Annotated in this window: 197 protein-coding genes and 1 riboswitch (2 of these 198 cut by a window edge); of the genes, 83 read left to right on the forward strand and 114 right to left on the reverse strand. The window is 45.9% G+C overall.

All coding sequences use genetic code 11. From position 1 onward, the window contains the following. Positions 1 to 287 carry the 5' end (the start) of a DNA repair protein RecO gene (gene recO / locus AZI87_RS02900; RefSeq protein ID WP_063204919.1) on the reverse strand. Its footprint begins 310 nt before the window's first position, so the window shows 287 of its 597 coding nt (coding positions 1-287); its start codon is at positions 285 to 287; its stop codon lies off the left edge, out of view. Continuing rightward, positions 284 to 1,270 (reverse strand): hypothetical protein, encoded by a 987-nt coding sequence (locus tag AZI87_RS02905; protein WP_063204920.1) that lies wholly within the window; start codon positions 1,268 to 1,270, stop codon positions 284 to 286. Before AZI87_RS02905 ends, recO begins: the two co-directional genes overlap by 4 nt. Before the next feature lie 120 nt (positions 1,271 to 1,390). Here AZI87_RS02905 and AZI87_RS02910 point away from each other — a divergent pair, with 120 nt between their 5' ends. Together AZI87_RS02910 and AZI87_RS02915 are read left to right on the forward strand one after the other, a co-directional pair. Beyond that, complete coding sequence (locus AZI87_RS02910; RefSeq protein ID WP_253696373.1) at positions 1,391 to 2,008, forward strand: hypothetical protein; 618 nt, start codon at positions 1,391 to 1,393, stop codon at positions 2,006 to 2,008. Between the two features lie 48 nt (positions 2,009 to 2,056). Further along, positions 2,057 to 3,163: a fatty acid desaturase gene (locus tag AZI87_RS02915; RefSeq protein WP_063204922.1), complete on the forward strand. Its 1,107-nt coding sequence runs from the start codon at positions 2,057 to 2,059 to the stop codon at positions 3,161 to 3,163. Between the two features lie 49 nt (positions 3,164 to 3,212). Here the strand turns inward: AZI87_RS02915 and AZI87_RS02920 are convergent, their stop codons facing one another. Beyond that, positions 3,213 to 4,751 carry a YiiX/YebB-like N1pC/P60 family cysteine hydrolase gene (locus AZI87_RS02920; protein WP_063204923.1) on the reverse strand — a complete coding sequence of 513 codons (1,539 nt, stop codon included), beginning with the start codon at positions 4,749 to 4,751 and terminating at the stop codon, positions 3,213 to 3,215. A gap of 241 nt (positions 4,752 to 4,992) precedes the next feature. Here AZI87_RS02920 and AZI87_RS02925 point away from each other — a divergent pair, with 241 nt between their 5' ends. Together AZI87_RS02925 and AZI87_RS02930 are read left to right on the forward strand one after the other, a co-directional pair. Beyond that, positions 4,993 to 6,273: a transglycosylase SLT domain-containing protein gene (locus AZI87_RS02925; protein WP_063204924.1), complete on the forward strand. Its 1,281-nt coding sequence runs from the start codon at positions 4,993 to 4,995 to the stop codon at positions 6,271 to 6,273. Continuing rightward, a complete protein-coding gene (locus AZI87_RS02930; RefSeq protein WP_253696375.1) occupies positions 6,261 to 6,683 on the forward strand; it encodes a hypothetical protein in 423 nt (140 codons plus the stop codon). Before AZI87_RS02925 ends, AZI87_RS02930 begins: the two co-directional genes overlap by 13 nt. On the opposite strand, the gene AZI87_RS02935 is transcribed toward AZI87_RS02930, so the two are convergent. After that, on the reverse strand, positions 6,673 to 7,575 hold the full coding sequence (locus tag AZI87_RS02935; RefSeq protein ID WP_063204925.1) for a LysR family transcriptional regulator: 903 nt from the start codon (positions 7,573 to 7,575) through the stop codon (positions 6,673 to 6,675). The two genes, AZI87_RS02930 and AZI87_RS02935, sit on opposite strands and share 11 nt — an antisense overlap. Before the next feature lie 95 nt (positions 7,576 to 7,670). On the opposite strand from AZI87_RS02935, the gene AZI87_RS02940 reads away from it, so the two are divergent. Continuing rightward, positions 7,671 to 8,645, forward strand: a complete 975-nt coding sequence (locus AZI87_RS02940; protein WP_063204926.1) for a TerC family protein — start codon at positions 7,671 to 7,673, stop codon at positions 8,643 to 8,645. A 43-nt stretch (positions 8,646 to 8,688) separates the two neighbouring features. Next, the gene (thpR, locus tag AZI87_RS02945) at positions 8,689 to 9,306 is read left to right on the forward strand and encodes an RNA 2',3'-cyclic phosphodiesterase (protein WP_063204927.1); all 618 of its coding nucleotides are present in this window, start codon (positions 8,689 to 8,691) and stop codon (positions 9,304 to 9,306) included. A 28-nt stretch (positions 9,307 to 9,334) separates the two neighbouring features. On the opposite strand, the gene AZI87_RS02950 is transcribed toward thpR, so the two are convergent. After that, positions 9,335 to 9,721: a hypothetical protein gene (locus tag AZI87_RS02950; RefSeq protein WP_063204928.1), complete on the reverse strand. Its 387-nt coding sequence runs from the start codon at positions 9,719 to 9,721 to the stop codon at positions 9,335 to 9,337. 99 nt (positions 9,722 to 9,820) lie between these two features. Then, entirely contained in the window at positions 9,821 to 10,384 is a 564-nt protein-coding gene (locus AZI87_RS02955) for a hypothetical protein (RefSeq protein WP_172795501.1), read from the reverse strand. Positions 10,385 to 10,954: 570 nt separating this feature from the next. Between AZI87_RS02955 and AZI87_RS02960 the strand changes: the two genes are divergently transcribed. After that, positions 10,955 to 11,731: a hypothetical protein gene (locus AZI87_RS02960; RefSeq protein WP_063204930.1), complete on the forward strand. Its 777-nt coding sequence runs from the start codon at positions 10,955 to 10,957 to the stop codon at positions 11,729 to 11,731. Positions 11,732 to 11,785: 54 nt separating this feature from the next. Here AZI87_RS02960 and AZI87_RS02965 read toward each other — a convergent pair whose 3' ends face one another. The 7 genes from AZI87_RS02965 to AZI87_RS02995 form a co-directional block, all read right to left on the reverse strand. Further along, positions 11,786 to 12,082 carry a hypothetical protein gene (locus tag AZI87_RS02965; RefSeq protein WP_063204931.1) on the reverse strand — a complete coding sequence of 99 codons (297 nt, stop codon included), beginning with the start codon at positions 12,080 to 12,082 and terminating at the stop codon, positions 11,786 to 11,788. Positions 12,083 to 12,357: 275 nt separating this feature from the next. Then, positions 12,358 to 12,882, reverse strand: coding sequence for a NuoI/complex I 23 kDa subunit family protein (locus tag AZI87_RS02970; RefSeq protein WP_041870091.1), 525 nt, complete (start codon positions 12,880 to 12,882; stop codon positions 12,358 to 12,360). Further along, complete coding sequence (locus tag AZI87_RS02975) at positions 12,879 to 14,462, reverse strand: 2Fe-2S iron-sulfur cluster-binding protein (RefSeq protein WP_063204932.1); 1,584 nt, start codon at positions 14,460 to 14,462, stop codon at positions 12,879 to 12,881. The genes AZI87_RS02970 and AZI87_RS02975 overlap by 4 nt, the downstream gene beginning before the upstream one ends. After that, complete coding sequence (gene nuoF, locus AZI87_RS02980; protein ID WP_063204933.1) at positions 14,443 to 15,735, reverse strand: NADH-quinone oxidoreductase subunit NuoF; 1,293 nt, start codon at positions 15,733 to 15,735, stop codon at positions 14,443 to 14,445. Before nuoF ends, AZI87_RS02975 begins: the two co-directional genes overlap by 20 nt. After that, positions 15,735 to 16,208 (reverse strand): complex I 24 kDa subunit family protein, encoded by a 474-nt coding sequence (locus AZI87_RS02985; protein ID WP_063204934.1) that lies wholly within the window; start codon positions 16,206 to 16,208, stop codon positions 15,735 to 15,737. Before AZI87_RS02985 ends, nuoF begins: the two co-directional genes overlap by 1 nt. Before the next feature lie 82 nt (positions 16,209 to 16,290). After that, positions 16,291 to 17,973, reverse strand: coding sequence for an NADH dehydrogenase (quinone) subunit D (gene nuoD / locus AZI87_RS02990; RefSeq protein ID WP_063204935.1), 1,683 nt, complete (start codon positions 17,971 to 17,973; stop codon positions 16,291 to 16,293). Continuing rightward, positions 17,960 to 18,454, reverse strand: coding sequence for an NADH-quinone oxidoreductase subunit B (locus AZI87_RS02995; RefSeq protein ID WP_172795516.1), 495 nt, complete (start codon positions 18,452 to 18,454; stop codon positions 17,960 to 17,962). Before AZI87_RS02995 ends, nuoD begins: the two co-directional genes overlap by 14 nt. A 319-nt stretch (positions 18,455 to 18,773) precedes the next feature. Here AZI87_RS02995 and AZI87_RS03000 point away from each other — a divergent pair, with 319 nt between their 5' ends. From AZI87_RS03000 to AZI87_RS03015, 4 genes are all read left to right on the forward strand, one after another. Next, entirely contained in the window at positions 18,774 to 20,192 is a 1,419-nt protein-coding gene (locus AZI87_RS03000) for a S8 family serine peptidase (RefSeq protein ID WP_063204937.1), read from the forward strand. Between the two features lie 78 nt (positions 20,193 to 20,270). Then, a complete protein-coding gene (locus tag AZI87_RS03005) occupies positions 20,271 to 20,876 on the forward strand; it encodes a YceI family protein (protein WP_063204938.1) in 606 nt (201 codons plus the stop codon). 8 nt (positions 20,877 to 20,884) lie between these two features. Further along, a complete protein-coding gene (gene bufB / locus AZI87_RS03010) occupies positions 20,885 to 21,739 on the forward strand; it encodes an MNIO family bufferin maturase (protein WP_063204939.1) in 855 nt (284 codons plus the stop codon). Beyond that, positions 21,708 to 22,478 (forward strand): HvfC/BufC N-terminal domain-containing protein, encoded by a 771-nt coding sequence (locus AZI87_RS03015; protein WP_063204940.1) that lies wholly within the window; start codon positions 21,708 to 21,710, stop codon positions 22,476 to 22,478. The genes bufB and AZI87_RS03015 overlap by 32 nt, the downstream gene beginning before the upstream one ends. On the opposite strand, the gene AZI87_RS03020 is transcribed toward AZI87_RS03015, so the two are convergent. From AZI87_RS03020 to AZI87_RS03030, 3 genes are all read right to left on the reverse strand, one after another. Continuing rightward, positions 22,475 to 23,932, reverse strand: a complete 1,458-nt coding sequence (locus AZI87_RS03020; protein ID WP_063204941.1) for a cache domain-containing protein — start codon at positions 23,930 to 23,932, stop codon at positions 22,475 to 22,477. The genes AZI87_RS03015 and AZI87_RS03020 overlap by 4 nt on opposite strands. A 117-nt stretch (positions 23,933 to 24,049) precedes the next feature. Next, a complete protein-coding gene (locus AZI87_RS03025) occupies positions 24,050 to 24,799 on the reverse strand; it encodes a murein L,D-transpeptidase catalytic domain family protein (protein ID WP_063204942.1) in 750 nt (249 codons plus the stop codon). A 62-nt stretch (positions 24,800 to 24,861) separates the two neighbouring features. Next, entirely contained in the window at positions 24,862 to 25,581 is a 720-nt protein-coding gene (locus AZI87_RS03030) for a hypothetical protein (RefSeq protein WP_063204943.1), read from the reverse strand. A gap of 219 nt (positions 25,582 to 25,800) precedes the next feature. Between AZI87_RS03030 and AZI87_RS18255 the strand changes: the two genes are divergently transcribed. Next, positions 25,801 to 29,946: a tail fiber domain-containing protein gene (locus AZI87_RS18255; RefSeq protein ID WP_063204944.1), complete on the forward strand. Its 4,146-nt coding sequence runs from the start codon at positions 25,801 to 25,803 to the stop codon at positions 29,944 to 29,946. A gap of 3 nt (positions 29,947 to 29,949) precedes the next feature. Here the strand turns inward: AZI87_RS18255 and AZI87_RS03040 are convergent, their stop codons facing one another. Continuing rightward, positions 29,950 to 30,696: a helix-turn-helix domain-containing protein gene (locus tag AZI87_RS03040; protein ID WP_063204945.1), complete on the reverse strand. Its 747-nt coding sequence runs from the start codon at positions 30,694 to 30,696 to the stop codon at positions 29,950 to 29,952. 261 nt (positions 30,697 to 30,957) lie between these two features. On the opposite strand from AZI87_RS03040, the gene AZI87_RS03045 reads away from it, so the two are divergent. Then, positions 30,958 to 32,715 carry an ABC transporter ATP-binding protein gene (locus tag AZI87_RS03045; protein WP_063204946.1) on the forward strand — a complete coding sequence of 586 codons (1,758 nt, stop codon included), beginning with the start codon at positions 30,958 to 30,960 and terminating at the stop codon, positions 32,713 to 32,715. Continuing rightward, positions 32,708 to 34,519 (forward strand): ABC transporter ATP-binding protein, encoded by a 1,812-nt coding sequence (locus tag AZI87_RS03050; protein ID WP_253696377.1) that lies wholly within the window; start codon positions 32,708 to 32,710, stop codon positions 34,517 to 34,519. The genes AZI87_RS03045 and AZI87_RS03050 overlap by 8 nt, the downstream gene beginning before the upstream one ends. On the opposite strand, the gene AZI87_RS03055 is transcribed toward AZI87_RS03050, so the two are convergent. Continuing rightward, positions 34,450 to 35,430: a hypothetical protein gene (locus AZI87_RS03055; protein ID WP_063204947.1), complete on the reverse strand. Its 981-nt coding sequence runs from the start codon at positions 35,428 to 35,430 to the stop codon at positions 34,450 to 34,452. The genes AZI87_RS03050 and AZI87_RS03055 overlap by 70 nt on opposite strands. A gap of 49 nt (positions 35,431 to 35,479) precedes the next feature. Next, positions 35,480 to 36,265, reverse strand: a complete 786-nt coding sequence (locus AZI87_RS03060; RefSeq protein WP_063204948.1) for a GYF domain-containing protein — start codon at positions 36,263 to 36,265, stop codon at positions 35,480 to 35,482. A gap of 219 nt (positions 36,266 to 36,484) precedes the next feature. On the opposite strand from AZI87_RS03060, the gene AZI87_RS03065 reads away from it, so the two are divergent. Then, entirely contained in the window at positions 36,485 to 37,399 is a 915-nt protein-coding gene (locus tag AZI87_RS03065) for a chemotaxis protein CheX (protein ID WP_253696379.1), read from the forward strand. Positions 37,400 to 37,478: 79 nt separating this feature from the next. Beyond that, positions 37,479 to 37,576: riboswitch (purine riboswitch) on the forward strand. Next, positions 37,570 to 38,430, forward strand: coding sequence for an endonuclease I family protein (locus tag AZI87_RS03070; RefSeq protein WP_063204950.1), 861 nt, complete (start codon positions 37,570 to 37,572; stop codon positions 38,428 to 38,430). Its footprint overlaps the riboswitch before it by 7 nt. Before the next feature lie 69 nt (positions 38,431 to 38,499). Here AZI87_RS03070 and AZI87_RS03075 read toward each other — a convergent pair whose 3' ends face one another. The 4 genes from AZI87_RS03075 to AZI87_RS03090 are packed head-to-tail and all read right to left on the reverse strand — an operon-like array spanning position 38,500 to position 41,575. Continuing rightward, complete coding sequence (locus AZI87_RS03075) at positions 38,500 to 38,904, reverse strand: acyl-CoA thioesterase (protein ID WP_063204951.1); 405 nt, start codon at positions 38,902 to 38,904, stop codon at positions 38,500 to 38,502. A gap of 8 nt (positions 38,905 to 38,912) precedes the next feature. Further along, positions 38,913 to 39,926, reverse strand: coding sequence for a phosphonate ABC transporter, permease protein PhnE (phnE, locus tag AZI87_RS03080; protein ID WP_063204952.1), 1,014 nt, complete (start codon positions 39,924 to 39,926; stop codon positions 38,913 to 38,915). Then, positions 39,913 to 40,680 carry a phosphonate ABC transporter ATP-binding protein gene (gene phnC / locus AZI87_RS03085; protein ID WP_063204953.1) on the reverse strand — a complete coding sequence of 256 codons (768 nt, stop codon included), beginning with the start codon at positions 40,678 to 40,680 and terminating at the stop codon, positions 39,913 to 39,915. The genes phnE and phnC overlap by 14 nt, the downstream gene beginning before the upstream one ends. Position 40,681: 1 nt before the next feature. Next, positions 40,682 to 41,575: a phosphate/phosphite/phosphonate ABC transporter substrate-binding protein gene (locus AZI87_RS03090; RefSeq protein ID WP_063204954.1), complete on the reverse strand. Its 894-nt coding sequence runs from the start codon at positions 41,573 to 41,575 to the stop codon at positions 40,682 to 40,684. 92 nt (positions 41,576 to 41,667) lie between these two features. On the opposite strand from AZI87_RS03090, the gene AZI87_RS03095 reads away from it, so the two are divergent. The 3 genes from AZI87_RS03095 to hrpB are packed head-to-tail and all read left to right on the forward strand — an operon-like array spanning position 41,668 to position 45,582. Then, a complete protein-coding gene (locus AZI87_RS03095; RefSeq protein WP_081112172.1) occupies positions 41,668 to 42,396 on the forward strand; it encodes an HAD family hydrolase in 729 nt (242 codons plus the stop codon). 1 nt (position 42,397) lies between these two features. Continuing rightward, positions 42,398 to 43,051 (forward strand): 16S rRNA (cytidine(1402)-2'-O)-methyltransferase, encoded by a 654-nt coding sequence (gene rsmI / locus AZI87_RS03100; RefSeq protein WP_063204956.1) that lies wholly within the window; start codon positions 42,398 to 42,400, stop codon positions 43,049 to 43,051. After that, positions 43,051 to 45,582, forward strand: coding sequence for an ATP-dependent helicase HrpB (gene hrpB / locus AZI87_RS03105; protein ID WP_063204957.1), 2,532 nt, complete (start codon positions 43,051 to 43,053; stop codon positions 45,580 to 45,582). Before rsmI ends, hrpB begins: the two co-directional genes overlap by 1 nt. Before the next feature lie 919 nt (positions 45,583 to 46,501). Here hrpB and AZI87_RS03110 read toward each other — a convergent pair. Together AZI87_RS03110 and rpsD are read right to left on the reverse strand one after the other, a co-directional pair. Then, a complete protein-coding gene (locus tag AZI87_RS03110; RefSeq protein WP_063204958.1) occupies positions 46,502 to 46,729 on the reverse strand; it encodes a hypothetical protein in 228 nt (75 codons plus the stop codon). Further along, on the reverse strand, positions 46,729 to 47,355 hold the full coding sequence (gene rpsD / locus AZI87_RS03115; RefSeq protein ID WP_063204959.1) for a 30S ribosomal protein S4: 627 nt from the start codon (positions 47,353 to 47,355) through the stop codon (positions 46,729 to 46,731). Before rpsD ends, AZI87_RS03110 begins: the two co-directional genes overlap by 1 nt. 184 nt (positions 47,356 to 47,539) lie before the next feature. Here rpsD and AZI87_RS03120 point away from each other — a divergent pair, with 184 nt between their 5' ends. Further along, positions 47,540 to 47,896, forward strand: coding sequence for a hypothetical protein (locus tag AZI87_RS03120; RefSeq protein WP_063204960.1), 357 nt, complete (start codon positions 47,540 to 47,542; stop codon positions 47,894 to 47,896). 453 nt (positions 47,897 to 48,349) lie between these two features. On the opposite strand, the gene AZI87_RS03125 is transcribed toward AZI87_RS03120, so the two are convergent. The 11 genes from AZI87_RS03125 to AZI87_RS03175 are packed head-to-tail and all read right to left on the reverse strand — an operon-like array spanning position 48,350 to position 60,726. Beyond that, entirely contained in the window at positions 48,350 to 48,784 is a 435-nt protein-coding gene (locus AZI87_RS03125; RefSeq protein WP_063204961.1) for a DUF962 domain-containing protein, read from the reverse strand. 7 nt (positions 48,785 to 48,791) lie between these two features. Next, a complete protein-coding gene (gene epsC, locus AZI87_RS03130; protein ID WP_063204962.1) occupies positions 48,792 to 49,298 on the reverse strand; it encodes a serine O-acetyltransferase EpsC in 507 nt (168 codons plus the stop codon). After that, positions 49,291 to 50,259 carry a 3'-5' exoribonuclease YhaM family protein gene (locus AZI87_RS03135; protein ID WP_063204963.1) on the reverse strand — a complete coding sequence of 323 codons (969 nt, stop codon included), beginning with the start codon at positions 50,257 to 50,259 and terminating at the stop codon, positions 49,291 to 49,293. The genes epsC and AZI87_RS03135 overlap by 8 nt, the downstream gene beginning before the upstream one ends. Next, positions 50,259 to 50,960 carry a hypothetical protein gene (locus AZI87_RS03140; RefSeq protein ID WP_063204964.1) on the reverse strand — a complete coding sequence of 234 codons (702 nt, stop codon included), beginning with the start codon at positions 50,958 to 50,960 and terminating at the stop codon, positions 50,259 to 50,261. The genes AZI87_RS03135 and AZI87_RS03140 overlap by 1 nt, the downstream gene beginning before the upstream one ends. Beyond that, on the reverse strand, positions 50,960 to 52,738 hold the full coding sequence (locus tag AZI87_RS03145) for a tetratricopeptide repeat protein (RefSeq protein WP_063204965.1): 1,779 nt from the start codon (positions 52,736 to 52,738) through the stop codon (positions 50,960 to 50,962). Before AZI87_RS03145 ends, AZI87_RS03140 begins: the two co-directional genes overlap by 1 nt. Positions 52,739 to 52,744: 6 nt before the next feature. Then, positions 52,745 to 54,115, reverse strand: coding sequence for an MlaD family protein (locus AZI87_RS03150; RefSeq protein WP_063204966.1), 1,371 nt, complete (start codon positions 54,113 to 54,115; stop codon positions 52,745 to 52,747). Beyond that, positions 54,112 to 54,879, reverse strand: coding sequence for an ABC transporter ATP-binding protein (locus tag AZI87_RS03155; RefSeq protein ID WP_063204967.1), 768 nt, complete (start codon positions 54,877 to 54,879; stop codon positions 54,112 to 54,114). Before AZI87_RS03155 ends, AZI87_RS03150 begins: the two co-directional genes overlap by 4 nt. Further along, complete coding sequence (locus AZI87_RS03160; protein ID WP_253696382.1) at positions 54,879 to 55,745, reverse strand: MlaE family ABC transporter permease; 867 nt, start codon at positions 55,743 to 55,745, stop codon at positions 54,879 to 54,881. Before AZI87_RS03160 ends, AZI87_RS03155 begins: the two co-directional genes overlap by 1 nt. After that, entirely contained in the window at positions 55,708 to 56,910 is a 1,203-nt protein-coding gene (gene alr / locus AZI87_RS03165; RefSeq protein WP_063204969.1) for an alanine racemase, read from the reverse strand. The genes AZI87_RS03160 and alr overlap by 38 nt, the downstream gene beginning before the upstream one ends. 21 nt (positions 56,911 to 56,931) lie before the next feature. Beyond that, positions 56,932 to 58,419 carry a GGDEF domain-containing protein gene (locus AZI87_RS03170; RefSeq protein WP_063204970.1) on the reverse strand — a complete coding sequence of 496 codons (1,488 nt, stop codon included), beginning with the start codon at positions 58,417 to 58,419 and terminating at the stop codon, positions 56,932 to 56,934. Beyond that, positions 58,420 to 60,726 (reverse strand): sensor histidine kinase, encoded by a 2,307-nt coding sequence (locus tag AZI87_RS03175; RefSeq protein WP_063204971.1) that lies wholly within the window; start codon positions 60,724 to 60,726, stop codon positions 58,420 to 58,422. A 162-nt stretch (positions 60,727 to 60,888) separates the two neighbouring features. On the opposite strand from AZI87_RS03175, the gene nadB reads away from it, so the two are divergent. Genes nadB through AZI87_RS03190 form a run of 3 tightly spaced genes read left to right on the forward strand, consistent with a single transcriptional unit; the run spans position 60,889 to position 63,975 of the window. After that, the gene (gene nadB, locus AZI87_RS03180; protein WP_063204972.1) at positions 60,889 to 62,502 is read left to right on the forward strand and encodes an L-aspartate oxidase; all 1,614 of its coding nucleotides are present in this window, start codon (positions 60,889 to 60,891) and stop codon (positions 62,500 to 62,502) included. Between the two features lie 37 nt (positions 62,503 to 62,539). Further along, positions 62,540 to 63,391, forward strand: a complete 852-nt coding sequence (locus tag AZI87_RS03185) for an alpha/beta hydrolase (RefSeq protein ID WP_063204973.1) — start codon at positions 62,540 to 62,542, stop codon at positions 63,389 to 63,391. Then, positions 63,391 to 63,975, forward strand: a complete 585-nt coding sequence (locus tag AZI87_RS03190; RefSeq protein WP_063204974.1) for a hypothetical protein — start codon at positions 63,391 to 63,393, stop codon at positions 63,973 to 63,975. Before AZI87_RS03185 ends, AZI87_RS03190 begins: the two co-directional genes overlap by 1 nt. A 48-nt stretch (positions 63,976 to 64,023) precedes the next feature. Here the strand turns inward: AZI87_RS03190 and AZI87_RS03195 are convergent, their stop codons facing one another. Beyond that, positions 64,024 to 64,800 (reverse strand): SDR family NAD(P)-dependent oxidoreductase, encoded by a 777-nt coding sequence (locus tag AZI87_RS03195; protein WP_063204975.1) that lies wholly within the window; start codon positions 64,798 to 64,800, stop codon positions 64,024 to 64,026. A gap of 5 nt (positions 64,801 to 64,805) precedes the next feature. Then, entirely contained in the window at positions 64,806 to 65,558 is a 753-nt protein-coding gene (gene rnhA / locus AZI87_RS03200; protein WP_253696388.1) for a ribonuclease HI, read from the reverse strand. 157 nt (positions 65,559 to 65,715) lie between these two features. Here rnhA and AZI87_RS03205 point away from each other — a divergent pair, with 157 nt between their 5' ends. Next, positions 65,716 to 66,564 (forward strand): hypothetical protein, encoded by an 849-nt coding sequence (locus AZI87_RS03205; protein ID WP_063204976.1) that lies wholly within the window; start codon positions 65,716 to 65,718, stop codon positions 66,562 to 66,564. A 7-nt stretch (positions 66,565 to 66,571) separates the two neighbouring features. Continuing rightward, positions 66,572 to 67,360 (forward strand): hypothetical protein, encoded by a 789-nt coding sequence (locus tag AZI87_RS03210; RefSeq protein ID WP_063204977.1) that lies wholly within the window; start codon positions 66,572 to 66,574, stop codon positions 67,358 to 67,360. A 2-nt stretch (positions 67,361 to 67,362) separates the two neighbouring features. Here AZI87_RS03210 and AZI87_RS03215 read toward each other — a convergent pair whose 3' ends face one another. Then, positions 67,363 to 68,094, reverse strand: coding sequence for a DUF5602 domain-containing protein (locus AZI87_RS03215; RefSeq protein ID WP_253696390.1), 732 nt, complete (start codon positions 68,092 to 68,094; stop codon positions 67,363 to 67,365). 291 nt (positions 68,095 to 68,385) lie between these two features. Here AZI87_RS03215 and AZI87_RS03220 point away from each other — a divergent pair, with 291 nt between their 5' ends. After that, positions 68,386 to 73,455 carry a zinc-dependent metalloprotease gene (locus tag AZI87_RS03220; RefSeq protein ID WP_063204978.1) on the forward strand — a complete coding sequence of 1,690 codons (5,070 nt, stop codon included), beginning with the start codon at positions 68,386 to 68,388 and terminating at the stop codon, positions 73,453 to 73,455. A 73-nt stretch (positions 73,456 to 73,528) separates the two neighbouring features. After that, a complete protein-coding gene (locus tag AZI87_RS03225) occupies positions 73,529 to 74,011 on the forward strand; it encodes a hypothetical protein (protein WP_063204979.1) in 483 nt (160 codons plus the stop codon). 37 nt (positions 74,012 to 74,048) lie between these two features. Here the strand turns inward: AZI87_RS03225 and AZI87_RS03230 are convergent, their stop codons facing one another. The 8 genes from AZI87_RS03230 to AZI87_RS03265 form a co-directional block, all read right to left on the reverse strand. After that, positions 74,049 to 74,843, reverse strand: coding sequence for a PilZ domain-containing protein (locus tag AZI87_RS03230; RefSeq protein ID WP_063204980.1), 795 nt, complete (start codon positions 74,841 to 74,843; stop codon positions 74,049 to 74,051). Positions 74,844 to 74,893: 50 nt separating this feature from the next. After that, positions 74,894 to 77,977, reverse strand: a complete 3,084-nt coding sequence (locus AZI87_RS03235) for a UvrD-helicase domain-containing protein (protein ID WP_063204981.1) — start codon at positions 77,975 to 77,977, stop codon at positions 74,894 to 74,896. Further along, positions 77,953 to 80,676, reverse strand: coding sequence for a PD-(D/E)XK nuclease family protein (locus AZI87_RS03240; protein ID WP_063204982.1), 2,724 nt, complete (start codon positions 80,674 to 80,676; stop codon positions 77,953 to 77,955). The genes AZI87_RS03235 and AZI87_RS03240 overlap by 25 nt, the downstream gene beginning before the upstream one ends. Positions 80,677 to 80,683: 7 nt before the next feature. Continuing rightward, on the reverse strand, positions 80,684 to 81,802 hold the full coding sequence (locus AZI87_RS03245; RefSeq protein ID WP_081112117.1) for a hypothetical protein: 1,119 nt from the start codon (positions 81,800 to 81,802) through the stop codon (positions 80,684 to 80,686). Next, entirely contained in the window at positions 81,799 to 82,830 is a 1,032-nt protein-coding gene (locus AZI87_RS03250) for a hypothetical protein (protein ID WP_063204984.1), read from the reverse strand. The genes AZI87_RS03245 and AZI87_RS03250 overlap by 4 nt, the downstream gene beginning before the upstream one ends. Positions 82,831 to 82,839: 9 nt before the next feature. Further along, positions 82,840 to 83,925, reverse strand: coding sequence for a hypothetical protein (locus AZI87_RS03255; protein WP_253696392.1), 1,086 nt, complete (start codon positions 83,923 to 83,925; stop codon positions 82,840 to 82,842). 120 nt (positions 83,926 to 84,045) lie between these two features. Beyond that, entirely contained in the window at positions 84,046 to 84,897 is an 852-nt protein-coding gene (locus AZI87_RS03260) for a hypothetical protein (RefSeq protein WP_063204985.1), read from the reverse strand. Continuing rightward, positions 84,897 to 86,081 carry an esterase-like activity of phytase family protein gene (locus AZI87_RS03265; RefSeq protein ID WP_063204986.1) on the reverse strand — a complete coding sequence of 395 codons (1,185 nt, stop codon included), beginning with the start codon at positions 86,079 to 86,081 and terminating at the stop codon, positions 84,897 to 84,899. Before AZI87_RS03265 ends, AZI87_RS03260 begins: the two co-directional genes overlap by 1 nt. Before the next feature lie 124 nt (positions 86,082 to 86,205). Here AZI87_RS03265 and AZI87_RS03270 point away from each other — a divergent pair, with 124 nt between their 5' ends. Both AZI87_RS03270 and AZI87_RS03275 read left to right on the forward strand, forming a co-directional pair. Further along, a complete protein-coding gene (locus AZI87_RS03270) occupies positions 86,206 to 86,991 on the forward strand; it encodes a hypothetical protein (RefSeq protein ID WP_063204987.1) in 786 nt (261 codons plus the stop codon). A gap of 111 nt (positions 86,992 to 87,102) precedes the next feature. Then, on the forward strand, positions 87,103 to 87,849 hold the full coding sequence (locus AZI87_RS03275) for a hypothetical protein (protein WP_063204988.1): 747 nt from the start codon (positions 87,103 to 87,105) through the stop codon (positions 87,847 to 87,849). Between the two features lie 69 nt (positions 87,850 to 87,918). On the opposite strand, the gene AZI87_RS03280 is transcribed toward AZI87_RS03275, so the two are convergent. Further along, positions 87,919 to 89,100, reverse strand: coding sequence for a conjugal transfer protein TraF (locus AZI87_RS03280; protein WP_063204989.1), 1,182 nt, complete (start codon positions 89,098 to 89,100; stop codon positions 87,919 to 87,921). Positions 89,101 to 89,156: 56 nt separating this feature from the next. On the opposite strand from AZI87_RS03280, the gene AZI87_RS03285 reads away from it, so the two are divergent. Continuing rightward, positions 89,157 to 89,720 carry a hypothetical protein gene (locus tag AZI87_RS03285; protein ID WP_063204990.1) on the forward strand — a complete coding sequence of 188 codons (564 nt, stop codon included), beginning with the start codon at positions 89,157 to 89,159 and terminating at the stop codon, positions 89,718 to 89,720. On the opposite strand, the gene coaE is transcribed toward AZI87_RS03285, so the two are convergent. Continuing rightward, positions 89,717 to 90,328, reverse strand: a complete 612-nt coding sequence (gene coaE / locus AZI87_RS03290) for a dephospho-CoA kinase (RefSeq protein WP_063204991.1) — start codon at positions 90,326 to 90,328, stop codon at positions 89,717 to 89,719. The two genes, AZI87_RS03285 and coaE, sit on opposite strands and share 4 nt — an antisense overlap. A 65-nt stretch (positions 90,329 to 90,393) precedes the next feature. On the opposite strand from coaE, the gene AZI87_RS03295 reads away from it, so the two are divergent. Genes AZI87_RS03295 through AZI87_RS03310 form a run of 4 tightly spaced genes read left to right on the forward strand, consistent with a single transcriptional unit; the run spans position 90,394 to position 95,775 of the window. Continuing rightward, positions 90,394 to 92,343: a serine/threonine-protein kinase gene (locus AZI87_RS03295; protein ID WP_063204992.1), complete on the forward strand. Its 1,950-nt coding sequence runs from the start codon at positions 90,394 to 90,396 to the stop codon at positions 92,341 to 92,343. Positions 92,344 to 92,383: 40 nt separating this feature from the next. Further along, positions 92,384 to 94,165, forward strand: a complete 1,782-nt coding sequence (locus tag AZI87_RS03300) for an AMP-dependent synthetase/ligase (protein WP_063204993.1) — start codon at positions 92,384 to 92,386, stop codon at positions 94,163 to 94,165. A gap of 8 nt (positions 94,166 to 94,173) precedes the next feature. Further along, positions 94,174 to 95,337, forward strand: coding sequence for an MFS transporter (locus tag AZI87_RS03305; RefSeq protein ID WP_063204994.1), 1,164 nt, complete (start codon positions 94,174 to 94,176; stop codon positions 95,335 to 95,337). A gap of 12 nt (positions 95,338 to 95,349) precedes the next feature. After that, on the forward strand, positions 95,350 to 95,775 hold the full coding sequence (locus tag AZI87_RS03310; protein WP_063204995.1) for a hypothetical protein: 426 nt from the start codon (positions 95,350 to 95,352) through the stop codon (positions 95,773 to 95,775). 195 nt (positions 95,776 to 95,970) lie between these two features. On the opposite strand, the gene AZI87_RS03315 is transcribed toward AZI87_RS03310, so the two are convergent. From AZI87_RS03315 to AZI87_RS03380, 14 genes are all read right to left on the reverse strand, one after another. Next, entirely contained in the window at positions 95,971 to 97,182 is a 1,212-nt protein-coding gene (locus AZI87_RS03315) for a hypothetical protein (RefSeq protein WP_063204996.1), read from the reverse strand. 161 nt (positions 97,183 to 97,343) lie between these two features. Continuing rightward, positions 97,344 to 98,513 carry a hypothetical protein gene (locus AZI87_RS03320; RefSeq protein ID WP_253696394.1) on the reverse strand — a complete coding sequence of 390 codons (1,170 nt, stop codon included), beginning with the start codon at positions 98,511 to 98,513 and terminating at the stop codon, positions 97,344 to 97,346. Positions 98,514 to 98,653: 140 nt separating this feature from the next. Next, the gene (locus AZI87_RS03325) at positions 98,654 to 101,497 is read right to left on the reverse strand and encodes a tail fiber domain-containing protein (protein WP_063204998.1); all 2,844 of its coding nucleotides are present in this window, start codon (positions 101,495 to 101,497) and stop codon (positions 98,654 to 98,656) included. Next, positions 101,494 to 102,057, reverse strand: coding sequence for a hypothetical protein (locus tag AZI87_RS03330; RefSeq protein WP_253696396.1), 564 nt, complete (start codon positions 102,055 to 102,057; stop codon positions 101,494 to 101,496). Before AZI87_RS03330 ends, AZI87_RS03325 begins: the two co-directional genes overlap by 4 nt. Positions 102,058 to 102,129: 72 nt before the next feature. Then, positions 102,130 to 103,227, reverse strand: coding sequence for a DUF3419 family protein (locus tag AZI87_RS03335; RefSeq protein ID WP_063204999.1), 1,098 nt, complete (start codon positions 103,225 to 103,227; stop codon positions 102,130 to 102,132). Positions 103,228 to 103,236: 9 nt separating this feature from the next. Beyond that, positions 103,237 to 104,298, reverse strand: a complete 1,062-nt coding sequence (locus tag AZI87_RS03340; RefSeq protein WP_063205000.1) for a hypothetical protein — start codon at positions 104,296 to 104,298, stop codon at positions 103,237 to 103,239. Then, complete coding sequence (locus AZI87_RS03345; RefSeq protein ID WP_063205001.1) at positions 104,298 to 104,996, reverse strand: outer membrane lipoprotein-sorting protein; 699 nt, start codon at positions 104,994 to 104,996, stop codon at positions 104,298 to 104,300. Before AZI87_RS03345 ends, AZI87_RS03340 begins: the two co-directional genes overlap by 1 nt. An 8-nt stretch (positions 104,997 to 105,004) precedes the next feature. Beyond that, complete coding sequence (locus AZI87_RS03350; protein WP_063205002.1) at positions 105,005 to 107,137, reverse strand: dehydrogenase; 2,133 nt, start codon at positions 107,135 to 107,137, stop codon at positions 105,005 to 105,007. After that, complete coding sequence (locus AZI87_RS03355) at positions 107,106 to 108,131, reverse strand: SDR family oxidoreductase (protein WP_063205003.1); 1,026 nt, start codon at positions 108,129 to 108,131, stop codon at positions 107,106 to 107,108. The genes AZI87_RS03350 and AZI87_RS03355 overlap by 32 nt, the downstream gene beginning before the upstream one ends. Before the next feature lie 19 nt (positions 108,132 to 108,150). After that, positions 108,151 to 109,149: a diacylglycerol/lipid kinase family protein gene (locus tag AZI87_RS03360; RefSeq protein WP_063205004.1), complete on the reverse strand. Its 999-nt coding sequence runs from the start codon at positions 109,147 to 109,149 to the stop codon at positions 108,151 to 108,153. Positions 109,150 to 109,447: 298 nt separating this feature from the next. Next, positions 109,448 to 110,656, reverse strand: coding sequence for an ABC transporter permease (locus AZI87_RS03365; RefSeq protein ID WP_063205005.1), 1,209 nt, complete (start codon positions 110,654 to 110,656; stop codon positions 109,448 to 109,450). Next, the gene (locus AZI87_RS03370; protein ID WP_063205006.1) at positions 110,656 to 111,336 is read right to left on the reverse strand and encodes an ABC transporter ATP-binding protein; all 681 of its coding nucleotides are present in this window, start codon (positions 111,334 to 111,336) and stop codon (positions 110,656 to 110,658) included. The genes AZI87_RS03365 and AZI87_RS03370 overlap by 1 nt, the downstream gene beginning before the upstream one ends. 12 nt (positions 111,337 to 111,348) lie before the next feature. Further along, positions 111,349 to 112,092: a hypothetical protein gene (locus AZI87_RS03375; RefSeq protein ID WP_063205007.1), complete on the reverse strand. Its 744-nt coding sequence runs from the start codon at positions 112,090 to 112,092 to the stop codon at positions 111,349 to 111,351. A gap of 6 nt (positions 112,093 to 112,098) precedes the next feature. After that, positions 112,099 to 112,620, reverse strand: coding sequence for a hypothetical protein (locus tag AZI87_RS03380; protein WP_253696398.1), 522 nt, complete (start codon positions 112,618 to 112,620; stop codon positions 112,099 to 112,101). Between the two features lie 284 nt (positions 112,621 to 112,904). Between AZI87_RS03380 and AZI87_RS03385 the strand changes: the two genes are divergently transcribed. From AZI87_RS03385 to AZI87_RS03410, 6 genes are all read left to right on the forward strand, one after another. Further along, positions 112,905 to 113,456 carry a hypothetical protein gene (locus AZI87_RS03385; protein WP_063205008.1) on the forward strand — a complete coding sequence of 184 codons (552 nt, stop codon included), beginning with the start codon at positions 112,905 to 112,907 and terminating at the stop codon, positions 113,454 to 113,456. A 187-nt stretch (positions 113,457 to 113,643) separates the two neighbouring features. Next, complete coding sequence (locus AZI87_RS03390) at positions 113,644 to 115,677, forward strand: M3 family metallopeptidase (RefSeq protein ID WP_063205009.1); 2,034 nt, start codon at positions 113,644 to 113,646, stop codon at positions 115,675 to 115,677. Positions 115,678 to 115,694: 17 nt separating this feature from the next. Beyond that, entirely contained in the window at positions 115,695 to 116,582 is an 888-nt protein-coding gene (locus AZI87_RS03395) for an NAD(+)/NADH kinase (protein WP_063205010.1), read from the forward strand. A gap of 23 nt (positions 116,583 to 116,605) precedes the next feature. Then, entirely contained in the window at positions 116,606 to 118,300 is a 1,695-nt protein-coding gene (gene recN / locus AZI87_RS03400; protein WP_063205011.1) for a DNA repair protein RecN, read from the forward strand. 75 nt (positions 118,301 to 118,375) lie between these two features. Further along, positions 118,376 to 119,320 carry an NmrA family NAD(P)-binding protein gene (locus AZI87_RS03405; protein ID WP_063205012.1) on the forward strand — a complete coding sequence of 315 codons (945 nt, stop codon included), beginning with the start codon at positions 118,376 to 118,378 and terminating at the stop codon, positions 119,318 to 119,320. A 77-nt stretch (positions 119,321 to 119,397) separates the two neighbouring features. Continuing rightward, a complete protein-coding gene (locus AZI87_RS03410) occupies positions 119,398 to 121,491 on the forward strand; it encodes a S9 family peptidase (protein WP_063205013.1) in 2,094 nt (697 codons plus the stop codon). Between the two features lie 51 nt (positions 121,492 to 121,542). Here AZI87_RS03410 and AZI87_RS03415 read toward each other — a convergent pair whose 3' ends face one another. The 3 genes from AZI87_RS03415 to AZI87_RS03425 form a co-directional block, all read right to left on the reverse strand. Further along, positions 121,543 to 122,340 (reverse strand): L,D-transpeptidase, encoded by a 798-nt coding sequence (locus AZI87_RS03415; RefSeq protein ID WP_063205014.1) that lies wholly within the window; start codon positions 122,338 to 122,340, stop codon positions 121,543 to 121,545. A gap of 234 nt (positions 122,341 to 122,574) precedes the next feature. Beyond that, entirely contained in the window at positions 122,575 to 125,250 is a 2,676-nt protein-coding gene (gene acnA / locus AZI87_RS03420) for an aconitate hydratase AcnA (protein WP_063205015.1), read from the reverse strand. 15 nt (positions 125,251 to 125,265) lie between these two features. Then, the gene (locus tag AZI87_RS03425) at positions 125,266 to 125,814 is read right to left on the reverse strand and encodes an NUDIX domain-containing protein (protein WP_063205016.1); all 549 of its coding nucleotides are present in this window, start codon (positions 125,812 to 125,814) and stop codon (positions 125,266 to 125,268) included. Positions 125,815 to 125,981: 167 nt separating this feature from the next. Between AZI87_RS03425 and AZI87_RS03430 the strand changes: the two genes are divergently transcribed. Both AZI87_RS03430 and AZI87_RS03435 read left to right on the forward strand, forming a co-directional pair. Next, a complete protein-coding gene (locus tag AZI87_RS03430; RefSeq protein ID WP_253696400.1) occupies positions 125,982 to 126,737 on the forward strand; it encodes a hypothetical protein in 756 nt (251 codons plus the stop codon). Between the two features lie 131 nt (positions 126,738 to 126,868). Further along, positions 126,869 to 127,570 (forward strand): tyrosine-protein phosphatase, encoded by a 702-nt coding sequence (locus AZI87_RS03435; RefSeq protein WP_063205017.1) that lies wholly within the window; start codon positions 126,869 to 126,871, stop codon positions 127,568 to 127,570. Here AZI87_RS03435 and AZI87_RS03440 read toward each other — a convergent pair whose 3' ends face one another. From AZI87_RS03440 to AZI87_RS03460, 5 genes are all read right to left on the reverse strand, one after another. Then, positions 127,571 to 128,005 carry a hypothetical protein gene (locus AZI87_RS03440; RefSeq protein WP_063205018.1) on the reverse strand — a complete coding sequence of 145 codons (435 nt, stop codon included), beginning with the start codon at positions 128,003 to 128,005 and terminating at the stop codon, positions 127,571 to 127,573. It abuts the gene before it with no gap. A 125-nt stretch (positions 128,006 to 128,130) separates the two neighbouring features. Further along, positions 128,131 to 128,880 (reverse strand): UDP-2,3-diacylglucosamine diphosphatase, encoded by a 750-nt coding sequence (locus tag AZI87_RS03445; RefSeq protein ID WP_063205019.1) that lies wholly within the window; start codon positions 128,878 to 128,880, stop codon positions 128,131 to 128,133. After that, positions 128,880 to 130,520, reverse strand: a complete 1,641-nt coding sequence (gene ftsZ, locus AZI87_RS18335; protein WP_063205020.1) for a cell division protein FtsZ — start codon at positions 130,518 to 130,520, stop codon at positions 128,880 to 128,882. Before ftsZ ends, AZI87_RS03445 begins: the two co-directional genes overlap by 1 nt. Positions 130,521 to 130,583: 63 nt before the next feature. After that, positions 130,584 to 131,837 carry a cell division protein FtsA gene (ftsA, locus tag AZI87_RS03455; protein ID WP_063205021.1) on the reverse strand — a complete coding sequence of 418 codons (1,254 nt, stop codon included), beginning with the start codon at positions 131,835 to 131,837 and terminating at the stop codon, positions 130,584 to 130,586. Between the two features lie 114 nt (positions 131,838 to 131,951). Further along, positions 131,952 to 132,698, reverse strand: a complete 747-nt coding sequence (locus AZI87_RS03460) for a cell division protein FtsQ/DivIB (RefSeq protein ID WP_063205022.1) — start codon at positions 132,696 to 132,698, stop codon at positions 131,952 to 131,954. 232 nt (positions 132,699 to 132,930) lie between these two features. Between AZI87_RS03460 and AZI87_RS03465 the strand changes: the two genes are divergently transcribed. The 3 genes from AZI87_RS03465 to AZI87_RS03475 all read left to right on the forward strand — a co-directional run bounded on the left by AZI87_RS03465 (position 132,931) and on the right by AZI87_RS03475 (position 138,320). Further along, positions 132,931 to 134,460 (forward strand): methyl-accepting chemotaxis protein, encoded by a 1,530-nt coding sequence (locus tag AZI87_RS03465; RefSeq protein ID WP_063205023.1) that lies wholly within the window; start codon positions 132,931 to 132,933, stop codon positions 134,458 to 134,460. Positions 134,461 to 134,709: 249 nt separating this feature from the next. Then, positions 134,710 to 136,371 (forward strand): methyl-accepting chemotaxis protein, encoded by a 1,662-nt coding sequence (locus AZI87_RS03470; RefSeq protein ID WP_081112119.1) that lies wholly within the window; start codon positions 134,710 to 134,712, stop codon positions 136,369 to 136,371. A gap of 143 nt (positions 136,372 to 136,514) precedes the next feature. Next, a complete protein-coding gene (locus AZI87_RS03475) occupies positions 136,515 to 138,320 on the forward strand; it encodes a hypothetical protein (protein ID WP_253696402.1) in 1,806 nt (601 codons plus the stop codon). 119 nt (positions 138,321 to 138,439) lie between these two features. Here the strand turns inward: AZI87_RS03475 and murC are convergent, their stop codons facing one another. The 6 genes from murC to mraY all read right to left on the reverse strand — a co-directional run bounded on the left by murC (position 138,440) and on the right by mraY (position 145,046). Further along, positions 138,440 to 139,801, reverse strand: coding sequence for a UDP-N-acetylmuramate--L-alanine ligase (gene murC / locus AZI87_RS03480; protein WP_063205025.1), 1,362 nt, complete (start codon positions 139,799 to 139,801; stop codon positions 138,440 to 138,442). Continuing rightward, complete coding sequence (gene murG, locus AZI87_RS03485) at positions 139,798 to 140,868, reverse strand: undecaprenyldiphospho-muramoylpentapeptide beta-N-acetylglucosaminyltransferase (RefSeq protein ID WP_063205026.1); 1,071 nt, start codon at positions 140,866 to 140,868, stop codon at positions 139,798 to 139,800. Before murG ends, murC begins: the two co-directional genes overlap by 4 nt. Next, positions 140,868 to 142,010, reverse strand: a complete 1,143-nt coding sequence (gene ftsW, locus AZI87_RS03490) for a putative lipid II flippase FtsW (RefSeq protein WP_063205027.1) — start codon at positions 142,008 to 142,010, stop codon at positions 140,868 to 140,870. Before ftsW ends, murG begins: the two co-directional genes overlap by 1 nt. A gap of 85 nt (positions 142,011 to 142,095) precedes the next feature. Then, positions 142,096 to 142,464: a hypothetical protein gene (locus AZI87_RS03495; protein ID WP_063205028.1), complete on the reverse strand. Its 369-nt coding sequence runs from the start codon at positions 142,462 to 142,464 to the stop codon at positions 142,096 to 142,098. A gap of 112 nt (positions 142,465 to 142,576) precedes the next feature. Next, entirely contained in the window at positions 142,577 to 143,965 is a 1,389-nt protein-coding gene (gene murD / locus AZI87_RS03500) for a UDP-N-acetylmuramoyl-L-alanine--D-glutamate ligase (protein WP_063205029.1), read from the reverse strand. 4 nt (positions 143,966 to 143,969) lie between these two features. After that, the gene (mraY, locus tag AZI87_RS03505) at positions 143,970 to 145,046 is read right to left on the reverse strand and encodes a phospho-N-acetylmuramoyl-pentapeptide-transferase (RefSeq protein WP_063205030.1); all 1,077 of its coding nucleotides are present in this window, start codon (positions 145,044 to 145,046) and stop codon (positions 143,970 to 143,972) included. Between the two features lie 204 nt (positions 145,047 to 145,250). On the opposite strand from mraY, the gene AZI87_RS03510 reads away from it, so the two are divergent. Beyond that, the gene (locus AZI87_RS03510; protein ID WP_063205031.1) at positions 145,251 to 145,715 is read left to right on the forward strand and encodes a CBS domain-containing protein; all 465 of its coding nucleotides are present in this window, start codon (positions 145,251 to 145,253) and stop codon (positions 145,713 to 145,715) included. 19 nt (positions 145,716 to 145,734) lie between these two features. Further along, positions 145,735 to 145,965, forward strand: coding sequence for a hypothetical protein (locus AZI87_RS03515; RefSeq protein WP_063205032.1), 231 nt, complete (start codon positions 145,735 to 145,737; stop codon positions 145,963 to 145,965). Here AZI87_RS03515 and AZI87_RS03520 read toward each other — a convergent pair. Then, positions 145,962 to 146,234 carry a GNAT family N-acetyltransferase gene (locus tag AZI87_RS03520; protein ID WP_063205033.1) on the reverse strand — a complete coding sequence of 91 codons (273 nt, stop codon included), beginning with the start codon at positions 146,232 to 146,234 and terminating at the stop codon, positions 145,962 to 145,964. The two genes, AZI87_RS03515 and AZI87_RS03520, sit on opposite strands and share 4 nt — an antisense overlap. Positions 146,235 to 146,353: 119 nt before the next feature. Between AZI87_RS03520 and AZI87_RS03525 the strand changes: the two genes are divergently transcribed. Beyond that, positions 146,354 to 147,139, forward strand: coding sequence for an EcsC family protein (locus AZI87_RS03525; RefSeq protein WP_216635245.1), 786 nt, complete (start codon positions 146,354 to 146,356; stop codon positions 147,137 to 147,139). On the opposite strand, the gene AZI87_RS03530 is transcribed toward AZI87_RS03525, so the two are convergent. Together AZI87_RS03530 and AZI87_RS03535 are read right to left on the reverse strand one after the other, a co-directional pair. After that, positions 147,132 to 148,412 (reverse strand): sensor histidine kinase, encoded by a 1,281-nt coding sequence (locus AZI87_RS03530; RefSeq protein ID WP_063205034.1) that lies wholly within the window; start codon positions 148,410 to 148,412, stop codon positions 147,132 to 147,134. The two genes, AZI87_RS03525 and AZI87_RS03530, sit on opposite strands and share 8 nt — an antisense overlap. Then, positions 148,409 to 149,104, reverse strand: coding sequence for a response regulator transcription factor (locus AZI87_RS03535; RefSeq protein WP_063205035.1), 696 nt, complete (start codon positions 149,102 to 149,104; stop codon positions 148,409 to 148,411). The genes AZI87_RS03530 and AZI87_RS03535 overlap by 4 nt, the downstream gene beginning before the upstream one ends. A 160-nt stretch (positions 149,105 to 149,264) precedes the next feature. Between AZI87_RS03535 and AZI87_RS03540 the strand changes: the two genes are divergently transcribed. Then, on the forward strand, positions 149,265 to 149,702 hold the full coding sequence (locus AZI87_RS03540) for a Spy/CpxP family protein refolding chaperone (protein ID WP_063205036.1): 438 nt from the start codon (positions 149,265 to 149,267) through the stop codon (positions 149,700 to 149,702). Between the two features lie 55 nt (positions 149,703 to 149,757). On the opposite strand, the gene AZI87_RS03545 is transcribed toward AZI87_RS03540, so the two are convergent. Both AZI87_RS03545 and AZI87_RS03550 read right to left on the reverse strand, forming a co-directional pair. After that, positions 149,758 to 151,179: a UDP-N-acetylmuramoyl-tripeptide--D-alanyl-D-alanine ligase gene (locus AZI87_RS03545; RefSeq protein ID WP_063205037.1), complete on the reverse strand. Its 1,422-nt coding sequence runs from the start codon at positions 151,177 to 151,179 to the stop codon at positions 149,758 to 149,760. 5 nt (positions 151,180 to 151,184) lie between these two features. Further along, positions 151,185 to 152,675, reverse strand: a complete 1,491-nt coding sequence (locus AZI87_RS03550) for a UDP-N-acetylmuramoyl-L-alanyl-D-glutamate--2,6-diaminopimelate ligase (protein ID WP_063205038.1) — start codon at positions 152,673 to 152,675, stop codon at positions 151,185 to 151,187. A gap of 34 nt (positions 152,676 to 152,709) precedes the next feature. Between AZI87_RS03550 and AZI87_RS03555 the strand changes: the two genes are divergently transcribed. Next, a complete protein-coding gene (locus tag AZI87_RS03555) occupies positions 152,710 to 153,396 on the forward strand; it encodes an alpha/beta hydrolase (protein WP_063205039.1) in 687 nt (228 codons plus the stop codon). Here the strand turns inward: AZI87_RS03555 and AZI87_RS03560 are convergent. The 6 genes from AZI87_RS03560 to rsmH all read right to left on the reverse strand — a co-directional run bounded on the left by AZI87_RS03560 (position 153,373) and on the right by rsmH (position 160,109). Then, positions 153,373 to 154,242, reverse strand: coding sequence for an NAD-dependent epimerase/dehydratase family protein (locus tag AZI87_RS03560; RefSeq protein ID WP_063205040.1), 870 nt, complete (start codon positions 154,240 to 154,242; stop codon positions 153,373 to 153,375). The two genes, AZI87_RS03555 and AZI87_RS03560, sit on opposite strands and share 24 nt — an antisense overlap. After that, positions 154,239 to 155,000, reverse strand: a complete 762-nt coding sequence (locus tag AZI87_RS03565) for a hypothetical protein (protein WP_063205041.1) — start codon at positions 154,998 to 155,000, stop codon at positions 154,239 to 154,241. The genes AZI87_RS03560 and AZI87_RS03565 overlap by 4 nt, the downstream gene beginning before the upstream one ends. A gap of 73 nt (positions 155,001 to 155,073) precedes the next feature. Continuing rightward, positions 155,074 to 156,636 (reverse strand): RecQ family ATP-dependent DNA helicase, encoded by a 1,563-nt coding sequence (locus tag AZI87_RS03570; protein WP_063205042.1) that lies wholly within the window; start codon positions 156,634 to 156,636, stop codon positions 155,074 to 155,076. 190 nt (positions 156,637 to 156,826) lie between these two features. After that, the gene (locus AZI87_RS03575) at positions 156,827 to 158,806 is read right to left on the reverse strand and encodes a penicillin-binding transpeptidase domain-containing protein (protein WP_063205043.1); all 1,980 of its coding nucleotides are present in this window, start codon (positions 158,804 to 158,806) and stop codon (positions 156,827 to 156,829) included. After that, on the reverse strand, positions 158,807 to 159,142 hold the full coding sequence (locus tag AZI87_RS03580) for a hypothetical protein (protein WP_063205044.1): 336 nt from the start codon (positions 159,140 to 159,142) through the stop codon (positions 158,807 to 158,809). It abuts the gene before it with no gap. Then, positions 159,123 to 160,109: a 16S rRNA (cytosine(1402)-N(4))-methyltransferase RsmH gene (gene rsmH, locus AZI87_RS03585; RefSeq protein WP_063205045.1), complete on the reverse strand. Its 987-nt coding sequence runs from the start codon at positions 160,107 to 160,109 to the stop codon at positions 159,123 to 159,125. Before rsmH ends, AZI87_RS03580 begins: the two co-directional genes overlap by 20 nt. Positions 160,110 to 160,205: 96 nt before the next feature. Between rsmH and AZI87_RS03590 the strand changes: the two genes are divergently transcribed. From AZI87_RS03590 to AZI87_RS03610, 5 genes are all read left to right on the forward strand, one after another. Continuing rightward, positions 160,206 to 161,240: a hypothetical protein gene (locus AZI87_RS03590; RefSeq protein ID WP_063205046.1), complete on the forward strand. Its 1,035-nt coding sequence runs from the start codon at positions 160,206 to 160,208 to the stop codon at positions 161,238 to 161,240. A gap of 16 nt (positions 161,241 to 161,256) precedes the next feature. Continuing rightward, positions 161,257 to 162,045: a uracil phosphoribosyltransferase gene (locus AZI87_RS03595; protein ID WP_063205047.1), complete on the forward strand. Its 789-nt coding sequence runs from the start codon at positions 161,257 to 161,259 to the stop codon at positions 162,043 to 162,045. 16 nt (positions 162,046 to 162,061) lie between these two features. Continuing rightward, positions 162,062 to 162,592 carry a hypoxanthine phosphoribosyltransferase gene (gene hpt / locus AZI87_RS03600; RefSeq protein WP_063205048.1) on the forward strand — a complete coding sequence of 177 codons (531 nt, stop codon included), beginning with the start codon at positions 162,062 to 162,064 and terminating at the stop codon, positions 162,590 to 162,592. A gap of 139 nt (positions 162,593 to 162,731) precedes the next feature. Continuing rightward, positions 162,732 to 163,346 carry a paraquat-inducible protein A gene (locus tag AZI87_RS03605; protein ID WP_253696404.1) on the forward strand — a complete coding sequence of 205 codons (615 nt, stop codon included), beginning with the start codon at positions 162,732 to 162,734 and terminating at the stop codon, positions 163,344 to 163,346. Next, entirely contained in the window at positions 163,339 to 164,196 is an 858-nt protein-coding gene (locus AZI87_RS03610) for an MlaD family protein (protein ID WP_063205049.1), read from the forward strand. Before AZI87_RS03605 ends, AZI87_RS03610 begins: the two co-directional genes overlap by 8 nt. A 28-nt stretch (positions 164,197 to 164,224) precedes the next feature. On the opposite strand, the gene AZI87_RS03615 is transcribed toward AZI87_RS03610, so the two are convergent. Continuing rightward, positions 164,225 to 164,926, reverse strand: coding sequence for a pirin family protein (locus AZI87_RS03615; RefSeq protein WP_063205050.1), 702 nt, complete (start codon positions 164,924 to 164,926; stop codon positions 164,225 to 164,227). Positions 164,927 to 165,087: 161 nt separating this feature from the next. On the opposite strand from AZI87_RS03615, the gene AZI87_RS03620 reads away from it, so the two are divergent. From AZI87_RS03620 to AZI87_RS03640, 5 genes are all read left to right on the forward strand, one after another. Continuing rightward, a complete protein-coding gene (locus tag AZI87_RS03620; protein ID WP_063205051.1) occupies positions 165,088 to 165,882 on the forward strand; it encodes a thymidylate synthase in 795 nt (264 codons plus the stop codon). Then, positions 165,879 to 166,388 (forward strand): dihydrofolate reductase, encoded by a 510-nt coding sequence (locus AZI87_RS03625; RefSeq protein WP_063205052.1) that lies wholly within the window; start codon positions 165,879 to 165,881, stop codon positions 166,386 to 166,388. Before AZI87_RS03620 ends, AZI87_RS03625 begins: the two co-directional genes overlap by 4 nt. 104 nt (positions 166,389 to 166,492) lie before the next feature. Continuing rightward, positions 166,493 to 166,798, forward strand: coding sequence for a PilZ domain-containing protein (locus AZI87_RS03630; RefSeq protein ID WP_155722488.1), 306 nt, complete (start codon positions 166,493 to 166,495; stop codon positions 166,796 to 166,798). A gap of 15 nt (positions 166,799 to 166,813) precedes the next feature. After that, complete coding sequence (murB, locus tag AZI87_RS03635) at positions 166,814 to 167,827, forward strand: UDP-N-acetylmuramate dehydrogenase (protein WP_063205054.1); 1,014 nt, start codon at positions 166,814 to 166,816, stop codon at positions 167,825 to 167,827. A 109-nt stretch (positions 167,828 to 167,936) separates the two neighbouring features. Beyond that, entirely contained in the window at positions 167,937 to 169,175 is a 1,239-nt protein-coding gene (locus AZI87_RS03640) for a M14 family metallopeptidase (RefSeq protein WP_063205055.1), read from the forward strand. A gap of 36 nt (positions 169,176 to 169,211) precedes the next feature. On the opposite strand, the gene AZI87_RS03645 is transcribed toward AZI87_RS03640, so the two are convergent. Next, the gene (locus AZI87_RS03645) at positions 169,212 to 170,219 is read right to left on the reverse strand and encodes a hypothetical protein (RefSeq protein ID WP_063205056.1); all 1,008 of its coding nucleotides are present in this window, start codon (positions 170,217 to 170,219) and stop codon (positions 169,212 to 169,214) included. 190 nt (positions 170,220 to 170,409) lie between these two features. On the opposite strand from AZI87_RS03645, the gene AZI87_RS03650 reads away from it, so the two are divergent. Together AZI87_RS03650 and AZI87_RS03655 are read left to right on the forward strand one after the other, a co-directional pair. Further along, complete coding sequence (locus AZI87_RS03650; protein WP_063205057.1) at positions 170,410 to 170,856, forward strand: hypothetical protein; 447 nt, start codon at positions 170,410 to 170,412, stop codon at positions 170,854 to 170,856. 161 nt (positions 170,857 to 171,017) lie between these two features. Beyond that, positions 171,018 to 171,701: a TetR/AcrR family transcriptional regulator gene (locus AZI87_RS03655; RefSeq protein ID WP_063205058.1), complete on the forward strand. Its 684-nt coding sequence runs from the start codon at positions 171,018 to 171,020 to the stop codon at positions 171,699 to 171,701. Positions 171,702 to 171,772: 71 nt separating this feature from the next. On the opposite strand, the gene AZI87_RS03660 is transcribed toward AZI87_RS03655, so the two are convergent. Then, positions 171,773 to 172,960, reverse strand: coding sequence for a lytic transglycosylase domain-containing protein (locus AZI87_RS03660; protein ID WP_063205059.1), 1,188 nt, complete (start codon positions 172,958 to 172,960; stop codon positions 171,773 to 171,775). Positions 172,961 to 172,991: 31 nt separating this feature from the next. After that, a complete protein-coding gene (gene dacB, locus AZI87_RS03665) occupies positions 172,992 to 174,431 on the reverse strand; it encodes a D-alanyl-D-alanine carboxypeptidase/D-alanyl-D-alanine endopeptidase (protein WP_253696409.1) in 1,440 nt (479 codons plus the stop codon). A 91-nt stretch (positions 174,432 to 174,522) separates the two neighbouring features. On the opposite strand from dacB, the gene AZI87_RS03670 reads away from it, so the two are divergent. Continuing rightward, entirely contained in the window at positions 174,523 to 175,455 is a 933-nt protein-coding gene (locus AZI87_RS03670) for a signal peptidase II (protein WP_063205060.1), read from the forward strand. A 36-nt stretch (positions 175,456 to 175,491) separates the two neighbouring features. Here AZI87_RS03670 and AZI87_RS03675 read toward each other — a convergent pair whose 3' ends face one another. Together AZI87_RS03675 and AZI87_RS03680 are read right to left on the reverse strand one after the other, a co-directional pair. Further along, complete coding sequence (locus tag AZI87_RS03675; protein ID WP_155722489.1) at positions 175,492 to 177,039, reverse strand: methyl-accepting chemotaxis protein; 1,548 nt, start codon at positions 177,037 to 177,039, stop codon at positions 175,492 to 175,494. Between the two features lie 201 nt (positions 177,040 to 177,240). Continuing rightward, positions 177,241 to 178,071, reverse strand: a complete 831-nt coding sequence (locus AZI87_RS03680) for an exonuclease domain-containing protein (RefSeq protein WP_063206555.1) — start codon at positions 178,069 to 178,071, stop codon at positions 177,241 to 177,243. A gap of 158 nt (positions 178,072 to 178,229) precedes the next feature. Here AZI87_RS03680 and AZI87_RS03685 point away from each other — a divergent pair, with 158 nt between their 5' ends. Continuing rightward, positions 178,230 to 178,877 (forward strand): TorF family putative porin, encoded by a 648-nt coding sequence (locus AZI87_RS03685; protein ID WP_253696412.1) that lies wholly within the window; start codon positions 178,230 to 178,232, stop codon positions 178,875 to 178,877. On the opposite strand, the gene AZI87_RS03690 is transcribed toward AZI87_RS03685, so the two are convergent. Both AZI87_RS03690 and motA read right to left on the reverse strand, forming a co-directional pair. Next, complete coding sequence (locus AZI87_RS03690) at positions 178,849 to 179,811, reverse strand: flagellar motor protein MotB (protein ID WP_063205061.1); 963 nt, start codon at positions 179,809 to 179,811, stop codon at positions 178,849 to 178,851. The genes AZI87_RS03685 and AZI87_RS03690 overlap by 29 nt on opposite strands. A 97-nt stretch (positions 179,812 to 179,908) precedes the next feature. Continuing rightward, a complete protein-coding gene (motA, locus tag AZI87_RS03695; protein WP_081112120.1) occupies positions 179,909 to 180,775 on the reverse strand; it encodes a flagellar motor stator protein MotA in 867 nt (288 codons plus the stop codon). Between the two features lie 104 nt (positions 180,776 to 180,879). Here motA and AZI87_RS03700 point away from each other — a divergent pair, with 104 nt between their 5' ends. Then, entirely contained in the window at positions 180,880 to 182,688 is a 1,809-nt protein-coding gene (locus AZI87_RS03700) for a protein-disulfide reductase DsbD family protein (protein WP_063205062.1), read from the forward strand. A 56-nt stretch (positions 182,689 to 182,744) separates the two neighbouring features. Here AZI87_RS03700 and AZI87_RS03705 read toward each other — a convergent pair whose 3' ends face one another. Further along, entirely contained in the window at positions 182,745 to 183,248 is a 504-nt protein-coding gene (locus AZI87_RS03705; protein ID WP_063205063.1) for a hypothetical protein, read from the reverse strand. 106 nt (positions 183,249 to 183,354) lie between these two features. Here AZI87_RS03705 and AZI87_RS03710 point away from each other — a divergent pair, with 106 nt between their 5' ends. The 6 genes from AZI87_RS03710 (at position 183,355) to AZI87_RS03735 (ending at position 192,902) form a co-directional block, all read left to right on the forward strand. Continuing rightward, positions 183,355 to 184,404: a hypothetical protein gene (locus tag AZI87_RS03710; RefSeq protein WP_063206558.1), complete on the forward strand. Its 1,050-nt coding sequence runs from the start codon at positions 183,355 to 183,357 to the stop codon at positions 184,402 to 184,404. Then, a complete protein-coding gene (locus AZI87_RS03715) occupies positions 184,359 to 185,225 on the forward strand; it encodes a pseudouridine synthase (RefSeq protein ID WP_063205064.1) in 867 nt (288 codons plus the stop codon). Before AZI87_RS03710 ends, AZI87_RS03715 begins: the two co-directional genes overlap by 46 nt. A 3-nt stretch (positions 185,226 to 185,228) precedes the next feature. Then, on the forward strand, positions 185,229 to 186,116 hold the full coding sequence (locus AZI87_RS03720; RefSeq protein WP_063205065.1) for an EamA family transporter: 888 nt from the start codon (positions 185,229 to 185,231) through the stop codon (positions 186,114 to 186,116). Positions 186,117 to 186,228: 112 nt separating this feature from the next. Beyond that, positions 186,229 to 189,972 carry a tail fiber domain-containing protein gene (locus tag AZI87_RS03725; RefSeq protein WP_063205066.1) on the forward strand — a complete coding sequence of 1,248 codons (3,744 nt, stop codon included), beginning with the start codon at positions 186,229 to 186,231 and terminating at the stop codon, positions 189,970 to 189,972. Between the two features lie 42 nt (positions 189,973 to 190,014). Next, on the forward strand, positions 190,015 to 190,614 hold the full coding sequence (locus tag AZI87_RS03730; RefSeq protein ID WP_063205067.1) for a pentapeptide repeat-containing protein: 600 nt from the start codon (positions 190,015 to 190,017) through the stop codon (positions 190,612 to 190,614). Then, positions 190,611 to 192,902: an outer membrane protein assembly factor BamB family protein gene (locus AZI87_RS03735; RefSeq protein ID WP_063205068.1), complete on the forward strand. Its 2,292-nt coding sequence runs from the start codon at positions 190,611 to 190,613 to the stop codon at positions 192,900 to 192,902. Before AZI87_RS03730 ends, AZI87_RS03735 begins: the two co-directional genes overlap by 4 nt. Here AZI87_RS03735 and AZI87_RS03740 read toward each other — a convergent pair. The 5 genes from AZI87_RS03740 to AZI87_RS03760 form a co-directional block, all read right to left on the reverse strand. After that, a complete protein-coding gene (locus AZI87_RS03740) occupies positions 192,829 to 194,667 on the reverse strand; it encodes a hypothetical protein (protein WP_063205069.1) in 1,839 nt (612 codons plus the stop codon). The genes AZI87_RS03735 and AZI87_RS03740 overlap by 74 nt on opposite strands. 86 nt (positions 194,668 to 194,753) lie before the next feature. After that, on the reverse strand, positions 194,754 to 195,749 hold the full coding sequence (locus AZI87_RS03745; protein ID WP_063205070.1) for a PulJ/GspJ family protein: 996 nt from the start codon (positions 195,747 to 195,749) through the stop codon (positions 194,754 to 194,756). Next, positions 195,746 to 198,607: a hypothetical protein gene (locus AZI87_RS03750; protein WP_063205071.1), complete on the reverse strand. Its 2,862-nt coding sequence runs from the start codon at positions 198,605 to 198,607 to the stop codon at positions 195,746 to 195,748. The genes AZI87_RS03745 and AZI87_RS03750 overlap by 4 nt, the downstream gene beginning before the upstream one ends. 33 nt (positions 198,608 to 198,640) lie before the next feature. Continuing rightward, positions 198,641 to 199,939 (reverse strand): hypothetical protein, encoded by a 1,299-nt coding sequence (locus AZI87_RS03755; RefSeq protein WP_063205072.1) that lies wholly within the window; start codon positions 199,937 to 199,939, stop codon positions 198,641 to 198,643. A 216-nt stretch (positions 199,940 to 200,155) separates the two neighbouring features. Then, positions 200,156 to 200,491: a KH domain-containing protein gene (locus AZI87_RS03760; protein WP_063205073.1), complete on the reverse strand. Its 336-nt coding sequence runs from the start codon at positions 200,489 to 200,491 to the stop codon at positions 200,156 to 200,158. A 125-nt stretch (positions 200,492 to 200,616) separates the two neighbouring features. Between AZI87_RS03760 and AZI87_RS03765 the strand changes: the two genes are divergently transcribed. The 10 genes from AZI87_RS03765 to rfaE2 all read left to right on the forward strand — a co-directional run bounded on the left by AZI87_RS03765 (position 200,617) and on the right by rfaE2 (position 215,635). Then, positions 200,617 to 201,369 (forward strand): TIGR02147 family protein, encoded by a 753-nt coding sequence (locus AZI87_RS03765; protein ID WP_063205074.1) that lies wholly within the window; start codon positions 200,617 to 200,619, stop codon positions 201,367 to 201,369. Between the two features lie 100 nt (positions 201,370 to 201,469). After that, on the forward strand, positions 201,470 to 205,057 hold the full coding sequence (locus tag AZI87_RS03770) for a tail fiber domain-containing protein (RefSeq protein ID WP_063205075.1): 3,588 nt from the start codon (positions 201,470 to 201,472) through the stop codon (positions 205,055 to 205,057). A gap of 121 nt (positions 205,058 to 205,178) precedes the next feature. Continuing rightward, positions 205,179 to 209,309, forward strand: a complete 4,131-nt coding sequence (locus AZI87_RS03775) for a tail fiber domain-containing protein (protein WP_063205076.1) — start codon at positions 205,179 to 205,181, stop codon at positions 209,307 to 209,309. Between the two features lie 53 nt (positions 209,310 to 209,362). After that, positions 209,363 to 209,650, forward strand: a complete 288-nt coding sequence (locus tag AZI87_RS03780) for a hypothetical protein (protein ID WP_253696414.1) — start codon at positions 209,363 to 209,365, stop codon at positions 209,648 to 209,650. A 147-nt stretch (positions 209,651 to 209,797) separates the two neighbouring features. Beyond that, positions 209,798 to 211,882 carry a hypothetical protein gene (locus AZI87_RS18230; protein WP_063205078.1) on the forward strand — a complete coding sequence of 695 codons (2,085 nt, stop codon included), beginning with the start codon at positions 209,798 to 209,800 and terminating at the stop codon, positions 211,880 to 211,882. Positions 211,883 to 212,005: 123 nt separating this feature from the next. Next, positions 212,006 to 212,719, forward strand: coding sequence for a hypothetical protein (locus AZI87_RS03790; protein WP_063205079.1), 714 nt, complete (start codon positions 212,006 to 212,008; stop codon positions 212,717 to 212,719). Then, positions 212,712 to 213,614 (forward strand): 50S ribosomal protein L11 methyltransferase, encoded by a 903-nt coding sequence (locus tag AZI87_RS03795; RefSeq protein WP_063205080.1) that lies wholly within the window; start codon positions 212,712 to 212,714, stop codon positions 213,612 to 213,614. Before AZI87_RS03790 ends, AZI87_RS03795 begins: the two co-directional genes overlap by 8 nt. Then, on the forward strand, positions 213,611 to 214,372 hold the full coding sequence (locus AZI87_RS03800) for an RsmE family RNA methyltransferase (protein ID WP_063205081.1): 762 nt from the start codon (positions 213,611 to 213,613) through the stop codon (positions 214,370 to 214,372). Before AZI87_RS03795 ends, AZI87_RS03800 begins: the two co-directional genes overlap by 4 nt. Before the next feature lie 11 nt (positions 214,373 to 214,383). Further along, on the forward strand, positions 214,384 to 215,163 hold the full coding sequence (locus tag AZI87_RS03805) for an RDD family protein (protein WP_063205082.1): 780 nt from the start codon (positions 214,384 to 214,386) through the stop codon (positions 215,161 to 215,163). A 4-nt stretch (positions 215,164 to 215,167) separates the two neighbouring features. After that, positions 215,168 to 215,635 (forward strand): D-glycero-beta-D-manno-heptose 1-phosphate adenylyltransferase, encoded by a 468-nt coding sequence (gene rfaE2, locus AZI87_RS03810; RefSeq protein WP_063205083.1) that lies wholly within the window; start codon positions 215,168 to 215,170, stop codon positions 215,633 to 215,635. A 58-nt stretch (positions 215,636 to 215,693) separates the two neighbouring features. Here rfaE2 and AZI87_RS03815 read toward each other — a convergent pair whose 3' ends face one another. After that, the gene (locus AZI87_RS03815) at positions 215,694 to 216,557 is read right to left on the reverse strand and encodes a hypothetical protein (protein WP_155722490.1); all 864 of its coding nucleotides are present in this window, start codon (positions 216,555 to 216,557) and stop codon (positions 215,694 to 215,696) included. 191 nt (positions 216,558 to 216,748) lie between these two features. Between AZI87_RS03815 and AZI87_RS03820 the strand changes: the two genes are divergently transcribed. Continuing rightward, positions 216,749 to 218,104 carry a hypothetical protein gene (locus AZI87_RS03820; protein ID WP_063205085.1) on the forward strand — a complete coding sequence of 452 codons (1,356 nt, stop codon included), beginning with the start codon at positions 216,749 to 216,751 and terminating at the stop codon, positions 218,102 to 218,104. A gap of 1 nt (position 218,105) precedes the next feature. Here the strand turns inward: AZI87_RS03820 and AZI87_RS03825 are convergent, their stop codons facing one another. The 11 genes from AZI87_RS03825 to AZI87_RS03875 all read right to left on the reverse strand — a co-directional run bounded on the left by AZI87_RS03825 (position 218,106) and on the right by AZI87_RS03875 (position 229,699). Continuing rightward, positions 218,106 to 218,891, reverse strand: coding sequence for a polyphosphate polymerase domain-containing protein (locus AZI87_RS03825; protein WP_063205086.1), 786 nt, complete (start codon positions 218,889 to 218,891; stop codon positions 218,106 to 218,108). Beyond that, positions 218,888 to 220,039, reverse strand: a complete 1,152-nt coding sequence (locus AZI87_RS03830) for a hypothetical protein (RefSeq protein ID WP_063205087.1) — start codon at positions 220,037 to 220,039, stop codon at positions 218,888 to 218,890. The genes AZI87_RS03825 and AZI87_RS03830 overlap by 4 nt, the downstream gene beginning before the upstream one ends. Continuing rightward, positions 220,036 to 221,817, reverse strand: coding sequence for a biotin/lipoyl-binding protein (locus AZI87_RS03835; RefSeq protein ID WP_253696415.1), 1,782 nt, complete (start codon positions 221,815 to 221,817; stop codon positions 220,036 to 220,038). The genes AZI87_RS03830 and AZI87_RS03835 overlap by 4 nt, the downstream gene beginning before the upstream one ends. Then, entirely contained in the window at positions 221,817 to 222,500 is a 684-nt protein-coding gene (locus tag AZI87_RS03840) for a DUF4956 domain-containing protein (RefSeq protein WP_063205088.1), read from the reverse strand. The genes AZI87_RS03835 and AZI87_RS03840 overlap by 1 nt, the downstream gene beginning before the upstream one ends. A gap of 161 nt (positions 222,501 to 222,661) precedes the next feature. Next, positions 222,662 to 223,390, reverse strand: a complete 729-nt coding sequence (locus tag AZI87_RS03845) for a hypothetical protein (protein WP_063205089.1) — start codon at positions 223,388 to 223,390, stop codon at positions 222,662 to 222,664. Positions 223,391 to 223,452: 62 nt separating this feature from the next. After that, entirely contained in the window at positions 223,453 to 224,508 is a 1,056-nt protein-coding gene (locus AZI87_RS03850; protein ID WP_063205090.1) for a hypothetical protein, read from the reverse strand. A 148-nt stretch (positions 224,509 to 224,656) separates the two neighbouring features. Beyond that, positions 224,657 to 225,031, reverse strand: coding sequence for a YkgJ family cysteine cluster protein (locus AZI87_RS03855; protein WP_063205091.1), 375 nt, complete (start codon positions 225,029 to 225,031; stop codon positions 224,657 to 224,659). A 7-nt stretch (positions 225,032 to 225,038) separates the two neighbouring features. After that, positions 225,039 to 226,169 carry a polysaccharide deacetylase family protein gene (locus AZI87_RS03860; RefSeq protein WP_063205092.1) on the reverse strand — a complete coding sequence of 377 codons (1,131 nt, stop codon included), beginning with the start codon at positions 226,167 to 226,169 and terminating at the stop codon, positions 225,039 to 225,041. 9 nt (positions 226,170 to 226,178) lie between these two features. Continuing rightward, positions 226,179 to 227,600, reverse strand: coding sequence for a hypothetical protein (locus tag AZI87_RS03865; protein WP_063205093.1), 1,422 nt, complete (start codon positions 227,598 to 227,600; stop codon positions 226,179 to 226,181). A 252-nt stretch (positions 227,601 to 227,852) separates the two neighbouring features. Further along, positions 227,853 to 229,145 (reverse strand): O-antigen ligase family protein, encoded by a 1,293-nt coding sequence (locus AZI87_RS03870; protein ID WP_063205094.1) that lies wholly within the window; start codon positions 229,143 to 229,145, stop codon positions 227,853 to 227,855. Between the two features lie 2 nt (positions 229,146 to 229,147). Then, the gene (locus tag AZI87_RS03875; RefSeq protein ID WP_063205095.1) at positions 229,148 to 229,699 is read right to left on the reverse strand and encodes an SLBB domain-containing protein; all 552 of its coding nucleotides are present in this window, start codon (positions 229,697 to 229,699) and stop codon (positions 229,148 to 229,150) included. 198 nt (positions 229,700 to 229,897) lie between these two features. Between AZI87_RS03875 and AZI87_RS03880 the strand changes: the two genes are divergently transcribed. Continuing rightward, positions 229,898 to 230,686, forward strand: the 5' portion of a protein-coding gene (locus AZI87_RS03880; protein ID WP_253696416.1) for a hypothetical protein. The gene runs 156 nt beyond the window's last position; the window shows 789 of its 945 coding nt (coding positions 1-789); the start codon lies at positions 229,898 to 229,900; the stop codon falls past the right edge of the window.

Consider the following 230,686-nt stretch of genomic DNA (forward strand, 5'->3'; position numbering starts at 1 on the left):
AGAGCAAGTTCCAGGCGGTCATAGTCTTTACGAATACCAGGGAAGTCGTTCAGCAGAGTCGCTTCTTGAAGAACATTCAGCTGTCCTTCTTCGGCCTGTTTATAGGTGAAACTCACGAAATGGGTGGGTTCAAGCACTCCCCCACCGAAGCGCTTTTTACTTTTCAAGGCACCCCGAGCGATGAAAGACAGCTTTTCCCCGACGGGTGAAAGCGCGTGAAGGATCAAGTCGGCTTCCGAGTATTTGATTTTTCTTAGAATGATGAAGCGGTCTTTGCCTTGAGTCACACGTCCCAACTTTGCTGCAGCTTTACTTCTTCATACGAAGATATCACAAGCTTGGCAAAGTCTTTTGTATTCAGAAGCTCCAGCCCCACAATCAACAAGCCGCGCAGTTGCTCTAGGCTTGGCGTAGGCTCCCACCAGTGGCGAAACATTTTAATGGCTGACCAGTGGCACATATTGGTGCTTGCCATCTTCTGCCAGCCCTCCACTTTAGAAATTCCTAGCTTTTTAAAAAGATTATCCGCCACGGCCTCAGCACTGACATCTGAGAAACTAAAAACCGCGCGATCAAACAGACGAGTGGCCTCAGCACTGAAATACAAACGAGCAACAGCTGAAATTTCCTTTTCAAAATTCTCAACTAAGAGCGGATTGCTTTGATGTTCACCACGGGCCTCAGTGAGTTCTTTGATAAAGGCTTCCGCCTGCCAGCTCATATTCTGCGCCATCATTGCGGGCGAGCGAAACCTTTCTCCGACAATAGCAACAGCCACCGAAGGCGCGTACGAACACAAGCGAACTGTGTATGGACGAATTGTTATCGACTCTTGAAAATGTCGAGCGTGGGAAACCCGAAAAGAAAAGATGCGCTTTTCGTTGAGCAGCTTATCAAGTTCATCCGCGAATGGGAAAATCTCACCGGTCACGGGATGATCTTCGGCAAATAATACAAAACAAGTTTCTTTCTTTAAATTTTCCACCCACTCTTTCACATCGTGAAGTTTCAAATGTGAAAGCGCAGCCACTTCGTAGGTCTCTTTGTAGTAGTAAGGAAGTAAGCCTTCGAATACAGAAGTTTGCCCCAGAATTACACCAATGGCTTTTTTATGGGACATAAATTGTGCGGTACTTTGTGAGATTTCAAATACGGCAGAGGCGATACCAGCAAAACTGCGTGCACGAGCTTTGGGTTCCAAACCTAAGGCGGCTTTAACTTGATCGTTTAATTCTTCCCAAGCTTCCGGTCGTACAACGTCGATAAACATCTTTCAAATTTATCAGATTCCCTCATAAAAGAGAGTGCGACGAAGGTCTTATTTTCACCAGGAAATTGAGTGTTGACCCTATCACACAGTAAACTTACTAAGTTCATGTGGAGTGCGTTTATGAAATTGAATCCGTTTATTTTAGCTTTGGTATTTTTGACTGTCGGCGCTTTGACTTCTCCGGCGCACGCCCTCTTTGAAACACGCGTCACTTACGGAATGCTTGCTAACAATCCTGATTTGGATCCTTTGTGCCCAACATGCGCGGCAGAAACTCCGTCCGTTTCTAATGCTTACGGCCTTGGAGCTGACGCAATCCTAACAATTCCGTTCCCTTTCGTTCCAGGTGTAGGACTGCGTTATGAAAACATGAGCTTCACGACAAGCGGTATTGACTACACCATGGATTACACTCGCACGGCATTGCTAATTAATTGGCGTCCCATCGACAATCTTTTCTTCTTGGGGCCTATTTTCACTTGGGGATTGTCTCACTCGACTCGTCTCAAGGCGGAAGAAGGTGGCGTCTTAAAAGCAGATTTTTCTAGTGATTCCGTGAAGTCGTACAGCCTGGGCCTAGAAGGTGGTGTGAAGCTGACAGGCTTCATTGTGGGAGCTGAAGTCGGCTACCTTGATTTTCGCTGGGATGGCGCGGAAGACGCGACTGGTAACGCAGCCACGCAAGACATTAATATGAGTGGAACTTACGGCAAAATTATCCTTGGCTTTTCTATTTAAGTGTCGAAATCTACACACCTCTGTTAGACTTGATTCTGAGAGGTGCTAATGACAAAAAAACGTATCGAATGGCCAGTCGCCTTATTCCTGATTATCAATCCGCTGGTCACGCTTATTCTAACTCCAATTTACTTCTACTATTATGGTTTTGAGTTAGACATCCTGCTATTTGCTTTGATCTTCGCAGCAGCAACAAACTTAAGCATTACGGCGGGCTATCACCGTCTATTTTCTCACAAAAGTTACGACGCCCATCCTGTAGCGAAAGCGCTGTTCTTGCTTGTCGGTGCGTCGGGCTTTCAAGGTTCCGCTTTGAAATGGTCTTCAGATCACCGCCGCCACCACACACACATTGATGGTGATAAAGATCCTTACAACATCAACGAAGGTTTCTGGTACGCCCACATGGGTTGGTTGTTCTTTAAAGATTCAGTGGATCAAAAAATCCACGCTCCAGATCTGCAAAAAGACTGGATGGTAGAATTCCAACACAAATATTATGTGCCACTAGCAATTTTGACGGGCTTTGCACTTCCTACTTTGATCGGTTGGGCGATGGGTTCGGCTTTGGGTGGCTTGGTTATCGGTGGAGGTCTTCGCATCGCTTTGACTCAACAAAGCACTTTCTTCGTGAACTCTCTTTGCCACACTTTGGGTAAACAAACGTACTCAAAAGAAATTTCTGCTCGTGACTCTTGGTTCGTAGCAATCCTGACTCACGGTGAAGGCTACCATAACTTCCACCATAAATTCCAAATTGACTACCGCAACGGTATTAAGTGGTACCACTGGGATCCAACAAAATGGGTTATTAAATCCCTGAACTTCATGGGTCTTGCAACAAAGCTTCGCCAGATTTCTAATGCGGAAATTTTGAAAGCACGTCTGCAAGCTGAAGCAGCGGAATTGACTAAGCACGGCTTTGCAGAAGAAAAGCTGCAAGCGATGAGAGAGAAAATCTTAGAAGCTCAGAACAAAATGAAAAAGCTTCGTGACGATTATGAGCAATTTAAAGTCGATGCCGTTCGTAAGCGTGAAGAACTGAAAGAGGCTTACGACCTGAAGCTTGCAGAAATCAAACGCGAGATGGAAATTGCCAAGCTGGAATTCCAAATGGGAATGAAGCAATGGCAAGTGTGCCTACGATCTGTTTAATGGATTTTATTTAGAAATTAAAAAAAGGGAGCTTTTCAGCTCCCTTTTTTTATTTGCAGTCTTTGGACTTATTGTAGAAGAAGTAGTGGAATTGTGACGACTCCGGATTCCCACCGATGTCCCTGTCGTTAGGATATCTGTTGGCTTCGCGGAAGGCCTGCTGCTTTTTGCAATCCTGATAACGATACTCTTCGTTGATCGCCATCATGTCTTGGAAAGAGGGCAAATAGCCTTTCTTTTTATAGAACTCAGCCTCTTTAGCATAAATATTCTTTTCAAGAGTTTTCGCGACCGCTTCAAATTGCACGTTCGTTTTAATACTTCCTACCGGCATATATTTCGGAAGAGTGTCAGCCGCAATACCAAACTGACGAACGAACTTCGCGAAATAAGACTTAACCGAGTGTTGTGGAGCCCAGTGGTATTCGTAGCCTTTCTCAATCATCCAAGAATAGATACTTTGCAGAACCGCGTCCTGCATGCGAACTTGACGAAGAAGTGGATACCAACGGTACTCAGCCACGAAGTCAAATCTGGGATCCACTTCGATATCGTAAGGAGCGAATAAAGAAGTTTTAGAGACACCTAGGTTTTTAAGATATTCGGTGTTCTTAAACTTCGTCGCGCCACTGCGATATTTTGGAACCATGAACTGCCCGTTAGAAGCTCTGTCATAGGCCATACGAATCACCTCAGAACAGAAGATCGTTGAATAGTCATCGTCATCCATCGCAAAGTCATAGCGGATGCCTTTTTTCTTATCTAAAGCTGCTTTTGCAATGTCGTACATCTTTCTGGCAGCCGATTTAGCCAACGCCTCATCGGGCTGACGATACAACGCCACACGGGCATCTTCAGCTTTTCTCCACTCTTCAAGAGGAGTCACGATCACACCATACTGAATCAAAGACTCAACGACGTACTTCTTGCCCGCTTTATCTTCGCCCACAAGGGCTAAGTGGGAAAAGTTACCTTCTTCATCACCAATGCGGGCGATCATAGCTGAGACGTGTGATTTTCCACGCACCAACATCACGTCGCCGCTTTTCAATTTGAAGTCAGCAAATTTTGGATTCGTCCAAGTGCTGGGTTTTGAATTCACCATGATAGGTGTTTTCTCAAACTTAAAGACCTTTTGGTTATAAAGCCATTCTAAAAGATATTCTTCAGCAAAACGTGCGTACTGGAAGCCTTCACGAATCTCGGTGATACATTCTTTAGAAAGCTCGTTACGAGAATCAAACTCTTGAAGCTTATCGTGCAGGACCACTCGGATCTGGAAAATCGTATCAATGGCTTCACTGCCACGGGTTTTTAAAAGCTCAACTTCAGCAGGCGTCTTAGGAATAAAATGGTCTGCTGGCAGATAGAAAAGATAATCCGTCACCTGATTCACAAATTTCGCGCATGTTTGCGGATTAAAGATCTGCGGATTGTTCAAGTCGTTCAATACTTTCTGGCTTCCAGAAAGAAGCTCTTCCGTGCTAGCGGGACGACGATAGGATTCCACCTCACCCGTCTTTGAAAAGGGACTTTGACAGGCTGTCAGCGCCAGGACTGCAGAACCTAGAAGTAAGCATTTTTTCATTAGGATTTCCCCCGTTTCCTCATTCTTCGGAAAATTCTTGGGTTTCCGTAACTGGACTTTCGAAGCGAAGCAAAATTCGGCTCGGTTTAGCTGTCTAAGTCTTGGACGTGACTATGACTCTTTAGGCGTTTACCTCACTTCGTCTCATTCTGAGACAGAGATCCGCTTTGTAATCTATTGAAATCATTGATCCAGGATTGGCAAAGCTCTTGCTTTGTAAACCCTCTGAGGAGACCTATCCATGAAAACTGGAACACCACTATTATATAAGCTGTTGTTGTTGAACTTGTGTTTCAGCGTTGGTTGGAGCCTTGGCTCACCCGTCTTTTCAACTTTCGAAATGGCTTCAAGTGAAAAAGGTCTGTCTGTTCCTTTTAACGTGGACGAGCAACCCGCTCCGATCATTGAACATGCTCTCGACCAAATCGATAAAGCTAAGAATGTCCAAAATCTTTTAGGCAGTCTGAACAATATGAGCAATAAGAATTGCCCTGATTGTGAAAAGCAATTGGCGAATCTGCGCTACAACCAGTGCAACCGTCAAAATAACTATTTGGAAAAAGAACTCGAGCAGACGGCCCAAGGGAGCTCTTTGCTGGCGGCTTTAACCCGCTCACCGATCCGCGTGAACTCTATCATTAAACCTATGTGTATGCGTATGTCGATGGAAGCCAAATTTTCTGCTAGCAGTAAATCCTTCCGGCAATGTGCTGCAAACGACACCTCATCACAGGCTTTCCGCCCTTGTATTTCAGAAAACTATTTTAAACTTATCAATAATAGCTTCGACGTCGTCAGCTCATGCATGAAAGACTTCATCGCACCAGGTGAAAGTGAAGAGATGCAAAAGTTGGATGTGCGCGCCGTTTACGCTCTTATCAATGTTGAGTCTGGCTTCCATGTCAATGCCATGAGCGGCACGGGCGCTGGCGGCATTGGACAGTTTACTCAACCCGCGATTCAAGATGTGAACACGAACGAACTCAACGATATCCGCATCGCTCTTGAGAGCAGTAAGAATCGCGTGTGCTCGCGCCTTTCTATGGAATTCTTAGACTCCATGCAACCGATTCGTCCGCAGAAGTCTTATGCGTGCGATCGTATTTCTTTAAAACGCGGAAACCCCGTGACAAACATGATCTACACTTACGCCTATCTTAAAGGCGTTAAGAAAGATATGAACTCAATGATCTTTAGCAATAAGAACTACAAATCAAAGTTCCGTCTTTCTGAGTATGACATGAACAAAGTTAAAAGAGCTTTGATGGTATGGTCTCATAATACGGGCCCGGCAGGAACTTGGACTCCAGCGAAGACATTGCTGAATACTTATTATCGCAATCGTCAAGTGACGAACGCAGATGAGTTCATCAACCAAATGCAACAGTACATGCAAAAGTTCCCGGCTAGCGCGAACAAGAGTTCCGCTCGTCGTAAAGAAACATCGTCTTATTTTCCTGCGATTACCAAAACATTGAACGATATCGAAAAGAATGCTGGAGGTGGATCATGCGTAAATTAATTCTAATGGTTTGTTTGCTTGCTTCCCAATCGTCTTTGGCCTTTACCGACAGTCTTACTTTGCAAACAGCGGATAATCTTATTGCGCATTTACAACGTCAGGATAACGTAGTGGCTCGCCTTCAATACCTAGAAACTTACAAACAGTTTCTTTTCGATCGTTTGAATACGATTGAGATTCCGGATTTAGCAACGACACCCGATGACCACCCGGCGCTGGAAGAGTACCGGAGTCTTACGGAATACGATAATTATGTGAATTTGATCCGCATGAAAGACATCAATGCCTCCACCTGTCAGCGCACCAGAACACGCATTGAGAACTCCACAAGCCGCGATGGTGGATTGGTTCCGGAGGCCGTTGAGGCGATGAAGATTCTGAATGCGCTTTGCAGTCCTACTACAAACTAAAACCCTTCATGAGTTTTGCGGCGATCGGATTGTTAATCTTACGATCTGCCGCCGCAAGCCAGATCTCTTCACTCACCCCTTTGAGCGTTCCTAAAACCACCAACTTTTTTTCTTTGATAAGTTCATCTGCTGCCATCAGAGAAATGGGGATGAGCCCTACGCCCTCTTGCCCTAAAAGTTTTTGTAAGCTCGTATCTTGAGTTTCAGCAATGCGATCCACCCTGATGCCATTGACTTTAAAGTAGTGATCCAGGTCCCGGCGGAGCTTGCTATGCACTGTTGGAAAAACAAAGGGCTGTCCTTCCAGTGATTGTGGAAAGCCTTTCTTAAGGTGCTTATATTTCGCAGAGGCACATACGACGACGTCGAGCTTTGCAATCGGCCGGGCATATATACTTTTCGTGTCAACATTAGGTGGATAGTTGGCAAGAAGCAAATCGATCTGATGCGCACTGAGTTCACGCAGAAGTTCGCTGCCTCCCCCTTCCACAACGGAGACCGAACAGTTTCCTTGGTGATGCGCTTGCAAAATAATTTCTAATAGGATGTGCTTAGGAACGCTATCCAGAGCACCGATTTGCACATGCACACGGTTGTTTTGAAGACGGTCGTGCAAAGCCTCAACCATTTCCGCGCCCAGGTGAAAAACTTGATCTGCGTATTCATAAGCCAGTTTTCCGGCCTCTGTCAGATGCAGCCTTTGCTTACGACGCTCGAAAAGATCTTTGCCTAATGACTCTTCCAACTGGCGCAGTTGAGTGCTCAGCGACGGCTGACCTATCTTTAGTTTTTCAGCAGCTTTGGCGATGCTTCCTTCTTTTGCAATTGTATAAAAATAGTGAAGGTGGTGATAATTAAGCCACTGCATTTGGTTTGCCACTTTAACAGGCATATATCCTCTTCGTTAAAATCAAATAACTTGTTAAAGATTATCGATTTTTTATAATTAAGAAAAGCCCTTATACTCTGAGTCCGGAGGTCCTTTTTGTGACGCAGACTCTTTTATTTCCTTTTGCAGAATATTGGTGGTTTTATGCTGGTTTTATCGCTTTCGTTTTGGCGATGCTCGCGTTGGACCTGGGTGTATTTCATAAACATTCCCATACCGTAGGTTTCAGAGAGGCCACGATTTGGTCGATTGTTTGGGTCAGCTTAGCTTTGCTTTTCAACGCTGGTCTTTATTACTATGCTCTTAATAAGTTTCCGGATCCCACCGTCGCCAAAGACGTGGCCCTGCAGTTTCTTACTGGTTACGTCATCGAGAAATCTCTATCCATAGATAACATATTCGTCTTCGTTGTCGTTTTTGGATTCTTCGGTGTTCCCCCTAAATACCAGCATAGAGTTCTTTTCTACGGTATCTTAGGTGCCTTGATCTTCCGTGCGATCTTCATTGCTTTGGGTTCTGTTCTTATGCAGTACCAAGCTGTTGTCATGATCTTCGGTGTGTTCTTGATCATCACGGGTTTAAAAATGATGATCCAACCCGAACGAGAAGTGGATCCAACTCAAAACTGGCTGATCAAGTTCATGAAAAAGCATGTGCGCGTGCACGAGCGTATGCATGAAGATCACTTCTTTATCATTGAAAATGGCGTACGCCACGCGACTCCGCTGTTCGTTGCTTTGATCTTCCTAGAAGCGACGGACATTATCTTCGCCGTGGACTCAGTCCCAGCGATCTTCGCTATTACTAATGAACCGTTACTCGTATTCACTTCCAACATCTTTGCGATCCTGGGCTTGCGATCCCTCTACTTCTTGCTTGCAGGCGTCGTGGATAAGTTCCACTTGTTGAAGTATGGTCTAGCTGCCGTTCTTATCTTCGTGGGTTTGAAGATGGTGTGGTTGAACAAGCTGTTTGACGGTCACTTCCCTATTTTATGGTCTTTGGGTATTATCGCCTTCTTCATCGGCGGTTCTGTGGCCCTTTCTTTGATGATTAAGCCAAAGAATAAATGACAAGCACCCCTAAGATCAGGATAATGATCTTAGGGGGCTTTTTATGACTAGAAGACTGTTCTTCGCTCTTAATGCCACGGATCCTCTTTCCGAATCCTTCCTACCCACTTACAAAAAATTGAAAATCAATGCCGATCGGCGAGAAATCAATGTGAAGTGGGTTCCTGTTGATAACTTCCACATCACCGTGAGTTTTTTAGGCGAGCAGCCTGAAGAAAAAATTCCGGCATTGATGGAGGCTTTAAAGGAAGTTTGCACCCTCTTCACTCCCTTCGACTTAAAAATTGAAGATATGGGAGCTTTCTCTAATGAACACGACGCCCGAGTTCTGTGGCTGGGTGTTCAAAATAAAAGATACTTAGGTGAATTTAAGTATGCTCTGGACGATCTGCTATTAGAACGCGGATTGATTCAACACCCGGATGCTCGCGAATTCAAACCTCACTTGACCTTCGGAAGACTTCGCAATCCCCGCAGCGTGAAAGACATGATTTCACCATTTAAAAGAAAAAGTTTTGGAAAAATTCATGTGAGTGAAATTGTGCTTTATGAATCAAAACTTCAAGGCGTGTTTCCCGTTTATACGCCGATTTTACGCTGCCCTCTTTCGGGCGACGAAAAGCTCGTGGAAGAAGAGGCTTTCCCGATTATCGCACCATAAAAAAAAGGGAGCTGACGCTCCCTTTGCTTTATCTGTGGGCCCATCCGTAAAGGCGGATGTAGATAGTGCTGTTCTTTAAATAGAACATCAAATCGCCATAATAATGACCTTCAAATTGCGGCCAGAAGAAAACTCTTGTCCAGCATGTTTGGCGCGGAGGCAGAACCTTCGGGCAATTCGAAGTTGCATCGTAGGCTTGCCCACGAATGGAGATCCCTTGCAGATCTACTTGTTGGTCACCCGCAGTTAAAGAAAAATCCGCATACATACGGCTATTCACCCAAGTAGAACCAAAGTTGTAACTATAGTATTGGTCCTGTTGCTTGCCTGGCTCCACAGTCAGAGCTGTGACGTCATTTGCTGAAGCCATCACGCTTGAAAAAATCAAAGACGCGAAAAGAAGTAGTTTCATCATAGTTCCCCCTACTCATAAAGTCTGAAAGACCCAAGCTTGTGAATCAATGCAAATGCTCTAAATTTACGCACAGGGTTGCAAAAAAGAAGCAGGCACCTGCTACATGCTTTCTAAGACGCGAATCATGGCGTCTTCATGTGGCTGAATGAGCCCCCGCCCGGGTCTATCTAAATCTTGGATAAGCACAATGACGACGGCAAAGAGGATTCCTAGAACCAGAGGTGCTTTGGCGCTGTGCTTTTTTATTCCCAGGGAATAACTTAATGAGGCGAGGCCCATCGCCGCAATCAGAATGAGAACATCGAAGACCACTTCGGGCACGTGATTTTCAGAAGCAAAAAGTCTTTCTCCGTCCACATCAATCAGATCGTTATTCGCTTGAATGAACGTGGCGGCAACAGGGGACATGTTGTTTTTTACAAGCTTCGTGGTTTCTTGCCATATCTTGGTTTGCAGAGCTTGCATATTCTGGATGAACTCGCGCTTGCCATTACGAATCGACGTGAAGAATTCAATGCGCTGTTGAGTGTATTCTTTTAAAAGTCTTCGGTACTCTTGAACTTGATCTTGGGGAAACAAGTCACTGCGCAAATAGGCTGTGCCGATAGTGTTGGACTCTTTTAATACCAACGAGCTGCGCGTATCAAATCTTGATATTGCCATTGAAAAAGTAAATCCCAGCAATAGAGCTAATAGACCGAGAATCGTGGTTGAGAGAAATTCTGTCGAACCCGGTTCGGCTCTATCTTTTTTGCCGGCGATATAGTGAGAAAGCAGTGAAACCGCGCTAAAAAAAACGATAAGCCCAATGAATATCACCCAAAGTTTGGTGTTATAAAAAAATTCCATCTGCATTCCCTTGACCCCTGTATAAGCTTATTAAGGCACACAAATCTAGGCAAAACAAATCGGATCTCTCAACAGCGGAGCGGCTCTCTCCACAACTTACTAAACAGAATTCTTCAATAAAAAAGCGGTCAAACACGTACGCTGAGCGCGCGTTTTTCTTATATAGGAACAATGCTTTTCGCTATAGGAAGGACCTAAATTAAGGCTCATTTGTGTCACTCTCACGCCTCTTATGGGTATAGGCAGGTTTATTTAGTTTAGAGCGCCTAAAATATCAACGGCGCAAAAGTGGCCCCTGTCAAAATCATTACAGTGGAATTTTTTCTGAGGAAACTCTAACTTCACCTGGTTGGAAAAAATCAAAAATCTAGAAAGGTTCCTGTTATGAAAAAATTGGTTTTACTTGCCCTTTTGGTTTCAGCCACTTCGAGCCTTGCTTATGCTGACAATCGCTGCGGCGGAACTCAGGGTGTTTCCTGCAATGGTTTTTACAATCGTTTCGATGCATTGAAGGTTCTTTTAGAAGTTGAAAACAGCACTCAAGATGCTGAACAGAATCTGGCTATTGTTGAAGCTGCACAAAAGCGCTACAACTTGAACTTGCGTTACGTCGTCGACAACTTCGTTCATCTACAGCAAGCCTTAGGTGGCGGCGGCGCAACTGCGGACACCCGACAAGCCTTCAATCTAATCCTTCAAGCGCTTCGTGGACCGAGAACTCTGGATATGCTTGTTACGAGTTACATCGAACTTCTTAGAGCAGAGAACTCTAAAGAAGACGCCGCATTAAATTTTATTCTGGTAGCGGAAAAAGTGAGCTCATCACCCGCAAGTTTTTCACAGGCCAACCGTTTCTTCACTTCACTACTTCTGCTATTGGGAAACAACCATACAAACTATGCGCGAGATGTGTTTTCTAGAGCGATGTTCGTCAGTAAAACTTATTCACTAACAGATCTGCACACCAGCTTTAAAATGCTTCTAAATACTGAAAACAGCATCGAAGACTCGATTGGAAATTTTGATCTTGTTTTAAGAGGTGCCGACCGTTGCGGCGACTTGACTAAGGCTACTTTGGATTTTCTTCAGGTTCTTCAGCAATACAGCAACTCGCAAACGAAAGAAGCCCGCAATATGTTTATTCGCCTTTACGAAATCTAATACTCTCTCAAACAAAAGGAGTCTTTTACGACTCCTTTTGTTCTTTCACGCTACTTACTGGCACTGAACATTAGCCGTTGCATTCACAAAGTAGTAAGGTCCATTTGCGTAAACATAAGCGTACTGGAAGCCACCCGCTGGCACCCATACTTGGAACCAAGAATTCATCCACACGCCTGTTTGAGTCAGACCGAAAACTTGTCCTTGGCAGAAAGCATTGAAACCCGTGTAGTTATAAACCTGAACAGCGGCCCATTGAGGTGTCACTTGGAATTGCATTTGCGGAACCCACCAAGCAAAGCTCAATGAAGGCAACATAAAGCCCACGATAGCAACGAATAGATTTCTCATAAAAACTCCTCGGTTAGAACTTTCCAGAGCCTCGTAACATGGCCCTTGGCGCTGTTTCAACGAAGAAACGACCGCCTTGTACTACAAAGAAATTAAGATCGTGAACCGCTGTTTATTTCTATTTGGAAGAGAAGTTAAGACGCTCGCAGAAGGCATTTATGCGATGGGTTACAAAAAAGAAGCAGGCACCTTTTGGTCGACGCGGTGTAGACCCAAAAAAGAAGCAGGCACCTTCAAAAAAAAGGAGCTATTTCTAGCTCCTTTTTTTGTGGTGATTAGATGCCTGATTTTAGACGTTCTTCGTCGTCGACGTGGGTTTGGATACCGCCTTTTAGGTTTGGACGGTAAGCCAGGTGGTTGATGTCGTAGATGAAGTTCGCGCCGTTCACACCTGGAGTTTGCCACTCAGGGCCCAAACGGATGGCGTCCACGGGACATGCTTCTTCACAGTAGCCGCAGAATACGCAGCGAAGAATGTCGATTTCGTAGCTGATCGGGAATTTTTCGACGTGAGGGTCGTTGTGTTCCGCAGCCACGATTTTGATACATTCTGCAGGACAGTTTGTCGCGCACAACATACAAGCTGTGCAACGAAGTGAACCGTCTTTTTTCACTGTCAAAACGTGATTCCCTTTGAAGCGAGGAGAGTATTCATACTTTTCCTCTGGGTAGTTCAACGTCATCATTTTCTTGCGGTTGAAAAGGTTCACCAACAAGTGCTTCATGGTGATGCCAAGGCCACCAAGGACCCCGGGCAAGTACCACTTTGCTTTTTCAGAGTTATTTTGCATTACGCTCATAGGCTGCCTCTTCTAAATACAAACTCGTTCTTTTTACGAGCTTCCAAAGTCACCTGATCTTCACGCTGATTCATCGGCATGAAAGGCTGAGCTGTCGCTGTTGGGATTGTCAGGTTTTTACCTGCCAACAACAACGCGGCTTCCGTCAAAGTCAGAGCTTCAGAAACAATCGTCGTTACTTTTTTGAACTTCTGTTCAAGACCTGCGTGGTTGATGAACGTGCCATCTTTTTCCACGAAAGTTTTTGTTGGGATCAACCATACGTTGCCAGTCAAAGACATCAACGCATCGTTTTTACCCGCCTGCAACCAGATCAAGTTTTGAGCTTTTGAAAGCTCTTTCACGCGCTCTTGGAAGTCAGGGAAAACCGCTTGGTTTTCAGGACCCGCAACAACCACAGTTTTGATCGAACCGTTACCAAGACCTTGAGTCAAATCAGCCCAAGTTGCTGTGATACCGTGTTTTTCCAAAACTTTAAGAAGACCTTTTGTATTCGGGTTTTTATCACCGCGAAGAAGAAGGCCGTCAAAGCTGTCGAAAGTTTCTTTGTTGTTAATCCAGAAGAAGACCTTCTTAGTTTTAAATTCATTCACAAATGTAGAAACAATCGCGTCGAATTCTTCCACTGTGTATTGTGCTGTCAAAACAAGAGCCAAAGAGTCGCCTGAAGTGTTTTTCAAAACTTCATGAGCATTCTTCGCTGCTGCTCCGCCAGCCATTTCTGTCCAACCGGAAGCACCGCGAACTTGCGCTTTCAACAAGCGAGTCTCTTTGTTCACGAACTTATAGATGTCGCGACCTTCGTCACACATCCAGTATCCGTTCACTTTTTCATTGTAAACAGGCTTCACGCGGAAGAAACCTTCCTTGTTGAAGTACACTTTTACGTTACAACCGTTTGAGCAACCGTTACAGACTGTTTCGGCGTCTTTGAGATACCATACGCGCTGACGGAAACGGAAATCTTTCGACGTCAATGCACCCACTGGGCAGATATCAACCGTGTTCAATGAGTATTTGTTGTTAAGCTCAACACCTTCGTGAGTTCCGATCTCAGAACGATCACCACGGTTGAAGATACCCAACTCATTTGTCTTAGAAACTTCTTCAGTGAAACGAACACAGCGAGAACACAAAATACATCTTTCGGAATCCAAAACCACTGTTGGACCCAAGTCGACCACTTTGTGTTTCTTTACTTTGGCTTCAGCCATTTCTGGATCGTACTTACCGTACTCCATGTATTGGTCTTGAAGACCGCACTCACCCGCTTGGTCACAGATAGGGCAATCCAAAGGATGGTTGATCAAGTGGAAGTCCAAGCCCCACTTTACAGCATCACGTACTTTTTCAGACGTGTTGTTGATCTTCATGCCTTCCGTAACCATTGTGTTACATGCGATTTGTACACGTGGATTTCCTTCGATCTCCACCATACAAAGACGACATACACCTGCGACACTCAAACCAGGGTGCCAGCAGTAGTGCGCGATACGATCGCCAGACTGTTGCATGGCTTCGATAATCGACGTGCCTTCTTTTACTTCGACTTCTTTGCCATTAATGGTGCATTTCGGCATATGTCGTTCCTTTTACTTTCGAACGTCCTTCGCGGACATAGAATTCAAATTCATCTCTAAACTTAGTCACAAAGCTCAAAACCGGAAGAGCGGCTGCATCTGAAAGGGCACAGATTGTTTTCCCTTTCATGTTGTCAGCAACTTTGATCAACAAGTCGATGTCTTGCAAACGACCGCGACCTTCCAAGATCGAGTGAAGAATCTTGTTCAACCAACCTGTACCTTCACGGCAAGGTGTACATTGACCACAAGACTCATGCGCATAGAAGTGAGTTAAAACACCCAACATATCCACCATACATTGAGAGTCGTCGATCACGATCACCGCACCGGAACCAAGCATGGTTCCAAGACCCGCCAATGATTCGTAATCTAGATTTGCTTTCGCCACTTCTTCTGCTGTCAAAACAGGAGCTGAAGAACCACCAGGGATAACCGCTTTGAGTTTGCGGCCTGGTTTCATGCCTCCGCCCTCTTTCATAAGCAAATCCATCAAAGGATAGCCCAATGGAACTTCGTAGTTTCCTGGAGTCATCACGTTTCCAGAAAGAGAGAACAATTTTGTTCCCGCAGATTTTTCAGTTCCATGTTTGCGGTAAGTTTGTGCGCCATCGCGAACGATGTAAGTCACAGCCGCCAAAGTTTCCACGTTGTTCACGATTGTCGGTTTACGCAAGTAACCTTGAACCGCTGGGAATGGAGGCTTCAATTTTGGTTGGCCTTTCAAGCCTTCCAAAGAAGAGATCATGCCAGTCTCTTCACCGCAGATATAAGCGCCGGCACCACGGTACACATCAAGGTCAAAGTCGAAACCTGAACCCAAGATGTTTTTGCCAAGAAGGCCTGCTGCATAAGCTTCTTTGATCGCTTTATTTAAGCATTCGATCGGGTAAACGTATTCACCACGAACGTAGATATAACCTTTATTAGACCCCACCGCGAAGCCAGAGATAATCATGCCTTCGATCAATTGATGTGGAGCACGCTCCATCATCATACGGTCTTTGAATGTTCCAGGCTCCCCTTCATCGGCGTTGCAAAGAAGGTAACGAGGTTCTCCATTTTTAGGAAGGAAGCCCCATTTCATACCCGTTGGGAAACCCGCACCACCACGACCACGAAGACCAGAAGCTTTCACTTCGTCGATGATTTGCTGAGGTTGCATTTTCAAAGCTTTCGGCAAAGTTTCGTAACCGCCTTTAGCTTTGTAACCAGCCAAAGTTTGATACTCTGGCAAGTGATAGAATTCCGTCAGTAATTTTGTTTCAGCCATTATTTCATTCCTCGTAGCAGATTCATTGCTGATTCCGGAGTGAGTTTCTCATGATACGTGTCGTTTACTTGCATCATTGGAGCCGTTCCGCAGGAACCCAAGCACTCCACTTTGCTGACTGTGAAACGGCCATCTGAAGTGACTTCGCCGTATTTCACACCCAACTCGTGGCAGATGTGGCTAGCCATCTCACGACCACCTTCAAGAGCACAGGAAATATTCGTGCATACTTGCACGTGGTATTTACCCACCGGCTTTTGATTGAACATCGTATAAAACTTAAAAACTTCGTTAATACGTGCTTCAGGGATGTCCATCACTTTAGAAAGATATGTGATCATTTCTGCAGTGACGAAACCGTTGTTTTCTTTTTGTGCGATGTAAAGGCTTGGGATGATCGCAGAATCTTTCGCTTCATAGCGATTCAATTCTTTTTTTACTTCCGCCAAACCTTGTTCACTTAGTTGAAACATTCTTTTTCCTTTAAATTTTTCAAAACTCTAAGCTGCTTTAGCTTCGGGTCTTGTGACCCTCCGCTTTGAGGGCTGTCGCCCACTATCTATCCAACTCACCCGCAATAAGATTCATCGAAGCGACAGTTGCGATAGCATCTGCCAACATCGCGCCTTTCACCACCGTTGGATACGATTGGTAGATCGCGAAGCATGGTGGACGAACTTTCAAACGGTATGGATTTGCAGAGCCGTCACTCACTAGATAAAAACCTAGCTCACCGTTGGCCGCTTCCGTCGCATCGTAAACTTCACCCACTGGAGGACGAAGACCTTTGATGATCAACATGAAGTGATTCATCAAACCCTCGATGTTTCCGTAAACATCTTTTTTCTCTGGAAGAACGATACCTTTGTCGCGGATCGTGTAATCGCCACCAGGAACGTTTTTGCAGACTTGCTCGATGATACGAACAGATTGGCGCATTTCTTCGAAACGAACCAAGTAACGGTCGTAGATGTCGCCTGTTGTTCCTACTGGAACATCAAAGTCCAAAGCGTCGTAACCGTAGTATGGTTTTGCTTTACGCAAATCCAAGTTCACACCGGAAGCGCGAAGAAGAGGACCTGTGTAACCCCATTGAATCGCGTCTTGAGCAGAAACCGGGCACACGTTTTTCGTACGAAGGATGAAGATTTTGTTGTCCAAAACCATCGATGCCATTTCGTCTGTGCCTTTACGGATCTCTTTACAAAGAGCCAAAACTTCGTCGAACCAACCTTCCGGTGCATCTTGAGCCATACCACCGACGCGAGTCATAGATACAGTCAAACGAGCTCCGCAAAGTTTTTCGAACAATCCGTAAACCTGTTCACGAAGACCGAACATATAGAAGAAAGAAGTCAAAGCACCCAAGTCCATCGCACCGGTACCGATAGCAATCGTGTGGTCGATGATACGAGAAAGCTCTGCCAAGATCACACGCATCGCTTGTGCCTTCGGTGGAATTTCCACACCCAACAGGCGCTCTACTGCTTTACAGTAACCAATGTTGTTCATTGGCGCAGAACAGTAGTTCAAACGATCTGTGTAAGGGATCACTTGGTTGTACGGATGAGTCTCTGCCATTTTTTCGAAACAGCGGTGAAGATATCCGATTTCATTGTTACAACGAACGATCGTCTCGCCATCCATTTCAGCCATCACACGAAGTGTTCCGTGCATCGCTGTATGGGCAGGACCGATATTCAAAGGAACATATTTATCGTTCAACACATCACCTGGAGAACCTGGCTCGTTGTTGAAATGAATTGGCAATGAAGACGTGCAAGGTTGTTGCAAGTTTGCATCGTAGTCTTTACGAAGCGGATGACCCACGAATTGGTGGTGAGTCAAAATGCGGCGCAAGTTCGGATGACCATCGAACTTGATACCGAACATGTCGTAAGCTTCGCGCTCAAACCAGTCAGCCCCCTTCCACGCCGGAAGAACTGTGCCGATAGATTCGTTTTCACCCACTTGCGCTTTCACGCGCAAACGAGAAGAGTCTTTGGAAGAGAATAAGTGATAGACAACATCGAAACGCTTTTCACGGTTTGGATAGTCGACACCACAAACATCCATCAAGAAATCGAACTGCCCGCTTTCACGAAGATACAAAAGCAACGCCGGAACGTCTTCTTTAGGAACTTCAAGAACATCATCACCCACAGCGTGGATGAACTTGTAGTTCTCGATTTTGAATTTACCCGCCAGGTTTTGTTTTAAAGTCTCAAGTTTGTTCATATGGATTCTTCCAGTTGTCTTTCCAAGGACGTGGTTGATGAGTCGCAATCATACGTTGCAATGCCATGATTCCATCCATCACCGCTTCTGGTGTCGGAGGGCAACCTGGGATGTAAACATCGACAGGAATGACTTTGTCGACACCTTGAAGAACGTGGTAAGCACGGTAGAAACCACCTGAGCTTGCACAGGCGCCCATTGAGATCACGTATTTTGGTTCAAGCATTTGTTGATAAATACGAGTGATAACCGGTGCCATTTTCTCTGTGATAGTTCCGGCAACGACAAGCAAGTCCGCTTGACGAGGAGAGAAACGAGCAACCTCAGCACCGAAACGTGCTAAGTCATACTTCGGTCCCATCACTGACATGAACTCGATACCACAACAAGCAGTACCGTAAGGCATTGGCCACAAAGAATTTTTTTGCCCCCACGCCACCAAAGCATCGAGCCTTGATGTGAAAGCAACATCTCGTGACATATCATCTATGGCTTGAGTTCCGCTTGCGCCTGCGAGAGACACAGAACCCTGCACTTGATCTTTGTGCATAAATACACCTCTGCAATTTCATTTAGCTATCATTAAGTAGTTACTGAAAATCCGTAATCCTGACAACTAGATAAGTAATATAAGGGGCGCGTCTGATTTCTTCAACGCGGCATTCCGAAACGAGGTAATTGAAATTGATTCTCTAGTCGTCTCATTTCAAACTTTAATTTCCACCTAACATCACTCGAGGAGAAGTCCAGTTGTTGATCAGCAGGACTTCGAGGGGACCTCGATAAGAAGGGAAAACAGCATGAAGAAGATGGCTCTGTACGTGAGTTCTGCCATGCTTGCGATCAGCTTAGGGGCGCAAGCTAATTCAAAAAGACAAGATTTGCTCATTAAACTAGCACCGGGCTTTGTTGAGTTCGAAATGCAGGGAGCAAAAATCGAAAAACTGAGCGAATCCTGGGTTCGCGTTCAAGCTCCTCGCGGCATGAGCATTCAATCACTGGAGAAAAATCCAGCTGTTGAGTACGTTCAACCAAACTACAAAGTGAAATTACTTGAAGATTATCGCATTGAAGACCCATTGCGCCGTGCTGCTTTGGCAAAAATGCTTTCTAGAAATCCTCAACTTCGCGCAGCCGCTCGTCAGGACAATCCAGTGATTCCTGACGCTCCGCAAACTACAACAGGCGCAGATCCTTTGTTTTCAAAACAATGGGGCATGATCGATAACGGCGTTGTCGACGCTTGGAAAGTGACTAAAGGAAGTCCAGATATGATCGTTGCCGTGATCGACACGGGCGTGGACTACACTCACGAAGACCTTCTTCCAAATCTGTGGAGAAACGCGAATGAAATTCCAAACAACGGGATCGATGACGACGGCAACGGTTATGTGGACGACGTGATCGGATGGGACTTTGTTGGAAACGACAACAAGCCTTACGACCTGGCTGTTGATACTTTGGATGGATTGTTTAAAGGTGGAAACCCTGGTCACGGAACTCACTGTGCAGGCAACGTGGCGGCTCGTGGAGACAACGGTAAAGGCATCGCAGGTGTTGCACCAAACGTAAAAATCATGTCATTGCGTTTCATCGGCATGACTGGCGGCGGAACAACAGCGGATGCGATCAAATCAATCCGTTACGCTGTTGATAATGGCGCGAAAGTTTTAAACAACTCTTGGGGTTCTGAAGGTGAAGAGCCCGGCGCTCCGGAAAACCAAGCTTTGCGTGATGCTGTTCAATACGCACAAGACAAAGGCGTTCTATTTATCGCGGCGGCGGGCAACGGTCACAAAGGTGTTGGTTATGATAACGACAACGATGCCAACCCTGCCTACCCGGCTTCTTATCCGCACGACAACATCATCGCTGTTGCGGCTTTAGATTCTAATGATCGTTTGGGTTCATTCTCAAACTGGGGCCACAAGTCGGTTGATATCGGCGCTCCCGGCGTCAAAGTATTTTCGACAGTTGTCGCTCAAGGCTACACAGACACAGTGATCGACAAGTTTGGTTTCAAGGCGACTTGGGATGGAACTTCAATGGCAGCTCCTCACGTCGCGGGTGCGGCGGCTCTTTACTGGTCGGCTCATCCGGAAAAATCATGGCAGGATGTGAAAGCGGCGATCTTGGGTTCTTCTCGTAGAATTCAAGCTCTAGATGGAAAATCTGTGTCGAACGGCAAGCTCGATGTTAAAGCTTTGATGAATTACTAAAGCTTTCATCAACTTAATTTGTAAAAGTTTAGCACCTCTAAAAAAGTAGAACGAGCACTTACCGAAAGGATTTCAAAGATGCGCGTTCTACTTTTTTCATTTCTAGCCACTACTCTTTTTTCTGCAACATCATTTGCCGAGAAGTTTGAGCTTGATAAGTCTCACACGGATGTCAGCTTCAGGGCGCCTCACTTGATGGTTTCCAAAGTCAAAGGCCGTTTCGAAAAATTCGAAGGCACATTCGACTTTGACGAAAAAACTCAAAAACTTGAAAATGTGTTCGTCAAAGTTTTCACCACCTCTTTGAACACAAATGAAAAAGACCGTGATAAGCATCTGCGCACGGCGGATTTCTTTGATGTAAATAAGTATCCTGAAATGACTTTCAAGGGTACGAAAGTGGACTATGACAATGGCAAACCTGACAAGATTCACGGGGATCTAACGATTCGCGGTATCACCAAGCCGGCGGTGTTTGATATCGACTACAAAGGCGCCGTGAACGATCCTTGGGGAAATCGCGTGATTTCTTTTGAAGCCGAATCCAAAGTGAATCGCAAAGATTTCGGTTTGAACTGGAACAAAGCCATGGATAAAGGTGGCTGGGTTGTCGGCGACGAAATCGAAATTGAAATTGATGGCGAAGCAAAAGTAGCAAAACCCGCAGCTCCGGCTAAAAAATAGGAGCTGACATGCACCCCTCATCAAGAACACATAAAGTGGGCTTAGGCCTTCGCCAGCCCCATTATTCCTATTTAGAAACGCGACCTCAAACAGAAGCTGCTTGGTTTGAGGCGATCACTGAAAACTATATGAATTCGCGCGGGCGTCCTTTAGAGATGCTCAAACTGATTCGTCAAGACTATCCGGTCGCTTTGCACGGTCTTTCAATGAACATCGGTTGCCCCGAAGGTTTGCGCTTAGATTACTTACAAAAACTGCGCGAACTGATTGAGCACGTTGAGCCTTTTATTGTTTCAGATCATCTGTGTTGGACTGGATCTCCGGAGCAAAATCTTCACGACCTTCTGCCCCTCCCGTTTACAGAAGACAGCATCGAGACTTTGGTGAACAACATTGATTTCGTGCAAAACTTTTTGCGACGTCCGCTGATCTTGGAAAACATCTCCACCTACATCAGCTATCGCAATAACGAAATGAACGAATGGGATTTCATCAGCGAGGTCAGTCGCCGCTCAGGTTGTGGTCTTCTGCTCGATATGAACAATGTCTATGTGAACTCTTACAATCACGGTTTTGATCCGAATTATTTCTTAAACCACGTTCCTCTGGAGCGCGTGGTGCAAATTCACATGTCGGGACCGACGAAGTTCGAAGACATTCTTTTTGACAATCATGGGCAGGAAATTCCGGAACAAATATGGGACTTATTTAAACTGATGGCACCCAAAATCCGCCACTTACCTATTTTAATTGAACGCGACGAAGACATCCCGGACTTCAAAGAACTGGAAGTCGAAGTGATGAAGGCTGTTTACATCTTGGAGGGCTCTCATGAATCTGAACGAAGCACAGAACCTGTTTAAAAAAGGCCTTCTTGGCGAAAACGATCAGGCATTTCAAAAAACTTTAAAAGCCGTGGGACAGATGTCTTTGGAGCGTGCGTTTAAGGTTTATAATCATAGCTACATTCGCCGTCTGACGGAAAGTCTGAAAGAAACCTATCCTGCCATCTTCTGGGTGCTAGGAGCGGACTCATTTCAACAAGTGGCCGCCGATTATATCAATGCACAGCCTTCGTTGTCCTATGACCTTGCGGCTCACGGTGCAGAGTTTCCGGCCTTCTTAAAGACATCGTCGGCCACGACGAACATTCCTTTTATTTATGAATTGGCGCGCTTTGAGTGGACGATTAAAGACATGCATCACACACCGACTCCGCAACCTCTTTCGGAAGAGCATATCGAAGAACTTTTGCGCGAAGAGGATTTCAAAATCCACTTCATCGAATCTATGCATGTCTTTGAAAGCCCTTATTCGATTTATGATGTCTGGAGACAGCGAAACGAGCGCTCATATCACTTTGAAGATATTCACTGGAGTCATCCAGAGCATCTTTTGGTTTATAAAAAGCAACGAAAGATCTACGTGCAAAGAATCGACGCCGTGGAAGCGCAAATTCTTTTGGATTTGAAAGAAGGAAAATCAGTGGCGACGGCTTTGGCGGATTTTTCACATGCTTTGAATGCGGAAAAAGTAACGCAGCTCTTAGAGATGATCACAAGAGCTGGTATTATTGAAGACGTTTTAGTTTTAGAGAATTAAGCCACTTTTTTCCCAATCACTTCGTTAGCCATGCTATTCACCATGTGTTGAAGTGTATTGGCTTGAGCGGACATTTCTTCAGAGGTTGCGGCAGTTTCTTCTGCCGCTGCCGAAAAGGCTTGAGTCTGTCTTTCCAAAGAACCCATGGCCTCATGAATGGCTTTAATACCATCCGACTGATGGGAAGACGTTTCAGAAATCTCTTGATTGAGAACTGTCACCTTTTGCACGGAGCTCACGATTCCATCCAGAACTTTATCGCTTTTTTCTGCAAGTTCTAGCGACACTCGTGTTTGCTCTACACTGCTTGTGATCACAGTCTTAACTTCTTTCGCGGCACTGGCTGATTTAAGTGCCAATCCACGAACAGCCTCTGCAACAACTGCAAATCCTTTTCCTTGCTCTCCAGCACGGGCCGCTTCGACGGCCGCGTTTAAGGCCAACAAGTTCGTTTGAAAGGCGATGTCATCAATAATATCCATGGCTGACGTGATTTCGCCTGAAATTTTGGACATGACGGTAATAGCTTCGATCAATTTCTTTACTTCATTGGCACCTTCAGAGGCTCCCACCTCGGAGGTCTTCGCGAGTTCTGCCGCTGCCTTAGCACGATCTTGATTGGCCTTCACGATTTCATTTAAATCTGTCACCGAACGCAAAGTCTCTTCAATTCGCGCAGCAGATTCCACAGCTCCTTGAGCCACGTTTTGCCCCGCCGTTGAAAGCATATTTGATGCCTCTAACACCTGCTGACTGGCCGTGTTCGTGTCGGTCACTGTCTGTGCTAAAAAATTCATAAGACGGCTGGCAAACAAATAGAAAACCCCAAACGCTAAGACGAAAGCCAATGAAAAACCAATCAGAACTTTGTCGCGGAAGGTAGCCACTGCTTTTTCAACGTCATCAACGTAAACACCACTTCCTACAATCCACTGCCAAGGCTTGAACTGACGCACGAAACTGATTTTAGGTTCAGGCTGCGGCGAACCTGGTTTCGGCCACATATAGTTTGCAAACCCTTCGCCTTCGGCCGTTTGACCGATGCGTGCAAATTCTACGAAGAGCTTAAATCCCGTCGGGTCTTTCATGTCAGAAAGATCTTTGCCATCAAGTTCTGGCTTAATCGGATGCATCATCATGCGAGGGTGAAGATCGTTGATCCAAAAATACTCATTACCGCTATAGCGAAGAGCTTTGATAGCTGCCAGGGCCTGTTGCTTGGCTTGTTCTTCAGTGATCTCTTTCTTTTGAAAAAGCTCGTACTTGTGCTCAATGATTTTAGTCGCGAGATCAACAGTGCTTCGGATGGCCACTTTACGATCTTCATACATATTGTCGCGGACCAAAGGAAGAACATAGAATAGAACAATTGCCCAAAGAGGGATGATCGCTACAATGAGTAACGCCAAGGTTTTATATCGATAGCTCCGCGTTTTCCAAATACGATCCAACATGGAATACTCCCTGGGTTCAATGGCCCAGGGCTACATCGTCAAAATATTTTTGCAGCTGAAGTAACTTCTTAATATTCCGAAACACTTTTTGATTTTCGCGCCAGAATGAGACGCATCTTACCTTCCTCCGCCACCTTCCCCAGAGGTACGTCTTGGATTTACTCCGGGCGGAATAATTTCAGAGCCTGCGAGCTCTTGTTGCCAAGGCGAAAGTCGAGATGATCGCATGAGGTCTTTGTGATAGGACAGAAGCAAACTTCCACTTTGCAAAACATCGATCAAATAATCACGGTCTTGAAGACTGACTGCAAAGCAACCTTCACTCCACCCCAGCCGTCCGTTTTGTGCGATAAATGCTTCGCTGACGTAACCGGCGCCATGCAAAACAATGGCGCGTTCCTTAGCACGATCATTGGATTTATCGATCCCTTCAAGATACAGCGAGCGCCCGTTCACTTTGCTCAGATAAGTTCCTTGCGCAAAGTAAAATCCCAGAGAGCTTTTCCAAGAGTCCACGTAGTTTGAAAAGCTGCGCGCTTCAAGAACGCCGGAATTAATCCCGTGCGCGACATAAAATCTTTCAACATATCCATAATCCAAATGCAGAAGATAAAGCCGCTTCACCGTCGACGGCTCCGAATAATTGACAATCACTGCGTACTCGGTATTCGGGATCAGACCTACGTTGTAGTCGAACATGCGAAAAGTCAGATCTAAGGCTTCTTGGGGAATGCCTTGTTGTAAGAACACGTCAAAAACTTTGCGGCCGTCAGCGATTCTTCGCTCGAAGAGGGATTCAGCCAAGGACACACCGGTAAGAAAAATTATGAATAGAAAGACGGCGATGAAACGCAAAGAGTTTTTCATCCGAATACTCTTGCGGGGAATGATGGGACCCGCAAGTTAAGAATCGGAAACAGTGTTAGACGTTACGGCCAGGGAATATAAGGTACGTCCTGACACACAATCGGTAAGGCGTCTGCTTGAAGCGGAGCCGCGACTTGGTCAATCTCCGATGATTCTTCTAGTAGATAAATATGAGAACGCAACATCAGATTCGCAATGAACATCGTGGAGTCACCCAAACGCTCCATCGCCATTTTTTCGTGACGTGGAATCAAGACAGCGATGCGACGGATAGACTCCAAAATATGACGAACCATGCAGTTATAGCGTGGTTCACGCTCCAGTTCATGGATCAATTCATCGGCATAGTTTGCGAGTTCCGTGTATTCTCGTTCTTTATAGAACTGCAAAAGATACTTCTGCATCACTTCCACGGCGGCAGGACGGAAGTTATCTAAAGAGTCCTTACCCGCAGGATTCACCGCTCTGAACTTCGGAGTTTCGTTCATCGAAATGAAGTAATCGCAAGTCATCGGGATGCCGACTCTTTGAAACGGCTGAACCAAAAGATCCGCAACGGGAGAAATCAGTCGCAGCTTTCGTTCCATCGAGATCAAAAGTTTGGTGACCTTTCTGCTTTTCCCGTCAGAGAGCCTTTCGTAGTGAGGCGCTCTTTTTTTATTCAACTCCAAGGCTTCATCAATGTGTTCAGTCAAACAGGCGCGCGGTTTGGTACCGGCAGCTAAACTTGCACTTCCTAACATCAAACTTAGAATAAAAATAAGGCCGTGGCTGAAATTCATAGAGAGGTTATAGCATAGTCCCCTTCGTCCACCCCGTGAGCTCAAGAATCTCTGTAATAAGGGAAGGCTTGTCTAAGCTTTAGACATTCTTACGACCCAGTCATTCTTCCTGCTTTGGTCGAGCTCACGTCCCAAGTTGATACGCTCTATCACCAATACAAGGCGGTTTCACTTAATACTGTTAAGATTTCGACAAATAAAGACCGAAAAGAAGAGAGTATGAAATACACCGGCACGTTCTTATTCATATTTCTGTTTCTAACGGCGGCGTGGGCAGGGCCCAATTCGCTGACTTATCAAGGGCGTATTCTGCGTGCTGACGGTTCTCCGCTTGAATTTAATAACGTCAGTTTTCAGTTTGAAATCACAAGTCCCGATGGTCTTTGCGTTCTTTACCGCGAACAAGTGAATGGCATTAACATGACAAATTCTGGTGGCGTGTTTGACGTCGCCATCGGCAGTGGCAGCAAAAGCTTTCCGACCGACGCCTCTTTTAAACTCTTAGATGCCTTTGTGAACTCAGGCTCCTTAGCCTGTTATGGAAGTTCTAATTACAGCCCAAGTTATGATGATATTCGACGCTTGCGCGTGCAGTTTCATGATGGTTCCGGTTGGAAAGTCATTTCGCCGGATTCTGAAATCCGCTCGGTCCCTTTTGCGGGCTATTCGTATTCCGCAACAAAGCTAGGTACGAATAGCGCTTCTGACTTTCTCTTGAAAGCCGGAATTCCTACGTGTGCCTCGGGAACTTTTTTATCGTGGAATGGCTCGGCATTAACATGCTCTGGTGTCGCGGGCGCGAGCGGAGGAACGGTCACCGATGTGACGTCTGCTAATTCTTACTTAACTATCGTCAATGGGACATCCACTCCCACGCTCACGTTGAATGTTGGAACTGCAGCTAACACCGTAGCCGCTGGTAATGATCCACGTCTTTCAGATGCGCGTATTCCCACGGGCGCAGCCGGTGGAGATTTAAGTTCCACTTATCCCAATCCCACAGTAGCAAAAATTCAGGGCGTGGCGGTTTCTACCACCGCTCCTAACAGCGGCGAATATTTAAAATACAACGGAGCTCAATGGCTTCCGGCGGTCATTACTAGTTCCGATGTCTCAGGACTGGCTGCGACCTTAAGCGGTTATGTTACGCAATCGTATTTTAGTGCCGCAGTCGCAAGTGCGAACTGTGCTCAGCACCAAACAATGTATTGGGAAGCGGCGACAAACAGTTTTAAGTGTCTGGCGATCAACGTCAGTGTTGCAGGTGATGTCAGTGGATCTATTGGTTCAGTCAGCGTAGATAAAATCAAAGGCGTGGCTCTCGATTTTTCCGTGGCCCCTACTTCAGGACAAACATTGAAGTTTAATGGTACAAGTTGGGCTCCCGCTAACGACAATAACGGTGGCGGAACTATCACGGCACTGACTGGCGATGTGACGGCGAGCGGCTCAGGTTCGGTGACGGCAACAGTGAATTCTGTCGGCGGCTCGACGGCGGCAAATATTCATAGCGCGACTCAAGCCGCTAATGCGGCAACGGACGCGAACACGGCTTCAACGATTGTTAAAAGAGACGCCTCCGGAAACTTTATTGCGAACAATGCAACGCTAAACCGAGTCGTCTTAAAAGATTCTGGCTCTAACACGGTGACTTTACAGGCACCAACGGCAGTCTCTACGAGCTATGTACTTAAATTTCCGTCAGCGCAAAGTGGCGCCAATCAATTGCTTTTAAATGACGGGGCAGGAAATCTTTCTTGGACAAACCTTTCTTCTGTGGGCGTGACCAGTGTGGGTGTGACTTCGCCGATTGTAAATTCGGGAACGGCATCGGCGCCGACCATCGGAATTCAACAGGCCAATGGTTCGCAAGCGGGTTACCTTTCCAGTGCCGATTGGACAAGCTTCAATAGTAAATTGAGCACAACACTCAATTCAGGAAACATCTGGATTGGCAACGGATCGAATGTTGCGACGGCCGTAACACCTGCGGGAGACGTCACGATCTCAACAACGGGCGCGACTTTGGTGGGAAAAATTCAGGGCACCGGCGTTGTCAGTACAACACCGACAGCGACAAACAATATTTTTAAATACAACGGAACAAATTGGGCACCGGGATTTATTGGCGTCGCGGATATTCGCTCTACGGCGGCGGGAAATGTGCAATTCTTCCCTACGACTTGCAGTGCCGCGCAAACTTTGAATTGGGAATCTGCGACGGATAAATATATTTGTACAAACATTGCTATTGGTGATTCGCAAATCACTTACGCTTCCAAAGCGGCGAAAACATTCTTGGCAGCCCCTACAGCCGGTGGCGTTCCATCTTTTAGAACGATCGCCTCTTCCGATCTTCCCACGACAGGCGCTGATGGAGCTTATATCAACGGAGGAAACTCTTTTGGTGCAAATGCGACCCTCGGCGTGAATGATGCCTTTGGGCTAGACATTGAAACTAACAACGTGGCTCGTGTTTCCATCGGCAGCACTGGGAAAGTCGGTGTGAATGCTTCAGGCGCCTCATCTCAGCTTCAAGTCCACGGCGCCGCGAGTGTTCAAACTGACTATGCAATTGCGACTTTCCAAGATTCTTCAAACAATGGCTTAAGCTTCGGTGTCGATACGTCAAATGGTTGGAGCTGGTTGTATTCGCGAACGGCTGGAGTTTCTCCCCGTCCGATCGCTCTTTTTGCTCACAACACAAATCAAACACCGGATCTTTTGGTTGATAACGGGCAAGTCGGTGTGGGAACTGGATCTCCGCAAGCTCCTTTGCACGTTGTCGGAAATGCCAATGGCGGCATTCTTGTTCAAAAAAGTTCCAATGATAATGGTGGCGCCACAATAGTTTTTGCCAAATCTCGTGGGACAAACACGGCGCGCACACCCGCTCAATCGGGCGACCGCTTGATGGGACTTTATGGATCTGGCGCCTACGATGCGACGAACATTTCTAATAACTCCGCGGCCATTCAATTTCTTGCCGCTGAAAATTTCACAAGTACGGCGCAAGGGACGAGCATTGATTTTGGAACGACGCCGATTGGCGGCACGGCTCGACAAACACGAATGACCATTCTTCCTTCAGGCCAGATTGCCGTCGGAGCAATCACGGCTCCCGCCGGTATGCTTTCAAATACGACCATCAACCTTGGGGACTCGGGAACTATTGCGGCGATCAACGGAAATGGGATCGGTCCTGGAGGACTGCAATGGGAAGCTGCGGGTACCGGATATGCGACGACACTTTTTAACTCGACCAATTTAGCAAATGCTCATGGACTCCAACTTTACACCGCTTCAAGCGATGCTAACGTGAACGTTCTGTACGCTCGCGCCAATGGCAATGCAAGATTTTCTATCAAAGGAAACGGATACGTCGGGGTTAATACTGCCAGCCCTCGAGAAACAATGGAAATTAATAAAGGACACTTCCTGCACACCGGTGGGGATTTAGTTCATTTCTTCAATAGCTATCATAACGGTACTCAGAGATACGGTGGTTATGGTGGGGCTTCGGGTTATGCGGGCGGTATTGGATTCAGTCCGTCGACAGGCACTCTTTATTTAACGACGTCTTCAGCTGCCGGCGCTGCGGATGTCGCTGTATCTGGCTCCGGCAACCACGTCCAACTTGATAGATTGGGTAACTTAGGAATTGGCGGCGGAGCTCCTAGAAAACTGAGCGTGACCGGTGACGGGGCCTACTTTTACAACCCTTCGGGCAATGTCGTGCAAGAGTTCCAAAGTGCAGGAGGATATTTATTCCGTTTGCAATCAAGTCCTGCAGGCTTTGATATTTTCGACGCCTCTTCGAATGCCAACAGACTGACAATTCTTAATAACGGAAATGTGGGAATCGGAACTGCGGGTCCCTCTTACAACCTTCACGTTATCGGTAGTGCGGGCTTAAGCTCAGGAACAGCATGGATCAATGCCTCGGACATCCGATTGAAAGATATTAAAGGCGACTATGAGTACGGATTGAATGAAATTCTGAAACTACACACAGTTCGCTTCAACTATAAAAAAGGAAATCCTTTGGGACTTCCATCTGACCACAGGATGACGGGTTTCATTGCTCAGGAAGTTCAGAAAGTTATTCCTGATGCGGTAAGAACTCGAGCGGACGGCTATCTTGAATTGAACGTCGATCCGATTCACTGGGCCACAGTCAACGCGGTTCAAGAGCTTTACGGCATTTGCAAGCAGTCTGAAGAACAAATGAAATCCGTAGATGCCCGTTTGCAACGTCATGATCGTGAGATTGCGTCTTTAAAAGAAGAAAATCGTCTTTTAAAAGAGCAGCTTGAAAAACAAAGCAAAGATCTTGAAGAGATCAAGAAGAAGTTAGGCCTTTAAAGCCTAATCTTCTTTACCCTCTTTCTTTTTAATAGCACCCATATACGAATACTGCCAAGGGCGGAAGGATAACAAGACACCCGTGTCTTGCACGGGCACGTTGTGCTCCCCTTCAAAGCGTGACTCCTCTTGCATCTCTAACAAAATGCGCTCGAGTTTTGCTTTGTACTTGGCCAGCGCCGGAGGACTGATTTTTAGAAACGAAAAGCGAATGTAGTCTTCGGGTCTAAAATCGTAACTCAAATAGCTGGTCTTTGTTTGATCGAACAAGGCTTTACCTACAGGTCCATCGCGACGAAAACGCAAAAAGCCTTGGCGCTTGAACTTTACTTTGTCGCGAGGATGAAGCTCGATCAAATTCAATCGGTCTAATTGGAAAAGATATTTTTTCGATTCAGAACTGGCGATCTGATAGTCGCGCTCAATCTTCTGTGGAGTCTTTCCCTCTTGTAACATCATGAAGTAATGCAGAAGGCGCGCATTTTCCGCGAGGGCCTTTTCTTGTTCGTCGGAAAGCGTGACCGCTTGATTGGCCTCTTCCAGATTTGCGGATTTCACGACTTCAGAAAAACTGATATCGGCCACGCGACAGATTTCTTCCAGGCGTTCAAGACTTAAACTCTTGTTGGAAAGAATGCGCTTTACGCTGGATTCGCTTAAACCCAAGGGTTTCGCCAAGTCACGATATAGAACATTCTTCGCTTTTAAAGCGCGTTTGAGTGAGTTTAAAAACTGGTCAATTTGCGACATCTCAACCCCCAAAACTGAGGGTAGCGTATTTTAATACTCTAAGCAAGGGTATTGAATAATAGGACCAACCTGCCGATCCTAGAGACAAGGCACTGTAGGAGGTTTTATGGCCATCTTGAAGTTTCTAGTAGACCGTTTATTCCAGTCTCGCCCTTTCTTTTATGGCTGGGAACAAAGAGCATACGAACGACGCCAAGAGCAATATCGAGGGGAAACCCAAAACTCTTGCAGAGTCCGCTGGGATTAACTAAAGTTCCGACGATGCAATCTGCGACAGAGAACTCCTCTTTATTTAATCGTCCTCTTTGGTTCTACATTAAAAACAATCCCCGAGCCTTCAGCTTGGGGATGCTTTTTTTGTTGATCACCAATGCCCTGGACGGAATTTATCCGTTGATTATGAAAACGGCAATTGATCAGATCGAAACAAAAGTTCCGCTCGATGACATCGGTAAAACATGCGCGATGTTTTTCGCGATCATGGCAGGTTTAGCTGTCAGTCGTTATGGCTGGCGCGCGTACTTCGGAAAGTTTCACACTTTCGCAGCCGAACATATTCGTCAAAAACTTTTCCGCCACGTCACCTCGTTAGGACCTAACTTCTTCCACAAAAACCAAGTGGGCGAATTGATGAGTCTTCTTACAAATGACGTTCAATCTTTCCGCCAAGCCATCGGCCCGGGACTTTTAATTCTCGCAGACGGCATTATCATTATCGGCGTGGTGCTGCCGATCATGATTTCTTTGAACTGGGAATGGACTTGGAAAACCCTGGTGTTCTTGCCGATCGTTCCCTTTTTAATTTGGCGAGTGATGCGCCTAATTCATTCAAACTACAAAACTCAACAAGACCGTTTCTCTGAGCTGACTGGTGTTGCGCAAGAAACCGTGGGCGGCATCCGCGTTATCAAAAGTTTTGCTCAGGAAGACAATCGTACAACGCTTTTCAATAGCGTCAGCTCCGCTTTTGAAAAAGCCTGTAACAAAGTCGCACGCATTGATGCGTTCTTTATTCCTGTGATGGAGTTCGGTGTCACCTCGGGCAGCGTGATTCTGCTTTTTGTCGCTCGCGATGATATTTATTCTGGCGCCGTTACTATTGGCACCTTCGTCGCTTTTCATCGTTACATCCAAAAGATGGTTTGGCCTATGACAGCATTGGGCATGGGCTTTTCTTACTTCCAAAAAGGTTATGCCTCTTTTGATCGTATTAAAGAGGTTCTGCAAACAGAGACTGATATTCCCGATCTGGGAAAGCACGAGCTGACTTCGTTCCAAACCTTAGAATTCAAAAACGTGTCTTATAAGCATAAAGGCAGCTCGGTCTACGTTCTTAAAAATGTGTCTTTCACTTTGAACGCCGGTGAATCCTTGGGCATCATGGGGCCTGTTGGTGCCGGTAAAACTACAATACTGAATCTGCTTTCGCGCATGTATCCGCTGGAAGAAGGTCAGATATTGATCAACGGGCACCCTATCGAGAACATCACCCAGGAATCGTTAAGAAGAACTTTCCTCCTGGTCCCGCAAGAGGCTTTCTTATTTAGCGAAAGCATTTCTGACAATGTCAGCTTCGGCCTCAAAGCTCGGGCCGCCGACGAAGACATCGTTCGTATGACTGAAGTTGTCGATTTAACGACTGAAATTGAATCACTTCCGCATAAATTTGAATCCCAACTGGGCGAACGCGGCGTGAATCTTTCAGGCGGACAAAAGCAGCGTCTGACTATCGCGCGTGGATTGATCATGAAAACGCCAGTTCTTGTGCTCGACGATTCATTAAGCGCGGTTGATACGCAGACAGAAAAAGCCATCGAGGCGGAATTAAGCAAAAGTCACTCAACGATGAGTCGTATTATTGTGGCTCACCGTCTTTCATCTTTAAAAGCCGTGAATAAACTTTTGATCTTAAAAGACGGACAAGTCGAAGCTTTGGGTCCTTATAATGAGGTTTTAGAAAAAAGTCCGACATTTCAAAAAATTGTGCAGATTCAAGGAAAGGGGGATCATCATGAGTGAAAATTTCATGCATGAAGATCTAGTCAAAACTAAGATCACCTACCCCGAATTATTCCGTCGCCTGTGGCCTTACGCACGCAAGGAAAAGCTTTTGCTATTTTCAGCCATCGCCGCTGTCGCCGGTGGCGCGGCCGTCGCTCGTATGATCCCATTCCTAGTGGGATATGCGATCGATCACGGTGTGAAAGAAAAAGACTATAGCGTTTTTATTAATGTCGCTTATGCGTATTTGGCTTTAGAAATCTGCCGTTCGATCTTTTCTTTCGGAAACGTGTACCTGTTTCAGCGATTCGGAAACCGCATGCTTTTTCACTTGCGTGAAGATCTGATGTCGCACGTCCAGCGCCTGCCTCTGCAGTTCTTTAATAAAACCCCGACAGGACGAATAGTGACTCGCCTGACAAATGATGTGATGTCTTTAGGGGAACTTTTTTCTGAAGGCGTTATTGCGGTCTTTACTCAAAGCGTGGTTATCGTTTCTGTCGTGGTGGCCCTGTCTTTGATTTCTTGGAAACTCACTTTGGTTTCTTTGATCTTAGCTCCGTTTTTTATTGGCGCTTCGATCTACTTGAGCAATCGCATTCGCGAGATCTTACGCGAACAAAAGAAGAAACTTTCTTTGATCAATGCTTTCTTAGCGGAAAATCTGAACGGCATTAAAGTCGTTCAGTTGTACAATCGTGTCACCCGCAATCGGGAGCTGTTCGGAGCACTCTCCACCGATTATCGTGATACAAACATGCGTTCGATCCGTGCGTATGCGCTGATGCAGCCGATTATGAACCTGTTTAATGCCACGACAATCACTTCAGCATTGTACTTCGGTGGTTTATTAAGTGCGCAAAATTCAATCGCGATTGGCTCTTTGGTGGCTTTCTTGATGAACATTCAGGACTTCATCCCACCTCTGCGCGAAATCTTAGAAAAGTATCAACAGTTTCAAAACTCTTTAACCAGTGCTGAGCGTATATTCACGCTCATGGACGAAAAGAAAGAGTTTGAACTAGAGAACCTTCACAGTCCCCAAGTCGTTCAAGGCGATATTGAAATTCGCGATCTGACATTTCAATACGAGCCCGAGCTTCCTGCGGTATTAAAGAACATCTCTTTACATATCAAAGCCGGTGAATCGATAGCTCTCGTGGGAAGAACTGGAAGCGGAAAGTCCACTTTCATCTCTTTACTTCAGCGCTTTTACGATGCTCCGGAAAAGTCGATTTATGTCGATGGCGTCGCTTTAGAACGTATTGCCCGTCATGAAATCCGTCATCACGTGGGCGTCGTGCAACAGGATAACTTTATTTTCCGTGGCACGATTCGCGACAATATCGGACTCGGCGACCCAAAGGTCACGGACGAACAGATTCAAAGAGCCTGTGAAAAAACGGGATATATGTCGTTGCTTCTGCGCACAGGACGCGATCTTTCAAGTACCGTCGATGAACGCGGCGCCAATCTTTCTGTCGGCGAAAGACAGCTTATTGCCTTCGCTAGGATTCTGGCATTCAACCCCGATATTCTTATCTTGGATGAAGCGACAGCAAATATTGATTCTGAAAGTGAGCACATCATTCAGGAGGCGACAAAAGAAATCACCAAAGGCCGTACTAGCATTATCATAGCTCACCGTCTTTCAACGATTGAGCAGTGCGATCGCATTGTTGTTTTAAATCAGGGTGAAGTGGCCGAGGTGGGCTCTCACGCAGAATTGATGAAAGCCCAAGGACTGTATTATCAGTTTGCTTCTTTAGGTTTGAAATCCACTTTGATGGATGCATCCGCTGCTGGCACGGCGGAACCATAGAAACGAACGGCATTGATAGACTCAATATAGTCCCAACCATTCACGTTGCTACGAGGAATCGAAACACCATTGATTTTAACCGTGATAGTTTCCACCAGAGGTTTTTTTGAAAGTTTAAAGTCCGTCAAAATCTGATAGATGCGAGATCTAATATTCGTGACCGCTGTAGTCAGACTCGAACTGCAAATGGACTCTGTCACGCCACCGGACGCTTTCGCAATATCAATAAAAGTCAAACCAGACTCAGAGTAATCATTGAATGTGGAGCAATTAATACTAGTAGGCAATACGCCGATGAAATTGAAAACCCAAGAACGACTGCCGTCCACCCAAGGTCTTTTCAAGGAATCTAAAACATTCGTGTAATACGCTACTGGATTTGATACCGGGCTCTTGTCGTTTTCGTTAGATAAAGCAATGACGACAAGCAAAGCGTCTTCCCTAAAGAAACCACGGCCTTCCCCCGCAAGATAGGAGGGCGATAGGGCGATTTCCATGGATTGAAGACCGCGTTCATTGGAGCTCCCCGCCTCACCCACGATCATCCGACTTTTTAAACTGTTCACTAAATCAGGCGTCGACTTCGTCACAAACTTTGGCGAACCGATGAATTTGCCGCCGTCGGGATTTGTACCGCCCACGCTGGTCGTGACGACCGCCATGTGATAATCCATTTTTAAGGAATTTAATTTCGTCACAAGATCAGGCAGTTGGCTCGACAAACTTTGCTGATGTTTTAACATCGAAGACGAGTTGTCGACGATCCAAAGAATATCCACCTTATTATTGTAGGTGACATTTTGATCGAAGTTGTCGGAATCCGCGGGTAGATCGAACTTCACATCCTGTGCACACGCCATTAGCATCATCGCACTGACGCCCACTAACAATGCTGAAAATCCTTTTTTCATAGTTCCTCTAAAAGTTGCGGAAGAGGCCTGGGAACCTCCCCCGAAAAAATTAAGCTGCTTTTGTAGTAAAGTTCTTAATGCTTTCACGGACCGACTGACTGAGGGTCGTGAACTTCACACCGTACTTCACAGATTCAGAATCCGGAGCCGCATCTTTCACAAACTGCTTGCTGACGATCTGGCAGACAGCATTGAAAGGAGGAACCCCATCACCCGGTTGGAAATGCAAGAAGAGAGACTGACCCGGTTGCAAATTCGGAGTGTCGATAAGAACACCAGCTCCGCCTGCGCTGATTTCAAGCGCCTGACCACGGAAAACGGTTTTGTTATTATGAACGATCAAAGAAGCGCCGTAAGAAGCTCGCGCATGACGGCGACGGAAAAAGATCTCTGCCACATCGGCATCTTTGGATTCTTTCATTCCGCGGATACTTTGTGACGAAAACTCTTCCACTTCAGCGACACGTTTCCATGCCGGAAGTTTTGCGTGCCAAATGTAGTCGTATTCAAAAAGAGTTTTTTCTTGCAGCATTTGCACAAGCTCCAGTCTGCAGAAAGGGCCGTAGTTATTGCCTTCCTTCAGAATGAACCACTCTTTGTCTTTGAGGTTCTTAGGTGCCGGAGCCGGAGAAGCGCCAGGACGAACCGCAGGCTTTTGGGCTAGCTTGGTTGCAAACTCGGGGTGCTCTAACAACATCATCCATTCGCCGACGTTGTCGTCGTAAACGTAATCTGTCCATTGATGTTCCTGGGCCTCGATCTTTTTAAGAACCGTCTCATGCGTATACGGTCCAATATGGGTCCCATTGTTAGATAAATAGTACTGTTTTGCCATCTCAGAATACTCCTTAGAAAGTCTATCGGCACAAACAAGACCTGACTTAACTGTAGGAAATTAGACAGTTTCTCAAAGAAAATTCGTTATGTTTCGTCGAACTTTTTGACGAAAATAAGGTTAAAGCCTTCCTCATGAAAGCCCGATCAGATTACTGGTGGTTAAGGTTAGTAATGCCCAAACTGATTGAAGCTTATGGTTTTTGTACAGAAGAAAGAAATGAAGACTAGAAAGAATATCCTCATAGTGGACAACAAGTGTGATTTGGAGCACCAGCTCCGCGAACCACTATTTAAACAGCTAGAAAATTCAGCTGTTGCGCCCATCCTTGTACGAGCCAAAGACGGAGCGGAAGCGGCTATCAAATCTGAAAATCAGAAATTCGACATGGTGATCATCGATACGGAAGTTCCCCGTCTGATGGACGGCGGCTTCGTTTATGGCATTCATACTTATAAAAATACGCAAGATGCTGACGTGATCGTGATTTCACAACGTGAAGAAACGGATCTTCCCGAGTCTTTGCAAAATTCGAAATTCTTTAAAAAACCTGTTTCTCCTGGCGAGTTGATTGATGCGATGATTTCAATTTTAAATATTCAGCATCATGGGGCCTCGAAAGAAACACCTCCGGTTGTCGCGGCTTCAAAGTATGCCGTGGATGTGCGCGTGATCAATGCTGTCATCAAAGCCACGACCAGTGTTCTTGGGCAGTTTGGCGTGACGTCAGTCAACATGGGTAAGGCAGGACCAAAATCCCCGCATGAACCTTTGATGGGCGAAGTCTCTTCTGTGATTGATATCAAAAGCCAGTCGTTCCAAGGTTACTTGACGATCTCTTTTGACAAAGGAAGTTACCTTGAAGTTGTTTCGACCATGTTGATGGAAGAGCAAACAGAGCTTACGCAAGACAATCAAGATGCCGTGGGTGAGATCAATAATATCATCTTCGGTAATGCCAAGGCTGAAATCACCAACTACGGTGTGCAGATGACGGTTCCACGCGTGATTTTAGGCGCGGGGCAAACTGTGCACAGTGCTCCGGGAGCTGCGGGCATGATGATTCCGTTTTCAACGGGTAAAGGGCACTTTTATCTGACCGTTGTCGCGTCACCGATAGCTAAAGTCGCTTAATCCCTCATATTTTAAATGTCAGTATTTTGTTTTGGCGCAGTACGCATTGGATTATGTACTTGCTTCGCTGCCTAATTTCATATTTAAACTTCATACGTTCCGTATATGCTGTGAATAGGGCGCAGCGTTTCTACAAGACACCTAAAATGTCTGTCTATGGAGGGGTTTATATGACAGCAAGTTTACTGTCGGTTCTATTTGTTCTTCTTTCTGGCTCTGTTAATGCAGCCACCATTTCTCAACAAATTCCATACTACGGTGAAGATTTTTATAACGATCTTTCATCGGGTGCTCGAGACGAAGAATTGGTTGAGCGTTTGCACACCGTGCTTAGCAGCCAACACCGTGCGATCCCAGGTCACCTGGATGAAATCACGGATAACTGCAACGGCTCTAACGGTTGTTACCAACACATCTCACTGGGTTATGACCGTGCCCGCATCTTCCTTCTAGGCGTTTATTACCTAGTCGATGAAGGAAACGGCAACTACGGTCTTCCTGATGTTTACTGCGGTAATATCAGACACAGCCACGAATTCCGTGGAACACCTCCTGGTCCTCGCGTCATCCCCGACAGCACGACTCTGAACACAGAGCACACATGGCCTCAAAGCCGCTTCACCGGCAAATTCAACAAAGGCATGCAAAAATCAGATCTTCACCATTTGTATCCCGCCGACTCTGAAATGAACTCTGTTCGCGGCAACAATGAATTCGGTGAAGTTTCCAGAGATTCAAAAATTCTTAAATGTAAAGAATCACGCACCGGCAAAGGCACTGGTGGAAGTGCAGAAATCTTTGAACCACCAACGGCGCACAAAGGAAATGTCGCTCGCGCTCTTTTCTATTTCTCAGTTCGTTACAGCATTCAAATCAGCTCTAACCAAGAAAAAGTTCTTCGCAAATGGCATCTTGAAGATCCAGTTGATGAAGAAGAAATGCACAGAAATAATGAGATCCAAAAAGCTCAAGGCAATCGCAACCCGTTCATCGATTTCCCAGAGTTGGTTGATTACATTCAAAACTTCTAAGATCTGAAGGTCTTAAATGAAAAAAGGCATCCTCCAGGATGCCTTTTTTATTTTCTGCTCTTGAAAAGCTTATTCCATTCCCAAAGCGGCCTTCCACTCTGGCGTAGGCTCAATCAAGCGACGCTCTTTCATATCAAACAACCCGAAAACGAATGTCGCTTCATTTGCGACCGATCCATCCTCTTTGACCATTTGCTGAAGCATGGTCGCAATCTTGCCTTTATAGCTTGTCACTTTAGACACGATCGTGATGCTTTCGCGCAGTCGAATTTCTTTTAAAAATTTGATATTCACTTCAAGGATGACCGGACCCATCTTCTTTTGATGAATTTCTTTAAAACCAAACCCACGCGGCGTGATGATTTCCCAACGAGCCTCTTCGTAAATTTGCAAATACGTGGCGTTGTTGATGTGCCCGTATGAGTCCACATGATGTTCTTTGATTGTGATTTTAAAAGGACTTAATTCTGACATAACCACCTCTATTTAAGAGCTTCACGAATATGTGCGGAGGCTAAATCCAGCGCCCACACTACCACGGCGATCACGGCGATAATGCAACCGACTTCGCGCCACATCGCTTGGCCCTGATACTGAACCAACATTGTTCCAATGCCTCCCCCACCAACCAAACCGATGATGGTGGCCATGCGCACATTGATGTCCCAGCGATAGACCGTAAATGAAATATACGGCAGAAGCACTTGAGGAACAATCGCATACCAAATTGTTTGCAGTTTATTGGCGCCGGTCGATTCAATGGCTTCGATGGGACCTTCTTCGACCGCCTCTATCATTTCAGAATATTGTTTGGCGAGCGAAGCAATCGAGTGAATCATTAAAGCGAGCATGCCCGCGAACGGCCCGATGCCAACCCACACAGAAAAAATGATGGCCCAAATCAGCGCTTCGATAGAGCGAGTGATATTTAAAAACGTGCGTAAAACTAAATACACCGTTTTTGCAAACGGTCCGCGCATGATATTTTTAGCGCAGAGAAAGCTCAGGACAAATGCCGCAGGTATCGCCAATGTTGTCGCTAAGAACGCCATAAAGATCGTTTCGATAATATTTAAAACAGCCCTTGGAAGAACTTCCCAATTTGGGTCCAACAGCCCCTTAAAAAGTCGAACGGCGCCAGCAAAGCCGTTTTCATCTAGAATTTCTATTAGCGAAAATTCCGTTTTATAAATAGAGACGATCAAAGCCGTCAGTAACGAAATGATGAGCTGCCACCCCCAGAAGCGGCGAAACCAAGCTTTGTCTTCTAAAGTGGGTGGCGAGGTCTTAAATAAGATGTCACCCAGAGTAACGACCTTCATTTTTTTTAATAAAATACTGAAGCCGCATCCGACGGCAAAAAATGCAAGCGCACTGCCCGCCACCACCGGAAGGTTCAACATCGCGTCCTCTGAAGAAACAAAAAAAGCGACAGTTAAGACGGAAAGAAAGAACCCAAAAATAATTCCATCAAATATAATTTTACGAAATGTCATGGGCGTCTTCTCCGTAAATACGATGGAACCACTCTTCGGTGATCTCTTCTGGCTTTCCGGTGAAAACAATTTCTCCTTCTTTGAGCGCCACCACCCGTGTGGCGTATTTACGCACTAAAGAAAGAAAATGCAGATTCGCGATCACCGTAATACCAAGCTCTTGATTAATCTTTTTAAGATAATCCATCACCGCATGCGAGGTTGCGGGATCTAAAGACGACACGGGCTCATCCGCCAAAATCAACTTCGGCTTTTGAGTCAGCGCTCGCGCAATGGCCACACGCTGTTTTTGTCCTCCTGAAAGATGATCCGCTCTTAGCAACGCTTTGTCGGCAATCCCGACAAGTTTTAGATTTTGCAGGGCCTCTTTCTTATCTTCGTCAGAAAATAAACCGAAGAAACTTTGCCACGTCGATTTTTCTGCCAGTCGTCCCATCAACACGTTCTTCAGAACACTTTGCCTAGGAATCAAGTTGAAGTGCTGAAAAATCATGCCGATGTTCTTACGCAGCCGACGTACGTTTTCACCCTTTTTTAATTGGCCGACATCTTCACCTTCGAAAAAGATGTGTCCTGACGTTGGTTCATGCAGACGATTCAGACAGCGAAGCAAGGTCGACTTTCCTGAACCACTTAAGCCGATGATGACTAAGAACTCCCCAGGTTGAACTTCTAAATTCACCTCTTTTAAAGCGCGCACCCCATTGGGATAAGTCTTTGAAAGATTTCGCACACTCAGTAAAGGAGTGGTCATTTTATTTTCCTTCGGGCGGCGCCAAGGTTTTTAGCATTTCACGAACGCTGTCGTAATCGCTGTCGGTGGCTTTTTTAAAATTCGTCGCTCCCAACATCAGATCAATAGCTTTAAGTCCTTCGGGAGTTGCCGCAAATTGCAGAAGTGTGTCCACGATTTTTTCTTTCATCTCTTCTGGCATGTCTTTTCTGAAAACGATCGGATCATTGGGGATGGGTTCAGAAAGCTCAATAATTTTTACTTTCTGTTCGACATCAGGATATTGAGTTTTCACCAAACGACGAGCATCTTCAATCTGGCCATTCTGTGCCGGGCTATAGTAGGTGGCTCCGGCATCCACTTGGCCTTGATAAATCATCGTCACCACCGAGTCATGTTTCATCGCAAACACAGTGTCTTTAGGTTCGATCTTCAGATCCTTCAAAGTCTTCAGCGGCAAAAGATATCCGGAGGTGGAGGCGGGATCGACAAACGCCACTTTCTTTCCGGCCAAGTCTTTCAGTGTTTTGATTTTGCTGTCCGCACGAGCGAGAAACTGAGATTGATACGTCGCAATTCCGTAACGAATCACCGTCAGTCGGGCTTCAACACCGTACTGCTTATGGGCAAGGTAATAGCCATAAGTGTTGATGGCGGCCACGTCGGCCCTTTTTGTGCCAAAAGCTTCAACGACGGCGACGAAAGATTGAGGGATGGTGATTTCGTACTTGTAGGGAGTGTTTTTCTCTAAATACTCTTCAAGCACTTTGGCATTATCAGCAAGCACCTTAGCATCGACAGCAGGCACAAGATGAAACTTGATAGGATTTTTTTCAGTGCCCAAGGCATCTTTTTTTAAGTTACATCCCGATACCAAAAACGAACTGATCAGGACCATTGTAAGAAGTCTTGTCATGCTGTAAGCCTCCAAAGCTATTATAGAAAATCACTCTGACAGGGCAAGAAAAGTCTTTGATTTCACTGGACTTGTATGGCTAGATGGCCCTTATGTTAGAGCAGGTTCTTGATAATATTCGAGCGATCACTCAACAAGGCGAAAAAAGCCTGGTTGTATTTGATTTAGATTCCACCCTTTTTGATGTCAGTCCGCGGGTGGAAAGAATTCTTCTCGACTTCGCAGCCTCCCCCATCAATCAAAAGAAATTTCCTGAGCAAACGACTTTGCTTAAGAACATTAAAACCATGCGCTCAGATTGGGGTATCACCGCCGCTTTGGAACGCGCAGGTCTTGATGGTGCTCATCCCGAATTTCAAGAGGCCATTCGCGCTTATTGGCAGAAACATTTCTTTTCAAATCACTATCTTCAATTCGACTCTTTGTATGATGGCGCTTTGGAGTTTGTTCTTGAAGTTGAAAAAGCCGGAGCAGACATCGCCTACCTTACAGGACGAGATGTGGAACGCATGGGTATTGGCTCTGCAGAAATTCTTCATCAATGGGGTTTCCCGATGAATGATCGTGCGAAGCTCGTTTTAAAACCTCATCGCAGCATGGATGATGCTCAATTCAAAACCGATTGGTTTATCGAAAACGATAAGAAGAATTTTAAAAAGATCTACTTCTTTGAAAATGAACCCGTGAATTTAGTGCATCTGGAACAATTCTGCCCGCATGTGGAAATGATTTTCTTTGAGAGCACTCATTCAGGTAAGGCACTGGCTCCGGCGAAACTTCCTCGCATTATTAATTATCTGCTAAACCAAAAGGCCAACTAGCGTGTTATATCTTGTTGCTACACCTATCGGAGAAACGAGCGAGATCACCCTACGCGCTTTAGAAATTCTAAAGTCCTGCGACATCGTCATCTGTGAAAGCACGAAAGAAGCTTCCAAGTTGTTGCGGGCCCACGGCATCACTGGCAAAAATTATGAAGTGCTCGATGAACACTCCACTGCGGAAGACAAGGCGGCCTTAGTTCCTCTTTGTGCGGAAAAGAATGTGGCCTTGGTCACGGACTGTGGCACTCCTGGATTCTGCGACCCGGGGGCGGATTTAGTTCGCCTTTGTCGTCAAAAAAATATTCCGGTAAAGTCGGCTTTAGGCGCCTCGGCACTGATGGGCCTTCTTTCATTGAGTGGCCAACGACTGGATGAATTTGTCTTTCGTGGATTCTTGCCTGCAGAAACTGAAAGCCGCCAACGGGCGCTTAAAGAACTGACTAAAGAAAAGCGCGCCATCATCGTGATGGACACTCCTTATCGTTTGAAAAAAACTTTGAATGATATGAAAGAGCATTTTTCAAATCGTAAAGTACTTTTAACGCTCAATCTTTCTCAAGAAGATGAAACAGTTTTGGAAGGACCGATTGATAAAGTGATGTCGTCGGTGCCTTTTGAAAAAGCAGAATTCATGCTTCTGATCTATCCTTAATGACGAATTTGACTTCACTTCCCATTGATAGCTTTATTCCCGCTATTCAGGACAAACTGAGAAGTGAAAACAACCTTGTGATCACCGCTGCGCCCGGTGCCGGTAAAACCACACGCCTACCTCCAGCTCTTTTAAGTGTCGTTGCAAAAAAGGTGGTTGTTCTTGAGCCAAGAAGAATGGCCGCGATTGCCGCTGCTCATCGCATCGCTGAAGAACAAGGCTGGCAAGTGGGCCGCGAAGTTGGATATCAAGTTCGATTTGCCAATAAGACTTCAAAAGAGACTCGTCTTATTTTTATGACTGAGGCCTTGCTTGCAAGACAGATGATTCAAGATCCTGAATTGCAAGACGTGGATCTGGTAATTCTGGATGAGTTTCATGAACGCTCCATGCATGTGGACTTGGCGTTGGGTCTATTGCGTGAACTTCAAGAGCTGGGCCGTGATATTAAGATTCTTGTCATGTCTGCCACATTGGAGGCAGACAAAATTTCTGCTTATCTTGGGGGTTCTGGAATTATCAGCGTACCCGGAAAACTTTTTGAGCTGGATGTTCGCTATCAAAAGTCTTCTCAGCACCTGCAAACCTTTCCTGGGTTTTACGACACTGTTTTGCAAACGGTGAAAGAAGCTCAAGCTCAGACTGATAAGGATATTTTGGTGTTCCTGCCCGGCGTGGGAGAGATTGATCGAGCCCTGAATGCTTTGCAAGCCTGGGCGGACGGAAAAAACATTGAGCTTGTGCCTTTGCATGGATCCTTAAATATCGAAGATCAACGCCGAGCTTTGCAAAAGTCTTCGCGTCAGCGAGTGATTCTTTCTACGAATATCGCGGAGTCTTCGGTGACCATTGATGGCGTGAATACCGTGATTGATTCGGGTCTTGCGAAGAATATGAAGCAAGATCATCGCACCGGATTTTCACGCCTTGAGCTTGGCCGAATCAGTTTATCAAGCGCCATTCAAAGAGCCGGCCGCGCCGCTCGTCAGTTTCCCGGCGTTTGCTATCGTCTTTGGAATAAGCACGATGAACTTTCCTTTAGTAAAAGCGAAATCGCTGAAATTCAGCGAGTGGATTTGACCGAAAGCCTGCTTTTTCTGAGTGCTCAAGGAGTGACGGACTTTGAAGCCTTTAGTTGGTTTGAAAAGCCTGCCGCCGTGGCGATTCAGAATGCATCGAGGTTTTTAAAAATTGCGGATGCCATTGATAGCGCTAATAAGATCACCGAACTTGGAAAGCGCATGCTCCACTTCCCTCTGCCGGTGCGCTTAGCAAAGCTCATGCTTGTTGGAATGGAACTGAAAGCGACGGAACTTGCGTCTGAAATGGCGGCTTTGCTTCAAGAGAGAGACATACTGCGAAAAGAAGGCGTGAATTCTTTTATCGGTGATAATTTAGAATGTGACCTTTCTGCGAGACTGGAAGTTCTGCACCAATTCCGTAAAGACAAACGCGCGCCAAAGGAAGCCGCTTTTTTCGCATTACAGACCGTCGACCAAGCCGCTCGCCAAACCGAAGAATTGGCGAAACGCCTTCTGAATAAGGAAGAAAAGTCCTTGTCGAAGGAAGAACAAAAGGTTTTAACGAAAAAGATTTTGTTGTCAGCCTATGCCGATCGTTTGTGCCGTCGCCGAGGAAAGTCTGAAAGAGCCCTTATGGTCGGCGGTCGTGGAGTCAAACTTCAACCGGAAAGCTTGGTTAAGAATTCAGAATTCTTTGTGGCGCTGAACGGCGTCGAAGGAAGCTCTGACGCAGAAACTGTCGTCAGCCTGGCTTGCGGATTTGAGAAAGATTTTATTCTTCAGAATTTCAAAGACAGCATCACGAAGGTGAAAGATGTCACCTTCATTGAGGAAAAAGGCCAGTTCTTCTCGCGCGAATATCGATCATTGCATGGCTTGGCCCTAGATGAACCGACTTTATCACCTGCTTCCAGTGAAGACATCGCAAACAAATTGCCTCAAATCTTGAGCGAAAAATTAGAACTCGTTTTTAAATCCAATGAAAAACTTGCTGACTGGTGGCAACGCCTGGAGTTCTTGGAGAAACAAGAACCGCAGAATTTGGATTTAGAAAGTTTGAAATTAGAAGCGTTCACGCAAGCATGCATGGGTGAAACTAAAATGCAGGTTGTGATGGAAAAAGACCTGGTCTTTTTCTTTGAAAACGTCTTCCCCGAAGAAGTCGTTCAGACTTTAAGAAAAGAACTGCCCGATAAAATTCAGGTTCCTAGCGGCAGTCATATCAAAGTCCACTACCCTTTAGATAAAGCGCCGTACTTAGAAGTAAGAATTCAAGAAGTCTTCGGCATGATGGAGACACCCAAAGTGTATTTCGGAAAAATTCCGTTAACATTTCATTTATTGGGACCGAACTTCCGCCCCGTCCAAGTGACATCGAACTTAGAGAGTTTCTGGAAAAACGGTTATCCCGAAGTGCGCAAAGAATTGCGAATCAAATATCCCAAACACCAATGGCCGGAAGATCCTGCCGATGGAACGCCGGAAGCCAAAGGCCGCCGTCGCTTTTAGTCTTTCTTCCTTCTGGCGGGGATTTGCCTTAGAAAGCTTTAAAGTAGATTGTCGCTTCGTTCGGGCACGCCGTCCGGGCTCAGTCGCCGCCGCACTTCGTGCGGTTCGCGCCATCGTGGCGCCGGCAAAGGCCCTCACTACGGACACTCTACTTTAAAGCTTTCTAAGGCAAATTTTGCTAGATAGAAGAAAGGCTATTCAGCTTCGCTGTTGGGTTTGGGTCGGCTTCCGCCGACGTTGGGATTGTATCAATATCGACTTCCGATTTTCAACGGATAGATTCAACGAAATCTTTTGGAATTTTAGTTTTACCTTTCGCTCGAAGTAATCTCGGAGAAAACCAAATTTGTGATCAGCGATTGCAAGTTTCAATTTGCGTGAAGCAAACTAATGCAGACAAAAGGTACAAATCTACTGCCATCGTGGCAGTGAAATTTGAATATTGAATTGGCTTCAAAACCACAGAAGAAAATCCGCGAAGGTCACTTCCAAAGTGAAAGTAAAAAGTGAGGCCAATCAGTCCAAATCCACCGCCACCGTGGCGGTAACTTTCGTCCTGTTCTGTTCACTGCCTTTCAAATATCAAAAGTTCTTCTAACCCAAAACCCGACAGAAACCACATCTGCATTAAGCACAGCCCACAAAAATTTCTAGCGATTTAAAAATAAAAAAGTGAATGCAAAAAGAACCAAGGAACCATTCAAGCCGTAACAGCGAAATGATTTTGAATCCAGCACAGATTTGGGAGTGGGGGAAGGCCCCTCTTGAAGCCCGTCCGAAGGCTCGGCCTTAGCCGGCGCCACGATGGCGCGAACCGCACGAAGTGCGGCGGCGATTGAGCCAGGATGGCGTGCCGACCGAAGCGACGGGCTTCAAGAGGGGCCTTCCCCCACTCCCAAATCCGTCGCTCGAAGCAAAACTAGTGAACCCGCTTACAAGCACAAACGGCCTCGTCGCCGTCCGCCTCCGCAAGCTCTTCTTCACGGTTTTCAAGATACGCTAGAAACGCGGCAGAGCGAAAAGCCAGATCGTATAAAGTGTCCATATCGATCACGAACTTTTCCTCGCCGAGTTTTAGCGCAGCATAAGAATCGGAAATTTCTTCGAAGGCAATTTGTTCTGCCTCGATGAATTTAGAATTTTTCATTAGCCCCTCATTGAGTAGTAACCGATGACAAGACCTGGTTCGAAAGCAAAAGGAACTGCTTCCAAATTCGGTTCATCAGTCAGGCGGCCTTCTTCTTTACCCGCAACTTCTTCTTTCACCATGAATGTCGGAAGCGGAAGGCGCGGAGCTTGTTTCGCCTGCAAGTAGACTTGGTTGTCGTAAGCTTCGTCTTTCAAACGAATCTTGTCGCCGACCTTAATAATAGCGGAAGCGATGTTCACTTTCTTACCATTCACCAAAACTTTACCGTGAGAGATCAATTGTTTCGCCGCTGGAATGCTAGAAGCAAAGCCCAGACGGAAAACCACGTTGTCCAAACGTTTTTCCAAAAGGTTGACCAATGCCTCAACCCAGTTTGTAGAAGCTGATTTTTGCGCTTTCGCGATGATACGACGGAATTGCTCTTCACGCAGACCGTAGTGGAAACGGATTTTTTGTTTTTCTTCCAATTGCAAAGCAAACTCAGAATACTTACGACGTTGCAAGCCGTGTTGGCCCGGAGGATAAGGGCGTCTTTCTAAAGCGCCAGACTTCCCCATACCAGGAAGTTCCGTGAGTAAACGTCTTTGTCTTTTAAAGCGTGGAGTTTTACCTGTTCTTTTCATTTATTCGTCCTTCACAATATCGTCAGATGATTTAAAAGCCTCTGAGGTGAAAGAACAGAATTTCCTAAAATTTCTGGATCAATGAAAGTATGAAGAAAACGGAATGAAAGCGTGTTGAGATTGAAAACAAGTTGAAACCAGCTTCTTCCCTATGCTAGAACCCGGGCCACAAAAAGGTGGCACTATGAAATTTGTTGTAGCAATTGCGACGGTATTAGTTGGATTCAATGCTTTGGCCTCTACGGAAGTTCTTTTGAACTGCAAACACATCGACCAAGCAGACATCAGCACTGCGGTTGTTCAAACTTACGCAGACCCAGCGAAAAAATTCTCTTTGGAACTTGTCCTGACTTCTCCTGCTGGCGAGACTCAATCTATCGAAATCGACTCTGAAGACTACACTGAAGGTTGGATCGCTCTTCCTGCTGAAGACACAGCAGAACGCTATTTAACTCGCCAAGAAGGCGGCTGGGAAATCTTCGGCACTATCGGCCAAGCGACTTACTTCGCCACAGCAACATGCGAAGAAAAAGCTGAGTAAAAAAAGTCTTCACCGCTCCCCATACCGGGAACCGAGTGATGATCAAAAAGGCTCATATGCAAGGCGGAAGGTTTTTTCCGAAACGGAGGCGTGCTGGAGGCACGTCGGAGTGAAGGAAAAGGCCTGACAACACAGTCAGATGGGCCTTTTTCATCATCACGAATTTAGTAAGATGGGAAAAAGGTCGTTCTTATTAAACCTTTTTCCCATCTCACTTCGCCTAAACTACCAACCAGTTAGGCGACGACGGCGATTTCTTTTGCGAACTGGAACATTTGTTCCTGTGCTCTCTTGATGAGTTGTCGAAGTTGGCACCGTCTGGATTGTTTCTGTCTGCTTCATAGCCGAACTCCTTTCGTCTAGATTAAGAACTCCATCCATTGTCGCAGAGAAGCAGAGCATCAATCGACGCTTTTAATATTAGTCTTGGGTCATGAAAACAGGTTGAGAAAACTATTTCTTCCGAAACAGAGATTGTACGACCCACAAAGGACCGATCAGCAAAAATTGTAAGTCTTTGAAAAATGAAGGCTTTTTACCCTCGATTTGATGACCCTTAAATTGGCCTATCCAAGCTAAAACGAATATAACCGACAAGATATAAACGGGGTTCCCCAGTTGACTCAGTGCATAAGTTAGGACGTAACTGAGGATCACTTGCGCCAACATTACCAAGAAAGCCTGGGCTCCGAGGGTCATATACCATCCAAGGGCGATGGCAATAAGGACCTCCCCCACTCGAATTGGTCCCATAGAAAGCGGAATTTGGATCAATAAACCCACGATAGAAAAGAAGATCAAGGGCACGCAGATCTTATGAATCAACTGGTTCTTAGGATTCTGATGACTTTCGCTGTATTCAGAAAACCATTGCTCCAGTGATTTCATAGCTCTCCTATTTTTGTGTGGAAAGAGGGCCTACCATCGTGGCTCCTGGTGGAACATCTTTAGTCACAACGGCATTTGCGCCGATCAAAGCGCCATCACCCACAGTGATGGGTCCCAAAACTTTCGCACCGGTACCAATAAGAACTTTGTTACCTACAGTCGGATGGCGTTTAACCGGATCGAACTTCAAGCCACCCAAGGTGACTCCGTGAAAGATAATGCAATCATCGCCGATAACAGCAGTTTCGCCGATCACGACGCCCATGCCGTGATCAATCACCAAACGCTTACCGATGGTAGCGCCAGGATGAATTTCAATTCCTGTCAGCAATCTTGAAATCTCGGCCACCAAACGGCCGATGAAAAACAATTTGGCTTTGTAACAAGCATGCGCGATTCGATGAAAGAACAATGCTTTCGGCCCTGGATACAAAAGACCAATTTCCCAGAGGGATTTGGCAGCAGGGTCATAGTTTTTATACGTGCGCAAGAACTCTAGAATACCATTAACCATTTAACTTCTCATTCATATCATCGAGCAGGAAATAGCGATCAAAGAGTTCATTGTATCGGGACCACTTTTCGCCCGAGCCTCTTTCCGCGTCCATCAACGTCTTTAACGTCGCTACTTTACTGTCAAAGTCATCGACCATGGCGATCACCATCGCTTCTAAAAATTTAGGTCTTTTCGGGGAACCGTATTCCAGTTTGCCGTGATGACTTAAAATAATGTGCTTACAAATATCGCGCAGTTCCTCGTTGAATCCCAAGATGCGCGAGGCTTTTTTATCGATCAACTCACAGGCAATTTGCATATGACCAATCAGACGACCGCGGTCTGTGTAGGAGATACCATTGTCGTAAGAAAGTTCCCACAACTTTCCGATGTCGTGAAAAATAGCGCCGAATAAAAGAAGATCTCGGTTTAAAAAGGGATAGTGAGATCCCATGAAGTCCATGATCTTACAAATCGAAAGAATGTGCTCAAGCAATCCCCCCGTCCACGCGTGGTGAATGGATTTCGCTGCCGGAGCTCTTAAAACTTTCGGGCGAATCTCTGGATCTTCTAAAGTATCTAAGATTAACTGACGAAGGTGATCATTCTTCATGGTGCGAACCATGTTCAAAAGCTCAACCAACATGTCTTCGGTATTACGCGAAGATTTTGCGATAAAGTCTTCAAAATTCACCGTTGAAGAATCCACTCTCTCCAAACGATGCACGACAAGCTGCTTGCGATTCTGAAAAAGTTGAATCTGGCCTTTGATTTTAACGACGTCACCAACTTCGAATTCTTTTGCCAGCTCATCCACGCGATCCCAAAGACGTGCGTCCAGGCTTCCGGTGGCATCACCCAACTGAAGACCCATAAAAGGACGTCCATTTTTTCCGATACCGACATGCTTTTCTTTCACTAAGAAAGTCATGTCTACGCCATCTTTATCCTGAAGACTTTGGATCGATTTTCTTTCCATTACGGGGCCTCACAGAAAAGTGGTGAATATTCTGGGTGCGTGAAAGTGACTTGCGCTAAGTAAACATCATTGTCTTTTTGGGCAGAGAAAAAGAAAGTGCCGCCCAAAACACTGACATAGCGTTCTTGCGTGGTGTTGACCTTAATACCTTCACCTGCCATTTCTTTTAAGAAACGATCAGTGATATCGAAGAACTGATTGCAGCCGGAGCCAAAAATTTGCTGACCAAGGCGACGCTTGCGAGCTTTGCTGACAAAGATAACTTTTTTTGCCGTCGCCGTTTCGAACTGGGGGAACTCAAACCCTACAAAGAAAGATCCCTGCTTTTTTGTGATGTAACGGGATAAATCCACCGTGCCACCACCTTTAGGTAATAAGAGCTTCACAGCTTTGTTTTCGACAATGCCGTCATTTTTTTCGACTAAGAAAACATTCACTTCAGAAAAAACCAGATTTTTACCAACAGCCGACGGAACTGGAGCCGCCCCATGTTCGCCACCGCCACCTTCGGCGTGCGCTCCCTCCGGAGCCGCTTTGAATTCCAGCATGTCCCACACTTTTGAGGGAACTTTTAAGTCTTCGGCTAAGTCTTCGAATTTAACGTCATGATATTCAGAAACGTGATAACCCGCAGGATCTGAGGTGCAGCCTGCAAGAACTAGAGACATCCAGAATATAGAAACCTGGACGAACTTGATCATCACTCGTACTCCAGTTGATCCCTCAACTCTAGCAACGGAAGAAAGTTAGGTTCTGATTGAAGTCCCGCACGAACGTAATCATAAGCTGCCGTGCGATCATTGTTTCTCATCATAACCCAAGCCAAACCATAAAGTGCAGACGCACTTTGTTTATCTTTATTATACGCATCCGTGTAAGCTTTTTGTGCGCAAGCAACATCACCTGTATTAATACAGATATCGCCCATCAAAAGATCTTTCACTGACAAAGTTGAAAGCTCTGGCATTTTAAGAATCGCTGTGGACTCTGGCAAACGACCGATTTTAGCTAAGTAACTAGCTTGAGTCGAAAGCACATAAGCATCTTTCGGAGCCTCAGCCATCGCTTCTTGCAAAAGTTTTGCGGCGTCACTATCACGATTGATTTCCATCAAACACACCGCACGCAAAGCTTTAAGCTCCGGATTTGGAGGTTGTTTTTGATAAATTTCGTCACAGTATTTTTCTAAATAATCCCATTGCGTGAAACGCCACTCGACATGCAAAGGATGTGTGTAGTTGCGAGCTTGACCAGGCATTTGACTTAGGAACTGCACAACGGCTTGATTCAAGCCATCAACATCTCCCAAAAGGTTCTGCGCATAGACATTGAAAAGAAGAAGTTCCTGACGAAGATAGCCGGTTTTTTGAACGTTGGCTTTGATATCGCGAACCAGATTCTGCAAAGCGGCCGCATCCGAATTTGCTTTTGCATATTCTACGGTCGACATCGCACGGCCAAAAAGAGCTAACACTGAATTTGGATTTTTACGATAGATACCATCGAAGTCGCGCATAGCTTCGCCATAATTGCCTTTTTTCTGCTGGATAATTGCTAAATTCAGCAACGCAGAAACATTGAAAGGCTCGTGACCAATGGCTTTTTGCAGAGTGTCCTCGGCCTGTTTTAAATCACCGTCCATCATGTAAGAAACAGCGATACCTAAATAGGCATCCACGATTTCAGCACGGCTTCTGCCCTCTTTAACCAAGGCTCTTTCTAAAATACGACGCCCCATCAAACTTTGACGGTCTTCTGAAATCAATACCGAGGCCATCTGAACTTGCGATTCCGCATCCGGCTCTTTCAGCTTCGTGGCCTTCATATAGGTCTGTAAAGACTTTTCGTAAAGTCCTAACGTCTTATAGCGAATGGCCTGAGACATCAGCTCATCATAGCCCAAGCTTTTCTTCTTACCTTTTTGTGACAAAGAAAGCACGACGACGCCAGCGATGACCAGGGAGGCTGCAATCAAACTCCAACGAAGAACATTGGATTTCTGACGAATTTTTCCTTGAAGACGAGTGTCACCGGAAGCGCCATAACTTTTTGCGGTCGCCGGAGTCGTCGTCGAACGCGACACGGGCTGCTCGCGAACCGGAGTCACATCTTTAAATCCCGTCTCGCGCACAGGCGGTGGAGTTAAATCTAAATTCGGTGGAACCGGTGTCGGAGTTAAATCATCGGTCACAGGAATGATATCAGTACGAGTCATCGTGTGATGAGCAATCGACTGAGTCATCGTCTGTTCTGATTGAGAGTCCTGCTCTTCACGGATATTTCTGACGATATCCATGAAAACCTTGTTTTCGCGAATGTAACTCCAACGTCCTTCAGGCAGACGGACTTCATCAATAATAGAAACTTGTTTTGTACGAAGCTGCTCCGTGACTTCGGACAACGTAAACGGGCCCAGGATCCTGGTTGAGGATTTGACGAGCCAATTTTTTTCGTTGCCGTTCACGTTGTCTGTACTCATATCAGATTAGAATGGTGCTTTCGTTAAAAGAAGTTTTAAGTCGTCGTTCGTTAAGAATAGACCCGCGCCCAAGTAGCTAGAGCGTCTGTCACCCTGATTGAAGGCGTCGTTGATACCACCAGTAATATAGATACCGCGATACAAAGTGTAAGACAGAGAGCTTCGAACATTTGTATTTTCAAAATCAAACGCTTCTAACGTGAATTTCAACTTACGACGGAAGAAGAAGTAGTCGATACCAAAGCCACCCGAGTTCTCGATCAAACCACCCTTTAAAGTCAGGTCCCAGAAATTCTTCGCGTAAAGAACGGTGAACTTGATCTGGTTATAATAAGTTTTCGTTTCCGTGTAATCAGCTGGAGATTCCGGCCCCGTACCTGTTCTTTTATAACCTGTTTTTTCAACTAAGCCCGCAGGGTCATCCACAACGGCGATGTAGTAATAACGATCTAGCCCCGGTTGGATTTGCACCCCAATGTAGGACTTTGTCGCCCCGACATCGTTCAAGTACTCACCACGGAAATCAAAGGCCGTTTGAATACGATTCGCCGAATCCAACATACCGCTCAGACCATCAATTGCAGAAGACACATTTTCAGCGGTTTGCTCATCGCTGACAAGCTTACCGATCGCGCCCTCACCTTTATTGATTTTCGATGTGATCTCATCCAGGTTTTTAACAGAGTTCGACAAGCGCTTCCAAGTCTCTTTCAAACCCGTTTCGCTTTGGTCGTTCATCACTTCTTTTAAAGAAGACGTGATGTCATGGATGTCATCCACAATGTCGCCCACTTTGTCTTTGTTTTCCGTCGTCATTTGCGCCAAGTCGCCTGTCAGCGTCTCGATGTTCTTAACGATACGACCAAGAACGTGGCGACGAGTCCCATCTTCAGATGTTGCCTCTTGCAGGTTTTTCGCAACTTCTTTCAAAGAACTGGTCACTTCAGAAACTTGAGTCATCAGGTTATCTAGCGATCCACCATCACGAACAATCAAGATTTGCGCGTTATCTTCCAGTGGAGGATCTGTCGGGGAACCTGGATACACTTCCACGTGCTTGTCGCCCAAGATACCTTGTGCTTTCACCTCGATGGAAGCCGAAGTCGTCAAAGGAACATCAGATTTCACCGTGATATCGATACGTGCTTTTCCATCTTGCAAAGAAATGTTTTTAATCACACCGACGGGAATACCCGCAGAACGAACGGCCGAGTTTTTAACCAAGCCCCCTGCATTCGGAAGTAAGAACCAAGCTTTTTTGGAACGACCAAGGTATGAAGGATCATCACTGACCTGCATCGACATGACGGCGATCAGTGATCCCACCACGACAACTAACAAACCTACTTTAAACTCTGCAGCGCGAAGCCAATTCATTGATGTTTCATCCCTTTATTCACGAACCTCTTCACAAGCTCGATGTCCGTGTTGAAGAAATCCTCTGGAGTACCAAATAATAGAACTCGGCCACTATCTAACATCGCAATATAGTCGGCAATCCTGAATGCGGCGGACAAATCGTGGGACACCATGATAGAAGTCGTCGCACCAGCTCTTAATTTATGAGTACTCAGAATCAAATTATCCACCATTTCAGTCAGAATGGGATCTAAACCCGTGGTAGGCTCATCATAGATCAAGATTTCTGGATCTAGGGCGAGAGCCCGAGCTAGACCGGTTCTTTTCTGCATCCCACCACTGATTTGGCTTGGAAGTTTGTGATAATGTTTGGACTCCAAACCGACTTGCTGCAATTTTTCTTCGGCAATACGAAGGACTTGGGATTCCTTCAAATCGCGGCGATGCTCGAATAAGGGAAAACACACATTTTCTAACACTGTCATGTCATCAAAAAGTGCGGCCGACTGAAAAAGAACTCCGAACTTACAACGAAATTTTGTCAGCTCATCGGGCGGTAAAGTTCCAATATCGGTTCCCAGAACCTCAATTGTTCCCGAAGTGGGCTTAAACAGCCCCAAGAGATGCTTCAGCATCACGCTTTTTCCAGTTCCAGAAAAGCCGATGATTGCGGTCAAACTGCCTTTGGGGATTTCTAAGTTGATACCTTTAAGAACAAACTCTTTTCCACCATCAAAGGATTTTTTCACGTCCCTTAAGGACACTGCTGATTCTTGTTTCATTAAGAAATCCCCATGATGTTGTAATAGAAGCGAATCAAGTTTGTCGCGAAGTAATCAAGAATGATGATACCGACCATGCTTTGCACCACGCCCTGATTCGTCGCATCCCCCACACCCTTGGCTCCGCCTGTTGTGTTAAACCCGCGGTAAGTACAGACGACCGCAAAATAAACACCGAAAATCATTCCTTTGAAAAGACCTTCGTTGATGTGTTTGACCTCGATGAAGTCAGCAATCTTTTGCCAGAACACGGCCTCATCTAAAGAAACAAGTTTCACGCAAAGAAAGTAACTTCCCAACATCGCGACAAAGTCAAAAACTGCAACCAATAAAGGCATACAAATGACAGCGGCTACGATTCGTGGGGAAATCAAATATTGTTTTGTATTCACGCCCATCACATCCAAGGCGTCGATTTGTTCGTTCACACGCATGGTTCCTAAGCGGGCTGCCATAGCGCCTCCCGCTCTAGCAGCAACGATCAAACCCGTTAGAACAGGCCCTAACTCACGCGTGATTCCCAGCGCCACTGTGGGTCCCACCATGTTCACGGCGTTAAACAATTTAAAACCTAAATAAAGTTGGAATGAAAGAGCCAGACCCGTAAACACCCCTGTTAAACAGATGATGCCGACAGATTGATTTCCAATGAACTCCATATGGCGAATCACTTCGGGAAAACGGGATGGTTTAGCAAAGATCAAACGCACACTTTCAGTGAAAAACATCATGATCTGACCGGTCTCGGCGATACCATCTCGCACTTTGTTTAAAACAAAGGCGCCAATGCCCGAGATGATCGTATAAAATCTGTCCGCTAAGGTCACTTTACTCTCCCCCAACTTCGTCACGGATGAAACGGGCATCGACGCCAGTGTAAACGCGAGGCACACGCTCACCAACACTGGTCAACATTTCCCACGTGATACTGTGAGCCAGTGTTCCGATTTCGTCGGCGGAAAGAAAGCTTCCTCCACTGCCGTATCCAAATAAGATCACTTCTTGATCTTTAAATTTCTTCAAATCTTCGTTTCCTACTACATCGGTCACATCGAGCATCAAATAGTCCATGCAGATGGTGCCGGCAATAGGAACTCGTTTCCCCGCGAACAACAGATTCGCTTTATTAGAAAGAATGCGGTGAAAACCATCCGCATACCCCACAGGAACGACAGCGATAACCGAATCGCGTGTGGCTTTCCAAGTGGCGCCATAAGACACAGTTTCACCCGCTTTGACGTGACGGTATGTTGCCACTTGGGACTTAAAAGTCATAACAGGTTTTAATTGGCAGACTGATTTATCCTCTAAAGGATTATAGCCATAGATCATCAGACCCGGACGCAAACCCCAGTTTTGCAAAAGCAAAGGATGATCTTTACTTCCACCCTGCTGTTTTAAAGCCATCAGGTTCAAAATGCCGGAACTATTTAAGGCGTGGCAGAAAATGTTAAACGGTTTAAAGAGCTGACTGACTTGATCGAGCTTGCGCAACTGTTCGGCACTTTGCCCCTGAGGGTCTAATGCATCATCACCGTTATACAAGTGAGTGACTAAAGCTTTCAGACGGATTTTTTTGTTCTGCCACAGACGATCAAAAAGTTTTTGGCCTTCTTCGGGACGGAAACCCAAACGGTTCATGCCGGTATCAAACTTCAGATGAATATTCACCGGCTGATCGGCCACAGCTTCAAGATGCTCGATATGTTCCCAAGTGCTTACCACCGGAGTCATTTGATACTGAAGAATTTTTTCAGCACCTTCTCTGTCGAAACCACGGAAGACTAAAATCTCGGCTTTCACTCCGAAATTTCTTAGTAAAAGACCTTCTTCAATCAGGCAAACACCTAGATGTTTTACACCTAAAGATTCTAAGAAGCGCGCTAATTGCACGTCGCCATGCCCATAAGCATTGGCTTTTACCATCGGACACAAAAAAGGAGCTTGCGGAAATGACGACTGCAACAAACGAATGTTGTGCGCCAAGTGATCTAAGTTGATTTCCGCAAAGGTGTGTCGATACATTTCCATTAAATTACTTTTTCCATTCGCCTATTCAGGAGCCACTTCAAACTCGGGACGATGAGTTTCCGGAGCTTTATACAAACAAATTTTATTTCCGCCTTTGTCGGTGATGTGCAGAAGAGCTTTGGTCGATGTTTCGTCCAAAGTTTTCGCGGAGTCACACAAAGATGGATACTCACTCACGCCCAAACTGATTGATACTTTCATACCATTGTCCATGAAAGACGTGCCTTCAATAATTCGACGAAGTCTTTCTGAACGAAGTGCGGCTCCTTTTTTAGAGCAGTGAGGTAATATCATCGCAATTTCGTTGGCCGAAGTTCTGCACGTCAGATCATTGGTACGGCTGGTTTTAGTGATGATGGTTGCGACGGATTTTAGCAACTCATCTCTCACTGCTTCACCTAAAGATGATTCAATCTCATAAAAATCATCCATGGCGATCTTTACAACCGAGATAGGCTGCTTCAGTCGACGCGCCCGCGACACTTCATCGCTCAAGGCTTTCTGATAGAAGTTGCGGTTGTACAGCTCGGTCACAAAATCTTGGACCTCTAAGGAATCCACTTTCTTTTCCAATGTGAAAGTCGAATAGCAAAGAGACAAAAGACTGAATTCTTCCGCCAGTTGGCTGGCTTCAGCTTGAGTGATATTACCGGAATAGACGAAGACACCCTCTAATGCGTGATGCGCATAAAGTGGCAATGCCTTGGGTGGATTGAAATGAAATGCCTCAACCAACATGTCATTAAACCGCGCCGGTAAAAGTCCCATTGCCATCTGTGTCGTTAAATCTTTCGTGTCGCCAGCTTCTAGTTGGACGCCGACACCTTGAATGTCGGATGCAGGAATACCTTGCGCGTGGGTTGCCACGAAAGATCGCACTGAAGGAAGAAACTTAAAGAAAATACAAAGGGCGTTGGGAAGATGATTCAAATATTTTTGAATTAAGTCTTCCTTGCTTTGCGCAGAACGATAATCCGTAATGCGCATTGAAACCTTCGGCGTCGACATTTCAGTCTCAGCTTGCTTCAAGCTGCTGAAGGCAGCCGCATGGACTTCTTCCACTTTCGCTTTTGTCACTTGCAGCTCATCAAAAAGCTGTTCGTTTTGATAGGTCAGGTAAAGTTTTTCGCAGGCGCGATCCACGGACCAGACGATACGGGACTCTAAAGCCGCCGATTCATCTGAAATCACATCAACAAAACCAAAGCCATTGTACTGTGCTAAAATATCAAATTGCGAAACGCTTGAGACCGCAATGAATTTAATTTCTTCATTGATGTCTTGCACGATTTTTACGAAATCACTTAATGACCCCGCTAATGCGGCAGTTGAAAACACCAGAAGATGCGGTGGATTTTCTTTTAAACGCTGCTCTAAAGTTTCCGGATCTTGGAAGTAGTAAGCGTCGTAGCCCGCTTGCGAAAGATACACTTTCGCCGAAGCCCCCGCATCCACATCGGTGGTGAAAACAAAAACCGTAAACTGAGAACTATAATCGCGAATATTCAACTAAGGCCTCTTTCCAGGTCGACGAATTTCAACGTGATAAGTATCCAATTTGGTTGTTTTTGCCTTCGCGGTCATTTGCGGAGGCATCACAAAGTTCACCGGAGTTAGTTCGTCACTCATCGTTGCAAGTTCTTCCGAAGTTGGCGCACTCACAGGCTCAACCACCGGTACCGCGTCAATTGTCGTTGCCACTTCATCGGCAGTCACAGTTTCCGACAAGACCACTTCCGTCACCGGAGTTGGCGCAGGAGTTTCCACCGCAGTGGCTTTTGCCACGGGCGCCTTGGGTTCTTCACCCAGGAAGCCATCGATAAAACTAAATTCATCATTCCCCAATGCGGGTGCCGTAGGTTGCGTCGCTTTCACAGAAGACGTCGACACAATCGGCGTTGAAATTTTTGGTTTCGAAGATTCCGTTGCGGATTCGACTTTTGTTTCTTCCTGTGCCGGAGGAGGCGCCACCTCTGTCACTTCAGGAAGCTCCAAAAGATTATCGATATTCACATCCAACGGTGAAGCTGGAGCCATTGAAGCCTTCACTTCCTCAAAATGCGCCTGGGCTTCTTCTTGATGAACAGACTCTTCAGACAGTTTAGGCAACTCTGGGGAAATCACTAGAGGTTCTTCCTTTGCAACAAGCACATCGGCCGGAGCTTTGAGAACCGACACCGACTGAACTTTTTTAAACAGAATATTTACTTTCGTCCCTTGACCACGCTGCGACTCCACACGCACATCGGCGTTGTGTTCTTTCAAAATTCCAAAAGCCACAGAAAGCCCCAAGCCCATGTGATTGTGGAAAGAGCGTGTCGTAAAGAAAGGATCAAAAATCTTATCGACGTTTGCCGCCTCAATCCCCTCACCCGTATCTTCAATATTCAAGTGCACACCGTCGGCATCCTCGAAAAGATCCACTTTGATTTCTTTTTTCGGCATACGTTCCATGGCTTCTACAGAGTTATGCAGAACGTTTGAAATCGCACGCATGATCGCATCCACGTGAAGATCCAAAGCTGAATTGTCTTGAATATTCTTCGTCAGCTTCACACCTTTTTGCGCAAACAGGGGCTCCATCTCTTTCAGAGCTTTCACTAAAGGCCCTTCGACCTTCATGGAATTTTTCTCTTGCACTTCCTCGCCCGCGTAGCCCAGAAGTTTATCCAGCACACCGCGCGCCGCGCGCGTTTCTCGCAAAATAGACTCCGTGCTTTGTACGATGTCTGTTTCGGGAGACTTCGCCAGAATCATTTGCGAATAACCCAAGATAGAAGCCAAAGGTCCGCGCATTTCGTGCGCTAAGGCCGAAGCCACTTTCATCGAAGCTTGAACCTTTTCTTTTTGTACGATTTCAGGATCCTGCGCGATCACTTTTTCAGGAACCGGAGGCGCTAACGGACGAGACTTTGCCGCTTGCAGTTCCTCTTCAAGGGTTGTGATTTGTTTTTCTGTCGTCGTTGTTAACCACAACAAAGCTGCCGCCGCAACGGTCATCAAGCCCGCGCCCATCAGAAGGAACTGCCACCACAACCCCGCACGCCCCTTCATCGTTTCCTTCAAAGGAGCCGAACTCAACACAAGCAAATTACTTTGCGGAATCATCTCGTACATTCCGTAAAGATCACCCGATTTTAACTGAAACGTATTGCTGCCGTGAGAGGACCCGCTTTTTTGGGCCTCTTTGAAAACTGGATCATCGCGCATCACTGTTCCCAAATACTCAGGCACAGAATGACCCACAGTAAGACCCGTCGAAGTCACAATTGAAAACGAACTGAGGGCGCCTCTTTGCGCATCAATCACGGATTGAAAAATTTCGCCCGAACCAAATAATGCGTAAGCCTTGCTGCCCTCTAAAAATACCAACGCGACATAACGTCCACGTTGAGAATCCTGAAAAGGCTTCACATAAAAACGCAAATCCGAAGTTCTGTTCGCGATATTACCTACCGCGGATTTTACAAACTCCGTGGTCCAATTTGCCGCTTTGGAATTTTCTTTAGCGACGATGACTTGAGGCTCAAGATTGCCACCATTGACGGAAAAGGAAGCCGCCGCATAGTAAGGTGCCATTGCATTCCAGTTGAGCTTTCCTTTTTGGAAATTTTCTGAATTCAAAGTCGCGACAACTCTTTGCAGAGTTTTCAACTCTGTCGCCAAGGAATGATTGATCGCACCGACTTGTGTGCGCGTTTGGGCTTCAACCCAGCTCATTCTGTCACCGTAGACGAAGCTATCTGTGCGCCACAAAACAGCTCCGATAAAAATCGCGGCAACAGCAACGAGGACGGCGATGAGTTTTACTTTCATTGAGACGGTTCCTTCCCTGTAACAGTCCTCCGGCGGGGCCCAAAGCATCTTGCCTTGTCACTTCCGCTCGACGTCTTTGATTTTATTGTAGTTTTAGAAACTGGTAAGAATCAAGCAAGAGTCCTTTGCAAATGCCAACAAAAGCGGTAAGAAGATGCCACTATGAGTACTCATCGCTCGGATGTTTTGATTATTGGTTCTGGCTCTGCAGGATTGGCGCTGGCTTTAAAACTTTCCTCATTGGGAAAAGTGATCGTGCTTGCCAAAGAATCTGCGGGCGGAACGAACTCTGCCATGGCTCAGGGGGGAATCTCTGCGGTTATGTCGGAGGAGGACAGCTTCGAGTCGCATATCCAGGATACACTGGTTGCGGGCGCTGGCTTGTGCAAAGAAACTGTAGTTCGCAATTATGTAGAGCAAGCCCCTGAACGCATTCAGGATTTACAAAACTGGGGTGTTCATTTCGACGTTAAAAAAAGAGGCTCAGAAGAGACCAATGAAATCGATTTGACGCGCGAAGGCGGACACAGCTTCCGTCGCATTCTTCACTTCGAAGACCAAACGGGATTAGAAATTCACCGCACTCTTTTGGCCCGCGTTCGCGAAAATCCCAACATCACTTTGCTTGAACGCTTTTACGCCATTGACCTGATTGTAAACAAAGAAGTCGATCCGAATGATATGAATCCTGTTCATTGCATCGGTGCCTACGCTTTGAACAAAAATGATGGCGAGGTGCATACATTTTTAGCGAAGAACACCATTCTGGCTACGGGTGGCGCGGGAAAAGTTTACCTTTACACTTCGAACTGGAGTGGCGCGACAGGTGACGGCATCGCCATGGCTTACCGTGTGGGTGCTCGTATCGCGAATCTAGAATTCATGCAATTTCATCCCACCTGCCTTTTCCATCGCGAATCGCGCAATTTTTTAATTTCAGAAGCTCTTCGCGGTGAAGGTGGCGAATTGATCGATGCCGCAGGCCACCCTTTCATGCAGAAATATCACAAGCTCGGATCACTGGCTCCTCGCGACGTTGTGGCTCGTTCCATCGACAAAGAGATGAAAAAAACCGGTGCCGAATGTGTTTATCTCGACATGACAAAACTGGATCGCGAATTTTTGAAAAGTCGCTTTCCCACAATTTTCAACAAGTGCCTTGAGTACGGCATCGACATGAGTGAATCCCCGATTCCGGTGGTTCCCGCAGCCCACTACTTGTGTGGTGGCGTGCTGACAGACCTCAATGGTCGCACGGATGTTCCGGGTCTCTGGGCGGTTGGAGAAACGGCTTGCACGGGCTTGCATGGCGCAAATCGATTGGCCTCGAATTCCTTACTTGAGTGTTTAACGATGGCCCACAATTGTTCCGAGCAAATCAAGCAGCAATGGGACACGGATAAGTTCTTCCCGATGGATCCCAAACCTTGGACTCACCCCGAAGAATCGAATGATGACGAGATGATCGTTATCAACCACATGTGGGACGAGATTCGCCGCCTGATGTGGAACTACATGGGAATTGTCCGCTCTAACAAACGTCTGGAACGCGCTCAACATCGCTTGCAGAATATTTTGGCAGAGACGAAAGAATACTATTCTCACATGAAGATTCATTCGGACATCTTAGAGCTGCGCAATATCGCCATCGTTGCCAACTTGTCAGTGGAATGCGCCCTTCGCCGCCAAGAATCGCGAGGTATCCATTTCAATATCGATTATCCTGAATCCAGTCCGGAACCGCACGATACAATCGTGGTCCGGGGCCTGATTTGACTTGCCCGCTGATTGCTCTCGCGGCAATCTAAAGGGTATGTACAAAAGATCTGAAGGCTTTTTTAAAGGTTATCAGGACATCAACCTGTTCTTTCAAATTTGGGACAACCCCAATGCTCGTGGAACCGTTATAATCAATCACGGCCAAGGAGAACACTCGGAATCTTACCACCGCCTGATCAAAGCATTTGAAAATGATCAGTGGAGTTTTTATGGGTGGGACTTACGAGGGCACGGCCGCTCTGAAGGTCGTCGCGGTTACGTTGCGCAGTTTGATGATTACTGCAAAGACTATAAAATCTTTTTGGACATGGTTCTTAAGAACGAAAAAGTGAAACAAGGCCCGGTGATTCTTTTCTGTCACTCGATGGGTGCCTTGATTGAGCTTAAAACTCTTTTACGCAATCCCGATACTCGCTGCGATGGCATTGTTGTCAGCTCTCCGCTTTTGGGAGTTTCTGTTCCGGTGCCTGTTTATAAATCCAAAGGTGCGGTGATCTTAAACTCATTGCTGCCAACGATCACGATGGGCAACGAGCTGACAAATGATATGCTCACGCGCGATCCGGATGTGATTCGCGAATTTGAACAAGACGCTCTTCGCCACAATCGTATTTCCCCAGGGGCGTTCTTGGGTTTCCTTGAATCTTTTGAATACGTTCTGCCTCGTGCAAACGAAATCAAAAAGCCTGCTTTATTTGTCATCGCTGAAAACGATCCCGTAGTCAGCAGTTTGGAAACAAAAAAGTTTTACGATAAGTTAGGCAGTCAGAAAAAAGAAATTTATATTTACCCTGAAGCAAAACATGAAGTCGTCAACGATATCATGCGCACGACAGTTTTTGCAGATATCAAAAAATTCTTAGACGGTTTCTTGGAGTCTAAATAATGAAATACCTTTTGAGCCTTTGTTTTTTACTTTCTGCATGTGCCAGCACTTACGAAGTAACTCCCGCAGGTCACACGATCAAAACTAAAGATGACTATATGGAAGTGATCGAAAAGTATTCCGATCAAGTGCGCCAGTATTCGGGATTTTACAACACTTTGGATTTCCAAGCGACCTTGTTGAATTCAACAGTGGCTCAGGCCCAACTAGCTCAAAGCAGTATGCTTTATCAGTGGGATGAAAAACGTTTCACTGAAGAAAAAGGAAAGTACGAAAACCGCCTGAGCAAAGAAGCGGAAGTGTTTTTGAGCTTTTACACTCCAGAAAGAAAGAACGATGATCTTTTTAAAGATACGACGATTTGGAAAATCTTTTTGGATGTCGATGGCCGTCGCTACGAAGGCAAGGCTAAGAAACTTAAATTGCAGTTAGCCGAAATCGAAGGTCTTTATCCTTACCACAACCGTTTTTACACACCCTACTCTGTGATCTTCCCGGTTCCTATGCGCTCTATCGAAGGTAAACCGATGAAAATGACTATCACGGGTGCTGTCGGCTCTGGCGTTTTAAATTTCCAACCTTAATAAGTTTTTCTAGGAAGTCCGTCTGAAAAGGACGGACTTTTTTTTGCCTTAATTGCGCTTAAAGCGTCTTCCCACTTCAATATCAAAAAGTGGCTTCACGAATTTCGCAATCTTCAATCCGACACCCGTTAATCCGCTAGGTTCTAAAACCTCGATATCATGAAGAATCGCTTCACGAATCATTTGCGCGTATTTTGCGGGAGAAATCGACTCCGTCGGAATCACAAAATTCTTCGAGTACAAGGTCTCGATCTCATCAAACATGCGCGTCTTGATTCCCGGAGTGACCAACAACAATGTCGTTACGCCCGTGTCTTTCAGCTCCATACGAATGCAGTCGGTGAACGCCATGACAGCCGCCTTCGAAGCTGCGTAGGTCGAAGCACAGGGAAAATGCATATAGGCCGAAACGCTGGAGTTATTGATGATTTTACCGCGTTTACGCTCAAGCATTCCTGGCAACAATCCGTGCGTCAAATGAACCAAGGCATTCACGTTCACCTGAAACATTTTGTAGATGTCATCTAAGGGCTGTTCTTCTATCAAGCCACCGGTCAACATTCCCGCATTATTAAATAGGATATCAATCGAGGTTTCTTTTAGATTATGCAAAAGCGCATCGACACCTTGACGTGTCGAAAGATCCGCCTCCCACACTGTGACTGATTTAGCACCTGCCGCCTGAAGCTCTTTCACCAGACTGTCATCAGACTGCCTCATCACCAGATGAAGATTCGCTTTATCTTCGGCGCACATTTTAGCAAAAGCTTTTCCAATCCCACGACTGGCACCTGTGATAAGAATATGACGGTTTGTGATTTCCATGCGGACTATCCTTCTTTGATGACGGTCTGAGGACTTAATCCCCAGGATTTCAGAATTTCGATTTCATCGGCGGCCGACGTGGCCTTTTTGAATTTAGCTCCTGACTTTCCGCTCACACGGTTTTGGCAAGAAGGCCAATTCTTGTGACGATAAACCAGCCCCCCGATATTGCTCAGGTAACTGAAAGCCTCTTTCTTTTCACCCGGCGCACGCATTTCTGGCAAAGCCGTGTCGGCGGGAACTTCCAGCATGTTGATGGGATAAGAACTCAAAGGTCCTTGATACAAGGACACGTAATCATTTTTTGAAAAGGCAACCGCGATGCGATCACAGCGTTCATTGCCCGGCGTGCCCACGTGACCACGAGAATATTTCCACTCGATCTTATTACCGGGACCGCGCGCTTGAATGAGCTGCGCCAGTTCTTCCCAGATATCTCGATTAGAAACATCCGCACCCTCCGCGGTTTTCCAACCGCGCTTTTTCCAGCCCCAAATCCATTGCGTGATTCCACGAATCAAGTAAGTGGAGTCCGTATAAAAATGCACAGGGCCCGGCACCGCAGAAATAAACTTAAGTGCTTCTACGGCGGCCGTCATTTCCATGCGGTTGTTCGTGGTTGAGCGCTCTCCCGCACCCAACTCTTGAACTTGATCGTTCGGTAAAAGCACAATGCTTCCCCAACCTCCGGGGCCGGGATTTCCAGAACAAGCGCCATCAGAGAATATCAAAATATAATCGCGTACTTTTATTGCCACAGCTCATGGTCATCGCGCGCTTTTCTTATGTCAATGCGCTGGATGCCAGAGACGGGCTTCTGACCAATACTTAGACAGGTAAATCTTATCAGGCTGCAATTTAAGGCCGTTTGCTTCTGGCACCCTCCCTGCAAAATAATCCCGAAGGAGAGTGTTTATGTCTTTTGCTATGCGCCCCCTTATCGGATTTTTGACGACAGTCTTGCTGGCAGGCCAAGTCTTTGCCAATGCGTCTGTCACCTCTTCGACGACGCTAGTACAACAACCGAAAAAACAAGGGCGCATGTGGAGTGGTTTTGTAAATGCCAGTCGCTCGACAAGTCTTTATGACTTTGAAGATGGCACTCGCCAGGACGCGATGGACTATATGATGCGCCTGAATTTGAAATTGAACGACAAGTTTTCTATGCGCGTTCAGGGTGGTTATTCACAAGACTTAAAATATCCTGAAAACAATGATTTCTCTGACACGTCAGTCAGTTTGGGACGCGCGCCCATGGCTTTGGGTAAAACGATTATGTTGGGTTATCGCGTGGCTACGGGTCTTCCTACTTCTAAAGACTCTCACACTCGTCAAAATCTGATTGCTTCGCTTTCAACAACCGTGAACGGCATGATCAATCCAGACCGTCTTATTTCGGGACTGGACATCGCGGGTTCAATTTCGGCAGGTCGCAACTTCCATCAGTACGAAACTGCTTTAGATGGCCGTGTGAACACGCAGTGGACCTCTTCGCAAATGCTTTCGATGGCGTACACTTTTACGACGGGGATTTCTGTCTCTGCAGAATTTCTTCACCGAAACACATGGTCTTACCAAAATGTGATGCGCGACACTTTTGAAATGACTCAAGAGATCGGCTACGAAATCAACTCCACCTTTTCCATCGCTGCGGGACACACAAACTCAGGTTCTTCTTTAAAACCTAACGGTGATGATTCCAATGTGCAGTTGATCAATGAAAACACTTCACTTGTTTACGCCTCTGCAACTGTAGTCTTCTAGGACTGCCATGAAAGCCTGGTTGGTAGCACTTCTTCTTATTCTAAGCTTCCAACCCTCCTGGGCCGGCACTCCTCTGGATATTGTCTTTGATATCGACTGGACCACCTTTTATACCGTTCACCCCGAAGACGCGAATGAACGCAGCTCCAAGAGTATTCAAATTGAGGGAAAAACCTACCGCCCCACCGACCATTTAACTGAAGTCATCGAACACTTATTGAAGACCCATCCAGATATACGCATCAGTTTTTTTAGTGGTGGAACGAAGTCACGTAATATGACTTTACTGGACAGCGTGAAGCTTTCTGATGGTCGGTCCCTCGTCGATATCAGCCACCGTATTCTATCTTATGAGGATCTGACAATAGTGTCTCAAAACAAGACTTTGAAATTCTCTGAGCAGCATAAAAAAGTTTTGAATCAGGGAATTCCCGACTGGAATCCCAAGAACACTCTTCTGATCGACGATCAGCCTGAGTTCGCCGTGAAACCTTTAAAATCCGTTTCCTCTTTAGGTCATTTCAACTTCCAACAGAACTTTGATGTTTCACGTGCTGGAGAAAAATTCTTTCCGGCATCCGAGATCGAATGGAAGATGGAGCGCAACAAAGCCCTTGTCTGGTTGGCTCTTTTAGAAAACGCTATTGCAGAGTCTGCGCGCACTGGAAAAGATTTTTCATCCGTCGCCCAAGAGCTGTGGACTCGGGACTCAAAAAACCCTTTCATTTTAAAGCAAGGGCAAGACCTGCTTCCTTCTTCGAAGGGACAGGCCTGCGGCAAGATTTTCGCACTCTAAATTTACTGCATTTCTTTTAAATATTTCAGAGTTATAAAGTGCATCGCCCGCGTCTTATCAAAATGTATCGAATACTTTTGCGGATAATAGCCTAAATGGGTGAAGGTCTTTGGCAACATTAGCTCTTGCTCGAATTTCTTTTTCTTTAGCAAAAACTCTCGCGTGATCATCGGCTCGATAAAAATCAGATTGGCGTCGTAGTAGCCATAGATGTAAGTGGTCGTAAAAGGCTTGCCGTTGTACTCTGGCGAACGCATATCCACCCAGTGCCAACCCATCTGAGGAACACCTTCAGGGCCTCCGACATAGAACGGAGGAAGCTTATCGGGATCCGGCTGCTTCAAACAGATTTCGCGATCGGCGCCCATACAGGTGATAGCTTTGCGGGTGGTCTCATTAATAAAGTAAAAGTGAAAATCGAAGTGCGGTCGATTGTAAATACCATCAGGCTCATGACCGTGAGGCATCCAATTAATGACCATGTGATTGTAGGGTGGAATGTTGAGAATGGACGGCAGTTTTAGTGTGTATTCACCTGGCTCATGTTGAGGCAAGGCATTCAAAGCTCCCTCCGTAAACGCCAAGCCGACAGAATAGGGAGTGCCATCTTCTCCGATATCAGCAAAGGCCTTCGCGGTTCCCTCTCCCATCGCCACGGCATCCCCGTAAACGATAAATCCGTGTGCATAGATCGCTAGAAAAAAGAGTCCACAAAAGACAAAAATCCCTTTCATAAATCCCCCTGCTTTTCAGAATGAAATCCGAGATTTAATTCGACGACAAGCTTCCGCGAGGGCCGGTGTTTTAAATCAGAAAAGTATGTCTCATTTTGAGATCTCCCTGAATTGTCCCCTGTATATTCTGTGGACGGCTTATCTGCCTGTAATGCATTTAATTCACGGCCGCAACCGGAAGCTCGTGGCACTTTCAGTGCATTTATATCCCTTAAGGAGAGTGTCTTTGTTCTAGGCCCATATATTCGATGTGGCGCCATGAGCAGTGACAATTTAGGAATGGAGAGAAAAATGGCTCACAAACCTCAGTACACAAAAGCATTTACGGCTTTGTTGACCTTCGCCCTCGTGGCCGCGGGTTGTACGAAAAAGCGTGATGCGACTTTACCGGATTCAGAAGCTCTAGAGATCTTTGCGATTTCAGACTTCGCGACCCCGTCAAGTGAAGGTTTTAAAGCCATCGCAAAATCCAGCGCCCGCGAGAAATCTTTAGTTGAAGCAACTAGCAACAAGGCCTCAAACGAAAAAGGTTTGGTTGCGGTCGACACATCAGATTCTTCCATCCCTCAACGTTTGCGCTTCATGTTTGAAAACCTAGAAGTTTCCGGTCAGGAAGCTCAAGACTTCAAAATCGTGTTCGGCGTAGACTCTAAATACGTAACGGCGTACAAGCTGACAAACAATGTTGAAGGCTTGACTCGTCTTGAAAAGCAACTCGCTGTCTCTCCAAGCGAAGTTCAGCTTTCTATTGATTTACAAAAAGCCACTTCCTCTCAAGCTAAAAAAGAAATCATGAATAAGATGGCAACGGCGCAAAAAGCTCGTTCGGCTTCTTTATTGAACCGCGCTAACATCAACGTGTTAGTTCCTCTTTTCAAATATGACATCGCTCAAAAAGGTGTTCTTGAAAGAACAAAAAATGAACTCAGAGAAAGTACTTCGACATTGAAGTTGCGTGAAACTGAGTTCAGTCAAGCGACTCATATTCGTTTGAATATTACTTCAGATTCTCGTAAAGACGTGGGCAGCGTAGACCAAAAAGTCGAAATGGACCAAATCTTCACGATGGAGTCTTTGGATAACAAAATCCACAGAGCTGCAGACCTTCAATCTCGCTACAACTTCAACATGAAGTTCGTGGCTGACGATTCGCAAGTTCTTACGAAGCTTGATTCTGACGACATGAAAGTTTACGAACTAACAACGGTTGGTTCTTTGTCTGACGATGAAAAACGTCTTATCAATACAGGTCGCGCAGCGGGCGAAATCATCCGTTGCTCTGACTCTGGCGTGACTTCTGCGGATAAGAACTGTGTTCTTCGCTTGGTGGCGAAAGTTCCAGTGACTTATAAAAATGCTCGTCTAGTACTTGCTGACTCTAAAGAAAACACTTCTAACACGATCGAACTTCAAAAGGTCACTAAAGCGCAAGCTCAAGGCCTGGTTGAAATCGCTCGCGAAGTGCGTGCAGAGCGCGCTCGTCCAACAGGTATCATCGATCCTTTGAATACAATCAAAGTTGCGGATCTTAAGGGTGAGTTCTATTTCAGAAGAACTTTCGAAGATGCTTCTAATATGATGCTTATCGGTAAATCCGGAACAAGCGGTGATCTTTCAGTAGTAAAATTCGAACTTGAAAAAGACCGTTTGGTTGTTCGCAACCAAAAAGCTTTGATCAAGTACGAAGGTCAAACAGCGAAAGACAAAGAAGAGTTGATGTCTGTTCCTGTTAAATACTTCAAACTTGAGACTGTCGATGCTGATGGTGTGGCTCTTCACGTTCCAAAATTGATTGACGCGAAAAAAGAAGATGCGGAATACGTAGAGATCGACTGGACGAAAAATACAATCCCAGTTGCAAACTCTCCGTTGGCTTTCTTCGACGCCGGTGAATGCTGGGCTGCAGAGACTTCTCAACAAGTCACTGATATGGATATGCGTTTAAACAACGATGGTATCTTGAACTTCTCTTTGTCTGGTTCTTACACTGTTAAACCAGGTTGCCATAATGCCCCAACAACGAACAACTACGCTTTGGGTTGGAATGTTCAATTCAACTACAACGTGATCGAGCGTCTTTCATTCAAGAAACGCACGAACGCGCAAGTTGACGATGCTCAATGGGCACCGAACATCGCTCCCAACGTTCAAAGCTCTTTGAACTTCGCAACATTCACTATGGGTGAAACAATCACTTCTACTGATGTTCGTCCAGGCCGTGAGAACAGCGAAGTGTACCGTCCGGTGGTTCATGACTTCCGTAACGGCAAAGTATTGCACTACTGGGTTGGTGGTTTGAAAAATGCTCCTTCTGACAGAAAAGCTCTTATCACTCAGGCAGCCGTCGAGGTCGTGGCTGAGTGGAATGAAGCTTTCCGCAAAGCTTTCAAAGGTACGAACCTTGAGCGCTCTGGTGACTACATCGTTCTTCACACAGGTGATGATGACACAGGTCACTTGGGTGACTTGGACCGCAACTACTTGTGGTTCTTTGACCAACCGACTGAAAACGGTCTTTTGGGTGTGGCTCAGCCGGCACCAAATCCATACTCTGGTACAATCATCGCGAACAACGTGATGGTTTACTCTGGAAACTCTGAGATGGAAATCCGTCGCATGATGGAATCTTACAAAGAGTCTCGCGAGTACGAAAAAATGTTGGACGAAGCAAAACAAGAGGCTTTGGCTGAATTCCAAAAAGAATTGGCAGCACAACAACAAGGTTCTTCTTCTGCAGCTGAAGGCTCAGCGGGTGCAGCTTCGGGATCTGCAGCAGCTGAAAAAGTAAGATCTTTGACGAAATCTTACGGTTCATTCGTACAGAAACTAGTATTGTCTTCACGCCCAGTGGCGGCTCAACGCTTCTCTTCTAAGTACGCTTCGAACGTGGCTGTTAAGAAAGCTGGTAAGTCTTTGCAAGCTAAGGTTCTTAAAGGCAGAAACGTAGTTTCAGATGCGAAAGTGACTTCGAACAAAGATTTCACTCGCAGTGTATTGCAAGCGGCTCTTTCTCAAGAGTTGAAGAACGATCCAATCATGATGGAAGCGATCATCGCTCGTGAGTTGGCTCGCACTGAAAATGGCATGTCTCAACAAATGAAACAATTGTTGTTGAAGCAGGCGCAAATGAAAGAGATGTCTGCAAGATTTGACCAACAAGCTAAAAAACGTGGCGGTTGCTTCTTGTACACTCGTACTGAGTACAACGACAAGTTCTTGAACTCGGACTTCAACACTTTATTCAAGAAAGAGATCAAAGCGACACTATTGCATGAAGTGGGTCACGCGATCGGTCTTGTGCACAACTTCAAAGGTTCTTTCGATAAAGCAAACTTCAACTTTGCTGGCGAAGAAACAAACCGCAACTATACATCCATCATGGATTATATCGCGGCTCCAGAGATGGAATACCAAGGCCCAGGTACATACGACGTGCATGCATTGCGCGCGGCTTACACAGGTTTGGTTGAATTGAGTGATGACATCAAAGCGATGGTTGCTAAAACAGGTGGTGTTTTGACGAACCAATCTAAAGTGTCTGTAAACACGGTAGGTGGTCAGTTCATCGCATTCCAAGATGTTAAGAAGATCTTGGGCTTCAGATACTTCTCTGATATGGCGAAACAAACTGTTGCTCAAACAGGTCTTTTGAAGCACTACGGTCAATGTAACGATATGGAAGTGGGTCTAGAGCCAGGTTGTGCGCGCTATGACCAAGGTGCTTCTGCGGTTGAAGTTGTTAAAAACGAAATCCAGAACTACCACAGATCTTACGCGACTTCTTACCACGCGTCTGATCGTTTGAACTTCGGATGGCCACAAAAAGTAAACGTGATCAGAAACTCTATCTCTAGATTCTCTACGATCCGCGCTTACTTGGATGACTACTTCAGAATGGTGATCTACCGTACGGCATTGTCAGACGCTGAAATGGCTGACTTCCGTGAGGCTTCCCACCTTGGATACGATTTCTTCCACGAAGTGATCCGTATCCCTGACACGAACTTGGCTTTCGGTAACTCGAAAGAAGAAATCAAACAACGTTTGATCCCAGTTCCATACATGTTGAACGAACCCGTTGTTCAAAACGGTCAGCAAGCTGTCGATGCAAATGGTCAGCCGGTGTTTAAACAAACTCCTGACGTGCGCATCCTTGAAGCACGCCGTGTTTACGACGCGGCTCCGGCTCCGATGAGCGATCGTTTGGATACTTTGGGTATCGGTTACGACAAGCAGTTTGCCCTTCAGTTTTTGTTGACTGCAAATCCAGCAGCTATGACTGATGACTCGCAAACGGGTTGGATTGGTTACAACGAATTCGAACAATACTTCATGGGAGTTCAACATGCGGCTCAATCTCAGAACATGTTGACGCTTCTTGAAATCATCTCTGGCACATTGAACGCGGGCTTCGTGGACAAATACCACAACTTGCAGACAGTGGAATTGCCAGTGAATGTGAACAGAAACTTGCTTGATTCTGCAACTTTGGGTGGTTTGGCTGATACGAACCAATACCGTTACCCAGGTTTGGATACCTTCGCAGAGTTCTTCAAAGTGGGAACTTTGAAAGGTGGAAAAACAGTTAAAGATCGTTTGATGGCGACTCGTTACGGTCAAAGTTCAAAATCGGCTGCGGGTGTTAAGTTCTTCGCTGCTGACAACGCGATCGGTGCGCAAGTTCTAGTAAGCAAAGCGGCTCGTAAAGGCGCGCTTCTAGAAAACAAAGATACTTTGGCTCAAGGTATGATCCAAATGATCCAAGCGGACATGGAATTGAGTGCAAAAGTGGCCGCGGTTAAAAAGGCCGACGAAAAGTTGAAAGACAAAGCATTTGCTGACATCGTAGCTTCTTCTGAAGAGCTTAAAGCTGTAGCTGCTAAAGGTGATGCTGCGGCTGCGGAACTTGTGAAGACATTGACAGCTTTGAACCAAAACGGCGCGATCGTGTCGGCTGAAGAGATCAAAGCAAATCCAAACTTCGCTTTGGATAAGCAAGTGTTGATGTTAAGAAGCATGACTAGCAGATCTATGTCATACTTCACGCAAGTAAAACCAATGCTTGAGCAAGTTCCTTTAGAGCAGTTGAACAACGTATTGCAACAGTTGGCGGGTTTGAAGTCAAACAACACGACTCTTGCAAACTCTTTGGATTTGCTAGCGCTAGGTCAGGAAGTTTTAGTTCAAGCCGTGTCTTCAGTACAAATTGTACTTAAAGACCGTGGCCCAGTATCGGGTGATGTGGTGATGGGATTGATGATGGATGCTTCTCCATTGTCGAACTCACAACAAAACTTGATGTACGCGATCGAAGATCTTGCTCGCTACACAAGCATCTTGAATCCTGAGTACATCTACTAATACGAATTTTATATACGCGGCCCCGCTCTCTCCTGGGGTCGCGTTTTTTATTTTCCAAACCACGGAGTCCATAATGAAAAAAACAGTTCTCTTGGGTCTTTTATTGTTAGGAAGTTCTTCTGCATTTGCCAGCATACAGGACTATATCGGCCGCTATGATTTACAGCGCGAAGAGCTTAAGGACGGGACATTCTGTTATGAAGGCCTGATTGTTAGCAAAGAGGGAAAAGAAATTTCTCTTTATCGTTCGGACATTACTGAGTTCGCGTTGGTCAAGAGTGAACTCAACTCATCTCGTGAAGTGCGCAGCTCTCATGGGGAGGCGATGACGACAACCAAAGGTAAAGACTCCGTGACTTTGAAGGACGACGGCACTCTGGTTTTTCAATTTAGCGGTATTGAAAGCATTTTGGGTGTCCCCGCTTCCCGAGTGAAGGACGCCGTAGCTTTGAAACTTTCAGACGACAAGAGCACCCTGTTTGCGGTTCGTAAAACGGCGGACGGACTTGCGGGCTTAAATCGCGGTGAAGCTCGTTGCGTTTACAAACGTCAGTAATTCTCAATAAAAAAAGGGAGCTTTCGGCTCCCTTTTTTTATGACTTAAATTTAGGAAATAGTCCTTCGCCCTTCGTTACGAGCTTTTTCAACCAAGCTCCGAAACTGTCTTCAGGCCCCGGCAATCGCTCTGCTACAATCTTATTATCCGAATGCAACTTATCAATCGCGCGCTTCACCTGTCTTTGGCTTTCGTTGGTATGTTCAAAACGAACTCCCCAACCTTCACTGCCTGGACGATTCACACGATAGACGACCAGCCCTGAAACAACAGTTTCGTGATCATCAAACTTCCAGTAAACGTCGACCTTATCACCCTCAGCAAGCTCTGGTCCCGCCGTCAGAAACAAACCACCTTGCGAAAGATTTTTAATGAAAGCTTTTGCGCCATTAACCGTTCCTTCTTGATTGAAGTTATAACGAGGAGCAGCTTCCCACCAACGCATGCGGGGATCGAAGTAAACTTGCTGTACAGAAGGCACGACAAAGTAGGCAACAATCAGAACATCGACAAGAAGAACTGCGATCAGAACCACCAACGTATTCCAGTTCATGCTTGTCCAATAACTATAAAGATTCGAAAGCAGAACTAAAGCGATACAAGCAAGATACGCCCAGTAGCTCCAGCGGCGGCAAATGTAAATGAAGATGCCCGCAAGAATCGGTACGCCCACATATAGAAGCAACAAAGGCTTCGGTAAAATCTCAAACCAATAAGTCCACTGCTGCGGAAGCGTACGTCCCGAGCGGAGGGCATTAAGAATAAGATTTCCAATGGGTGCGAAAACATGAAGAAGTGCAAGAACGATCAAGGACCAGGGTTTTCTTTTCATATACTCAAATGATAAGAAAGCCCTTGGTACTAGACAAGGGAAAACAAAAGTCAGGACTCCGGTGACTGTATGTACTCGAGAAGTCTTTTTTCCATTCGAGAATTCATCTCTGCCAGACTGCGGACATTCTCTATCTTCACCAATCCCTCCATCGGATAAACAACAGCAAGATTGATTTTATGAACGCCGTCTAAATACTTCATTTGATAAAGAGCCCATGCATAGGCTTCTAACTGTTTAAAGGCGGTCTCTGAATACCGTTGAGAGCCAGTTTTATAGTCCACCATCCACAAAGTATCATCAACGATGCCCCAAAGATCGATCTGACCTTGCATCAGAGCATCTTTAAAACTCAAAGCAAAACCCCATTCGACATGTCCCTTTTCAATGATCTCTAAAAGAGGAATGTCTTTGGTTTCAGTTAAGAACTGCAAAGGCTTTTTTAAATCTTCATCTGAAACCTTTAGTAGTTCTTCGTAAGAGGTGTATTTTAAGGCTTCAAACAATCTATGGGCATTCGTACCCTGCTGAGCCCGAGCTAGACCTTGCCCTAAAGCACCAGCTTTCGGAGTGTAAGCAGAGCCCGAGATCGCTTCCGGTGCTACGAGTTCCGTGACAGAGATAAATTTGCGTTTAGCTTCTACGTCTTCGCCTTGCCATGCCGGACGAAGATTCTTATGTTCCAATGCCTCGCTTTGCATTTTCTTTGGCAATAGGTTTTCCACGCGCACCACATAAGAAAAATCTTTTTCCTGATGCAGACCTTCTTCCAGGTTCAAAGGACATTGCGCGGCCCATGACTTCTTCCCGATCTTTCGGTCCCAAATTAAAGAGACACCGGATTTGGCGCGAGTCATGGCTACGTAAAGCACTCGATTGAACTCTTCACTTTCACGCTGACGAAGCTCTTCCGTGATTTGATCAGCTAGAATACTTCCGGTCATCGCTTGAGTTTCTTCATTGCGAACTTTCAGGGACCACAAACCATCTTGTTCTCTGATACTGAGCACAGGGGCGTGACTAGCGCGAGGATCTTGTCCCATGCCTGGTAAAATAACTTGATCAAACTGCAACCCTTTGGAGGCATGCACGGTCATGAAGTTCACACGCTTAGGCTCAATCACCGGCGTCGCATCAGCATCTTCCCCGCCTTCGTCCGTCGACAAAGTTTCAAGGCTAGAGTCTAAGAAATCCAAAAAGTTAAAGCCCGGTCGGCGTTCCTCTTGGCTAAGAAGTGCCACGACCTTCCATAGATTGGCCTCGCGACGTCCCGTTGAATCGATTTTTGCGGAATAATCAAAAAGTCCCAGGTCAATCAAAGCTCGCTTAAAGGTCCAAGACAGTCCCTTGGTTTCACTTTGCGCAATCAAAGTTCTAAGAATGCGCAACGGATGAGTTTCATCTTTTTGCTCCAAAGGCTTTTGCGCCTCTTTCCAGAAGGAATGCTTGAAGCTGTGACAGTAACTTGCAATTTCACTGTCCGACAACGCCAACCATGGGGATCTTAACAAAGCCACGAAATTGGCATTATCATGAGGATTCACCAAGAATTTCAAAATAGCCAAGGCGTCTAAAACTTCGCGACGCTCATAAAAACCACTGCCACTGTGAAGCTGCAAGGGAACACCGTACTCTTGGGCCACCTTCGCAATATCTTCCAAAGTTTTATGAGTACGTCCTAACACGCAGATCTGTTCAGGGCTCACGCCTTCCGCCAGAAGCTCTTGGATACGGGCCACTGTCGTTAAAACCTCGGCGGACGTTTCATCTTCCTCGCCTGTTTCGGAAAGTAAAACTTGCACAACAGGATCGTCATTTCCTTTACGGATTTTATCTGGAGCCGGAGTCATGGCGGCAAACTGCTTGCTCAGCTTCGTAAAGTAGTGATTGAAGAATTCTAACACTTCTGGCGATGAGCGGTAGTTCGTCAGTTTGATCTGCACATCACCGTTTTGGCTTTGGATTTCGCTGACCTTTTCCTGGAAGACTTCCGAACGGGCTCCACGGAAAAGATAGATACTTTGTTGGGGATCTCCCACCACAAACAAAGGACGCTCGCCGATAAGGTGACGCAACAACCGCACTTGCACAGGGCTTGTATCCTGGTATTCGTCGACCATCCAAAAATCCCACTCTTGCGAAAACTTCACGGCAGTGTCTGGGGACTCTTGAATGATTTTGTACGATAGAGTCTCAAGGTCACTCATAGAAAGCAGACCCTGCTCTAGTTTCGTGCTCATAAAGTCACGACAGAAGAAAGCCGCGAGTTCATCAAAAAGTTCACAGTTCTTTTGATGCTTTTCCCAAAATACGGGACGATAGCGGGGCTCTTCTAAGAGCTTATCAATACGCTCACGCAATTCTTCTAATTCTTCATGAAGACTGAGCGAAAATGGCGGCGTCGCTTTTCTGAACTGAGGTTTCGAAGTGTGTTCCCAGAAACTCTCCAGGCGTGCAAAGAATTCATCCCAAGACGACACTGCCCAAGAGAAGTTCGCTAAAGATTGAGCGTATTCCTGCCACTTTTCATTGGAGGCTTCTTGTCCGATCTCAGTGCAGACTCGCTTCAGCTTACCTGCGATATCTTTGACGACTTTTTCAGTTTCCTTTTGCATGTCCCCTTTTTCAATAAAGGTCATGTTGGGAAAGATCACATTTTCAGAGAAATACTTTAGCAAGGCGCTTTCCAGGGTTTGAAAGTCGTATTCTTCCAGAAGCTCTTGCAAAGAAGGATTTTCTAACAAGTACTTGCGCATGATTTTACGCGCGCCCTTGCGGATCTCGGAATCGCTCATGATTTTATAATCAGGCGTCAGTCCGATGCTCGAACCATAACGAGATAAGAACAGACTTAAAACCCCGTGAATAGTTGAAATCTGAACTTGCGACTTTGCACTGACATAGTGGAAAAGATCTTCACGTCCTTCGGATAAAGCTTTACTTAAAAGACGTTCTTTCAGTTCTTGCGTGGCTTTGCGCGTGAAGGTCGTCACGACGATGCGTGGAAACTTGCCGTTTCTTTCTTTAAAGTCGCTAGCAAACTTCAAAAAAGTTTGAGTCAACGTTGTGGTTTTACCCGCACCGGCACCGGCGCGCAGAATGGTGTTTTTTAATTCAGATGTGGGGCTCGACATTGTCGCCTCCATTCACAACCAGAACAGGTCTTGAAGTCCGCGGGTTTTGCCTGACTTTCACCTTTTTTAATACGATCTAAAGTTCCCATAAGAACTGTGCTGAATTCAGAAAGATATTTTTCTTTGGATTCAGCCGTGGCATTTTTATCTTTCCGTTTTGAAGACGGAAACAAACCTCCGGCAAAATCTTCGATTTTAAATCCTTTGCGTTCGAAGTTCCTAAAGACGTAATAAAAAAGACCGATGACTTCTCCGCCAACGTCTTCTAGCAGGCCTTTTTCAATCACCCACATGTAAAACAAAAGTTGCAGCTCGCGGTTTTTAAACCACGAAGCATGAGAAGAGATTCCACCTGCGGAACTCTTATAATCCAGAACAACCAACTGACTGACACCATCCCCGTCAATACGGTCGATTTGACCAGAGATACGGAAACAGTTGTCTTTGGGTTCTCGAGAAATTTCTTCGGTCACTGGATCTAGATAAAATTCGAAACGCTTTTCTCGGGCCAAAGTACGTGTTTTCTTAAACTCATCCCGCCAACGCTTTTCAAACTCTAAAAAGCGCTGTCCTAAATGAATGTGTTTTTTCTTGAATGGTTTCCAAAGACGATCATCAGCGAAAAGAAGTTTCTTTTCCGTTTTGATTTCTTCTAGAACCTGGTCCAACTCTTCCGTGGTCCAATTAAAGCGCATCGGCTCTGCCGTCAGTTTTTCAAATAGAGCATGGGCCAACTGACCACGAGTTCGATGATCCACATCCAGATCAATATCAGGAAGGTCTTTTAATTTAAAATATCTTTGCGCTGCAAACACGAAAGGACACTCTAGGAAGCTTTCTACAGAGGACGCAGAGATTCGCGGTAAATTTGGCACTTGAATATTTTCAAGCTCCATCTTTCCCATATCCTGTTGAATGCGTCTTTCGATATTTTCTTTACGTGCATCCACCCAAGGACGCCCCGCAGTTTGATCAGAGTGCTGCAATTCATCCCAACGAGTTTCTTTAGGAAGATTTAAAGATTCGTGATCGCCAGATAAGCTCATCCAGAATGTGCAAGGAGAACAGAGGCTACCGCTTAAATCTGTAGCACCAAAACAGAAAATGTCGTGAGTGCTTTCAGCTTCTGCCAACAAACGAAGTTCAAAATCCAAATCACTTTGATCTGGATTATCCAAGTAGAAACCAATGTCTTTTGCTAACTCAAAATAGTCTTGACCCGAAAGCTGCGTTTTATTTCTGGCACGCAAAGCCTCGTCAGTCAGACCTACGAAGATACGGTACTGCGCCTTTTCACTATGCGCTGACATCAGCTTTGTCACCATGATGCCGCGAGGATGGCCTTTTTCTAAAGTGTACTCTTTAGCGGCCACGATGCTTTCAAGATAACTCAGCCATTCTTTCCAAATAAGTTTGGTCGAGCTAATGGCATTTTGTAAGAGCTCGCGCAAGATTACTTGCACAATGTCAGTCTCGGCTGAGTTCCAGTACATCAAGGCTTTGGCGACAAACTCGTCGCGACTTAAAACTCCAGTAAGATCCAATTGCTCATGGAAGACCTTATAGACTGTTTCATTGCGGGCAAGATCTTCATTCACGTAAAGGCTCTTAAACAACGAACGGAATTCTTCATAGCGAAGCTCTTGAGATTCTTCTTTATCGAAGAAAGAAATTTCAAGGTCCGAGCTGGAAAGCCGTCCGCTCTTAGAGCGAAGTAAAGCCAGCCAACGTGTGACTGAGGGAAGACTTTGCGCTTTGTGCGTAATATCCTTTTGAACCGGAATGCCTTCTTCTTGCAAATACGACTGCAAAACCGGCCAGTAGGTTTCGATATCAGGAGCAACGATGGCAATAGATTCGGGGGACTTTCCTTCATCCAACCATTCGCGCACCTGCCCGACACTGTGTTTGATTTCGGCTAGCATTCCCGAAAAACGCATCACATCCTGGCGCTTTTCCTTTTTTACGACAGAAGGAAGCTCTTGCACCTTCTGACTTTGTTGGCGCAGATCTTCGTAAGGCTTTAGAAGGAAATGGAAATCTTTTTTCCAAGATGGATTCGGCTCTAAAACAATCACGTCCACGGAACGAGAAAGCACGCGCAGGATTTCGGCCTCGACACGTGAGATTTCCCCGCTCAGATCGACGATCAAAGGAATGTCCCAGACGCGTTCAAGCTCATTGAAGTTTTGCAAATAAGCCGTGATCCAGTCCGCAGTGATCACGCGGTGGTCTTGAAGAAGTTTCAGCGCACAGAAACGCGCGCGCAAGTACCAATCACGCCACCGGTTCTTAGATTCAGGGTGAGTTTCGAACCACTCTTCTAGGCGTGAGGTTCCCTCGGGGTGGAAAAGCACCGCCGCCATTTGGTCGATATAAGAAAAGACCGTGTCCTCTGCGGAAGAGTTGACGCCAAGAACTTCGGCGTTCTCGTCCATAATAGTGCGCAGAAGAGATCGTGCAAAAGGATCGCTCACCAAACGCAAACCCGGATCCAAACGCTTCAACAGAATTTTCCAAAGATCACTGGCGCGCAAAACAGACTCATCAACATACTGTCCTTCGCGTGCCAGAATTTTTTGTTGAAGTTCGAATTTTGTGCGCAAGTCAGAGACCAACCACGATTGTGAACGTGGATTGTAGTTCGCAAAAATCTGTGCGATCTGAGTTCGACTGTCTATAGGAATGACTTGCAACATTTACGAATTACCGGCGTTGTTTAAGTTTACGTCTCTTGCCGTTATTATCCGTGAATTTGAAGTTTGCATCAAAGCTTAAATCAATACTGAGACTCGCCATATAACGGGAATCCCCGTCTTGGCCTGGATAAAGACCGGTCTCCTCAGTGTAACTTACAGCATCAAGATGGAATATGAGAAAATTCACACCCACACCGTAACTGAGGTAACCTTGATTATATCCCGCGCGCAAGTCGATCAGTGGAAGAGAAATCTCCGTTCCGACGTGCAGTTTCTTACCTATTTCGATTTCAGGATTCAAGAGTCTGCGGCCCTCGACGCCTATCACCCAATCAAGGCCAGGCAAATCCATTCCAACGCCCGCACCAAAGACTAAATTCTGCTCGATATGAACGGGCGCATCGTCGCCCTCTGTTTTCTTAAATGCCGTGTTACCGACGTCCTGCCACACAAGCGTGAGTGTTGGCTTTAAAATCGGCAAAGGAATCTCATGCAAGATCGCGAGATCCGCACCATACCCTTGCCCTTTGTTGGCAAAGCGATCACCTATATCCGACAAACTGCTCGAGTCTGCAATATCACTGATGCTCAACTCTTGCGTCGAGCCCCCTTGACGAGACACCCTCTTCACACTCATTCCAAAATAGGTGGAGGGGCCTAAAGAAAAGGCTGTCCCCAAATAAATGGCTTGATCACTGCGGAAGTAGGTTTCGAACTGCGGGAACGCTGGATTGTGAAGTTCGGCCGTCACTTCCGTATCGTACAAATAGCCGCCAGAAATTAAAGGCAACGAAATCGCCGCTTTCCCTACGCCTTGGGCCCACAGTTTTTTGCCATAGAACTGGTTGAATGTGGAAGGGTCATTGGCATCGATATTTTGCAAGTCATCCAAACTGTCGACCAAGGTTTTATTCGCTCCGGCCATTAAATCAATCAGCTTGATATCAATGGCGGCGGCTCTTTTTAAAGCTGCGGGATTAACGAACAAGGCATCCGCATCACTTACAAACGGCACTAACACTCCCCCCATCCCGCGTGCGCGAATAGAGCGTGTTGTTTCACCCAAAGACTGCGCGAAACTCTGTGCACTGAATGTCAGGATAAGTGCGGCAAAAATCAACTTCATGGAGCTTGCATCCCCGGACAACAATCCGCATTCACAGAAATAGTAGGAGGAGATCCCATCGTGTAGTTCACGACGATATCGGCAATATCACAAGCTCCTACACCAAGACTGCTGCTTTCAATCATACGACGAAAAATTCGACGCAATTTTGGAGTGACATCCGCATCTTGAGTTGTCGTACATACAATAGGATCTGCCACGTCTGCACCCAAACCGAAATCTTGATAAGTCGGTGTGTTTGAAGGCATTCCTAAATCAACCCAAGTCACTCCCATCGGAGCGCCATGATCTTGAGGCGTTCCAATAGGTGGAATAACCACGTCTGTTTGACAAAGGGTTTGAGCATCACCAAAAGAATCCCCTGCGGTTCCAGACGTCAATTCATCGCCTAAAGCGGTTAAGTTTTCAAAGACCAAACCGACACCCGTAACAATGCGATCGACTTCCGCATCGCTGAGTTTTCCGGCGGCAGCACTGACAGTACAGGCTTCGACTCCCCCATCGGGCGAGCCGTCTCCAAGACCCGCAGCATCAGTATCAAATTTTGATTTTAATGTCGTCGCCATGCGAGTAAGTCCCAGGATGGCAGCAAAAAGATTTTGATCATTTGTTCGTTGTGCCGCCGTGGTTCCGATACTCATTAGAATGCCGATGGCGTTATCACAGGCCGCAACATCCGTCGCTTTTCCCGCGAAAATTTGCAGTGCAATTTCAAACATTTTCGTCGAAGAAACACCTTTAAGCGCACTGACTAAATCGAAGAATGAAATACCACATTTACCGCCATACGCATGCATTAAACTGGTTTTCACGTCATTGCGGGCCTGATAATCCGCAGACAATTGCGTCGTCATAATCGAGATCGCATCGTCCCAAGCAGAATCATCCATTTTCTTTTTTGCTTCCAAATAAAGAGCGGCATCTGAATCCGTAGATGCATATTCGGTCAAAACGTTTTCCTGATTACTACAAGAAGTCGCCACCGACAGAGAAATTAGAATGATAAAGAGATGTCTAAAATATTTCATGCCTCATCCTTAAAACCGGTAAGCAAACTTCATAGTATAACGTCTGTCTTCTTTAGGTTCGTCTTGAGTGCCGACTTCTTCGCCGTAAGATGCAAGCTGCCATTGAAAGTGTTCTGTAGAATACTCAAAGCCTGCGGTCCAGTATCTTTGATTATATCCTCCACGGAAAAAGAAGGCATCCCCGAAGTTCAATTCGAAACCACCGTGAATCAATTTGGCCTTATCCTCTTCATCACCTGATGTTAATAAGCCACGGTACTCTACCGTCCAAGCGGAACGAATGTTGTTCGAGTGAATCGGAAAGAGAGCCGCTGCCACATCGATGTCTTGCTTTATCAAATTGGGACGGTTGACTGTGTCTAATCGGATACCACTTGCTTGATCGAAGCTCGTGCCGCCCACATCACGCACGACGGCTGTCACCGTCGGCAGAAACTTCCAAGGCGCCGCCAGGATCAACCCAACATCCGTTGAAAGGCCGACCCCCTCACTTGCGATGGAATCATAATCCAGTGGACCTGTGGCACTCAAAGTTTGATTGTCCACTTCAATGCGGTTGATAAGTTTCGTGTTAAAGCCAAGCTTGATTCGTCCATCCCAGAAACGGAAGTTAAATCCGAGAATGAAGGCCACGTCATTACGATAGTAAGTGTCGATCGTCGTTCCATCACCGGACATCTCAGCATCTAACAGATAATTTCCATAAAGTCCCACACCGAAATTTCTGCCAACAAATGAAGGAAACACTTGAGCTTTGGCGTGATAGTACGAACTGCGCTTTTTGTCCAAGGCTGGCGCAACGTCTTCTAATGAAAAAGGATTAGAAAAAGCTTCTTCGCTGTAGAATCCAGGAGCGTTGTAACCCAGTTCAATTTCGGGGTCGATGATGGTGCCGTAAAAATCTCGAAGTTTTCCCAAGGCTGCGGGATTTACTATCAATGCGGTTTCATCATTGGTAACAGCAATACAGGCCCCACCCATGGCTTGGCAGCGAACACCTGAATAAAAACTACGACGCTCTCGTGCATTCACTTCGTAAGTGAACGCCATCAATGCAAAAATTTGAAAGAGCGCGATCCACAAAATCCTTTTCATAGATACCTCGCTAAAAACACGTGGAATATATCAAAAGGCTTATCGGTTCAATGGGGGCTCATATTGAGACAAGAAGGGAAAATAAGGTCCTTGGTCGTGTAGACGGGCTCTCTTCCGACTTTAAAAGCCAAGAAGAGAGTTGATGCGCGAAAGACGGTTCAAGGTTTCCAACTGAGGTTTGCTGCGACCGGGTTGCAAATCTTCAGGCTGAAGGTCTTGCTCTTTCATGAATGCGCAGATGGATTGAGCAAAGTTCTCTTGAGACATTTCATCTTCCAATTGAAATTCAATTTCATATTTCTTTTGAATGAATGTACTACCGACAAAGTCTTCACCTTGAGTGATAGAAACTTCCACGCGTCCCCAACCCATATCTTGCAGGGCCGTCCACTTGATCTTTTTCGTCAAATGGCTCGCCGTAAAGTACCAGTGGTTATTTGCGGGCACAGAAAGCAGTTTGTCTAAAAGAGGAAGCTTGAGTCCCACAATTTGCTGGTGAAGTTTTTGAACATCATGCACAGCCTTTGATAAATCCGCTCCATTCAAAGCATCTAATTGCTCCACGACGGCACGCGCGAATTTTTCGCGATCATGGCTGTTCAATTTCAACTCTCCGACAGCTTTTTCTTTAACTTTGAAAGTCCACCCCTCGGAACACACTGAAGGCAGAATCGAGATCTTCGTGTTGGCCTGAAGAACAGCTTTCCCTTTCGTAGTTTTCAGACGGAACTTATACATCTCGGGATTGGGGATTAATAGGAAGCTTCTGCCATCATATATGTCTGCGTAATAGTCGATGCGCTCTTCGCCAGTGAAAGCATATTTTTTCAAAATCTTTTGAGCGGCGGCTTCTTCGAGGTTGAAACCCGCTTCGACTTGATTTTTTATACTGTCATCTTTCGCGTTCGCTAACGACGAGCTTACGACAACAGAAAGTATCGGTCCCAGCAAAGCCTTAGTCAGAGTCCTCATCACTTGCTTTCCTCTTTTTTGATTACGAACAAATAGTTTTTACTTCCGACCTCGGCATCATGCACGCCAAAGTCATTGTCGTTAACGATATAGACTTGACCATCCTTATCCGTCGTCATGCCTTCTAATTTTTCAAAATCTTGTAAGCCTTTTTCAGTCAGGTTCAAGACTTCGGTTTTTTCAATAGCTTTGACGTCTTTAGGAATTTTAAAAGATTCCAAAGCCAAAGATTCATGCACGACGTTGCTGGCTTTCGTGCGATCCATGGCAAAAACTCTTTGCCACGCTTTTTTGCCGGTCTTCCCGTTTTGCTCCAAGACCCAAATACGCCCGTCAGGTCCCACAGTCGCCGCTCCAATTTTACCGCCCTCTTTGCTAAGAGGATAAAAGTAAACGCCCACTGTTTTTTCTTTGATTGGATCAAACTCTAAGACCGGAGCCCGATTTTTATCAAGATCAGGAACGCCACTTTGCAGGAACACCAATAAGGTTTTTTCTGGTGTAAAGACCAAGGCTTCAAATCCACGGTTCAATTTTCTTTTAGCATAGAAATACGGAAGTTCCTCAATCCCCGTGCGCTCTTTGGAAGACCCCTTAGGAAGAAATCTTTTTTGCACAAGCCCGTCGGCATTCACCTTCAAAAGTGACGGCCCATACTCTTCACTCACCCAGAAATTCTTTTGCTCGTCTAGTGCCAAACCTTCTGGATCAAGTCCGATAGCATCGAACTTTAAAACAGTGCCTTTGGCATCCATCGGAGTTTCGTCGGCACCCGTTGGATTGACCTTAGGGTTCACATTCGGCAGACCGGTGATTAAAATCGGTTCAGGTTTCAATGTCACTTTGACCTTGAGACCAACGCTTTGAATGAGCTTCACTTCACCGTTTTTAAATTCAAACTTAAGAATTTGCGGATTGTAAGCGGGATGAAGAAAAGCTCTTTCAGGAGTTTTCTTATCACCCTTTTCTTTCCCGTTGGGTCCGCGATCCGTGATAGAGTAAAAAACACGTTTTTCTTTTGAGGACTCTGTCGGAGCATAGACAAGATCTGAAAGCCCTCCTAATAACACCTTACCTTCCGAATTTTCAAACAGGGGCTTTTCAGATTGGATCAAGTATTTCTCTGCCGGCGCCGCCTGAGCCACCGTCGAAACAAGCAGTGTTAATGCAATGTATTTACGCATTTTTGTCCCCATTAGTCTGGTATATGTGGTCAAGGACTTATCGACAATAACTAATCTGTCGACTGATAAAACTCTGACTGAATCCTAACAATAATTTTGGTGAATTTTCCAATATAAAAAGGCCATGAAGCTGACTTTCCGCCATCTCATTCTATTTTTGTTCTTTTTGATGTGCCGACCTGGTTTTGCACAAGAGGCGGTCAGCGTTATCAGGGATCCATCACCAAAAAAATCGTGGAATATCAAAGTCGAAATGGAAGCCAAGTCAACCTTCGATAAAGATAAGAACGTGAACGGATACACGACAGAGGCCGATCTTCAAATAACACGTATGTGGTCTGAAAATTACGGAACAGTTTTCGGTGCTCAAGTCGGACACAAAGTCGATGACGAAGAAACAAGGTCCCAAATGGAAGAAGCGACTTTAGGTCTACGAGTCGTTCAAGAGTTCTGGGAACTAAAATGGCGCACCCAACTGACATACAATTACATTCTTCGAGAAGAACAGCGCCTTAAAGACTTCCGCGATGGCTCTTTAATGTTAGATATTCGCACGAATATTCCGTTGCAACGCTGGGGTAAAGCGCGATTGCGATTGAAGCACGCCGAGTATCTTCCAACAAAGACGGAAGACGATATTGAAATTCGCCAAACCAAGCTCGAGCTTTCACCCTCTTATCTTTGGGGAAGATTTGCGACCGGATTTAAAAATCAAATCAGCCGTCTTTCCACATTTGCCGAGAACCTCCATACACTAGATGTGGCTCCTTTTATAAAATATGAAGGAGCTCATTTTGAGCCTATGCTTAAAATCATCTACCGCCCTGTGGAAAAATCCGCACAGTTTCACACAGCTCAAAACTGGGAATCACATCCCATTTATGCTTTAGAAATGGAAATGAATTTCTAGCGTCTCAAGTTAAGACGAAACTACATTCTTTTAATCAAAATCTGAGTTAAGGCCCCCCTTCGGATTCCGATAAGTACTAAGTACTTTCAAGACTTCATGAAGGAGACTTCAATGCAAATCCATAAATCTGCAGCTGTGCTAGCGACATTAAGTTTGGCTTTGGTCCTTACGGGATGTGAGGGTGAACAAACTGAAAAGGACATGATCGCAGAAGCCCAGTTCTGCCTTGATAAGGCCACAGATGAAGCTTCGGCGATGGCATGTACAAGTAAGATCACAGGTCTTAGTTCTCCACGTGCTTATGCACTTCGTTGTGCGGCTGGTTTCATCGCTGCCGAAGTGACGGACCCTGCAAATCTTTCCAATGCTCTGAATGCTATTCAAGACAACCAAGGCACGACAGCTCTTCTGTCGGCTTTAACATTTCCGCGCCAAGATCTTATGAATGATACTTTTGCCGCCTGCAATGCTTCCGGCCAAGATGGTTTAGCGTTGATTGGTGCCATGGCAAAAAGTGCGACCTTGCTTTCAAACCTTTCAGGTGGAGCCTTCGGTTCTTGCACTTCCATTTCTGACTGCGACGCGGCTCAAATCGAATCGACAATCAACAACTTGATCGCGGGCCTCACGTCTGGCGACCCTACTGAAGTGGCGGATGCCGAAGAAGCTATCACTCAGGTCACTGAGGTGGTACAGACAGTTTATACGACAACTTGCGGTGGTACACAGACAGCTAACGATGATATTTGTGGACAGATTAATACAGCTTTGGGTCAAGCCGGAGTTGATATCGCAACGACAGATCCAGCCGAAATCGTAGAGCTTGGAAAAAAGCTTTTGGAGCAATGGACTCAATAGTTCCCAAGTCAAAAGCCACAAAAAAAGGCTTCCCTGTGGAAGCCTTTTTTATTTTTAGACTCTGTGAGCTTAAAAATCCAGGTTCAATCTTGTCGCATACACCCGACTTTCAATCGGCGTATTTCTTGTCCCTACGTCGTCGGCGTAAGAAACAACATCCAAGTTAAAGATCCCTAGTTCGGCAGACAATCCCGCAGTCCAGAAACCTTGGCTCATGCCGACGCGGTATTGCCCTTTCCACCAGCTTGTCACTGTCCAATCAAACTCAAAACCTAAGTGAATGCCTTTTCTCCACGTGAAATCAGGATGTCCTAAATCACGCACATCAAGCACTCCGCGGCCGCCAAAGATCCACATAGACGGATATTCCCAGCGAGAGCCTAAGTCGAACACGCGGTGCAATTTTTCCGGCGTGCCGTTTTGTTTTTCTTTATTTACTAGTTGCATAGACTGGCCAAAGCCGGTTTCAGCAACGTTACGAACAACCGCACCGAAGGTGGGATGAGCTAGGCGAAGAACCGACCAAAACCCGGAATCAGGTAGCTCTGGCGTCCACAAGACACCAAGGTCCGCGTCGATGGTATAACCTTCCAAAAGATCTTCTTTAGAAACAATCTCGTCGCTAGCGGCTAAGTCTGTCGCACTGATCGGCTGACTGAAAAATCCACGGTTCACAAATTTCCCCGTAATACCCCATGAAAGGCGGCCATGATCGAACCAATGAAGATCATCGCCGTAAGCAAGACCCAAAGTGGTGTCTGCGTAAACCGTCGCATTTAAAGTCGGACCGACTTGTTGATGCATGGCCATTTCCACGCTGACATCCATCGGGATTAAAGCCACTCCCCAATTGGGGCGGACCCAAAAGCCTTCTAACGGAGCCAATCTTAAAGAATAAACATCTCCATAGTGCTTTTGAATAAGTTCCAAATACGCCGTTTGCTTGTCGGTCTCGGACTGATTCGAAGATTCAATCTTTGAATACTCGTCATAGAAATCCAAAGCGCCCGGAGTCCCGGCGGCACTCAATGAAAGATTGATCTGACCGTCGTCTCTTCTGGCGAGACCCGCGGGATTATAAAAAATCGCGGAATAGTCATTGGCTACGGCAACAAAGGCATCACCCATCCCTAAAGCGCGAGGAGCTTGATAATGGTGATGAATAGTGGTGCTGATGCTTTCTGCCTGGGCAACAGGTCCAGTTAACAGCGCAAAAAGACCCGTGAGGAATAAAGATCCCCGGTTCGACATAAATTTGCCTCCAAATTTGTTAACAATGATTGTAGTCCTAAATTATACTTTGTCTTATGCGAGTTATTCTTTCTCTCCTTTTTTTGACCTTGGTCTTGAGCGTCTCTGTCTCTCAGGCAGCGCCGCAAACAACGACGACTTTAGAAACTCAACCCTTAAGTGGGGAAGATGATCCGTTGTTGGCAACACGAGATCCTGAGGCGCGTGCTTCCATCCCAACATTTTTGTTAGGAACATATTTGGGATTTGAAGGTGGAAACTACTTAGAAAGTGATGAGTGGGATCAGGGACCTTTTTTATCTGTCCGTTTTATCCCCGTCCAAGATGACTCTATCTATTGGGATTACGAAGTCGCGGTGAACACGGCAAACTTCGTAGGTTTGGGAGCCGGTTATCGCTGGTACTGCTGCCCTGATGACAGATTCAACCCTTATCTTCGCGCTTCCGCGAATCTGTATTTAGAAGGCGCCGATGAAATTGCAGGCCTGGTGGAAATTCGCCGCTGGCGCGCGCGGGCCTCTGTGGGCATGGGTGAGACTTTCAATGCTGAATTCGGAGTCGGTGCTGCCGTCACGGGGCCAGATTTATTTGCTCAGTTTGGTTATCAATTCGCGTTTTAAGCTTTCTCGGTTTTTAAGGTTTCTAACCACGCCAGCAACCTTTCGATTTCTTTCAAGAGGTGCTGTTCGTCCCGATTGTTATGCAAAATAAAATCGGCCTGCTGCTCTTTAAACTGAATAGGGATCTGCGAAGCGATGCGCATATCAATTTCATCATCCGTCCAATTCTGACGACGACGTAAACGCTCTTTTTGTTGTCCTTTTGTGCATGACACGACGACGACCGCATCGAACTGATCTTGTGCCTTGGTTTCGAAAAGCAATGGGATGTCGTACACCGCGACGGGATGATTCATATCTTCAAGAAGTCGACGACGGCGACGAGTTTCCTCTCGAATCAAAGGATGTAAGATAGATTCAAGACGATGCAAAAGCTCAGGATGACCGAAAACATGCTGTCCTAATTTGCGACGATCCAAAGATCCATCCGGTAAAAGGAAGTCTTGGCCAAAGACATCAATCACAGACTTCAGTCCAGGTGATCCGGACTTCACGACCTCTTTGGCAATTTCGTCCGCATCTACAACTGGAATAGAATGATCTTTAAGCGCACGGCTTACAGTGCTCTTACCGCAAGCTATACCTCCGGTCAGTCCTATCCATTTCATAGACAATTCTCCTTAAGGATTAGTTTTATTTTACCGATAGACCTCACAAAGGGGAATCAGTTTTCATGTCTCAAGCCGTAGAGCAGTTTGGTAAGTACATCCTTCTTGAGCGTCTCGCCGCAGGCGGTATGGCGGAAGTGTACCTATCTAAGTCAACGGGTGCCGTGGGCGTCAACAAGTTTGTCGCTATTAAACGTATTCTTCCCCAATATTCCGACCATCAAGAATTTATTGAGATGTTTAAAGAAGAGGCGAAGATCGCCGTGAACTTGAATCACGGGAACGTCGTCTCTATTTACGACTTCGGGGTTGAAAGAAGTCAGTTCTTCCTGGTGATGGAATACGTCGAAGGCCGAAACCTTCGCCAAATTCTGAATGAACTAAAAAAGTCCAACACGCAATTCACTATCGAGCAAATCGTCTACATGATGAAAGAGGTTGCGGCGGGATTGGATCACGCTCACCGTTGCCTTGACGGCACAACGGGCAAACCTTTGAACATCGTTCACCGTGACATGAGTCCGCAAAACATCATGGTGAGCTTCGAAGGCGAAGTTAAAATCATCGATTTCGGTATCGCTAAAGCAGAAACTCAATTGGAAGCAACAAAAGCTGGAACCCTCAAAGGGAAATACGGCTACATGAGTCCAGAGCAAGCCGACGGTCAATCCATCGACACGCGCACGGATATTTTCTCTTTGGGTATCGTTCTGTGGGAACTGTTGGCGAATGACCGCCTTTTCACTTCAAACAGTGAAGCGGCGATTCTTCGTAAGATTCGTGAGTGTCAGGTTCCTTCTATTCGTAAGATCAATCCTTCTGTTCCTCCGGAATTAGAAAGAATTGTTAATAAGGCTCTCGCAAAAGATAAAAGCCTTCGCTATCAAACAGCTGCGGCCTTGCACCGTGACTTAAACCGTTTCCTAAATACGCAGTATCCGGAGTTTTCTCCGCATGACTTCAGCGTGTTCATGAAAAATGCGTTCTCGGCGGCCTTCCTAGAGCAACGCCGTAAACTTGTTGAGTTTGCAAAAATCCAGGCGACAAACCCGGATGATAAAACCGTGGTCACGCAGACGGACATGCGCACACAAGCTCGTGCGATTCCTCAAGCGGCCCCGCCGATTGCTGACGAAGCCGAAGAAAAATTAAATATTGATACTTCGACAGATATTCGTGTGAATCTTGATAATCTGAAGACACCACCTAAACCGGCGATGCCTTCAGCGGGTCAAACGAACACAAACATCACACAAACTCGTACTTCCGCAACAGGAACTTATGCTTCTGGCACAGGAACCATGACTCGCACACCATCAGCGATTTCACAAGGTGGCACTCGCACTTCGATTCCAAGATCGGCCTCTTCGTCTTCTATGGAGGACATGACAGGTCTTGTGATGAAGGCCGTGATTGGCTTGGTTGTGGTTGTGGGCGGCTGGTGGGTTTATAATAACTTCGTTGCTAAGAAGACTCCGAAAGCTCCTGCGGTGAGCGGTACTGTGACCGCACCGAATACTCCGAATACCGCTGCGAACGGTGGCACACAGCAGTTAGACATGGCCGCGACGTCTCCGGAATACACTGTGACTATTTACAGCAGTCCAGATCGTGCGCGTGTTGTGATTGATGGTGTTGATACAGGAGAATTCACTCCCGCTCGTAAAACGGTGAAAGCCAATACTCCATTCAGCCTTCGTTTGGTGAAAGAGGGCTACACAGATTTAGTGACAACGATCACCCCGACTTACGAAGCTTATTCTTTTAACGGCACTTTACAAAGACTTCCTCGTGTCGCATCCGTGATTATTAACATCGTCAACGGTGGAGCGAATCCAGAGCTTCGCATTGCCGGAGTTCCTGTTAATATTAAACCCACAGGTGATGCCTACTTGATTCAAGCGGAAGTGGGAGTAAAAATCCAAGCCCTCAACAAAACAACAGGGCTTTCTGCTGAGACCACTGTCACAGTGCCAGCAGACCAACGTAAAATTTTAGACTTGTATTTGAAGTAATCCCCTTCGTTATACATTGGGCAGCTAGGGAGTTTTCATCATGACGAAGCCAACCACTTTGGGCCATTCTATTCTTTCCATGCGCAACAGAAACCCTGCGCACGTGGCCGTGAAATTTAAAACTAACAACACTTGGCAGTCTAAAACCTGGGCCGAATACTATCGCGATATTGAAAATGTCGGTGCCGCTTTACTTTCCTTGGGAATTAAAGAAGGTGATCGCGTAGCTATTATGGCGAACACCCGTTATGAATGGTCCGTCATGGATTTAGCGATCTTTGGCATCAAAGCTATCACCGTTCCTATCTATCAAAATAATACCGCCGAAGATGTGGAATACATTCTTAATAATTGCGGAGCTAAAGTTTTGGTTTGCGAAAGTCGCGGGCCTTTAAAAACTTTCGAATCCGTGAAACACAATTGTCCCAAGGTTGAAAAACTGATTGTGTTTGAAAACACCTGCCCGAATCCCGATGCCATTACATGGAATCGCGTGCATCAAATGGGTGAAAGTCATTTGAAGAAACATGCGGATAGTTATCGTCGTCTGTGCGAAACAATTAAACCAGAAGACACCGCAACCATTCTTTACACTTCAGGAACCACCGGGCGACCTAAAGGCGTGATCCTGACTCACCTTCAAGCGTTTAGCGAAGTTTCAGAGGCTTTCCCTTACTGTGGCGCGAATGAAAAAGATATTTCTTTGAGCTTTCTTCCTTACGCCCACATCTTAGGTCGCATTGAACACTGGGGTCATCTGTATATTGGTTTCACGATGGCCTTTGCCGAAAGCTTAGAAAAGATTCGCGGGAATTTAACGGAAATCCGTCCTACGATTTTGGTTTCAGTACCGCGTATCTTTGAAAAAATCTATGCGGCAATTTGGGCGCAAGTTCAAACGCAACCCTTGAAAATGAAAGTGTTCTCGTGGGCCCTAGAAATTGGTCGTCAAGTTGGCGAGCACAAACTGAGCGGTCAGATTCTTCCCTTGGACTTATTAGTTAAGTACGAGCTGGCCCGCAAGCTGGTTTTAGGAAAAATCACAGACGCCTTCGGGGGCCGCTTGCGCTTTGCGATCAGTGGTGGAGCTCCGATTTCCAAAGACATCGCTCTGTTCTTTCATTCTGCTGGAATCCTGGTTTTAGAAGGCTATGGCTTAACAGAAACGACGGCCGCTATCACCGTGAATACTCCTTTTAACTATCGCTTTGGTTCTGTAGGTCGTCCAATTGGCGAAGTGAAGCTGAAGATCGCTGAAGACGGCGAGATTTTAGTGAAAAGTGATAAGGTCATGAAAGAGTACTACAACAATCCGGAAGCCACGAAAGAGGTCTTTACGGACGGTTGGTTCCACACGGGCGACATTGGTGAAATTCTTCCAGGTGGTGATCTTAAGATCACGGATCGCAAAAAAGATTTGATCAAGACTGCGGGCGGTAAATACGTGGCTCCTCAGAAACTGGATGGTCTTTTGAAATTGTCTCCTTACGTTGCTCACGTACATGTTCACGGAGATCAAAAGAAGTATATCGTAGCGCTATTAACTTTGGATCGACCTTCGGTTGAGAATTTGGCGAAAGAAAAGAACATCAGTTATACCGACTGGAATTCTTTGGTCGCCTCCCCTTTTGTACAAGAAATTGCACGTAAGGCCGTGGCCGATGCCAATTCACAATTGGCTAGCTATGAGGCCATAAAAAAGTATGCAGTTCTTCCCAACGAGTTTACTATCGAGGGTGGTGAATTAACGCCGTCTTTAAAAGTAAAACGTAAAGTCTTAGATCAAAAATTCAAGGATAAGATCGAGGAACTTTACTCATAGGGAGACCTGTGACTCTTGTCCCTCTGTTTCTTGTCGTCTTTGTAGATATTCTGGGAATGATGATGATCATTCCCCTTCTGCCATTCTTTGCGATGAAGATGGGGGCCTCTGTCTTCGAGACCGGTCTTATCACCGCCGCCTATGCTGTCATGCAAATTCTTTTTAGTCCCGTTCTTGGCAGGCTTTCAGACCGTTATGGCCGTAAGAAACTCTTGCTGCTGAGTCAGGTGTTTTTGGCAGCGGGATTCTTTCTTTTAGCTTCCTCCAGCAGTGTGACGATGGTGTTTATGGCACGCATTCTCTCGGGAGTGGGCGCTGGCAATTTATCTTTAGTGCAAGCTATGATCGCTGACTCCACTCGGGAAGAGGAGCGCACCCGCGCTTTTGGATTGTTCGGCGCTATCGTAGGATTGGGTCTTACGATCGGCCCGGCTTTAACAGGAATTTTTGCCAAAATTGACTGGACAGTTCCTATCTACGTGAGTTTTTCGCTCGCTTGTTTGAGTTTTCTTTTATGTGCGACATTGCTTCCGAACAAAATGCCGGCGACTGTCGCCAGGAAATCAATCAAAGAAACTTTGCGCAGTTTCTGGAAAACAACCGGCACGCGCCAGTGCTATTTACAATTCCTGCTTTTCTTCTGTTCGTTTGCTTTTCTTGTATCCGGTTTGGGTCTGATTATGGAAAGCCGGTTCTTCACTTCAGAGGGACGTCGCTATGGGCCTTCTGAGATCGGCTATCTTTTTGGAGTTCTGGGAGTGATCGGGATTGTTGTTCAAGGGCTACTTCTTCCTCGTTTAGAAAAAACTTTTGGCAATCACAATCTGACTTTGTCGGGATTCCTTTTAACCATCCTGGGATATTTGGGTGTAGGCTTCTTTCACAATGTCTATTTTTTCTTTTTTGCCTGCGGACTTTTCGGAATTGGGAATTCTTTGATACGTCCGACAATCACCAGTCGGCTGACAAAGTCTTTGCACAACTCAGATGAAGGCATGGCCTTGGGGTTTTCCAGTTCTCTGCAGTCGTTCGCCCATGTGATCTGTCCTCCCCTTGGCGCATTCCTAATTCAACATCACTGGGTTCCCCAATTAGGTGTACTGATGGCCCTTCTTTCTTTGATGGGTTACGTCATTGGGTTGCGAAATCAAGACACCGTTTCGACCCTGTGATAGCCTTTTTCTATGCTTCCTAAAAGACACCCCGTTCATATATTTGTTTGGATTGCCGTTGTGATCGGCATTGCACTTTTTCTGCGGGCTTCGGTTCAACATTCTGCTCATGTCTTCACGAACATCTTTGTTTTCTTATTGAACCTGTTTATCTGGCTTGCCGTTTTGAACTTGAATTATCTGACTCAGAAGTTTGCATTTAAAAAAATCGTTTGGATTTTACTTTTCATGCAGGCACTTACGATCTTTTCAGCCTATCATATGACCCAGCAAGTACTGCTTTTTGGATTGATCGCAAGTTTAAGCCTGAATCTGCTCGCTTACTTCGTGTATATGGCGAATGAGAAAAAGGTCGCAACAGTTGTGGTTCTTGCATCGCTGGCTTTTTTGGTCAGTCTTCTGACAACGCCGTTAGAATTTTGGCTGACGGCGGGATAGTTCTTTTTGTTATTACCCCAAGCTGATACTTTTACTTCCACGGTGGAAGTAAGCGTGAACGTCATGCTAGTTCCCGATTCAACTATACGGTCGTTCAATGTTTTCCAAGCTCAGAGCGATTCAGATTTAACATTCATTCCAAAAAAAAAAGCGCAGTTCAAACTGCGCTTTTTTCTTCACCTTTTTAAATGCGAATTACAACTTCAGCTGTCCCGCTTCGAAAAGATCCAGACCTTTCATGATCTGTCTCATTTGATCGCTGAACACTGTGGACTTCGTGTCATCCAAATCAACGGTCTTACAAGGAACCGCGCCGACAACAGCTTTAAGCACGTTACATTTCACGATTGTCGCGCAAGTCGTATTACCACAAGCCACCGGCGTTCCGCTGAAGAAATTCATTGTGCGGTTAGACTCGTAAGCTTTGGCTTCAATCGCTTCACGGCATGCATTGCGTTTTTTGCTACTCTTATCCACCGGGCACATCCAGTCGACAACCGCGTTAATCATCTCTTGGCGAGAAGACTGTTTTGAAAGTGGCGTCACGGACGGGCTTAGCAATGTATAGTGAATCAATGCTTGAGGGATCAAGCTTTCCACCGGTGAAAACACCTTATAAAAACCCAAACCTTTGCTGAATCTTCCAAAATCATCGTAATAAGCCGTATTCACAGGACGAAGACGAAGGCACTTACGAGTTCCGCAATCAAGACTTTCGCGGATCACACTCGTTGTTTGACCTATACGAGAAAGGTTTTCTGGGAAAGAACCAGGGTTGTGCTCGTACCACTGACCATCACTCATCGGTTCATGAAAGTCTGAAGACGTCATACTTCCAAACACAGGACGACGCCACAATTTCGCACCCGTTGGTGCCAACAACCAGCCCGAGTTGCAAGAGTTGAATACCACAATCGCGTTCGGAGCTAAAAGACTGCCGATTTGCGCGAACTCTTCGTCTTCGTGATTGATACGATCGCGCTTATCTTGCAGGCGGAACCCATTGTACGTGTTCGCGTGTCCGAAGAATTGCAGAGAGCTGATCGGCGCATTTAAGTACCTCATAGCCAAAATGAGACGGCTCTTAACAAGCTCATCTTTATCAGACTTACGGAAGCCGAAGCCCGCATTAGCAAGCATAGAACGCTCGGCTTCGAAGTATTCATTCACCGGGCTGATGATGACACGTTGACGCTCTGGAAAGCGATCTCGTGAGACTTTAGCTGCCAATATAGCGGTCTTCAGAAACTGATTGCCTTGGTCTGCACCGAAACCAGCTACGAACACGTCTGTCGGTACGCCCGCACGAATGGTAGCAGGCTCAGAGGCAATAAAGTAGGCGTGTGCTTTTGGGGTAGCGATTCCTGAAAGGCACAGGAAAGCTCCAAGAATAAATTTGAAATTCATACGACCTCACTTCGTGATCTAAAAAGTGAGGCATTAACTATCATATGTTTGGGAACATCTAAAGAACCGGTGACAAAGTCCGCCACCGCGATGAAAGATCTTCAAAGCCAAAAAGAAAGTGTCTAGAGACTAGACACTTTCTCGAGTGAAAAGCTTATAAATTACGGCAATAAAACGATTTGCGAGCTGATGACCTTGCGACCGTCTTTATCGATCGAGATCGCTTGTGCTAAGTAGTAGATACCGTGAACAAGCCCATCTAAGTTCACTGTGTGATCCGTCACTAAGTTCGCATCCACCGGAGTATAAATCTCTTCACCTGTATACACGTTCAGAATTCTCAACTGGCTGTTTGCAGGAACATTGGTCTTCCAAGTTAAAACCGCCGTTGGAGCCGCCGCAGAGACAACGACGAAATCAGACAATGCTAAGTCCACTTGCGGTTCTTCAGGGGGACATGGGTTCGTTGTTTGCGCAGGCATTTTGTAATTTGCCGCCGCAATTGTAGACCAACCCAATTGCTCTAAGAATTTCACCGGCAACAATTTCTTACCGTTATCAGGATTGTAGAAGTACTTGTTCGACGCCACACCACACAATGGATTGCTGTTCTGTTTCTTCCAAGTATGTGCTTTTTTATGATGCTTCCAGATCATCACGTTGGCGATGTGATAGCGAGGCCCTTGGTAATAAAGGATCTTAATAGGGAGCTCTGTTTCTTTCTTCATTTCCACCGTGCGGAAAGCGCAACCCATGCGTGTCGAATGGTCTCCATCGTTGTTGATGATTTCATTCCACTGATTATTCTCTTTCACAAACACACGAGAACCGTCGTCAGACAACGTTGCAATTTCGTAGTGACCTTCTTTATCTTTGTCAGAAAGTTTGAGGACAGAAGTGTATTCGATAGCAAAGTTCTCAATCAGCTTATTGCCTTGAGCATCCACCAAGAATTCACCATTCACGTTTTTAAAACCCGCCGTAAATGGCGACGTAGGAACATTCACGTCAGCAAAGTAAAGCTTGGCATCGAGCTTTAAACCTTTGTTGTAATAGTCCATCACCCCTGAAATCTTTTGACCCATCTCTGGAGTTCTTAGAATCAGCTTTCCCAATAATCCACTTTCGGGTGTCGTCCCCGCACTTTGAGAAAGCGGAGTACACACGGTGTTTGCTGGATCTTCAAAGGTTACATTTTCAAGGGGCTTCGAAGCCGGTGCTCTATTAACGCCCGAAAAGGAGCATTTAATTTTTTTAAGGTGCCCACGCTCATAGCGGATGTCTTTTTTAAGCCAGCCCGCCTCGGCCGAAAAGGATAATAGCAATGCCATTACTATCAGTGATTTTCCCATTACACGTACCTCTTGGTTTTTCCTATATCTATAAGTTTAACAAATAAGGAAAAATCATGGAGATAAAATGATGATGCTGTTTGAAGATGAGATGACTCCGTCTACGACTGAGACGGAAATTAGAGGCCTAACTTCTGTTTGATCAATTCGAGATCTTTTTTCAGAGCCGCATTTTCTTTTTCTAAGTTCTGCATGCGCTCTTCGTTTACGACTTTGGCTTCTTCTAAAGATGCGATCTTACGCTCGAGTGCCACGATCTGTGATTCCTGCGCTTTGCACATGCCGTAAAGTTCGTGAGTGCTTTCGATCAGTGGTGCGACGAGTTTGGAGTACGCAACCGATTTGTATCCATCAATGTCCGTGTTCACAGCCTCTGGATAAACGGATTCAACTTCTTGGGCAATCACGCCAATGTCTCGCGCGTCCGAAAAATTCCTGTCAGGGAAAGCTTCTTTATCCCAGTTATAGGAAACACCACGGAGTTGAAGAACCTTGGTGAGGGCCCCATTTAAAATACTAATATTCTTTTTGAAACGACGGTCTGATGTCGACGTCCAAGCGGACGTGCCTCCCGCGGCACCGTTGACGTAGAGCTTGTTTGACGTCGCGCCGACATGATTGATCACCACTCCACCGTCTGGATTCATAGAAAGTACAGGTCCTCCCGAAATTCCGTCATGCCTGAACGATAAAGCCCCGGGCGAACCATACGTCCCGCCTGCACTGCCAACTTGATAGACGCTCCAGCCTCCTCCCGCACTCTGCGACCAGAGTCTCACGCCAGTACCAGCCGTATTCGATGCAGTTCCTACAACAGCTAGAGGCGTGATTGCGGAATCATCGGTTACATGGAGTTTATAAGCCGGAGCCCCTGCGCCTATTCCGACTTTACCGTCATTTGCAACACGCAATCCATAAATAGGAGTCGTTCCTCCATTAGGATTCACTACTAAATCAAGCCCCATCCCTTGCGCAGAAGCAGAATGATTTTCTGTCGCGTAAATTCTCACACCCGCGTACCCAACTGGATCAATAGCATTACGACCATAGAATACACTGATGCCCTCGTTTGCCAACGGATGCAGAGGGACTGCGCGAGTCCCACGTGCAGTATATCCGTAGAATGCAGAGTAATGAGTGGCCGTGTTAGATACCGTCGTAGAAGAGATGATAGAAGAGGCACCTTCATCAAGTACATCCAGCGTTGTTTGCGGGTCAGTTCTACCTATTCCGACAAGCCCAGAAGGAGTAATTGTTACCTTCGTGCCACCCGCAGTTTCCAAATTCAGCGGATAGCTGTCATTAGTTCCAAGCGTAACCGCAGAAGCAAAAGAGTTTCCATCCTTAACAATAGCTCCTGTATTTCCAATATTCGCACACGTCGCCATGCCGGTCGCATCAAACGAAACTAGTTGGCCAACTGTACAACTAAAACCATTGATTGCGGATCCCGATCCGTTAGCGATCAAAAGTCTATTTGCAGGTAACGAAGCAGCGCCTGTTCCCCCTTGAGTGACAGGCAAAGTTCCAGTCACATCGGCAAAACTCATCATCACCGGTGACCAGTTTGTTCCATTGTATTTTAAAAACTGTCCGTTACTAGGCGTTGTTGCTGCGATATCACGTCCTTGCAGCTTCACCACTGTCGGGTTCGGATAAGTGCCCGATAAATCCCCGCCGGCAGTCCCCGTGGCGCCGGTAGATATGCCAGAGCTTAAAAGCTCCCAGCTGGAACCACTATCACGATAAATTTTTTGCGTGTCCGTCGTCACGTAAAGGCGACCCGCCGTTCCCGCGGTTGGTTTTCCTGTATCTGTACCCGATTGAATACTCGGAGTGCTGCCCGCGTTTCTCACTGCATCGGTGATACCGTAGCCAGCTAAAGATGTCGGCGTCCCGCCGGTGATTTGGGACCACGGAAGACCCGGAATGTCCGTCGCAGTTAAACTTCCACCTGAAGTCACGCGCCCTTTTCCGTCGACTGTCACCTTGGAATAAGTTCCGGCAGTTCCCACTGAGCTCAAAGTTAAAATACCGTTTGTTGCCAATGAGGCGTCACCACTTAATGGCACCGCCATCGCCTTATTACTGCCATCACCTACAAATATATTTCCGGCAGGCAGGGTCCCTGAAAGTTTATTATTAAACGTATTCCAATCACCCATACTCAGGTAACCACTTTCGGTTCCACTGGCCTGAGCAATGGAGATCTGCGGAGTCGTCGTCGGAGTCGTCACACTCAAGGGAGCGGTTGCAGCCACGTTCGTGACCGTTCCCGTGCCTCCACCGCCTGTTGCAGAGATCGTAATTGAACCCGCTCCGCTTGTGATATTGATACCTGTTCCCGCAGTCAAAACCCCGGGCTGATAAACCGAACCATTTCCTATCAAGATGCTTCCGTTTGCCGGTGCCGTGGTCGGGAAAATATTTAGAATAGAATCCAGAGTTGTATAACGAGCAAAAAGGCTATCCACATTCGCTTGAGTCGTTGTCGCGTTGACATTCACAAAATCAGACGCCTGCTTATCTCCCAAACGCTGTGCTTGAATCGCGTAAGGAACAGAAGTGATTGTCACATCAGGAGTTAAAACTGTCGCTCCGACGGTAATACGCAAAGAACGAGATGAGGAGTTGCCGGCAGCTACAGATGATGAACCTTCGCAGTTCACCGTTCCACTTTGCGCAAAAACACGCTCTAAAGTATTCGACGTTGAGTCGGACCTATTTCCCGTTCCCACGATCACGCTGAACTGCCCCACAGAACCGGGAGTCACCGTTTGCGTTTCACGATATAAAACACAAGATCCACTTTGCAAAATTTCAAAGGTCACTGTTTGTGCTGTCGTGATGGGAGTGTCCGTTGCATCCGTCAAAATACCTTCATACGTCAACATCGGCCCCGGGCCGGTTGCCGCCACGGCTTGAACACTTAAAGAAAGAAGAAGCGCTAAGATCGACTTCATTGAGTGATCCTTCCGCGAATCTTATATCCCCCGCCTGAAGCCACATGCTGATCTTGCGCGCGCACACGACCACGTAAATGCAAGCCCGTTCCGGTTTGCACCTGTGATCCAGCTAAAATCTCGTGAGACATAGGCGAAGACGGAACGTATTTCACATTGACGGTGCGATAGATGAAATCACCCACGCGTGGTTGGGCGCGGAACTTCACCGACACGGTATCCCCATTCGCGAAAGTCATCGAACTCCAAGGAGCTTTTGCGTCAGAAAGGGTGATTTCGAATTTTCCGTTTTCGCAGGAGTTCTTCGCCGTCGCTTGGTAATCCGCAGGATTTAACCACGTCGTACCACCATCAAAACTCATTTGCACTTGGCCTACAAAAGCGGAGCACTCTGCCTGCAAAGCCACGGAATTCATGCTCGCAGTGATCACATGATTGTTGGTGAAATTGAAGCCATCAATAGAACGTAAGATAGAGACCGTTGGATTCGTATCCGTACAGCCCGCCACCAAAAGAAAGAGGCTCAAAATGTTGATCTTACTGACGTTCCAATTTTTCATCGACCCCTCATTTATCGGTAAAAACGAGGGGAAGCTTTAAGTTTCAAACTGAAACGATCTCGGAATGAAACACTATTTTTTACGGAAAATATGAAACTGATAGACCCCAGTGCCGTCTTTGCTTTGGGCCCAAAGATTACGATCAGACAATGGCTCCCAATTTTTCGTATCAATGGCTGTCGGCGCTCTCATAAACGAGCGAATGACCATCTGACTTTGGCTTCGAGTCTCAGGTGAAAGCTTTTGTAAAATCTGATTGGCGTCAAGCTCTGACAGATAAGAAATCGTGTCTGACAAAGAGATAAAATCATAAGCATGCTTAGGAAGCTCTTCCAAAAGATTCCCGTGAAGATAACGGACTTGTGTACTGGACTTTTTGACAGTCTCTACGGTTTCAAAGTGTGCTTCTAACGGCAAACCTTCCTCATAAGCAATTCGGCCTAAAAACAGAATTTGCATGAAGTAGTTTTTACGAACCAACTGAGTCCTGAAAATACGATCGAACTCTTCCATAATAAATTGAGAAGGCGCGCGCTGCTCTGTTCTATGCTCGGACTTCCCGCTGAAATGTCCCTTGTATAAGAACTTATTGAAAACATACTCGCTGGCAGCGACTTTGATAAAACTATTCCAACGGATTTTCGGCCAATGTTTTTCATAAAGCTCGATTTGTTCTTCCAAGCTTTGCGCCGCAAAAACTTTGCTGAAATCGCATTGCAATACTTCGCGAAAAAGATATCCCAGTTTTTGGAAGTGCGACTCCCAACGTCCCAGCAAGATGAAACCTCTGGGCTTCCAGCCCGACACACGTTCGTTCCAATATTTTTTTGCGTCCTCTGACAAGGTCAGCTTTTTATAAAGGGCTTCACGATCGTCGCCTTTATCACTCCCCGCCTGCAAAGCTCCACGATATCCCATAAAGAAAAGATACTCTTCATATGTTAATGTCTTCATGGCTTGTAAACGCAATTCACAAAGATAAAGCTGACTGACCGACATGTCGATCACATCCAAATACTTCGGATTTTTCGCCATCAAAGGCAAACAGCGAGCCCCAGAGCCGGCGATACTGAACACTCTTTCCACTGCATTTGGCAGAAGATCATATTCAATACGCGTGTCTTCATTGGACAAGGTGTAATTCAAATCAGAGAAATATTCTTTTGCCATGAAAGCTCCTTAAAACGCTAAATTGCCACTTAATTCTAAACGTAAACCAACCACGGTGCCACCGGTGATCTCTTCATAAATCTTATATAGACCACTGACGCCCGCATAATTCTGCACAAAGCCTGACACCGTAAAATAATCCGTAATATTGTAACCGTAACTAAAACTTCCAAAATTGCTTTCCGCATCCGGATTATAGAATGCTTGAAGCTGCACATCGTGACGGTTCGGGTTCCACTGTCCCGTCAGATAATAAGAGGTTTCGTAGGCTAAGCCGTTCGTCACTAAAGTTTCATATCGACTGACTTGAGTCAGCAAGATCCAGTTCCCCCAAAAGATATCACAACCCAATGTCGCAAACTTTCGGTCTTGTTGATTTTCCAACGCCTTACGATCGTGAACGTATCCCAATTCAAATTTCGGAACAGCGTTTTCAAACGCATAGTTTCCCGTGACGCCATAGTGATCGGTGGTAAGGACTTGCGCCGTTAAAGCCGAAAATGCAAAGTTCCCCCAGTTCCACTTCACGCGCCCACCGAAGCTGGTGTTCTCTTCGACATCGGGTTGAGGAATAGGTACAGGATAATAAGACTCAGCAAGCTCCCCCACACCCACAAACTCCAAAGAGTAAGTTTCCCGCGCATACGAAAAAACAACTCCGGTGGAATGAGTGAGCTGGTCGGCCAAGGGATCAAAGAACAAGCGGTTCCATCGGCGTCCCGTCCACACATCCAAGGAGGGAACAGTCCAACTTTCGCTCCAACGCAAAGCCTGACGTCCTACCCGCACATAAAAAGAATCGAGGTTGAATTCAAAGTAAGCTTCTTGCAGATACCCATGGGAAGGTGATCTGCGCACGAAAGCCTGATCTTCATTTCCTTCAAATTCGCCAAAGCCTTCGACGAAAATTCCAAAAGGCCCGACCGTCGAGTTCAGCTTCCCTTTGACGATCAGGCGGTTGGCTAACTCTTCTTCCGTGCCTTGAATATACTCATAGCGAGGCGCGACCGTGAGGTCCGCCATCGCGACGGCTGAATTTAAAAGAAGGATCAGAAGAAGGCCAAATCTCACTACTTCATGCTTTCCATGTTACGAACGGTAAAAAAGGATTCACCGAAAGTCTTTTTACCCATGGCAAGAATGCGCACGAAGCTGACTTGTTTATTTGTATCTTCGATTTTCAAAGTCGTCGGGCGAGTCGCGCCGGCGATACTTTTGTAGTCTTCAAAAAAGGCTCTTTTCAGAACGGTTTTTCCGTTCAATCCCAGATATTCCGCACGTAATGGTTCGAAGTTCCCTTTTTTCAACCAAAGACGAATCCACGCATAAGTCAGATTGTCTTTGTTACCTTTAAGAAGAAGCTGCACTTCTTTACCGTTGTCGGCTTCTTTCGTCACATCGTAATCGCCGTACCAGCGCGTGCGCGAGATATCGCCATTAGAAACTTGGCCTGAAAGTTTTTGCGCTAAGGACAAGCGCATCGAGCGCTTCAAGTTAGGAACATAAGCGTGGAAGTCCCGATCCAACATCAACATATTGCGACCCTTGTCCCGAGCCGGTTCCTTAGTAACGATCAAGGTCTTATCTTGCCCCTGCAAAAAAACTTGGAATACAGAATTGTTTTCCGGAGTCTCTACACGGATTTTCATTTCATAGGACTCTGCGGGATTGCGAATATTATCGGCCTTTTTTACCCACTCTGCGGGATTTTCTTCCGCTACCGCATAAACTGCAAATACAAAGGTGCACAAGGCTAAAAGTGTCTTCATGACATCTCCTATTTATTTCTTTTTGAAAGAGCCAGTTGTCGTGTGAGCTCAATTTCCTTATCCGTGATAATTCCTGTATGACCTTGAATCGCCGCCAATTGAACTCCGTGGCGACGGGCCATTCTATAGATCTGCTTAACTTTATTCCACTCAATATCGCGGCCCATAGTAAAAGCCTCGAATTGTCCTTCCAAAGTCAGCAACGCCGTTTCCGCTAAGCACGCATAAACCGCTTTACCTGGAAGTCCCATATCAAAATCAATTTCCACCGGGCCCGGCAAAATCACTTCGCCCGATTCGATGATTAAAACATCCGGTCTTTTCTTCGCGTCTTCAATGTCAAAATCCAAAGGGCGAGAACAATCACAAACCACCGCGCCCGGTTTTAGCAACATGACGTCCACGATTTTGTGATCAAACGCGGAAGTCGCCGTCACAAGAACATCCGCCTGTGGAGCAAGCTCGTTGGCATCTGTAGCAATTGTGATTTCACAATCTGGAGCCATTTTCTGAATCGTCTCTTTCAGTTCTTGCAGACGATTCATACGTGGCGCAACCAGGCACAATTTCTTAAATACCAATGAAAGAAGTTTTGCAGAAACTTGCCCAATAGAACCCGTGGCACCAATCACCATCGCCATGCCGTCAACCATGCCTGTTTGCGGATCTTGATTCAAAAGACGCATTTTCTTAACGACGTCATTTAATGCCCACAGCGTTGCTGAAGCACTTAAACTATTTCCCGTCGTTACGGGAATGGGACTGTTCTGATTGATGGTGATACCTTGATCGCCCACGATCTTCGTGTAAGCGCCAAGGCCGATCATTTTTGCACCGCGATTGGCGGCATCGTAACAGATGCCTTCGATCTTGCGGTACACGACTTCGGGATCCGTATTCTTCAAAACTTTCGGAGTCGCCGGCAAAGCATAAATAATACCATTGATCTCTTTACCCGATTCTTCGCTGATAACATGTTTCACGTGACCATGAACGAAAGGTGGAACCTTCGATGCCATTTTATCAAATGAATCATTCCACTCTTTCGGCATGTACTTCAAAGCCGAAAGTCCCGGCACACGCATAAAGTCACTATGAGAAAGAGCATGAATGACAAACGCGAAGTCCGGTTCTTTTTCACTTAAAATTTTATTCTTAACGACGTTGATGCCTTTAGAGATCTTGGCTTGGGTGGATGTATTGCGAGTCATGACATACTTGCGCGCCACTTGACGGATTTCTGTATCTTCCGTCATCAATTGTTCCCACTCTTCAATACTTAAAGGCGCAGTGCGGTTGTGCACCAATCGCAAAGTCGCATCCAAAACCGAATAGTTCATGTAAGGATGAACGCGGTAATTTTCTGGAAACAGATTAATAATGCTGCGAGGATTGTACTTCTTCACTTCAGCTTCCATCAAAGGATGCGAAGACCAGATGACCAGATCTTTTCCGCGTACAAACTCTGTCGCTGCCGAATCAAACAGCAGTAAAAATGGAAGATCGCAGAAAACGTACTGAACATTTTCAACTTGCGCCGCTAAAGAAGAGCGACTCATTTTTTGCAACTTCGTTTCTGCCAAAGGAGTATTGTTACGAAGATCCTTGAAGTTTGCGACATTCAAAACCAGCTTTGAAAGTGTCATCAAACCCGGAAAAGGTTGAATCAACCAAGGCACACCTAAAAGAGAATAAGCATCACCAATATAAACGGACTTGCGATAGCGATGACGGATGTACTCTTCCAATTCGGCACAGAAGACCGCAGATGGAAAAAAGATGCCGCCTTCAGGTTGAATCTTCCCGGACTCAATATTTTTAACTAAGGAATTGATGTTCGCAATTTCACGAAGTCCCGTCCCGTCGCACAAAGGTACCGGCGAAGGAATCCCCATGATTTCTAAATACTGGCGATGAACATAGCTTTTTTGCTCAAGCTTGATCACCGGAGGCAGACTGGTTAAAGCAAAGGCATCCACTTGATTACGAAGCGTTTCAATCAGACGGCGCACACCATCCACAGAGAAATTCACACTGAAGCGCTGAACCTCAAAGTGACTGCCATTGAATTCAAATTCATAAGCCGCATCCCAGTGCGGTCGGCCGAAACTAATTTCGGCGATTCGATACGAATGCTTCATACCCGCTCCAAAATGCTTGTTCATACTCTTTAAACTCAGGACACCAAGAAGGACCTAAAACTTTGCGAGTCGCTTCGGTGTCGTAAGTTGGAAAATTCATAAGATAGAAAAGTTCTTCTTCAGGAAAACGCGCCACCAAACTTGAAACCTTCATCATCAAAGGTTTTGGCACTTTGCTGACAAGACTAATGCCCTTATTGGGGATTGCTAAACGCTTTAAAGTGGCCGTATAAAGCTCTTTCGCTGTTAAGCCATATGTTGGCGTGACGTGAAAGCTCTTATAACCTTCTGGCTTTTCGGTTAAGGCCCATTCGCAGAATTTCACAATAGCTTCCGCAGCTTTATCTACCGGAACGATTGGCATTTTCACCGACTCATTTCCTGGCAATGGCAACGCCGTCGGAAGTGATTCAATCAAGGGACGGATTTTTTTAAAAGATTCTGGAGCATGATAAGGTCCGTCGATACGCTCGATGCGACCTTTCTGAGTATCACCGACAAGAACACCCAAACGCAGGTTGATACGTGATTTTATATTCTTCACCGGCCAGTTGTGTAAAACCTGCTCGCCCAACGCTTTCGAATCTGAATAAGCATCAGGGAAGGCTTTTGAAAAATTAAGATCGTAAGGCTTCACCGTCGAAAGCGTCGAATTGATGGCCGCAGCCACTGTGCTCGTATTGATGAAGTACGGAATTTCTAAAGCTTCAGCGACTTTAAGTGCAATACCCATCGCCGAAATATTATGTTGAAAACAATCAACATAAGATCCCTTCAGGTCGTAAAGCCCTGCCATGTGCACAATAATGGAATATTTTTTCGAACGAAGACTTTCGAAGTTAAGATCCGCGTTCCAGTGAGTCAGGTCCCCCTGGACTTCTGTCTGGCCCGAACGAGACAAGACGTCCACTTCGAATTTTTCACGAAGAAGTGGAACGACCAATTTTCCGAGAAAGCCAGTGCCCCCGGTGACGAGGATACGAGGTCTGCTCACGGAGCCTCCAGAAATATCATTATTGTCGGACCATGATAGGAAGTCCGCGATGCAAGCAGCGGATTGAAATTTCCTGCACGTCCTTAAGAAGAATCTCGCCATCCCCAAAGAAAGTCAAAGAACGGCGGGGGTTCTGGCTCTTTAGTCTGAACTCTCTGAGTTCGAAAGACTTAAAAGCATTAAATTTTTCTAAATTACCTTTACGGATTCTTAAAGCCGCCATGGCATGTTGCTGAGCGGTTGTTGTTTCAGATAAAAGCAAATTCACAGTTCCATCGGTATTGGATGTATAAGGAGCCGGTAAAAAGCTTGCACCGATGCTTTGTTGATTGCTGACTAAAACAATTGGAGAATTTGTCTCGACGTTCACCTTGCCCGGGATTTCAATTTCTAGTCCCCAACCGTCAGGATTCCAAGTGCGAATCGCTTCGGCGGTCATCATTGAATAAACTCCAGGTCCCATCTTTTTCACAGCGTAATAACTTTTCTCTGCAAGATAACGGAAGGCTTTCGCTGATTTCGGACACGTCGAAAGAGTGCGAAGGTGATTTCTAAATTTATTTGCAAGCTCTGCTGCCACAGCCGGGAGTCCTAAGCCTCCGTTCGTTAACATGTAAGCTTTTTGTTCCGGTGAGCTGACTTCGATAACATCAATATTCTTAACAACACCTTCAAAGATATTGCGAACAGCGCGATCAATGCGATGAGAAACGCCGATTTCATGCGCCAAATCGTTAGCCGTACCGGAGCGTACAATCGTGATCGGTGGAATTTTACTTAAGTCTTCATACTTCATTAAACACTGAAGCGCGACATTGATAGTGCCATCACCGCCACAAATAATGATGGCGTTGGTTTTATGAGTCATCTCGTCATTAAGGAAATCCGCCATCTCCGTCAGCGTCTGCGGACGGCTGAAACGAAGGTCACAGCGAAACAATGCTTCGCGTACTTTCGCTTCAATCAGATCTGCATTCACAGACCCGGCTTTGGAATTTACCAGAACGGATACTCTCATAAAATTTAGTCCTCGGTGGAACACAAAAGCAATTCTTATACCTAAGGTTCTTCCGGATCATGAGCGCTAAAATAGAATTGGCACTCTAGAAGATGACCAAAAACGTCACTTTGGCACCGTTGTACAGAGACTGGACACAATAAGCAAGAGTCAGGATGTCACTGACTCATATATCAAAGACATGGACACTGTGTACCCACATTTGAAAGACGTAATGAAAAAATCAGAGAAAATTCAGAATAAAAAATCCCGCGAGATCATCGCGGGATTTACTTCTGCCATATCTTTATTAAAAATTCTAAGTCGAGCGCAGAAGTTCCGGGATCGACTTCTTCAGAAGTTTCACCGTCGGATAAAGGCTTGCTAACACCGTTGCAATCATCGGCAATAACAGAGCCTGCACATAGTGCGGAGCCATAATATCTAAATACACGATAAACTGACGCGTGATTCCCGGTGCCGGTGGCATGGGAATTCCTCCGCGCAACAAAGTTTTATCCACTAGCACCGCTAAACAAATGCCTAAGAATCCACCCAATATTCCTAACAAACTGTTTTCGATCAACAGAATACGGAAAAGGCGCGAGCGCTTTTCACCGTTGGCACGAAGGGCCCCCATTTCTCCAGCTCTTTCTAAAAGACCGACAGAAATCACATTAAAAATACCCATAGCGACGATTACCAGAATAATAGAACGGATAAAAGCAAACTGCGCATTTAAGAAATCAACCGAGTTCTGATAATAGTTTTTGTCTAAGATTTCAAAAGGAATGGCTTCAACATTGGAGTTTGCATCGTGGATATCTTTTTCAACCTGAGGCCAGGCCTCCACCCCTTTTGTTGCTAAAGAAAACATCTCAATGCGATTTGTATCTAAAAGCTGATGCGCTTGTTTCAGATCCACACGGTAAAAAGAATCGTCGATCACTTTTTTTCCGGTAAAAAAGATGCCGGCAACTTTGAGATCCGCACCATTTAACTGATTATTCACGGTTTGAGTCAAAAGCGTGACCGTGTCACCGACTTTGGCGTCTAAACTTTCCGCCAACCCCTTACCCAAGATCACTTCATCGACACTTTGTAAATTTCCGCCAGAAATAAAATTCATGTCAGTGAAAAACGCGTTTTCTCTTTCGGGGATCACACCTTCGCCTTTACCGCCCAGAGTGATCCCCCCCTTCACGATAAAAGAATAAAAAGAAACGCGCGGGAAAACTTGAGTCACCGCAGATGAAGAACGGATTTGTTTTTCAATCTCTTCTGGATTTTCAAACCAGGCCTTCCAGGGAGTTTCATGCACTTTACCGAAATAATTTTTCGGAAACACTTGTCCATAGCCGTAATAGCCGTGAATAACGTTTTCACGATATTGATTCATCACACCCGAATTAAAACCTTGATAAATCAAAAGGCCCGCCGCCCCCAAAGCGACCGTGCAAAGACTGGCTAAAGTTCTGCGGGGATTTCTAAAAAGATTGCGCCAAGCAATTTTAATCAGCTCAAACATTAGCGGCTCTCCTGGATGCGACCATCTTTCATCGGATAAACAGACTTAGCAAAACTCACTAGATGCGAATCATGCGTGGAAAAAATGAAGCTGGTATTTTCTGTTTTTTGCAGCTCTTTGAAGGCATTGATGGTTTTTTCCGCGGTCACAGAATCCAGATTCGCGGTAGGTTCATCGGCCAAGACAACGACCGGTTTTTTCGCAATAGCCCGTGCAATAGCCACACGTTGACGTTGTCCACCGGAAAGCTCTAAGGGTCTTTTCTTCGCGTGGTCCGCAAGTCCTAACAGATCCAATGTCTCCATCGCCGTCTTTTGTGCTTCGGCGTGATTGTAACCTAACGAAGGAAGGAAATAAGATGTGTTTTCTAAGACCGTCAACGTAGGAATCAAATAAAACGATTGAAAGATAAACCCAACTTTATGCAAACGAACTTGTTCTTTTTCGCTTTCATCCAGGCGAGTCACGTCTTCGCCCGCAAATTCAATGTGACCGTTGGAAGGAGTATCAATCAGGCCTAAAAGATTCAGCAATGTCGTCTTACCAGTCCCACTGGGGCCGACGATACAAGTGAAACATCCTTTTTCCAGCTCAAGATCAATCCCTTTTAGAACAGGAACCTGTTGTTTATTCCAAAGATAAGAGTACTCAAGCCCACGAAGACGATACAGTGCACTCATGCTGGTGATTCCTTACATGTAAAAGCGAAAACCCAAAGAGATAAATCCACCGGAAAAATCCAACTCGCGCTGCTCCCCAGCGGTGTTTAGAACCGCGTCTCCACTGCTTTTCGCACCAGAAAACGTCGTGACATCTTTCGAGTATTTTAAGTTATCAATTTTAAGCTGACGATAGCCGAACTCGACAAGAATAGTTGTCGTGTCTGACAAATTACCTTCATACCCCAAAGAGGCTTGCAAAGAAGTTCCGGAACCTTTGGACTCGGCCGTATGATCAGCCACACCAGGAAAGGCCGTCTGACCATCCGCTGTTAAAGTGTAGGCATTTTTCATCGTGACGTTGGCAAGGCCTGCCGTTGCTGAGATAAAGGAGCGATACGCCGCCGTACTTTGCAAATTAACCTCGACGCCCACCTTTGGAACATACCCAAGAATCTGACTGTTGGCAGAATACAAATCGGCAGTTCCGTTATTCGCGTTCGAATCCAGCGCAGAAGGTTTTAAAATTTCAAAACCAAAGCGGAAGTTGAGATAACGAACGGAATAAAGAAAACCAAATTCACCGGAGTAGTTGTAATTCACTCCCCCGCTGTAGTTGATACTCGAGCTGGCTTCGCCATCCAACCCTTCCGTCCCGATAGCCGAGCCTCCCCCTGAAACCAGGAAGTAGGCAGCGAAAGTCTCTTTTTGAATATTGAACACTCGTGCTTGAGCCGTGCTCGTTAAAAGCAAAAGCGGTAAGAGCCAGAACTTCATCACGGTCTATTCCGTAATCAGATCGATAACGACTTTGCTTGTCGTCTTATTGCCTGCTACCTGATACACGCGCACTTTTGTATCTTTCTTGAGATCCAAAGTCAGATTCAAAGAGCTGTCGATTGGATCAAGACTCATCGATGTTTTTGTTACGGCCATTGAGTTTTTCATCAATCCCGATAGACGAGTTTGATCGATGTTCGCATTCGGCATCTGTGAAAAATCAATCACCAAGCGCGAAGGATTCTTTTTCAGTTCGGCAAAATAATAACCTGGAAGTCCCTTGATCGTACCCCCATTCAAATCGCCGATATCCATCACGATGCGTTCTACTTTTTTCTTTGTATCCGCCGTGCGACGAACATCTATCAAAGTGAACCCCGTACCGGCGACTCCGCCGAAACTCACTCCTTGACCTTGAAGAATTTTAGAAACTGGTTTTGCCTTTGGCGCAGGAACCGCCGCAACTGCAGGTACGGCCAACATAACGGCCCAAGAGAAAGCAAAAACACATCCGATGTTTTTCATGATCGACTCCTTTCGATGCTCACCTAAAAGAGTAAAAGAAGACCCCTCCCCTGCCAACCCTAAAACTAAAAGGCACCTGCTTTTTAAAAGTGCCTGCTTCTTTTCTGTCATGCGGAGCAGTACAAAAAAGAAGCAGGCACCTTTGGGCGCTGGGTGCCCATTTTGGGCACCTGGATTGGAAATTTTGCGACTGGATTCGAATATATCCCAGCTGGAGAAATTCTCATAAGGCACCAAACTTGAACCTTAGGTCACTGTTGAAAGAACTATTTAAGGAGCCACTTATGAAAAAGTTGGTTTATTTTGTCTTTGCTCTGTTCCTCGCAGCCTGCCAGCCGGGCGATGATGGTGGTGCGGGGACTACAACAGTAGTAACGCCGTTGAACACAGGCTGTTTAACGGGACAAGCCTATTGCAACAATACGGTGTATTCACAGTACTACGGATTTATTCCTTATCCGGGCATGTTCAACTACGCGTACAACTACACAAATTATTTTAACCAATATGGTTTCTGCGGTTGCCCGGCAGGGTATTCTGCAACTTACAACGGAAGCTTCGGCTTAGGTTGTATTCATAATGATCTGATCAACCCTTACTACAACACTCTTTACTACTGGCAGTGGGGTTACACTTGGGGCTACACGACTGCAGCTCCACAAACGACGATCAATATTCCACAAATCTCAAACGTACCGGGAGCAAGTAATAGTGCCAGCGCCTGCAGAAATAAATTAACTCAGAGCTGCCTATTGGATCAGGGAAACACTTGCGGCGCAGGGGCGACGTGCCGCCAAGTGATCTACGGATCAAATCTTGGAGTATGTACTTACTAGAGCGAGTGCGGCACTCCTCGACCGTTTTTACGGAATAATACGCCGCAATATCATGGGCCCTTGGACGGATAAAACCACCAAGGGCCCTTTCCATTTTTAGACGCCTTTTTACACCCAATTTTTGCTTTATTTCTGCTCTGGTTCGTGAAAGAAAAGAAGAGTCTTTTAACTCTCTTGGAGGCACATCATGAGCAATCCTCTTTTACAACCTTTTACCCATAAAGACCAAGCAGTTCCCTTTGATCAAATCAAGGTGGAGCATTACCTTCCGGCTTTGGATGAAGCGATCAAAATTTCGAAAGAAAATATCGCTAAACTGAAAAGCAACCCGGCAGCACCTGACTTCGAAAATACAATTGTGGCTTTAGAAGCGGCTTCTGAGCTTCCGGACCGTATTACAGGGATTTACTCAAACCTTGAAGTGGCGCACGCAGATGAGGCTTTGCAGGCGTTAGCGAAAGAAATTTACCCCAAGGTCACTGCCTTTGCGTCTGATGTTTCTTTGGATGAAGAAATCTTTAAACGCGTGAAAGCCGTTTACGATAAACGCGATTCTTTGAACTTGAACAAAGAACAAGCGCGCTTGTTAGAAAAAACATATCTTTCTTTCACTCGCAACGGCGCTTTGCTTTCTGAAAAAGACAAAGAAACTCTTCGCAATATCGATCAGGAACTTTCTGTTCTGGGACCAAAGTTTTCTGAAAACGTTTTGAAGGCGACAAACGCTTTTGAAATGTTCTTGGATAAAAAAGAAGACGTCGAAGGCATCCCTGAGGGCATCCTTGAAGGAGCTGCGGCCATGGCGGAAGCCAAAGGCCAAAAAGGCAAATGGCTTTTCACTCTTTCAATTCCGTCTTACCTGCCATTCATGACGTACGCGAAAAATCGCGCGCTTCGTGAAAAAATGTGGAGAGCCTACGCTTCTCGTTCTTACAAAGGAAACTTCGACAACCAAGAAATAGTTTTGAAGATCGTACAGCTTCGCGATCAACGCGCTAAACTTTTGGGTTTCAAAACTCATGCTGATTTCGTATTGGCAGAGCGTATGGCGAAGAATCCTCAAACAGTGACTGAATTCCTTTCTAAGCTTTTGAAGGCTTCTAAAGACGCCGGTAAAAAAGATTTAGCGGAAGTGACAGAATATGCGAAGAAATTAGACGGCGTTTCTGACATCCAGCCTTGGGACTTCGGTTACTATTCCGAGAAATTGAAAGAAGATAAATACGCTTTCAATGAAGAAGATCTTCGTCCTTACTTCCAACTTGAAAAAGTTGTCGATGGTGTTTTTGCTCACGCAAAGAAACTTTACGGCCTGACTTTCAAAGAAAACAAAGACATCCCGGTTTATCATCCAGAAGTAAAAGCTTACGAGATCTATGAAGATAAATCTGGTAAGTACATGGGTCTTTTCTACACAGACTTCTTCCCGCGCGAGACCAAAAAAGGCGGCGCTTGGATGACTCAGTTCCGTGGTCAGGGCTTGCTTAATGGCGAGATGAAACGTCCTCACGTCAGCATCGTGTGTAACTTTACGAAGCCGACGCCAACAAAACCTTCTCTTTTGACTTACGATGAAGTGCGCACATTGTTCCATGAATTCGGTCACGCTTTGCATGGCATGTTGTCTGAAGTGACTTATCAATCTTTGAGCGGCACCAATGTTTACTGGGACTTCGTAGAACTTCCATCGCAAATCATGGAAAACTGGGTCGGTGAAAAAGAAGGTTTGGATCTTTTTGCTCGTCACTATGAAACCAATGCGGCGATGCCAACAGATTTGATTGAAAAATTAAAAGCGTCGCAAAAATTCCAAGCGGGTTATGCGTCTTGCCGTCAATTGCAATTCGGTATGATGGATATGGCTTGGCACTCAACGGATCCTTCGACAATCAAAGACGTCGATGCGTTCGAAGAAAAGGCTACGGCCGAAACCCGTCTGTTCCCTAAGATCGATGGTGCAAATAGCTCTTGCAGCTTCAGCCATATCTTTGCAGGTGGATACTCAGCGGGATATTACTCTTACAAATGGGCTGAAGTGTTGGATGCCGATGCCTTTGAATTCTTCAAAGAAAAAGGTTTGTTCAACGCCGAAGTGGCTCAGAAATTTAAAGACAATGTTCTTAGCAAGGGCGGAACGGAACATCCGATGGAACTTTACAAAAAATTCCGCGGTCGTGAGCCAGATCCAAATGCGCTTCTAAGACGTGATGGTTTGATCTAGTGAGTGCAAAAGTTTCGATGAGCAAAAACAGTAAATTAGTTCTAGAAGAAAATAGCAGCATTGCTTTAGTTTATCGCTTAGAGACGGCCCAAGCCGTCTCTTTAGCAAAGAAGGTTTCTGATTATTTGAAAGACAAGGGCTTTGATGTTTACACAGGCCCTGATCAAAAAATCATTCCCGGAACCAAAGCCGCAAAAACTAAAAAACAGTTGGACCAGCTTAAGCTGATCATCGTTCTCGGCGGAGATGGAACTTATCTTCGCGCCGTACGCCTGCTTGAAGGCCGCAGCACGCCGATCTTGGGCTTTAACATGGGGTCTTTGGGCTTCCTGACAGCCCACAGTGCGGAGTCCGTTTTTGATGTCATCGATAAAACTCTTGCGGGAAAAATGGTTCTTCGTCCCCGCTCTATGCTTTTTGCGAAAATTCTTCGTCGCGGTAAAGTGCGTGAAGAACACCATGCGCTCAACGACATCGTGATTGAAAGAGGCTCGATGAGCCAATTGATCAACACGGCTATTTATTCAGAGAAATTCCTGGTTAGCGAAGTGAAGGCCGATGGTTTCATCGTCGCCAGTCCTTCGGGCTCGACAGCGTACAATCTCGCTGCGGGCGGTCCTTTGCTTGATCCAGAGTCCCCGGTATTTGTGATGACGCCTGTTGCGCCTCACTCTTTAACGTCCCGTCCTTTGATCTTCCCTGATAATAAAGAGCTGTCTTTCAAGCTTGATGGGAAAACTCAAAAAGCGCATTTCATCGTGGACGGTCAAAAGATGACGGAACTCACGCCTCAAGACGAAGTGATTGTGACAAAGTCTTGTTACGATCACATGATGGTGCGTGAGCCTAATCACAACTACTTCCACTTGCTTCGCGAAAAACTTAAATTCGGAGATCGCAGCTAGAAAGCTAGTTTGCAGGAGATATTATGTTACTAGAGCTGAAAGTTTCTAATTTCGCCATTATCGAAAACTTGCACATCACCTTCAAAGAAGGGTTGAACATTTTAAGCGGTGAAACTGGCGCCGGAAAATCCGTTCTTCTTAAAAGCTTGAGCCTTTTGATGGGTGGAAAAGCTTCTAGCGACACGATCCGCACCGGAGCTTCTCAGGCGACGATTGAAGGTTCCTTCGATATCAGCAAACGCTATGACATTATCGATAACTTAAAAAGCATGGGTATTGAAGTGGATGAAGACACTTTAATCGTTCGTCGTGTTTTAAGTGCGGGTGATAAATCGAAAGTGTATTTAAATGGCAGCCTGAGTACATTGAACAGCTTGCGCGACATCGTGGCTCCCCTGGTGGAGTTAGCGGGTCACTCGGCACCTTTGATCGAAATGACCGGCCAACATGAAAACCGCAATTTGATGTCTAAAGCTTACCACTTAGATCTTTTGGATCAGTATGCGGGCACTTGGGATAAGCGTCTTTTGTTCACTGAAAAGTACAATCGCTATCACGCCATCTTTGAAGAAATCAAAAAACTAGAAAGCGATGCCAAACAAAAAGCACAGCGTCTGGACTTCTTAATTTATCAGCGCGATGAAATTGCGAACTTGGATTTGTCTCCGGGTGAAGATCTTGAACTTGAAGTGGAAGTAAAGAAACTTAAAAACTCTTCGCGCATTGGTTCTTTCGTCGATCAAGCCGAAGAGGCGCTTTACACCGATGACGATTCGGCGATCAGCCGTTTGAATGCCGTTCTTAAAAAAGGCCTTGAACTTGCGGGCGTTGATCCGCAGATTGCTACCAAACTTGAAAATCTTGAGCAAGCAAAAGCTTTGATTGATGAAACCGTCTACGAGCTTCGTCAATATGCTTCAAAGATCGATGCCGATCCTCAGCGTTTGGAAGAAGCGGAAGGTCGCTTGAGCGATCTTCGCAAGTTGCAGAAAAAATATGGCTCGACGGTAGACGATATTTTAAAAGCCTTGATGGACATGGAAATTGAAATTTCCAATCTGCAAAATTCTGAATCGAAAGTGGAGTCCTTAAAGAAAGAAGCTTCGGCGATCTTAAAGGAGCTAGAAACTTTAGGAGCCGATCTTCACAAGCGTCGCTTGAAAGGTGCAGACTTGCTTTCAGAAAGCGTGAATGCCGAGCTTTTAGACTTAAATATGAAAGGTGTGACCTTCCACGTGCAAGTTGAAAAGATGGAGCTCTCTTCTTCGGGCATGAGTGACGTGGAATTCTTGAGTCAGACTTCCGCAAAAGATGTAAAACGTCCTTTGGCGAAGTTTGCTTCTGGGGGCGAATTGAGCCGTATCCTTCTTTCTTTGAAGCGTGTGGTGGGCTCTACAAATCAACCTCGCACTTATCTCTTCGACGAAGTAGATACGGGTGTTTCCGGTGAAACAGCCGAAAAGGTCGGAAAGAAACTAAAGACTATTGCTAAAGGACAGCAAGTGATCTGTGTCACTCACCTTCCGCAGGTGGCTGCCTTTGGTGACGCTCACTTCTTTATTCAGAAATCTCCGCAAAAAGGTTCTGTGGCGATGCTTGTGTCAGAACTCAAGACAAAAGATCGTGTGCAGGAACTGGCTCGCCTTATCAGTGGCGAGAAAATCTCTAAGACTTCTGTCGCCCACGCCGAACAACTTTTGGCAGAGGCTCAAGCCTAACAGCTGATGAAGAATTCGTAAGTAGAGCCTCCTTATTTCCCCAAGTAAAATGGGAGCAAATAAGGAGGTTTTTTTATGATTCTGGTCATGGGAGCCACGGGTAATATTGGCTCTAAAATCGTTACCCACTTACTAGCTCACGGTCAAAAAGTGCGTTGCGTGGCCCGACACTTTCCCAATAAAGAAAACTTCCAAGGTGCAGAACTCGCCCAAGGCGACGCAAATAATGTGAGCTTCTTAATGGATGCCATGCTCGGTTGTTCTGCGATATTCACAATGATTCCACCGAACCCCAAAGCCGAAGAGTCGCGTTTCTATCAAAATAAATTTGGCGAAGTGATTGCCGAAGCCATCGAGGAAGCCGGCATCAAAAAGGTCGTCAACTTAAGCAGTGTTGGTGCGGATTTAGAAAGCGGTACAGGCCCCATCTTAGGATTGCACGATCAAGAAGAGCGCTTGAGTGAAATCACCCACGCCGACATCATGCACTTGCGTTGCACTTACTTTATGGAAAATCTAAATAATAACATCTCAAGCTTGATCGGAATGAACCGTTTCTTTGGCACGATCAATGGGGATGTTCCCATTCCTATGGTCGCGACCCGAGATATTGCCGCTCGTGCAGCGTTCTTATTAATGAATCCTGATTTCAAATCTCACAATGTCGAATATTTGTTGGGAGAAAGAGATATCTCCATGAACGAAGCCGTTAAGATTCTGGGAAATGCAGTGGGACGCCCGGATGCCGAATATGTCGAAGTGCCACCACAAGAAATGCGCAATTACTATATTGGCGCAGGATTAAGCGAAGACTGGGCGGATGTTTATCTAGAAATGGAAGAGGCCTTCGGGAACGGAACCATCGCAGGAACTTTCCAGCGCAATAAAATCAACACGACCGCTACTTCTATCGAAGAGTTTGCTCGCACTACTTTTGCGGATGCTTACAACAAAGCACTGGCAAAACAAAATCAAGTGCGCTTTCAACAGACTCAACGTGGCGGCGAAGCCCGACCTTAGTCTGAGTCGACGTAGAGCCTCTTGGAAATCCAAGAGGCTTATACCCACCCTCCCCTCGACGTGATAGCCTAAATCCCATGAAAAAAATCACTTACGCTGTTTTACTTCTGGGAGTTTCCTGCATGCACAAAGATCTTCAATCTTATCCGCAACCTGAAAAAGTTCCGGTGACGCTTAATAAGCATGGAGACGCAAGAACCGATGAATACTTTTGGCTGCGTGAACGCGAGAATCCAAAAGTCATTGATCATTTGAAAAAAGAAAATGAATTCACGGCCCAGGCAATGAGTTCGGTGAAATCTTTGGAACAAACACTTTTCTCGGAGTTAAAGTCTCGTGTAAAGGAAGATGAATCTTCAACGCCCGTCAAAGACGGCGATTACTACTACGCCGCTCGCTACGAAAAAGGTCAGCAATACCCGCTTTATGTTCGCTACAAGGGTTCACCAAAAGGGACGGAAGAAATTCTTTTGAATATACCGGAACTAGCGAAAGGACATGACTTCTTTGAATCTACAGGGCCACGCATGAGTCCCAATCACAAGATTATGGCCTATGCAGTGGATACAGTGGGACGTCGCTTTTATACCGTGTATTTCAAAGATCTTGAAAGTGGAAAGCTTCTGCCTGACACAATTCCCAACATGACCTCAAATCTTACTTGGGCTAATGACAATGAAACCGTATTTTACGCCGAACAAAATCCAGAAACTTTGCGCAGTGAAAAGATCTATCGCTACAACTTGCGCACGCAAAAGAAGGACTTAGTTTATCACGAAAAAGATGAAACCTTCAGTACTTACGTTTACAAATCATTGTCAAAGAAGTTCATCTATATCGGCTCTAGCAGCACACTAACGACGGAAGTTCGATTCATTGAGGCTAACAAACCCACTGAAGCCTTCCGCGTCTTCAATCCTCGTGAACGCGAGCATGAATACTCGGTGACGGACGATGGCGAACGCTTTTACATCATCACAAATAAAAAAGCTAAAAACTACAAGCTGATGACGACGGACCTTTCTCACACGGATGCTAAATCCTGGAAAGACCTGATTCCCCATCGCGCTGACACATTCTTGCAAGATGTGACAGTGTTTAAGAACTATTTGGTATTGGATGAAAGAAAGAATGGATTAACTCAAATTCATATCACTGACAAAAAAGCCAAAAATGCTTATTTCATCCCGTTTGCCGACGGCAGTTATATGGCTTCCGTCGGCGACAATCGCGAGTTTGATGCTGAATGGGTGCGCTATGATTATGAATCCATGCGCCTACCCCCTTCTGTTTATGAGTTCAATATGAAAACTCACGAGCAGGTTCTAAAAAAAGTGCACGAGGTTCCTAACTACAACCCGGAACTTTACAAATCGGAACGCATCTTTATCACGGCTCGTGATGGCGTGAAGGTGCCTGTCTCATTGATCATGAAGAAAGATCATAAGGCTGATGGCACGTCTCCTCTTTTAATTTATGGATACGGCTCTTATGGGGCCAGCATGGATCCCTGGTTTAGCAGCGACGTCTTTAGCTTAGTGGATCGCGGTTTTGTTTTCGCTAAAGCACACATACGTGGAGGCAGCGAAATGGGACGTGAATGGTATGACACGGGCCGTACGATGAATAAGAAGAACACTTTCAATGATTTCATCGATTGCACGGAAGCCTTGGTAAAAAATAAAACCGCTTCTGCAAAGCGCGTTTATGCCATGGGTGGCAGTGCCGGTGGCTTATTGATGGGAGCTGTGATGAATATGCGTCCTGACCTTTATCAAGGTATTGTGGCGCAGGTTCCATTTGTGGATGTGATTACAACAATGCTGGATGATACGATTCCACTGACGACCGGCGAATATGATGAATGGGGAAACCCCAACGAAAAAGCTGCGTATGAGTATATCAAATCCTATTCACCCTATGACAACGTCAAAGACCAAGCTTATCCGAACACTTTAGTGACAACGGGTCTGCATGATTCCCAAGTTCAATATTGGGAACCTGCAAAGTGGGTCGCTAAACTGCGCGATCATAACAAAGGACCTTCCCTGATTCTGCTTAAGACGAATATGGAATCAGGTCATGGAGGCGCCTCCGGGCGCTTCGAACAACTGAAGGAAACGGCGACCGAGTATGCCTTTATCCTGATGGTGAATGAGAACGTAAAATAAAAAAGGCCGAGTGAAAACTCGGCCTTTTTTATTTAAATTTATCTAGGAATCTTAGTTCACGTCTTCAACGATGATCAATGCACTGAACGTGTTAAACTTCATCAATTGACCGGTTCTGCTATGAACGATCTCTTGTTGAGAGATGTATTTCACATTTCCATTTTCATCTAGAACTGGAGTTCCATCCAAATTCACCGCCGGAACCACAGAGCGCTCCGTTTCTTTCACGCGGAAGAAAAGGTTCTCAGCCGTTTCTTTGTCTTGACGGATGCAACCACCTGAAGCGCGGCTTCCCAACATGTCTACGTAACCTCTGTAGACTTGGTGAAGGGCCAAACCGTTTTCGATATCAAAGAAAATCGCATAGGGCATATCTGAGTCCCAAGAACTTGATTTATGGTCTTCAGACAAATATTTCGGAGTGTAATATCCCGTAGGTGTTTGCGACCAATAGGATTTTGGAGGCGCGCCTGTGCAAACTTTGTTTTTACGGCGAAGTTCAAAACCTTCACGGCCTGTAGAAACCTTCGTTTTATGGATCAAATAGCCGTTTTCGTAAACCTTCATCGTTTGGGCTTCGTAACCGCGAGAGGCTTTGTTCACTACGATGACATAACGAAAACCACGCATCCAAGGTTTTGTATCAAAATCGCTTTCAGAAAAACGACCTTTAAAATGCTCCGGTAACTTTTCTGTCGTCTGCTTCTCAAACGCCAATGTCTCTGCGTATTCCTGCTCGTTGTATTTACAGTCGTTAAACGTGTTTTTAACTTTACCCCAGAACGACGCCGACGCTGTCTGAGATACCACCAACGTCATTACGATGGCGCCATACTTCATTACGTTCATAAAAACTCCAGTCCATAAAAATAAATGACGAAAACAGGAGAGCAATTACCCTGCCAGGAAATCACTAGTTCAGAACAAAACTAAACATAGCAGGCCAAAAACGGATTTTCGTTTTCACCCGTGAGCGGCATTTTCGCTAAGAAGTTCTACATGTAATTTTTACTTTATAACGATTTTAAGAGGGAATAAGAGAAAAAGGGCAGCCCCTCTCAGACAGGGCTGCCCTTTGGATTTCTATGTCAGTTTACGAAGGACGTAATGAAGGATGCCACCGTTTTTATAGTACTCTAGCTCAACCGCAGTATCGATGCGCGAACGCACTTTGATCTCTTCGGTTTTGCCGGTTGCACGAGTGATGCGAACAGTAAGATCTTGTTGAGCTTTCATCCCCGCCTCAATCCCGACTATGTCTAAAACCTCGGTCCCATCCAAGTGCAAGGTCTTGCGATCTGTGCCCGGATGGAATTGCAATGGCAAGACACCCATACCAATTAAGTTAGAACGATGGATGCGCTCGAAGCTTTCAGCAATAACGGCTTTAATTCCTAAAAGACGTGTGCCCTTCGCCGCCCAGTCACGCGATGAACCTGTGCCATATTCTTTGCCGGCAACAACGACCAGGGGGGTTTTTTCGGCCTGATACTTCATGGAAGCATCATAGATCGCTAAAACTTCACCGGATGGAATATGCTTCGTCATGCCGCCCTCAACCAATCCACCCAGCATTTCATTTTTAATGCGGATGTTGGCAAATGTCCCGCGCACCATAACATCGTCATTACCACGACGAGAACCATACGAGTTGAAGTCGTGTGGAGATACGCCCTTGCCGATCAAATAGCGGCCTGCCGGAGAATCTTTTTTGATACTTCCCGCTGGAGAAATATGATCCGTCGTGATGGAGTCGCCAAGAATCGCGAGAACGCGTGCACCCTTCACATCCGTTAATTTTTCCGGCGTCATTGTCATGCCAGCAAAATACGGTGGATTTTTGATGTAAGTACTTTCATCCCACGAATATGTTTGCGAAGACGTCGTATTGATTTTCTTCCAGTCATCTGTTCCCGCAAAAACGTTTCCATAACGAGAATCAAACATCTTTGTTTCAACAGTTTTATTCACAAGATCTTGGATCTCTTGATTGCTTGGCCAGATGTCTTTGAGATAAACAGGTTTCCCTGCCTTATCTTCGCCAATAGCATCCTTCGTAATATCAATGTGCATGCTTCCCGCAAGTGCGTGTGCCACCACTAACATCGGCGATGCTAAGTAGTTTGCTTTAACATGCGGATTGATACGACCTTCGAAGTTACGATTTCCCGAAAGAACGGACGCCACAACCAAATTACCCTTTTCTACAGCCGTGGCAATAGGTTGGGGCAGCGGCCCTGAGTTTCCGATACAAGTCGTACACCCGTAACCAACCAGGTTGAAGCCCAATTGATCTAGGTATTTTTGCACGCCGGATTTTTCAAGATAGTCTGTGACGACTTGAGAGCCCGGAGCAAGAGACGTCTTAACCCAAGGTTTTACTTGTAAGCCTTTCTCGACCGCTTTTTTGGCGACAAGACCCGCTCCAATCATCACCGAAGGGTTTGAAGTGTTCGTGCAACTTGTAATAGCGGCAATGACGACGTCACCGTGACCAACCGTGTAGCTTGCGCCTTCCACGGCCATCTGCGATTTTTCTTTGGATGTCATATTGTCAGCGACTTGAAATCCCGAAACCAATTGGCTTTGGAAATCTTTTTGCGCATTTGATAACACGACACGATCTTGAGGGCGCTTCGGTCCCGCCAGTGAGGGCTCCACAGTCGAAAGATCTAAATCTAAAATATCTTGGAAGAAATAATGCTTTTCATTTTCTTCAGAACGCCACAAGCCTGTCGCTTTGGCGTAGGCTTCGACAAGTTCGATAGTTTCTTGCGGACGGCCTGACAAGCGAAGATATTTAATTGTCTCTTCATCCACAGGGAAGAAACCACAAGTAGCACCATACTCCGGAGCCATGTTCGCGATTGTCGCACGATCTGCAAGGGGCATTGAAGCTAAACCGGAACCAAAGAATTCAACGAATTTACCCACAACACCTTTTTTACGAAGCATTTGCGTGATCATTAGAACCAGATCCGTCGCCGTAGCACCTTCTTTAAGTTTGCCATGCAATCTAAAGCCGATCACTTCAGGGATTAACATGCTCAGCGGTTGGCCCAGCATCACGGCTTCCGCCTCAATACCTCCAACACCCCAACCTAAAACAGAAAGACCGTTCACCATTGTGGTGTGACTGTCTGTACCGACGAGAGTGTCCGGGAATGCATGTCCTTGAGAACTCCAAACAGTTTTACCAATGTACTCCAGATTCACCTGATGGCAAATCCCCGTACCCGGTGGAACGACTTTGAAGTTTTGGAAAGCGTTCTGCCCCCATTTCAAGAAAACATAACGTTCATGATTTCTTTCGAATTCCATTTTTACGTTTTCATCGAATGAACGACTTGTTCCAAAGGAGTCGACCATCACTGAGTGGTCAATCACCAGATCCACGGGAACCAGAGGATTGATCTTTTTCGGATCTCCACCTAGATTTTTCATAGCGTCTCTCATCGCGGCTAAGTCGACAACGGCCGGAACACCGGTGAAGTCTTGCATCAGAACACGCGCTGGGAAGAAAGAAATTTCTCGCAAAAGAGATTTGGGATCCAAGCTCAGAAGCGAATCGATATCTTCTTTTGTCACATGAAGCCCGTCTTCATGACGAAGAAGATTTTCAAGTAGGACTTTCATGGATACAGGAAGTTTTTGAAGATTCGGGTGAGAGATTTTTTGTTGATTGAAAACCGTATAGGATTTCGCTCCCACCTGAAGAGTTTCTTTTGTTTTAAAGCTGTCTTTGGATTGAATGTGCATAAGACGTCCCCCGTCTTAATTCCACTCCCCTCGCAGGATTTTATCAAGCCAAAAAGCCCCGATCTGGGTTTTCACATCCGAGACTTTTCCCTCTTGAACCAAACGCATGAGGTCTTCTGGCTTTACTTCGACGACCTCAATAAACTCACCATGATCCAGCTTCTGCTGCGCAAAATTCAGTTCGCGCGCCAAGTAAAGATCTATGTGTTCGTTGGAATAACCGATGACGGGATGAATCGTTGTTAAGAATTTCCAGTCCTTAGCTTGGTAACCGGTTTCCTCTAAAAGTTCGCGTTGTGCTGTCAATAAAGTTTCTTCATTAGGATCCCGTTTTCCCGCAGGAAACTCTAAAAACACCTGCTTAACCGCATGACGGTATTGGTGAATCATCACGACATTTCCATTCGGAAGAAGAGGTATCATCATCGCCGCACCTGGATGAAGGATGTATTCACGCGTGTAGGTGCGACCGTCGGGAGCCTGGACCTGATCCTGTTCTACACGCAGGAATCGTCCTTTAAAAATTTGTTTCGTCGAGAGAGTTTTTTCTTCAAGATGCTTCATAAAAAAAGAGTCTCATACCGAGAAGGCGTTGTCTCATTATAACTCCCCTGGACAAAAGATGATCCCGTCCTTTGTCCTAAACCTGTATAATGTTAGTTGCATACACTATGTAGATTAAAAGATTCTAATAGTGATTCAATTATGGTGGGAATCAGGAGGATTCTTTTATGAAGATGTTGAATAAAGTAGGACTTTTTCTTTCAACAGTTCTCGCTGTCTCGGTTCTGAGCGTCCAAGATGCAAATGCACAAAGAAGATTCGGTGGTGGCCGTGGCCTTTCGGGCGACATGGCGTTGGGTATTGGTATTTCAACGGTGTCTGCGGATCAAGATGATATCAACAGAGTGATCGATTATACGACTAACAACGGATTCGCGAATGTTAAAAATATGGGTTCTGCTCTAGAGTTCTACGTGAACTGGAGTTACCGTTTTAGTGGCACTATGTATGCTATGGTAATCCGTCCCTCTTACTTTACACAAAAGACCGATGGATCTGGTGCAGCTGGTTCCTATGACTACGAATTAACTGGATATACGGTATTTCCGATTTTCCGCCTTTATCCTCTCGAAAACTCCTTCATTAAGTTTTATATGCAAACAGGTTTGGGCTATGGAAGCTTAAGTGGCTCTATGACGGCAGGCTCTAAGAATCTTGATTTTAAAGGTAGTGCTTTCGGTGCCATGGGAGGCATCGGAGCTGAGTTTTGCTTCACCGACACTCATTGTCTGACTGTCGAAGGTAATATGCGCTATATGCCTATTGAACGTAACGTCTCTACAGGCGGAAACTGTACAGCAGCCAATGATATCCCTGGAGTCAGCCAGTGTGGTAACGGTGCTGAAGTTGAGCGCGACGGTTCTGACTTAAGAACGACCATGTCAGGCGTTCAGGGCCTTATTGGCTATACAATGAATTTTTAATTTAAATTGTTCCTATGTCCGATCACCTAAGGGCTCCATCAAGGAGCCCTTTTTTTATATTCTAGTTAGGAATAATAACTTATTTACTATGACCCTTTAAATTCCTGGGGCCCTTTTGTATAAACAGCCCCATGAAAACACTTATCTCTTTCCTGCTTTTATCTTTGGCCTCTCTCTCTCAAGCCGCCGTTGAAGGCAGTTCAATTCCTAACGCTCACGTGGTCTACACTGAAGGCGACATGGCCGTTATTCGCGGTAAAGCTCCCGCCAATAAAAAACAAATAGAAGAACTTCTGGCTTTGGGTGTGGAAGAGTTTTTAATCTTTAAAAACGACACCAAAGGAGAAGTGGCAAAACAGATCACCACTTTACAAAGTTTGGGTGTCGCTAAAAATTCCATCACCCATATTCCTTTTCTTTGGAAAGATCTTCACGACTTTAACTCTTCTTGCAAAATGACGATGCAAGCGTTGCGCACGATTGAAGAAGCGGTCGAAGATAATAAGAGCATCTACTTCCATTGCACCGTCGGAGAAGATCGTACAGGATACCTTGCGGGTCTTTGGGGACTTTGGGTAGGCACTTATAAAACTGTGAAACAATCCGTGAATGAAGAACTCTGCGCTCGTGGATACGAGGCGGGAAATCCGCGCAAACCCTATCGTGATGTGGTTTTCAAGATTCGTGAAACTTTAACTCCGACTTATTTGAAAATGACGGTGATTCTTTCAAAGGCTAAGCAAAGAGGTCTTTCGTTGGATGAATCTCTGTGTAATGAAGAACCAGAGTTAAACGTAGACGTGCAGAAGTTCTATTGCTCCAGCAAAAAATAATTACTGCATTCCGTTTAATAACGATGAGTTTCCCATATCCGAATACGCGCGCGTGCCGTTGGTAAGAAGCATCGGCTCTGCCGTACGAGAATAAAGATAAGACTGGTTGGAATAGATTCGGTTGGCTCCGGCAGACAACTGCCCTTCGGTTCGTTCAAAAGAAATATTCAAAGCTTTCGCCAGCATACTTTTTTTACGATTATTGCTTTCCATTTTACCTAGAACTTTATCAAGTTCGATTTTCAGTTCGGCGGCAGCCAAGGCATCTCTTTTATTTTCAGCGTTTACGATACGGCTTTTTAATTCCGAAGCCTTAGTTGGTAAGGCTTTATCAAGAATAAACTCTGCCTCGAGTCTTTCTTTAGAGACAGTCTGGCACGCCATCATAAATGCGCACAGAACAGGAATTAGGAATTTAAAGTTCAATGTTTTCATAGCCACCTGCCGTTATTACTGCAAAGTGTGCCAAACGCATAAAAGCTGTCTCAAAATGAGATCTGGCTTTCATCTCTAAGAAAGACAAGTTTCAGATGTTTAACGAGCTGGCAGATGTTGCCGTTTTAGGACTCTAAATAGACCCAGTTCGGCTGGCCGTCTTTGATATGAAAGACCTTAACTTTTTCTTCGAACCAAGAGCCCAAATTCACCGTGCGCACTTTTCTGCCGCGAATATCAACGACATGATCATCAAAGACATGCATATGGCCCGAGATAATAATATCGAAAGGCTTTTCTTGATAAACCTTTTCCGTGTGGGCTCGAATCATCTGCACTAGCTGAGATTCGTTGGTGGCGCGATAGTGACCACTGCGCGCACGACTGCGTTTGCTCGCTCGATTTCCGATGTAATCCCAGAACTTACCGGGAATGATGTTGCCCAAAGGTTTGATGTAAGGGTTGCGGATGATGCTTCGGTATTTTAGATATTTTTCGTCCGCCAGATTGATGAGGTCACCATGCTCACAGCGAACGATAAGCCCGTCCAGATTGTAGTACTGGGCCTCAACGTGAACTTCGACGCCTAATTGCTTTTGGAAAAAGCCTTCGACGTGAACATCGTGATTACCCTCGATGTAGGTGATGCGGGCTCCGGCTTTGCGGAGATCTCGCAGCGCTGCGATTAAATCCGGAAACTTTTTAGCGAAGTACGAATGACCACCGACCCAAAGATCGAAAATATCCCCCAGCATGAAAAGGTGAACTTGCGAAGGATTTTGCTGAAGCAAAGAACGCAAAAAGCGCAACAGGATTTTCCCATTGCGCTCTTCTGCGGATTTTAAGTGAATGTCAGATAAAAACCAGGCTTCCACTATTCTTTATTCAAATCAAAACCTTGTTTCTTGCGAATGAACGCGGGTACTTCAAGATTTTGGCTAGAGAATGGAGAGCTCAACACTTCGCGAGCCATGCGACGAGCTTCTTCCAAAGATTGCTGTTCATGATCCACGTTCATAGACAACTGTTCAGGGTTGTTATGACGAGCCTTCAAGTCTTGGCTTTCTTTGAAAGCGCGCGCTTTCGCTAGCAACATATCACGAGGAGAAACAGCCGCTTCAACTTGAGGTTGAATTGGTGTTGCCACTTCTTGTTGTTGCGGCTGAGGTTGTTGAACCATCATATTTTGCGCCGCTTGTTGCGCCACTTGTGGAGTCACCGGAGCTACTGGCGGAACTACAACCGTCTCAGTTACCGAGGGACCCTCCTGTTGTGGTTGCGTAAAGTTCATCACGTGGGATTGAACAGTCGCAATCGGTGGCAACTCAACAGGGGCCGCTTGCTGTGGAGATTGCGGCATCTGTGGCATAGTCGGCATTTGAGGCATCTGCGGCATTTGGAATTGCGGCATTTGCGGCATCACCGGCATTTGGGGCATCTGTGGCATCTGAGGCATTTGCGGCATCATGTTCATTCCGCCAAATTGCGCTGTGGCCTGTTGGTTCAAGAAATTCTGCATTTGATTTACTTGAGCCATGTCGTTCACAAGTTTCACATCGTGAGAATCGAAACCAGTTGCGATCACAGTCACGCGAACTTCATCACCCATGTTATCATCGATAACCGCACCGAAGATGATTTCTGCATCTTCATGAGCTGCTTCAGTGATAAGAGTTGTCGCTTCGTTCACTTCATATAGAGAAAGATCAGATCCACCTGTGATGTTCACGATGATGCCAGTCGCGCCATCGATTTTAACATTTTCAAGAAGTGGAGAAGAAATCGCTGCTGTTGCGGCTTCTACAGCGCGGTTTTCACCTTTCGCTGCGCCAGTACCCATGATAGCGATACCTTTAGAAGACATAACAGTGCGGATGTCCGCGAAGTCCAAGTTGATCAAACCGCGGATATTGATAAGGTCGGAAATACCTTTCACCGCTTGAAGAAGAACTTCGTCCGCTTTTTTGAAAGTTTCTAATAGTGGTGTTTTTTCAGCGGCGATCGAAAGTAGCTTTTGATTCGGGATAACGATCAAAGTATCTACGTTCTCTTTTAGTTCTTGCAAACCGCCTTCAGCGTGTTTACCGCGTTTTTTACCTTCGAACAGGAAGGGCTTAGTGACCACACCGATTGTCAAAGCGCCAAGTTCGCGCGCAATCTTCGCAACAATCGGAGCGCCACCTGTACCTGTTCCGCCACCCATACCCGCAGTGACGAACACCATGTCCGCGCCTTCCAATTTCTCAACAATCTCATTATATGATTCAATGGCAGCTCTGCGACCCACATCTGGGTTTGCACCTGCGCCCAAACCTTTTGTCAAATCGAGACCCAACTGAATTTTGTTAGGAGCTTTATTTGCATTCAAAGCTTGGATATCTGTGTTGGCAACGATGAACTCAACACCGGTCATGTTAGATTCGATCATCGTCGTAACAGCATTGCTACCGCCACCGCCGACACCGACAACTTTAATATTCGCTCCGATATTGATATTTTCCTCTAGCTCAAACATTCGACCCTCCCCTATTTTATACCGCCAGCCCAGGCTACGGCGGTGATCCAGGTAAAAAACTTTTTAAAAAATCTGTCCGAAAAAATCTTTGATCTTCTTCGTGATACCGTCGAGAGACTCGCCGATGTTCACTTCTTGCTGCTGATGACCTGCCTGCAAATCTTTTCTTTGTGCTAGTGCATACAACAAAAGTCCGACGGCTGCTGAGAACTCTCCAGATTTCACAACATCTGTCAGACCGCCGATTTGCTGAGGAGTACCTCGACGAACCGGAATATCAAAAATAAACTCACCCATCTCAATCAGACCATCCAGTTGACTTGCGCCGCCGGTAAGAACGATTCCCGAACCCAACATTGGCATCAAACCACTCATGCGCAAATCGTTCGCGATCAAGTTCAGAGTTTCCTCTGCTCTTGCTTCGATCACGTCTGCTAAGTCTTTGCGAGGAATCACGCGGGCTTTTCTGCCGCCGACACCTTCGACCTCGATAGTTTCATTTTCATTCACCATAGAAGCCATGGCGCAACCATGCTTCTTCTTTAAAGCCTCTGCCGCAAACTGTGGAGTGCGAAGTCCTACAGCCACGTCATGAGTGAAGTGCTGACCACCCACCGGAATTGTCGATGAATGCGCCACACTTCCGTTGACGAAATACAAGGCATTGCAAGCGCCGCCGCCCATGTCGACAACACACACGCCCAGATTTTTTTCGTCATTAGAAATAACTGCGGTCGCTGAAGCCAACTGCCCCAGAACCAGACCCGAAATTTTAAGTCCCGCTTTTTCAACACATTTCACCGAGTTGTTGATCGCGCTTTGGCTGCCCGTCACGATGTGAACGTTGGCTTCCAAGCGGATGCCTGACATGCCCACAGGATCTGTGATGCCGTCTTGGCCGTCGACTTTGAATTCTCTAGGAAGAATGTGCAGAACAGTGCGATCTGCCGGAACCGCTACGGCTTTTGCCGCTTCGATCACGCGATCGATTTCAGAAGGGGTCACTTCGCGATTTTTAATTGCGACCATGCCCTTTGAATCAAAAGACGAAATGTGCGTGCCCGCAACGCCGACCCATACTTCAGAGACGGAATAGCCAGACATCAATTCTGCTTCTTCTTTAGCTTTTTTAATGGATTCCGTTGTGGCCTCGATATTCACCACAACGCCTTGGCGAATGCCCGTATTAGGAGCAGTTCCTACGCCAGCGACTTCGATTTTTCCGTCGGAATTGACTGTGCCGATCACAAAAGAGACTTTGGTAGACCCAATGTCCAAACCAGCCAATACCGGTGCCTTCGGTTTTGATGTACTCATCCTTAAGTCCTCACGGATGCTTAATCTAATGTTGTAGAACCACCCGATAAAATCATTTCAAAGGGTTTTCAAAGCGAGCTTGACCCGACTTTGATCGGTCCTCCAGACTTAAGCTTAGGGATCCTTACGCAACCTGACAAGGACTTTCTTAGACAGATTCGCATCTATGACGCGCGCGTCAAATTGGCGAGATTCGAGATAGTCGACGACTTGTGAGACTCGAGCGGCCTTGAGTGAAACTTGGTCTTCGCCCATCTTCACTTGAATTCCGGTCTTTATCATCGTCATCCAAAAACCTTCTTTAGAGTCGTGGCGAATTTCAGAAATCGTTTTTTTACTGAACGATCCTTCAGCAGGAATTTGTTCGATCACTTCCACTGCTTTTTTTCTAAGCTCACTTTTCTTCTGAAAACTTTCGCCGTCTAGAAGAGCCACATCAGGAGCTTGCTTGGTTTCAACAGGATCTAAAAAACTTCCGTCTTTAATAATAGGTACAAGTTTTCCACCCTTACCCATATAAAGAAGTTTCACTTCATAAGGACGTACGCGCACAGCAAGAGTCGCCGGCCAGCTGCGTTTGATATTCAGCTGCTCCACCCAATTTAAATCCGAAACTTCACGAGAGATTTTTTTAAGTTTGATGTTCCAAAGTGAAATGCCCTTGTACTTCGCCAAAGACGCTTCAAGACGGTCTACATGAGGCTTTAAAAATTGTTCTTGGCCTGCAGGAGGGTTTTCAAGAATGACTTCAATTTTCGTGATATTAAAGAAACCATTTTTATTGAGATAAAAAAGGGAACCCGCAAGAGCTACAGGCAAAACAATAAATCCAAAGATGAGTTGTAAAACGAGCTTCTTCACGAGGTTCTCCGAGCAAATCCTTTGCTGTCGTAGATTTTAGACTAGCAAGACCCGGTGCTACTTTGAAGCTATTTAAGTGAGGAGATTTTCTTTCCCGCCGGAAGCAAGACCTAGGTCTCAACGGCTTCAAACACTTTCTTTGCTAAAGTTGCGAAATAAATGCAGAACACGAGTTTTTAAGTATTTTTTTATTCTCTCAACCACCGATAGAAAGATTACCAAGGAGACATCTATGAGACTGGGGACGAAGATTATTTTAAACGTGGGATTATCCTGTGTGATCTGTACACTTGCCGCGGTTGCCATTTCTTCGTCAAAGGTTCATAACCAAGGACGCCACCAACTTATTGAAAAATCTCAGGCTATTCTTTCGCGTCTTGAAGCGATCCGTAGTTACATCGCGACCCAAGGAAAGCTTGAAAATGATTTTGCTCACGCAGTGACAAGATTTCCCGACGGCAAACTTCCAGAAGAAGAGCGTCAAAGCTTATTGCGCAAAGTTCCTATTTTTGCATCAATTGTCGTGGGATTTGAAAATGCCAAAGACGACGGCTACCAGTTTCGTGTGTTTGCAGACAAAGCACGTCGCGAAGGCAACAAAGCAACTTCTAAAGAACTTGAGATCCTCAAAAAATTTGAGGCCAATAAAGACTTGAATGAAATTGTCGAAGACACAGACCATGCCGTGATCGTCTATCGCCCCGTACGTCTTTCAGCCGCACAAGGCTGCCTTCTTTGCCACGGCGATCCGGCGACGAGCCCCTGGAAAAACGGAAAAGATATCTTAGGTTATCCAATGGAAAACTGGAAGGACGGTCAACTTCACGGAGTTTTTGCTATCACCGCATCCACGGAAGAAGTTACCGCGGCAGCGATGAATACGACTTATTCAATTCTAGGCTGGGCACTGTTAATCACTGTTTCGATTCTAGTTATTTCCATCATCCTTGTGCGTAAGCCTATGGCGGCTTTATTGGAATCTATCAGTTTACTAAATGTCGCCGGCACGCAAGTTTCTAGTACGGGTCAAGAGATCCGTGACTCGAGTCAAAACTTGAGTAATGCCGCTGTCACTGCTGCAGCCTCTATTGAAGAGACTTCCGCTTCCACAGAAGAAGTGTCCAGCATGGTTAAGATGAATACAGAGCACGCCAGCAAAGCTCGTGATCTAGCTCATCAAGCGCAGGAAAAAGCGCGCATTGGCGAAGAAGAGGTTCGTAAGCTGACTGTCTCTATGAACGAAATCACGACAAGCTCGAAAAAAATTGAAGAGATCATCACTGTGATTGACGACATCGCATTCCAAACAAACCTTCTGGCATTGAATGCTTCCGTTGAGGCCGCTCGCGCCGGAGAGCATGGTAAGGGTTTTGCCGTTGTGGCGGAAGCTGTTCGCAGCTTGGCGCAAAGAAGTGCGACCTCCGCGAAAGAGATCTCAACATTGATCAATGAAAGTGTTACGAATATTGAAAAAGGCCAAAAGGTCGTTCAATCTAGTGAAGTCTCTTTGAAAGAGATTGTAAAGACCATCGAACATCTTTCTACTCTTAACGACGAAATTTCTACTGCCAGCAGTGAACAAGAACAAGGCATCGTTCAAATAAATAAAGCGCTTTTTGAAATGGATAAGATCACTCAAGCCAATGCAGCCGCCGCAGAAGAATGTGCCGCGGCTTCAGAAGAATTGGCCACTCAGTCCACCGTCATGGACGAAGCCGTTAAGAATTTGAACCACATCATTACTGGTAAAAACGCAGCCTAACCTCCTCCAATTATTAATTTTTAGACACAATCAAATCTGAGTTTACTATCAAACTCAGATTTGTTTTTATTCAATTCGGGCCTCCTATTATATTTAAACGCACAGAGAAACAAAATTCCCACCCAAGGCCTAGCCGCTTTTTTAGGACCCACTCAGTTTTCGCTGCCTAAATTTGTAACTTATGTCTAAGGAACACGAGCTCGATAAGGAGGACATCGAAAGAACATCGTAATTTAAGGAGCGACCCACATGAAATTTAACGCCAAGGTTATGTTGAGCATTCTTTTAGCCTGTATCATCTGCACCACCGCGGCCGTTCTGGTTTCTACATCCCGTATCTCTTTACAGGGTGAAACGCAATTAATCGAAAAATCACGCGCCATACTTTCCCGCTTAGAATCGGTTCGCTCGTACATTGCCTCTCAAGGTGGACTGAAGAATACAATTCAAGACGCTATCACGGAGCATCCGGATGGAAACTTGTCGAAGGATGCAAAGCTGACAATTCTAAAACAGGTTCCTATCTTCGCCGCGATGAAGGTAGGTGCAGAAAATGCTTCAGAAGAAGGATACACTTTCCGCGTGTTTTCAGGTGAGCCTCGCAATGATGACAATCGCGCCACGGATACTGAGATGGCCATCCTTAAAAAATTTGAAGCAGATCCTTCGTTGAAAGAACTGTCTTCAACCACAGAGAACGAAATTATCGTTTATCGCCCCGTACGCCTTTCCGAATCACAAGGCTGCATGAATTGCCACGGCGATCCGGCGCAATCTCCGTGGAAAAATGGCAAAGATATTTTAGGTTACCCAATGGAAAACTGGAAAGATGGAAAACTGCATGGTGCCTTCGCTGTGATCTCCAGTAAAGCTGAAATCAAAGCCGCAGCGGCCAATGCCACTTGGTACATTGTTGGTTGGTCGACGGGCCTTTCTATCCTCGCCATGTTTATCGCCTTTATGTTCTTGAAAAAACCGATGAAGGCTTTAGCGGGTATCGCAGAAAAGCTTCAAGAAACAGGTTTAGGTGTTGCCCAAGCCAGCCGCGAAATCACGAAGTCTTCACAAGATCTCAGCACTGCAGCTTCAACGGCAGCCGCTTCTATTGAACAGACGACTTCGGCGACTGAAGAAATGTCGAGCATGATTAAGCTCAACGCCGAACACACTCGTGAGGCGAAAAATTTAGCAGAAGATGCGCAGACAAAAGCGCGCGCTGGTAAAGACGAAGTTGAAAAACTGATCTTCTCTATGGGAGAGATCGCGAAGAGCTCAAAGAAAATCGAAGAAATCATTACAGTGATCGACGATATCGCCTTCCAAACAAATCTTTTGGCCTTGAACGCGGCCGTGGAGGCAGCTCGTGCAGGTGAACAAGGGAAAGGTTTTGCCGTCGTCGCTGAGGCCGTTCGTGCGCTGGCACAAAGAAGTGCCACGTCCGCGAAAGAAATCTCAGATTTGATTCGTGATAGCGTCGAAAAAATCGAAAACGGTCACGAAGTCGTTCAGGCCAGCGGAACCATGTTGACAGAGATCGTTCAACGCATTGAAAAGCTGACTTCGGTGAATATTGAAATCTCTACGGCAAGCTCAGAACAGGCTCAAGGTGTGACGTCGATTAACATGTCCATCAACGAAATTGACCGCGTCACTCAAGGCAATGCTTCTGCCGCTGAAGAATGTGCGACCAATGCAGAAATCTTGTCCGATCGCTCTGCCCAAATGCACTCGATGGTTCAAGAGTTGACGCAAATTATGGAAGGTAAGTCGGTCAAGGGAGAAACGTTACACGCTCCTATCCCTCGATCAACGTCAACGGCACCGACTAAGAAGTCAAACCCTGCACCAAAGACAGCAGCGCGTGCCTCGAAGCACCACGATGACTTGTTACCCTTAGACGATGCTTCTTAGTTGATAAATTTTCTTTTCTGCTAGGAAAAGGACGAATTCTCAGATTGAGACTTCGTCCTTTTTCGTCACCTGTCAGCCTTTTTTACTCTCAGAATCAGCACCGCCTTACTCGATGTGGATAAGAGCTTGCACTCTTTATGCGCATGAAGACATGTCTGCTTTTAATCTTAGGATCCCTTCTATTTTCAGTCGGCGCCACAGCCGCTCCGAAAAGAATCTGCACCATGACTTTAAACTCTGAAAACGAGCGCGAAGTTCTAAGAAGTCTTTATGCGGGCAGCGATGTCGAAGTCATCGAACTTGTTCCTGCGAATAAGGATCCTCAATGGCTACAAAAAGCCTGTCAAAGCGGTATTGAATGCGATGTGCTTTTAGTATCGGGACATTTCGGCGGAGTGTTTTTCGGTGAAGGGGTCAGTACAACATTAGATCTTAAAGAAATTGAAAAGCTCAGTTGTGAAAATGCGTGTCCCGGCATCTTGAACAAGCCCAAAGATATTTTCTTGATGGGATGTAACACCTTGGCGACCAAAGTCCCCGACAAACGCTCCATTGAAGAATACGTCGAAGTTCTAATTAAAAACGGTTTTCCACGTGATCTCGCCGAGCGCGTCGCCTTTTCTCGCTATTCCGATTACGGTATGAGCATCAGCCAGATTTTTTCTTCGGCTTTTCCTCAGGCGGAAAGACTGCACGGATTTTCGAGCACAGGTCCCATGGGCCGTGTTGCAGGTCCGATGATGCGCAGAGCTTTGAAAGATATTTCCAAAGAAACATTTTTCACGAAAGGCCCGAACATCCAAAAGTTCAAAGATGTTTTTGCAGGAACTAGTTACCGTATTGTAGACCCTAAAAAAGAAATGGATCCGAACTACCGCCATCTTGCTTGTAAGACATATTCGAAAGATACGGGCCACAACAAAGAAGCCATCGAGTTTATTTCTCAAAAAACGAATTTAAAAAAATACTACGAGCCTCTTTTAGAAGCCTCAGAAAATCCGTCCTTTTTAGCCCAATTGCAAAACACCGTGCTTCCTTCGCCGGAAATCACCAGAAATTTTGAAAATTTCTTCGCACAAATCAGTTCAGCAAAATCTTTACCGATGAAAATGAAATTCCAATTTTTGGAATTGCAAGCCAAGCTCGGTTTGATGCCAGAGATGGTAAAACGAGAACAACAAGAAAAACTCATCCGTCAAAGATTAGCAAACGGCTTGAACTTCATCATCACCGACCAGCTTTGCACAATGAAAGACCATCTTAAAAACATCGAACTTAAGGGCGATTGGGTCAAGCTAGACAAAGTAGGCATCCCCTTCATGCCCAGAGTCGCTCAGTGCTTTGGCTCTTACGACACACGAATGGAAGATTTATTAAAAGCGATGGCAACAATGGATGACCCTTCGTGGAGACGCGAAGCCGTTCGCGCATTGGCTCCCCGCCTAACACCAATAGAAGTCCAGGATCTTTTGATCGCCTCTTCAGCATGGTCCGTCCGCGACCACCAAGACATCCTGTACACTCTAAACCAAAAACAACAAGACCCCTTACCACCCATGGCCCAACATTGCATGCTTAAAGCCAAACGCCAAGACACAGCAGATTCACGCGACGGCTACCGCTGGGGCTGCTACAAAGAGTTCGAACACCTTATTGATACACCCGCAAAGTGCCATCAAGTCGCCGACCAATTTGAAACCAACAGCGTATCAGGCATCGACTGGAACTGCCTCACCAGATTCAACTCAAAAATCCACCTAGGCGCCTGCATGGCATCGGCAGACCGCAACCAAGACCCAGAAAACTCTGACGACATCCGCTGGTACTGCTGGAGCAAACTCCACGACCAAAACCAACTCAGCCGCTCCGAGTGCTTAGCCCTAGCCTCCTCAATGCGAATCCAAGGCAACCGCTTCAAAGCCAACTGGAACTGCATGAACCGCCTCTAAAAAACCAAACCATGAGGCACCAAAAAAAATCCTCGACGCAAAAAACGCCGAGGACTTTGTTATTTAATAATTTGAAATTCTGAACATCGTAGGCTGCGCTGAAGGAGAGGGCTCCGATTTTAAAGCTGATTCAAAACATCAAGACCAAGTTTCCATCCGTCGCCGGCTCCTAGAGTGACGAAGACATCGCCTTCTTTAAGGAGACCCAACACTTTCTGAGTCGCCTTCTCATCACGCAGGAAATAAGAAGCATTGGCATGTTTCATATCCAAAGCGAGCTTTTCACTGCTGATTCCCGGAATCGGCGCTTCACCCGCCGCATAGATATCGGTTAAAAGAACTGTGTCGGCCTCTTTGAAGGCTGTTGTGAAATCATGCCAGCAGTGTTGCGTGCGTGAATAACGATGTGGTTGGAAAAAGACGACCAAGCGTTGGCCAGGATACTTTTCACGGAAGGCTTGCAAGACTGCGCGCACTTCTGTGGGATGGTGACCGTAGTCATCGTAAATTCTGATGCCGCGTTTTTCGCCTTTGAAGTGAAACCGACGATCCACACCCTCAAAGCGCTGAAGACCTTTTGCACAAGTTGCAAATGGAATTCCGGCGGCAACACCCGCACAAATGGCGGCTGTCGCATTCAAAGCATTGTGACGACCTGGAACTTTCAAACTGAATTCGCCCACTAAGTGGCGCGTTCCTAAAAGACGATCACTGCGATACAGAGAGTAATTGCCTTGCTCACCAGAAAGAACCAGATCGTTCTTTTCATCAAAGCCGTAGAATAAAATACGTTTTGGGAAATTTTCAAAAATCTGACGGATCACGGGATCATCACCGCAAGCAATGACTTTTCCATAGAATGGAACCTTTTGGGCAAAGTCATAAAAACTTTTTTGCAAGTTTTCAAAAGTCTTATAGTGATCCAAATGGTCGGAATCCACGTTCGTGATGATCGCCACTTCCGGAGAAAGTTTTTGGAAACTGCCATCAGACTCATCAGCTTCAGCAACCAACCAGTCACCAGATCCCAACATCGCCGTTGACTTGATCAACTCAAATCGTCCCCCGACAACAATCGTCGGACTTAAATTAGCTTCTAAGAAAATTGCTGACGTCATTGACGTCGTTGTTGTTTTTCCGTGAGTTCCTGCGACAGCGACTCCACGCTTAAGACGCATGATTTCCGCCAAAGCTTCAGCTCTTGGGATTAAAGGAATTTGACGTGCACGGGCTTCAGAGATCTCTGGGTTTCCGTATTGAATGGCGCTAGAATAAACCACCACATCCGCATCGCCAACATTGGAGGATTGATGTCCTTTAAAGACTTTCACTCCAATTTCGCGAAGACGTTCCGTGTTGGCGTTGTCTGCGATGTCACTTCCTGAAACTTTTGCGCCGATATTGTGAAGAAGCTCCGCGAGCCCACACATACCGATGCCCCCGATACCTACGAAATGAAATTTGGCCTGTTGTAACTTCATTGCAAGATTTCCTTTGCGATCGTGGTCGCCGCTTGAGGGATGTAGAAGTTCTTTATATTCTGAACCATCTGTTCACGCAAAGCTTTATCGTTTCTTAAAGATTGAACTTCTGAAATCAATCTTTCCGGAGTTAAATCTTTCTGTAAAATCATGCGACCTGCATTTTTTGACACAAGACTTTCAGCATTTTTTTGCTGATGATTGTCGGCCGCTGGCAAAGGAATAATGATCGGGATAATCCCGAAAGCCGCAGCCTCAGCGATAGAGCTCGCACCACCTCGGCTGACGATGATGTCGGCCCAACGATAGTATTTTGGCATGTCGTAGATGAACTCCTGTGGCTCAACACTGCATGGAGCTCCACGATATTTTTCTGAAATGGTTTTAAAATCCAAAGATCCCAACTGATGAACGACAGACAAGTTACGAACCCAATCCCCACCGGACATGATGGCGTCGCTTAAACAGTTATTGATCGCACGTGCACCTTGGCTGCCACCAAAAGAAAGAAGATGGAAGTTGTCATCTTCGCGTTTTTCGGTCTGGGCGTTTTCGATTTCTTCGCGCACGGGCATTCCGGCTTGAATCACGTTATCGCTCTTTAAGTGTTTCTTGGCTTCAGCAAAAACAACGAAGCACTTATCAACGAAACGCGCCAGAAGACGATTTGCCATTCCTGGCATCGCATTCGGTTCCCAGATGGCCGTATTAAAACCGATGATACTGGCAGCCAGTACGAAAGGACCCGAGGCATAACCGCCCACGCCGATCACGTACAAAGGCTTCAGTTGGCCCAGCAGGCGAATCGACTGCCAAACGCCCAAAGGAATTTTAAAAAGAGTTTTTAGCTTTTGAAGGGGACTTTTGACGTTCAGCTTACCGGACTCGATCAAGTGAAGCGGGAAACCTTCGCGAGGAACAATTTTCGTTTCTAAACCCATCGCCGTGCCGACAAAATGAACTTCCACACTGGGATCCATTTTTTGAATAGCCCGCGCGATTGCTATACCAGGATAAATGTGACCACCGGTCCCACCACCCGCGATCACAATCGTCTTTTTACTCATTAGTTTTTCACCTTCGCATGCGTCCAGCGTGATCCGAATCGACGAGAAAATTTATCCTCTTCAAAAGAGTTTTCGATGTTCAGGATCAAACCAAACATAAAACACAATGATACCAAAGAACTTCCACCGTAACTCAAGAATGGCAGAGTCAGACCTTTCGTCGGAAGAAGTCCCATAACCACCCCCGCATTGATAAAGACACTCAGTCCAAAAGTCACTGACAAACCTAAAGCCAAAGCTCTTTTAAAGGGTTCTTCAGCTTTCACTGCGATCTGGATCCCGCGAAACACGACGAATCCATACAGAGCCAGAATCGCCACAAAACCGATGAAACCCATCTCTTCACCCAACACCGCCATTGTGAAATCCGTGTGCGCTTCAGGTAAGAAGAACAATTTTCCTTGGCCTTGTCCCAATCCTGCACCCGTCAAGCCACCCGAGTGAAAACTGAGCATACTCTGAATCACTTGGAAGCCCTTCTGAGCAGGATCGGACCAAGGATCCAAGAACGCCAAAACACGCGCCCGACGGTAAGGAACCGACATCACCAAAAAATAAAACGCAGGAATCAAAACCGCAAAGGACGCAATAATGTATTTCCACTGTAAGCCGAACGCAAAAAGCAATGTCACGCCCACCATCATGATGATGGCAAACGTTCCGAAGTCAGGCTGCTTTAACAAAAGCGCCATAGGGAAAATCATAAAGAGCACAATCCAATGCCACTTCACACGCGCTAAGAAGTTTTCTTGGCGGACCACAAGGCTTGCGAATAAAAGACTGAAAGAGATCTTCAGCAATTCGCCCGGTTCAAAACGAATTCCAAACGGAAGCTGAATCCAGCGCATCGCCCCGCCAACACGAACTCCTAAACCGGGAACATACGTCGCTAAGACACCTAACGTCGCTAAAAGCCAAAAGGCCCAACCGTATTTTTCGATGTAGCGAAAAGGAATATGAATGGTGGCAATCAGAACAGCAAACGCGATCAGAGCGAAGATGAACTGTCTTTTGAAGAAGAAAAGACCGTCCCCGTAAGATTCGATCGCGAAAATAAAGCTGGAGGAATAAACTTGGACAAGGCCAATACCCAGAAGAGTGATGATGGCTAAAAACAAGCTGCTAGACAAATATCTCAACATAGATGGGACTCCCGACCTTTAGTTAATCAGAAGTCCAATTTATCGTCTATGAATCTGAATTTGGGTTTTTAAAAGCTGGACCCGCTTATTCGGAGATCACGTCAGCGTTAGGATCTTCAGTTTCCACCTTAGGAGCCGGAGCTGAAGTCGCCTTCTTGGCAGTCACCGCGCCCTTCTTTGTCGAAGCACAGCAGTAGATCACGCCGTTTTGGTCCGAAGAGTTTTTGTAGTTCGTGATTGAGAAGTTGCGGTTAGCGTCGCAACGACGTGCCATTTGCATGCTTAGCTCCACGTCCAAGTCTGGATTCAAATCACCACTTACGAACTCACAGTACATTCCGGTGCTTGCTGCTAGTTTTTCACGTTGTTCCTGGCGAGCTTTAAAAGTTCCGGAAGCACAACCGGAAAGAAGAAGAACGGAAGATGTGAAGAGGATGAAAAGACGTTGGGACACTTAAGCCTCCTGGCTAAAAGAAGACCGTCCTTCTTGGACGGTCTGATGCTTGTGAGCTGCTTCAGCTACGGGCGCGCGTGCGCGCGCCCTGCGCTCTGCCGGCTGCCGCCGGTCAATGAAACTTTCTCACGATTTCTTTGAAATAATCGCCGCGCTCTTCGAAACTGTCAAACATGTCGAAGCTTGAGCAGCCTGGAGATAGAAGAACGGTGTCACCGATTCTGGACTTTTGGTAAGCGATAAGAACCGCCTCCTCAAATGTACCGATCAAGAAAGTTTCAGAGAAGTCACCAAGGTCACGGTTGATTCTTTCTTTGGCTTCCCCGACTAAGATCAAGGTCTTGACCTTTCTTTTTACGGCAGTACGTAAAGGCTCGTAATTCAAATTCGTATCTTTACCACCCGCGATCAATATCACGTTTTCATCGAAAGTATCCAAAGCGCGAAGAACCGCGTGCACGTTTGTTGCTTTAGAGTCGTTGTAGAAAAGAACTCCGCCGACTTTACGAACGTACTCGATACGGTGAGGAAGGCCCGTAAAGGTGTCGATCACTTTTTGAACAGCCTCGCGAGTTGCTCCGTGTTCACGAGATGCCAGGATCGCGGCCATCACGTTTTCAACAGAGTGCTTCCCGCGCATTTTCATGTTCTTGATCGTGAAAGTTTCGATCTCTGGACCTGTGCGAACACGGATCTCATCACCGATATTCACGGCACCACCGATGTTCATGATTTGTGGTTCCAAAGCCGGTTTGCGAGAGAAGTAGAAAATTCTTCCGCGTTGAACCGCTGGATCACGCGCCAACTCAACAACCGCGTTGTCGTCAGCATTCAAGATGCTTGTTGTCGCTTGATTTGTGTTTTTGAAAATACGTCTTTTGGCGTTTACATACTCTTCCATAGAGCGATAACGATCCAAATGATTTTCAGCCAAGTTCGTGAACACGATGTTCATCGGGTTGAACGTGTCACAGTGTTCAAGCATGAAGCTAGAAACTTCTGCGATCACCACTTGCGCTTTTTCTTCAGAGCGCAAGTAATCAACCAAAGGTTTTTCATTCGCGCCACCCACCCAAGTTTTAATGCCGGATTCTTTAAGAATCGCTTCGGTGATTTTCGCAACAGTCGTTTTACCATTTGTTCCTGTCAATCCAATGATAGGTTCTTTGATAAAGCCTGCAGAGAATTCAAACTCGCCCGTAATGCGGATGCCTTGAGATCTTGCGTAATCGAAGATTTTCAAATTGCTAGGCACGCCCGGTGACAAGATCACAAGATCTTGCGCAATGAAAGTTTTTGGACTGTGACCGCCCAATTCAAACTTGATTGGCAAATCACCCAATTGTTCTAACTGAGTCGAAAGTTCAGGTTTGGATTTATGATCCGTCACTGTCACTTGCGCGCCATGCTTAGTCAGGAAGTGCGCCAAAGAGGCCCCCGTCTTACCAAGACCGACGACAAGAATTCTTTTATCTTTTAATTCGCTAAACTCTTTATACATTTTCTTACCTCAACTTCAGAGTCGAAAGACTTAATACTGCAAGCAAAATAGAGATGATCCAGAAACGCACGATGATCTTTGTTTCTGTTAAACCACCCAATTCAAAGTGATGGTGAATCGGTGCCATTTTAAACACACGCTTCCCGGTCATCTTAAATGAAATCACCTGAGTGATGACCGACAACGCTTCCACCACGAACACACCACCAAGAACAACCATTAAAAGTTCATTCTGAGTGATCACGGCCATGGTGCCCAAGAAACCGCCCAATGAAAGCGATCCCACGTCCCCCATGAACACTTGTGCGGGGTACGCGTTAAACCACAAAAATCCCATTCCTGCAGCAACAATCGTCGCCGCGACCGGAGTTAATTCACCCGCCCCGATCACATGCGGAATTTGCAGGTAATTCGCGATTGAAAAGTGGCCTGTGACGTAAGCGAACAAACCTAAAGTCGCCGCAGAGATCATCACCGGAACAATCGCCAATCCATCCAAACCGTCAGTTAAATTCACTGCATTGGCTGTGCCCACAATCACTAAAGATGCGAACACGATGTAGAGATAGCCAAGCTCCAAAGAAACGGACTTAATAAATGGAATTGTCACCGCTGTGCTTAGTCCGTGATAGTGAACCAAATAAGCGATCACTCCACCGCTGATTAAAAACTCTCCGGCTAAACGAATTTTACCAGAAAGACCTTTGGAGTTTTTCTTACTCACTTTGAGCCAATCATCCATGTAACCGATCAAACCAAAGCCCCAAGTGATAAGCAGCACCGCCCACACCAAAGCATTCGTCATGTCGACCCAAAGAAGACACGGAATCAAAGTGGAAAGAAGAATCAATCCTCCACCCATTGTCGGTGTTCCCGCTTTTTTCTTATGCGTTTGAGGACCATCATCGCGAATCGCTTGCCCAAAGTGCTTCATCTGCAAACGACGAATGAAGTAAGGTCCCCACATCCAACACAGCAAAAAGGCCGTGAAGAACGAGATAAACGTACGGACAGTTAAGTACCTGAAAACATTCAGAGGCGAAAACTGATCCGCCATCGAATAAAGCCATTGATAAAGCATGCTGAAGATATCCTCTGTAGTGACTTGTAAATTTAAATTTCCTAGGAACTTAAAGGGTTTAGCATGAACAGATTCGCAAAAGCAAGAAAAACTTTATAAGTATATGATATTACTGCTGTTTTAAAAATCTTATGAGAGATGACAGTCGTCATGTTACTGACATTTAGAAATGATAAAATTGAAAAGTGATGAAGGAGGTCCGTTGTGAAACTCGTATTGAAAAATCACATAAGTCGTAAGCTAATCACTGTGCCTAAAACAGCCACAGCTGCAGAGGCACAACGCTTGATGGCCAACTATTGGATTCGTCATCTGCCGGTGATGGATGAAGAAGATGATTATATTGTCGGAATGCTTTCGGACCGCGATTTAATGCGGGCTTCTTCTGTAGAAGTGACCGTCGACAAAATTATGACCTCACCTATTAAAACCTTCGACATCGACACTCCCATTGATGATGTCGTGGAGGCGATGATTGAAGAAAAAGTCTCGGCCTTTTTAATCACTAAAGAGGATGAAGTGGTAGGTATTGTCACGACAGAAGACATGCTTGTCGTTCTTCATCAAGTACTGAAAAAAGAAGATACAAGCACATGGAATTTGAGCGAGATCTTAGTAAATCCGGCCCTGCAACGAGCCGCCTACTTAGTAGGTCAAGCGGGTATCTAACATTGATAAGGGGGATTGTATGAATAAAGAAAAAACTACGAAACCCAGATTCGCCAGTCATAAAATGAATTATGGAAAAATGAATGAACGTGATGCCCGTGCTTCGGGCTACACAGACAAACAAGGGCGCGCCGTCGACATGGCAAAGCCTGATGTGGAAGGCTCACCGACGGGCGCTTATACCGACATCGGTGCGGGACGCTCCTCTGTGGTTCATCCCTCACCTAAAAAAACGGAAGACCATCACTAGTGCTTTAAGATGGATTTTTCTTCAGGATGTTTTTCGAACCATTTTTTGACATAAGGACATGTTGCGATCACTTGGGCGTTTTCTTGCTTCGCTGTTTTAAGGGCTTCACGCACCAATTGATCCGCAACATTTTTCCCTCGCGCCTCTGGCGGCACTTCCGTGGCATACAAATCGAAGACATCCCCTTTACGACGATAAAGCAGATGAGCTTCGCCGCCTTCAACCATCGTCAAAAATTTGTGACCCTGAACATCGTGCTTAAATTCCATGTCCAACCTCATTGTTAAAAGTGGTGACTTTATTGTGATAACTAAAAAACAAATCAGCAATATAAGACTTCGTGTAAAATAGCGTTACTGGTAGTGCAAATTCACAGAAGGAGATTTCGATGCAAATGGATTCCATAGACCTGCAATCACTTCGACTGGCTAAGGAACTTTTGGAAAAACCGGGAATCACGGCGCGCATCGCCGCTAAGATCGGAGCCCCCGTTGAAAAAGGCCTTTCACTTTTACCGGACAAAGTTCAAAAAACGGTGCATAAAGCAGCGGAAAAATCCATTCACGTCGCCTATGACCTTGCGATGCGCACCATTCCGCCTACGAGCGAAAAGACTTCGCACAATTTGGGTCATAAGCTTGCGGTTGCAGGGACTGGCGGCGCAGGTGGTTTTTTCGGACCGGCTTCCCTTCTTATCGAACTCCCTATTTCCACGACTTTGATGATGAGATCCATCATCGACATTGCCCAAAGTGAAGGTGAAGACATTTCTGACATTGATACGAAACTAGCTTGCCTTGAAGTCTTCGCCTTTGGTGGACTGAGCACGGCCGACGATGCGGCTGGCTCGGGTTATATTATGACTCGGGCCGCTTTATCAAAAGCCTTCACGGATGCAGCCAAAGCCTTTCTTGGCAAAAGCCTGGCAGAGGAAAGTGCGCCCATCATGATGCGACTGCTGGCCAGTGTGGCATCACGTTTTCAGTTGGTGGTGGCCGAAAAGGCCGCGGCCCAACTGATGCCTTTGGTGGGAGCATTGGGTGGGGCCACGGTGAACGTTATTTTTATGGATCACTTTCAAGACATGGCTCGGGGTCACTTCGTTGTACGAAGATTGGAAAGAAAATACGGTATCAACGAAGTACAGACAATGTATCGCGAATTGGCTATTTAGGAAGGCGGATAGTAAACTCACTTCCCACATTCATTTTGCTGGTGACCGTGATCGTTCCTTCATGGGCTTCGATCACAGCGCGAGCGATGGCCAAACCCAATCCAAATCCCGATTTCCCCGGAGACCTCGCCGTATCAGCACGATAAAAAGGTTCAAATATATGAGTTAAATCTTTTTCGGAAATTCCGATCCCTTGATCTTTCAACTTCAACACCCAATGATCGCAGTCTTTTTGTAAAGAAATAGTAAGTTCATTGGCTTCAGTAGGTTTTGCGTACTTCATCGAGTTTTCAATGAGATTGCGCAGAACACGCTCCATTTGCATCGCGTCCATGTGCAGTGAAGCTTCTGCAGGCATATTGAGATTCACCTTCAAAGCCCCTTCGTAATCAGAGACGACATTAGAAATAAGCTCGCTCAAATTCACATTGGATTTTTTTAGCGACTTCGCCCCTTCCTTAAGACGATAAGATTCTAAAATCTGATGAATGAGTTCTTCCATCTTAGAAAGATCATCTTTTATAGATGACTTCATTTTTTCATCGGCCAAAAGATCTACAGCAACCCCGACACGAGTCAACGGACTGCGCAGTTCATGACTGACATCACGAAGAAGTTGCTCTTTAGCGACGATCATTTTTTCAAGGCCATCGGCCATGTTATTAAAAGAGTCGGCAATAAGACCGAATTCGCCGCGATGATTTGTTTTAATACGATACTTCAAATTCCCTTCCGAGATTTTATTAACTCCTTCAACGACGACTTTGATCGGCGACATCATCCAGCGAATCGTTAAAAAACTGATGGCCATGATAAAGAAGATAAAAGAGGCGACCCATAAAAAAGGAAACAACCACGCGCGCGGAATTTCATCATAGGAAATAAACCAAACAGTCCGTGGCGTGACTCCTTTCACCTCCGCAAAGTAAAAGCCGTTGGTTTTCCCTAAAGAAAGTTTATTTGAAAAATCCTTATCCATTTCTTCGGTGGTCGCAAAACTGGGAAGCCCCTGGCTGTCAGCCAGTTGTTCAAAACCTTCCCGTCGGACACGCAATTGCAAGTCTTTATAGAGACGGCGTATGTCGTCCTCGGTTTGAATCTTGGCGCTCAAACTTTGAAAATAATTGGCAGCATTGTTTTCTATCACGGGCGACAAAGATTTTTCGGGGCTTAATGAATGTCCCAAAAGAGCCAAGCCTCCGACAATCAAAAGCGAGGTCAGAAGAAAGGCCAGAAACACTTTGATAAGAAGTTTCATTCCACGGGGCTTCACAGTGTTTCCTCCACAGGAGCGATAAAGCAATAACCTTCTCCCCACACGGTGCGCAGGAAGACCGGAGTCTTAGCTGGGTCTTTTAATTTTTGTCTTAGACGGCTGATGGCGACATCGATGCTGCGGTTGTAAGCTTCCCAATCCACGCCACGAAGTTCATCCATAATACGATCCCGGGAAAGGCTTTGACCCGCGTAAGACATTAAAAGTTTCAATAATTCATACTCGTGTGTGCTGAGATTTAAATTCTGATCTTCTAGGAAAGCCGTGCGAAGCTGCGTATCCAGCACAAGAGATCCTGAGCGCAGTTTGTTTCCGCTCACTGAAGTCTTTTTATACCGACGAATCAGGCTTTTCATTCGCGCCACAAGCTCACGAGCTTCAAAAGGCTTGGGCAAATAATCATCCACGCCGAGCTCCAGTCCTAAAACTTTGTCAGAGGTTTCTCCGCGAGCTGTGAGCATCAGAATCGGAAGATCACTGAATCCACGAATTTTTTTGCACACCTCGAAGCCATCCATTTCAGGTAGCATCACATCTAGAATAATCGCATCGAATTTTTCGCGCTTTAAAGCAGACAAAGCTTCAGAAGGAAGGGTGAACTGCACAGTTTCCAGCTCAAACTGACTGAAATACTGCTTCAACAGCTCTCCTAATTTTTGATCATCATCGATCAGGGCAATGCGATTCATAGCTGTATCTTAATCTATTTATGTATTTCGTGAAAGCCCCAAAACCCTGAATAATCAAGCAGTTACAATTTGTTACAAATATTAACAATCCGGCAACCACTTCGCCCTCGGAACCACCTAAACTTGTATTTAAGAAACCCACTCATCCGAAGGAGTTGATATGAAAATCGTAAGTAAAAGAAAATGGCCTCGTGTTTTAGGCGTTGTCTTAGCGGTCGCTGGAGTTGGTCTGATGACGGGTTGCCACCGCAGTCCGGAAGAACGAATCAATGCCGTCAGCGAAAAAATCGCGGATAAGTTTGATTTCAATGAACAACAAAAAGCTTTATTGAATGATATCGCCGCTGACGTGAAAAAAGACTTCGCAGAAGAAAAAGCCGTCCGTCAGTCTTTGTACGGTGATTTCAAAACAATGCTGCTTTCTGAAGAACTTGATAAAGCCAAAATCAAAGAAGTGATCAAACAACGTCAGGCGCGCATGGACGCAAGAACGGATAAATACATTGATAAGGTATCCGCTCTTCATAAAAGCTTAACGCCTGAACAGAAAAAAGAACTCGTCGAAAAAATCGAAAAGTTCCATAAGAAGTGGGAGTAATTTATGTATTTCGCGCTTTTTACCAGAGCGCTGAACCTGCCAAAGGTTCAGCGTGTTACTGCTTCTCCGCGAAATCTAAAGGTTCACAAGGGAACACAAAGCGTTCCAGCTTTGTCCCGCGTGACGCCTTCACTACCGCGATATCTCCAGATTTTAAAAACTGACCCAGATCCTGGCCTGAAGATTCCTTAAAATCTTTTTCGATCAGGGATGGATTCTTATAGCCGACTTTTTGCAGGCCTTTCCCGAAGGCCTCATAGTCGTCACCGATAAAATAAACCTTATCGAATCCCGCTTGCCCCACCCAGGTGCCCAGCTCTTCGTGTAAGGAGGCTGAGGCACTTCCTAGTTCACGCATTTGCCCGAAGACACCTACTTTGCGACCAGAAACCGTCAACAGTTTCATATTATCGATCAAAGCTTTCATACTGTCAGGATTGGCGTTGTAAGCATCAAAAATCATCTGCGCGCCTGATTTCAAATTCACAAGCTGATTGCGTCCCCAATTTGTTTTGCAGTGAGGAAGACCTGCCCACACCTGAGAAGGACTCATTCCTGCAGCAAGCCCCAAAGCGGCTGCTGCCATCAGATTCGTCAAATTCTGAGATCCAAAGACTTGAACATTGGCAGAGCCTGACTGACCGCCGATGCTTCCTTTGATTGATAGTTCGCCCATGCTCATGGAAGCAATCGTCAAATGCACATCGGCACGAGGGTCTTCTGATGAAAACGTCAGAAGTTTTTCGTGTGGGTATTTTTCGGTCGCTCGCACGTACATGTTATGAGTTTGCGTGTTGTCTAAATTGTAAATACGAAGAGTGTTAGCCCCAGAAGCGATATAGATTTCTTCTTTAGCTTCAGCAACTTTTTCAATTGTACCGAAGAATTCCATGTGCGCACGTCCCACCATCGTGCAGACAACCACATCGGGTTCCGCGATGTGCACTAGCTCTGTGATTTCTCCGGCGTGATTCATGCCCATTTCTACAACGGCGACTTCGGCGTCCGCTGGAATTTGCAACAAGGTGAATGGAACACCCCAATGATTGTTGAAAGAACCTTTGTTGTAGTGAACTTTTTTAACAGAGCCGATCAAGGCAGCAGTGAATTCTTTCGTTGTCGTCTTACCATTAGAGCCCGTAATGCCCAAAACTTTGGCTTTAGATTGACGGCGGGCCCAAGTTCCCAACTGCTGAAGAGCCTTTAATGTGTCAGGCACTTTCAAAATAGTCACTTGGCCCTTTAATTTTTGTACAAGATCGCTGTCTTCATGAACCAAAAGTCCTGAAGCTCCTTGCTGAACCGCTTTATCTAAAAATTGATGTGCATCGAAAGCTTCACCTTTGAGGGCGATGAAAAGTTGACCTTTTAGATCCGCTCGTGTGTCCGTTCCGATTCCTTGAAATTTATCTTCTTTCAGTCCCAGAGTTTCAGCTCCGGTGACTTTCACAATGGTTTGCACATCCATGGCTCTCATTGTTTTTATCTCCCTTGTAAGGCTTCTTCGGCCACTTTCACGTCACTGAACGGGAATTTTTCTTTGCCGATGATTTGATAGTCTTCATGGCCCTTGCCCGCGATCAAAACAACATCGCCCGGCTGAGCCTTTTTCATAGTCTGATGAATGGCTTCTTTACGATCAACATAGACAGTGGCTTTTGATTTATCCGCGCCGGCAACACCAGCCAAAATATCATTGATAATACTTTGCGGATCTTCGGTGCGAGGATTGTCTGAGGTGATGACCACGTGATCCGAAAAACGCAACGCCATTTGCGCCATCAAAGGACGTTTTCCTTTATCTCGATCGCCACCGCAACCAAATACTGTCCAAATTTTCGCTGGAGAATTTAAGTTCTCGCGCACTTTCGTTAAAGCCATTAAAACATTTTCTAAAGCATCCGGAGAATGGGCGTAATCAACAAAGACTGCAAGATCCTGCTTATTGGGAACGGACTGCAAACGCCCCGGAACTCCCGTGAAACTATCTAAAGCGCTGATGCAAATATCCAACGGGATTCCTGCCGATAAACCCGCCCCTAAAGCGGCCAAGGCATTCATCACGTTGTGCGTGCCGGACATAGGAAGACGGATTTCCCCTTCCCCTATAGGCGTGTGGACTTTGAAATGAGTCAAAGCAAAATCCATCTTTAAAATTTCATAGCGAATATCGGAATCTTTGGAACCATAGGTCCAAAGCACCGCGGGATCCGCCACTTTCAAACGACGTCCATACTTATCCGCTGTATTCACAATCGCGTAACAGGGAGACTTTTCGGTCTTCCAAAGAAGATCCGTGAAAAGTCTTTGTTTCGCTTCAAAATACTGATCCATGGTTTCGTGATAATCCAAGTGATCGCGCGTGAGGTTTGTAAAGATCACGGTATTGAATGGCACACTGTCGACACGCTTTTGATCAAGAGCATGGGAAGAAACTTCCATCGCCACGGCCATCGCTCCGTCATCACGGAATTCTCGCAAGCGTTTTTGTAAAAATACCGGATCCGGTGTTGTCATCTCAGAAGGCCAGACTTTATCTAACAAGTGATGATTGACGGTGCCGATAACTCCTGTCGGAATTTTTCCGGCATTCAAGATCGCTTCAGTCATGTAAGTGACGGAAGTTTTTCCATTCGTACCTGTAACACCGACACAGAAAAGTTCCTGCCCCGGATCCAGATAGAAGCGACTGGCTAAAAGATCCAAAGTCTCGCGCGAGTTTTCTGTTTGCCATACAAAACCGGCATATCCTGCGGGAACTTTCGATTTATCTTCAACGACCAACGCCGCCGCCCCTTTGGCCACGGCATCGCCTAAGAAACTATGCCCATCCAATTTACTGCCACGGATTGCGACGAAAACAGAGCCAGGAACAACCAGACGTGCGTCATTAAAGACTCCGCTGACTTCCGTCTCAGACAAAGTGTAATTCGAAGTTCCTGGAATGATGGAAAAGAGATTATTCAGTTTCATAGACTCGGTTTCAAGAATAGCGTATGACTAAGTTATGAGACAACTCGGAAAGATACATTGCCAAGAAATAAATAAAGACGATAACGCGCCCTGGGTGATCTTCTTCCACGGCTTTGGCGCTGATTGTAATGACCTCTTTTCTTTAGGAGAGATGATTTCCACGAAGAAAACTTACAACTGGCTTTTCCCGAATGGAATTTTAGAAGTTCCCATTGGTCCGGCATGGATGGGACGCGCCTGGTGGACGATCAATATGATGGAAATCCAAGAAGCGCAATCCCGCGGTGAACATCGTGATTTTAGCAACGACACTCCGAAGGGTCTTTCTAAAGCTTACGATGCCGCCATGGAAATGATTCGCCAACTCAAAGTGCCTTGGAACAAAATTGTGCTGGGTGGCTTTAGCCAAGGTGCAATGCTCGCCACCGAGCTTTACCTGCGTGCGCCCGAAACGCCAGCAGGACTTGTCATTATGTCAGGCACCTTGCTGCACCAGGAAGAATGGAAAAAGTTGGTGCCAGCCCGTGAAGGACGGCGTTTCTTTCAAAGCCATGGCGAGATGGATCAAGTTCTTGGCCACAAACAAGCACAGAAACTAAATACACTTTTGAATCAAAATGGAATGAAGGGCCCCATGCTGAGTTTCCGCGGCGGTCACGAAATCCCAGCTCCGGTGATTATTAAAATCGGCGAATATCTAAACTCGATTCAAACTGACTAACAAAGAATGCAGCCATTCCCGTGCGGGTTTTGACTGAAAGCCCGCCGTCTTGGCTTTCTCGACGTTTAAAAACCAATCTTCAGAAATTCCATAAGGTGACCAGTTTTCTGGCGATGGCTCCGTCAGAAGCTGAGCTTTCTGTCCCGTGATGGACTCAATATCATTCACAAGCTCTTTCAAAGGAATGGCATCTTCAGAGGCAAAATTAAAAGGTCCTTCATGCTTCGTATGCACAAGCCACAACAGCGCTCGCGCCGCATCTTCAGAGGTGATAAAAGAAAATTTGGCGTTTAAGTTGGGAAAATACAAAGGTTGCCCCTTTTTTATTTTCTGAACATGACCTAACAATCTCCCGGTGTAATCGTCTTCTCCAACAACGACGGGGAAGCGGGCAAAAGAACATTTAAATGGTGCGTTCGTGGCAAAATAATTTTCTGCCGCTCTTTTGCCTTCTCCGTATTCTTCAGCGGGATTCGTAGGAGCGGTCGGTTGATAAAGATAGGGGTTGTAGTCTTCCTCTTGAAGATCTCCACCTAAGGCATACACTGACATGGTCGAAGTCATGATGTAGTAAGAAGTTTTTTCCGCAAAAATTTCGCAGCTCGCAGCGGCTTCTGCGGGAGTCATACAGACCTGATCGACGACAACATCAAAGCTCAAAGAACCTACGGCCGAAGCCAAGGACTCTTTGTTTTTTCGATCCCCTTTTAAGCGATGCACACGGGCGCCGAAATCATCTTCCTGTTGCCCACGGGAAAGAACCCAAATTTCATGACCTTCGTGAATCAAAGAATGCACCAGTCTTTTACCGAAGTAGCGAGTTCCACCTAATACCAGAATCTTCATGCTGAAACGTCCTTCTGAAGCGTCAAAATTTTTGATCTTAATTCCGCAGCTGCGACCTGCATGGATTTCAAATCCGGCACTTGCAGCAGTTTTTCAATGTACTGCGACTCAGCCACTGGCAAATCGCGATACAGATATCGCAACCCGAAGTCATGCTTTTGTGGGGTCCTATGTCTACGCACCAATTGCACCCACATCATCACCAGTCTCTGATAGAACGTGTAGCTGTCAATGTACTTTCCCCGCAGCGATTCCTTTAGAAAAGTTCGGTACAGAATTTCAAATCGCGCAATCCATTGAGACCATTCGATATTTTTTGAACTTTCATAGCGAGGCTGTCGGGACGCTTGCTTAAGAATATCTGTTTTATCAAAAAGCACCTGAGGAGAACCGTGACGTTCGACATTGAAATATTCGGAATAATCCTCCGGAACCAAAGACTGAAAAACGCCAACATCTAAATAATAGGTCTCGGAAGTTTGATCTAAGACATAAAATTTCTGAGCAAAGTTTTTCCATGGGGAATCTTCCACCTTCCATATATGGGTGATGGCAGCCATCTTCTGAAGTGTGTCTTCCACAGTTTGGAAAATTTCATCGGGAGCCGTACTTATAATGACAATATCGGTATCAGAAAGATCATCCTCGAAGCCGGTTGCGGAAGATCCCCCCAACCAAGCTCCTTCTGCATAATCAGACTGCTGAAGATTCTGAACTAAGGATTGAATGATTTTATTTTTATCAAATTCCATCGCCATACAGAAAGTATGGCGGGTCGATGAAAGAATCTCTAGAGAGAATTTTAAGTACTACGATATAAGACGTGAAGTTTTAGCGGGTTAACTCTGCTAAAACATCCCAACCGAACTTTTCGATTTTTGCGTCTCCGATCCCGTAAACGGATTTCATTTCTTCCAAATTTCGTGGATTCTTAACTGCCAGGTGCTTCAAAGTCTGATCGCTGAACACCACAAAGGCCGGAGCATCGAGCTCTTTGGCTTTGGCTTTGCGCCATTGACGAAGAACTTCGTAACGCTTTTCCTGAATCTCATCCAAAACAAAATCCAAATCGGAAGCTTTAGGTTTCTTGGATTTCTTTAAGGACGTTTTGATTTTTTCTAATGTTTGATCCAAAACCAAAGAAGGCGTCAGTGGTTTTAAGATACGACGAGACGATTTCGGATCACAGTTATCACAGTGCCCACAGCGTTCAATACGCTGAGAATCCTTGTAATAAGTCAGAATCTCGGCATGACGGCATTCGCCACCTTCAGAGTAATTTACTAGAGCTTCTAAGTTTCTCCAGCGGGCGCTTTTTATTTCCTCGGGGGCTTCCGAACTGTGAATGAAGTAAGACTGCAGGCCTTTATCCTTTTTCGAATACAAAGCCATGCATGTCGACTCGGCACCATCACGACCACCCCGACCCATCTCCTGGTAAAGAGCGTCGATATTAGCTGGAATTTGATAGTGAACAACCAAACGCACATCCGGTTGGTCGATGCCCATGCCGAAAGCGTTTGTGGCCACAAGAATACGAAGATCCCCATTGGCATAAGCTTCTTGGGTTTGCGCGCGAACTTCAGCCGTTAAACCCGCATGGTAAAAACCCACTTGCTTAAATTTCTTTTGCAAAAGAGCCGCTGTCGTTTCCGTTACCTTGCGAGTCCCGCAGTAAACGATAATGCGCCCCTGAGGCGTGGACTTAATGCTCTGAAGCAACAATTCCAGCTTCGCCTCTTCGTTTTCACAAAGCTCCACCTGATAGTAAAGATTGGAGCGATAAAATCCATGGACCATGCGTTCTGGATTTTTCAAATTCAAATGCTTTGAGATGTCATCTAAAACGGTCGGTGTCGCTGATGCTGTCAACGCCAGGATCGGCACATGTGGGCAGATTTTTTTAAGAATACTTAATTGTGCATACTCCTCTCGGAAGTCATGCCCCCACTGAGACACACAGTGAGCTTCATCCACCGCAAAAAGGGCGATTTGACGATGCTGAATCCATTTCTGAAACCCTTCCTTCTGTGCTCTTTCCGGAGAAAGATACAAAACGAAAGCGCCGCCTTTGTTCAACTCTGCAAAAACATCGCGTTTTTCATCGTCTGACTGACCAGAGTGCAAGCATCCCGCCGGAATACCCAGCCTTTGTAAAGACATGACTTGGTCCTTCATCAAAGCGATCAAAGGCGAAATGACGATCACGAGTTTTTGAAAGTGAACAGCCGGATATTGATAGCATAAAGATTTACCGCCCCCCGTAGGCAGAACGGCTAAGACATCTTTTTTGGCTAGCACAGCATCGATGATCTCTTTTTGCCCGCGACGAAACTGCGGAAGATTGAAGTACTTTTTTAAAAGATCTGACTGCGACGCCTGCTGGATTTCCATACCCGTGTACTTTCTGTGAAAGAATTCAGCGAGGCAACAACAATCTGGCCTTCGCTTTGAAACTCTTCGAGCAAAGAATGAACTGGGAATAGCTTTTAACTGGGGAGTAAAAGGCTGACACAAGTGGCCGATGTTTGAAGAAACCTCGGACAAAAAAAAAGGGAAGATCACTGCAATCTTCCCTTTACTTTTATTTCATTATAACCGTGATTTCTTTTGTTTCCGGCACCAGGGAACCCGCATCCGGAATTGTATCTGCGACAACACCTTGACCGACAAATTTCACTTTCAAGTCTTGACCGTTGATGCGACGAAGTACTTCACGAGTCGTCATGTTCTTTAAGTTCGGAACTGTTTCGCCCGTAACCACTTCCGTGGCTTTGTCTAACTCTGTCGCCGTTAAAACTTCTTTGGGTGGAATTTTCACAACTGGTTTCGGTTCGGCAGCAATACGACGAACTTTTTTATCGACAGTCGAAACTTCGGCCATTGGAAGTGGGGCAATCCCTTCTTTACGAACCGCGTACGAAGCCATGCGCGAGAATAAAGGAGCCGCGACCGTCGCACCGTAATAGGCTTTGCGGGGAGAATCCACCGCCACGTAAATTACAAACTTCGGATCATTCGCAGGAATAAATCCGCCAAAGCTAGAAATGTAGGCGCCCTTGAGGTAACCCCGTCCGTTCGGATTTACTTTTTGAGCCGTTCCAGTTTTACCACCGACCATGAATCCATCCACACGAGCATTGCCACCCGTACCACCCGTAGTAGTGACTCCAACAAGCATCGCACGCATTTGAGCGGCTTGCTCGGCAGTAAGAACGCGACGGATGGGTTTCACTTCCGTTTCTTTCAACTCTCCAGTTTCGGCGTCACGAATGCTTTGAACGATGTATGGTGTGTTCAACACCCCTCCGTTGGCAATGGCTGCAAATGCATTCGCCACTTGCAAAGGTGTCGCTGAAATACCGTGACCGAAAGAGATATTACTCAATAAGTGCTGTCTCCAAGGAAGGGCTTGCACCATGCCGCGAGCTTCACCCGGAAGATCTACGCCCAGCCTTTGACCAAAGCCAAAATCCAAAAGACCTTGGCGAAGTTTGTCCGATCCCATCTTAAATGCGATCTTCGTAGTACCGACATTTGAAGAAACCGCGAGAATCTCGCTCACTGTCAGATCTTCGAACTTTTCTTTCGTTTCCGCTTCACGAATGATGCGATCACCTACTTTGAAGCTTCCTTTTTCACAATAGAACTTCGTGTTTGGTTGAATCAAACCGTCACGCAAAGCGGCCGCAATCACGAAAGTCTTCATCGTTGAACCCGGCTCAAAAGCATCGGTCACGATTTTGTTACGGCGATGCTCGCCCGGAGCCTTCATCGCTTTATTAACGTCAAACGTCGGCGCTGAAGCCAAAGCTAAAACCGCAGAAGTTTTTGCATCCAGGATCACACCCACGGCATGATCGGCTTCAAACGTAGAAACCGCATTGGCGAGTTCACTTTCAAGTCGGTATTGAAGTTCAGAGTCCACGGTCAGACGAAGCTCACTGCCCTCTGGATTTTCAATAAACATCAAACCATCGTTGATTAGGGGACGTCCACGAGCATCTCTCTTCACGGATACTTTCTTTTGATTACCCGCAAGAAGTTGATTGTATCCAAGCTCTAAGCCTTCAAGCCCCTGACCTTCAATTCCCAGAAATCCCAAAGTCTGCGCTAACAATGTTTCGTTCGGGTACACACGGCGCCACTCTTCAACGAAAGAAAGGCCGCGAATATCCCAGGATTTGATTTCATCCGCCGTCGCCTGATCCAACATACGCTGGATCCAAACAAATCGACGATTGCCATCTTTGATTTTTGCATAGACGGATTCATAAGACTGATTCAAAGCCTTCGCCAATTTTTTCGCAGCGACTTTGCGATTCTCAATAATTTTGGGATCTGCATAAAGAGAGTACGCTGCGGCTGACATCGCCAAGTCACGTCCATTGCTATCGACAATGGCTCCGCGGCGGGCCTGCAACGTGACCTTGGTTTGAAATTGACGGTTCTGCAAAGAATTCAATCGGTCGTTCGGAAGAAATTGCAAATATCCTGCACGCAGGATAAGCGCCGACCACAGAACCAATATACCAACAAAGATGATGACAATACGTGATTTCAACTACAGGTCCTTTTTCGCAATGTCTTTATTCACTACTTTTTCTACATCATTCGTCACGGGGCCCGTTAAGTGAATGATCTGATTGGCCTGCACCTTTTTAAGAGTGAACTTCTGCTGAGCCATCGTATCCAAAAGTTGGGGGCGTGTGATTTTCGCGAGCGCAATTTCTTTGGTGCGTTTTTCTTCCCACACTTTTTTATGCTCGCGAGTCAGCTTCAAAACGCTATAGCCCATGCGGCGTTCTTCCATTTGCAGGAAGACGATGGAAAACAAAGTAAAGATGATAACTAGAATGCTAAAAAAAGGTTTTAGCTGCCTAAAGTTTTCCGAGCTCATCCTGAGCACTCCTCTCGAAGACTCTCAATTTCGCGGAACGCGAGCGAGAGTTTTTGTCACACTCTTCCTGAGTGGGAACGATCACTTTTTTATAAACGGATCTGCCAAGATCTTCCGCCTCTTTAAAGATATTTTTCACAATACGATCTTCCAAAGAGTGGAAAGAAATGACGGCCAAACGGCCACCGGGATTCAAAGCTTTCATCATCGCGGGCAAAGCTTGTTCGACAACTTCCAGTTCCGAATTCACTGCCAGGCGCAGAGCCATAAAATATTTTGTAGCGGGATGATGACCTTTGATTTGCCAGCCATCAACGCGTTCAATGAGGCCCGCAAGCTGACTGGTTGATTGGAATGCTTTGGTTTTGCGATCGTTAACAATCGCGCGTACGACACGAGCCGGACGATACACTTCGCCGTACTCTCTGAAGATTCGAATGAGTTCATCCTCTGAAGCCGTATTCACAAGCATCTCTGCTGTCATTCCTTGTTGCTGATTCATTCGCATATCTAGGGGGCCATCGTGATAAAAACTAAAGCCTCGTTCGGCCTGGTCTAATTGCGGAGAGCTCACACCTAGATCTAAGAGCATCATATCAAAGTTATTTAGATTGTGTTCTGAAAATTGAGAGAAATTTCCATGTATTATCTTTAACTGGCCTTGCTCGACCTCCGTCTGGAAGCGCGTTTGCGCGAAGCCGATGGCTGCTAGATCTTGGTCCATGACCGTGGCTTTCATCTGGGGAATCACATAGCGCATCGCTGAGTAATGTCCTCCACGCCCGAAAGTTCCATCGAAGTAAGTTGGATTTTCTTTTTCACGATAAGGATAAAATGCGGCTAACACTTCTTGCAGTAGAACTGGATAGTGCTCAGGCGAGAACTCAAATGGCAGCTCGACTTTGGGCGGGATCACTTCTTCTTTGATCTCTACTCTTTCGCCGGATTTCGGTTTGTACTTTTTCATAGCTGCGGACTCTCTGATCTGTAAGGAATTCCCGTGAGATTTCAAGGTATGAATTATTCTATTGAGCGTCAAGTCGCTTTGTCTTAACCTGATTTTATGTTAATCAACTGTCCACGCTGTGGATTCCAGCAACCGAAAGATAAATACTGCGCGCAGTGTGGCGTCGATATGGAGAACTTCAAACCCGCGACACCCCCGATGTGGAAAAGGGTTTTTGGAAATCCCCTGGTGCAACTGTCGCTTTTAGTTGTCGTTGCTGGTGGCGTCGGAATAAGTCTTTACCAAAAAGGACAGCAAAATCTTGAGCGTCGTGTGAGTTATTTAAAATCCACGGTGCAAATCAATCCCTCGTCCACCACTTCTGTTGCCTCTTTAGCCGAAACCGTTGATTCAGAGCCCACAGAACAAGCTTCACAAGAACCTGCAGAGACTGCTTCTGATAATGATGCCAGTGATGGCTCCGTGAGTGCCTTTAAAGTGGCTCCGGCTGCAGGGGCAAATCCAACGGCGACGGCAACTCCGACAACGACCCCTGCCGAAAAATCTGCGCGCGCGGGAGCTAAAGACGGTTCGCACTTGATCGTGTACTACGCTGAAGTGGGACGTGGCAGTCTGAATGCTATCATGGGCGCCAGCCGCAGTACCGGTCAGTTCATGAACTTTAACGACTATGCCGCAGGAATTCTTCCCACGGTCGACTCAAATATCAACCGCCCGCAGATCACAATTCTTCATAAAGAAGATCGCGCCTTGGATGGAGCACGTACGCTTCAGTGGTCATATTCGATCAAAGATCGCCGCGATCCGTCCGTGGAAATTGGTCTGACGACTTTTTTTGAGATCAGCGAAATTGAGGGCAACATCCTTCGCGGCAATTTGGAAATTCAAAGAACTTGGAAGGACCCGACTCCGGCTGGAACCTTTGAGGTTCAGCGCAAATCCTTTCCGGCGATTTTTGAGATCGGTGGCCGCACTGGATTTTTCTTAGCGGGAGTGATGCCTCCCCACTCGAATCTTGAAAACGAAGACGAACTGACAGCCATTGATGTTTTCAAAATTTTGCGCTCGCCACGCTTTAGAGCCGGTGACAGCGAGTTTGTGATTTTCATCGAGTTCGTTAAAGGCAACTAATCACCAAAGGTCATTTATGGGATTTCATCAAGAGCTGGGACACAAATACGGGTCTCAGGTGCACATTATTGACAGCCCTTTTCTGAGTGGTCTTCTAGCCCGCTTGTGCTCTTCGGACTGCTATCAACCGGAAATCAATCGCATCGTGGAAGTGCTTTACACTCACTTGATATCCATCATTATGAATAATGAGTTCAAGCTTGAAAACTTCACTCAGCCTACACGTATGACGGATGTACATCCCGATAAAAAGCTTCAGGGCGTGCGTTTATCTGATGAGCAAAAGGCCGTCAGTGTAAACCTTGCCCGTGCCGGCACTTATCCTAGTCACATCTGTTACAATGCCCTGCATTTTTCCCTAAAACCTCAAAATGTCCGCCAGGATCATATCTTTGCCGCGCGGGTGACGAACAACAAGGACAAGGTCACCGGGGCCGAATTTGGCGGGATGAAAATCGGTGGCGATGTCAAAGACGCCCATGTCATCTTCCCGGACCCCATGGGTGCAACGGGAAATACTATGATTACAGCGGTCGACCACTATAAAACCCATATTGAGGGACCCGCGAAAAAGTTTATCGCGTTAAACCTGATAGTAACCCCTGAATATTTGAAGAATGTTCTCACCGCCCACCCTGATGTCGTGATCTATGCCTTAAGGCTTGACCGAGGACTGTCTTCTGCGGCAGTTTTAGAGGCTATTCCTGGGGAATTTTGGGATCAAGAGCGCGGTCTGAACGATAAACAGTACATCGTGCCTGGCGGCGGCGGCTTTGGCGAGATCATGAACAACTCTTTTGTGTAGATATGGAGAGAGCACTATGACAAACCTTTCACTGAAACCTTACATCACTGAAGAACAAATTCAGGCAAAAGTAAAAGAGTTGGGCGAGACTCTTTCTAAGAAATTTAAAAACGAAAAAGTTGTCGCAGTCTGTGTCTTGAAGGGTTCCTTCATGTTCTATTCAGATTTGATCCGCAACATCAACGCCGACATCACTTGTGAGTTCTTTGGCGTGGCTTCTTATCACGGTGGTACTTCTTCTTCTGGCGAAGTGAAAGTGACGTTGGACCTTGCTAGCCCGGTTGAAAACTGCCACGTGATTTTGGTGGAAGACATCATCGACACGGGCCTAACAATGAACTACTTGAAGAACGCGATCCTATCGCGCAAACCAAAAAGCCTGACAACAGTGTCGCTTTTGGAAAAGCCGGATGCTTTGAAAGTAAAATGCGAAATTGACCATGTTGGTTTCAAAATTCCGAATGATTTCGTTGTCGGTTATGGCTTGGATTACCAAGGTTACTACCGCAATCTTCCTTACATTGCGCAAGTTCAAAACTTCCAGTAATTCTTCGTTCAAAGTCAGATAAAAAAGGGAGCGCTCAGCTCCCTTTTTTATTTTGTTAATTCGCAAAACCTTTTTTGCATCTCAACAACCCCTCCCCTTGAAACATGACCAGTCAGCGCCTCAAGCTAAAATCATTTTTATGGATGAAGCAGGAACGCCGACACGATATCTAGTTTGTGAAGTTTGTGGCTATCATATGCCTGTACCAGTGCATGTGCGAGCGACGATTATTTGTGATCGCTGTGGCAGTCGCAACACCAGATTAAATCCCAAGTCCACTAAGCTGACCGCGGCATTTTCGTTCACGGCTTTGATTCTTTATCTTCCCGCGAACTTTTTTCCCTTCATGACTTTAGAAATTTACGGAAATCGCACAACGTCGACAATTTGGAGTGGAATCGTTCAGCTTTCAGACACTGGTTACTGGCCTATCGCGATCATCGTGTTTCTAGCGAGCATTTTAATCCCGTTGATGAAGCTAATTATTCTGTTTTATTTATCGGCTACCGCCAAAAACAATCAGAATCCCCGTTTTAAGACTACGCTCTATCACATCGTGGAGGCCATCGGGCGCTGGTCTATGTTGGATATTTTTTTACTGGCTGTTCTGGTGGCGGTGATGAAATTGGGAAATCTGGCGGAGGTTCGTCCTGAAGCAGGTTCGATTATGTTTTTGCTTGTCGTGATATTTACAATGCTCGCTTCGGCGTACTTCGATCCACAAATGTTATGGGAAAGAGAAAGCGATGACTGAGACAGTAACAAAACAAAAATTAAAATCTCTGAGAGCCGGATGGTATATCTGGTTATTTCCGGCCTTTGCGATTGCCATTTCGGTTTGGCTTTTCTGGGACTATTGGCAACAAAGAGGTCCCCATATCAAAATTTCTTTTGAGGACGGATCGCAAATCCAACCGGGGAAGACACAAATTCGTTATCGGGGTGTGACTATTGGTGATGTCCAAAAGGTCACTATTTCTGAAGATAAAAAAGATGTGATCGCCCACGCCATTTTACAGAAACACGCCGAAGAATTCGCCGTTGCTGGCACGCGGTTTTGGCTGGTGACTCCGAAGGTCAGCTTGCAAGGCGTTTCCGGTTTAGAAACACTGATCGAAGGTGCCTACATATCCGTGGATCCCGGAAAAATTGGCGGCGAATTAAAAACTGAGTTCAAAGGAAAAGAAGGTGGCGAATCGAAAGATCCGTTAGAGGACACGAGCACTTACCAGTTAGAAACCAATGACCTTGGATCCGTCAGCGCTGGAGATTCTGTGACATTCAGAGGAATGAAAATCGGAACCGTAACCAAAGAAACTTTGTCTAAAACGGGTCAAACCGTTCTTTTGCAAATCAATATTTTGAATCGTTATGTCCGAGTCATCAGAACGAACACTGTTTTCTGGAGATCATCAGGCATTAGTGCGAAGTTAGGACTGTTCAAGTCGGAACTAAAAATTGATGCCTTGGATACTGTTCTTCGCGGAGGTATCGAGTTAGCAACACCTTCGCCGGCGGGAGAAATCGCAAAGGCTCAAGCTAAGTTTCCTTTGCAAGCAGATCCTCCGAAGGAATATGAAAAGTGGAACACTGTTCTGGAATAAAAAAGGGCCCACATAAGGGCCCTTATTTTTAACGAAGATCAAAGAACAAAAATTCTGTTTCTTTATTGGCTTTTATATTCAACATCGTCTCGTTTTCTATCGCCAAGGCATCACCCGATTTTAGAGTTGTGCCGTTCACGACTAGCTCCCCTTCGGCCAACTGCACATAGGCGCCTCGGCCAGGACGAAGAGAGACCTGCTGTTCAACTCCAGGTTCAAAGATTGCGGCATAAAGGTCGACGTCCTGATTTATTTTTTGACTGTCTCCGCGTCCATCTTTAGAAACCAAAAGCTTCAATTGATTTAACTTTTGTTCTCGTGTGAAAGATTGCTGAGTGTATCCCGGTTTTGCACCGACAACATCTGGCAAAACCCAGATTTGAAAAAGCTGAAGCTCTTCACTGTCGGAAGGATTGTATTCGCTGTGACGAATGCCTGTTCCCGCGTGCATAGTTTGAATTTCGCCGGCCTTGATTTCACCGACGTTTCCTAAACTGTCTTTATGAGCCACCGTCCCCTTTAAAACATAGGTGATAATTTCCATGTCTTTGTGAGGATGCGCAGGAAAGCCTGCGGACTTTGCGATCCAATCCTGATTGATCACGCGAAGATCGCGAAAGCCCATAAACTGAGGATCATAGTAATCACTAAACGAAAAGGAATGCCGAGATTTCAACCAGCCGCCAAATTCTGCATAGCCTCTGTCTTCAGATTTACGTAAATACATCATATTAGGCTCCTTTCCTTTCCATAAGATGTGCACGAAGTAGGCAATGGCAAGCCCTCATGACACGATACAGAACGTTGGACCCATGCGATATGCCTGTATTTCCATAGACAAAAAAGACAGCTTCAAAAATACTGTCATTGGGCACCTCTCAGGGAGGATCGATGAAGCAGTACCACGATCTTATTAAATTCGTTCTTGAAAATGGCACAAAAAAAGAAGACCGCACTGGCACCGGAACTATTTCAACTTTCGGTTATCAAATGCGCTACAACCTTGAAGAAGGTTTTCCTCTTTTAACTACCAAGAAGTTACATACGCGCTCTATCTTTCATGAGCTTTTGTGGTTCCTAAAAGGTGAAACAAATATCAAGTATCTTCACGACAATAAAGTGACGATCTGGGATGAGTGGGCTGACGAAAACGGCAACTTGGGTCCGGTGTATGGGAAACAATGGCGTTCGTGGGAAACTGCGGATGGTCGCACGATTGACCAGATTACCAACGTGGTTGAACAAATTAAAAAGAATCCAAATTCGCGCCGTTTGTTGGTCGTGGCGTTCAACCCTGGCGACGTAGATAAAATGGCGTTGCCGCCTTGCCACGCCTTCTTCCAGTTTTATGTCGCTAATGGAAAACTTTCTTGTCAGCTGTATCAACGTAGCGCGGATATTTTCTTGGGCGTGCCGTTTAATATCGCGAGCTATGCATTACTAACTCATATGATCGCACAGGTCTGCGGCTTGGGTGTTGGTGATTTCGTTCACACTTTGGGTGACGCTCACCTTTATACGAATCACTTAGAGCAAGCTCAGTTGCAGCTAACTCGTGACTTCCGTCCTCTTCCTCAATTGAAATTAAATCCCGATGTGAAAGACCTTTTTGCGTTCACATATGAAGACATTGAAATCGTAGGTTACGATCCGCACCCAGCAATCAAAGCGCCGGTGGCCGTATGATTTTAACCCATATTGTGGCTTGCTCAAAAAATCATGTGATCGGAACTCAAGGCGGTTTGCCGTGGGATCTTCCCGAGGATATGAAATTTTTCCGCGACACCACAAAGGGTCACATTATGATTATGGGAAGAAAGACTTTTGATTCTTTCAATGGCCGCGCTCTTCCCAACCGCTACCACATTGTGATCACGCGCGATCCATCCAAACAAAACTTTCCCTCGACGGAATCAAGTCCCGTCGTTTTTGTTTCTTCGATTGAAGAGGCCGTCGCCCATGCAAAACCACTGACGGCAAAATGGGGAGATGAAGTTTTCATTATCGGCGGCGGAGAAATCTATAAACAATCCCTGCCGATCACCAACAAAGTCTATCTAACCCTTATCCATCAAGACTTTCCGGGCGACACCTATTACCCGCAAATTGACGAAAATGTTTTCACGCTGAGTGCACGTCGTGATGTGGAAGTGCCAATTCCATTTTCGTTTCTTACCTACATTCGCAAGTAGGGTCTAGATTTACAGTCTCATTTTGAGAACAGGGAATTTTGGACTCTACGAACGCGATATTTCCTCCGACAATAGAATCAGCAACCATGCCTTTCGGAGTCGCGATGAAAACGTCCAAACGATTTGCCACAAAAGAAACTGCGAAGATCGAAGTTTACGGGCATATTGGAATTCTGGTTGCGAGCCTCAAAAATCTTTCTGAAACCGGCGCTTTTCTTGAAGTCTCTCAAGGTGATTACGTCCCTCAAAAAGGGGACCTTTTGAACATGACCGTCCAACTTGACAGTCTTCGTCGTACTCATAACGTCGCGGCCGAGGTTGTTTGGAGCAAAGGTTTGGGACTTGGCATTTGTTTCATTAACAAAGAACAGGTTCTGGAAAGAATGATGGCCAAAGCCGTTGGCTTCTAATAAAATCTGTAAATCATGCAGATCCGCACAAAAGTTGACTTAAGCTCATTTAACACTCTTCAATTGCGTTCCCAGGCAGAACACTATGCCGAGCTTCATTCGCCGTCGGATCTACATGCCATTCAAGATGACGCCTCTTTAAAAAAACTGACTTGGAATATTCTGGGTGGGGGCAGCAATCTGGTATTGCCCTCTTCGATCCCCGGCTTGGTTTTGAAAGTGTCCAATCGAGGTAAAGAACTTGTCGCCGATGACAAAGACTTCTGGTTCGTCAAAGTCCAAGCCGGTGAAGTTTGGAATGACTTTGTTCAGTGGACTTTGCAGCAAGGTTTCTGGGGACTGGAAAATCTATCCCTTATCCCTGGCACGTCAGGCGCGGCACCGATTCAGAATATCGGCGCTTATGGAGTCGAGATCAAAGACACTCTTTGGGAAGTCACCTGCTTGGATTTAAAATCCGGAGAAACCAAAGTTCTTTCGAATAAAGAATGCCAGTTTGCTTATCGCGATAGCTTCTTTAAACAAGAAGGTGCGGGTCGCTATCTTGTCTGGGATGTCACGTTCCGTTTACCAAAGAAAAATGTTTTGCATTTGGAATACGGAGACATCCGTAAAGAACTTGAACGCCAGCAATTAGCGGCGGATCCTCGCACCATTGCCAATGCCGTGATTCACATACGTCAAACGAAACTCCCTGATCCACGCGTGATTGGTAACGCCGGCAGCTTCTTTAAGAACCCCATCGTTTCTAAAGAAATGCGTGATTCAATCTTGATGAAGCATACGGATCTGGTGAGTTATCCTTATCTAGATGCCAACTTTAAGCTTGCTGCCGGATGGTTGATTGATCGTGCAGGCTGGAAAGGGAAAAAACTGGGACCGGTCGGCATGTTTGAAAAGCAGGCTCTGGTATTAGTAAACCACGGCGGCGCTTCCGCTGATGACGTGTGGAAGCTTGCCAACCAAGTCAGTCTGGACGTAAAAAACATGTTCGGTGTTGAAATCGAGCCTGAACCTATTCGCTGGTAAAATCCTCCTAGACCTAAGGCCGTGTGCACCGACTAAAGACTTGTACCTCAACATAGATCAAAGACACTAAGGTATTCCTGACAGCAATGTCAGAACCCAAGGAGGGGTTATGAAAATCACCAAGGTGCTCGTTGCGGCCGCATTTATTGCCGTAGGCTTTCTGCCTTTTCAAAATGCACACACTGTCGATTCCACTCAGTATTGGATGAAAGTTCGCGCCAAAGATAAATTCGAAAGATCTTTGATCGCAAACACCGGTCTTGCCATTGAAACTACTCGCGAAGATTTCGTCGTCGGCGTGGGAAGTTTGGAAGAAAAAAACGCGATTGAGCGTTTGGGCCTTTTAGAAGTCAGTTTTCCTTTAACAGATGCCATGGACTTCCCGGCGAAAGACGCTGCTTTCCACAACTATGCAGAGATGACCGAAAAGCTTCGCACGTTGGTGAATAATCACAGCTCTATTTCACAAATGACTTCGATTGGAAAATCCGTTGAAGGCCGTGATATTTGGGCTATACGCATTTCAGGAAACCTCGCAGAAGCTGATACGCTTCCCGCAACCGTATTCATGGGCGGACATCACGCACGTGAACATCTTTCGATCGAACTTCCCATTTACTATGTTGAATATCTTTTAACAGAATACTCCAAAGGCAACCCACGTATTCAGCGCTTGGTGAATGGTCGTGATATTCACTTCATTCCGATGGTAAACCCGGACGGAGCAGAATACGATATTTCGACGGGAAGTTACAAATCCTGGAGAAAAAATCGCACACGCAATAGCAACGGCACATATGGTGTGGATTTAAATCGCAACTACGCCTATGGCTGGGGTGGCGAAGGCGCTAGCACAAGTCCTAACAGTGAAACTTATCGTGGTCCTCACGCTTTCAGTGAACCTGAGACTCAAGCTATTAAAAAGTACGTCGACACTCACGAAAACATCACGATCCTTCTTTCGTTCCACACGTACTCACAGTTGATCTTGTATCCTTGGGGTCACGTGTATGAAAGCATCGCAAATACCCAAGACAAACAAGTTCACGAAACAATGGCCAGAAAGATGGCCGAGTGGAACGGTTACACTCCCCAACAATCTTCTGAACTCTATATCGCGAGCGGAGACACGACAGACTGGTCCTATGCAGAACACAAAATCATTTCTTTCACTTTCGAATTAGATCCCGGAAACAGCGGGTGGGGCTCGGGTGGTTTTTATCCCGGGGCGGGTGTGATTCCCGAAGTGCAAAGAAAGAACCTAGAACCGGTTCTATATTTAATTGAATACTCTGATAATCCCTACAGAGCCGTAGGATCTGGAAACGGTCCGATCTTTAAGCCCTAAAATAAAAAACCCAGCTTCACGCTGGGTTTTTTATTTTTATCGTGTTCCTTCAAGAGCTTTTCCGCGCAGTCTGACATTGGACCCGCTAAATTCTTTCGCCCGTTTTTCTTTTGAACCCAGATGTTCATTCACAAAACTTTCACACTCACCTGCTAAAGGATCACCGGAAGGCTTCTGACAGCAGCGAATCACGGCTGCCGGAAGTTTATTTAGTTTTACCTGAGGATCTTGCGCCATAGTTACAGAATAATCCGATGCACTGTGACCCTTGTTAAATCTTGTGACCTCTTCTCCATTGATCCAGATATGAGGACCTTCCCCTTTGTTACATGTGATTTCAACTGTCGATTTTGGAGTTTGCGCCAGCATTTCACTGATTTCTTGAATGCTCGAAAGAGCTTGGCTGTTTCCGTACTGGGAAAGACACTTTTTCGTCATGTCTTGATTCTTGTTGAAATAATAATTGTCACGACAGCGCGCCAGTGGAGACTCTGACGAGGCTTCGCGCACAAGCCACAACGAGGCCGCCATAGAAACTTCGAGACATCCTGAACTCACCACCATATTGCAGGTCAAAGAAGCCTGAGCATAGGGAAAGAACAAAGACCATAAGCCCGCCCCTTTTGACTTTGTCGGCAATAGCTTCATACTGACCAAGCGGCGCAAGTAGGACATCTTTTCTTCTAAAGACTTATAACGATCAACTTCGATCTTGTGACCGTTCACCAAGAACTCACCGCGAAAATAGTCCGTGATTTCCACAGAGATCTTCGTGCCATCAGAAAACTTGTAGTTAATGACTTGATCCTCGCTGGCAACTTCGGGCATCTCGACCCAGAGCTTTTTTTGAATGAGGCTTTCCAAATATCTCACTTCGCTTTCACTCAAGCGAGGTTTCAATTTTTCTAAGGCTTCCGTGGGAGACTTGATTCGCGAAAGGCTGAGAGCAGTGTCAGCGATGATCTTTTTTTCAACGTCCTGTCGGGGCGCCGCAAAGGACGCGATAGAAAAAAACAAACTGAGGATCAGTGCAGAAACTTTCATGGGAACCTCTAATTGTTATGACCCTTATCGTATCGGTTTGTTACACACCTGACTTTAGAAAGGGCGTCCTCTAGCCCCGCCATTTTCGCCCCCTGTCTCGAAGTTAGACAGGGACCCTTGCCTAAAAACAAATATAAAGAAGCATACGGCGCCCTGGTTTTGCACTATACAGCCATGAGGGAAAATTCGTATGCGCCAATTCAAGCTGTTCGTCGCCTTCATACTATGCTTTTCATTTACGTCGGCCTATGCCCAAAGCCTTTGCCAGGTTACTGGTAAAAGTCGATTGGCTATGGATCAGCGTGATGACTTAAGACTGAAATGTCTGAAACAGAAAAAAGCGCAGCTCAATGTTTCTTCCTGCTTAAACATCGCTAAAAAGATGGAATATTCTACCAACGCTGAAGACGCTCGCTTAGTTTGTCTTTATGATCTTCGCGGCATTACGATCAAAGAGTGCCACGCTATTTCAAAAAGCATGGAATACGCCGACACCGGCGATGAAGTTCGTTGGGAATGTCTTCGCCGTTTCAATCGTTCTTTGACGAAAAAACAGTGCAACACTTTCGCAAAGAACATGGCGTATCCCGCTAACACTCAACGAGCGGAAGTTTACTGCGCGCAAGAGCTCGAGTGACCGAACTCTAATATAGATCACATTCAATACTAAGAGCCTGTTCATTACAGGTTCATTACAATTCTGTAAAAAACCAGACTTGCCCCTCTATGCAATGCTCCTTATTCTGTCCTCATAGGACACGAATCCAAAAGTGCGTATTTAGAAGGGATAACTCGGTCATGACTCAATCTATTGAGAAAGAAAAAGCAAAGAAAACTAAGATCATCGTGAAAGCTCCGACACAAGAACGTTCAAGGCAAACTGTAGCCACGATCTTAGATGCTTGTTCTCGTCTTCTTATTTCAGAAGGCTTCTACTCTATTACTACAGACAAAATCGCGAAAGAAGCCGGCGTCAGTATCGGGTCTCTTTACCAATTCTTCGGAAACAAAGAATCCGTCGTTCAAGCTGTGGTCAAAAATATCGTGGAAGAAGATAAACGCATTATCAGCGAAAAAATGCGTGCGATTTCTCCATTGCCACCTGAACAGCGTGTAAAAGCGATGATTGAACTGGCTGTTGAAACAATCCGCCGCAACTCTGAGCTTCGCGCGAAACTGACAACGATCCAATATTATGTTGCTGAGGCATCTTATATGTCCGAGTCGATCCGATTCTTCCAGGAAGTTGTTCGTTACAACCTTCCGCAGATCCCGGGTCGCGACATGGAAAAAGTGTCTTACCTCGTAGTGAATGCTTTCATCGGCTTGGTGAATACAATGTCTATCGATAGACCAGAAGCTATTCATGATGCAGGCATCGTGCAAGAAATCACGCAAATGTTCTTCAAATATCTAGATATGGAACCTACTACCACAGCAACAGCCTCCGTAGGCGCGCGTGCTAAAGGCGACTTTATCTAAATTAAATGATCACCCAGAAAATAAAAAAGGGAGCGAAAGCTCCCTTTTTTATTCCGTTTTCGAAAAGTCTCTTAGCGACCTTTCTTATCTTCCATCGCCACTGTACGATCTTTTCTTGCCAACGAAATCAATGCCACATTGTATTTGTCTTTAGGAACTGAAATCACCGTTTGCGCTGGGATTGGATGCCCTTTGCGTGCCTTGTGTGTCAGATGTGGGTTGTAAACCTGTGCCTTAGAATCATCGCCATCAAACCAGCTGACGATTTCTTTGTACTTCACAGACACCGGAAGTTTTAAATCTTGCGCGGGCAATGGTTTCGACCAAACCACAGAACCGTAATACTTGTTGGCGTTTTTTTCCACTTCAAGTGCCGCCAGGAAGCTTGCATAGAAGTTACGTGAAGCAAAACCGAAGCTCTTACGAGAGCGCACATTTTGAATCAACTCCCCCAACTCGCGAGTTTCATAACTCTTTGTCATTTTTAGAACGCCCGTAGGTCCATGGTTGTAACCCGTCACCGCCAAAGGCCATGATTCAAGCATCCCATAGTTTTGACGAAGAAGTTTCGCTGCTAGCTTCGTTGCTTCCAAAGGATGATTTCGTTTATCCACCACCGGAGAAATCATTTTATAAGGACGAGCCGTGTAAGGCATGATTTGCCAGATACCGCTCGCTCCTACTTTTGAGCGCGCCATGATATTGAATGAACTTTCCACGAAAGCCAAACGAGTCAGCTCGACAGGAACTTTGCTGTCTCTGAAGATTTTTTCCATGTCTTCAAGATAGCGGCCGGAATAAAAGATCGCGTCTTGCATGCGGTCTTTTTGACCTAATTGAAAACGCAGACGTTCACCTTCTTCAGGAGTCGCCAAACGAGCCGCGATGATCTTTTTAACTTCATCGACTTTCTTTTGCTTTTCGCGCTCGGTCTTTAAACCTTTAAGATCGACGATTTCATAAACGGTCTCTACGTTTTCCGCATCATGAATCACGCCTTGTTCCGTCGTGTACTTCGTATAGACGTCGATCCAAAACTGAACCTGTTTTTCCATACCCTTAGGAATCGAGAAGGCCGATTCGTTGTACCCTAAGGCAGCTGATTGATCGGCAAAAATAGGCGCACGCCAAGGACGAATCTCCTCAGGGCTTCTGCCTAATACTTGCGGCACTACTTGCGCAGCAATATCGCCTTGCGCTCCCGCGACTGGAGCAACAGATAAAATCGCGTATAAAATTGAGACACTCAGCTTTTTCATCGAACGTCCACCTTCCTGGTTCTCATTCGGCTTATTTTACTAGATAGATAAGTAAATTATCAAAAAACGCACGAATCTTTGTTTCATCCGTAGACCCGTTATAAACAAACGAAAACGTGATCACCCGACCATCCTCTAATCCCGCGTAACCCGCTAAGGATACGACGTTCGTGAGGAATCCCGTTTTAGCACGCACCCAACGTTCTGCCGCTGAGTTCTTCATTCGCTTTTTGAGCGTGCCATCGACGCCGGCAATGGGCAAGGACGTAAGAAATTCGGGCTGGACTCGGAAATCATCACGCAAGTGGTCTAAAACTTTCCACATGGCAAAAGATGAGATTCTATTTTCACGCGACAGACCCGACGGCGAGTTTATCTTATACTGATCCGCCGGAAGCCCGAGACCTTGCAAATGCTCATTGATGACTAACACCCCGTCCGCCAAAGTCGCACCTTTTGTTTTTTTCGCAACGCCCAAGTTCTTTGTCAGCATTTCCGCCACGTAGTTGTTCGAAAACTTGTTCATGTCAGCAACCATCTGCTCAATCGGTTTGCTTTCCGACTCAGCTAAGACATCTGACTTCTCTGGTGTGACACCGTTCTTCACTTCTCCGGTGAGTTGAATTCCGCGCTGAGCAAGAAATGCTTTCAAATTGTACCCTGCCCAAAGGTCGGGCTGCTGTACGTTTTTGAAAACCACGATCTCTTTCAAGCCCTGTCCGATTGAACCGCCGACGATAATCACATCGCCGGGAAACTTTTTATCATCTTCACGATCAGCCAAAAGATTATTTCCAGATCCGGAAACTGTTTTTGAGCGATTGATCAAACGGATGTATTCGTTTTCGGGATCAATAAAAACTTGCGCAGTAGAGCCTACACCATTGGGTCGGACGAAAATATTCACCGAGTTCCAGTTAAAACTCATCGCTCCCACCGGAGCGTCGTACGCGCGATCGACGCGTTCTTTTTGTCGACTGAGGTCGTAACGGACTTTGTCAAAAAGAGTGTCGTCAACGACGATATCACCTTCAATTTTCTTTACGTTATTACGAGTGAAAGCATTGACCAGATACCACATGTTTTCGGAGACGAAAGAAGGATCACCGCCGCCTTTTAGATAGAGGTTCCCTTTAAGAACACCGTTTTTTGGTTCTACATTCGATAAAAGCTGCGTTTTAAATTTGTGACCCGGAGGAAAGTGCTCGAGGACGGCCGAAGCCGTGGCGATTTTGGAAATAGACGCCGGGATCATCACCTTCGTACCGTTGGTGTCCAGAAGAACTTTCATTTCCTCCCCTTCACCGACAGTCGCATACATGCCTAAGTCTTTAGCATCCACGCCGAACTTTTTTAAAAGGGCCTGATATTCTTTTTGCAGATCCGCGAATTTATCTTTGGATTCGGTCCCCGATGCTTGAGCGTTGGCGAAAACAGAAAAAAGCAGAATGGTGGCAATAAGATATTTCAAGTCCAGCTCCCCTCGGGCTTACCCGTCTAGGTATAGTAAAGGCTGAAGTTTTTCTTCGCAAGAACTGGTGTGAATTGTTAGACTGAAGTGCATGAAAAAACGCGAATGGCTTATAGTGATTCTTCCTTTGCTCGCAACCTGGCTCGTGGACCGTGTCACGAAAATCTGGGCGACAGGAATCACGCAGCTAAAATCTTTTGGTCCGGTTCACTTTGTTTTGCATCACAATCACGGCGCGATGCTGGGATTGTTTTCAGATTTACCGTCAGTACTAAGAATCGTGTCTCTTTCTACGGGTGGAGCTTTCCTTCTTTGCACCTATGCTTTGATTCAATACCTTCTGCCGATCAAATCCTTAACTTTGCGAAGCGGTCTTTCTATTCTTATTGGCGGGATCATTGGCAACGTGACCGATCGGATTATCTGGGGTTATGTCGTGGATTTCATTGTCCTGGGCACGCCTTCTCTTTCCAGCCCGGCTTTCAACTTAGCGGATGCATTGCAATGGCTGGGTTATGCGCTGATCGTATATGCGATCATTCGCGAGGGTGAACTTCTGTGGCCCGAAAACAATGTTCGTAAGCAATACTGGGTGAACATGCCATTTCAGTTGAAGTACTGCTTCATTCTGATGGCCGTTGGTCTAAGCCTGACTTTGATTTGCTTGGTGTTTTCGTACACGTATATGCGAGTGACGATTCAAGAGCTGGTGGGGAATAACGCTTTCTTATTGAATAAGTTTCTGGTTCCTTACGTCATCACTTTTATAATTATCTGTATCGCCTTTTGCGCGATATTGTTTGCGGTGGGACGTTTGATCTCTCATCGAATCGCCGGCCCACTCTATGCCTTTGAGCGTTTTTTAAAGACTTCTTTGGAAGGAACATCGTCGCCTCTTAAACTTCGAGCCGGAGATGAGTTTAAACATCTGGAAGAACTGGCCGAACAAATCAATGAGCGGCTAAATCAAATTAAAAAAGAGCGCACCGTCAACGTCATCGAATACAAAGAAGATGAAAACTAAAAAAAAGGGAATCTGTGAAGATTCCCTTTTTCGTTATTAAGCCACATCATTCAAGGGCAGTAAGTCTTCGTTCGTCTTTGCGACCGTTTTTTGTACGGCTGCAGATGAACGGGCTTTCGACGCCTTTACCGGAGGAGGCACCGGCGATGCCGCAACCTTCTGCTCCCCTTTGATTGTTTCTACCAATGTACCAATTACCTGAGTCATGCTATCAGCTTGCGCGGAAAGCTCCTCTGCCGCTGCGGCCGCCTCTTCTGATGTCCCGGCATTGATTTGGGTTACCTGATCTAACTGATTCATTGCTTTGCTAATCTGGGCAATACCATTGCTTTGCTCTGTACTTGCCGCCGCGATCTCATTGTTTAATTGAGTCACCTTCTTCACTGCATTTACGATTTCACTAAGAACAACACCACTGCGTTCAGCTTGCTCACTGCCCACTTCAATACGTTCGACAGAGGCTTTAATAAGATCCGTAATATCTTTGGCTGCCAATGAACTTCTTTGCGCTAAAGTTCTTACCGCTTCCGCCACGACCGCAAAACCTTTACCCTGTTCACCCGCTCGAGCCGCTTCCACGGCCGCATTAAGGGCTAATAGATTTGTTTGGAAGGCAATATCATCAATCACGTTGATGATCTCAGCAATTTTCTTAGAGTCTTGGGAGATGCCCGACATCGAACCTACTAGAGTGCGGATTTCCTGTTCGCCCCGAGTGGCAATGGAACTTGTCTCATTCGACAAAGACGCTGCTTCCGCCGCGTTGTTGGAGTTGACCTTCACCATAGAAGAAAGCTCTTCGATGGTCGCCACTGTTTCCTCTAGCGAAGAGGCTTGTTCAGTGGAAGCCTGCGATAATTGTTCAGAGGAAGATGCGATCTGTTGAGCCGCTCCCGAAACTTGCATGGAAGCGCTTGAAAGATTTTCGATGACAGAATTAATCGCTCTTCCAAGTGAGACCAGGACAAAACCTGCCAAACCTGTCCCTAAAAGAATAGCGAACGCACTCACCAAGATCATCAGCATACGAGCGTGTTCGTAATTGCTTTGCGCCATTGCGGCTTCTTCTTCCATGCGCTTTTCATTGCGCTCTACCGTCGAATTGATGATTTCTTCACCGAACTTTCTAAGCGGAGCGCCCTTTTTTTGAGTCATCTCTAAAGCAGCCTTATCGTCACCTTTAGTAGAGTGATTTTTTACCTCCGCCGTTGTATTCCACCATGTCAGATAGTTTTCTTTGAATTGCTCCATCTCTTTTTTTCCAGTTTCGGTTGAAATGGCATGCAGAGAATCAATTTTTTTAAGCATTTCTTCATGACGTTTCTGCATCAATCCCCAGGCTGTTTCCATAGCCTCTGGGGAATCTTCTAAAATCAAATTCTTTTCATTCATCATTTGCAGATAGAACAACGCTTTAATGTCTTTAACTAAAGAAACGCGCACGCTTTTTTCTTCGACAATGGATTTTAAAGACAGATTAATGCCTTCCATACGACTAAGACCAATACCTGCGATAGTTAATGAACCAAGAACAAGAATGGCCATCACAAAGGCCAACTTAAAGTTGAGACTTCTTTTTTTCATTTAGATTTTTCCCCTTAATTACGCACAACACATCTTGCAATTGCATGCAAAACGACGAGGGGATTTTCGGAAGATAAACAAACAACTAAAGTTTATTTTTAAACAAATTTTGTTAACACGTTGATGCGTCCACCTAAATAACTTCTCGGAACACCTCGAACAAAAGTTCGATTTCTCCTCTGATAAAACTGCTATGGAATATTAAGCGTAGACGACAGCGACGTCATTGATGCGATTTAGGTAATACCGCTTGGCTGTTTTTTCGTTGTGACAAAAGGCTTGCAAGTAATCCCCGTCCGGATTTCTTACAATACCGATAGGAGTGATTCGGCGAACTTCCCCTTTTGCAGAGCCTCCCATATAAACCATGTCGATATCTCGTTTAGCCAAAATGGCCTCTTTGATAAATTGAAACTTTGGTTCATTCAGCGCAGCTAACGAATAATCACGCCACCAAAGATTCTTCGCTTGGCTTTTGATCACTTCAGCCAGTGTGACATTTTCGTTCATCTTTTGAAAACAAGCTAACGCGACATAAAGACAAGACTTCGCATCATCATAAGCGCGATGTGCCTGGCCGCCATCGATGGTTAAATGCTTCACTAATGTTTGGAGTTTGTGATTTTCAACTCCATGTATCCACTTACGCGAAAGAAGACTTGTGCACAACGCCGGCTCGGAAGGTAACGGCAAATGATTTTTCTCGAAGTCTGCCGCCAAGAATCCCATGTCAAACGGGGCGTGGTGAGCCATCACAATCGTCCCTTTGATAAAGTCATGAATCTCGCGAATTTTTTCTGACATCGGTGGCGCATCGGCGACCATCTCGTTTGTGATGCCGTGAATACCAATGATGAAATCGGTCATTAACTCACGCGGCTTAATTAGAAATTGCAGCCGCCCAATTTCTTCCCCTTTATACCATTTCACCGCGCCGAATTCGACGATGTCATGTCCCACCGGATAAGCTCCGCTGGTCTCGGTATCAAAAGCGACAAAGGTATATTCATTCAAAGGAAGATCTAAATTCATAGGAACAGGCACCATAACACCTTTTTGTGTCAGCGACCAGAGCCAAAAGTCCAGTCCCCGAAATCTCTGGCAGTGAAGTCTTTGTTTTTCGCTCGCGATTAGTTCAGAATGAAAAGCACTTATCTATGCGAAGATACATTGCTTTTATAATTATTCTAATGAGTTCGTGGACAGCTCAAGCCGCCGACGGGACATCGCCGACGTTTGATCTATCTGGTGACATCAACCTGCTATCTCATTACGTAGAAAACGGTTTATCCCAGTCCGATAAATCGCCTGCCTTGCAGGGTTCATTTTGGTTTCACTTTGGCTCTCAATTTCGTTTAGGAATTTGGGGTTCGAATACCAATTTTGAAAATAGTGATGATCACTTTAATTTAAGACTTCTTGGCGACATCAAAGTCTCTTTTTCTCAGAACACAAACCTGATCATCAGCTATGCCCAAAGCCAGTACTATAACGGTGGCGATCGCAATGGAAACATCATTGGTGTGCGTCTGAACTCATTCGATTATCGCATTATGTACAGCAGTTTTAGTAACTGGGAAGGCACTGACGAGAATTCAAAACGCTATGCCTTTGGAAAGTTCTTCAATGTTTTCAATGGTTGGAAGTGGGATAACGAGATTGGTTACAACACTCCCAATGTTGATGAAATTAATCCTTATTTTGATGCACGGACGGGGCTGGGAACAAAGTGGGGAGTGATCTTTTTTGAAGGAGCCCTCACTGGAACCAGTGAAAGCTCCCAATTTAATGGTGCCGGAGATTTCTTCTTTATTCTGTCGGCGTCGACGGAGTTGTAATTCCCGCGGCTTCGTTCAGCTCTTGATCCACTTGTTCTTTCAAGTTTTTCGGAGCTTCTTGTTCTTTTTTACGGTTGCTGATCTGATTCACGAAGTTGTCATACACAGACATATCCACACGTGAAGGACCAAACAAAGTTTCTAGCTTACGCGGTTTACGACCGTCCGAAGTGATTTCTTTCTGCGCGATCTTCACGCGAATGAAACCCACAAGCTTCGCCGGATCGATCTCGCCTCTTTTTTCCTTCACACTGATTCCGCCGGTGACAGACACTGTGTTTGTTTCCAAAGAAGCTAGGATCTTGTTGCGAACAATATCAAATCTTTCTGCCGCCACTTTGTTTGCCGTCATCACGTTGCCATCGGCCACCGCTTGCACAAACAATCCGGACGTTAATTTAATATCTGCGTCTTTCAAGCCCGTTGTAATGCCTTTGATCTTATCCATGACTTTGACAAAACTTGCATTTGGAGTCGACGTGCCTCTTTCAAAAAGCATGTAGTCAGGAATATCAAAGTCATAACCTTCCGGAGTGACTTGCACGTTTTTGGCAACATCATTCATCTGGTCTGCCAAATAAGCCGCCACCACTTTTGTTGAACCCATATCCAAAAGATTTGGAGTTTGATCGGCAGGTTCCATAAAGCTTTGGAATGCCTTCAAAGGTTCATTCAAAATATCCAAGAATAGTTTTTCTAGAGTGATCTCGGCACCGAAGTTCTGGAAATTGTATTCAATCACAGACGGTGTAGAGAAATAATCTGAAACGGCTTTTTTCGTTTCTTCGGATTGACCTAAAAGCCACATCACCAGGAAGAACGCCATGAGGGCCGTCATGAAGTCGGCCAAAGCCACCTTCCAGGAACCGCCGTGATGGCCGCCTCCTGAAACAATGATCTTTTTGATAACAATGGTTTGCTTTTTTTCTGCCATTTCTTATCCAGTTTTCTTGAGGTTCCGTCCTCAGTACTTATTTCTCAATCCGTTCAGCTACGCGGGCTGAAGCCCGCTTCGCCTGCTCGACAGCCGATTACGCTGCCTTCTTAATTTCTTTAGTCGCTTTATCAACTTCGTCGAATGAAGGACGCTCTTCAGGCATGATTGTACGGCGAGCGTACTCAACACACACGATAGGAGGCGCACCTCTTTGCAAAGCAATCATCGCGGCTTTGATACAAGCAAGGTAACGACCTTCTGCTTCGATATCCGCACCCATTTTTGATGCTGTTGGAGCAATCAAACCGTAGGCACAGAAAACCCCTAACATGGTTCCAACCAGGGCGCCGGCAACCAAGGAACCGATCTTTTCAACCCCTTCAGTTAAGTGGGCCATGGTTTTTACGATACCCAGAACGGCGGCAACGATACCCAATCCAGGGAAACCGTCGGCGACTGTTTGCACCGCGTGCGCGGCCATGTGTTCTTCGTGGTGGATCGCTTTAATATCGGCATCAAGAAGATCATCCACATCATACGGAGACATCTCTGCTGACAATGTGATTTTCATCGTGTCACACAGAAAGTGAACCGCGTGGTGATTGTGCATGAAGCTTGGGTAAGCTTTGAAGATGTCACTCTTCTCTGGTTCCTCGATGTGTTTTTCAATTCCTTGCGGACCTTCTTTTCTGAACGCTTGGAAAAGTTGGAACATCATCTGCAACAATTCGACATAATCCTGCTTCTGAGGACCTTTTGCCGTCATCGCCTTGATACTCAATTTGATACCAGATTTAATAATTTTCATCGGGTTCGCAATAATATACGCACCGAGTGCGGCTCCCCCGATAATCATCATTTCGATAGGCGCTGCTTTCAAGATAACGGACATGTGACCGCCGGCTATAATGAAGCCCCCGAACACCATCACGAATACGACTATGATACCTACAAATCCCATAAGATATGACCTCTTCAGTTTCTCTATCGGAGACAGTTGTGGTAATATTGAGTCATTGCCGAATAAACTTGCCCATGGTCCGGACTGGGACTAAGAGGAAAAGCATGAAACGCAGCCTGAAGTACATTTTAGCATTCACACTTTTACTTCTGACGAGTCCTTGGTCTTGGGCGCAGCTCAACACCAACGACACCGATCCTCTTCTTGTAGAAACGAAAGTAATTCCTTTTGAGTGGAACCCCGGCCAGGGTGGAACTCTTGAAATTAAAATGAAACTTCCACCGGGTTATCACGCCTACGACGATCAATTCAAAGTCGTTATCTTGGAGCCCGATGGATTTCAGGTGGCGCCACTGAATGTTGCACCCTTAAAAAAATGGTTCGATAAGTTTTCAAAAAAGGAGCGCTTGGGAATTGAAAATGAGGCGACTCTGCAAGCGCATATTGAAGCTCCCAACCGGTTCTTGAAAAAACATGACAAGATGAAGCTTGAGCTGACTTATCAAGCTTGCTCTGACCAATTTTGTCTTTTCCCTACAACGAAGTTGATTGAAGTTCCTATCACAGTCACGGTTGTCGAAGGCTCACCGCAAATCGTTGAACAAGAAACCACACCGGCCATGACCTCCCCTTCTTTCTTCGACTCTGGAAGTTTTCAAAAACTTCTGGGCGCCAGCATGTTCACCGGACTTCTGTTTGTTTTCTTGGCGGGAGTCTTCACAAGCTTCACACCTTGTATCTTCCCGATGATTCCTATCACCTTGGCCGTGTTAGGAAATCACGCGAATGAAAGAACACGTCTGCAAAACTTTATCACGGCGTGTGTATATGTTTTGGGTATTGCCACGACTTATTCTGTCTTAGGCCTTGTAGCGGCTTCTACCGGCGGCGTTTTTGGCGCGACCTTAGGAAATCCCTATGTCCTTGCCGTGATCTGCACCATTTTCCTGGCGATGGCCTTAAGCATGTACGGACTTTATGAGATCCAAGTGCCTGCTGCAATTCGCAATCGCTTCGGAGCTGGTCAGCAGAAAAAAGGTTTGGGCGGCGCTTATCTAACCGGGTTGTTTGCAGGCATCGTGGCCAGCCCTTGCGTCGGTCCTGTGCTTGTTGCAATTTTAACTTACGTCGCGTCTACGCAAAACAAAGTGATGGGTTTTCTTTTCCTATTCACTTACGCCGTCGGCTTGGGATTGATCTTTATCGCGATGGGAGTATTTACCGAGCTTAGTCGAGCCCTTCCCCGCTCAGGTCCTTGGATGAATGCTTTTAAATTCATTCTTGGCACTTTAATGTTGAGTGCCTTCTATTATTACTTAGAACTTCTTCTGCCAGAGCGTTGGTTTGATCTGGCTTTGGGTGTGGGTTTAATTATATTGGCAAGCGTTTACGGTGCTTTCTTGGCGGCGGATCAGGTGGCCGCGCCTTTAAATAAAATCCGCAAAGGACTGATGCAAGCCGTGCTTCTTGTAGGTGTGGGTTACATCGCATTAGCAGCTTTTGAACTTCGTCCTTACATCCGCGGTCGCATCATGGCTAACGACAGTCTGAATCAAATCCAAAAACTTCAGTGGCAAGTCTACTCGGAAGATCTTTTGGCAGAGGCCGCTAAAAATGGAAAACCTGTGATCATCGACTTCTGGGCCGAATGGTGTGCCGCTTGCCACGAACTGGAAGAGCATACGTTTTCAGACGCTCGCGTGCGCGCGATGGGACAAAATTTTGTGTTCTTAAAGTTTGATGCGACAAAAGACTCAGACAAATTGCGTGAGCTAAAAAAGAAATACAACATCCAAGGATTGCCCACGGTGATCTTTATTAATCCCAACGGTGTCTGGATTGATGCTCTGACACTGACGATGTTTGAAAAACCGGATGCGTTTTTAAAGCGCATGGAAAAAGCAGCTCAATAAAAAAAAGCCGGTTATGACACCGGCTTTTTTTTCTTTTAAAATATCTGAAATTTTTCTTACAGACGCTTTAAACGAGCGATTTCCATTTTTGCTTCATTCAAAGCGGCTTGCGAAGAAATCATCTGCGCTTCTTTTTCCGCCAAAAGTTTTTGCAAGTGGTTCATGCGAACTTCAAAACTTTTGATCACGTTGTTATGGCGATCGACCATTTCTTGAACCTTCAGATCCAGGCTTTTACGCTCGTTCACACGTTGCGCCAGTTGCGTGATCTTTTGACCGGCTTCAGTGGCAAGCCCGTTATGGCTTTGCTCTAAGCGGCCCAAAAGCTGGCTTTGTTTTTCAAATTTGATGTTAGAAGATTTAATCAGTTCGTTCACCGTCGCCACCACCTTGTTCAGCTGGTCAGCTAAGGCCTGGTTCTGAGCTTTCAGCTCGAAAATCTGACGATCTGTGTTCAAATAGTTGTTTCCTACTGTGCTCATGTTCGTAGGAATTTCCATTGTAGGACTCTTGGCGACTTTCTTTTCCCCAAATAGTTCCGGATTTAGTTCTTTCTGCATAAGACGCCCCTCCTAGGACTTCAAAAAAATCTACGTCTTCTATCATATTTTTTCTGGACTAAAATTTCAAATGTTCATACTTTATGCGCGAAGGGGGAACCGCATTTTGCTTAAGGTTGGACAACTTTTAAAATTCGTATCTGATCTAAATCCGCAAAATACGCCCACGCGTCTGTCATTCTTCAATTTTTTGCGTGGTTTTCCTCATCCTGACGACGTTTTGACCCCAGAATTGATCGAAATGTTTTTTAACTACTGCATGGACTACCCGCACTGGGCGTCCAATAAGCAGCAATTGGGTCATGAAGTTCAGTTTTTGTTAGAGAATTTCAATAGCTTCTATCAGCAGAAGTTTGACTTGAGTCCCATTCGTTTCCCGCAAAACATGCAGTTGATCGAAATCGAGCATTTCCATGACTTGATTGACGCAGTCAGCTCTTATGTTAAGACGCTTTGCGGCGAAAATGACAAGTTCCGCGTTCTTCCAGATCAGAACAAACGCGTGATCGTGATTCTTCTTCGCGAAGACAAATCTTTGGAAGTTCGCAGTTTTGATCGCAAGTTCACTTTGCGCAACGGTCAGTTGGAGCCTCTTCGCAAAGACTTGGTGCTTTACTACAACTCCGAATTGGAGTTGAGCAGCCAACACACCCACAAAATTGAAGTGGCTCCTTACATCACGGCTCAGTTCCGTGTGATGGGCGAAAAGGTCACAGGTTCTTTGCTTCGCGGGTATGTTTTTCAAAAACTTCAAGAAATGAAAAGCGAGCCTCTGGCTGAACAGACGCGCGTTTTGTTCCCGATTAAGCGCCTAGAACAGTTTTTTGTCGATCGCCGAACGGATCCTTACTATCAGGATTTGGTCAGCCAACTTGAAAGAACTTGCGCTTTAATCCAACAGGGTGATTCTGAGGCGCTAAAATGGTCTTCCATCGTCTTGAACAAAGCTGAAACCGCTCTCGATAATATCTTTATGGGAGACAAGCTCATGACTCTTCTTGTACGTGACCTCCGTCACGGCATTGGAGAATACGGCCGTAAGAATATCTCCTCTTCTGACCTCACTGGTGGTATATTGTCTTCACAACAATTACCCGAGGCCGATGAAGAATGTCTGAAAATAACTCCGCTCAAAGAGTTCGACTTAATAAACTAATAGCTGATTCAGGATTAGCATCCCGTCGTCATGCCGACCGCATGATTGAAGAGGGACAAGTCACTGTAAACGGAAAGCGCGTTTACGAGTTGGGTATCAAAGTGGATCCTACCGCAGATCGCATCATGATTGACGGTAAGCCTCTTCGCAAACCTTTGTCGCAAAAATACTACCTTGTCTTTAACAAACCCAAAGGTGTCTTGACGACAATGGATGACCCTCATGGCCGCCCGACAGTCGCTGACTACTTGGGCGAGGTGCCTGCACGCGTATTCCCTGTGGGACGTCTCGACTGGGATTCAGAGGGCATGCTTCTTCTGACGAACGATGGTGATTTTGCAAACAAAGTCATGCATCCAAAAGCTGAAGTAACAAAAACTTATCTAGTCAAACTAGATGGTCAACCGCAACCTCACCAAATCGAAAAGCTAAAAAAAGGTGTTTCGATCGTGGGTGGTCGCGTGTCGGCTCGTCACATTGAAAAGATTAAAAAATCCGGCGACAACAAATCTGATAAATACGAGTGGTACAAAATCGTGATCACTGAAGGTAAAAACCGTCAGATTCGTCAGATGTTTGCTAAAGTCGGATTCGATGTTTTGAAACTTCAGCGTGTGGCAATTGGTCGCTTGCGTATGGGGGCTTTGAAAGCTGGCGAACTTATTTTCTTAAACGAAGTGGCTGTAGAGCGCGTCTTCTTGGCGGATGATCCGGAAGAAGTAAAACAAAAGCGCACCTACAAAGGCCGCACGGCTTCTGTTAAAAAGACGGCCAAACCCGCTTCGCGTATCCGTGTGAAAAAAGAATCTAAAGGCAAATAGTCCATGTCTTCCATAAACCCACGCTTAAGAGGCACGATTGAGATCTCTATTGCCAGCGTGGGTTTTGGATTTTTAGGTATCTTCGGTAAGTGGGCTTTTGCTTCCGGTCTTTCGGTCGGCGAATTTCTTTCTTACCGATTTACTTTAGCCGCCCTTCTGATTTGGATCTTCCTTCTTTTATTTAAACCTCAGTGGATCAAACTTACTCGTCGTCAGACGATGATTGCCGCTCTTTTAGGGGTTTTCGGTTACGCTTTATTCTCGACTCTTTATTTTGAAGCCATCGATGGCTTGAGTGTCACACTCGCAGCTTTATTGCTATACACCTATCCGTTTTGGGTGAATGTGTTTTCTCACTTTTTCACTCACGATAAAATTTCAAAAAAGGAAGCGCTCTGCCTGGTAGGAGCTTCTTTGGGATTGGTGCTTTTACTTTGGGGTCATATTGAGGTTCGTAACATCTGGGCGATTGCCGCAGGATTAGGTTCGGCCATCAGTTACGCGATCTACGTGATGTTATCTGGACGATTGCAACAGGGTGTGCGACCGATTTCCTCAAGTCTTTATGTGATCACCTTTGGTGCGATCACGCTGTCATTATTTCACCGCACGGATTATTCGCACGTACAAAGTCTGACAAGCTTTCAGGCCAGCTGCATTTTTGGTATTGCGGTTATCTGCACGATCTTGCCTTTGACCTTAGAACTCGCGGCCCTTCAAAAATTGCGCAGCAAAGAAGTCGCGCTGCTGATGATGATTGAACCTCTGACCGCAGCTATTATGGGCGCGATGATCTTTCACGAAAGCCTTAGTCTTCGTCAACTTTCTGGGGCTCTTTTAATCACCGGTTCTTTAGTCATCAATACTTTTAGCAAGCAAGACTCACCTTAGGCCCTTCAGAAAATCTTTAACAGCCGTTTCAATCTGAGACGAAATACTTATAGTGACGCAATATCACGTCTTTTCTCTTACAAAATGCTGTTAAGAATCCGATAAGAAAGATATGAGATCCGGAACGTCCATCACATTCATTCTCATGATTTTCTTTGTTTTTTCGGCCCACTCTTCGCCGAGAACCTTCACGTATCAAGGACGTATTCTTAAATCCGACGGAACTCCTCTTGAATACAATAATGTTAGCTTTGCCTTTGAAATTACAAACGCCTCTGGAAATTGCGTTATCTATAAAGAGCAAAGAAACAATATCAATATGCAAGGGTCCGGTGGGGTTTTCGATGTTCCCATCGGCTCGGGCGTAAAACTTTATCCGACGACAGCCGGTTATGATTTAAGAACTGCTTTTAACAATGCGGTTTCTCATAATTGTGAAGGTGGATCGACTTATCTTCCACAAGAAGATGACATTCGTATTCTGCGCGTGCAGTTTCATGATGGAGTCGGCTGGAAAGCGATAACTCCCAACAATGAAATTCGTGCGGTGCCATTTGCTTCCTTTGCAACATCAGCGTCTAAATTGGGCGATAAAATCGCCGATGATTTCGTTTTAAAAACATCCGTTGGTGCGTGCGCCCTGGGACAGTATCTGACTTATGATGGCACAAGTTTTTCTTGTCAAAACGACGCCGGTGGCGCGGGTATGGTTAGCGATGTGAATGTGACAGCTCCGCTGACAAAAGGTGGAACGGCTTCTATTCCAAGTCTTGGCATTTCGGTAGGCACGAGTGCGGGAACAGTCGCTGCGGGAAATGATGCGCGCTTTTTGAATGCCGAACGTCTGCGTGGAGTGAATGTGTCGTCAACACTTCCGTCCTCGGGTGGACAAGTTCTTCAATATGATGGCAGCCAATGGGGTCCGGCAGCTTTAGGAATTTCGAGTATCACGGGATTGCAAACGGCTTTAAATGACAAAGTGGCTGTCACAATGTTTCCAACGTCTTGTTCCGCAGGACAGTCTTTGGTTTTCGTCACACCGGCAAATAAGTTTGATTGCTACAATATTCAAATCTCTGAATCGCAAATATCAGGAACGATTTCTGGCGCAAAAATTTCTGGAAATATCACTGGAAACGCCGCAGGCTTCACGGGGAATTTGAGTGGCGATGTCACGGGAGCCCAAGCCGCAACGGTGGTTGGAAAAATTCAAGGCGTCGACATCGATACGACAGCGCCCACCGCAGGTCAGGTTTTAAAATTTGTCGGTGGCAAGTGGACTCCGGCTGCCGATATCGGGACATCTAATGCGGTTACCAATGGCGGCAACGCAACCAATATTAAGGTCGACACCAATGCGAACCGGCCCGCGACAGGCGCCGTCGGTGACATTTACATCGCATCAGATATCAATACCACTTTCGTGGGCTCCGGCGCCGGTTGGAATACTGTCGGTACATCCAACTTAGCTTTTACTTCAGGAACTCTGCCTATCGCGCGCGGTGGTACAAATAGTACGACAGCTTTGACGAACAATCGCGTGATGATGTCGTCAGGCGGTGCGATTGTTGAAGCCCCTGCTTTAACTGATGGACAGCTTCTAATTGGTCGAACTGGAAATTCTCCAGTCGCCGCGAATCTTGTCGCTGGCACTGGTGTGACATTGACGAATGCGGCAGGTTCAATCACTATTTCTGCAAATGGAGGACTAGCTCCAGGCGGAACTGCTGGTGGAGACCTCAGTGGCACTTATCCAAATCCGACAGTGGCAAAAATCCAAGGAACTTCTGTTTCAGCGACGGCCCCATCAGGAACGGGACAAGTCTTACGTTACAATGGGACGAATTATGCCGCGAATTTTTTAAGTCTTGCGGATATTCGTTCGACAGTGACTCCAGCAAATACTATTTTTCCTTCTTCACCGTGTGCAGCAGACAAGACTCTGAACTGGTCCGTCCTGACGGATACATTCACCTGTCAGAATATTGGAATCGCGGATTCGCAAATCACTTATGCATCTAAATCAGCGAAAACTTTCTTGGCTGCTCCTACTGGGGCTGCGGGTGCTCCGACATTTAGAACTTTAGCTTCCACAGATTTACCCACAAGTGGCGTGACTGCCGGAACTTACACTTCAGTGACTGTTGATACTTATGGTCGAGTGACCTCTGCTTCCAATCCTACAACAGCTTCTGGATATGGCATCACAGACACCTTCGTTCAGAATGGAAATTCATTCGCAGCGGGCGCCGTCTTAGGAACAAACAATGCTCAGCCTTTGAGTTTTGAAACAAATGGCACAACTCGAATGAACATTTTATCGACGGGAAATATCGGCGTGAATGTCGCGACTCCCCTGTCACCTTTGCATGTCGACGGAATATTCATGGCTGGTGAAAACAGCGAACGCGCTATTTCATTACAACCTGATGTGAGTTCAGGATTAACCGGGGCCGCTTCTGCCGCTCAAATTCGTATTTCCGAGCCCAACTTTGATGAAGGGACTGCGGGTTCCACGTTTCTGACTCACGAGTCCGATGGATCCACCGTTTTAGGAAATACAAGAAACAATGCAGGCTTATCAAGCGTGCGTTTTGTGACGACGCCAGATGCGGGTTCACCCACGGAAAGAATGCGCATTCACTCGGATGGCTCGGTGAGCGTGGGATCAACAGCCGCTCCCGTATTTATGACGGTGAATGCCGGAGGGACTGTTGCACCTTATGTTCCAACAACGGACCGAATGGCCGTGATTGGCACTGGCAACACTGTTATTCAAGTCACGAGTCCAAATAATGCCGCTGGTGGCATTTACTTTTCGGATCCAGAAGACCGTGATCCAGGTGGGATTTCTTACTCTCATCTTTTGAATTCCATGGCATTCAGAGTGAATGACGCCATCAACATGTATATCGACTCGAACGGCTATGTCGGGGTCGGAACAACAACACCTGGGTTTAAGTTTGAAGTCAAAGGTGGAAATGCTCAGATAACTTCTAATACCACGATGGCTAATACTGGCGCCGTCGGCGGACTTCGTATTTTCAACTCGCAGTCTTCTAATGCCGCCGACTATATCAACATCGGATGGATCGGTGAAAACAAATACGGAATTCAATCCGCAGATGAACTGACCAATCGTGATCTCTTTCTTAATCCGTTCGGAGGAAAAGTCGGCATTAACACGACGGCTTCAACTCATGCGTTGACGGTCGCGGGACAAGCTTATGTCACTGATGGAGCAGGCTTTGTAGAAATTCTTTCTCGCGCAGATTCTGCACTTAATGTCACTAATGACAATGGATCTAAGCGTGGGTTCACTGTTCATCACAACGCGACCACCCTGCTATCGCAGTTCTATTATTGTCCCGGTGGCGCCTGTACCTCGAAGATGACTTTTGATTACAACGGCAATATGTGGATAGCTGGAACTTTAACTCAGGCTTCGGACCTGCGACTGAAAACCAATATCGCACCTCTAGAAAATAGCTTGGATAAAATTCTTTCTTTGGAAGGCGTCAGTTATGACTGGAAAAATCCTGAAGGTCGAGGCCATCAGATCGGTCTTATCGCTCAAGATGTCGAAAAGGTTTTTCCCGAGGCGGTAGAAACCAATAAAGAAGGCTGGAAGGCCGTTGCTTATCAAAACTTAGTGGCTCCTTTGATTAATGCAATAAAAGAACTTCATGCCTTGGTTATGACTCAAAATGGGAATCAAGATCGCGCTATTGCGTCCTTGCAAGAGTCTAACGAAGTTCTGAAAGCAGAAGTTCAAAACCTTTCAGAACAGAATCGTCTGCTGAAGGACGCCCTGTGTGAATCTCATCCTCAGTCTAAGATCTGTCAAAAAAAGTAAAAAGCTTTGCTTCACAGAAGCAACAGAATAAAATAGAGATATATGCACGTTTTCACTGTGACCTTGCTCTTAATAACCTCTGTAGCAACGGCGGAAGTTTGTCCCGACGGTCGCAAAAGTTCCGACTTCATTCAAGGTTCCTTGCAGTTTGTTCGCTGCCAGAACATTCAAAATGCTTACTTTGAAAAAGATCTTCTAAAGGGAGCGGACGCTTCTGGAAGCCATTTCTATAAAGTCGGATTCAACAAAGTAAATTTTGATAATGTTCAAATGACGTCCGTCGAGTTCCGGGAAAACACTTTTGAAAAAGTAACGGGACTGAACTGGAATATTCAAAATTCGCGATGGATGGGTGGGATAATAAAAGACAGCCATCTATCCAAGAATCGCCTCGACGCTTCCAAGCTAGGTGGAGTTAAAATCTATCGTACGAATTTAAGCGAAACCTCATTGAAGGACACGACTTGGAGCAACTGTTATTTCGAAGACGTAAATCTGGAAGGCGCTGACCTACGCGGAGCCCGCTTCGACATGTGTGTCTTCTTAAACGTACGTATGAAGGGAGCTATATTTAATAAATTCACGAAGCTTCCCATTTCTGACGCTCAAAGATCACTTCAGGGCATGGTGTACTCTCCATGAACAAGACACAACGGCTGTACGGCTTCTTTCTGTCTTTGACCCACATTGTGACCCTTTGGTTTTGGCGGGCCTTTGATTTCGATTACGGGCTGTCGCACAAGCTTCAGAATTTAGAATGGAATCCTTGGCCATTTATTCCTGAAGGGCACGTCTTATTTATTCAGGAACATGCGGTCGCGGTCACAAGTGCCTATATACTTCTGTCCTTTCTGACACCTTTACTGTTTCTGTTTGAAAAGCCTAAAGACCCCCTTCGTCTTGGCGCTTTCACACTGACTCTATTCATTAAGCTCGCGATCTTTTTTTCCTCTTATGATTTTATGGGTAACTATCACTATATGGGGAACTTGTTGTTGGCCCTTTATGTGGTCTCTGGTGCCAATCTGCTTTTTTTACAGATATCATTAGCGCTTTTTTATTTCGGCGCCGGACTTTTAAAGTTCAATGCCGAATGGATCACGGGTTCAGCTCTTCTTCGCGAAACATTTTTGCAAGGATTCTGGTTACAGGCAGCCTGCGTTTACGTCATCTTGTTAGAAACAGTCTTGATCTGGTTTTTATTTGCCAAAAATAAATATCTTCGCCTTATTACTTTCGCCCAACTCGTTGTCTTTCATATTTTCAGCTGGCACATCGTCGGATTTTACTATCCGTCGGTGATGTTTCTATTACTGACTGTATTTCTTCTTTATCGGCCTACGGATTTTAATTTCAAAAATAGCCTTCCGAAATTTGCACCGGTCTACTTTGCCCTGTTCTTAGCGGCTCAGCTCTATCCAAAGCTGCTTAATAAGAATGAAGCTTTGACCGCCGAGGGAAGAATGCTTTCCTTGAATATGCTTGATGCCAAAACGGAATGCCTGGCATCGTTTGAGCTTCCAACCCAAGACGGATATTTGTACCTGGATCAACCGCTTTCTTACGCGATTCGCATCCGCTGTGATCCGTTGGTTTATTTTAACTATGCAAAAAAACTGTGCGCGCAATCTTCAGATGTCACTATCCCCAGCGTTAAGATAAACCTGAAATCACGCAAACAGACCGATTATCAAGACACATGGGTCATTCGCGACCAAGAAATGTGCGATAAAGAAATTACCTATTCGATCTTCCTAAATGATTGGGTTCACGCGAGTCACGAACTTTCTGCGCCGACATCAGCACCGGAAAAAGCTTACTCGCATTGGCGGGAAAATCCGCAACGGACCGGAGAATCTCGTCATCTGATGAAAACATCGTTTACTACCACCTCGCTGCCCTTTCCTTTTCAGGAAAACATTCACTCCGCGGGTAAATCCAGTCCAATAGCCTTTAAGAGTCTTTGGTTTGTAGGAAGCGACAGTGGTTCGTTGTACGCCTTTGATAATTCCTCTTTTCTTTGGAGAGATTACTTCCCGAAGCCTGTCTTTGGCTTTCATGGCTCTGGTGTGACCACCGAAGATGGAGATCTCTATCTTGGTGCTTACGACGGAATTTTGCATAAGATCCGCAGTAAAGATGGAAAACGAATCTGGTCCGTAAAGTTGGGAAGTGCGATTGGCTCTTCTCCCCTTTTGGTAAATGGTTCGCTTTACGTCGCGGTAGAAAATCTGCCTGATAGCAGCACTTTCTTTGCGCTGGATCCGCGCAATGGCGCCATCCGCTGGAGTTCAAATAAAATCAAGGGACTTGCCCACGCTTCGCTGAGCTATCACGCCAAAAGTGATCAGGTATTTGGGGCCACTGGTGCGGGCGAAGTGATTTCCTTTCACTCGAGATCCGGAAAAGAAATGTGGCGCATAAGCGTCTCGGGAAAGATTATTTCTACGCCTCTAGTCACTGACGAAACAGTGGTCATTGTAAGTACAGAGGGAGATGTCCAAGCACTGAATGTTCGTAACGGGACCTTGCGCTGGCATCATCAGTTAAGCTCGGGATCTCGGGCCTCTCCTTCTTATCATTCTAAAGAAAATATCCTGATAGTTCCCTCTGAAAATGGCGACATCACGGCTTTACAAGCTTCCGACGGGGCCGAGCTTTGGCGGAAGGTGAATGCCCACCTTCACGTATCGAGCGGACTCATTGCCCGTTACGGTAAGGTCGATGTGTATATAGATCAGTGCCAGGAAAAGACTTTGTGTTTTCTAAATGTGAAATCCGGTGCGGTGCTGGAATCTTATTCCTTACCCGATAGCTTTTCATCAACGCCTATGCTTAAAGAAGACGGGCTCTACATCACTCTTGATGGGTCAGCGGGCTTATGGCGCTTGGGTGAGAACGTAAAGACCGCAAAACAGTCTGCAAAGTAGTCTGGTAAATTTCTTGAGCCTTGTGAGAAGGCTCCGCTTTCTGCAGAGTCTCGACGACCTTGCCTAGGTACTCAGTGCGATTTAAAGTTGTTCGATGTTGATACTGCGTAAGTTGATAAAGCAAAGACTCATAGCTTTCCGGTATCGCCTCTGTCATATTCGCTTGCAAAGCCAAATCTGCATGCAAAAGCTGCCCCGCTATGGCCACAAGAGGATGGTTGTTCTCTACTCCCCCCGGCAAAGGGGAAGGCTTTTGAATAACATCCAATGGAAAATGAATCTGAAACTGATTGCGAATGTAGCTCATCGTTAAATTTCGACAGAACAGCTCTTCTTCCGTCATTGGCCGGTTGTTAACTTCACGGTAAGCCTTTATAAGACTTTTTTCATCACAGTTATTGGACGTTTCAAGACAATTCAAAATCTTCGGAAGAACACCTTTACAGACACCCGGTGTTGCCCACGCCATGTGATCCGAAGACTTGGCGGAAATGATTTCCAAGCGGTTTTCCAACTCCGTTAGTTTTTCGTCCTTGGATTTAGACATAAAAAGATTTCGTTCAAAATTTCGAATCAATATGTCTGAGGATGGAATCATCAAAAGTAGTGTGGTCAGAACAGCACTCAGCGCAAGAGGTCTTTGAAACTGAGAAAGGTTTTGGCTCGCGACGTATGCAAAGTTAATGGCTAAGATCGGAAGGAAAGAATAGATAAAGCGAGCTTCTCCGGGGTTCGAGAAGAAAACAGCAGCGCACTGACAGAGAATAAATAATAGGAAAAGCCGGGTTATCGGATTTGAAAGAATTCGCGAAGCACAGAAGAGTGTACAAAGAAATGCAAAAAGATAAAGACCACCTAAGATCTTACTGAGGGCCGTCATTCTTCCTTTCATTGGATCAGGATAGAAAGGCCCGTCAAAGATGTTCAACAAACTGCGCGACTGCAAGGCCGCCACCCACGGTCGCTCTTGCACACATGCCTTCGCCGTTTGCACATAGTAAAGCGTGTCGCGAAAGTCATTTTCTAAAAATAAAGATCGCGTTTCTCTGAGAGACCAAAATGCAGGTGGCCGAAACCAGAATGAATTCTGCTCGTTTTTAAAATCCAACGTGGGTGCCTGACACCAGGCCTGAGCGATATTGGCACCACGATTTAAATTCAAAGACGCTGTTCCTTGCCGATCAAATCGACTGTTCACAAGCGAAAGACCCGCTAGCAGAAACACCATGAGCATCAAGCCCGCCAGAGTCTGCTTGCGGGACATCCTTGTTGCCTCGGTGGAGAAAGTGAGAGCGTAGAGCGGAAAAAGCAAAAGAAACGGCAGAATGATATTTCTTAACGCGAATGAGAGACCTAATAAAATGAAAATGCCTAAATGGCGTGTCCACAATGACACTTTGAAAGTTTCAAAGTAAAGCCCCAGAGCCAACACCGTCAGAAACTGAAAAAGGCTTTCGCTTATGTTTAACGAATTCAAATAAATCTGCATGGGATTAAGCAACAAAAAGAGTCCTAGAACGCCGTTTTGCCATCGTGAAGAGACATTAAGATGACCCAGAAATCGATAGACCAAATAGGCGGTGCCCAGCCCTAATCCCTGATTCAGCCAATAAAGAAGACTCAAGCGATATTCTAAAAGACCGATGGAATCTAAGATTTTATAAATAAAGGCCAGCCAAACCGGATAAGAACCCCATGCCGCAAAATTTCCGAAAACTTCGCCAGAAATCACAGCCAAGGCTCGCTCATCGAAGCGAAAAGCCATGTGAATATTCCACGTCTCGCTTTTATAAAAGAATACGAAGAAAGCGAATCGAAGAAGAATGCTAAGAAGAAAAAGTCCCCGTAAGCTTAAAGAGATATCACACCCGTCCTAAGAATGTCGTTACTGATCGTCGTGGAAATACTTTTCGAAGTAACACGAACCAGATCTGTGTAGGTATCAATCATTTTCAGAAATTGTTTTAACTCAATCTGATTTTCACAGGCACCAGGGAAGGCGTTCTTCCTTAAGTAACAGTTGTTTTGCACAGTGAAAGTTTCAATGGCAACGTTCGTTCCCTCGACATTCTTAAAGAACATTCCAAATCCCGCGCCTACAACAGGGTTTCCGGCATTAGATTTAGGGAACTCTTGAACGGAGATCACTCTTTCATTGTTATCGAGATCAATGGAGTAAGCCTTAAAGAAAAATTTAGAAACTGATCCTTCTGTACAATTGGGCGAGTTCGGAAGACAGCAGGTAACACTCATCGTGCCATCACTGCGATGAGTGATGAAGGGACGACGTTTCATGGCGCCTAATACGTACAGTGCGGTGATACCCGGAAACTTATTATCTATCTCAAAAGCGTTATCCGCCTCATCACATCGTGCGACCATAAGGCGTTTGGTTCTTTTTTGCATTCCACCTTGGCTTCCGGTCAGACGATGTTCTTCCAACAAAAAAGAATCAAGAATAATATCGTAAGCCGTTCCTGATATGGCTTCCGTGGCTTTTTCATACAGGTGACTTCCCTGAGCATTCTTAGCCCATTCTTGAGGATTTATAATCATTGAAGGCGCAGGTGAAACTGCATTGCTACCTAGACTCGCTGCTCCCGTATTGAGGGTTTGATAGAAAGTTGTCGGCATATTCAGACGGCTCATGTTTAAGTTTCTTGCCGAACGACGAATAAACATATCCATTTCTTGAATTTCACTGACCACTTCTTGCTTCTTTTCAATACGCTGCATCTCTTTTACGAAGACAATCGTTGCTTGGCTTGATGCTAAAAGCAGAATGGCCATGATGGCACTGACCACCATGACCTCAACCAATGTGAATCCCTTCTTATCCAAAATCATGGTTTCACCTTAATAAAATCCAGATACCCCAGATCAAAATTCGACTTCTTCATCACCCACAACATCGAAATCAAGGGCTTTTGTAAATCAGCTTCAAGTAGGCGGTCTTCATCGGTTCCACAGCCTTGCGCTATATCCCGAACAGCAATGTTTCTATTTCTGCTTGAATAACAAGCGACCTTGATTTTCACCGAAGGATCTGGAACCCATTCAAACTCCTCTTGCTGTTGCGCTTGAGGCGAGCTTTGTGGGCCTTGGTTGCTCTTATCCACTTTGACTTTTTTCAGCAGTCGGCGCGCTTCAATAAAGGCACCGTCTCTATCGACAAGCTCCTGACTGAGCTCTTCAAATCCGGGCTTTTTAAACGCCAGCTTAGAAAACTCTCCTTGAAGCGCGGGTGCAAGATGCGCCCCTTGCAGAGCGACCCATACTGCACGCGGTTCGGAAGCTAACTCTGGAAACGGATAATAATTTCCATGAGGTGCCACCGCCATGAGCGAACTCAACCAACCCGAAGAAGAATGAGGCGCAACGAAAAATCCATTTGAAGATTCACAGGCGCTACCACCGTCCGCAAAGTTTTGCGATGACTTGCCGCGAGTGACGAAGAATCCACCGCTCTTATTCTGACAGAGGAATTCGTGCGAGCTTGTCTGTTCAGAGGCCACAGGAACAACGCCGCGGAATTTCACGTGATTGAAAAGCACGTAGGCTGTTCCACCACCGGCAGGCGCGCGCACGTAAGAATAAGGTGTTTCCGAAACAACCGTATGGGTCTGTACGCCAGCAGGACTATAATAAAGCATGTGCCGTTGATCGACGTCATTTGAAAGCATGGCTCTAGGCACATCTGCCACGACACCGGCGTCTTCTACTTTGAGCGCCGTCCAGAATTCGCTAGAAACTTTACTTCCAAAAGATTTTTTCAAATCACTTGCAGCCCGAGAACTCTCTTCTTCTCCTTGTGGAGAAACAAAGAATCCCATTTTTGCTAGATTCAGTAACTGATAACGATTCGATGCTTTTGGAATCTCATCTAAGCGGGCCACCGACCCACCTTGTTGCAGAATACCTTCGCGCAACTGAGTCACCGGATGCGATTCGCGTCCCATATTTCGGCAGGCCTCCGGAGCCTCGGCAAAACTCACGGAAGGAATCGTCGAACTTCCTAGAGTGCGCGCCAAAGTATATTCACCGAAGGCAAAACACATCGCAGGAAGCTTGTCGTTACAATTTCGCGACTGATAGATCAGCTTTCCATTTTCAACCTTAGCCGAAATACAACGGCCTCCTCCTGCCAACGCAATGTTTTGTTCAGCATAAGGCAGGATTTTTTCGGCTTCGTCTTTGTTTTCAGCAGCACATTCAGGAATCTGCGCATCCAAAGGTTCTGGTGGTAACTCGTTCAATGGGCCAAAGGTTTCTAGCCCCATGCGAGTGCATCCTTTAACAAAACACATCGTACAGTGGAGTGGCATTGAAGCGGCACCGATTTCTGCCGCCCACTTATCTTCGTTATCCAAGAAATCCGGAGTGGACACGGTCAAAGAAGGTCGTGCCGAAATAGGATTGGTCTCAGAACACACTTTGCGACAAAGAGGTTCTGCATTATTCACTTTCACCTTCAAGCCATTGCCGCCCGGACTGAACGACATAGGAGCACTTGTATCCATTCCGCCTTGAGCATCTATCGGGTAAAAAAGCTGGTTGGAGTGTTGACGATAAGATGTCGTCGCTGAGTTTGTGTACTCTATCGCAGTTCCCGAATTGTTCAGAATATTCTTCCCATTAGTATCTAAAAACTCCAGCTTAGGACTGACACGGACGCGTTCTCTGTAACCATACTTGTTTTTAGAAAAATAGTTCGCAAAAGCCGTGACGTTTATAAACGGTTTGTAGTCGCGCGTGTGATTTCGCGCCGGGCAACGAAAACGGGTTTCGGTACAAGCGGCGACGACGTTTTTAGTTCGATCTGCGGAAAGACGACCATCAATGTAACGACCTTGAACCACTTCCGTAGCTGAAAACGAAATTTCAAAAGGACTGACACCGGACTCTTCAAAAATAGTATTATTATAAATAGTCCGTCCCGAAGGGTCTCCGACACCGGTGCCTGCGGGTGACATCGAGAGAATCACACCATTAGCATCGCGGACATCACACGAGCCCACGTCCAAAACTGAAATAAGATCTTTTGAATCTGCGGAACGCTTAGAGCGTTCTCCGTTGTCTAGAATACGGTCATAGTTCGTGACCGCCTCAACCATGAAGACGGCGGTCTTTGAATCGACTCTCTGCAAACCCATAGGTAACAGAGAAAATACGGCGCTGGATTTCGTCGGATCCATTGTACGAATGCTAATACTTAAATCGACTTGTAAAGTTTTGAAATCAATAGCTTGGCTGGTCGCCAAGGTGTTCTTGCCCTGAACGGGGGCTAATGAGATTTTGATTTCGCCTCTATCTGAAACTTTATAATCTGATACCGACCACTCGGGTGCAAAAACCTTTTTCCACACGGTCAAAGAAAACGCGGTGTTCAATCGCGCCTTTGCCGTGACAAGATCTATGGGTTGAATTCCGGGTTTAATCTGCTTTGGCTCTAATAAAGAACAAATGCCTTTTGTTTTAAGGCCTCCCGACGTCTCGGCTGTTTCTAAAAGGGCCGCCCGTGTGCGGTTTAAAACGTCAGTTCCGATTCCAGGCAGTTCCTGTTTTGCAACAGAACTTTTCGCCATCGTCGAATGCTGGCTGACTATGGCAGCAATGGATAGTATCGAAAGAGCTACGATACCCGCGGCGATCACGCCTTCAATCACGGAAAAACCTTGTATAGATTTGCTATTGTGTTTTTTCATAGATCTCCCGCACATAAACGTTCAAAAAAGAGTCTAGTTATCACCGTCGCCATCACCGTTCGACTGAAGGACTTCGACAGGGCGTGGTCGGACCACCATCGTTGTGACCGTCGTAGTTTCCGTGACGGACTCCTGAGGCGACGTCACTTCTATCTCAGGAAGTTGCACCCCCAGCCGCTTGGGCTCGATAACGGACAAAGTTGGATTCTTCACGAAGGTGCTTGCCACGTAGGGATTATAAGTATTTCTAAACGTAGGTTTCGTGGCTTCCATCGGTGAATATCGAGAGACACTGATATCAAATTTTTCGTAGGAAAGACTTTTAAAGCTACTAGCCACAGTGACAGAGGTCGAAGTCGAGCTGCTTGCAGAGTCCCCTTCCACTTCGCGACTGACCCGTTGAGTTTGGAATACGCGCACCGGCGAATAGCATTTGCGCTCAACTTCCGCGTTGAGTTTTTCCCCAGGCATGAAGACTTCTTGCTTACCCATGGCATCGACCAGCATCACGTCTTTTTCCCGATTCGGATAAATTTCGCTATTGTAGGTCGTCGTTCTTTCATACTTTAGCTTGTAGATAGCCCCTGGCCCCAAATTTGTGATGCGCACACCGATCATCGCCGATGCTCCATCTTGGGGAGCCCCCAAAGGACCGCGACATTCTGGATTGTTCGTCAGAACACTTCCCGCTTCACATTCAAAGATGCAGGATTCTCTTCCCGTATTACTAATCACCTGCACGTCAGGAGTTCCGATAGGTCGGCGGATCGCTCCACTTTTACTGACTTCTTTGGCTCGGCCGTCTGTTCCCATGAACTGAGTCACTGCCGTCATCACAACCATAAACCGATCGTCATCCGAGAGAGAGTTAATGAATGGAATTTCGCCCACAAGAGATCTAAATGAGCTTTGTTTCGACCAATCAACAAGATCCATTTTCAATTCGGTGGTATAAACCTTCTTGTTCTCATCTTTGTTTTCCACAACAAGAACCAAAACATCGTCCTCATGACGAACGGATTTTATATTGTACTTACTTTCAGGAATGCGCGGAGTATGGTATCCACCGCCCCAGCGGCATTTTTTTTTATTACTTCCTAAATCTTCCCAACCATCTTCGCGACACAATACCAGGTTATGAGCGACGAAATATCCGCCTAATCCCAAGGCTTTTTGATTACCTAGATTTGTCTCCCATTCAGAATAGGCGTAAGACGACCTTCTAAAGATATCCAGTCCCATCTGAGACATGGCAGCGACGCTCAATACGGAAATAACCGATATCCCTGCGACCATTGGCAGAATGCCTGCGCCAGAGTGATTCAACTTCACAAAAACCTCCGACCGAAACGCACAAATGAAGCATTTTAATGTTGATTCCCCAAATTTATCGGCAATTTTTCGCGGCGAATAAACCCTAGGTGCATTACGATGTGTGGCTTAAATTTTTTTTGACTTCGCGTACTGCTTCAAAAGAAGACGACGTTCCAGAATTTTTAAAACTGCGTAATATAACCGTCTCACTCATAAAAATGATTTGCTTTTAACTCAGTAGAACTGATCTTCGTTCTCGACTTGCAAGATGGCGCGAAAACCGTGGCGGCCCGCTATCGCCGTCACTAGATGGCGAAGGCAGTTGATAGTTCTACCTCCACTTCCCAAAACCCGGCCGAAGTTATCTTGATCTGTTTTTATGTAATAGACGGTGGTCTGTTCCCCCACGGAGTATCTAAGACCTACACTATTCGGATCGCTGGCAATTTCTTTAAGTGCCAATTCGACAATGCGCTGAATGTTTTCTCGCGCGATATTGAACCTTTCTGAAGATCCGTCTTCCATCTTCCGCACTTTAATCACCGCCACTTGCTTTCTTAGCGAACTCATTCCTTGGCCCCTTTTGTGACATAGTTCTTCATCTCTTGTGAAATGTCTTTAGCCGAGCTTAAGTTACTGTGTCGGACTCGACTGTATGCCCACAGATTCAAAAACTGCGACCATGCGAGGAGCAGATGAACGAACTTTCAAAAATCCTGATTCGCGAGTTTGAAATGAAGCGCCAGCGAAATCTCAAATTTTCACTAAGGGCTTTTGCTAAGTTTTTGAAAACAGATGCCAGCAATCTTTCAAAGATCCTTCGTGGTGAGAGAATTCCTTCTGCTAGCTTTGCTTTGGAGCTTCTTCAACGACTGAACATCAATACGGATGAAAGAAACATAGTCTTGAAATCACTTGTCGAAACTAAAAGTCATCTTAAAGAAGAAAAGAAAGAAAGGTCGAAAAATCTAGAACACAAAATCGTGGCGTCTTGTCATTGGCTTCACCTTATTTTACTGGAGCTCTCGCAAATAATGATTTTAACGCCAAATCAGCTTGAAAAGATCAGCCGAATTTTGAATGTCTCTTTGTATGAAGTTAAGGTGGCCTACGAGGAATTGGCAAGATGGGACTTATTAAATGAAGATGGTATCGATAATTATAGTACGATGTGTGGGCCCATAACTGCGGAAAATCTTCGCGCGATTCAAAGACAATTTTTAAAGATGGCTGTGGATGCCATGGAAATCTACGACCTGACAGAACGGGAAAACACGACACTGACTTTCTCGATTCCCAAGGCGCACATTCCCGAAGTAAAAGAGATCTTAAAAAAGACTCGCGATCGGATCAATCGTTTATCCAACATGAAGAAAAATCAGAAAAGCTGCATCTACAATATTTCTATGGCCCTTTATCCCGTCTGTGATAGCGCTGATCTATCCTAAGTTGTATCAAGTTGAAACAGTTTTCGTAAAAAGTATTACGTTCTGTCTATAATTCCGCTTTTCACTCGGACTTTCTTGTTAAGAATCCGATAAGAAGAATATGAAACACGGAACGTATCTTGTCTTGATTCATGTTTTTCTAGCATCCCTAGGAAGCTTCGCCGCTCCTAATCTTCTGACATATCAAGGCCGCATCGTGAAAGCGGACGGTTCCGCCCTTGAGTACAATAACGTCAGCTTTTTATTTGAAATCACTAACAACACCGGCGCCTGCGTGATCTATCGAGAGCAGAAAAACGGAATCAACATGACGAACAGTCATGGTGTTTTCGATGTTCCAATTGGTGCCGGTACAAAACTTTTCCCTTCTTCACCGACGAAAACTCTTTTGAATGCGTTTAATAACAGTACGACTCACGATTGTGCAGATGCTGATAACAATGTTGCGGGCTCTTATACACCCGCTGTCGGACACACGCGTCTTTTGCGCGTTCAGTTTCACGACGGAACAGGTTGGAAGGTCATCAGCCCGGATAATGAGATTCGCTCTGTTCCCTTTGCGGCCTACTCTCAATCCGCTGAAAAGCTTGGCGACTTAGGCGCCAATGACTTCATCGTAAAAACAGGCATTCCTTCTTGTAATACGGGTGAATTTTTAACTTGGAATGGAACCGCTTTAACTTGTGGCGCGGTTTCTGGAGCCAGTGGTGGAACGGTCACCAATGTCACATCGGCCAACTCTTATCTCACAGTGACTAACAACACATCCACGCCCCTTCTTACACTGAACGTGGGTACCACTGCTAACACCGTCGCTGCCGGAAATGATCCGCGTTTGTCAGACTCTCGTCCCCCGAATGGCGCCGCAACCGGTGATTTAAGTGGAAACTATCCAAATCCTACAGTGGCAAAAATTCAAAATGTGGCAGTCGCGACGGCGGCGCCGACAACGGGGCAGTTTTTTAAGTTCGATGGTGCCCAATGGGCGGCTTCAGCCATTGCGATTTCTGATGTTACAAACTTGAATTCCACATTCTCTAATTATCACACCACCGCGGCCTTCAATGCCGCTGTCGGAAGTGCGAACTGCGCCGCTTACCAAACTCCTTACTGGAATTCGGTTTCGGGCTCTTTTCAGTGCCAAGCGATCAACGTATCCGTCGCTGGCGATGTCAGTGGAAGTATTGGTGCCGTATCGGTTAATAAAATTAAAGGTGTCGATGTTGATACGACCGGATTGTCTTCAGGACAAGTTTTAAAATACGACGGAACGAAGTGGGCGCCTGGAAATGACAGTAACGCCGGTGGTACAGTTACAAATATCACAACCGGCACGGGTCTTAGCGGTGGTCCGATCACTTCGACGGGAACTATTTCTTTGGCAAATACGACGGTGACAGCAGGTTCTTATACGCGCGCCAATATTACGGTGGACGCTCAAGGTCGTTTGACTGCCGCAAGCAATGGCTCGGCCGTGAATCTTGCCACGGATATCACTGGAACTCTTCCAATTGCAAACGGCGGTACTGGCCAAACAAATGCGACAGAGGCCTTCAACGCGCTTTCTCCCCTGACAACAAAGGGCGATATTGTCGTGAACGACGGAACCAATGACATTCGTCTTCCAGTAGGTACGAATGGACAAGTTCTTTCCGCAAACTCGGCCCAGGCCTCGGGCTTACAATGGGTGACTCCCACGAATGGAACTGTCACCAATGTTTCAGGTACAGCACCTATTTCGGTTTCATCCGGCTCAACAACTCCTTCAATTTCAATCGCGGATGCGACGACCTCAGCAAAAGGGGCTGTTCAAGTAGGAGCTGGTATCGCAGTCACCTCAGGGACTATCAGTGCTGATCCCGCAAACTTTCCTTCAGCGGTGCCCGTTGCTAAAGGCGGTACGGGTGCCACTTCGTTAACGGCAAATAGACTTCTTGCTTCCAATGGAAGCGGCAGCGCGATCACCGCATTTAACTGCGCGACGGGACAGCTTCTTACTTTTGATGCGACAGGTATGATGACTTGTACATCTTTTGCAAATGCATCGGTGTTTGTGAATGGCGGAAACTCTTTCGCAGCGGCAGGAACTTTGGGAACGAATGACTCCAATGCATTGAATTTAGAAACGAACAATGCGGTTCGACTTACAATCAGTGCTGCGGGTGACCTCGCCGTCAATACGACGGTCGACACAAATGCAAAACTCAAGATCCGTTCTGGATCGGCGACTCAAGCCCCTCTGAGTTTAGACAGTCCGGCCTCAGGTATTCCTAGCATTGATTTTCTTCGCAATGGAACTTGGAAGGGAACTTTCGGGTTTACAAATGGTGCGGGCGACGAACTTTATGTCTCTAACGGTGTTAACGGGCCGGTGATCTTTGATACGAATAACGACGAAAAAATGCGCATTCAAGCTGATGGTAAAGTTGGCATCGGTTCTAGTGGCCCAGGGGCTCTCTTGCAAGTCGGAGCTTGGGATGCGCAGGCGACTTACAACAGTATATTCGTTGGAAGTTATCACAATACTTTGGGGCAAGCTCAGTTCGTTGGTAACTGGAACAGCACGGGATATTGGGGTATTGGTCCTGCGACAAATCCGGCTAACGGTGTTGTGCGTATCGGTAATGCGAATACAGCCGGCGACTGGAGAGCCACTCAAGATTTGGCGCTTCAAGTGCCCGGAAGAATTGGTCTTGGTCCTACGGTCACAGCTCCTGAAAGGGTGTTGCATATCAAAGGAACTGGCGGGCTTGACGATGATCTTTATATTCAATCGCAGCACAGTGCGAGTGGCGAAGGTTCTGTGATTATCACGCGCGCGCGCGATTCTGCGGGAGCTCCTGCCGCCGTTCTTGCTAATGACAGTTTGGGATTTCTGGCGATCCGTGGTTACGATGGATCTGCCTATGTACAAGCAGCAAGCATTAACGCCTACGCGGCATCTGACTTTGCGACTTCAAAATCATCAACGATGATTTTCAGTACAATAGCTTCGGGAACGTCTGCTGAAAGAATGAGAATTCATTCTGACGGAAATGTTGGGATTGGAACCACGGCACCTACAGGACACCTTACAGTCTCCTCTGCGGCGGCCTATACGATGATCTATAATACCAACACCTCCGCCGGCGGCCAGGCGTGGCGATGGCTTTCCTCTTCTACCGCCGCTCCTCTTGGCGCCAATGCTATGTGCTTCGCACTCGGCGCCTGTTATTTTAGTTTATATGCTTCAGGTAACGCCACCCTCTCTGGCACCCTCACTCAAGCTTCAGATGTTCGTCTTAAAAACGATATCCAACCAATCCTTAATGCCTTGGATCGAATCACAAATATTCACGGCGTGACTTATCAATGGATCGACAAAAATAAAGACCAGACAAAACAAATGGGTCTTATCGCGCAAGAAGTGGAAGCTGTTTTCCCTGAGGTCGTGAAAACGGACAGCAAGGGATTTAAATCGGTCGCTTATCAAAATCTTGTTGCTCCGATCATCGAAGCCATTAAGGAGTTGAACCATAGATGGTCTTCAGATTCGGAAGTCATTCATAAAGAATTAGTCGCGCAAAAACGAGAGATCGCTTCCCTCAAAGAAGAAAACGAAAAACTCAAAACGCAAGTTGAAGAAATCTCTTCGATCAAAAAAGCCTTGTGCAAGCAGGATAAGAGTCTCGACTTTTGTAAAAAATAACTCACAGAAGTTCGCTAAACTGTGTCTCACTTCGAGACACTTTTTCTAAATCGCGCTTACATTCGAATAATTCTGGCCCAAAGACCTTCGAAATAGTTGTTAAGATTCCGATAAGATAGGTATGAGAACCGGTACGTCGCTTATTCTATTTCTCGTTTTCTTCGCCATGCATGCAGCTGAAGCTGCTCCTGCGCTGTTCACTTATCAAGGACGTATCTTAAAAGCCGATGGTCAGGCCTTAGAGCACAACTCTGTCAGTTTTATTTTTGAAGTCACCAACCCTAATGGCACTTGCGTTATTTATCGCGAACAAAAAGACGGCATCAATATGGTGAATTCTAAAGGCGTCTTTGACGTGCCCATCGGTTCGGGCACAAAACTATTTCCAGCCGATCCGTTTTATTCCCTCTTAGACGCTTTCAATAACGCCAAGACACATGACTGCGTTGGTGGCGCAACTTACTCGGCTTTATCCGGAGACATTCGCCTTCTTAAGGTGCAGTTTCATGATGGCAGCGGTTGGAAAGTCATTTCTCCCTCAAATGAAATTCGCACGGTTCCTTTTTCAGCTTATGCTCACTCGTCTGAAAGATTGGGCACTAAAACTGAAAATGATTTCTTCGTAAAAACAGGATTACCCGCCTGTTCTGCCGGAGAATTCTTAAGCTGGGATGGAACTGCTCTGGGATGTGCGCCAGTATCAGGAGCCAGTGGCGGTACCGTCACAAACGTGACTTCTGCCAACGCTTACATCACGGTTACTAGTGGGACTTCTACACCGCAATTGACTTTGAATGTGGGCACTGGAGCAGGCACCGTGGCTGCGGGAAATGATTCGCGCTTGAGTGATGCACGTACTCCAACCGGAGCTGCCAGTGGAGATCTTAGCGGAACCTATCCAAATCCCTCCGTTGCCAAAATTCAGAATGTGACGATCGCCAATGCCGCGCCTTCAGCGAATCAGTTTTTTAAGTTTGATGGATCACAGTGGATAGGATCCGCCATCGCTATTTCAGATGTTACAAACTTAAGCGCCACACTCGCGACTTACAAAACGAATGCTTCATTTAATACGGCAGTGGGCAGCGCGAACTGTGCGGCTCACCAAACTCCTTATTGGAATTCAGTGTCTAGTTCTTTTCAATGTCAGGCGATCAATGTTTCTGTTGCCGGAGACGTTAGCGGAACAATCGGCGCCGTTTCGGTTAATAAAATCAAAGGTGTTGATGTCGATACAACAGGCTTAATATCTGGCCAAGTTTTAAAATACGATGGAACAAAGTGGGCTCCAGCTAATGATAGCAACGCTGGTGGAACCGTTACGAATATTGCAACGGGCACAGGTCTTAGTGGCGGACCTATTACCACGACGGGAACTATTTCGCTTGCGAACACCGCAGTCACAGCGGGATCTTACGGTTCGACGACCCAAGTGGGAACTTTCACTGTGGATGCTCAAGGACGCTTAACTGCTGCAAGCAATACAGCAATCGCATTCCCCGTCACTTCTGTCGCAACAAAAACGGGAGCCGTCACTCTTGATTATGGTGACATTAATAGCGCCGCTTCAAAATATCTGACTTATCGTCCTAACAATGTCGCCTGTACCGACGGTCAAACTTTGAAATGGGTGACGGCGAATTTACGCTGGGAATGTGCGAACGATACGGATACATCAAGTGGCGGAACCGTTACCAATATCGCCACAGGCACGGGCCTAAGTGGTGGTCCGATTACTTCCACGGGAACTATTTCGCTTGCAAACACGGCAGTGACCGCGGGTTCTTATACTCGCGCAAATATCACTGTCGATGCCCAAGGCCGTTTAACTTCGGCAACAAATGGCGCCGCAATCAATCTTGCAACTGAAGTCACAGGCACCCTCCCTATTGCTAACGGCGGTACGGGACAAACTTCAGCAACAGCCGCTTTTAACGTTCTTTCTCCTCTGACAACCAAGGGTGATCTTGTTGTTAACGATGGCACAAATGATATTCGTCTGCCAGCAGGCACCAATGGACAAGTTCTTTCTGCAAACTCGGCACAAGCATCAGGCTTACAATGGGTGACACCTACTAATGGAACTGTGACCAGCGTTTCAGGAACAGCCCCTATCGCCGTCGCAACGGGAACTTCAACGCCTGTTATTTCTATTAGTGATGCAACAACGAGTGCAAAAGGTGCCGTGCAAGTAGGCGCGGGTATTGCGGTCTCTAGTGGTACTATCAGTGCCGACCCAGCCAATTTTCCAACGGCAGTTCCCGTTTCCAAAGGCGGCACGGGAGCTACATCACTGACTGCGAATAGGCTGCTTGCATCGAATGGAACCGGATCCGCTGTCACGGCATTTAACTGTGCGGTCGGACAGCTTTTAACATTCGATGGTACGGGAATGATGACGTGTACATCGTTTGCGAATGGCTCTGTGTTTGTAAATGGAGGCAACTCTTTTGCGGGTACAGCAACATTGGGAACGAACGATGCCAATTCACTTGTACTAGAAACTAACAACACCGCTCGAGTAACAATTCTATCGGGTGGAAATGTCGGTATCAAAGAATCTGCTCCCGCAGGAAATTTGCACATCACTGACGCCGCGGGTGCAGACATTCGCTTACAAGACAATAACGCCACGACCCCTGCGGCCCTCCGCATACTTTCAGAAGGTGGTGTAAACTACATCGAATCCGGTGCAAACTTCACCTCGGGTTCCGCGGCGGATCTTCACTTCACGGATATGATGGGACAAAAACGTTGGATGACGGTTAAAGCCAATGGTTGGGTGGGTATCGGTGATACGACACCGTCCTCTCAACTAGAGGTCACAAGTGCAAGTACAAATCCTACCGTCGTTGCTCGCTTTAATATGCTTCCTGCGCCCACGGCCGATGTTGCAGGAAATCTGCACGGCTCATGGTCATCCATTACTCCAAACAATGCCTTCAATTATACAGGCTCACTTTACGCGGCTGTGAACCGTGTTGAAACGGGAACAAGTCAAACAGGCTCTATCAATAGCGCTGTTGGTATGACCGCAGATGTTTACAACAGATCTGCAGCAACATTCGGTACAGCAACGGGTGTTTATGGAGCTGTTTTAAATACTTCAACTGGTTCAATCTCTGCCGCAAGAGCTGGATATTTTACGGTAACAAACACTGGCGGTGGAACGCTCAACACTGGGTATGGCGTCTACATTGATGGCATCGCAGGCACATCCAAATACGGCCTGTATCAGGCTGATGCTGGAGCAAACAATTACTTTGCTGGGAAATTGGGCGTCAACACGAATGCCCCTCTGGGCAACCTTCATATCGGAAGCACAGGAACTGGTGCTTTCGCCTACTCTTCCTTTCAGATGGGAAATGATGCCACGGCCACTCACAACTTTCATTGGGCGAACGAATACACGAATGGAGCGCGGTCACTGCGTCTCTATAACGGGAATCTGGGCTCAGGCACACCGTTAATGTCCGTGAATGCGGCTGGCGGAGTCACGATGGGTGAAGGAACTGGTGGCGCTGGACTTCTTACGTTGAAACCAGGAAATATCGATCACGTTTACTTACAGTTGTTTGCGCGCACAGCATCGCCGAATACACGCTCCGCATGGATCGGTTACGGCGCAAGCGCGACGGTTGACCTTTCGATTACGAATGAGCTTGAAGGCGGCCAAATCTATTTCAACACAAAATCAGGCGGCGCTCAAAGTGCGCGAATTATCTTCGCTGCTGACGGAACGGCTTACAAACCTGGCGGTGGATCTTGGGCCGCTACTTCCGACGCTCGTCTTAAAACAGATATCAAAGATTTCAATCCGGGGCTCGAAGATCTTCTTAAAGTTCATCCGGTTAGCTTCCGCTACAACGGCAAAGGTGGGACTGTCGACGACGGTAAACACTATATCGGGGTTCTTGCACAGGAATTAGCTCCGATTGCTCCTTATATGATTCAAAAAGAAAAAGCGAAAATCAATAAGACGGACAAAGAAGAATCGGAAATTTATAAAGTGGATCCTTCTGCATTCACATACATGATTATCAACTCGATTAAAGAGCTTTCACAAAAGCTCTCCTCGTTCGAGAACAAAGTGAAATCCTGGTTCAACAATCATGAAGATCGTCTGCAGCGCCTAGAAAACCAGATGGTTTTATTGCAAAAGCAAAATGAAGAATTGAAAAGACAGAACGAAGAGCTTGTGAAGCATTTGAAGTCTCAAGGTGAGACACGTGCTCCGGCCTCTTCACAGTAAGTGCTTAGGAAAACATCAAATTCAACCGATAAGTATGAAGTCGGAGGTTGTACGTGAAAAAACTAATTCTGCTCTCGCTAGTAGTATTGGCTACGGGTTGTTCGATGGAAGCCTCCTTAGAGCAATTGGCGAAGGAAGTTCCGACCATTAAGTTTCAAGATCCTGCAAAAACAACGGGCTTGGTTTCTGGTTCTACACAGACGGGAACTGCGTCCGGTGGCGGTGTCACTTATCACGTGCAAAGCACAGTCGGTAACTACATGTCAGGAATCGAACAAACCACTTCAGACAACTCTTACAAGGTTTATAGCTCCGTTCAAGGGGCGATCGTTTCTAACTAATTTATTATCTTTACTGTAAGTTGGCGACAAATCTCCTCTGTATCAAGAGGAGATTTTTTATTTATTAACATAGTAGTTCCTTACTGTTAGCGCTCTTGCGTTCTTGTAACATACAAAATCCCTCACAATAAACCGATAAGTCTTTATATGAAAATCTTGAGCGTTCTGGTTTTTTTCATGTCTCTATTAGGGGCTGCAACGACTCACGCAGTTCCAGGGTCTCTAACTTATCAGGGAAGAATCAAAAATTCCGACGGACTTCCGCTGGAAGTTAATGGCGTTCGCTTTGAATTTTCTATCACGAATCCTTCGGGCTCTTGCGTACTCTATAAAGAAATATCTTCGTCCATTGACATGCGCAATTCTTCCGGAGTCTTTGACGTGCCTATCGGAACAGGCACAAAAAATTATCCCGTCGATCCAGGATTTAAGCTCTTAGATGCCTTCAATAATGCAGCGGCTTTGAATTGTGAAGGTGGAGGAACCTACACTCCTATCGCCGATGACAAAAGGCTTTTAAGAGTCCAATTCTATGATGGCACAGGTTGGAAGCTCATCAGTCCCGACAGCGAAATCCGCAGTGTTCCATTTGCAGGCCATGCGCAGTACGCTGAGTCCGCGCAAAAACTAGGTTCAAATACAGTCGCTGACTTTATTTTAAAATCCAGTGTGCCTCTTTGTGGCGCTGGCGAATATCTTCGACATATTGCGCCCGCTGGCACATTTCAATGCACAGTTCCCGTTGTGAATGGAAATGACGTCAGCGGAAATATTTCCGGTAGTTCCGCGGGCTTTACTGGAAATTTAAGCGGCGATGTCTCGGGAACTCAAAGTGCGACAAGCGTTGATAAAATCAAAGGCATCGCCGTTAATATGACGGGCCTGGCTTCTGGAAAAATTCTTAAATACAACGGAACAAATTGGGCGCCTGCAGATGACACGGATACTAACACTGACGATAAAATCCGCGGTGTCGATGTTTCTGCAACCACACCGGTCAGTGGACAAGTTTTAGTTCACAACGGATCAGCGTGGGCTCCTCAATATTTCGGCATGGGGCAATTACGATCGACGGTTACGGGCACAGCGCAAGTTCCGGCATCGTGTTCAACTGCTGATAAAACTCTGACTTGGAATTCAATCACAGACTCATTTGCTTGTACCACGATTGCAATCGCGAGCACTCAAGTAACAGGCCTTGGAACAGCGGCTACGAAAAACTTCGGAACCTCTTCCGGAAATCTTGTAGAGCTTGATGGCACCGGAAGAATTCCGGCCTCACTTCTCCCTGCTTCTAGCGGAAACATCATAGATGGAGGCAACAGCACGGGCGCCACTTTGAACGTCGGCACCAACGACGGGCAAGCGCTGAATTTCGAGACCAACAATTCGGCACGAATGACTATCACGAGTAACGGAGATATTGGTATTGGCACAGCCTCCCCCGGCTATAGACTTCAGGTAAATAAAACCTCCAATGCGACGGCTGCCAGCAATATCGCTGCTTCTTTTAATTTCATGTGGGCAGCACCAACTAGTTCCAGCGCTAGTACTTTTGTCGGTCAGTATAACGGCGCTGAAAGTGACGGCACGTCGGCAGCTATCACTGGCGGTATTTTAGCGCAGATCAACTACACTCACCACAACGGTTCAAATGCTTTAGCTAAACTCGTGGGCTCCTGGTCCGGTACTCACAATAAATCTTCGGCAACGGTGGGATCCTCACTGGCAGTTCAGGGTGAAGTGAACAATGACGCTTCGGGAGTTATTTCACAAGCAATAGGAATTCACTCGCGCATTACGAACAGCGGCAGCGGCTCGATCACGAATGCTTATGGAGTGTACGTTGATGGAGTGCAAGGGACGAACAAGTGGTCCATTTATACGAATGATCCTTCAGTGCCATCGTACTTTGCCGGTTATGTTGGTATCGGAACGAACTCTCCAACAGCTCCACTGGATGTCAATGGAACGGTAAAGGCCACTAAGTTTTCGGTGGGTCCACAGATTGTCACCGCGACTTGCAGTAATAGCGCTGCAGCCTCTTGTATGGCCATCGCCACGTGTCCCGCGGGAAAAACACTTCTGTCAGGAGGTTATTCAACCTCTTGGGCGGCCACCAGTGTTGTTCAGTCTGCCCCCTCTTCAGGGACTACCTGGTCCTGCCAGTTTTACGGCGACAGCGCCCTCGGTCCGCATACCTGCTACGCCCTTTGCGCCAATTTCGAGTAAGAAAGAATTATGAGCGATCGCTAAACTCAAGTCGAGTCGGTGCCGCTATTTCTGCAACAGACCTTAAGTTTCATTTTAAGACAGCCGATAAAGCTTTTAGACAAACCATGGAAGGGTTTTCTTATGAAGTTTATAACTTTAATTCTGCTTCTTGCCGGTTTCACGATGAAATCTCAAGCCGCCGATATCACCATCGTCGATGTTCGTCGCAATATCACGATGTCTGAAGATGACACCGTTTACAAAGACTTCTACATCAATGCAGGTCCCTCTTCAGGATTAAAAAAGAATCTTGTCGTCACGGCCGTTCGCAAACTCAATATTCGTGATGCCAGTGGTGCCAACGCTGTCGGTGAAATCACCGTGCCGGTGGGCCAGCTAAAAATCATCGCCGTTTACGACAAAGTCGCGGTCGCGCGCGAGTACACTCTTTTATCTCGTGATGAACTTCCGATGCTTGAGCAAGTAGGGATGATGACCGGAGACCGCATAGATCTTCAAGGCTCATTCATTGATAATTCTAAGCCCAAACCAAAACGCAAAGTAGCCGAAGCCTCTAGCGAAACGACCGCAACAACGGCCACGGTGGTTTCACTCACCGTCGCCCCTTCAGCCGCTGGTTTAAGCACAGGGGCAGGAGCCCTTTCCCCTACCCCGGCCTCCCCCGCGGGAGCGAACCCTGTAGTTTCTGCCAATTTAAAAGCGGATAGTATCCTTTCTGCCGCAACTAATAGCAGTTCAGCCCCTGCCGCCCCTGCGGCTGCGGCATCCTCGGCTACCGCCGGGGAAACCCTTGAAAAAACGGCGGATTCTGGTAACAACACTCTTCATGAGTGACAATTCTTATTTCCGCGTCCGCCTAAGCCAAGTACCAGCAGAGCTGGAAGACATCATCACCACGCATAGTTTTGAATGTGGAGCCTCTGGAGTGACAGAGGCTTTGGCTTTTATTCAACCAGATCTTACCTACGACCCTAAACTTCTTCACGTCCGCTCTCACGAAGTCGATGTGTTCTTCCCTGAAAAACCGGCACAAAATTTCTTTGATGGCCTTCTAGATATCAACGGTGGCATCAAATGGAATATTTTCGAAGAAGAAAACAAAGACTGGCTGGAGGAGTGGAAAAAAGGTTTTAAACCTTTCAAGCTCGTCGGTGATTTCTGGGTTGTTCCAAGCTGGTTGCAACCTCCTGAAGAATGCAAACACGCGATCTTCATTGATCCGGGTATGGCGTTTGGAACGGGCACACATGCAACCACGCAAATGATGGCCTTCTTTATTCACAAACTCGCTGAAAAATACAAGAACGACGTGAAAGAGTGGGCTCTTCTAGATGTCGGAACCGGCACGGCAATTTTAGCAATGCTTGCGCAGATGAGCGGCATGGGCCTTGTCACTGGGATTGAAATTGATCCGGAAGCGCGTCGAGTGGCTCGTGAAAACGTGAAGTTGAACAAGCTTGAACAAATCGACATCCCCGAAACACAGATCGAAGACATGCGCTCGCAGTACGATGTCGTAGTTGCGAACATCATCGATGGAGTTCTGATCAACATCAAATCAGATCTTCTTCGTGTGCTAAAACCAGGTGGTCATATTCTTCTGACAGGTATTTTAGAAGAACGCGACAATCACTTCTTTGAAAAGTTCATGGAAAACTCAGGCCTCACCGTTCTTCGTCGTTTAGAAAAAGACGAGTGGGTTGGATACTGGGCGCAGTCAAAAGCATGAGACGTTATTGGATAGAGAAAAAAGATTTATTCCAAGATCAGGTGAATTTCACCGGCGATGTCTTTCATCATATTTTCGATGTCTGTCGCCAAGAGGTCGGTTCAAAGTTTGAGGTTCTTACCGAAGACAGCAAAGCCTACTTCGTTGAAGTCACTCAAGTCTCAAAGAAAAATGCCACCGCAAGAATTCTAGAAGAACGCGTGATTCCTCCATTAAAGGAACCACACATTCATTTAGCACTCTCTATTTCGCGTTTTCCAGTGATGGATGCGATCATGGAGAAAGCTGTCGAAATGGGTGTTAAAAGCATTCAACCTTTCTTTTCTGAATTCAGCTTCCTGCGAACAGGCGAAAAACTTTCTGACAATAAAGTGGAGCGTTGGGATAAGATCGTCCGCTCCGCCACCCAACAATCTGGCCGCGGCGACCTCATGAAAGTTCAACCGGCAATTCCGTTTGAGAAAGTTTCAGGTTTGATTAACCGAGATGCGGGACATGTGGGTCTATTTGCTTATGAGGGTCCGTCGACTCTTAGCATCAAGGATTATGTTCAACAGGTGAAGTCCCAAAACCCTCAAGGTGTGAAAGCCATCTGGATTATCGTGGGCTCTGAAGGGGGTTTCTCTCACAATGAAGTCGAAAAATTCCAGGAACTAGGCCTTCGCCCAGTCACCTTGGGACCCCAGGTTTTGCGAGTTGAAACGGCTTGCATGGCTCTGGTATCAGTCCTAAAGTATGACTTTGATCTGATGTGTTGAAAGGAGAGGGAATGGATCCCTTCGAGGAATTTGAGTTTAAGCCACTCACGGACGGTCTAGGTTTTCACAAAAAGAAAACAACAGGCGCTGCCAAAGACGAAGCTCAGACAGAAACGTTTTCTAAAAACCGTATGATGGATCAAGGCTTGGAATTGATCGAGGAATCCTCGGTCGATCCTTTGCGTCCTCCTCTTCCACGCAAAAACCGCAACTCTTCAACACAAATTCAACCGACTCCAGGTGCTACAGAAGTGGGCGGAGACGGTTCAGCCGCGGTTGATGAAATTCTTAAGACACTTCAAAAAAACCGTCGTTTGGATTTCGACAACAGCAAACAAAAAATCTCTCAAACTGCTGTTAAAGAAGAGTACAAAAAAGCGACTTGGAGTTTTTCAGCTGCCATGCTTGATGGCATGCTTGTCGTAGCTTCGAGCCTTCTTTGCATGATCATTCTTTTGGTTATCACGAAAGTGGATTTGATTGGCAACCTTACGAACCCAGACTCTCAAGGTATGATCTATCTTGCGACTTTGTCTTTGTTCGCGATGGTGAGCTTTGCTTACCTAACAGTAAATCGTCTATTCATGGGTTGCACTCCAGGCGAATGGGCTTTTGATCAACGCGTAGGTCAACCTGCAGAGTTGAACAAAGCTTCTTACTCTTTACGTGTAGTCGCTCGTTCCTTCCTCGTGATCGTCACTGGGTTTATCGTATTCCCACTTCTTTCGACTGTTCTGGGACAGGACCTTGCGGGTTCTATCACAGGCGCTCGTCTGTATAAAAAGGCATAGTTCTATGGGCCAAGTTCGTAAATTTGATGATATTGAAAACAGCTTGGCTCCACTTCGCTCTCAAGGAAAAAAAGTCGTCTTCACAAACGGATGCTTCGACCTTTTGCACGTCGGCCATGTTCGTTACCTTCAAGAAGCTAAAGCCTTGGGTGACGTCCTGGTTGTAGGTGTGAATTCAGATGCGAGCGTTAAAAAACTTAAAGGCCCCACTCGCCCCGTACAAATTGAAAATGACCGTGCCGAGATCTTAGCGGCTTTAGGAGCCGTGGATTTCACGGTGATCTTCACTGAAGAAACGCCCGAAAATCTGATTCACAGAGTTCGTCCCGATATCTTAGTAAAAGGTGGCGATTGGAGTATTGAATCCATCGTCGGTGCTCCTTTTGTGATGTCCTATGGCGGGAAAGTGATGTCATTGCAATTCGTTGACGGCAAATCCACAACAAAGCTGATCGAAAAAGCGCAAAAATAATTTAAAAAATTAGAGATATAAAAAAAGGGAATACAGATTTTGTATTCCCTTTTTCATTTTAGTTCGTGGGACAGATGGCCGCGCGTTCAGCCGCGGTGATTGAAAACTTCACGTAGGGTTTGAAAGCCTTTAAACGATTGCGAATTGTCGTGAATCCAGAAGAATTCCCATCCGTATTTTTCACCCAATAGGCATCCACTTTTTCATTACTCCAGCCACAGAACTGTTTCAAGGCCATGCCTGAAATCAGGCCCGATGAATGCCAGCCGTTCCAGCAGTGCGCATAGATCGGACCATTCATTTTCCCTTTGATACGGTTGTAGACCATTTGCAGGATGGCTTCGTTTTCTCCTGCTGCCGCATATTGCTTGTACTGCATGGTATGGCTTTGGTGAGACGTGTTTTGACAAGACACACTTCGAGGTGCTGTTTCGTAGTTTTCTGAATAAAGATAAACGGAGGCTCCGAAGTCTTCTTTACAAAGATTATTCAGACCGACAGTGGGCAATGGATTTACATTGTTTCTTGGCGTGCTGAGATACTTATTATTAGCTCCCCCACGGTACATCACACCATGAAGAACAACACGAAAATTGCGAGTGCCCCAAAGCTCATCAACACCATCACCTCTGTTATCAGTGAGTTTTGCGAAAGTGTCAGCCAGTTCGTAACGGTCTTTGTACTTCTGAGCTTCTCTTTGAATACTGAATGCAGTGGAACCAGTATCTGGTGGTACAATAGCTCCTCCAGATGAATTGGAATCGTCAGGTATTTGATTGGGCTCCTCTTGACCCACATTTCCCGAAGCGGCGTCTCGCACGCCTTTCATGAGCGCAGCTTCCATACATCCTGTAAGTTGAGTAACGGCAGCGAATAAAATGATTGCGGTTTTGAAATATCCTGTTTTCATTCTCTTGATCATGCTGAAGTTTTGTCGAAACACACAATCAGACTAGACCCACTTTTTTCCTAATACGAGGCACTCGCAGATTTTCCTATCCCTTTGTAGCGGCGGGTCTTCTGTAGATAAGAATATTCTCTTTTTTGTAAGGTGCGGATGGCTCCGTTCCTCTTTATAAATGGCTCATCACCCTAAGCAGAAAAGAGTTTAAAATGAGTAAGAAATGGATTTCCGTCCTTTGTGTCACCGCGTGCGCGTCTTCTTCATTCGCCTTGAATCTCTCGGAGTTGCAAGGTGAACGCCGTGTAGAGTTTAGATCACCTCAAGGCCTGGCAGAGGTTTGTGTTGTTCCAAAAAAATGGCCAGGAGCTTCTTATCGTGCCGATGATGTAGAAAAAGAAAATGATCTTTGCAGTTACGACTTTCACACCAATATGGGAATTTGTCCGAAATACACTTCAACAAACCCCGCAATCCTTTTATTAAAACCCAACGCCTCTTATTCCAAGGCGGCGATTGATGCTTCTAACTGCGACGTTAAAAAGATGAATGTGAAAACGGAAGCCAAATTCAAGCAGTCCGTGACGTGCTCGTACACTCCGGCCATTCTTGCTTACTATCCGATTTCTAGAATTTTAGGCAACGTCGGTCGCGTTCCGGTAGCCGTTATTCGTTCCATGGATCGGGACGTCCATTCTCGTCAGACTGACAAAGCTATTGCCCATTTTCAGAATAGTGCTGATGAAATTAAATACTCTTGGAATGCCATGGGGAAAGTTCATAAAAATCCCGCGAACTACCCAACCGTCATTGATGGAACTTTGAGCCAGATTTACGGAGCTCTTTCCGATAATATTAAAAACGAAGAGCAATATGTTGAAGTCAGTGGCAAAGGCTCGTATGACACGCGCTATGAGCGTTTTTTACAGCAGCCTCCATTCTTAAAAGTTTCTGGCTCTCAAACAGTTGAACAAATGTTGGGAACAAAAGACTTTGCAACCGTGGCGCAGACCGTAACTCAGATGAAGGATGTGTCGGATTTAGTTCTCTTAGACACTCTGATGAATCAACAAGACCGTATTGGAAACATTCACTATAAATTTTATTGGTACGCCGCGAACCCATCGACCCAAAAGATCGAACGCATGAAGTCCGAAGCAAAGTGGGTGGGAAATCAATTGCAAGTCCCGCAAGCGGAAAGAGATTTGATGGCTGGAAAGCAAGCCGCTCTTATCAAAGAAATGGTTCTTAAGGACAATGACTGCGGCATCGTTAAAACCAACATGATGAGACGAGTGAGCGCATTGGAAAAAGTCCGACATATGAGCTACAACACTTACCGTCGCTTTATGGCTTTTGAGCGCACGTTAAAAGATGCCTACACCAAAGATTATTTCATGAAAGAGATGCTTTTCACTTCTAGCGACTACGGTGTCCTAGTGGGAAATGCGTCTAAAGCAAAACAAATCCTGCTTTCAAAATGCCAAGCTGGCGAATTGATTTTCGACGTGGATCTTGAAACATACATCCCAGGCGCGACGAAACCTTCTTATCGTTGTGATCTATAGTTTATCGATAAAGGATTCCTGACGAGACCACGTCAGGAATCCCTAAGTGAGTCGCCATAGAGTTGCCAAACTTAGAAAACGACCCGCCGACCAATCCAAACTTACGAATCAGATCAATCATCCAAAGCGGAATTTTCTTTTCACACTTCAGTTCTAAAACCACGCACTTTCCCGGCTCTTCAAAAGATTCCGGGTGATCGTAATGCGACAAAAGCTTCTCGTTGGGCGTAACAGTCCAAGTGTTCGCTTCGTGAAAACGCAGGTCGCGGTCAAAGGTCACACGGGCATAGTCATCAACGTGGGATATATACGCCTTCCGACGATACTGAGTCAGTATGACGGGGCCGACGTTGTAAGTGATTTTCTGTCTTAGAAAGTCCTCAAGATTACCTTTGGAGCCTTCCTCGACATTCTCCGGAATAGTGTCGTATTCCAGAATATCCGACCAGTTGGGAATAGACACCTTTGCTCGTTTCTTTTTAACGAACTCTCGCACCTTGTACTTCACTTCAAAAAAATAGGGAGGCGCTGTTCCCGCTCCATAAGACCTGATTCGCATATTAAAACTAAAGGCATTAGCGCGCTCTTTAAAATGAAGAATAAAATAAGACGGAGAATCCAGATAAAGACTATTGATCGTATAATATTTGTCGTCCGCGATCTCAGAGAAATGATCCATGTAGCAATAGGCTTCAACAAACCGGGATATAGGTTCGACCATATCGGGAGAGATCAGGTACTTTAACTCATACCGCTCTAAGTTTAAGGGCGAAACCTGAATGCTCATAAAAGGGCCTTCAACGACTTATCCAGATAGTTTTTCTCAGGCGAGTTATTTAAAACCTCAGACTCTAACAAATACTCCAGATACAAACTTAAGATTTCTTGTTGCTGATTTAATAGGTCTAGTTCCTCTTGCTGTTCAACGATTTTCCGCTCGATATTTGCCAATGGATCCAAACTGCTCGCTTGAATTTTACTGAGCTTCTGTGTGTCTTTATAAATTTCAATCAGATTTAAAACCTGCACCCGCAAAGTTTCTAGGCGATTCCCGGTCTCTTCAATATCGCGTTGTTTTAAGGCACGCTTTAAAATCAACTCGTTCTGTTTTTGTTTCGCCAGGTCGTCCGAGAAAAGAAATGGCAATTGCACCGTCACTTCAACTTCATAAGAAATATCATCATTCTTGCGGTTCTGACTGACATCCAATCCCTTAAACCATTGCTTTTCTCGTCCCTTAACAATGGTCAACTCTTGGCTGATCTGCTCGATTTCTTCGTTAGCTATTTTCTTTGTCAGTGAATCACCTTTGACGACAGTTTCTTTCAGGCTCTGCTCCACATGGTCGATGCTGATAAGGTTTAGATTGTCGAGATCTCCTTCTTTCCAAGAAGGCACCCATACTTGGATCTTCGTTTCTAGCATCTGTTTTTCCTGTTGCAACAAAGCCAAAGTGCGTTTGAGTTTCACCAGCTCACTGCGCGCCGAAACAAAAGACTTGGAAGTCACCCTGCCCGCACGCAACGACAAGGTCTGAGCCTGCACATTTCGTTCTGCAAGTTTGATCACTTCTTTTAATTTCTCGGACTTCTGACGGTTTAATTCATAAAGCAAAAGCGTGTTGTAACGGTTTTTCAAAGCCCATCCCAATGAGGTATTTCGAAGAAGCTTTTGCTCTGTCCCTTTAGGACGACCCGTCTTCCATTCCGGCCAGGATTTAAATTGAAACTTAAGACCTATTTTAGACTTGGTATCACCGTCATCATCTTCGGTTGAAACAAAACCGTCTACACTGCGCAAAGGATTTTTAGAATCCGTGGCCTGTACTTCTTCGAAAGACAGGTAAGTCTTATCGTTCCAGGCCGTTTTAAGAACCTGTTCTGGCGTAATAGCCAACGCCGAAGTAGCAAACAGCCAAGGAATCAAGAACATCATTGCTGCCCCTGAGCCGCCGCAAAAGGTATGGTAATGAACTTGCCACCTTTTTTATTGTCAAAAACTCCAAAGATCTGATGGTGGGAAGGTCCCAGTGAGATACCTTCTAACTTCTTCACATCGAACTCTTGCACCAACTCGGTCTGCGAGGTTTCCGGGTTGATTTTCCAGACCGCACTGCACTTTTCGCTCACACAAGAAGTTGAAATATAAATATGATCCTCGGTATGAATCATGTCCGAAAGATAAAGACTGGTTGTCTTATTCGGCAGTCGCAAGGGAAAGCGGTGGGCGACACTGACATTCTTTTCAAGAATACGACCCGTCTCAAAAAGGGCCTCGATATTTTTAACTTTTAAAATCAAGCCTTCACCAGCGAAGATCATTGGCCGTTTTAATGCTAAGTACAGGTCCCCGTCTTTAACAAAATGCCCTTCGACTTCAAGATCATTCAACTTTGTACCCTGACTCTGTCGGGCAATTTCTTGTAGGGTTGGATCTTTAGCAGCCGCTAAAGTCGGCAAAAGAGCTTTTCTTATATCCACTTGTTTATCTAAGGAAAACCGGATGCCATTGCGCTTAACCTTCACAAAAAGCTGACGCGCATCTTTAAGATTTTCTTTCTTCGTGGCCGAAAGCGAACTTAACAAATAGATATCGCTTCCTTCGGCAGAAATAGATTCGATGTCTTCCATTTTGTCCAATCCCTCGACGGGAAGCATTTGTTCCGCGACTTCACCTTTGGCATTCATCAACAGGATCCAAGGGTGATCGTCTGGATAGTCGTCAGAGATCATCGCAAACTGACGAATCTCGGGGATATAGGTCAACCCTGATATTTCAGGTTGAAACTGCTCGGTGATTCGCGCGGGAAAATAAATTTCTTCAAGGCTTTGAAAGCTGTCAGTTCCAATTTCAGCTTGTTCGGCCTGAGCCGTGCTGAACAAAGTAATACCCCAGGATTTTTTAACTGTTACCTTTTCCCCGACTAAAAAACCGTTGGCATTGGGAATCTTAATAACAACTTCACGTCCCCAGGCCGGAAGGGTTTGAATACGCATAACACGATCAGGAATCTGTACAATACGCGTTCCCACACTGACGACACGACCTTGAATCTTGTGGCCACTGGCAGAAACCACATCGACCAGCTGACCTACGTTGATCGTCGCATGAAGATTTTCATTCACATAGCCATTGATATAGCTAGGATTCACAGGAACCAGAGTTAAAAGTGGAGCAAATGCGGGAGCCTTTTCGCCGTTTTTAAAATTCACTGCTCCAACCGCACCATCTACTTCCGCAAAAACGAAAAGGTTGCGCAAGCGGTTCTCAATCAGATCCATTTCTTTTTTTGTATCGTTAAGATCCACTAGCAGTGGGTCCGCACCCTCGGGCATCTTCGCATAATCTTTTGTAAGATGAGAGATCTCTTGGCGTAATTTAAGCTCTGCCAGCAAACGGTCGTAGCGAGACCGAAGAATGCGCAATTGATTGTCCAATTCTTTTTGACCCAGCTCCAAAAGAAGGTCGCCTTTTTTCACAACTTGGCTAGGCATCACATGAATTTGCTTAATTTCGACAGCCGTATCAAAGTTGACTTGGAACTCTCGCGATTCTGCGATTCCCAAGATGCTGACAGTCTCTGAGTTTAGAACAAATCCAAAACTAAGTATGATGAGCACGGCCACACACCAGGTCGCGGCCAGGAACTTATTGTCCGAGCCTACAAAATCTTCCATAAAAGTCTTAAGAAATGAGCGTGCGGCTTTCATCATCACACCTCGATCACAGACTCTTGGTTCATAAAGTTCAATCCACGCACTGAATCCACTTTGCCAAGGTCTTCAATGAGCTGGGAAGACGTCGTTTGAGGTTTTAAGCGCACTTGATAGGAAAAATCCAAACGATCCCCTTGCCCCATTTCTCGGATCGTCGCCAATGCGAAGTGACGGCATTTGCCTTCAAGCACATTTTCAATCTGTCTTTGTTGTTCGGGGTTGCGTGCTAGGTTAAAGCGCAAAAGTCCGTCAAATTGTGGACCTGCTGCGAATGAAGACCCCTGCAGCACCAAAAGGGCAATTACAAAACAACCCGTCCCTAAGATCGCAATTCCATAGGCATGCACCCCGGACGCAAGGCCCACTGCCAGAGAGGCAAAGATGAAAAACATATCGCGCGGATCTTTGACATTGGTTCTAAAGCGCAACAAAGACAAAGCACCGATCATCCCAATACCACGGGCCACATTGTCGCCAATAGCCTGCATAGCGATCGCAATCACGATCGGCAGTAAGACTAAGCCATGCAGGAAGTTCAACGAATAGGACAGCCCTCGGAAAGTTTTAACGTAAATAACGGCCAAGACCGTACCTAATACAAAACTCAACAGGAATGCGTATACGATTGAGATCCACGTCGGATTTGAAAATGATGAATTCAGAATAGAAAAGTCCAACATATAAAGCCCCTAGAAAAACAGGCTTCATCCAAATCACTATTCGGGACAATCAAATTGAACGGAGTTTGTGGATAGACAAAGCAGTCTTACTGACTTGTAGATAAAGGACACCGACTTGCTTACTAAACAGAAAGGAGAATTGCGGAACTGACAGAAAACTTTTAGAAACGATAACCTAATTTTCCCGAATAAACCGAATCCGCGTAACGATCGATTTGCAGAGCTAAAAAGAATTTCGCGATATCGACATTGATACCAAACACCGTGTGATTTTCGACGATGTCCTCTTCAACGGTATTCTGGTCATCAGTGATCCCATCGGTGCCACCGATAAAAGTCCCAATCGCACGAACACGGCCACCACCAAAATAGATTGCGACATTATTCATTGCGACGGAAGCAATCAGATCTGCCCCGAGAGTTTTCACGTTAATCAAATTTGAAAAATTCGCGCCCCCGCCTGAAATCATCGCCGTCAATGTCAGAGGAAAAAAAGGTGCCTCATAAAAACCCCAACGCACTTGTCCACCGAACGTTTGAATTCCATCACCTAAAGCCGGAGTGAAGTACACATGCGTGTCGACGTTATAGTAAAGGCCTTTTCCAAACGTCAGCGTGAGGTAGTTGATCTCTCCCGTGTCCGTAGTTTCTGACCCCAAAGTCGCCAAATCCTCCGTAGGAATATACTCCGACGCAATTCCAACCTCGATACCGGAGTAACCGCCGAGTGGATAAGGATTATCCAAAATTTTTGAAGCCGAACCAAACCCCAGAATTTCAAGCGCGCGAACACGATCTCCTGAACTGAGGTTTTTAGGTAAATCATAAGAAGCACTCGCCGACCAAGTGGTGAAGATTGTCAGAATGAAAATAAGACGGCTTAAACGCATAATATCCCTAGGACTCAAAGTTCTAGGGATATTCTTGTCAGAAAATGGAATGCTGTCCAGTTTTAAAGAGAAGCGACTGCAGTTTGCAATTGCCCTAGGCCCGTAGCCGCTAAATTAGCGATCGTCGCATCCGAACTTTGCGCAAGTTGTTGAAACAAAGGTACGAATTGAGAGTAACCTGCCACCGCATTTGTCGTTACATCTCCGCGCGAGTTGCGTGGATCCGTGTTTGGCGTTACGCCACCCTTTGCACTTTGATAGCCCTCAATAACAACCTGCAACGCGGCTTCCACTACCGAAGAGTCGTTAGATTGCAAAACAGATTTCAAAATACCCAAGCGCGCTGTGACCGCGTAACCCGCAAGATATTTATCGGCTTTCGATTTCAGTTCAGGCGTCATTTGCTCATAATACTTCGCTGTGACCGCAAAACTTCTAGAGTTATAAAGGGATTTAACTGCCTCAAGACCCAACGCCTGCGTTTCCGCTTTATTGGAACTGTAAAGATCTGCGACTATAGAATAAAAGATACTTTCGCTCACTTCACTACGGCTGAATGCAGCGACAAGTTGAGCGACATTTTCAGCGGTAGGTTGTGCTCTTAAACGAGCTTGCCACTGGTCGCCCGTTAAAGTTTCTTTGTCAGCACCCGTTTGTTCATTCTTAGGATTGTTGTTTCCTGAGTTATCCACAAATTGTTGCCCCGAGCCCGTACCGGAATTCATGAATCCGTCGTCGCCAAATCCTGTCGGTTCATCCGCACCCACGATTTGAACGTCAACAGTCTTTTTTGGAGTTTCGTCTGCTTTTTTCTTAGCTTCAGCTTTCTTTTGCGCAACTGGTTTCACTGGAACTGCAGCATTTTTAGCATCGGCCGTCTTTTTTGCGTCTTCTTTTTTCTTTGCATAAGGATTTACGTATTTACGAGAGATCTCGCGGTCGCCCAAGTCAAAAAGAGCTGCCAAAAATGACGTCTTAGGACGTGGCATTTCATAAATCACTTCCAGCTCTGCAATCGCTGATTGAACAGGGGTTTTTAGAACGTAACCTAGAGCTCCCACCATCACGATGGACAACCCGATAATCGCCGTTTCTAGTTTATTGTCTTTGAAGCCCATTGTAGCCTCCTGTTCTTACTTGGTAGTAAGAGCAGCGCTTGTGCCACCTAGGCTCGCATATAGGGAACTTGGCATAGATCAGTCTGAGACAGAGACGTGCAGCGCGCACCCCTGTCAAAGAATCAGGCAATCTCAAAATGAGACAGGACTAAGTGCTACCTGGACAGAAACCAGGACGAGGCCCTATAGAGGGAAATCCACGACAGGTATCGGGACGTTTTTCATAGACTGTACAAAGACGGGTTTTTGAATCTAAAAACCAGCAGTCGCGATTGGCTTTTTGCGAGAGCATAAAGAACTCAGTCCCTTGACGGTACGAGGTGATATAGCCCTCTTTCATTAAACGTTTTGCTAATTTTTTGATGGAGCCCGCGGCCTCATCTTCTGTCGTCAGACCTAAACGAATCAGGTCTGAAATTTTGATTTCCACAGGCATAGTGCAACAGCCGCCCCAGCAGCCTTTGCACATATCAGTGCGATAGGATTTCCAAGTTGAGGGGCGATCGACATCAGGACGTTTCATTTGAAAACTAAGGGATTCTTTTTCTAACCAGTTTGCTGTTGTATTTCGCTGATGGGTCAGCGGATTGAAGTAATACAACACTGTACCCACGAGTGTAAAGCTCGCGCAAGAATGTCGGCATGATTTCAGCCGTTTTCCTTTGGATGTCATGGAAAAGAATAATGCCGCGTCCTTTCGCTTCTACCTGGCTCAAGGTGTTGCGAAGAACATAGTCATTGGATTGAGCTTTCCAGTCTTCACTATCAATCACCCACGCAAAGTCCGCTGTTGAACTAGATTTTAAAAAGTTTCTCAGCTCTGGAGAGCCCTCGGCATAAGGGAAACGGAAGAAAGGATCAATCCATCCCAAAACGTCATAAATCGCCTGGTGACCTTTACGAATCTCTTCAACGGCTTCACTGAACGTGAAGTTACGCCCGTGCATCTTTCTGCACGCATTGCTATTGCCAATACAGCTATGTGCTTCTGTGTGCGAACCGATACCATGGCCTTGAGAAGCTACAAGCTTCAAAGTTTCAGGATTCAAACGAGAGTTCTTACCCAAAGCAAAGAAGATAGCCTTTGCATTCACTTCATTTAACGAACGCAAGATGGAAGGCGTGTAGATGTTGTTAGGACCGTCATCAAAAGTCAAAATCACTTCTTTACGGGCCGTATCACCGTATGTTGCGTAGTACCCATTGGAAGTATCGCGTTTCTGAACATTCGTAGGAAATTTGAAGTTGTTCGTCGTGCGCGCAGGAACCAGAGCATTTACGCTTACAGACATCTTCTGTCTTTCTGCCGCAAAATAATTTTCGATATTTCCAAGAAGATCTTGTTTGCAGTCCTTAAGCAAAGCTTGGTTCTGCTCATCGCGAATTTCATTTTCAAAAAGAGTCAAAGATTGTGAATCCAATTGCGAAAGACTTTCGCAGATTTCTTTCGGCAAGCCATCGCGAGACTTGCCGCCATTGGATTCACGCCATTCTTCAAATAGAGCTTCAGGATTTGCTTCGGATTGTTCCCACTCTAGGTGAGACTTCGCCTCTTGATTATCCGTGACTGCTTGTTGCACTTTTCTGTTAACACTATTTCCGCAACCTACAAGAGTCCCCGCCAAACCAATCGCAAGCGTAGTAACAATCCAATTTTTCATCGCACATCCCTACTGTGAAACGTCTGTTCCCTGTCCCACATTGACGACATTCCAAGCGATCTTTTGCGGATCTTCCGGTTTGTCAGCCTCTTCGGGTTTGGGCTCAGGCTTTTTCAGACTGAATTTAATTTTAGAGTTTTCGATAATGACACGTGGGTCGGCAGAGTGGTTATCAAAGATAACCAAGTTGCGCGAAGCCTGTGCTGTAACCACATGTGGATTCCAAAGGTATTTAAAGTAAATCACCAAAGATCCCACAAACTGGCTTAACAACAAAGACAACAAACCCAAACTCAAAAGGCCGATCTGCGGCAACGTATTTTCCCAACGGGCGCGCTCTAAAACTTCAAAACGCGTATCGATAGAAAGCTTTTGTGCCTCAAGCTTCGCAAGATTTGTCGTCAACTCTTTGTAACGAGCAAATTCAAGCTCAGATTTCTTTTTAAGATCGTCGACCATTTGCGCGGCAAACGGCAACTCTTTAGCGTCCCTTTTCAAACGATCAATCGAGGATTGAACCTGACCCAACTTCGTTTGCAGGATGCTATTTTCAATGCGCAAGGCTTCGATTTTACCGCCGACACCGTAAAGAGCGGACTCACGCTGACTTGAACGGCCTCGTTGAAGGTATTCAATCATTTTGTTGTTCTCGGCCATCTTCAACTTGATTTCGTTAGAGCGAACTAAAAGATCCGAGATGTAGTCGCCCATTTTGTCTTTAGAAGCTAAAGGTAAAAGAGCGCCTTCTTTGTTCTGCATTTCAGCGAGCTGTTTGCTTAATTGCACCAGCTTTTGATCTGCATCGACTTTTTGTTTTGCCATGAAGTCTTCAACACGAGCGATTTCATTCATCTCGCGCTTTTTCAGAATCTCTGCCGCTAGCTCAGAAGCGGAATTAGATAAGAACAACGACATAGCTTTGATCGGCGTCACTGCGGACACGCGAATTTCAAAATCCGAATCGATATTGATCTTCGTCCAACTGTCCAATCTTTGGAGGACTTGAACACGTTTTTCAGGCTTATCTAAATCACCAAGATAATTGGTTTTAAGAATATCGTAGCCGTTACGCTCTTCCATCGTAATAAGAGGGCTGTTGCCACGAACTTGAATTCGCTGCAGAAGAGCCTCATAAAACTCACGGGTTTTAAGATACTCGATATGCTTAGAAAGCAAACTGCTGCCTTTTTTAGATTCCTGAACTGACTTCGACAAACCGAAAAATTGGTTTGAGAATGCCTGCAATGATGAGTTCTGCGAATCGTTAATAACAATTGTCGAAGACGCGACAAAAGGAATCTTAACAACGTAAACAAGAACCGCTACCGCAAATAGTCCTGCGGTAAACAAAGCAAACATGCGCCAATGGGACAGATAAAGTTTAATAATTTCGCCCACTGTTAATTCAGGTTCTATATGCTGATCACTCATATATCCCCACCTTCTGTGACATATCCCCGCAAGCATTGGTTGTGCCACTGAATTAATGCCTTGGCCTGTGTTTAATGTGCAATGAGGATTAAGAATTTGAAATTACTTCAGGGGTGTGCACCCAATTGACATCCGCGGGGCGTGAGATCCGCTTCAGTAGGGGCTTAGTCTTTGTAAAAGACAAAAGAACTTTTGGAGCAAAAACTTTAGTCGCTGTTGTGTTTTTTAAACTCGTTTGATCAGTAACAAATATTAGGACTGCTCAGAAGATGCGTCCGAACGAAGAGTCGACGCCGCGACAAAGCCAAAGACCATCCAGTAAAGACGGTCCGCCATTCCACCAATCGATAAGTGGATATGATAGATCACCAGGATTGGAATATGGGACAGCAAATAAATAGCGACCTGGCGTTTCGCGATACTTGGCGATGTCAGAGCTTTAAATGAACCCAACAACATAAAGATCAAAGCCACAATACTTAGAACAATCAGAGGCCAGCCTCCGACAACACCCGCTGAAATAAAGATGTTATGCGGATCTTTCATCGCATTATAATTAGAAACGTCCACGTCGTTTCCAGCAGCGAATTTAGATAGCAATCCATGCCCTAACAAGGGTTCCTCTTGAAAGATTTGAAAGCCTCGTTCGACCTCTTCCCAACGAGAGGCGATACCGTCTTGGGCCTCACGTCCACCTAAAGCGGCCTGACCCGTCGCAATTCCGCGTGCGAAGTCATAGACCTTGGCGCCGAAAAACATCGAAAAGGTAATTACAAAGGAAGTGAAAGCGAATTTAAAAATGCGCCCCTGGTTGCTTGCCGTTTTGTGTAAGATCATGGTGACTACAAAAGCCAGAACCGCGGCTCCTGCGGAGGACCTTGTTCCCGTTAAGATGATCGCGATGAAACTAGCACCCAGGATGAGCGCATCTAAAATTTTATGTTTCGCTTTTGCGTCTTTAAGAAAAGTTCCTAAAGAAAAAATAAAGGCCACGGTCGCACAGGTCACCATGTGAGGAATGTGCTTGAACACGCCGATAAAGCGTCCGCCTTTAAAAACATGGCCACTTGCCACGACCAGTAAAACCAATGAAATCAGAACCAAAAATCCAGACCAGCGTTGAATAAAGCGCAAAAAATCATCGACGCTCCAAAGACTGGGTATCACCAAACCATAGACCACAACCATGAACAAAGAGACGCCTAGCGCACCGATCTGCATGATCGCAGATTCACCTGTGTTCACATAATGAGCCTGCAACAATGTCTGCACCGTCAAGGTCAACATCAGAACATAGACGAAGAGTTTATAGAACCCACTCAAATGATGGCGCGTTCGCACACGCAACCACATGAAAATCAAAGGCACCCCAAAAAGAAAGCACAAAAAGACATTCACGAAAGGGTGCAGGCCTTGCTGAAAGATCAAAAACGAAAATCTTTGCGGAATAGGCAGCACGGCCCCAAAGGAAATCTTAGAAATGAAAATCAAAGCCGCGAGAGCTTTTATAAGAAATAAAATTCGACCGTCGCGAGCTTGCATCATTCTTAGTTGTTTCCTGTGTTCTTATCGATCAGAACTGCGGTCAAAGCGATACCAAGGATCACGGACACAAGAGTGATACCACGAGCCGTTTCGTTACTGATCCACGGAGTGCGCGGAGGAACATAGACGAAGTCGTCTTGATGCAGACGAAGCGCGCGAGTCCCACCGAACTTAATCAGCTTTTCGGCATCAACCTCATAAGCACCTTGATACTCATTGACCGCTTTAGATTTAATCTCTGCCCAAGTTTTAGGCTCCATCTTGCGAACAATCACTTCGGAAAGGTCTCCCCCGTTGGTTGTACCACCAGCCAGAGTGATCAACTTCAGAAGATCTGTGCCGGCTGGCACATAATAGATACCAGGCTTATTGACCGCACCCAAAAGCTGCACCGTCACCAAGGACTCTTTCGGTGAAGACCGGAAGATATACTCGGATGTCTGCTGAGGAGGCTTGATGTCACTTAAAAGCCCCATGTCGTCTGCATGCGCGCCAGAACAGGTGATCAATAAAACTACGGCCATTATAAAACGAAGGGGTCTTTGTAAACTCATGGTATCTCCTCCTACAACAACAACCCTGGACCTAAATCGAGAGGCTCGACCTCTGTCAATAAATTTCGATGACTTGACTTCGGTCTGTGCATCACAATGAAGTCTATGACGACTTCCGTTCCTGAGCACGAAAAACTTTTTGACGAAATTTGCAATAAACTAAACGAGTTAAGTACCCAGCATCAGGGAGAGGAACCTATGCCCCCTCAACCAAAGTATGAACAGATGCAAGTTCAGATGAAAAAATTCCATTCTGAACTGAAGGGTTCCCAAGAAGAGTTGAAAGAAAAAATCAAATCTCTTGAGAACGTCTCTTACGGACCTGAAACATTGGATGCGCAAATCAAACAACTTGCCGACCAGCTTTCTGCCGAAAGAGCCAGTAACACAAAACTCAGTGGCGACTTAGCAAAATCTTTAGAACTCAGCCTGCAACTGCAGTTAGAGATCCAAGGCCTGAAAGCCCGCGCATTGCAAATGCAAAGCGAAGAGAAAAAGTACAGTCAGGCTCTTTTTGAGAAGAACAAAACTCTGCAAAGAGATTTGGAACTCAACCAAGCGCTTAAAGATGAAACTGCCATGGAACTCGCGAAAGCGAAAAGTGCCTTTGCTAAAGAACAACAACTTTGGGAAGAGCAGCGCGAACACTTTGAGGCGGCCATTCAAACTTTGAAGACGGAAAAGCACGAACTGAAGCAAACCGTTGATGAGATGCAAGCCACCATCGAAGAGCGCGATCAAAATATTGCTTCTTTGAATGAGGAAATCGAGAAAATCTCGGCGTCTTTCGGGGAAGTGGAAGCTTCGGCGCAGCAACAAAACGATGTTCTCAAAAATTTAATGTCTGTTGCAGAAACAAAAATTATTGAGATGAAGCTCGCTTTGGATAAAAAGGCTTTAGAGGCTCAAGACTACTACAGTCACCTTCAACAAGCTCTGACTCAGCTGGGTGTCCTTAAACAAGAGAATGCCGCACTGAAAGAGTAC

The sequence above is a fragment of the Bdellovibrio bacteriovorus genome (assembly GCF_001592745.1).
GTDB classification, from domain to species: domain Bacteria; phylum Bdellovibrionota; class Bdellovibrionia; order Bdellovibrionales; family Bdellovibrionaceae; genus Bdellovibrio; species Bdellovibrio bacteriovorus_B.

Excerpts from the sequence above, each read along its gene's own strand:
- AZI87_RS02905 (WP_063204920.1), bottom strand. The coding sequence starts at position 1,270 with ATGTTTATCGACGTTGTACGACCGGAAGCTTGGGAAGAATTAAACGAT.
- AZI87_RS02910 (WP_253696373.1), top strand. The coding sequence starts at position 1,391 with ATGAAATTGAATCCGTTTATTTTAGCTTTGGTATTTTTGACTGTCGGC.
- AZI87_RS02915 (WP_063204922.1), top strand. The coding sequence starts at position 2,057 with ATGACAAAAAAACGTATCGAATGGCCAGTCGCCTTATTCCTGATTATC.
- AZI87_RS02920 (WP_063204923.1), bottom strand. The coding sequence starts at position 4,751 with ATGAAAAAATGCTTACTTCTAGGTTCTGCAGTCCTGGCGCTGACAGCC.
- AZI87_RS02925 (WP_063204924.1), top strand. The coding sequence starts at position 4,993 with ATGAAAACTGGAACACCACTATTATATAAGCTGTTGTTGTTGAACTTG.
- AZI87_RS02930 (WP_253696375.1), top strand. The coding sequence starts at position 6,261 with ATGCGTAAATTAATTCTAATGGTTTGTTTGCTTGCTTCCCAATCGTCT.
- AZI87_RS02935 (WP_063204925.1), bottom strand. The coding sequence starts at position 7,575 with ATGCCTGTTAAAGTGGCAAACCAAATGCAGTGGCTTAATTATCACCAC.
- thpR (WP_063204927.1), top strand. The coding sequence starts at position 8,689 with ATGACTAGAAGACTGTTCTTCGCTCTTAATGCCACGGATCCTCTTTCC.
- AZI87_RS02950 (WP_063204928.1), bottom strand. The coding sequence starts at position 9,721 with ATGATGAAACTACTTCTTTTCGCGTCTTTGATTTTTTCAAGCGTGATG.
- AZI87_RS02955 (WP_172795501.1), bottom strand. The coding sequence starts at position 10,384 with ATGGCAATATCAAGATTTGATACGCGCAGCTCGTTGGTATTAAAAGAG.
- AZI87_RS02960 (WP_063204930.1), top strand. The coding sequence starts at position 10,955 with ATGAAAAAATTGGTTTTACTTGCCCTTTTGGTTTCAGCCACTTCGAGC.
- AZI87_RS02965 (WP_063204931.1), bottom strand. The coding sequence starts at position 12,082 with ATGAGAAATCTATTCGTTGCTATCGTGGGCTTTATGTTGCCTTCATTG.
- AZI87_RS02970 (WP_041870091.1), bottom strand. The coding sequence starts at position 12,882 with ATGAGCGTAATGCAAAATAACTCTGAAAAAGCAAAGTGGTACTTGCCC.
- AZI87_RS02975 (WP_063204932.1), bottom strand. The coding sequence starts at position 14,462 with ATGCCGAAATGCACCATTAATGGCAAAGAAGTCGAAGTAAAAGAAGGC.
- nuoF (WP_063204933.1), bottom strand. The coding sequence starts at position 15,735 with ATGGCTGAAACAAAATTACTGACGGAATTCTATCACTTGCCAGAGTAT.
- AZI87_RS02985 (WP_063204934.1), bottom strand. The coding sequence starts at position 16,208 with ATGTTTCAACTAAGTGAACAAGGTTTGGCGGAAGTAAAAAAAGAATTG.
- nuoD (WP_063204935.1), bottom strand. The coding sequence starts at position 17,973 with ATGAACAAACTTGAGACTTTAAAACAAAACCTGGCGGGTAAATTCAAA.
- AZI87_RS02995 (WP_172795516.1), bottom strand. The coding sequence starts at position 18,454 with ATGTCACGAGATGTTGCTTTCACATCAAGGCTCGATGCTTTGGTGGCG.
- AZI87_RS03000 (WP_063204937.1), top strand. The coding sequence starts at position 18,774 with ATGAAGAAGATGGCTCTGTACGTGAGTTCTGCCATGCTTGCGATCAGC.
- AZI87_RS03005 (WP_063204938.1), top strand. The coding sequence starts at position 20,271 with ATGCGCGTTCTACTTTTTTCATTTCTAGCCACTACTCTTTTTTCTGCA.
- bufB (WP_063204939.1), top strand. The coding sequence starts at position 20,885 with ATGCACCCCTCATCAAGAACACATAAAGTGGGCTTAGGCCTTCGCCAG.
- AZI87_RS03015 (WP_063204940.1), top strand. The coding sequence starts at position 21,708 with ATGAATCTGAACGAAGCACAGAACCTGTTTAAAAAAGGCCTTCTTGGC.
- AZI87_RS03020 (WP_063204941.1), bottom strand. The coding sequence starts at position 23,932 with ATGTTGGATCGTATTTGGAAAACGCGGAGCTATCGATATAAAACCTTG.
- AZI87_RS03025 (WP_063204942.1), bottom strand. The coding sequence starts at position 24,799 with ATGAAAAACTCTTTGCGTTTCATCGCCGTCTTTCTATTCATAATTTTT.
- AZI87_RS03030 (WP_063204943.1), bottom strand. The coding sequence starts at position 25,581 with ATGAATTTCAGCCACGGCCTTATTTTTATTCTAAGTTTGATGTTAGGA.
- AZI87_RS18255 (WP_063204944.1), top strand. The coding sequence starts at position 25,801 with ATGAAATACACCGGCACGTTCTTATTCATATTTCTGTTTCTAACGGCG.
- AZI87_RS03040 (WP_063204945.1), bottom strand. The coding sequence starts at position 30,696 with ATGTCGCAAATTGACCAGTTTTTAAACTCACTCAAACGCGCTTTAAAA.
- AZI87_RS03045 (WP_063204946.1), top strand. The coding sequence starts at position 30,958 with ATGCAATCTGCGACAGAGAACTCCTCTTTATTTAATCGTCCTCTTTGG.
- AZI87_RS03050 (WP_253696377.1), top strand. The coding sequence starts at position 32,708 with ATGAGTGAAAATTTCATGCATGAAGATCTAGTCAAAACTAAGATCACC.
- AZI87_RS03055 (WP_063204947.1), bottom strand. The coding sequence starts at position 35,430 with ATGAAAAAAGGATTTTCAGCATTGTTAGTGGGCGTCAGTGCGATGATG.
- AZI87_RS03060 (WP_063204948.1), bottom strand. The coding sequence starts at position 36,265 with ATGGCAAAACAGTACTATTTATCTAACAATGGGACCCATATTGGACCG.
- AZI87_RS03065 (WP_253696379.1), top strand. The coding sequence starts at position 36,485 with ATGAAGACTAGAAAGAATATCCTCATAGTGGACAACAAGTGTGATTTG.
- AZI87_RS03070 (WP_063204950.1), top strand. The coding sequence starts at position 37,570 with ATGACAGCAAGTTTACTGTCGGTTCTATTTGTTCTTCTTTCTGGCTCT.
- AZI87_RS03075 (WP_063204951.1), bottom strand. The coding sequence starts at position 38,904 with ATGTCAGAATTAAGTCCTTTTAAAATCACAATCAAAGAACATCATGTG.
- phnE (WP_063204952.1), bottom strand. The coding sequence starts at position 39,926 with ATGACATTTCGTAAAATTATATTTGATGGAATTATTTTTGGGTTCTTT.
- phnC (WP_063204953.1), bottom strand. The coding sequence starts at position 40,680 with ATGACCACTCCTTTACTGAGTGTGCGAAATCTTTCAAAGACTTATCCC.
- AZI87_RS03090 (WP_063204954.1), bottom strand. The coding sequence starts at position 41,575 with ATGACAAGACTTCTTACAATGGTCCTGATCAGTTCGTTTTTGGTATCG.
- AZI87_RS03095 (WP_081112172.1), top strand. The coding sequence starts at position 41,668 with ATGTTAGAGCAGGTTCTTGATAATATTCGAGCGATCACTCAACAAGGC.
- hrpB (WP_063204957.1), top strand. The coding sequence starts at position 43,051 with ATGACGAATTTGACTTCACTTCCCATTGATAGCTTTATTCCCGCTATT.
- AZI87_RS03110 (WP_063204958.1), bottom strand. The coding sequence starts at position 46,729 with ATGAAAAATTCTAAATTCATCGAGGCAGAACAAATTGCCTTCGAAGAA.
- rpsD (WP_063204959.1), bottom strand. The coding sequence starts at position 47,355 with ATGAAAAGAACAGGTAAAACTCCACGCTTTAAAAGACAAAGACGTTTA.
- AZI87_RS03120 (WP_063204960.1), top strand. The coding sequence starts at position 47,540 with ATGAAATTTGTTGTAGCAATTGCGACGGTATTAGTTGGATTCAATGCT.
- AZI87_RS03125 (WP_063204961.1), bottom strand. The coding sequence starts at position 48,784 with ATGAAATCACTGGAGCAATGGTTTTCTGAATACAGCGAAAGTCATCAG.
- epsC (WP_063204962.1), bottom strand. The coding sequence starts at position 49,298 with ATGGTTAATGGTATTCTAGAGTTCTTGCGCACGTATAAAAACTATGAC.
- AZI87_RS03135 (WP_063204963.1), bottom strand. The coding sequence starts at position 50,259 with ATGGAAAGAAAATCGATCCAAAGTCTTCAGGATAAAGATGGCGTAGAC.
- AZI87_RS03140 (WP_063204964.1), bottom strand. The coding sequence starts at position 50,960 with ATGATCAAGTTCGTCCAGGTTTCTATATTCTGGATGTCTCTAGTTCTT.
- AZI87_RS03145 (WP_063204965.1), bottom strand. The coding sequence starts at position 52,738 with ATGAGTACAGACAACGTGAACGGCAACGAAAAAAATTGGCTCGTCAAA.
- AZI87_RS03150 (WP_063204966.1), bottom strand. The coding sequence starts at position 54,115 with ATGAATTGGCTTCGCGCTGCAGAGTTTAAAGTAGGTTTGTTAGTTGTC.
- AZI87_RS03155 (WP_063204967.1), bottom strand. The coding sequence starts at position 54,879 with ATGAAACAAGAATCAGCAGTGTCCTTAAGGGACGTGAAAAAATCCTTT.
- AZI87_RS03160 (WP_253696382.1), bottom strand. The coding sequence starts at position 55,745 with ATGCCCGTTTCATCCGTGACGAAGTTGGGGGAGAGTAAAGTGACCTTA.
- alr (WP_063204969.1), bottom strand. The coding sequence starts at position 56,910 with ATGGAAATGTATCGACACACCTTTGCGGAAATCAACTTAGATCACTTG.
- AZI87_RS03175 (WP_063204971.1), bottom strand. The coding sequence starts at position 60,726 with ATGAAAGTAAAACTCATCGCCGTCCTCGTTGCTGTTGCCGCGATTTTT.
- nadB (WP_063204972.1), top strand. The coding sequence starts at position 60,889 with ATGAGTACTCATCGCTCGGATGTTTTGATTATTGGTTCTGGCTCTGCA.
- AZI87_RS03185 (WP_063204973.1), top strand. The coding sequence starts at position 62,540 with ATGTACAAAAGATCTGAAGGCTTTTTTAAAGGTTATCAGGACATCAAC.
- AZI87_RS03190 (WP_063204974.1), top strand. The coding sequence starts at position 63,391 with ATGAAATACCTTTTGAGCCTTTGTTTTTTACTTTCTGCATGTGCCAGC.
- AZI87_RS03195 (WP_063204975.1), bottom strand. The coding sequence starts at position 64,800 with ATGGAAATCACAAACCGTCATATTCTTATCACAGGTGCCAGTCGTGGG.
- AZI87_RS03205 (WP_063204976.1), top strand. The coding sequence starts at position 65,716 with ATGTCTTTTGCTATGCGCCCCCTTATCGGATTTTTGACGACAGTCTTG.
- AZI87_RS03210 (WP_063204977.1), top strand. The coding sequence starts at position 66,572 with ATGAAAGCCTGGTTGGTAGCACTTCTTCTTATTCTAAGCTTCCAACCC.
- AZI87_RS03215 (WP_253696390.1), bottom strand. The coding sequence starts at position 68,094 with ATGAAAGGGATTTTTGTCTTTTGTGGACTCTTTTTTCTAGCGATCTAT.
- AZI87_RS03220 (WP_063204978.1), top strand. The coding sequence starts at position 68,386 with ATGGCTCACAAACCTCAGTACACAAAAGCATTTACGGCTTTGTTGACC.
- AZI87_RS03225 (WP_063204979.1), top strand. The coding sequence starts at position 73,529 with ATGAAAAAAACAGTTCTCTTGGGTCTTTTATTGTTAGGAAGTTCTTCT.
- AZI87_RS03230 (WP_063204980.1), bottom strand. The coding sequence starts at position 74,843 with ATGAAAAGAAAACCCTGGTCCTTGATCGTTCTTGCACTTCTTCATGTT.
- AZI87_RS03235 (WP_063204981.1), bottom strand. The coding sequence starts at position 77,977 with ATGTCGAGCCCCACATCTGAATTAAAAAACACCATTCTGCGCGCCGGT.
- AZI87_RS03240 (WP_063204982.1), bottom strand. The coding sequence starts at position 80,676 with ATGTTGCAAGTCATTCCTATAGACAGTCGAACTCAGATCGCACAGATT.
- AZI87_RS03245 (WP_081112117.1), bottom strand. The coding sequence starts at position 81,802 with ATGAAGTTGATTTTTGCCGCACTTATCCTGACATTCAGTGCACAGAGT.
- AZI87_RS03250 (WP_063204984.1), bottom strand. The coding sequence starts at position 82,830 with ATGAAATATTTTAGACATCTCTTTATCATTCTAATTTCTCTGTCGGTG.
- AZI87_RS03255 (WP_253696392.1), bottom strand. The coding sequence starts at position 83,925 with ATGAAAAGGATTTTGTGGATCGCGCTCTTTCAAATTTTTGCATTGATG.
- AZI87_RS03260 (WP_063204985.1), bottom strand. The coding sequence starts at position 84,897 with ATGAGGACTCTGACTAAGGCTTTGCTGGGACCGATACTTTCTGTTGTC.
- AZI87_RS03265 (WP_063204986.1), bottom strand. The coding sequence starts at position 86,081 with ATGCGTAAATACATTGCATTAACACTGCTTGTTTCGACGGTGGCTCAG.
- AZI87_RS03270 (WP_063204987.1), top strand. The coding sequence starts at position 86,206 with ATGAAGCTGACTTTCCGCCATCTCATTCTATTTTTGTTCTTTTTGATG.
- AZI87_RS03275 (WP_063204988.1), top strand. The coding sequence starts at position 87,103 with ATGCAAATCCATAAATCTGCAGCTGTGCTAGCGACATTAAGTTTGGCT.
- AZI87_RS03280 (WP_063204989.1), bottom strand. The coding sequence starts at position 89,100 with ATGTCGAACCGGGGATCTTTATTCCTCACGGGTCTTTTTGCGCTGTTA.
- AZI87_RS03285 (WP_063204990.1), top strand. The coding sequence starts at position 89,157 with ATGCGAGTTATTCTTTCTCTCCTTTTTTTGACCTTGGTCTTGAGCGTC.
- coaE (WP_063204991.1), bottom strand. The coding sequence starts at position 90,328 with ATGAAATGGATAGGACTGACCGGAGGTATAGCTTGCGGTAAGAGCACT.
- AZI87_RS03295 (WP_063204992.1), top strand. The coding sequence starts at position 90,394 with ATGTCTCAAGCCGTAGAGCAGTTTGGTAAGTACATCCTTCTTGAGCGT.
- AZI87_RS03300 (WP_063204993.1), top strand. The coding sequence starts at position 92,384 with ATGACGAAGCCAACCACTTTGGGCCATTCTATTCTTTCCATGCGCAAC.
- AZI87_RS03310 (WP_063204995.1), top strand. The coding sequence starts at position 95,350 with ATGCTTCCTAAAAGACACCCCGTTCATATATTTGTTTGGATTGCCGTT.
- AZI87_RS03315 (WP_063204996.1), bottom strand. The coding sequence starts at position 97,182 with ATGAATTTCAAATTTATTCTTGGAGCTTTCCTGTGCCTTTCAGGAATC.
- AZI87_RS03320 (WP_253696394.1), bottom strand. The coding sequence starts at position 98,513 with ATGGCATTGCTATTATCCTTTTCGGCCGAGGCGGGCTGGCTTAAAAAA.
- AZI87_RS03325 (WP_063204998.1), bottom strand. The coding sequence starts at position 101,497 with ATGAAGTCGATCTTAGCGCTTCTTCTTTCTTTAAGTGTTCAAGCCGTG.
- AZI87_RS03330 (WP_253696396.1), bottom strand. The coding sequence starts at position 102,057 with ATGAAAAATTGGAACGTCAGTAAGATCAACATTTTGAGCCTCTTTCTT.
- AZI87_RS03335 (WP_063204999.1), bottom strand. The coding sequence starts at position 103,227 with ATGGCAAAAGAATATTTCTCTGATTTGAATTACACCTTGTCCAATGAA.
- AZI87_RS03345 (WP_063205001.1), bottom strand. The coding sequence starts at position 104,996 with ATGAAGACACTTTTAGCCTTGTGCACCTTTGTATTTGCAGTTTATGCG.
- AZI87_RS03350 (WP_063205002.1), bottom strand. The coding sequence starts at position 107,137 with ATGAAGCATTCGTATCGAATCGCCGAAATTAGTTTCGGCCGACCGCAC.
- AZI87_RS03360 (WP_063205004.1), bottom strand. The coding sequence starts at position 109,149 with ATGAGAGTATCCGTTCTGGTAAATTCCAAAGCCGGGTCTGTGAATGCA.
- AZI87_RS03365 (WP_063205005.1), bottom strand. The coding sequence starts at position 110,656 with ATGTTTGAGCTGATTAAAATTGCTTGGCGCAATCTTTTTAGAAATCCC.
- AZI87_RS03370 (WP_063205006.1), bottom strand. The coding sequence starts at position 111,336 with ATGAGTGCACTGTATCGTCTTCGTGGGCTTGAGTACTCTTATCTTTGG.
- AZI87_RS03375 (WP_063205007.1), bottom strand. The coding sequence starts at position 112,092 with ATGAAGTTCTGGCTCTTACCGCTTTTGCTTTTAACGAGCACGGCTCAA.
- AZI87_RS03380 (WP_253696398.1), bottom strand. The coding sequence starts at position 112,620 with ATGAAAAACATCGGATGTGTTTTTGCTTTCTCTTGGGCCGTTATGTTG.
- AZI87_RS03385 (WP_063205008.1), top strand. The coding sequence starts at position 112,905 with ATGAAAAAGTTGGTTTATTTTGTCTTTGCTCTGTTCCTCGCAGCCTGC.
- AZI87_RS03390 (WP_063205009.1), top strand. The coding sequence starts at position 113,644 with ATGAGCAATCCTCTTTTACAACCTTTTACCCATAAAGACCAAGCAGTT.
- AZI87_RS03395 (WP_063205010.1), top strand. The coding sequence starts at position 115,695 with ATGAGCAAAAACAGTAAATTAGTTCTAGAAGAAAATAGCAGCATTGCT.
- recN (WP_063205011.1), top strand. The coding sequence starts at position 116,606 with ATGTTACTAGAGCTGAAAGTTTCTAATTTCGCCATTATCGAAAACTTG.
- AZI87_RS03405 (WP_063205012.1), top strand. The coding sequence starts at position 118,376 with ATGATTCTGGTCATGGGAGCCACGGGTAATATTGGCTCTAAAATCGTT.
- AZI87_RS03410 (WP_063205013.1), top strand. The coding sequence starts at position 119,398 with ATGAAAAAAATCACTTACGCTGTTTTACTTCTGGGAGTTTCCTGCATG.
- AZI87_RS03415 (WP_063205014.1), bottom strand. The coding sequence starts at position 122,340 with ATGAACGTAATGAAGTATGGCGCCATCGTAATGACGTTGGTGGTATCT.
- acnA (WP_063205015.1), bottom strand. The coding sequence starts at position 125,250 with ATGCACATTCAATCCAAAGACAGCTTTAAAACAAAAGAAACTCTTCAG.
- AZI87_RS03425 (WP_063205016.1), bottom strand. The coding sequence starts at position 125,814 with ATGAAGCATCTTGAAGAAAAAACTCTCTCGACGAAACAAATTTTTAAA.
- AZI87_RS03430 (WP_253696400.1), top strand. The coding sequence starts at position 125,982 with ATGAAGATGTTGAATAAAGTAGGACTTTTTCTTTCAACAGTTCTCGCT.
- AZI87_RS03435 (WP_063205017.1), top strand. The coding sequence starts at position 126,869 with ATGAAAACACTTATCTCTTTCCTGCTTTTATCTTTGGCCTCTCTCTCT.
- AZI87_RS03440 (WP_063205018.1), bottom strand. The coding sequence starts at position 128,005 with ATGAAAACATTGAACTTTAAATTCCTAATTCCTGTTCTGTGCGCATTT.
- ftsZ (WP_063205020.1), bottom strand. The coding sequence starts at position 130,520 with ATGTTTGAGCTAGAGGAAAATATCAATATCGGAGCGAATATTAAAGTT.
- ftsA (WP_063205021.1), bottom strand. The coding sequence starts at position 131,837 with ATGAGTACATCAAAACCGAAGGCACCGGTATTGGCTGGTTTGGACATT.
- AZI87_RS03465 (WP_063205023.1), top strand. The coding sequence starts at position 132,931 with ATGAGACTGGGGACGAAGATTATTTTAAACGTGGGATTATCCTGTGTG.
- AZI87_RS03470 (WP_081112119.1), top strand. The coding sequence starts at position 134,710 with ATGAAATTTAACGCCAAGGTTATGTTGAGCATTCTTTTAGCCTGTATC.
- AZI87_RS03475 (WP_253696402.1), top strand. The coding sequence starts at position 136,515 with ATGAAGACATGTCTGCTTTTAATCTTAGGATCCCTTCTATTTTCAGTC.
- murC (WP_063205025.1), bottom strand. The coding sequence starts at position 139,801 with ATGAAGTTACAACAGGCCAAATTTCATTTCGTAGGTATCGGGGGCATC.
- murG (WP_063205026.1), bottom strand. The coding sequence starts at position 140,868 with ATGAGTAAAAAGACGATTGTGATCGCGGGTGGTGGGACCGGTGGTCAC.
- ftsW (WP_063205027.1), bottom strand. The coding sequence starts at position 142,010 with ATGTTGAGATATTTGTCTAGCAGCTTGTTTTTAGCCATCATCACTCTT.
- murD (WP_063205029.1), bottom strand. The coding sequence starts at position 143,965 with ATGTATAAAGAGTTTAGCGAATTAAAAGATAAAAGAATTCTTGTCGTC.
- mraY (WP_063205030.1), bottom strand. The coding sequence starts at position 145,046 with ATGCTTTATCAATGGCTTTATTCGATGGCGGATCAGTTTTCGCCTCTG.
- AZI87_RS03515 (WP_063205032.1), top strand. The coding sequence starts at position 145,735 with ATGAATAAAGAAAAAACTACGAAACCCAGATTCGCCAGTCATAAAATG.
- AZI87_RS03520 (WP_063205033.1), bottom strand. The coding sequence starts at position 146,234 with ATGGAATTTAAGCACGATGTTCAGGGTCACAAATTTTTGACGATGGTT.
- AZI87_RS03525 (WP_216635245.1), top strand. The coding sequence starts at position 146,354 with ATGCAAATGGATTCCATAGACCTGCAATCACTTCGACTGGCTAAGGAA.
- AZI87_RS03535 (WP_063205035.1), bottom strand. The coding sequence starts at position 149,104 with ATGAATCGCATTGCCCTGATCGATGATGATCAAAAATTAGGAGAGCTG.
- AZI87_RS03540 (WP_063205036.1), top strand. The coding sequence starts at position 149,265 with ATGAAAATCGTAAGTAAAAGAAAATGGCCTCGTGTTTTAGGCGTTGTC.
- AZI87_RS03545 (WP_063205037.1), bottom strand. The coding sequence starts at position 151,179 with ATGAGAGCCATGGATGTGCAAACCATTGTGAAAGTCACCGGAGCTGAA.
- AZI87_RS03550 (WP_063205038.1), bottom strand. The coding sequence starts at position 152,675 with ATGAAACTGAATAATCTCTTTTCCATCATTCCAGGAACTTCGAATTAC.
- AZI87_RS03555 (WP_063205039.1), top strand. The coding sequence starts at position 152,710 with ATGAGACAACTCGGAAAGATACATTGCCAAGAAATAAATAAAGACGAT.
- AZI87_RS03560 (WP_063205040.1), bottom strand. The coding sequence starts at position 154,242 with ATGAAGATTCTGGTATTAGGTGGAACTCGCTACTTCGGTAAAAGACTG.
- AZI87_RS03565 (WP_063205041.1), bottom strand. The coding sequence starts at position 155,000 with ATGGCGATGGAATTTGATAAAAATAAAATCATTCAATCCTTAGTTCAG.
- AZI87_RS03570 (WP_063205042.1), bottom strand. The coding sequence starts at position 156,636 with ATGGAAATCCAGCAGGCGTCGCAGTCAGATCTTTTAAAAAAGTACTTC.
- AZI87_RS03580 (WP_063205044.1), bottom strand. The coding sequence starts at position 159,142 with ATGAGCTCGGAAAACTTTAGGCAGCTAAAACCTTTTTTTAGCATTCTA.
- rsmH (WP_063205045.1), bottom strand. The coding sequence starts at position 160,109 with ATGAAAAAGTACAAACCGAAATCCGGCGAAAGAGTAGAGATCAAAGAA.
- AZI87_RS03590 (WP_063205046.1), top strand. The coding sequence starts at position 160,206 with ATGTTAATCAACTGTCCACGCTGTGGATTCCAGCAACCGAAAGATAAA.
- AZI87_RS03595 (WP_063205047.1), top strand. The coding sequence starts at position 161,257 with ATGGGATTTCATCAAGAGCTGGGACACAAATACGGGTCTCAGGTGCAC.
- hpt (WP_063205048.1), top strand. The coding sequence starts at position 162,062 with ATGACAAACCTTTCACTGAAACCTTACATCACTGAAGAACAAATTCAG.
- AZI87_RS03605 (WP_253696404.1), top strand. The coding sequence starts at position 162,732 with ATGGATGAAGCAGGAACGCCGACACGATATCTAGTTTGTGAAGTTTGT.
- AZI87_RS03610 (WP_063205049.1), top strand. The coding sequence starts at position 163,339 with ATGACTGAGACAGTAACAAAACAAAAATTAAAATCTCTGAGAGCCGGA.
- AZI87_RS03615 (WP_063205050.1), bottom strand. The coding sequence starts at position 164,926 with ATGATGTATTTACGTAAATCTGAAGACAGAGGCTATGCAGAATTTGGC.
- AZI87_RS03620 (WP_063205051.1), top strand. The coding sequence starts at position 165,088 with ATGAAGCAGTACCACGATCTTATTAAATTCGTTCTTGAAAATGGCACA.
- AZI87_RS03625 (WP_063205052.1), top strand. The coding sequence starts at position 165,879 with ATGATTTTAACCCATATTGTGGCTTGCTCAAAAAATCATGTGATCGGA.
- AZI87_RS03630 (WP_155722488.1), top strand. The coding sequence starts at position 166,493 with ATGAAAACGTCCAAACGATTTGCCACAAAAGAAACTGCGAAGATCGAA.
- murB (WP_063205054.1), top strand. The coding sequence starts at position 166,814 with ATGCAGATCCGCACAAAAGTTGACTTAAGCTCATTTAACACTCTTCAA.
- AZI87_RS03640 (WP_063205055.1), top strand. The coding sequence starts at position 167,937 with ATGAAAATCACCAAGGTGCTCGTTGCGGCCGCATTTATTGCCGTAGGC.
- AZI87_RS03645 (WP_063205056.1), bottom strand. The coding sequence starts at position 170,219 with ATGAAAGTTTCTGCACTGATCCTCAGTTTGTTTTTTTCTATCGCGTCC.
- AZI87_RS03650 (WP_063205057.1), top strand. The coding sequence starts at position 170,410 with ATGCGCCAATTCAAGCTGTTCGTCGCCTTCATACTATGCTTTTCATTT.
- AZI87_RS03655 (WP_063205058.1), top strand. The coding sequence starts at position 171,018 with ATGACTCAATCTATTGAGAAAGAAAAAGCAAAGAAAACTAAGATCATC.
- AZI87_RS03660 (WP_063205059.1), bottom strand. The coding sequence starts at position 172,960 with ATGAAAAAGCTGAGTGTCTCAATTTTATACGCGATTTTATCTGTTGCT.
- AZI87_RS03670 (WP_063205060.1), top strand. The coding sequence starts at position 174,523 with ATGAAAAAACGCGAATGGCTTATAGTGATTCTTCCTTTGCTCGCAACC.
- AZI87_RS03675 (WP_155722489.1), bottom strand. The coding sequence starts at position 177,039 with ATGAAAAAAAGAAGTCTCAACTTTAAGTTGGCCTTTGTGATGGCCATT.
- AZI87_RS03680 (WP_063206555.1), bottom strand. The coding sequence starts at position 178,071 with ATGAATTTAGATCTTCCTTTGAATGAATATACCTTTGTCGCTTTTGAT.
- AZI87_RS03685 (WP_253696412.1), top strand. The coding sequence starts at position 178,230 with ATGAGTTCGTGGACAGCTCAAGCCGCCGACGGGACATCGCCGACGTTT.
- AZI87_RS03690 (WP_063205061.1), bottom strand. The coding sequence starts at position 179,811 with ATGGCAGAAAAAAAGCAAACCATTGTTATCAAAAAGATCATTGTTTCA.
- motA (WP_081112120.1), bottom strand. The coding sequence starts at position 180,775 with ATGGGATTTGTAGGTATCATAGTCGTATTCGTGATGGTGTTCGGGGGC.
- AZI87_RS03700 (WP_063205062.1), top strand. The coding sequence starts at position 180,880 with ATGAAACGCAGCCTGAAGTACATTTTAGCATTCACACTTTTACTTCTG.
- AZI87_RS03705 (WP_063205063.1), bottom strand. The coding sequence starts at position 183,248 with ATGCAGAAAGAACTAAATCCGGAACTATTTGGGGAAAAGAAAGTCGCC.
- AZI87_RS03715 (WP_063205064.1), top strand. The coding sequence starts at position 184,359 with ATGTCTGAAAATAACTCCGCTCAAAGAGTTCGACTTAATAAACTAATA.
- AZI87_RS03720 (WP_063205065.1), top strand. The coding sequence starts at position 185,229 with ATGTCTTCCATAAACCCACGCTTAAGAGGCACGATTGAGATCTCTATT.
- AZI87_RS03725 (WP_063205066.1), top strand. The coding sequence starts at position 186,229 with ATGAGATCCGGAACGTCCATCACATTCATTCTCATGATTTTCTTTGTT.
- AZI87_RS03730 (WP_063205067.1), top strand. The coding sequence starts at position 190,015 with ATGCACGTTTTCACTGTGACCTTGCTCTTAATAACCTCTGTAGCAACG.
- AZI87_RS03735 (WP_063205068.1), top strand. The coding sequence starts at position 190,611 with ATGAACAAGACACAACGGCTGTACGGCTTCTTTCTGTCTTTGACCCAC.
- AZI87_RS03740 (WP_063205069.1), bottom strand. The coding sequence starts at position 194,667 with ATGGCTTTTCGCTTCGATGAGCGAGCCTTGGCTGTGATTTCTGGCGAA.
- AZI87_RS03745 (WP_063205070.1), bottom strand. The coding sequence starts at position 195,749 with ATGATTTTGGATAAGAAGGGATTCACATTGGTTGAGGTCATGGTGGTC.
- AZI87_RS03750 (WP_063205071.1), bottom strand. The coding sequence starts at position 198,607 with ATGAAAAAACACAATAGCAAATCTATACAAGGTTTTTCCGTGATTGAA.
- AZI87_RS03760 (WP_063205073.1), bottom strand. The coding sequence starts at position 200,491 with ATGAGTTCGCTAAGAAAGCAAGTGGCGGTGATTAAAGTGCGGAAGATG.
- AZI87_RS03765 (WP_063205074.1), top strand. The coding sequence starts at position 200,617 with ATGAACGAACTTTCAAAAATCCTGATTCGCGAGTTTGAAATGAAGCGC.
- AZI87_RS03770 (WP_063205075.1), top strand. The coding sequence starts at position 201,470 with ATGAAACACGGAACGTATCTTGTCTTGATTCATGTTTTTCTAGCATCC.
- AZI87_RS03775 (WP_063205076.1), top strand. The coding sequence starts at position 205,179 with ATGAGAACCGGTACGTCGCTTATTCTATTTCTCGTTTTCTTCGCCATG.
- AZI87_RS18230 (WP_063205078.1), top strand. The coding sequence starts at position 209,798 with ATGAAAATCTTGAGCGTTCTGGTTTTTTTCATGTCTCTATTAGGGGCT.
- AZI87_RS03790 (WP_063205079.1), top strand. The coding sequence starts at position 212,006 with ATGAAGTTTATAACTTTAATTCTGCTTCTTGCCGGTTTCACGATGAAA.
- AZI87_RS03795 (WP_063205080.1), top strand. The coding sequence starts at position 212,712 with ATGAGTGACAATTCTTATTTCCGCGTCCGCCTAAGCCAAGTACCAGCA.
- AZI87_RS03800 (WP_063205081.1), top strand. The coding sequence starts at position 213,611 with ATGAGACGTTATTGGATAGAGAAAAAAGATTTATTCCAAGATCAGGTG.
- AZI87_RS03805 (WP_063205082.1), top strand. The coding sequence starts at position 214,384 with ATGGATCCCTTCGAGGAATTTGAGTTTAAGCCACTCACGGACGGTCTA.
- rfaE2 (WP_063205083.1), top strand. The coding sequence starts at position 215,168 with ATGGGCCAAGTTCGTAAATTTGATGATATTGAAAACAGCTTGGCTCCA.
- AZI87_RS03815 (WP_155722490.1), bottom strand. The coding sequence starts at position 216,557 with ATGATCAAGAGAATGAAAACAGGATATTTCAAAACCGCAATCATTTTA.
- AZI87_RS03820 (WP_063205085.1), top strand. The coding sequence starts at position 216,749 with ATGAGTAAGAAATGGATTTCCGTCCTTTGTGTCACCGCGTGCGCGTCT.
- AZI87_RS03825 (WP_063205086.1), bottom strand. The coding sequence starts at position 218,891 with ATGAGCATTCAGGTTTCGCCCTTAAACTTAGAGCGGTATGAGTTAAAG.
- AZI87_RS03830 (WP_063205087.1), bottom strand. The coding sequence starts at position 220,039 with ATGATGTTCTTGATTCCTTGGCTGTTTGCTACTTCGGCGTTGGCTATT.
- AZI87_RS03835 (WP_253696415.1), bottom strand. The coding sequence starts at position 221,817 with ATGATGAAAGCCGCACGCTCATTTCTTAAGACTTTTATGGAAGATTTT.
- AZI87_RS03840 (WP_063205088.1), bottom strand. The coding sequence starts at position 222,500 with ATGTTGGACTTTTCTATTCTGAATTCATCATTTTCAAATCCGACGTGG.
- AZI87_RS03845 (WP_063205089.1), bottom strand. The coding sequence starts at position 223,390 with ATGCGTTTAAGCCGTCTTATTTTCATTCTGACAATCTTCACCACTTGG.
- AZI87_RS03850 (WP_063205090.1), bottom strand. The coding sequence starts at position 224,508 with ATGGGCTTCAAAGACAATAAACTAGAAACGGCGATTATCGGGTTGTCC.
- AZI87_RS03855 (WP_063205091.1), bottom strand. The coding sequence starts at position 225,031 with ATGAAACGTCCTGATGTCGATCGCCCCTCAACTTGGAAATCCTATCGC.
- AZI87_RS03860 (WP_063205092.1), bottom strand. The coding sequence starts at position 226,169 with ATGAAAAATTGGATTGTTACTACGCTTGCGATTGGTTTGGCGGGGACT.
- AZI87_RS03865 (WP_063205093.1), bottom strand. The coding sequence starts at position 227,600 with ATGAGTGATCAGCATATAGAACCTGAATTAACAGTGGGCGAAATTATT.
- AZI87_RS03870 (WP_063205094.1), bottom strand. The coding sequence starts at position 229,145 with ATGATGCAAGCTCGCGACGGTCGAATTTTATTTCTTATAAAAGCTCTC.
- AZI87_RS03875 (WP_063205095.1), bottom strand. The coding sequence starts at position 229,699 with ATGAGTTTACAAAGACCCCTTCGTTTTATAATGGCCGTAGTTTTATTG.